Source organism: Rhizobium sp. 18065 (assembly GCF_902706095.1).
In the GTDB taxonomy this organism is placed as follows: domain Bacteria; phylum Pseudomonadota; class Alphaproteobacteria; order Rhizobiales; family Rhizobiaceae; genus Allorhizobium.
This window is the reverse complement of the sequence record NZ_CACSJP010000002.1, coordinates 113,415-341,971: the sequence shown is the minus strand read 5'-3', so window position 1 is coordinate 341,971 and position 228,557 is coordinate 113,415. Positions and strand designations below refer to the sequence as shown.

At 60.6% G+C, this 228,557-nt stretch carries 214 protein-coding genes, 1 tRNA gene, 1 pseudogene and 3 riboswitches (2 of these 219 cut by a window edge); of the genes and pseudogenes, 125 read left to right on the top strand and 91 right to left on the bottom strand.

What is annotated here, in order from left to right:
- From GVK95_RS07440 to fumC, 3 genes are all read right to left on the bottom strand, one after another.
- On the bottom strand, positions 1-658 hold the 5' end (the start) of the coding sequence (locus GVK95_RS07440) for a fumarate hydratase (protein ID WP_159948094.1). The gene continues 950 nt to the left of window position 1, outside the view; 658 of the gene's 1,608 nt are visible here — the first part of the coding sequence; its start codon is at positions 656-658; its stop codon lies beyond the left edge, outside the window.
- 104 nt (positions 659-762) lie between these two features.
- On the bottom strand, positions 763-1,023 hold the full coding sequence (locus GVK95_RS07435) for a hypothetical protein (RefSeq protein ID WP_159948092.1): 261 nt from the start codon (positions 1,021-1,023) through the stop codon (positions 763-765).
- Positions 1,024-1,107: 84 nt separating this feature from the next.
- Entirely contained in the window at positions 1,108-2,532 is a 1,425-nt protein-coding gene (gene fumC, locus GVK95_RS07430) for a class II fumarate hydratase (RefSeq protein WP_348532448.1), read from the bottom strand.
- Positions 2,533-3,063: 531 nt separating this feature from the next.
- Here fumC and GVK95_RS07425 point away from each other — a divergent pair.
- A complete protein-coding gene (locus GVK95_RS07425) occupies positions 3,064-4,923 on the top strand; it encodes a murein L,D-transpeptidase (RefSeq protein ID WP_159948088.1) in 1,860 nt (619 codons plus the stop codon).
- Between the two features lie 83 nt (positions 4,924-5,006).
- On the opposite strand, the gene GVK95_RS07420 is transcribed toward GVK95_RS07425, so the two are convergent.
- Positions 5,007-5,684, bottom strand: coding sequence for an HAD family hydrolase (locus GVK95_RS07420; RefSeq protein WP_159948086.1), 678 nt, complete (start codon positions 5,682-5,684; stop codon positions 5,007-5,009).
- Positions 5,685-5,834: 150 nt separating this feature from the next.
- Between GVK95_RS07420 and rpiA the strand changes: the two genes are divergently transcribed.
- The 3 genes from rpiA (at position 5,835) to gor (ending at position 8,609) form a co-directional block, all read left to right on the top strand.
- Positions 5,835-6,536 carry a ribose-5-phosphate isomerase RpiA gene (rpiA, locus tag GVK95_RS07415; protein ID WP_159948085.1) on the top strand — a complete coding sequence of 234 codons (702 nt, stop codon included), beginning with the start codon at positions 5,835-5,837 and terminating at the stop codon, positions 6,534-6,536.
- 18 nt (positions 6,537-6,554) lie between these two features.
- Positions 6,555-7,106: a DUF2059 domain-containing protein gene (locus GVK95_RS07410; RefSeq protein ID WP_159948083.1), complete on the top strand. Its 552-nt coding sequence runs from the start codon at positions 6,555-6,557 to the stop codon at positions 7,104-7,106.
- A gap of 114 nt (positions 7,107-7,220) precedes the next feature.
- The gene (gor, locus tag GVK95_RS07405; protein ID WP_159948081.1) at positions 7,221-8,609 is read left to right on the top strand and encodes a glutathione-disulfide reductase; all 1,389 of its coding nucleotides are present in this window, start codon (positions 7,221-7,223) and stop codon (positions 8,607-8,609) included.
- A 490-nt stretch (positions 8,610-9,099) separates the two neighbouring features.
- On the opposite strand, the gene GVK95_RS07400 is transcribed toward gor, so the two are convergent.
- Positions 9,100-9,966 (bottom strand): hypothetical protein, encoded by an 867-nt coding sequence (locus GVK95_RS07400; RefSeq protein ID WP_159948079.1) that lies wholly within the window; start codon positions 9,964-9,966, stop codon positions 9,100-9,102.
- A 271-nt stretch (positions 9,967-10,237) separates the two neighbouring features.
- Between GVK95_RS07400 and GVK95_RS07395 the strand changes: the two genes are divergently transcribed.
- A complete protein-coding gene (locus GVK95_RS07395) occupies positions 10,238-11,614 on the top strand; it encodes a 3-deoxy-7-phosphoheptulonate synthase class II (RefSeq protein WP_007597342.1) in 1,377 nt (458 codons plus the stop codon).
- Positions 11,615-11,960: 346 nt separating this feature from the next.
- A complete protein-coding gene (locus tag GVK95_RS07390) occupies positions 11,961-12,362 on the top strand; it encodes a GFA family protein (protein WP_159948077.1) in 402 nt (133 codons plus the stop codon).
- A gap of 39 nt (positions 12,363-12,401) precedes the next feature.
- Here the strand turns inward: GVK95_RS07390 and GVK95_RS07385 are convergent, their stop codons facing one another.
- Both GVK95_RS07385 and GVK95_RS07380 read right to left on the bottom strand, forming a co-directional pair.
- On the bottom strand, positions 12,402-13,286 hold the full coding sequence (locus GVK95_RS07385; protein WP_159948075.1) for a hypothetical protein: 885 nt from the start codon (positions 13,284-13,286) through the stop codon (positions 12,402-12,404).
- Between the two features lie 205 nt (positions 13,287-13,491).
- The gene (locus GVK95_RS07380) at positions 13,492-15,228 is read right to left on the bottom strand and encodes an LTA synthase family protein (RefSeq protein ID WP_348532449.1); all 1,737 of its coding nucleotides are present in this window, start codon (positions 15,226-15,228) and stop codon (positions 13,492-13,494) included.
- A gap of 390 nt (positions 15,229-15,618) precedes the next feature.
- Here GVK95_RS07380 and GVK95_RS07375 point away from each other — a divergent pair, with 390 nt between their 5' ends.
- The 3 genes from GVK95_RS07375 (at position 15,619) to bluB (ending at position 19,197) form a co-directional block, all read left to right on the top strand.
- Positions 15,619-17,298: an NAD+ synthase gene (locus tag GVK95_RS07375; RefSeq protein WP_159948071.1), complete on the top strand. Its 1,680-nt coding sequence runs from the start codon at positions 15,619-15,621 to the stop codon at positions 17,296-17,298.
- Positions 17,299-17,336: 38 nt separating this feature from the next.
- Positions 17,337-18,170, top strand: coding sequence for a PD40 domain-containing protein (locus GVK95_RS07370; RefSeq protein WP_159948069.1), 834 nt, complete (start codon positions 17,337-17,339; stop codon positions 18,168-18,170).
- A 41-nt stretch (positions 18,171-18,211) separates the two neighbouring features.
- A riboswitch (cobalamin riboswitch) is annotated at positions 18,212-18,405 on the top strand.
- A gap of 42 nt (positions 18,406-18,447) precedes the next feature.
- Positions 18,448-19,197 (top strand): 5,6-dimethylbenzimidazole synthase, encoded by a 750-nt coding sequence (bluB, locus tag GVK95_RS07365; protein WP_159948067.1) that lies wholly within the window; start codon positions 18,448-18,450, stop codon positions 19,195-19,197.
- Here bluB and GVK95_RS07360 read toward each other — a convergent pair.
- The 4 genes from GVK95_RS07360 to GVK95_RS07345 all read right to left on the bottom strand — a co-directional run bounded on the left by GVK95_RS07360 (position 19,154) and on the right by GVK95_RS07345 (position 24,347).
- Positions 19,154-20,239 carry a DUF2865 domain-containing protein gene (locus tag GVK95_RS07360; protein WP_159948065.1) on the bottom strand — a complete coding sequence of 362 codons (1,086 nt, stop codon included), beginning with the start codon at positions 20,237-20,239 and terminating at the stop codon, positions 19,154-19,156. The genes bluB and GVK95_RS07360 overlap by 44 nt on opposite strands.
- Positions 20,240-20,389: 150 nt before the next feature.
- Complete coding sequence (locus tag GVK95_RS07355) at positions 20,390-21,031, bottom strand: acyl-homoserine-lactone synthase (RefSeq protein ID WP_159948063.1); 642 nt, start codon at positions 21,029-21,031, stop codon at positions 20,390-20,392.
- A gap of 81 nt (positions 21,032-21,112) precedes the next feature.
- Positions 21,113-21,901 (bottom strand): helix-turn-helix transcriptional regulator, encoded by a 789-nt coding sequence (locus GVK95_RS25370; RefSeq protein ID WP_159948061.1) that lies wholly within the window; start codon positions 21,899-21,901, stop codon positions 21,113-21,115.
- A 133-nt stretch (positions 21,902-22,034) separates the two neighbouring features.
- Positions 22,035-24,347, bottom strand: coding sequence for an NADP-dependent malic enzyme (locus GVK95_RS07345; protein ID WP_159948059.1), 2,313 nt, complete (start codon positions 24,345-24,347; stop codon positions 22,035-22,037).
- A 157-nt stretch (positions 24,348-24,504) separates the two neighbouring features.
- Between GVK95_RS07345 and GVK95_RS07340 the strand changes: the two genes are divergently transcribed.
- The 5 genes from GVK95_RS07340 to GVK95_RS07320 all read left to right on the top strand — a co-directional run bounded on the left by GVK95_RS07340 (position 24,505) and on the right by GVK95_RS07320 (position 29,553).
- A complete protein-coding gene (locus GVK95_RS07340; protein WP_159948057.1) occupies positions 24,505-25,359 on the top strand; it encodes a UDP-2,3-diacylglucosamine diphosphatase in 855 nt (284 codons plus the stop codon).
- 178 nt (positions 25,360-25,537) lie between these two features.
- Positions 25,538-26,689, top strand: a complete 1,152-nt coding sequence (locus tag GVK95_RS07335) for an ABC transporter permease (RefSeq protein ID WP_159948605.1) — start codon at positions 25,538-25,540, stop codon at positions 26,687-26,689.
- A gap of 8 nt (positions 26,690-26,697) precedes the next feature.
- A complete protein-coding gene (locus GVK95_RS07330) occupies positions 26,698-27,516 on the top strand; it encodes an ABC transporter ATP-binding protein (protein ID WP_159948055.1) in 819 nt (272 codons plus the stop codon).
- A 7-nt stretch (positions 27,517-27,523) separates the two neighbouring features.
- On the top strand, positions 27,524-28,897 hold the full coding sequence (locus tag GVK95_RS07325) for an MlaD family protein (protein WP_159948053.1): 1,374 nt from the start codon (positions 27,524-27,526) through the stop codon (positions 28,895-28,897).
- A 77-nt stretch (positions 28,898-28,974) separates the two neighbouring features.
- Positions 28,975-29,553, top strand: coding sequence for an ABC-type transport auxiliary lipoprotein family protein (locus GVK95_RS07320; protein WP_200844244.1), 579 nt, complete (start codon positions 28,975-28,977; stop codon positions 29,551-29,553).
- 99 nt (positions 29,554-29,652) lie between these two features.
- On the opposite strand, the gene GVK95_RS07315 is transcribed toward GVK95_RS07320, so the two are convergent.
- Complete coding sequence (locus tag GVK95_RS07315; protein WP_159948049.1) at positions 29,653-36,072, bottom strand: hypothetical protein; 6,420 nt, start codon at positions 36,070-36,072, stop codon at positions 29,653-29,655.
- A 469-nt stretch (positions 36,073-36,541) separates the two neighbouring features.
- On the opposite strand from GVK95_RS07315, the gene GVK95_RS07310 reads away from it, so the two are divergent.
- Positions 36,542-36,919 (top strand): Hpt domain-containing protein, encoded by a 378-nt coding sequence (locus tag GVK95_RS07310; RefSeq protein WP_200844234.1) that lies wholly within the window; start codon positions 36,542-36,544, stop codon positions 36,917-36,919.
- Positions 36,920-37,055: 136 nt separating this feature from the next.
- Positions 37,056-37,376: a 2Fe-2S iron-sulfur cluster-binding protein gene (locus GVK95_RS07305; RefSeq protein ID WP_159948045.1), complete on the top strand. Its 321-nt coding sequence runs from the start codon at positions 37,056-37,058 to the stop codon at positions 37,374-37,376.
- A gap of 305 nt (positions 37,377-37,681) precedes the next feature.
- Here the strand turns inward: GVK95_RS07305 and GVK95_RS07300 are convergent, their stop codons facing one another.
- Complete coding sequence (locus tag GVK95_RS07300; RefSeq protein WP_159948043.1) at positions 37,682-38,305, bottom strand: DUF922 domain-containing protein; 624 nt, start codon at positions 38,303-38,305, stop codon at positions 37,682-37,684.
- Between the two features lie 191 nt (positions 38,306-38,496).
- On the opposite strand from GVK95_RS07300, the gene folP reads away from it, so the two are divergent.
- From folP to folK, 3 genes are all read left to right on the top strand, one after another.
- The gene (folP, locus tag GVK95_RS07295; protein WP_244618704.1) at positions 38,497-39,291 is read left to right on the top strand and encodes a dihydropteroate synthase; all 795 of its coding nucleotides are present in this window, start codon (positions 38,497-38,499) and stop codon (positions 39,289-39,291) included.
- A gap of 5 nt (positions 39,292-39,296) precedes the next feature.
- On the top strand, positions 39,297-39,656 hold the full coding sequence (folB, locus tag GVK95_RS07290; RefSeq protein WP_200844243.1) for a dihydroneopterin aldolase: 360 nt from the start codon (positions 39,297-39,299) through the stop codon (positions 39,654-39,656).
- A gap of 61 nt (positions 39,657-39,717) precedes the next feature.
- Positions 39,718-40,164 (top strand): 2-amino-4-hydroxy-6-hydroxymethyldihydropteridine diphosphokinase, encoded by a 447-nt coding sequence (gene folK / locus GVK95_RS07285; protein WP_159948603.1) that lies wholly within the window; start codon positions 39,718-39,720, stop codon positions 40,162-40,164.
- Between the two features lie 36 nt (positions 40,165-40,200).
- On the opposite strand, the gene GVK95_RS07280 is transcribed toward folK, so the two are convergent.
- From GVK95_RS07280 to GVK95_RS07265, 4 genes are all read right to left on the bottom strand, one after another.
- Positions 40,201-40,755: a hypothetical protein gene (locus GVK95_RS07280; RefSeq protein WP_159948037.1), complete on the bottom strand. Its 555-nt coding sequence runs from the start codon at positions 40,753-40,755 to the stop codon at positions 40,201-40,203.
- Positions 40,756-40,897: 142 nt separating this feature from the next.
- Complete coding sequence (locus GVK95_RS07275) at positions 40,898-42,001, bottom strand: TIGR01620 family protein (RefSeq protein ID WP_159948035.1); 1,104 nt, start codon at positions 41,999-42,001, stop codon at positions 40,898-40,900.
- The gene (locus GVK95_RS07270; RefSeq protein ID WP_159948033.1) at positions 41,998-43,473 is read right to left on the bottom strand and encodes a YcjX family protein; all 1,476 of its coding nucleotides are present in this window, start codon (positions 43,471-43,473) and stop codon (positions 41,998-42,000) included. The genes GVK95_RS07275 and GVK95_RS07270 overlap by 4 nt, the downstream gene beginning before the upstream one ends.
- A gap of 145 nt (positions 43,474-43,618) precedes the next feature.
- Positions 43,619-44,125 (bottom strand): histidine phosphatase family protein, encoded by a 507-nt coding sequence (locus GVK95_RS07265; RefSeq protein ID WP_159948031.1) that lies wholly within the window; start codon positions 44,123-44,125, stop codon positions 43,619-43,621.
- Between the two features lie 274 nt (positions 44,126-44,399).
- On the opposite strand from GVK95_RS07265, the gene dksA reads away from it, so the two are divergent.
- Positions 44,400-44,819: an RNA polymerase-binding protein DksA gene (gene dksA, locus GVK95_RS07260; RefSeq protein ID WP_009109440.1), complete on the top strand. Its 420-nt coding sequence runs from the start codon at positions 44,400-44,402 to the stop codon at positions 44,817-44,819.
- Between the two features lie 188 nt (positions 44,820-45,007).
- On the opposite strand, the gene GVK95_RS07255 is transcribed toward dksA, so the two are convergent.
- Complete coding sequence (locus GVK95_RS07255) at positions 45,008-46,618, bottom strand: flagellar biosynthetic protein FliO (RefSeq protein WP_159948029.1); 1,611 nt, start codon at positions 46,616-46,618, stop codon at positions 45,008-45,010.
- Between the two features lie 273 nt (positions 46,619-46,891).
- On the opposite strand from GVK95_RS07255, the gene GVK95_RS07250 reads away from it, so the two are divergent.
- The gene (locus GVK95_RS07250) at positions 46,892-49,507 is read left to right on the top strand and encodes a PAS domain-containing sensor histidine kinase (protein ID WP_159948027.1); all 2,616 of its coding nucleotides are present in this window, start codon (positions 46,892-46,894) and stop codon (positions 49,505-49,507) included.
- Between the two features lie 77 nt (positions 49,508-49,584).
- Here the strand turns inward: GVK95_RS07250 and GVK95_RS07245 are convergent, their stop codons facing one another.
- Positions 49,585-50,511 carry a pseudouridine-5'-phosphate glycosidase gene (locus GVK95_RS07245; RefSeq protein ID WP_159948025.1) on the bottom strand — a complete coding sequence of 309 codons (927 nt, stop codon included), beginning with the start codon at positions 50,509-50,511 and terminating at the stop codon, positions 49,585-49,587.
- A 25-nt stretch (positions 50,512-50,536) separates the two neighbouring features.
- A complete protein-coding gene (locus tag GVK95_RS07240) occupies positions 50,537-51,481 on the bottom strand; it encodes a carbohydrate kinase family protein (protein ID WP_159948023.1) in 945 nt (314 codons plus the stop codon).
- A gap of 241 nt (positions 51,482-51,722) precedes the next feature.
- Here GVK95_RS07240 and recA point away from each other — a divergent pair, with 241 nt between their 5' ends.
- The 3 genes and pseudogenes from recA to GVK95_RS07225 all read left to right on the top strand — a co-directional run.
- Complete coding sequence (recA, locus tag GVK95_RS07235) at positions 51,723-52,808, top strand: recombinase RecA (protein ID WP_159948021.1); 1,086 nt, start codon at positions 51,723-51,725, stop codon at positions 52,806-52,808.
- A gap of 156 nt (positions 52,809-52,964) precedes the next feature.
- Positions 52,965-55,625: an alanine--tRNA ligase gene (alaS, locus tag GVK95_RS07230; protein WP_159948019.1), complete on the top strand. Its 2,661-nt coding sequence runs from the start codon at positions 52,965-52,967 to the stop codon at positions 55,623-55,625.
- 46 nt (positions 55,626-55,671) lie between these two features.
- Positions 55,672-55,977, top strand: a pseudogene (locus GVK95_RS07225) (GyrI-like domain-containing protein); the annotation flags it as partial.
- A gap of 15 nt (positions 55,978-55,992) precedes the next feature.
- Here GVK95_RS07225 and GVK95_RS07220 read toward each other — a convergent pair.
- Together GVK95_RS07220 and GVK95_RS07215 are read right to left on the bottom strand one after the other, a co-directional pair.
- The gene (locus tag GVK95_RS07220; protein ID WP_159948017.1) at positions 55,993-56,619 is read right to left on the bottom strand and encodes a glutathione S-transferase family protein; all 627 of its coding nucleotides are present in this window, start codon (positions 56,617-56,619) and stop codon (positions 55,993-55,995) included.
- Between the two features lie 155 nt (positions 56,620-56,774).
- Positions 56,775-57,989 (bottom strand): NADP-dependent isocitrate dehydrogenase, encoded by a 1,215-nt coding sequence (locus tag GVK95_RS07215; protein ID WP_159948015.1) that lies wholly within the window; start codon positions 57,987-57,989, stop codon positions 56,775-56,777.
- A 224-nt stretch (positions 57,990-58,213) separates the two neighbouring features.
- Here GVK95_RS07215 and GVK95_RS07210 point away from each other — a divergent pair, with 224 nt between their 5' ends.
- The 6 genes from GVK95_RS07210 (at position 58,214) to GVK95_RS07185 (ending at position 64,390) form a co-directional block, all read left to right on the top strand.
- On the top strand, positions 58,214-58,738 hold the full coding sequence (locus tag GVK95_RS07210; RefSeq protein ID WP_159948013.1) for a hypothetical protein: 525 nt from the start codon (positions 58,214-58,216) through the stop codon (positions 58,736-58,738).
- Positions 58,739-58,875: 137 nt separating this feature from the next.
- Complete coding sequence (locus tag GVK95_RS07205) at positions 58,876-59,715, top strand: RNA methyltransferase (RefSeq protein WP_159948011.1); 840 nt, start codon at positions 58,876-58,878, stop codon at positions 59,713-59,715.
- Positions 59,693-60,526, top strand: coding sequence for a glutamate racemase (murI, locus tag GVK95_RS07200; protein ID WP_159948009.1), 834 nt, complete (start codon positions 59,693-59,695; stop codon positions 60,524-60,526). The genes GVK95_RS07205 and murI overlap by 23 nt, the downstream gene beginning before the upstream one ends.
- 84 nt (positions 60,527-60,610) lie before the next feature.
- Positions 60,611-61,897: a hemolysin family protein gene (locus tag GVK95_RS07195; protein WP_159948007.1), complete on the top strand. Its 1,287-nt coding sequence runs from the start codon at positions 60,611-60,613 to the stop codon at positions 61,895-61,897.
- A 448-nt stretch (positions 61,898-62,345) separates the two neighbouring features.
- Positions 62,346-62,582, top strand: coding sequence for a DUF1127 domain-containing protein (locus GVK95_RS07190; RefSeq protein WP_159948005.1), 237 nt, complete (start codon positions 62,346-62,348; stop codon positions 62,580-62,582).
- Between the two features lie 278 nt (positions 62,583-62,860).
- Positions 62,861-64,390 carry an ATP-binding protein gene (locus GVK95_RS07185; protein WP_200844233.1) on the top strand — a complete coding sequence of 510 codons (1,530 nt, stop codon included), beginning with the start codon at positions 62,861-62,863 and terminating at the stop codon, positions 64,388-64,390.
- A 41-nt stretch (positions 64,391-64,431) separates the two neighbouring features.
- Here GVK95_RS07185 and pepT read toward each other — a convergent pair whose 3' ends face one another.
- The 3 genes from pepT to GVK95_RS07170 all read right to left on the bottom strand — a co-directional run bounded on the left by pepT (position 64,432) and on the right by GVK95_RS07170 (position 67,687).
- The gene (gene pepT / locus GVK95_RS07180) at positions 64,432-65,670 is read right to left on the bottom strand and encodes a peptidase T (protein WP_159948001.1); all 1,239 of its coding nucleotides are present in this window, start codon (positions 65,668-65,670) and stop codon (positions 64,432-64,434) included.
- Positions 65,671-65,694: 24 nt separating this feature from the next.
- Positions 65,695-66,459 (bottom strand): D-alanyl-D-alanine carboxypeptidase family protein, encoded by a 765-nt coding sequence (locus tag GVK95_RS07175; RefSeq protein WP_244618702.1) that lies wholly within the window; start codon positions 66,457-66,459, stop codon positions 65,695-65,697.
- A gap of 205 nt (positions 66,460-66,664) precedes the next feature.
- Entirely contained in the window at positions 66,665-67,687 is a 1,023-nt protein-coding gene (locus GVK95_RS07170) for a TerC family protein (RefSeq protein WP_159948601.1), read from the bottom strand.
- 338 nt (positions 67,688-68,025) lie between these two features.
- Between GVK95_RS07170 and rpsD the strand changes: the two genes are divergently transcribed.
- The 4 genes from rpsD to GVK95_RS07150 all read left to right on the top strand — a co-directional run bounded on the left by rpsD (position 68,026) and on the right by GVK95_RS07150 (position 71,462).
- Entirely contained in the window at positions 68,026-68,643 is a 618-nt protein-coding gene (gene rpsD / locus GVK95_RS07165; protein WP_159947997.1) for a 30S ribosomal protein S4, read from the top strand.
- A gap of 112 nt (positions 68,644-68,755) precedes the next feature.
- A complete protein-coding gene (locus GVK95_RS07160; RefSeq protein WP_159948594.1) occupies positions 68,756-69,682 on the top strand; it encodes a glutaminase in 927 nt (308 codons plus the stop codon).
- 69 nt (positions 69,683-69,751) lie between these two features.
- The gene (gene ttcA, locus GVK95_RS07155; protein WP_159947995.1) at positions 69,752-70,639 is read left to right on the top strand and encodes a tRNA 2-thiocytidine(32) synthetase TtcA; all 888 of its coding nucleotides are present in this window, start codon (positions 69,752-69,754) and stop codon (positions 70,637-70,639) included.
- A gap of 1 nt (position 70,640) precedes the next feature.
- Positions 70,641-71,462: an inositol monophosphatase family protein gene (locus GVK95_RS07150; protein WP_159947993.1), complete on the top strand. Its 822-nt coding sequence runs from the start codon at positions 70,641-70,643 to the stop codon at positions 71,460-71,462.
- A 48-nt stretch (positions 71,463-71,510) separates the two neighbouring features.
- On the opposite strand, the gene GVK95_RS07145 is transcribed toward GVK95_RS07150, so the two are convergent.
- From GVK95_RS07145 to GVK95_RS07135, 3 genes are all read right to left on the bottom strand, one after another.
- Positions 71,511-72,716, bottom strand: a complete 1,206-nt coding sequence (locus GVK95_RS07145; protein WP_159948593.1) for a multidrug effflux MFS transporter — start codon at positions 72,714-72,716, stop codon at positions 71,511-71,513.
- A 128-nt stretch (positions 72,717-72,844) separates the two neighbouring features.
- On the bottom strand, positions 72,845-73,180 hold the full coding sequence (gene grxD, locus GVK95_RS07140; protein WP_007606093.1) for a Grx4 family monothiol glutaredoxin: 336 nt from the start codon (positions 73,178-73,180) through the stop codon (positions 72,845-72,847).
- A 125-nt stretch (positions 73,181-73,305) separates the two neighbouring features.
- Complete coding sequence (locus GVK95_RS07135) at positions 73,306-73,545, bottom strand: hypothetical protein (RefSeq protein ID WP_159947991.1); 240 nt, start codon at positions 73,543-73,545, stop codon at positions 73,306-73,308.
- Positions 73,546-73,687: 142 nt separating this feature from the next.
- Here GVK95_RS07135 and GVK95_RS07130 point away from each other — a divergent pair, with 142 nt between their 5' ends.
- A complete protein-coding gene (locus GVK95_RS07130; protein ID WP_159947989.1) occupies positions 73,688-74,836 on the top strand; it encodes a hypothetical protein in 1,149 nt (382 codons plus the stop codon).
- 77 nt (positions 74,837-74,913) lie between these two features.
- Here the strand turns inward: GVK95_RS07130 and GVK95_RS07125 are convergent, their stop codons facing one another.
- From GVK95_RS07125 to GVK95_RS07115, 3 genes are all read right to left on the bottom strand, one after another.
- Complete coding sequence (locus tag GVK95_RS07125; RefSeq protein WP_007606087.1) at positions 74,914-75,147, bottom strand: BolA family transcriptional regulator; 234 nt, start codon at positions 75,145-75,147, stop codon at positions 74,914-74,916.
- Positions 75,148-75,180: 33 nt separating this feature from the next.
- The gene (gene purL, locus GVK95_RS07120) at positions 75,181-77,403 is read right to left on the bottom strand and encodes a phosphoribosylformylglycinamidine synthase subunit PurL (RefSeq protein ID WP_159947987.1); all 2,223 of its coding nucleotides are present in this window, start codon (positions 77,401-77,403) and stop codon (positions 75,181-75,183) included.
- Positions 77,404-77,564: 161 nt separating this feature from the next.
- On the bottom strand, positions 77,565-78,983 hold the full coding sequence (locus tag GVK95_RS07115) for a PLP-dependent aminotransferase family protein (protein ID WP_159947985.1): 1,419 nt from the start codon (positions 78,981-78,983) through the stop codon (positions 77,565-77,567).
- A gap of 94 nt (positions 78,984-79,077) precedes the next feature.
- Between GVK95_RS07115 and GVK95_RS07110 the strand changes: the two genes are divergently transcribed.
- The gene (locus GVK95_RS07110; RefSeq protein ID WP_159947983.1) at positions 79,078-79,314 is read left to right on the top strand and encodes a DUF1127 domain-containing protein; all 237 of its coding nucleotides are present in this window, start codon (positions 79,078-79,080) and stop codon (positions 79,312-79,314) included.
- Positions 79,315-79,543: 229 nt separating this feature from the next.
- Here the strand turns inward: GVK95_RS07110 and GVK95_RS07105 are convergent, their stop codons facing one another.
- The 5 genes from GVK95_RS07105 to purC are packed head-to-tail and all read right to left on the bottom strand — an operon-like array spanning position 79,544 to position 81,962.
- Positions 79,544-79,930 carry a hypothetical protein gene (locus GVK95_RS07105; protein WP_159947981.1) on the bottom strand — a complete coding sequence of 129 codons (387 nt, stop codon included), beginning with the start codon at positions 79,928-79,930 and terminating at the stop codon, positions 79,544-79,546.
- Positions 79,931-79,989: 59 nt separating this feature from the next.
- A complete protein-coding gene (gene purQ, locus GVK95_RS07100) occupies positions 79,990-80,661 on the bottom strand; it encodes a phosphoribosylformylglycinamidine synthase subunit PurQ (RefSeq protein WP_159947979.1) in 672 nt (223 codons plus the stop codon).
- Positions 80,658-80,915, bottom strand: coding sequence for a hypothetical protein (locus GVK95_RS07095; RefSeq protein WP_159947977.1), 258 nt, complete (start codon positions 80,913-80,915; stop codon positions 80,658-80,660). Before GVK95_RS07095 ends, purQ begins: the two co-directional genes overlap by 4 nt.
- A gap of 21 nt (positions 80,916-80,936) precedes the next feature.
- Positions 80,937-81,179, bottom strand: coding sequence for a phosphoribosylformylglycinamidine synthase subunit PurS (gene purS, locus GVK95_RS07090; protein ID WP_159947975.1), 243 nt, complete (start codon positions 81,177-81,179; stop codon positions 80,937-80,939).
- An 18-nt stretch (positions 81,180-81,197) separates the two neighbouring features.
- Positions 81,198-81,962, bottom strand: a complete 765-nt coding sequence (gene purC, locus GVK95_RS07085) for a phosphoribosylaminoimidazolesuccinocarboxamide synthase (RefSeq protein WP_007606066.1) — start codon at positions 81,960-81,962, stop codon at positions 81,198-81,200.
- 233 nt (positions 81,963-82,195) lie between these two features.
- Between purC and GVK95_RS07080 the strand changes: the two genes are divergently transcribed.
- Positions 82,196-82,510: a DUF1476 domain-containing protein gene (locus tag GVK95_RS07080; protein WP_159947973.1), complete on the top strand. Its 315-nt coding sequence runs from the start codon at positions 82,196-82,198 to the stop codon at positions 82,508-82,510.
- Positions 82,511-82,561: 51 nt separating this feature from the next.
- Here GVK95_RS07080 and GVK95_RS07075 read toward each other — a convergent pair whose 3' ends face one another.
- Together GVK95_RS07075 and GVK95_RS07070 are read right to left on the bottom strand one after the other, a co-directional pair.
- A complete protein-coding gene (locus GVK95_RS07075; protein ID WP_244618683.1) occupies positions 82,562-84,808 on the bottom strand; it encodes an EAL domain-containing protein in 2,247 nt (748 codons plus the stop codon).
- A gap of 412 nt (positions 84,809-85,220) precedes the next feature.
- Complete coding sequence (locus GVK95_RS07070) at positions 85,221-85,772, bottom strand: alpha/beta hydrolase (RefSeq protein ID WP_244618682.1); 552 nt, start codon at positions 85,770-85,772, stop codon at positions 85,221-85,223.
- Between the two features lie 414 nt (positions 85,773-86,186).
- Here GVK95_RS07070 and GVK95_RS07065 point away from each other — a divergent pair, with 414 nt between their 5' ends.
- Positions 86,187-86,990: a DUF2189 domain-containing protein gene (locus tag GVK95_RS07065; RefSeq protein ID WP_159947967.1), complete on the top strand. Its 804-nt coding sequence runs from the start codon at positions 86,187-86,189 to the stop codon at positions 86,988-86,990.
- A gap of 82 nt (positions 86,991-87,072) precedes the next feature.
- Here GVK95_RS07065 and purB read toward each other — a convergent pair whose 3' ends face one another.
- From purB to rpe, 3 genes are all read right to left on the bottom strand, one after another.
- Complete coding sequence (gene purB, locus GVK95_RS07060) at positions 87,073-88,374, bottom strand: adenylosuccinate lyase (RefSeq protein ID WP_159947965.1); 1,302 nt, start codon at positions 88,372-88,374, stop codon at positions 87,073-87,075.
- A gap of 104 nt (positions 88,375-88,478) precedes the next feature.
- Positions 88,479-89,006 (bottom strand): hypothetical protein, encoded by a 528-nt coding sequence (locus GVK95_RS07055; RefSeq protein WP_244618681.1) that lies wholly within the window; start codon positions 89,004-89,006, stop codon positions 88,479-88,481.
- Positions 89,007-89,100: 94 nt separating this feature from the next.
- Positions 89,101-89,778 (bottom strand): ribulose-phosphate 3-epimerase, encoded by a 678-nt coding sequence (gene rpe / locus GVK95_RS07050; protein ID WP_159947961.1) that lies wholly within the window; start codon positions 89,776-89,778, stop codon positions 89,101-89,103.
- Positions 89,779-89,961: 183 nt separating this feature from the next.
- Here rpe and GVK95_RS07045 point away from each other — a divergent pair, with 183 nt between their 5' ends.
- The gene (locus tag GVK95_RS07045; RefSeq protein ID WP_159947959.1) at positions 89,962-90,726 is read left to right on the top strand and encodes an SDR family NAD(P)-dependent oxidoreductase; all 765 of its coding nucleotides are present in this window, start codon (positions 89,962-89,964) and stop codon (positions 90,724-90,726) included.
- 21 nt (positions 90,727-90,747) lie between these two features.
- Here the strand turns inward: GVK95_RS07045 and GVK95_RS07040 are convergent, their stop codons facing one another.
- The gene (locus GVK95_RS07040; protein ID WP_159947957.1) at positions 90,748-91,824 is read right to left on the bottom strand and encodes a branched-chain amino acid ABC transporter substrate-binding protein; all 1,077 of its coding nucleotides are present in this window, start codon (positions 91,822-91,824) and stop codon (positions 90,748-90,750) included.
- Positions 91,825-92,003: 179 nt separating this feature from the next.
- Between GVK95_RS07040 and GVK95_RS07035 the strand changes: the two genes are divergently transcribed.
- Genes GVK95_RS07035 through GVK95_RS07005 form a run of 7 tightly spaced genes read left to right on the top strand, consistent with a single transcriptional unit; the run spans position 92,004 to position 97,738 of the window.
- On the top strand, positions 92,004-92,495 hold the full coding sequence (locus GVK95_RS07035) for a flavin reductase (protein ID WP_159947955.1): 492 nt from the start codon (positions 92,004-92,006) through the stop codon (positions 92,493-92,495).
- A 24-nt stretch (positions 92,496-92,519) separates the two neighbouring features.
- Positions 92,520-93,449, top strand: a complete 930-nt coding sequence (locus GVK95_RS07030; protein WP_159947953.1) for a MoxR family ATPase — start codon at positions 92,520-92,522, stop codon at positions 93,447-93,449.
- 3 nt (positions 93,450-93,452) lie between these two features.
- Positions 93,453-94,727 (top strand): VWA domain-containing protein, encoded by a 1,275-nt coding sequence (locus GVK95_RS07025; protein WP_159947951.1) that lies wholly within the window; start codon positions 93,453-93,455, stop codon positions 94,725-94,727.
- Positions 94,724-95,053, top strand: a complete 330-nt coding sequence (locus GVK95_RS07020; RefSeq protein ID WP_159947949.1) for an XdhC family protein — start codon at positions 94,724-94,726, stop codon at positions 95,051-95,053. The genes GVK95_RS07025 and GVK95_RS07020 overlap by 4 nt, the downstream gene beginning before the upstream one ends.
- On the top strand, positions 95,053-95,760 hold the full coding sequence (locus GVK95_RS07015) for an XdhC family protein (RefSeq protein ID WP_159947947.1): 708 nt from the start codon (positions 95,053-95,055) through the stop codon (positions 95,758-95,760). Before GVK95_RS07020 ends, GVK95_RS07015 begins: the two co-directional genes overlap by 1 nt.
- Positions 95,757-97,403, top strand: coding sequence for a molybdopterin-binding/glycosyltransferase family 2 protein (locus GVK95_RS07010; protein ID WP_159947945.1), 1,647 nt, complete (start codon positions 95,757-95,759; stop codon positions 97,401-97,403). The genes GVK95_RS07015 and GVK95_RS07010 overlap by 4 nt, the downstream gene beginning before the upstream one ends.
- 8 nt (positions 97,404-97,411) lie before the next feature.
- Positions 97,412-97,738: a TfoX/Sxy family protein gene (locus GVK95_RS07005; protein ID WP_159947943.1), complete on the top strand. Its 327-nt coding sequence runs from the start codon at positions 97,412-97,414 to the stop codon at positions 97,736-97,738.
- A gap of 3 nt (positions 97,739-97,741) precedes the next feature.
- On the opposite strand, the gene GVK95_RS07000 is transcribed toward GVK95_RS07005, so the two are convergent.
- From GVK95_RS07000 to bcp, 6 genes are all read right to left on the bottom strand, one after another.
- Positions 97,742-98,149 carry an NUDIX domain-containing protein gene (locus GVK95_RS07000; RefSeq protein WP_159947941.1) on the bottom strand — a complete coding sequence of 136 codons (408 nt, stop codon included), beginning with the start codon at positions 98,147-98,149 and terminating at the stop codon, positions 97,742-97,744.
- Positions 98,150-98,156: 7 nt separating this feature from the next.
- A complete protein-coding gene (locus GVK95_RS06995; protein WP_159947939.1) occupies positions 98,157-99,722 on the bottom strand; it encodes a DEAD/DEAH box helicase in 1,566 nt (521 codons plus the stop codon).
- Positions 99,723-99,866: 144 nt separating this feature from the next.
- Positions 99,867-100,493 (bottom strand): LysE family translocator, encoded by a 627-nt coding sequence (locus GVK95_RS06990; protein WP_159947937.1) that lies wholly within the window; start codon positions 100,491-100,493, stop codon positions 99,867-99,869.
- Between the two features lie 54 nt (positions 100,494-100,547).
- Entirely contained in the window at positions 100,548-101,861 is a 1,314-nt protein-coding gene (locus tag GVK95_RS06985) for a M23 family metallopeptidase (protein ID WP_159947935.1), read from the bottom strand.
- Positions 101,862-101,989: 128 nt separating this feature from the next.
- The gene (locus GVK95_RS06980; protein ID WP_159947933.1) at positions 101,990-102,832 is read right to left on the bottom strand and encodes a ferritin-like domain-containing protein; all 843 of its coding nucleotides are present in this window, start codon (positions 102,830-102,832) and stop codon (positions 101,990-101,992) included.
- Positions 102,832-103,299: a thioredoxin-dependent thiol peroxidase gene (bcp, locus tag GVK95_RS06975; protein ID WP_159948592.1), complete on the bottom strand. Its 468-nt coding sequence runs from the start codon at positions 103,297-103,299 to the stop codon at positions 102,832-102,834. Before bcp ends, GVK95_RS06980 begins: the two co-directional genes overlap by 1 nt.
- 122 nt (positions 103,300-103,421) lie before the next feature.
- Between bcp and GVK95_RS06970 the strand changes: the two genes are divergently transcribed.
- A complete protein-coding gene (locus tag GVK95_RS06970) occupies positions 103,422-106,838 on the top strand; it encodes a DUF3971 domain-containing protein (protein ID WP_159947931.1) in 3,417 nt (1,138 codons plus the stop codon).
- A 60-nt stretch (positions 106,839-106,898) separates the two neighbouring features.
- On the opposite strand, the gene tyrS is transcribed toward GVK95_RS06970, so the two are convergent.
- Positions 106,899-108,152, bottom strand: coding sequence for a tyrosine--tRNA ligase (gene tyrS / locus GVK95_RS06965; protein ID WP_159947929.1), 1,254 nt, complete (start codon positions 108,150-108,152; stop codon positions 106,899-106,901).
- Positions 108,153-108,276: 124 nt separating this feature from the next.
- Between tyrS and GVK95_RS06960 the strand changes: the two genes are divergently transcribed.
- A complete protein-coding gene (locus GVK95_RS06960) occupies positions 108,277-109,428 on the top strand; it encodes an anhydro-N-acetylmuramic acid kinase (RefSeq protein WP_159947927.1) in 1,152 nt (383 codons plus the stop codon).
- Here the strand turns inward: GVK95_RS06960 and GVK95_RS06955 are convergent.
- The 3 genes from GVK95_RS06955 to GVK95_RS06945 form a co-directional block, all read right to left on the bottom strand.
- Positions 109,415-109,819 (bottom strand): GFA family protein, encoded by a 405-nt coding sequence (locus tag GVK95_RS06955; RefSeq protein WP_159947925.1) that lies wholly within the window; start codon positions 109,817-109,819, stop codon positions 109,415-109,417. The two genes, GVK95_RS06960 and GVK95_RS06955, sit on opposite strands and share 14 nt — an antisense overlap.
- Positions 109,820-109,834: 15 nt before the next feature.
- Positions 109,835-110,689, bottom strand: a complete 855-nt coding sequence (locus tag GVK95_RS06950) for a patatin-like phospholipase family protein (RefSeq protein WP_159947923.1) — start codon at positions 110,687-110,689, stop codon at positions 109,835-109,837.
- A 158-nt stretch (positions 110,690-110,847) separates the two neighbouring features.
- Positions 110,848-111,525, bottom strand: a complete 678-nt coding sequence (locus GVK95_RS06945; RefSeq protein WP_007598290.1) for an alpha/beta hydrolase — start codon at positions 111,523-111,525, stop codon at positions 110,848-110,850.
- Between the two features lie 204 nt (positions 111,526-111,729).
- On the opposite strand from GVK95_RS06945, the gene GVK95_RS06940 reads away from it, so the two are divergent.
- From GVK95_RS06940 to GVK95_RS06910, 7 genes are all read left to right on the top strand, one after another.
- Positions 111,730-112,896: a cysteine desulfurase family protein gene (locus GVK95_RS06940; RefSeq protein ID WP_159947921.1), complete on the top strand. Its 1,167-nt coding sequence runs from the start codon at positions 111,730-111,732 to the stop codon at positions 112,894-112,896.
- A gap of 143 nt (positions 112,897-113,039) precedes the next feature.
- Positions 113,040-114,509 carry a Fe-S cluster assembly protein SufB gene (gene sufB / locus GVK95_RS06935; protein WP_159947919.1) on the top strand — a complete coding sequence of 490 codons (1,470 nt, stop codon included), beginning with the start codon at positions 113,040-113,042 and terminating at the stop codon, positions 114,507-114,509.
- Between the two features lie 80 nt (positions 114,510-114,589).
- Positions 114,590-114,775: a GIY-YIG nuclease family protein gene (locus tag GVK95_RS25220; protein WP_244618680.1), complete on the top strand. Its 186-nt coding sequence runs from the start codon at positions 114,590-114,592 to the stop codon at positions 114,773-114,775.
- 269 nt (positions 114,776-115,044) lie between these two features.
- A complete protein-coding gene (sufC, locus tag GVK95_RS06925; RefSeq protein WP_007598287.1) occupies positions 115,045-115,800 on the top strand; it encodes a Fe-S cluster assembly ATPase SufC in 756 nt (251 codons plus the stop codon).
- 29 nt (positions 115,801-115,829) lie between these two features.
- The gene (gene sufD, locus GVK95_RS06920) at positions 115,830-117,107 is read left to right on the top strand and encodes a Fe-S cluster assembly protein SufD (RefSeq protein ID WP_159947917.1); all 1,278 of its coding nucleotides are present in this window, start codon (positions 115,830-115,832) and stop codon (positions 117,105-117,107) included.
- On the top strand, positions 117,100-118,344 hold the full coding sequence (locus GVK95_RS06915) for a cysteine desulfurase (protein ID WP_159947915.1): 1,245 nt from the start codon (positions 117,100-117,102) through the stop codon (positions 118,342-118,344). Before sufD ends, GVK95_RS06915 begins: the two co-directional genes overlap by 8 nt.
- 10 nt (positions 118,345-118,354) lie before the next feature.
- Positions 118,355-118,729: an SUF system Fe-S cluster assembly protein gene (locus tag GVK95_RS06910; RefSeq protein WP_113141538.1), complete on the top strand. Its 375-nt coding sequence runs from the start codon at positions 118,355-118,357 to the stop codon at positions 118,727-118,729.
- 58 nt (positions 118,730-118,787) lie between these two features.
- Here GVK95_RS06910 and GVK95_RS06905 read toward each other — a convergent pair whose 3' ends face one another.
- The 5 genes from GVK95_RS06905 to rutA form a co-directional block, all read right to left on the bottom strand.
- Positions 118,788-119,306, bottom strand: a complete 519-nt coding sequence (locus GVK95_RS06905) for a flavin reductase (RefSeq protein WP_159947913.1) — start codon at positions 119,304-119,306, stop codon at positions 118,788-118,790.
- Positions 119,307-119,332: 26 nt separating this feature from the next.
- Positions 119,333-120,103, bottom strand: coding sequence for a pyrimidine utilization protein D (gene rutD, locus GVK95_RS06900; RefSeq protein ID WP_159947911.1), 771 nt, complete (start codon positions 120,101-120,103; stop codon positions 119,333-119,335).
- A 173-nt stretch (positions 120,104-120,276) separates the two neighbouring features.
- Positions 120,277-120,666, bottom strand: coding sequence for a pyrimidine utilization protein C (gene rutC, locus GVK95_RS06895; protein WP_159947909.1), 390 nt, complete (start codon positions 120,664-120,666; stop codon positions 120,277-120,279).
- 26 nt (positions 120,667-120,692) lie between these two features.
- Positions 120,693-121,436 carry a pyrimidine utilization protein B gene (rutB, locus tag GVK95_RS06890; protein ID WP_159947908.1) on the bottom strand — a complete coding sequence of 248 codons (744 nt, stop codon included), beginning with the start codon at positions 121,434-121,436 and terminating at the stop codon, positions 120,693-120,695.
- Complete coding sequence (gene rutA, locus GVK95_RS06885; protein WP_159947906.1) at positions 121,433-122,524, bottom strand: pyrimidine utilization protein A; 1,092 nt, start codon at positions 122,522-122,524, stop codon at positions 121,433-121,435. The genes rutB and rutA overlap by 4 nt, the downstream gene beginning before the upstream one ends.
- A 458-nt stretch (positions 122,525-122,982) precedes the next feature.
- Here rutA and sufA point away from each other — a divergent pair, with 458 nt between their 5' ends.
- The 3 genes from sufA to GVK95_RS06870 all read left to right on the top strand — a co-directional run bounded on the left by sufA (position 122,983) and on the right by GVK95_RS06870 (position 124,599).
- Entirely contained in the window at positions 122,983-123,369 is a 387-nt protein-coding gene (gene sufA, locus GVK95_RS06880) for a Fe-S cluster assembly scaffold SufA (protein WP_159947904.1), read from the top strand.
- Positions 123,370-123,524: 155 nt separating this feature from the next.
- Positions 123,525-123,974 carry an Lrp/AsnC family transcriptional regulator gene (locus GVK95_RS06875; RefSeq protein WP_159947902.1) on the top strand — a complete coding sequence of 150 codons (450 nt, stop codon included), beginning with the start codon at positions 123,525-123,527 and terminating at the stop codon, positions 123,972-123,974.
- A 1-nt stretch (position 123,975) separates the two neighbouring features.
- Positions 123,976-124,599: a LysE family transporter gene (locus GVK95_RS06870; protein ID WP_159947900.1), complete on the top strand. Its 624-nt coding sequence runs from the start codon at positions 123,976-123,978 to the stop codon at positions 124,597-124,599.
- Positions 124,600-124,626: 27 nt separating this feature from the next.
- On the opposite strand, the gene GVK95_RS06865 is transcribed toward GVK95_RS06870, so the two are convergent.
- From GVK95_RS06865 to gcvT, 6 genes are all read right to left on the bottom strand, one after another.
- Positions 124,627-124,956, bottom strand: a complete 330-nt coding sequence (locus GVK95_RS06865) for a flagellar basal body rod C-terminal domain-containing protein (RefSeq protein WP_348532447.1) — start codon at positions 124,954-124,956, stop codon at positions 124,627-124,629.
- A gap of 142 nt (positions 124,957-125,098) precedes the next feature.
- Positions 125,099-126,853 (bottom strand): hypothetical protein, encoded by a 1,755-nt coding sequence (locus GVK95_RS06860; RefSeq protein WP_159947898.1) that lies wholly within the window; start codon positions 126,851-126,853, stop codon positions 125,099-125,101.
- Positions 126,854-127,028: 175 nt separating this feature from the next.
- Complete coding sequence (locus GVK95_RS06855; protein ID WP_159947896.1) at positions 127,029-127,643, bottom strand: hypothetical protein; 615 nt, start codon at positions 127,641-127,643, stop codon at positions 127,029-127,031.
- A gap of 404 nt (positions 127,644-128,047) precedes the next feature.
- The gene (gene gcvP / locus GVK95_RS06850; RefSeq protein WP_159947894.1) at positions 128,048-130,912 is read right to left on the bottom strand and encodes an aminomethyl-transferring glycine dehydrogenase; all 2,865 of its coding nucleotides are present in this window, start codon (positions 130,910-130,912) and stop codon (positions 128,048-128,050) included.
- The gene (gene gcvH / locus GVK95_RS06845) at positions 130,912-131,274 is read right to left on the bottom strand and encodes a glycine cleavage system protein GcvH (RefSeq protein WP_159947892.1); all 363 of its coding nucleotides are present in this window, start codon (positions 131,272-131,274) and stop codon (positions 130,912-130,914) included. The genes gcvP and gcvH overlap by 1 nt, the downstream gene beginning before the upstream one ends.
- Positions 131,275-131,459: 185 nt before the next feature.
- A complete protein-coding gene (gene gcvT / locus GVK95_RS06840) occupies positions 131,460-132,599 on the bottom strand; it encodes a glycine cleavage system aminomethyltransferase GcvT (protein WP_159947890.1) in 1,140 nt (379 codons plus the stop codon).
- Between the two features lie 147 nt (positions 132,600-132,746).
- A riboswitch (glycine riboswitch) is annotated at positions 132,747-132,834 on the bottom strand.
- Positions 132,835-133,021: 187 nt separating this feature from the next.
- On the opposite strand from gcvT, the gene GVK95_RS06835 reads away from it, so the two are divergent.
- Positions 133,022-133,384 (top strand): hypothetical protein, encoded by a 363-nt coding sequence (locus GVK95_RS06835; RefSeq protein WP_159947888.1) that lies wholly within the window; start codon positions 133,022-133,024, stop codon positions 133,382-133,384.
- 78 nt (positions 133,385-133,462) lie between these two features.
- The gene (locus GVK95_RS06830) at positions 133,463-134,482 is read left to right on the top strand and encodes a DUF1775 domain-containing protein (protein ID WP_159947886.1); all 1,020 of its coding nucleotides are present in this window, start codon (positions 133,463-133,465) and stop codon (positions 134,480-134,482) included.
- A gap of 96 nt (positions 134,483-134,578) precedes the next feature.
- On the opposite strand, the gene GVK95_RS06825 is transcribed toward GVK95_RS06830, so the two are convergent.
- Complete coding sequence (locus tag GVK95_RS06825) at positions 134,579-134,854, bottom strand: hypothetical protein (RefSeq protein WP_159947884.1); 276 nt, start codon at positions 134,852-134,854, stop codon at positions 134,579-134,581.
- A gap of 224 nt (positions 134,855-135,078) precedes the next feature.
- Between GVK95_RS06825 and GVK95_RS06820 the strand changes: the two genes are divergently transcribed.
- The 13 genes from GVK95_RS06820 (at position 135,079) to GVK95_RS06760 (ending at position 147,583) form a co-directional block, all read left to right on the top strand.
- Positions 135,079-135,615 (top strand): flavodoxin domain-containing protein, encoded by a 537-nt coding sequence (locus tag GVK95_RS06820; RefSeq protein ID WP_159947882.1) that lies wholly within the window; start codon positions 135,079-135,081, stop codon positions 135,613-135,615.
- A 56-nt stretch (positions 135,616-135,671) separates the two neighbouring features.
- Entirely contained in the window at positions 135,672-136,049 is a 378-nt protein-coding gene (gene crcB / locus GVK95_RS06815) for a fluoride efflux transporter CrcB (protein ID WP_159947880.1), read from the top strand.
- Positions 136,050-136,145: 96 nt separating this feature from the next.
- Positions 136,146-137,141 carry an RluA family pseudouridine synthase gene (locus GVK95_RS06810; RefSeq protein WP_159947878.1) on the top strand — a complete coding sequence of 332 codons (996 nt, stop codon included), beginning with the start codon at positions 136,146-136,148 and terminating at the stop codon, positions 137,139-137,141.
- The gene (locus tag GVK95_RS06805) at positions 137,138-137,791 is read left to right on the top strand and encodes an HAD-IA family hydrolase (RefSeq protein WP_159947876.1); all 654 of its coding nucleotides are present in this window, start codon (positions 137,138-137,140) and stop codon (positions 137,789-137,791) included. The genes GVK95_RS06810 and GVK95_RS06805 overlap by 4 nt, the downstream gene beginning before the upstream one ends.
- Before the next feature lie 11 nt (positions 137,792-137,802).
- Complete coding sequence (locus GVK95_RS06800) at positions 137,803-138,606, top strand: ATP12 family protein (RefSeq protein WP_159947874.1); 804 nt, start codon at positions 137,803-137,805, stop codon at positions 138,604-138,606.
- 66 nt (positions 138,607-138,672) lie between these two features.
- On the top strand, positions 138,673-139,458 hold the full coding sequence (locus tag GVK95_RS06795) for a hypothetical protein (protein ID WP_159947872.1): 786 nt from the start codon (positions 138,673-138,675) through the stop codon (positions 139,456-139,458).
- A 100-nt stretch (positions 139,459-139,558) separates the two neighbouring features.
- Positions 139,559-139,929, top strand: a riboswitch (cobalamin riboswitch).
- 195 nt (positions 139,930-140,124) lie between these two features.
- The gene (gene cobU, locus GVK95_RS06790; RefSeq protein WP_159947870.1) at positions 140,125-140,652 is read left to right on the top strand and encodes a bifunctional adenosylcobinamide kinase/adenosylcobinamide-phosphate guanylyltransferase; all 528 of its coding nucleotides are present in this window, start codon (positions 140,125-140,127) and stop codon (positions 140,650-140,652) included.
- Between the two features lie 3 nt (positions 140,653-140,655).
- Positions 140,656-141,732 carry a cobalamin biosynthesis protein CobW gene (gene cobW, locus GVK95_RS06785; protein ID WP_159947868.1) on the top strand — a complete coding sequence of 359 codons (1,077 nt, stop codon included), beginning with the start codon at positions 140,656-140,658 and terminating at the stop codon, positions 141,730-141,732.
- A 3-nt stretch (positions 141,733-141,735) separates the two neighbouring features.
- Positions 141,736-145,701, top strand: coding sequence for a cobaltochelatase subunit CobN (gene cobN, locus GVK95_RS06780; RefSeq protein WP_159947866.1), 3,966 nt, complete (start codon positions 141,736-141,738; stop codon positions 145,699-145,701).
- Positions 145,694-146,089, top strand: a complete 396-nt coding sequence (locus tag GVK95_RS06775) for a GFA family protein (protein ID WP_159947864.1) — start codon at positions 145,694-145,696, stop codon at positions 146,087-146,089. Before cobN ends, GVK95_RS06775 begins: the two co-directional genes overlap by 8 nt.
- Complete coding sequence (locus tag GVK95_RS06770; RefSeq protein WP_159947862.1) at positions 146,086-146,532, top strand: GNAT family N-acetyltransferase; 447 nt, start codon at positions 146,086-146,088, stop codon at positions 146,530-146,532. Before GVK95_RS06775 ends, GVK95_RS06770 begins: the two co-directional genes overlap by 4 nt.
- A complete protein-coding gene (cobO, locus tag GVK95_RS06765) occupies positions 146,529-147,158 on the top strand; it encodes a cob(I)yrinic acid a,c-diamide adenosyltransferase (RefSeq protein ID WP_159947860.1) in 630 nt (209 codons plus the stop codon). Before GVK95_RS06770 ends, cobO begins: the two co-directional genes overlap by 4 nt.
- On the top strand, positions 147,158-147,583 hold the full coding sequence (locus tag GVK95_RS06760; RefSeq protein WP_159947858.1) for an EamA family transporter: 426 nt from the start codon (positions 147,158-147,160) through the stop codon (positions 147,581-147,583). Before cobO ends, GVK95_RS06760 begins: the two co-directional genes overlap by 1 nt.
- On the opposite strand, the gene GVK95_RS06755 is transcribed toward GVK95_RS06760, so the two are convergent.
- Entirely contained in the window at positions 147,580-148,365 is a 786-nt protein-coding gene (locus GVK95_RS06755) for a TSUP family transporter (protein WP_159947856.1), read from the bottom strand. The two genes, GVK95_RS06760 and GVK95_RS06755, sit on opposite strands and share 4 nt — an antisense overlap.
- A 380-nt stretch (positions 148,366-148,745) precedes the next feature.
- Between GVK95_RS06755 and GVK95_RS06750 the strand changes: the two genes are divergently transcribed.
- The 8 genes from GVK95_RS06750 (at position 148,746) to GVK95_RS06715 (ending at position 158,046) form a co-directional block, all read left to right on the top strand.
- Positions 148,746-150,110, top strand: coding sequence for a sirohydrochlorin chelatase (locus GVK95_RS06750; RefSeq protein WP_159947854.1), 1,365 nt, complete (start codon positions 148,746-148,748; stop codon positions 150,108-150,110).
- 1,010 nt (positions 150,111-151,120) lie between these two features.
- The gene (locus GVK95_RS06745) at positions 151,121-151,795 is read left to right on the top strand and encodes a precorrin-8X methylmutase (RefSeq protein WP_159948590.1); all 675 of its coding nucleotides are present in this window, start codon (positions 151,121-151,123) and stop codon (positions 151,793-151,795) included.
- A complete protein-coding gene (gene cbiE / locus GVK95_RS06740; protein WP_159947852.1) occupies positions 151,788-153,026 on the top strand; it encodes a precorrin-6y C5,15-methyltransferase (decarboxylating) subunit CbiE in 1,239 nt (412 codons plus the stop codon). The genes GVK95_RS06745 and cbiE overlap by 8 nt, the downstream gene beginning before the upstream one ends.
- On the top strand, positions 153,023-153,766 hold the full coding sequence (cobI, locus tag GVK95_RS06735; RefSeq protein ID WP_159947850.1) for a precorrin-2 C(20)-methyltransferase: 744 nt from the start codon (positions 153,023-153,025) through the stop codon (positions 153,764-153,766). Before cbiE ends, cobI begins: the two co-directional genes overlap by 4 nt.
- Positions 153,763-155,586 carry a precorrin-3B C(17)-methyltransferase gene (gene cobJ, locus GVK95_RS06730; protein ID WP_159947848.1) on the top strand — a complete coding sequence of 608 codons (1,824 nt, stop codon included), beginning with the start codon at positions 153,763-153,765 and terminating at the stop codon, positions 155,584-155,586. The genes cobI and cobJ overlap by 4 nt, the downstream gene beginning before the upstream one ends.
- 48 nt (positions 155,587-155,634) lie before the next feature.
- Entirely contained in the window at positions 155,635-156,423 is a 789-nt protein-coding gene (cobM, locus tag GVK95_RS06725; protein WP_159947846.1) for a precorrin-4 C(11)-methyltransferase, read from the top strand.
- A gap of 66 nt (positions 156,424-156,489) precedes the next feature.
- Positions 156,490-156,945: a GFA family protein gene (locus GVK95_RS06720; RefSeq protein ID WP_159947844.1), complete on the top strand. Its 456-nt coding sequence runs from the start codon at positions 156,490-156,492 to the stop codon at positions 156,943-156,945.
- Positions 156,946-157,083: 138 nt separating this feature from the next.
- The gene (locus GVK95_RS06715) at positions 157,084-158,046 is read left to right on the top strand and encodes a nucleoside hydrolase (RefSeq protein WP_159947842.1); all 963 of its coding nucleotides are present in this window, start codon (positions 157,084-157,086) and stop codon (positions 158,044-158,046) included.
- A gap of 62 nt (positions 158,047-158,108) precedes the next feature.
- Here the strand turns inward: GVK95_RS06715 and GVK95_RS06710 are convergent, their stop codons facing one another.
- Genes GVK95_RS06710 through GVK95_RS06700 form a run of 3 tightly spaced genes read right to left on the bottom strand, consistent with a single transcriptional unit; the run spans position 158,109 to position 160,302 of the window.
- The gene (locus GVK95_RS06710; RefSeq protein WP_159947840.1) at positions 158,109-158,492 is read right to left on the bottom strand and encodes a nuclear transport factor 2 family protein; all 384 of its coding nucleotides are present in this window, start codon (positions 158,490-158,492) and stop codon (positions 158,109-158,111) included.
- Between the two features lie 45 nt (positions 158,493-158,537).
- Positions 158,538-159,245 carry a cobalt-precorrin-6A reductase gene (locus tag GVK95_RS06705; RefSeq protein WP_159947838.1) on the bottom strand — a complete coding sequence of 236 codons (708 nt, stop codon included), beginning with the start codon at positions 159,243-159,245 and terminating at the stop codon, positions 158,538-158,540.
- On the bottom strand, positions 159,235-160,302 hold the full coding sequence (locus tag GVK95_RS06700) for a cobalt-precorrin-5B (C(1))-methyltransferase (protein ID WP_159948589.1): 1,068 nt from the start codon (positions 160,300-160,302) through the stop codon (positions 159,235-159,237). Before GVK95_RS06700 ends, GVK95_RS06705 begins: the two co-directional genes overlap by 11 nt.
- Before the next feature lie 164 nt (positions 160,303-160,466).
- On the opposite strand from GVK95_RS06700, the gene cobA reads away from it, so the two are divergent.
- The 5 genes from cobA to GVK95_RS06675 all read left to right on the top strand — a co-directional run bounded on the left by cobA (position 160,467) and on the right by GVK95_RS06675 (position 165,139).
- Complete coding sequence (cobA, locus tag GVK95_RS06695; protein ID WP_159948588.1) at positions 160,467-161,321, top strand: uroporphyrinogen-III C-methyltransferase; 855 nt, start codon at positions 160,467-160,469, stop codon at positions 161,319-161,321.
- Positions 161,318-162,622, top strand: a complete 1,305-nt coding sequence (locus GVK95_RS06690; RefSeq protein WP_159947836.1) for a cobyrinate a,c-diamide synthase — start codon at positions 161,318-161,320, stop codon at positions 162,620-162,622. Before cobA ends, GVK95_RS06690 begins: the two co-directional genes overlap by 4 nt.
- Complete coding sequence (gene cobD / locus GVK95_RS06685) at positions 162,619-163,623, top strand: threonine-phosphate decarboxylase CobD (protein ID WP_159947834.1); 1,005 nt, start codon at positions 162,619-162,621, stop codon at positions 163,621-163,623. Before GVK95_RS06690 ends, cobD begins: the two co-directional genes overlap by 4 nt.
- Positions 163,620-164,594, top strand: a complete 975-nt coding sequence (cbiB, locus tag GVK95_RS06680) for an adenosylcobinamide-phosphate synthase CbiB (protein WP_159947832.1) — start codon at positions 163,620-163,622, stop codon at positions 164,592-164,594. The genes cobD and cbiB overlap by 4 nt, the downstream gene beginning before the upstream one ends.
- A 119-nt stretch (positions 164,595-164,713) precedes the next feature.
- A complete protein-coding gene (locus tag GVK95_RS06675; RefSeq protein WP_159947830.1) occupies positions 164,714-165,139 on the top strand; it encodes a L,D-transpeptidase in 426 nt (141 codons plus the stop codon).
- A 30-nt stretch (positions 165,140-165,169) separates the two neighbouring features.
- Here the strand turns inward: GVK95_RS06675 and GVK95_RS06670 are convergent, their stop codons facing one another.
- Positions 165,170-165,895, bottom strand: a complete 726-nt coding sequence (locus GVK95_RS06670) for a Crp/Fnr family transcriptional regulator (protein ID WP_159947828.1) — start codon at positions 165,893-165,895, stop codon at positions 165,170-165,172.
- 189 nt (positions 165,896-166,084) lie between these two features.
- On the opposite strand from GVK95_RS06670, the gene hemN reads away from it, so the two are divergent.
- The 8 genes from hemN to GVK95_RS06630 all read left to right on the top strand — a co-directional run bounded on the left by hemN (position 166,085) and on the right by GVK95_RS06630 (position 173,873).
- Entirely contained in the window at positions 166,085-167,434 is a 1,350-nt protein-coding gene (hemN, locus tag GVK95_RS06665; RefSeq protein ID WP_159947826.1) for an oxygen-independent coproporphyrinogen III oxidase, read from the top strand.
- Positions 167,435-167,539: 105 nt separating this feature from the next.
- Complete coding sequence (locus tag GVK95_RS06660; protein WP_007601806.1) at positions 167,540-167,818, top strand: acyl carrier protein; 279 nt, start codon at positions 167,540-167,542, stop codon at positions 167,816-167,818.
- A gap of 25 nt (positions 167,819-167,843) precedes the next feature.
- Positions 167,844-168,317 carry a 3-hydroxyacyl-ACP dehydratase FabZ family protein gene (locus GVK95_RS06655; RefSeq protein ID WP_159947824.1) on the top strand — a complete coding sequence of 158 codons (474 nt, stop codon included), beginning with the start codon at positions 167,844-167,846 and terminating at the stop codon, positions 168,315-168,317.
- A 103-nt stretch (positions 168,318-168,420) separates the two neighbouring features.
- The gene (locus GVK95_RS06650; protein ID WP_159947822.1) at positions 168,421-169,623 is read left to right on the top strand and encodes a beta-ketoacyl-ACP synthase; all 1,203 of its coding nucleotides are present in this window, start codon (positions 168,421-168,423) and stop codon (positions 169,621-169,623) included.
- A gap of 13 nt (positions 169,624-169,636) precedes the next feature.
- The gene (locus tag GVK95_RS06645) at positions 169,637-170,926 is read left to right on the top strand and encodes a beta-ketoacyl-ACP synthase (RefSeq protein ID WP_159947820.1); all 1,290 of its coding nucleotides are present in this window, start codon (positions 169,637-169,639) and stop codon (positions 170,924-170,926) included.
- Positions 170,927-170,983: 57 nt separating this feature from the next.
- The gene (locus tag GVK95_RS06640; protein WP_159947818.1) at positions 170,984-172,012 is read left to right on the top strand and encodes a zinc-binding dehydrogenase; all 1,029 of its coding nucleotides are present in this window, start codon (positions 170,984-170,986) and stop codon (positions 172,010-172,012) included.
- Between the two features lie 4 nt (positions 172,013-172,016).
- Positions 172,017-172,946, top strand: coding sequence for a lipid A biosynthesis lauroyl acyltransferase (locus tag GVK95_RS06635; protein WP_159947816.1), 930 nt, complete (start codon positions 172,017-172,019; stop codon positions 172,944-172,946).
- Positions 172,947-173,126: 180 nt separating this feature from the next.
- Positions 173,127-173,873, top strand: coding sequence for a PAS domain-containing protein (locus GVK95_RS06630; RefSeq protein WP_159947814.1), 747 nt, complete (start codon positions 173,127-173,129; stop codon positions 173,871-173,873).
- A gap of 57 nt (positions 173,874-173,930) precedes the next feature.
- Here GVK95_RS06630 and GVK95_RS06625 read toward each other — a convergent pair whose 3' ends face one another.
- Entirely contained in the window at positions 173,931-174,455 is a 525-nt protein-coding gene (locus GVK95_RS06625) for a hemerythrin domain-containing protein (protein WP_244618679.1), read from the bottom strand.
- Positions 174,456-174,711: 256 nt separating this feature from the next.
- Between GVK95_RS06625 and ccoN the strand changes: the two genes are divergently transcribed.
- From ccoN to GVK95_RS06575, 10 genes are all read left to right on the top strand, one after another.
- Positions 174,712-176,346: a cytochrome-c oxidase, cbb3-type subunit I gene (gene ccoN / locus GVK95_RS06620; RefSeq protein WP_159947810.1), complete on the top strand. Its 1,635-nt coding sequence runs from the start codon at positions 174,712-174,714 to the stop codon at positions 176,344-176,346.
- Between the two features lie 14 nt (positions 176,347-176,360).
- Entirely contained in the window at positions 176,361-177,092 is a 732-nt protein-coding gene (gene ccoO, locus GVK95_RS06615) for a cytochrome-c oxidase, cbb3-type subunit II (RefSeq protein ID WP_159947808.1), read from the top strand.
- A gap of 10 nt (positions 177,093-177,102) precedes the next feature.
- Positions 177,103-177,255 carry a cbb3-type cytochrome c oxidase subunit 3 gene (locus tag GVK95_RS06610; RefSeq protein WP_159947806.1) on the top strand — a complete coding sequence of 51 codons (153 nt, stop codon included), beginning with the start codon at positions 177,103-177,105 and terminating at the stop codon, positions 177,253-177,255.
- A gap of 3 nt (positions 177,256-177,258) precedes the next feature.
- Positions 177,259-178,122, top strand: coding sequence for a cytochrome-c oxidase, cbb3-type subunit III (gene ccoP / locus GVK95_RS06605; RefSeq protein WP_159947804.1), 864 nt, complete (start codon positions 177,259-177,261; stop codon positions 178,120-178,122).
- A gap of 194 nt (positions 178,123-178,316) precedes the next feature.
- Entirely contained in the window at positions 178,317-179,897 is a 1,581-nt protein-coding gene (ccoG, locus tag GVK95_RS06600; RefSeq protein ID WP_159947802.1) for a cytochrome c oxidase accessory protein CcoG, read from the top strand.
- Positions 179,894-180,382: a FixH family protein gene (locus tag GVK95_RS06595; RefSeq protein ID WP_159947800.1), complete on the top strand. Its 489-nt coding sequence runs from the start codon at positions 179,894-179,896 to the stop codon at positions 180,380-180,382. Before ccoG ends, GVK95_RS06595 begins: the two co-directional genes overlap by 4 nt.
- A gap of 2 nt (positions 180,383-180,384) precedes the next feature.
- A complete protein-coding gene (locus GVK95_RS06590) occupies positions 180,385-182,694 on the top strand; it encodes a cation-translocating P-type ATPase (RefSeq protein WP_159947798.1) in 2,310 nt (769 codons plus the stop codon).
- Complete coding sequence (gene ccoS, locus GVK95_RS06585; RefSeq protein ID WP_113141482.1) at positions 182,691-182,846, top strand: cbb3-type cytochrome oxidase assembly protein CcoS; 156 nt, start codon at positions 182,691-182,693, stop codon at positions 182,844-182,846. Before GVK95_RS06590 ends, ccoS begins: the two co-directional genes overlap by 4 nt.
- A 120-nt stretch (positions 182,847-182,966) precedes the next feature.
- Positions 182,967-184,385 carry an NADP-dependent phosphogluconate dehydrogenase gene (gene gndA / locus GVK95_RS06580; protein ID WP_159947796.1) on the top strand — a complete coding sequence of 473 codons (1,419 nt, stop codon included), beginning with the start codon at positions 182,967-182,969 and terminating at the stop codon, positions 184,383-184,385.
- 214 nt (positions 184,386-184,599) lie between these two features.
- Positions 184,600-185,778: a GGDEF domain-containing protein gene (locus GVK95_RS06575; RefSeq protein ID WP_159947794.1), complete on the top strand. Its 1,179-nt coding sequence runs from the start codon at positions 184,600-184,602 to the stop codon at positions 185,776-185,778.
- Between the two features lie 27 nt (positions 185,779-185,805).
- Here the strand turns inward: GVK95_RS06575 and GVK95_RS06570 are convergent, their stop codons facing one another.
- Entirely contained in the window at positions 185,806-186,840 is a 1,035-nt protein-coding gene (locus GVK95_RS06570) for a LacI family transcriptional regulator (RefSeq protein WP_159947785.1), read from the bottom strand.
- 448 nt (positions 186,841-187,288) lie between these two features.
- Here GVK95_RS06570 and GVK95_RS06565 point away from each other — a divergent pair, with 448 nt between their 5' ends.
- The 10 genes from GVK95_RS06565 to GVK95_RS06520 all read left to right on the top strand — a co-directional run bounded on the left by GVK95_RS06565 (position 187,289) and on the right by GVK95_RS06520 (position 199,499).
- Positions 187,289-188,521, top strand: a complete 1,233-nt coding sequence (locus GVK95_RS06565) for an ABC transporter substrate-binding protein (protein ID WP_159947783.1) — start codon at positions 187,289-187,291, stop codon at positions 188,519-188,521.
- Between the two features lie 174 nt (positions 188,522-188,695).
- The gene (locus tag GVK95_RS06560) at positions 188,696-189,598 is read left to right on the top strand and encodes a sugar ABC transporter permease (protein WP_159947781.1); all 903 of its coding nucleotides are present in this window, start codon (positions 188,696-188,698) and stop codon (positions 189,596-189,598) included.
- 37 nt (positions 189,599-189,635) lie between these two features.
- Positions 189,636-190,556 carry a carbohydrate ABC transporter permease gene (locus tag GVK95_RS06555; RefSeq protein WP_159948585.1) on the top strand — a complete coding sequence of 307 codons (921 nt, stop codon included), beginning with the start codon at positions 189,636-189,638 and terminating at the stop codon, positions 190,554-190,556.
- A 4-nt stretch (positions 190,557-190,560) separates the two neighbouring features.
- Positions 190,561-191,649: an ABC transporter ATP-binding protein gene (locus GVK95_RS06550; RefSeq protein WP_159947779.1), complete on the top strand. Its 1,089-nt coding sequence runs from the start codon at positions 190,561-190,563 to the stop codon at positions 191,647-191,649.
- 59 nt (positions 191,650-191,708) lie between these two features.
- On the top strand, positions 191,709-194,165 hold the full coding sequence (locus GVK95_RS06545) for a glycoside hydrolase family 2 protein (RefSeq protein WP_159947777.1): 2,457 nt from the start codon (positions 191,709-191,711) through the stop codon (positions 194,163-194,165).
- A gap of 59 nt (positions 194,166-194,224) precedes the next feature.
- The gene (locus GVK95_RS06540) at positions 194,225-194,986 is read left to right on the top strand and encodes a sugar phosphate isomerase/epimerase (protein WP_159947775.1); all 762 of its coding nucleotides are present in this window, start codon (positions 194,225-194,227) and stop codon (positions 194,984-194,986) included.
- A 48-nt stretch (positions 194,987-195,034) separates the two neighbouring features.
- Positions 195,035-196,168, top strand: coding sequence for a Gfo/Idh/MocA family oxidoreductase (locus tag GVK95_RS06535; protein WP_159947773.1), 1,134 nt, complete (start codon positions 195,035-195,037; stop codon positions 196,166-196,168).
- 34 nt (positions 196,169-196,202) lie between these two features.
- On the top strand, positions 196,203-197,255 hold the full coding sequence (gene mgrA / locus GVK95_RS06530; RefSeq protein ID WP_159947771.1) for an L-glyceraldehyde 3-phosphate reductase: 1,053 nt from the start codon (positions 196,203-196,205) through the stop codon (positions 197,253-197,255).
- Between the two features lie 224 nt (positions 197,256-197,479).
- Positions 197,480-199,090 (top strand): glycoside hydrolase family 43 protein, encoded by a 1,611-nt coding sequence (locus tag GVK95_RS06525; protein WP_159947769.1) that lies wholly within the window; start codon positions 197,480-197,482, stop codon positions 199,088-199,090.
- Positions 199,091-199,157: 67 nt separating this feature from the next.
- Positions 199,158-199,499 carry a YciI family protein gene (locus GVK95_RS06520; protein WP_159947767.1) on the top strand — a complete coding sequence of 114 codons (342 nt, stop codon included), beginning with the start codon at positions 199,158-199,160 and terminating at the stop codon, positions 199,497-199,499.
- Between the two features lie 33 nt (positions 199,500-199,532).
- Here the strand turns inward: GVK95_RS06520 and fghA are convergent, their stop codons facing one another.
- The 9 genes from fghA to GVK95_RS06475 form a co-directional block, all read right to left on the bottom strand.
- Positions 199,533-200,366 (bottom strand): S-formylglutathione hydrolase, encoded by an 834-nt coding sequence (gene fghA, locus GVK95_RS06515; protein WP_159947765.1) that lies wholly within the window; start codon positions 200,364-200,366, stop codon positions 199,533-199,535.
- Between the two features lie 40 nt (positions 200,367-200,406).
- Positions 200,407-201,072, bottom strand: coding sequence for a DUF1345 domain-containing protein (locus GVK95_RS06510; protein WP_159947763.1), 666 nt, complete (start codon positions 201,070-201,072; stop codon positions 200,407-200,409).
- Positions 201,073-201,142: 70 nt separating this feature from the next.
- Positions 201,143-201,583 (bottom strand): YaiI/YqxD family protein, encoded by a 441-nt coding sequence (locus GVK95_RS06505; protein WP_159947761.1) that lies wholly within the window; start codon positions 201,581-201,583, stop codon positions 201,143-201,145.
- Between the two features lie 29 nt (positions 201,584-201,612).
- Positions 201,613-202,086 carry a GNAT family N-acetyltransferase gene (locus GVK95_RS06500; protein ID WP_159947759.1) on the bottom strand — a complete coding sequence of 158 codons (474 nt, stop codon included), beginning with the start codon at positions 202,084-202,086 and terminating at the stop codon, positions 201,613-201,615.
- Entirely contained in the window at positions 202,086-203,213 is a 1,128-nt protein-coding gene (locus GVK95_RS06495) for an S-(hydroxymethyl)glutathione dehydrogenase/class III alcohol dehydrogenase (protein WP_159947757.1), read from the bottom strand. The genes GVK95_RS06500 and GVK95_RS06495 overlap by 1 nt, the downstream gene beginning before the upstream one ends.
- A 112-nt stretch (positions 203,214-203,325) precedes the next feature.
- Entirely contained in the window at positions 203,326-203,955 is a 630-nt protein-coding gene (locus GVK95_RS06490) for a GNAT family N-acetyltransferase (RefSeq protein ID WP_159947755.1), read from the bottom strand.
- Between the two features lie 80 nt (positions 203,956-204,035).
- Positions 204,036-205,310 carry a hypothetical protein gene (locus GVK95_RS06485; protein WP_244618678.1) on the bottom strand — a complete coding sequence of 425 codons (1,275 nt, stop codon included), beginning with the start codon at positions 205,308-205,310 and terminating at the stop codon, positions 204,036-204,038.
- A gap of 120 nt (positions 205,311-205,430) precedes the next feature.
- On the bottom strand, positions 205,431-205,796 hold the full coding sequence (locus GVK95_RS06480; protein ID WP_159947752.1) for a hypothetical protein: 366 nt from the start codon (positions 205,794-205,796) through the stop codon (positions 205,431-205,433).
- A gap of 89 nt (positions 205,797-205,885) precedes the next feature.
- Entirely contained in the window at positions 205,886-206,824 is a 939-nt protein-coding gene (locus GVK95_RS06475; RefSeq protein ID WP_159947751.1) for a DMT family transporter, read from the bottom strand.
- A 248-nt stretch (positions 206,825-207,072) separates the two neighbouring features.
- Between GVK95_RS06475 and GVK95_RS06470 the strand changes: the two genes are divergently transcribed.
- Positions 207,073-207,510 carry a helix-turn-helix transcriptional regulator gene (locus tag GVK95_RS06470; RefSeq protein WP_159947750.1) on the top strand — a complete coding sequence of 146 codons (438 nt, stop codon included), beginning with the start codon at positions 207,073-207,075 and terminating at the stop codon, positions 207,508-207,510.
- A 4-nt stretch (positions 207,511-207,514) separates the two neighbouring features.
- Here the strand turns inward: GVK95_RS06470 and lipB are convergent, their stop codons facing one another.
- Complete coding sequence (gene lipB, locus GVK95_RS06465) at positions 207,515-208,237, bottom strand: lipoyl(octanoyl) transferase LipB (RefSeq protein ID WP_159947749.1); 723 nt, start codon at positions 208,235-208,237, stop codon at positions 207,515-207,517.
- A 214-nt stretch (positions 208,238-208,451) separates the two neighbouring features.
- On the opposite strand from lipB, the gene GVK95_RS06460 reads away from it, so the two are divergent.
- A tRNA-Leu gene (locus GVK95_RS06460) sits at positions 208,452-208,536 on the top strand.
- A gap of 90 nt (positions 208,537-208,626) precedes the next feature.
- Here the strand turns inward: GVK95_RS06460 and GVK95_RS06455 are convergent.
- Positions 208,627-209,127: a BON domain-containing protein gene (locus GVK95_RS06455; protein ID WP_159947748.1), complete on the bottom strand. Its 501-nt coding sequence runs from the start codon at positions 209,125-209,127 to the stop codon at positions 208,627-208,629.
- A gap of 82 nt (positions 209,128-209,209) precedes the next feature.
- Positions 209,210-209,704: a peptide deformylase gene (locus tag GVK95_RS06450; RefSeq protein WP_159947747.1), complete on the bottom strand. Its 495-nt coding sequence runs from the start codon at positions 209,702-209,704 to the stop codon at positions 209,210-209,212.
- 238 nt (positions 209,705-209,942) lie between these two features.
- On the opposite strand from GVK95_RS06450, the gene mgtE reads away from it, so the two are divergent.
- Together mgtE and GVK95_RS06440 are read left to right on the top strand one after the other, a co-directional pair.
- Positions 209,943-211,370 (top strand): magnesium transporter, encoded by a 1,428-nt coding sequence (mgtE, locus tag GVK95_RS06445; RefSeq protein ID WP_159947746.1) that lies wholly within the window; start codon positions 209,943-209,945, stop codon positions 211,368-211,370.
- Positions 211,371-211,429: 59 nt separating this feature from the next.
- Complete coding sequence (locus GVK95_RS06440; protein WP_007608667.1) at positions 211,430-211,816, top strand: MerR family DNA-binding transcriptional regulator; 387 nt, start codon at positions 211,430-211,432, stop codon at positions 211,814-211,816.
- A gap of 83 nt (positions 211,817-211,899) precedes the next feature.
- Here GVK95_RS06440 and GVK95_RS06435 read toward each other — a convergent pair whose 3' ends face one another.
- On the bottom strand, positions 211,900-212,856 hold the full coding sequence (locus tag GVK95_RS06435; RefSeq protein ID WP_244618701.1) for a DUF1624 domain-containing protein: 957 nt from the start codon (positions 212,854-212,856) through the stop codon (positions 211,900-211,902).
- Positions 212,857-212,999: 143 nt separating this feature from the next.
- Entirely contained in the window at positions 213,000-213,692 is a 693-nt protein-coding gene (locus GVK95_RS06430; protein ID WP_159947744.1) for a DUF599 family protein, read from the bottom strand.
- A 587-nt stretch (positions 213,693-214,279) separates the two neighbouring features.
- Between GVK95_RS06430 and GVK95_RS06425 the strand changes: the two genes are divergently transcribed.
- From GVK95_RS06425 to GVK95_RS06415, 3 genes are all read left to right on the top strand, one after another.
- A complete protein-coding gene (locus GVK95_RS06425) occupies positions 214,280-215,680 on the top strand; it encodes an L-serine ammonia-lyase (protein WP_159947742.1) in 1,401 nt (466 codons plus the stop codon).
- Between the two features lie 109 nt (positions 215,681-215,789).
- Positions 215,790-216,227, top strand: coding sequence for a DUF1489 family protein (locus GVK95_RS06420; RefSeq protein ID WP_159947740.1), 438 nt, complete (start codon positions 215,790-215,792; stop codon positions 216,225-216,227).
- Positions 216,228-216,344: 117 nt separating this feature from the next.
- The gene (locus tag GVK95_RS06415) at positions 216,345-216,971 is read left to right on the top strand and encodes a tyrosine-protein phosphatase (protein ID WP_159947738.1); all 627 of its coding nucleotides are present in this window, start codon (positions 216,345-216,347) and stop codon (positions 216,969-216,971) included.
- 170 nt (positions 216,972-217,141) lie between these two features.
- On the opposite strand, the gene GVK95_RS06410 is transcribed toward GVK95_RS06415, so the two are convergent.
- Genes GVK95_RS06410 through GVK95_RS06390 form a run of 5 tightly spaced genes read right to left on the bottom strand, consistent with a single transcriptional unit; the run spans position 217,142 to position 223,102 of the window.
- Positions 217,142-218,659, bottom strand: coding sequence for an ABC transporter substrate-binding protein (locus GVK95_RS06410; protein ID WP_159947736.1), 1,518 nt, complete (start codon positions 218,657-218,659; stop codon positions 217,142-217,144).
- A 23-nt stretch (positions 218,660-218,682) separates the two neighbouring features.
- Positions 218,683-220,374: an ABC transporter ATP-binding protein gene (locus tag GVK95_RS06405; RefSeq protein ID WP_159947734.1), complete on the bottom strand. Its 1,692-nt coding sequence runs from the start codon at positions 220,372-220,374 to the stop codon at positions 218,683-218,685.
- Positions 220,371-221,219: an ABC transporter permease gene (locus GVK95_RS06400; RefSeq protein WP_159947732.1), complete on the bottom strand. Its 849-nt coding sequence runs from the start codon at positions 221,217-221,219 to the stop codon at positions 220,371-220,373. Before GVK95_RS06400 ends, GVK95_RS06405 begins: the two co-directional genes overlap by 4 nt.
- The gene (locus GVK95_RS06395; protein ID WP_159947730.1) at positions 221,216-222,154 is read right to left on the bottom strand and encodes an ABC transporter permease; all 939 of its coding nucleotides are present in this window, start codon (positions 222,152-222,154) and stop codon (positions 221,216-221,218) included. Before GVK95_RS06395 ends, GVK95_RS06400 begins: the two co-directional genes overlap by 4 nt.
- A gap of 54 nt (positions 222,155-222,208) precedes the next feature.
- Entirely contained in the window at positions 222,209-223,102 is an 894-nt protein-coding gene (locus GVK95_RS06390) for a proline iminopeptidase-family hydrolase (protein WP_159947728.1), read from the bottom strand.
- Between the two features lie 147 nt (positions 223,103-223,249).
- Here GVK95_RS06390 and GVK95_RS06385 point away from each other — a divergent pair, with 147 nt between their 5' ends.
- Both GVK95_RS06385 and GVK95_RS06380 read left to right on the top strand, forming a co-directional pair.
- Positions 223,250-224,032, top strand: a complete 783-nt coding sequence (locus GVK95_RS06385) for a LuxR family transcriptional regulator (RefSeq protein ID WP_159947726.1) — start codon at positions 223,250-223,252, stop codon at positions 224,030-224,032.
- 67 nt (positions 224,033-224,099) lie between these two features.
- Positions 224,100-225,008, top strand: coding sequence for a proline iminopeptidase-family hydrolase (locus tag GVK95_RS06380; protein ID WP_244618677.1), 909 nt, complete (start codon positions 224,100-224,102; stop codon positions 225,006-225,008).
- Positions 225,009-225,188: 180 nt separating this feature from the next.
- Here the strand turns inward: GVK95_RS06380 and GVK95_RS06375 are convergent, their stop codons facing one another.
- Positions 225,189-227,387: a LuxR C-terminal-related transcriptional regulator gene (locus GVK95_RS06375; protein WP_244618676.1), complete on the bottom strand. Its 2,199-nt coding sequence runs from the start codon at positions 227,385-227,387 to the stop codon at positions 225,189-225,191.
- Between GVK95_RS06375 and GVK95_RS25215 the strand changes: the two genes are divergently transcribed.
- Positions 227,361-227,645 carry a hypothetical protein gene (locus GVK95_RS25215; protein WP_244618675.1) on the top strand — a complete coding sequence of 95 codons (285 nt, stop codon included), beginning with the start codon at positions 227,361-227,363 and terminating at the stop codon, positions 227,643-227,645. The two genes, GVK95_RS06375 and GVK95_RS25215, sit on opposite strands and share 27 nt — an antisense overlap.
- Positions 227,646-227,675: 30 nt before the next feature.
- Positions 227,676-228,557, top strand: the 5' portion of a protein-coding gene (locus GVK95_RS06370) for an ABC transporter permease (RefSeq protein WP_159947720.1). Its footprint extends 147 nt past the window's final position; the window shows 882 of its 1,029 coding nt (coding positions 1-882); it begins with the start codon at positions 227,676-227,678; the stop codon falls past the right edge of the window.

The following is a 228,557-nucleotide window of genomic DNA, read 5'->3' as shown; positions in this document are numbered from 1 at the left end:
GCGGACAGGCTGCCGTACCCAGTGTCAGGATCTTCTCCTTGAGGAAGTCGATCATGCGGTCATGGGTCAGCAGCGAGGGAGTGCCCTGATAGAGGAAGGTCTTGTTGGCCGAGCCGCCGCCCTTGGCCATGAACAGGAACTTGTAGGCATCCTCGCCCTCTTCGTAGAGGTCGATCTGGGCGGGAAGGTTTGTCTTGGTGTTCTTTTCCTCAAACATCCGGATTGGCGCAAGCTGCGAATAGCGCAAGTTACGGCGCTCATAGGCGTCGCGCACGCCAGCGGCCAGCGCCTCGTAGTCGCCGCCATCGGTCCAGACGCGACGGCCCTTCTTGCCCATGACGATAGCGGTGCCGGTATCCTGGCACATCGGAAGTACACCGCCGGCTGCGATATTGGCATTCTTCAGCAGGTCATAGGCGACGAAACGGTCGTTGTCGGTCGCTTCCGGGTCTTCGAGGATCGAAGCGAGCTGCTTCAGGTGGCCCGGGCGCAGCAGGTGGTTGATGTCGGACAGGGCCGTCTCTGCCAGCAGCCTCAGACCTTCCGGCTCCACGGTCAGGATTTCCTGGCCCTTGAAGGTGTCGATGGACACGTAGTCGGAGGTCAGCTTTCGGTAGGGGATCTTGTCTTCGCCAAGAGGAAAAAGGTCGTCAGCCATCAGTCAAGAGCCTTTCGGGCGCAGGGGGTCGGATGGCGGTGTTTACGGCGATGGCGGTTAAATTTCAATGATTCTAAAGAGGGAGAGGCGGAGTCGGCGACCGCTTATGCCAGATCGCCCAGTGTCCTCAGGAAGGTTGCAGCATTGACGCTCTCGCGGCCCGTCAGGCCCAGGCTGCTTTCATAGGCCTTCTTCAGTTCCAGCTCGAATTGGTGCTGGTTGAATGCCGTCAGCCAGAGGATCATCGCCTCCTGCACGATCTGACTGGCATTGGCAAAACGACCGGCACCGATCAGATCCTCGATCCGGGCAGCGATGTCCGGATCGAGGTAGATCGTCAGCGGTTGTTTGGCGATCTCCAACATGAGATGTAATTTAGCATGACCGCACATATTGCGAAACGATTCAACTGCGACTGTGCACAGTTTTGATTGGCCGTCGGCCCGTCTTCAGTTTGGCGCGATCATCAGTTCCGGCCGCACATACTGGTCGAATTCCTCGTTGGTCAGATAGCCGCCGCCGACGGTCTCCTCACGCAGGGTCGTGCCGTTCTTGTGCGCGGTCTTGGCGATCTTGGCGCATGTGTCGTAGCCGAGCTTGCCGTTCAGCGCGGTCACCAGCATGAGTGAATTCTCGACGCCCTTGCGAATGTTGTCTTCGCGCGCCTCGATACCGACGACGCAGTTGTCGGTGAAGGAGACGGCAGCATCCCCGAGGAGCTGGACCGACTGCAGAAAGTTGTAGGCCATCATCGGATTGAAGACATTCAGTTCGAAATGGCCCTGGCTGCCAGCGAAGGTAATCGCGGCGTTGTTGCCGAAGATATGGGCGCAGACCTGGGTAAGGGCTTCCGACTGGGTCGGATTGACCTTGCCCGGCATGATCGACGAGCCGGGCTCGTTTTCCGGCAGTGACAGTTCGCCCAGACCGGCGCGCGGCCCGGAACCGAGGAAGCGGATGTCGTTGGCGATCTTGAACAAGGCTGCGGCAGCGGCATTGATGGCGCCATGCGCAAACACCATCGCGTCGTGCGCTGCAAGCGCCTCGAATTTGTTGGGCGCTGTGACAAACGGTATCGAGGTGATCTTAGCGATCTCCTCCGCCACTTTCTCGGCAAAGCCAATCGGTGCGTTCAAACCGGTGCCGACTGCGGTGCCGCCCTGGGCCAATTCGTAGAGGCCCGGCAGGGTCAGCTCGATGCGCTTGATTGATGACGCGACCTGCGCGGCGTAACCGGAGAATTCCTGGCCAAGCGTCAGTGGTGTTGCGTCCTGGGTATGGGTGCGGCCGATCTTGATGATATGCGCAAAGGCCTTGGCCTTGGCGTCGAGCGCCTCGTGCAGATGCTTGAGGCCGGGAAGCAGGTGATGAATGACATACTCTGCCGCCGCGATATGCATGGCAGTCGGATAGGTATCGTTCGACGATTGGCTCATATTGACATGGTCATTCGGGTGGACCGGCTGCTTTGAGCCCATGACGCCGCCGAGCATTTCTATGGCCCGGTTGGAGATGACTTCGTTGGCATTCATGTTGGACTGGGTGCCGGACCCCGTCTGCCAGACGACAAGCGGGAAATGCTCGTTGAGCTTGCCGTCGATGACCTCTTGCGCCGCCTCGACAATCACGCCGCCGATGGAGGAGTCGAGCTTGCCGAGTGCCATGTTGGCGCGGGCTGCCGCTTGTTTGACGATGCCGAGGGCACGAACCACCGGAAGGGGCTGCTTCTCCCAGCCGATCTTGAAATTGCCGAGAGAGCGCTCCGCCTGAGCACCCCAATAGCGGTCAGAGGCAACGCTGATGGGGCCGAAGGTATCGGTTTCGGTACGGGTGGTCATGGTCGTCCTGCTTTCGCTCTGGCGCTTTCGCGTCATCGGTGGATCGTCGAATTGCCGGTACACATTATCTAGGTCCGATATCTCCCAGCGCAACCGCATAACAATAAGATGAGAATTTCTGTCAAGATGCCAGATGCGGCAAATTTCATTGTGCCCATCGCCATGCGCGACATGTGATTGTTTCTGACATGTTGCCGATCGCCGGCCCTAGTCGTGAATGTCGGCGCCTGCTATTGCCTTTGCAGGCACGGCGACGATACGCCCAGCTGCTGGCGTTGTGTCATATTCGGCACGGATCACAACAATTTGTGCGTGGCAGCACCCGGCAGCGCCCGTGCCACGGTTCTGCTCATATTTGTCGTCAATCAAAAATTAACGAATATTTCCATTTAGTTTGCTGTGTCTATCGGGTGCTTCGTGCAGCCGAGTCACACAAAGTTGAGACCCTCTTTCGGATCCAAGTACCCGGGTACAACTTTTCAAGCAAAAGCCGATCGGCTAGTGATCCGCCAACCGGCTGTCGATGCCACGAGTCCTGGTGACTCGCATATTGAAATGAGAGCGAGAATGACGAGAAACAGCAAATTCGTGGTAACCGCGCTTCTGGCCGCGGCCACTGCCCTTGGCGGTCTTCCTCACGAGGCCGGCGCGACGACGCTTCTCGATCTTCTTCGCGGCGGCCCGGGAAAACAGACGAAGCGGCAGGCTGCATCGGCAGCACTCGAACAGCAGGCGCAAGGCGGCCTCGAAATGGGCGACCCGGAGCCGCTGCCGAAGGTTTCCGGACCGCGCTACTATACCTACAAGCCTGATGCCCAGCGCGCGATCCAGGTCAAGCTGCCGGTTGCCTCCGAAGGGGTTCAGGCGCCGGAAGGCCAGGTCCTAGGGGCTCGTCGCTTCCTGACGGAAGCGTCCGTGCGTGCGACCGATGACGTCGCCAAGATCGTTGAGGGCTATTATGGCAATCCGAACAAGCCGCTGATCTGGGTGACCGATGCAGCGCTTACGGAACGTGCGCATCAGATGATCGATGCGCTTTCCCATGCTGCCGACGCCGGCCTTTCGCCGGAAGACTATGCGGTCGTCACTCCAGCAGATTCTGGCGATCCGGCTGACCCGGAAAAGCGCCAGCGGGAGTTGATGGCTTTCGAGCTTGCGCTGTCAGCCAAGGTTCTGACCTATGTCAACGATACCACCCGAGGTCGCGTCGATCCGAACAAGATTTCCGGCTATCACGATTTCAAGCGCAAGGGTGTCAATCTCGCGCCCGTGCTGGACATGCTGCGACTGAGCCCGGATGTCGGCGCCTATTTGCGCAACCGTGATCCGCGCAATGCCGAATATGCCGCTCTGCGGACTGAACTCCTTCGCTTGCGGGCAGAAGACAGCAAATCTGCACCCGTCATAAAGGTTGCTCCGGGGACGCTGCTGAAGCCCGGCCAGATCAATCCCGAGCTTGCCAATGTTATCGGCCTGTTGAAACAGGTTGGTTCCGATACCCTCAAGAGCCAACATGCCGCCGTCCTGGCTTCCTATGCCGGTGCACCGGAATATTCACCTGATCTGGTCGCTTTGGTTGAAGCGTTCCAGGCGGAGAAAGGCCTGAAAGCCGATGGCGTCGTCGGTCCGGCAACGGTCCGGGCCATGACGGGGCACAGCAATGCCGAGAAGATCCAGAAGCTGATCGTTGCCATGGAGCAGATCCGTTGGCTGCCAGCCGATCTGGGCCAGCGGTATGTCTTCATCAATCAGCCCGCTTACACCGCCTATTACATCAATGACGGCCGCGAGCAGTTGAACATGCGGGTCGTTGTCGGCTCGCGTTCGAACCAGACCTATTTCTTCCAGGACCAGATCGAGACGGTGGAATTCAATCCCTACTGGGGCGTTCCGAAGTCGATCATCATCAACGAGATGCTGCCGAAGCTGCGGTCCGACCCGAGCTATCTCGACCGGCTGGGCTATGAGGTGAGCTATGGCGGCCGCAAGGTCGCTTCGAGCCAGATCGACTGGTACACGACACATTCGGTCGATGTGCGTCAGCCGCCAGGTGGCGACAATGCGCTCGGTGAACTGAAGATCCTGTTCCCGAACGACCATGCCATCTACATGCACGACACGCCGTCGAAGAGCTTCTTCAAGCGCGACATGCGGGCACTGAGCCACGGTTGCGTGCGTCTCGCAGAGCCACGTGTCATGGCTGCTGCCGTCATGGGCACCACGGTCGAGGAAATCGGCAAGCAGATCGCCTCTGGCCAGAACCGTGCCGTGCAGGTTCCGCAGAAGATCCCGGTCTATGTGTCTTATTTCACCGCCTGGCCGAACAAGGACGGCGTCGTCCAGTTCTTTGACGATGTCTACGGCCGCGACGAAGCTGTTGGCAAAGCGTTCGCCACCACAACGGATGCCCGTACGCCCGGGGCCTGAACGAAGATCTCGCGGTAGCGGTCTACAAAATTGAACTGGCGGGCCTTGGCCCGCCATTTTTCATTGGGCGTGTCGCAATCGGTTCAGGCGTTTTCCACCAGTTCATGAACGAGGGCGACCGTCAGTTCATCGAAGTGGTTGATGATACGGCTCGCGCCGAGGGCTTCGATCGGGGTGTCGGAATAGCCGAAGGGGACCGCGATCGACGGGATGCCGGCATTGCGGGCAGCCAGGATGTCGTTGACGCTGTCGCCGATCATCAATGCGCGCCTGGGGTTTCCGCCGGCTTTTTCGATGGTCCCGGTGAGATGTCCGGCATCCGGCTTGCGGACCGCAAATGTGTCTCCACCGGTGATCGCCGCGAAGTGATGTGTCAGACCCAGCTTGTCAATCAGGGGACGCGCAAGTTCTTCCATCTTGTTGGTGCAGACAGCCAGGGTGAAACCCTCTGTGGCAAGACGCTCCAGTGCTGCGACAAGTCCGGGGTAGGGGCGGCTTTCACCCGGCATGCCGGACTTGTAGTGATTGATGAAGTGTTCAAGCAAGGCCGGCAGTTGTGCATCGTCGAGCGGCACACCCCGGAGCGCGAAAGCGCGTGCGATCATCACGCGTGCGCCTTGACCGACGAGGTGAGTGAGGTCGCTGTAGCCGACCGGCGCAAGGTCGTGGATCGCGATCGTGTGGTTCAGGCTGGCGACGAGATCCGGTGCTGTGTCGACAAGTGTGCCGTCGAGATCGAAGACGATGGTCGTTTGTGTCACGCGGAGGCTCCATTCGCTTGAGCGGCAAGGTCTGTTCGGCGTTAGGGGAAATCCTCCGAAAAGGCAACGGCGGCGGTATGGTGAGGGCTTTCGTTTGTCGGAGGAGGCGTGTAAACAGCTTCCGACGAAATGGATGGGAGCTTTTGGCGCATGGACGCCCGCGAAATGAAGATCAAGGCCGCAGCCGCGGCTCTGGAGCATGTCGAAGACGGCATGCGCCTTGGTATCGGTACCGGTTCGACCGCGGAAGAGTTCGTTCGCCTGCTTGCGGAAAAAGTGGCGGCCGGCATCAAGGTTCAGGGTGTGCCTACATCCGAGCGGACTGCGCGTCTTTGTGTCGAGTTGGGCGTGCCACTGAAATCGCTCGACGAACTGCCGGAGCTTGATCTGACCATCGATGGTGCCGACGAAATCGATCAGCGCCTGACCCTGATCAAGGGCGGTGGCGGCGCGCTGCTGCGCGAAAAGATCGTCGCCGCGGCGTCTCGGCGGATGATCGTAATTGCCGACGAGACCAAGGTGGTGGACACGCTTGGTCATTACCCATTGCCGATTGAAATCAATCCTTTCGGTCAGGTGTCCACGCGTGTCGCGATCGAAAAGCTCGCATCGCGCCTTGGTCTGACCGGCGCGCTGACGCTACGGGCCAGAGGCGACGACGGCGTCTTCATGACCGACGGTGGACATCTCATTCTCGACGCATCTTTTGGCCGTATTCCTGATGCAGACGCTTTGGCTAGCCAGCTCAATGCCATTCCCGGAGTTGTGGAACACGGTCTATTCATCAACTTGGCCTCTCTTGCCATCATCGCCGGTCCGGCGGGTGCGCGGGTGATGGAGCCGAAAAACTAAACAGGAGCACTGAATTTCATGATCAGCTTTTCGGGTATGAGCCGTTTCGGATCGGTCGCCGTTATTGCCGGCGGCGTGATGCTGGGGGCGATCTCCGCCAAGGCGCAGGACGTGGCGCCTGAGCACATTCAGGCCGCGCGTGCGGCGATCGCATCGCTTGGCGTGACCGATCGATTTGACGCCATCCTGCCGAATGTCATGAACCGCCTGGCGGGTCAGCTGATTCTGGCTTACCCCAATCTGCAGGACATCATTTCCGCCAAGGTCGAGGAAGAAGCGTTGAAGCTTGCGCCGCGTCGCGCTGATCTCGAGCAGGAATCGGCCCTGGTTTATGCCAAGGCTTTCTCCGTCGAAGAACTGCAGGCGATCACCGCATTCTATAGCAGCGATGCTGGCAAGAAGCTTCTCAAGGATGGCCCGATCGCCACCCGCGAACTGCTGAAGGCTGCCGACATCTGGACGTCGGGCATTGCCCGCGACCTGGAAAAGCAGGCCAATGAAGCGCTGCTAAAGGAAGTTGGAGCGACGCAGCCTGCCGTCGCGCCGCCTACGGATGCACCCAAGCCGTAATCTGCTGATTTCAAGCGAATAGATGAAGCCCGGACCCTGGTCCGGGCTTTTCTTTTGGGCTCCACCCACCCTATATCAGGGCCGTCCCGTGCGTTGGGGCGGCAAGGAGAAAAAATGTCCAGTTTCGACTATGACCTGTTTGTAATCGGTGGTGGTTCCGGCGGCGTGCGCAGTGCGCGTCTGGCGGCATCGCTTGGCAAAAAGGTTGCGATTGCGGAAGAATATCGCTTCGGTGGCACCTGTGTCATTCGCGGCTGCGTGCCGAAGAAACTGTTCGTCTACGCCTCGCAGTTCCACGAGCATTTCGAGGACGCGGCCGGTTATGGCTGGACAGTGGGCGAAAGCACATTTGACTGGACGAAACTGATTGCCGCAAAGGACCTGGAGATTGCCCGTCTCGAAGGCCTGTACCGTAAAGGCCTGGACAATGCCGGCGCCGAGATCGTCGAGTCGCGTGCCGAACTTGTCGGTCCGAACAGTGTGCTGATCAGGAAAACAGGCAAAGTCGTCACCGCCGAGAAGATCGTCATCGCAGTCGGCGGCGGTGCCAATCCGCATGCGGCCCTGCCTGGTCATGAACTCTGCATCACCTCGAACGAAGCTTTCCATCTGGAAAAGCTGCCGCGTTCGATCTTGATCGCAGGCGGCGGCTATATCGCTGTGGAATTTGCCAATATCTTCCACGGACTCGGTGTCGAAACGACACTGATCTATCGCGGTGCCGAAATTCTGAGCCGGTTCGACCACGATATGCGCCGTGGCCTGCATGAGGCGATGGAAGCCAAGGGCATCCGGATCCTGTGCCATGACCATATCCAGTCGGTGGCTAAGGCTACAAGCGGTGGTCTCGAGGTCGAGACGATGAACAACGGCCAGCTTGCCGTCGAGCAGGTCATGCTGGCACTCGGTCGCGATCCCTATACGAAGGGCCTCGGGCTTGAAGCGGCTGGCGTTGCCACCAACGAGCGTGGGGCTATCGTCGTCGATGCCTATTCGCGCACCAATGTGGCGGGTATCTTCGCACTCGGCGACGTGACCGATCGCGTGCAGTTGACGCCGGTCGCCATCCATGAGGCGATGTGCTTCATCGAGACGGAATACAGGAACAATCCGACGTCGCCCGACCATGAGCTGATCGCGACCGCAGTATTTTCGCAGCCGGAGATTGGCACTGTCGGCATGTCGGAAGATGAGGCGGCGAAGCGCTTCGATGAAATCGAAGTCTATCGCGCACAGTTCCGCCCGATGAAGGCAACGCTGTCCGGTCGTGCCGAAAAGATGATCATGAAGCTGATCGTCAACGCTGCCGATCGCAAGGTGGTCGGCGCGCACATTCTCGGTCATGACGCCGGCGAAATGGCGCAGCTCCTCGGCATTACGTTGAAGGCCGGTTGCACGAAGGATGATTTCGACCGGACCATGGCGGTGCATCCAACGGCGGCGGAAGAACTGGTGACGATGTATAGCCCGAGCTATCGCATCAAGAATGGTGAACGGATCTGACCAGTGAAGACCTGCGCCGCTCCAAGGACGGCGTGTGATACCGTTTAAGACAAACAGGCGCTGCAATGCCGCGCCTGTTTGTGATGGAATTCTGTTCAAGCTTCGTTCGTCTGCCCCGCAGGCTTCAAGCCCATGCCAGCACCGGTGCCGCAAGAACGGCGAGCCCCAGGACAGAGAGCGCGATCAACCGCATGCGGTTTCTTCTACGCGTAAGGGCACCATTCCAGTCATACGCCATAACACGATCCTCATGATCTACGCAGGAAACCGAGGTTTCCAATACAGTTCGCAATACCCCCGCCTGTCGGGGTAGTCAGCGGGACTTGCGTGAGGCTGACCAGGGGGAGGGCAATCGCGATGTCATATTGGTCAAGTGTTGTTTACAGACATCGAATGTGCGGCGGATACGGTCGTCTGACAAGCCCGCGCCATTGTGTCAGGATGATACAGACTGTGAATAACGTGGGTAACTCTTGTGCGATGCCGCATTTCAACGGCCGAGGCTGAGCCACTCAATTGCCGGTGCCCAGAGTGTGTCTCTGAATGTCTGCCGGAAGAAGCCCAGATGGCCGATTTTTCCGCCTGCCTCTTCCGGCGCATGCCACCGCGTTTCGATTGGTGATTTCGTGTAGTGCTTGAGCAATGCCTGTTGGGCGCGCGGTGTGCCCCAGGGGTCGTCGGTCATGCCGATCGCCAGGATTGGCGTCGTGACCTCACCGAAGCGTTGAATGGCATTCATCGACGGATCGGCGAAGAAATATTCCGGATGACGCCCCCAGCGGCTCCATTCCCGAAAGACCGTGCCCGGCAGCGTTTCCCCCAAGCCGATCCATCCCGGCACATTTCCCGTCAACATCGCGAGGGGAACGCCGATCAGGTTCATCAGGGTGAAGACCTTCCAAGGCTCTCCGGTATTGGCCCAATACCCGGTCATCGGGGCAACCATCAGGTAGCGATCGAAACGATCAGCACGACCACCCAGCGCCAGGACCTGGCTGCCGAATGATTGTCCGATGCCAACCATGGTATGGCCCGGTGCCTCGCGCTCCAGTGCATCGACGGCGGCTGGCATATCGAAAAGTGCCCAGTCGCGCATCAGCAATGGTCGCAACCAGCCCGGCTGTACGGGTGATCGGGCGACGCCGCGATAGTCGTAGGTGAGTGCCGCACGGAAACCGCGATCGGTAACCAGATGCTCGGCGAAGCGGGTGTAGATCGTGCGCGGAACCGCTGCTGCGGAGGAGATCAGCGCGAGGGGGCCATTGCCGTTGCCGCTGAAGAGTGTGCCGGTCAGCGGAAACTGATCCGCAGTGTTGAAACCGATATCCCGCCTGGTCATCGCGTAACGAGTGTCCATCGCGGTGTTCTTCCTCTACACGGCATCAATATTACGTTTACGTGAACGTCCATTATCGTTCATCGGGATCAGATTGACAACGCTCTGATCGCGCGACCTTCGTGTGCGAAACTGATCAGTTTCGGATTGCTAATCGGGGATTGTCGACATTGTGTTTTCCGTTCGAAAGCCCTTAAACTTCGGCTTTGCAAGCCACATATAACGGTCTATAAGCCCCCATCCGACGCGGCCGGGAGGAGGCCGTTTTTCTATTTCAGGACAGGTGACGACCATGGCGCAGAATTGGACCCCGAACAGCTGGAGGCAGAAGCCTATCAAGCAGGTTCCGGCCTATCCGGATCAGGAAGCTTTGAAGGCTGCCGAGCTGCAGCTTGCATCCTACCCGCCGCTCGTTTTTGCCGGTGAGGCACGCCGCCTGAAGAAGGCGCTCGGCAATGTTGCCGAAGGCAACGGCTTCCTGTTGCAGGGTGGCGATTGCGCCGAGAGCTTTGCCGAACATGGCGCGGACAATATTCGCGACTTCTTCCGCGCTTTCCTGCAGATGGCTGTGGTTCTCACGTTCGGCGCGCAGCTGCCGGTGGTCAAGATCGGCCGTATCGCCGGCCAATTTGCCAAGCCGCGCTCGTCCGACATGGAGAAGATCGGCGACGTCGAGCTTCCGAGCTACCGCGGTGATATCATCAACGGTATCGAGTTCACCGAGGATGCACGCATCCCGAACCCGGACCGTCAGCTGATGGCCTACCGCCAGTCTGCTGCAACGCTGAACCTGCTGCGTGCCTTTGCGATGGGTGGCTATGCCAACCTTGAGAATGTACACCAGTGGATGCTTGGCTTCGTCAAGGATAGCCCGCAGGCCGAGCGCTACCGCAAGCTCGCCGACCGTATTTCCGAAACCATGGACTTCATGAAGGCCGTGGGCATTACGTCGGAAAACAATCCGAGCCTGCGCGAAACCGATTTCTTCACCAGCCACGAGGCCCTGCTGCTCGGCTATGAAGAAGCATTGACCCGCGTCGATTCGACGTCCGGTGACTGGTATGCCACATCCGGTCATATGATCTGGATCGGCGACCGCACGCGCCAGGCGGACCACGCGCATCTGGAATACTGCCGTGGCATCAAGAACCCGATCGGTCTGAAATGTGGGCCGTCGTTGCAGGCTGACGATCTGTTGAACCTGATCGACATCCTTAACCCGCAGAACGAAGCCGGTCGTCTGACGCTGATCTGCCGTTTCGGTCACGACAAGGTTGCCGAGCACCTGCCGCGCCTGATCCGCGCGGTGGAACGCGAAGGCCGCAAGGTCGTATGGTCCTGCGATCCGATGCATGGCAACACGATCACGCTCAACAACTACAAGACCCGTCCGTTCGAACGAGTCCTGTCGGAGGTCGAAAGCTTCTTCCAGATCCATCGTGCGGAAGGCTCGCATCCGGGCGGCATCCATATCGAGATGACCGGCAAGGACGTGACGGAATGCACCGGTGGTGCGCGTGCGGTTTCGGCAGAGGACCTGCAGGACCGCTACCACACCCATTGCGACCCGCGCCTCAATGCCGATCAGGCCCTCGAGCTGGCATTCCTGCTGGCCGAGCGCATGAAGGGTGGTCGCGACGAAAAGCGCATGATGGTTGCCAACGGCTAAGGCGCCCGCTTGACACTTAAATCATAGGCAAAGGCCGATGCGGAAGCGTCGGCCTTTTTCAGTTCCGGGCGTCGAGTAAAATCCTCCAACCCAGATGCCTATCGTCAGCAGTGCAACGCAGGGTATTTTGGCGAGTGGAACCATCAGCGTTGAAATTGTGGCGTTATGTTGCTCGCATTGAATTGCCGAAGACGGGTTTGCGCGGGCTGGTTTTGAATGCAGAATACGCCTTCTGGTTGCCGTTTGCCGCGTTGCAGAAGTTGTGAACCTTGACTTCAGCTTTCTTGGTTTGACCTGATGCCTGTGCGTGGTGATGGTGAGGGCTTGCACGGTTTTGGAGAATGATATGACGAAATTACACCACGGGGGATGTCTGTGCGGTGCCGTGCGCATCACGGTCCGGGGACGGTTGAGCCCGGTCAGCTTTTGCCATTGTTCACAATGCCGCCGACAGACAGGACATTTCTATGCGACGACCGATGCTGCGGTGGACGACATCTCTATCACCGGTGAGGAGGCGATATCGCTTTACCGCTCAAGCCCGGAAGCGGAGCGAGGTTTCTGCAGCAAGTGCGGCTCGGCTTTGTTCTGGCGGGCAGATCATTCCGGGCGGATGTCGATCATGGCTGGGCTTTTGGACGGGCCGACCGGCGTTGAAGGTGGTTATCATATCTACTGCGCCGACAAGGGTGACTACTACACCATCAACGATGCATTGCCGCAGTATGCGGCCAGCAGCACCGTCTGAGGCGGTGTTGCGGCGCGAAGCCGTTTCTTTCCGGCGTCGTCAGGCTGCTGCGTCCTGCGCGATTGTCAGTTGCCTGAGGCTCTCCCGATAAGCGACGTCGAGCGCTGCGAACTTGGCGGACTGCCACGTGAAGTAGTCCTCGATGAAACGCCGGCTTAGCCAGAGGTTGCCACGTCTGCGGGGCAGGTCCCAGCCGAGCAGGTCTTCGCTTTCGGCCTTCTTGAACATGCGCTTGAGATTGGTGGTTGAGATCATGTAGATCTCGCTCAGTTCGGCAAGCGTGACCGGGCCGACAGGAGTGCGGGGTGCCGCGCGGTCAAAATCACCCAAACGCGTGATCAGGTCATGCAGGACCATGCCGCCCAGATCGGACCAGAGGAAATGACCGATGGTATCGGGCGGATCGCGCCAGAGCGGATCTTCAACGAGGATTTCCGCCGCGATCGGTTGGCCCAGCTTGAAGATCCGCGGATCCGCGATCGTCGTTGCCTCACGATCGCCGCCGTCGAGACGGTCAAGGCAGGCCATGTGACCGATGAACCACCGCATCATCGCGGCATTGGCGACTTCCGTCGTTTCGAACACCCGCACGCGCCTGTCCGGCACATCCGGCACGTCGCGCAGGAATTTGTAGGCGAACAGTTCGGCGAGATAGGCGGTCGCCGTATTACGGCTGGCGGCGCCAAGGCGCATCACGATTTCAATGAACCGTGTCGCGGTCAGGCCGGACATGGGGTCATCATCACGCCGGCTCAGCGACAGCGCGAACATCGCATGGGTCATCAGCCACTTGCGGTGTGACGCCTTGAGGCGAGCCAGCCTCGGAGTTTCGTTGTGGATGGCAATTAGATGCTGGGCGATCTGTTTCTCGATGGCGGGAAACAAGGCATGGGCTGCTATGGAGGCACGCGTAAGTTGCGGCATGGCTTGTGCTCTGTTGAACATGCATTGTGTTCAATGCTTGCCGGGCGCGGCCGCAATCCGATCAAGACAAGCGGACGACGATACAATCAGGCGCGCTGCAGTTTTGAACAAAAAAGTCTACGGAGTAAAATTGACTTTCCCGCAATAGTGCAACTGAGCAGAACTTGTCAAGCTGGGCAAATATTGAGAATGCGCGGTCGCGCGATCAAGTCACCGGCTGCAGTCGTTCTGCCTGCTCAGGGAAGAAACGTTCAGTTCCAAAGCCTTCGCCAAACATCATGTCGTGTTGCAGTAGCCGGTAGTCTCGGATCATCGGATCAATACGGCCTGATACGGACCAATCCGGCTGGGCGCGATTGTTGCGCTCGATCAACTGATGACGATCAATCACAGTATAACGTTCCTGAACGCGGCCAAGCATGCCCGTGTAGAAAGGATGACGGTAGCCGCTCATGCGGACAATGAAATGCGGCAGTTGCGAGGGGCTGACCGAGCCCAGGTTCTTCTGCACGCCGCGCTTGGATGACCACACAACCAGTGGTGTTTCGTGTTCACGCTTCATTGTGGCGACGGAAGCCTTGCGGGTGGCAACTTGGTCGGCCATGTAACCGCTCTCCGGATAGACCATGCCGAGCGGCGGCAGGTGGTCGCCAAACAGCACGATGATGGTTTCGCGGCGCCGCTTCTTTGCCCAGTCCATCAGCATCTTCAAGCTCTGGTCGGCTTCCTTGACGCCTTGTGTATAAGTCGCAAGGGCGCTGGCGCTGCCATCGGAAAGCGTCGGTCCGTCGACTTCGATCGAGTTCTTCTTGTAGCGGTTTGCTTCATACGGACCGTGGCCCTGCAGTGTAACGGCGAAGAAGAAGAACGGCTTGGCCGTGTTGTCGGCCTGGTTGATGATATGGCGCGTCAAAGCATCATCAGAGGCGAAGATGCCGCGCTTTTCCATCGCTGGCATGTTTTCCTCGGACTGGAAGTTCTGGAAGCCGAGCGCCTGATAGACATTCTGACGGTTCCAGAACCAGCTTTGGAACGGATGGAAGGCCTTGGTCACGTAGCCCTTAGATTCAAAGAAGGTGGCAAGCGACGGCAGCGGGCGGCGGATATACTGCTGATAGGGAATGCTGCCATAGGGCAGGAATGCATTGCTGAAACCGGTCAGGGCCTCGAACTCGACATTCGCCGTCATGCCGCCGAATTCTGGCGAGAAGACGTTGCCCGACTGTGTGGCATGGATCGTCGGCATCGGATCGCTGGAATAGCGGACGCTCGACATGCGTGTCGGATCCCACAGCGATTCGCTCATGATCATGATCACGTCGGCCTGGCGCCCCGAGAAGAAGGTCGCGGGCAGACGGTCGGTCGGAATGTCGGAGATGGCAAGATTGTCGTAGCCGGCCGGTGCGCCGACATTGGCCATGGGGATGTTGAAGGCGAAGGCGAGCAGGAAGCCGTTGTGACGATAGTTTTCCTTCTGGTCCCACATCATCGGCACGATGTTCAGCCGGTCGCGGACATAGGAAAAGGCCATCGGATCCATCAGCGTGATGAAACCGGCGAGGATCGGTGCTGCCACCAGCGTGCGGCCAATGCGGACGACCGGCAGGATACGAGGGAAGAGGCGACGGCTGACAACAATCAGACAGACGAGCGCGCCGATGATTGCCAGGGACGCAAGCGCCATTCCGGCTGCAGCCAGGGGGCGGGCCGCGATCATCACCGGCAGAAGTTCCATGATCTGGCGACCGAAAAGCAGGTCGCTCGGGAACAACGGGTCAGACAGAAACAGCTGCTTTTGCCCGGAAAAGAAGGCGGGCATCAGCGATAGTGGCACGATCAGCAGTGCAGACTGATAGGCATGCCCGACAATGGCGTCGGCAAAAAGCATCAGGAGGAAAAGAATGCCAGCGGCGATCATGCCCGGGCGAGCGGGCGACAGCATGTATTCGGCAACATCGTTGAGGTTGCCGCGCGCCAGCCATTCGCTGGCGATGATCGTGATGATCGCCAGCAATGCAGTGTTGATCAGCGGGAATACGATGCGCGTGATGCGCCCGGTTGCACGCGCTTCATCTGTGCGGGGAGTGGTGCCGACAGCTGCCAAAAGGCTGGAATTTACCGATTTTGGAAGAGTGTCAGCCACAGAATTCTCCGAGAGAAATGCGATTTCATCAAATGTGCGCATAGCTGTCACATATCCGTCATGAACGCTACATGAACTATGCGTGATGCCTGATTGTTCCCCGTTTTTGATCGATATTTGGGCGTCCACGCATAGCATCATCGGCCGACGCCGTTGCGATCCGCCAGCCGAGCGTTTAAACCGTTGATCATGAGCGAAACATTGAAAAAAACAGATGTCCTGCGCATCGCCATTGCGCAACTCAATCCAACGGTTGGCGACGTGGTCGGCAATCTGGCAAAGGCACGTGCGGCGCGGTCGGAAGCGGCAACGCAGGGTGCCGATCTGTTGCTTCTGACAGAATTGTTCATCTCCGGCTATCCGCCGGAAGATCTGGTTCTGAAACCCGCCTTTCTCAGGGCTTGCCTGTCGGCGGTCGAACAGCTGGCGGCGGAGACCGCTGACGGAGGCCCGGGCGTGATCGTCGGCTTCCCGCGTCAAGGCGAGAAAGGCCGGCACAATTCCGTTGCCATCCTCGATGGCGGCAAGATCCTCGGATTCCGTGACAAGATCGATCTGCCGAATTATGGCGAGTTCGACGAGAAGCGGGTTTTTGTCGAAGGCGAGATGCCAGGGCCGGTGAATTTTCGGGGCGTGCGCATCGGCGTGCCGATCTGCGAGGAGATCTGGAACGATGCCGGGGTCTGCGAGACGCTGGCCGAAACCGGCGCCGAGATCCTGCTGGTGCCGAACGGCTCACCATTCTATCGCAACAAGGTGGACGTGCGCCATCAGGTCGTGCTGCGCCAGGTGATCGAGACCGGCCTGCCGCTGATCTTCGCAAACCAGATCGGCGGCCAGGACGAACTTGTCTTTGACGGTGCGAGCTTTGCCTTCAACGGCGACAGGTCGCTCGCATTCCAGATGAGCCAGTTCGAGGAAACGCTTTCTGTCACGACCTGGAAGCGGACTGCCGATGGCTGGCGTTGTGATGAAGGGCCGATGTCGCGCATTCCCGAGAAGGAGGAGGCCGACTACCGCGCCTGCGTTCTCGGCTTCCGCGACTATGTCAACAAGAACGGTTTCAAGAGCGTCGTGCTCGGCCTCTCGGGCGGCATCGATTCTGCCATCTGCGCCGCGATTGCCGTCGATGCGCTTGGCGAGGAGCGGGTACGCACGGTTATGCTGCCCTATCGCTACACGTCGAAGGAATCCTTTGCCGACGCCGAGGCCTGCGCACAGGCTCTGGGCTGCCACTACGATATCGTTCCGATCGCCGATCCGGTCGAGGGGTTTCTGTCGAGCCTCTCCGAAATGTTCGAGGGCACGGAGAGCGGGATTACCGAAGAGAACCTGCAGAGCCGTGCGCGCGGCACGATCCTGATGGCAATCTCCAACAAATTCGGTTCGATGGTCGTCACGACCGGCAACAAGTCGGAAATGTCGGTCGGTTATGCGACGCTCTATGGCGACATGAATGGCGGCTTCAATCCGATCAAGGACCTCTACAAGATGCAGGTCTATGCGCTTTCGGCTTGGCGCAACGCCAATGTGCCGCCGGGTGCACTTGGGCCTTCCGGAAAGGTTATCCCGGCCAATATCCTGTCAAAGGCGCCATCGGCCGAGCTTCGGCCCAACCAGACCGACCAGGATTCGCTGCCGCCTTACCCGATGCTGGACGACATCCTGGAGTGCCTGGTCGAAAAAGAGATGGCTGTCGAAGATATCGTTGCACGTGGGCACGACATTGCGACGGTCCACCGCATCGAGCATTTGCTCTATCTGGCGGAATACAAGCGGCGGCAGTCGGCACCGGGCGTCAAGATCACCCAGAAGAACTTCGGTCGCGACCGCCGCTACCCGATCACCAACCGTTTCCGCGATCGCTGAGCCTTCTCTCGTCGCCATGGTCCAAGGGAGAACAGGCTTTGCGCAGTTCCGTCGAAATCTACAACATCCGCACGCGGCGGGCGCGTGTGGTCTGGCAGACGAGCGAACTGGTCGAGGCGCCAAACTGGTCGCCTGACGGTTCCTATCTGCTGATCAACGGCAATGGCCTGCTGTATCGGCTTTCGCCGGAGGGTGGTCAGGCGCCGTCCATCCTCGACACTGGCTTTGCCGTCGAATGCAACAATGATCACGGCATATCGCCGGATGGCTCAATGATTGTGATCTCTGACAAGACCGAGCACGGAAAGTCCTGCATCTACATATTGCCTGCCGAAGGCGGTGTTCCACGCCAGGTGACTTCGAACCTGCCGTCCTACTGGCATGGCTGGTCGCCCGACGGCCGGCAGCTTGCCTATTGTGGCATTCGTGACGCTGTCTTTGACATCTATTCGATTTCGGTCGATGGCGGCGAGGAGCGCAGACTGACCGAGGGCGAGGGGCGCAATGACGGGCCGGACTGGTCGGCCGATGGCGACTGGATCTATTTCAACTCCAGCCGAAGCGGCCTCATGCAGATCTGGCGCATGCATCCGGATGGCAGCGATGTCGAGCGCATCACCTACAGCGATAGCGGTGACTGGTTCCCGCATCCGTCGCCGAAGGGCGACAAGGTTCTCTATCTGTCCTATGCGCCCGACGTCTTTGACCATCCGCGCGACCGGGAGGTCAGTCTCCGGCTGATGGATATGGATGGTGGAGCGCCGGAAACACTGTTCGAACTCTTCGGCGGGCAGGGCACGATCAATGTGCCGAACTGGTCACCGGACGGCACGGAATTCGCCTTCGTTCGCTATTTCCCCGTCAACGACTGATGGTCGTCGCAGGCTGACGCTTGCGTCCTTCGGCGATCGGCCTAGAACAGAGCATATCAGGTGCCCGCTGTCTTGCGGGAGAATCGGGAAGCCGGCGCAAATCCGGCACGTGCCCAACGCTGTAAGGCGGATGCACACGCAAGGGGGAGACCCAGCCACTGGTGGACAAGACCGGGAAGGCGGCGTGCGCAGATGAAGCCAAGTCAGAAGACCGGCCTGATGAGATAGACTTGCCCGCGCGGACGGCGGGCGGTTGCGCATTGTTGGGGATTTGACGATGCACGACGAACCGAACGATTTTCTCGTCCGGGCCGGTTCCTTTTCCGTCGAGGAAAGACAAGCCGTCTACCGGGCCATTCATACGCGCCGCGACGTGCGCGACCAGTTCCTTCCCGATCCTCTGTCGGACGATCTTGTCAGGCGCCTGCTGGAAGCTGCGCATGCCGCACCGTCCGTCGGCTTCATGCAGCCGTGGAATTTTCTTCTGGTGCGCGACACTGTCCGCCGGCAACGGATATGGGAGGCTTTCGACCGGGCCAATCGCGAGGCGGCGGCGATGTTCGATGAGGAGAGGCAGACCGCTTATCGGTCGCTGAAGCTCGAAGGTATCCGCAAGGCGCCGCTCGGCATTTGTGTGACCTGCGACCGGGACCGGGCCGGGCCTGTTGTTCTCGGACGCACCCACAATGCGCGGATGGACAGCTATTCGACGGTCTGCGCTATCCAGAACTTGTGGCTTGCCGCGCGCGCCGAAGGTGTCGGGCTTGGCTGGGTCAGCATCTTTCAGGAAAGCGAGCTGAAGCGCATTCTCGATATTCCGGACGAAATCGAGATCGTCGGCTATCTCTGCCTAGGCTATGTCGACACGCTTTATGCGGCACCGGAACTCGAGGTGAAGGGCTGGCGATCGCGGCTGCCGCTTGAGGATCTGGTGTTTGATGAGAGCTGGGGACATCGGTCCGTAGCCCTCGCTGCCGCCGACGTTATTCCTGCAGAGGCTGCGGGCCAGGAGCGGCCGGATTCCTGAGATTGATTGCACCCGAAACCGGCGGCAGGAATTGTGGACCGACTTTGCGGATATTGGCCGCACTGCCATCATAGGCGCGTTCGACCGGCTGCGTTGTCGGTGTCGCTGCGGCTACCGCCGGCGCCTTCGGTGCTATGGTGACGATCGACGACTGGTAGTCTGGAACGGAAGGAGCCGGGGTCGATCGCCGTTTTGCCTGTTCATGAAAGCGGGCCAGGTCGCATCCACATTGCGGATTGTCGCCGGCCGTGCGGTTGCGATAGGCGAAGGCATTGGGAAGGTCGCGGTAGGGTCGCCCACTGGCAGCCGAAATCATCTCTGATGTCTCGCTGACCGCGGGTGCGTGGAAATACAGTTCCGTCTCGGTGTTGGGGCACATCTGCTGGCACAGGCCGGCATCATGGGCAAAATTCATCGCGGACGTGCTGGACGAGATCGGAAAGAACCCGCCGTCACAGGTACGAACGCATAGTGTGCGGATATTGCCTGTCGGCAATGCGGAGGGCTGGCCGGGCAAAGCCTCCAGCGAATTGCGGCTGACTTGGTAGGGCTCTGGCAGCGTGTCGAGATAAGGGATACGTTCGGCTTCCTCGGTATCACCGCCGAATGTGCCATCGGCGTCTGGGCTGCAGCCGTTTGCCTCAAGTGCCGTGGTCAGTCGGGCGCGAGCGTCTTGACTCTCAGCCCCGCCGGACCTGATCTCCTGCAACTTAGCAACCAGAATGTCCTTGTTGGCCTCCATCCGGTCGAGTGCCTCGGACAGATCGCCGCAATCGCTGCCCCCGTCCGGTCGCACAACCACGACCGAAGACGACAGGCAGCGCAGGCGCTTCTGGTCTTGCCTTGCCTTTCGCAATTCCAGATTCTGCTGGGCAATCGCGCTGGAATAGCTTCTGATTTCGGGATTCTCACCGGTGACTTCCGAGACATCGGCAAGCCGATCACGTAGACGTTCGCAGACAACCGATGCAGAAGCGACATTCGGCACAATCCAGGCAAAGCACAGCGCTGCAGCGAGAAGTCCAGGTATCCTTGTCTGCAAGATCACTTTCCCGCTGGGTTTTCGTGGATGCCGGTCGTCGGTTCCTGCTCCTATACTACCTGACCGAGAATACGCCAGCTAAAGCTAAAGTAAAATGACAGTGCCGTCATCGACCGCCACCGGATTTGACACGATGGCGGTCGCTCTGGCTCAGGCGGCGCGAGCCGTTTGAAGCGTCATTGGCTGTTCGAGGACGTTGCCGGCGATCGATGCGACATGCTTCATTCGGTCAAGCAACGCTTCCGTCACGTCCCAGGCGACGGCAACGGCCTGGACAGAGCCGATCCGCTGTGGATCGGCAATGCGCAGACCGGGGCAGCCCATGCGTTTGAACATGCGCTCCAGGAAGACATCGGTGACGGTGACGATCTGGCTCAGGCCCGAGGCCAGCCCAAGCTCGCCGACGCCGCACATCAGTTCGGCCGCGGCAATTGTGACCTGATTGCTGGCGCGGTCCTGCGAAATTTGCGGATCGATGCAAAAGCGGCTCGATTCCCAGATGGCTGCGCTGCGGATTTCGCTCTGATCGCCGAGCAGCACCGGAAACGTGTCATCGAGCATGTTCTGTCCGAGGGTCGGCAGCAGGCGCAGCGCTCCCCGCAGGCGTCCGCTGTCGCCATAGGACAGGACATAAAGCGGATTGGCCTGGTCATAGTGATCGATTTCCCAGTCGCCGTGCAGGCTGACATCCCATCCCAGAAGGTCGTGAAAGACGGTCTTGCGCAAGCGATGCATGGCATCGATTTCAATTGGGTGGTGTTTGCGATTCACGCCATTGATGATCCGGATCATGCGGCACTCCTTCAGTTTGAACGAGTGGCATTGATGTCGGTTGCAGGTGATCGATGAAACTGTCGGTAGTGACAGCTTCCTTTATGCAATCAAAGAATTCGGATCGGATGGCTGGGTCGGCTCGGTCGTATTGTGCGGGTATGATATGAGTTTACGCCAGAGTGCTTCGGCGACCGCTTGCGCGTTGGTGACGACATTGAGTTTTCGCCGCGCGTTGGACATGAAGAAACGCACTGTGCGTTCCGTGATGCCGAGAATGACGGCGATCTCCCAATAGCTCTTTCCGGCGGCGACCCAGGACAGTGTCTCGATTTCTCGAGGTGTGAGCCGATCCTGTGCATACCGGGCGCGTATCTGGGCTGATGTGCGTGCCAGCATTTTTGTATGAAAGCTGACGGCCAGCGCTGCAATGTCGCGGTCGTGCGTTCGACGCAGGTTGCGCCACTCATGCCCTGGCAATTCGGCCTGGATGAGGAGGAAGGCCGTTCTGCCTGCTTGCGACAACATTGGATAACAGGCCCCGAGGGGGACCAGATCGAGCAGGCTGGCGAATGTCGACAGGTTCTGGCCAGCGATCGTTCGAGGTCCGAGATCCTGCCAGTCGAACGGCTCGATGGCCATTGCTGCGTGCATGAAGGGTGCATGCAGAAGCGTCTGGAGGCGTTTGTCGGACAGCCACGCCAATCGCGGCAATGTTGTGTGATGCAGGCTGTAGGCGGCGAAGCGATCGCCGCGAAGGGTTCCATCGAAATACAGCAGATGGTTCAGGCCATAGACCTGCCGCATGCGGTCGAAAAAATGCTGGGGCTCGAGATGGTCGGTTTGCTCGAGCCAGTCATGCAGTTCGAAATAGGCCTGCGAAGACACCATGAAAAAACCCTAGAAACCAAGGGCTTTAGGATGGTTTCGCATGCTCGGACTTGTCCAGCGGCAATGTGATTTGCCGCTGGCAATCAGCCGAAATCATGCAGGCCGTCGTCCCCCGGTGGGGCGGGAGACGCCGTTACGCCGGCTGTGAGGCTTCCACGACCGCCAAGGCTGCCATATTGACGACGCCACGCGAGGTCACCGAGGTTGACAGGACGTGGGCCGGCATGGCGGCACCCAGAAGGATAGGACCGACATGCAGTGCATCCATCATGGTGCGCATGATGCCAAGCGAGATATTGGCCGCATCGAGGTTCGGGAAGACGAGGATATTGGCCTCGCCCGTCAAGGTGCTATTTGGCATGGCGCGTTTGCGCAGAGCCTCCGACAGGGCCGATCCACCCTGCATTTCGCCATCGACCTCAAGTTCCGGAGCTTCGTGTCGCAGAATTTCCAGCGCGCTGCGCATCTTTGTTGCACTGGCCGACGGGCGCGATCCGAAATTGGAGTGTGACAGCAAGGCAGCTTTCGGCGCAATGCCGAAGCGCCGGATTTCCTCGGCGGCCAGCATGGTCATTTCGGCGATTTCCTCTGCCGACGGATCGTCAGTGACGAAAGTGTCGGTGAAAAAGATCGCGCCACGCTGGGAAATCAGCAGGCTGAGGCCGGAAAAGTCACGAACGCCCGGGCGCTTGCCGATAATCTGGCGGACATCGCGGACATGGCGATCGAACCGGCCTTCGACACCGCAGATCAGTGCATCGGCGTCCCCGCGCTTGACGGCAAGCGCGCCAATTACGGTGGTATTGGTGCGCACGATGGTGCGCGCAGCTTCCGGATTGATGCCGGCGCGGCCGACGATGGCGAAGTAGTCGTCGACATAGTCGCGGTAGCGCGGATCATCTTCCGGATTGACCAACTGGAAGTCGACACCCGGACGGATGCGCAGGCCGTAGCGCTTCAGGCGGGTTTCGATGATTTGCGGGCGGCCGATCAGGATCGGTTCGCCGATACCATCTTCCAAGAGAACCTGGGCGGCGCGCAGGACGCGTTCGTCTTCACCTTCTGCAAAGATCACGCGCTTCTTGGTCGCGGTCTTGGCGGCGGCGAAGATCGGCTTCATGACGAAGCCGGAGCGGAAGACAAAACGGTTCAACTGGTCGAGATAAGTATCATAGTCGGTGATCGGACGGCGGGCGACACCGCTTTCCGCCGCGGCTCGGGCGACAGCCGGCGCAATGCGCAGGATCAGGCGCGGATCGAACGGCGAGGGGATCAGGTAATCGGAACCGAATGTCGGGGTCTCGCCGGTATAGGCTTTTGCGGCAACTTCCGAGACTTCCTCGCGGGCGAGGGCTGCGATGGCACGCACGGCGGCCATCTTCATCTCTTCGTTGATCGTGGTCGCGCCGCAGTCGAGTGCGCCCCTGAAGATATAGGGGAAGCAGAGGACGTTGTTGACCTGATTCGGAAAATCCGAGCGGCCGGTGCAGATCATCGCGTCGGGACGCGCCGCGCGCGCCTCTTCCGGCATGATCTCGGGCTTGGGATTGGCAAGTGCCATGATCAGCGGATTGGCGGCCATCTGCACCAGAAGCTCGGGCTTCAGAACACCTGCGGCTGACAGGCCGAGAAACACGTCTGCGCCATGGATGCTGTCGGCGAGTACACGCTTGTCGCTCTCCTGCGCATAGACTTCCTTCCAGGGATCCATGAGCTCGTTGCGGCCCTTGTAGACGAGGCCTTCAATGTCGTGAACCCAGATGTTCTCACGCTTGGCACCCAGGATGACGAGCAGGTTGAGACAGGCAAGCGCTGCGGCGCCTGCGCCCGAGGCGACGATCTTGACGTCCTTGATCATCTTGCCGGCGAGTTCAAGGCCGTTCAGGATCGCGGCCGCGACGATGATCGCGGTCCCGTGCTGATCGTCATGGAATACCGGGATGTTCATCTTGGCGCGCAACTGGTCCTCGACCTCGAAGCACTCAGGTGCCTTGATATCCTCAAGGTTGATGCCACCGAAGGTCGGCTCGAGTGCCGAGATCGTCGAGACCATCTCATTGACGGTCGGGGCCTCGATTTCGATGTCGAAGACATCAATGCCGGCGAATTTCTTGAACAGGACCGCCTTGCCCTCCATGACCGGCTTGGAGGCGAGCGGGCCGATATTGCCGAGACCGAGAACGGCCGTACCGTTCGAGATCACCGCAACGAGGTTCGAGCGCGCCGTGTAGTCGTCGGCAGCAGCCGGATTTTCCTGAATGGCAAGACAAGGTGCTGCGACGCCCGGCGAATAGGCGAGCGCCAGGTCGCGCTGGTTGCCGAGCGGCTTGGTCGCCTGGATCTCCAGTTTCCCCGGTCGCGGATAGCGATGATAGAAAAGCGCCTGTTCATCGAGGTCCGCAGAGGTGTTGGAGGCTTGCGGCTTGTTCTTGTCCTGGGAATTCATCGGCTCACCGGCAGTTTCTTGAATGGGAAGTGTGGGTTCCTCAATACACGAATTGCCCGCAAGTGGTAGCCGCTAAGTGCGCTGTTCGGTACTGTGTCATCTTCCTGAAACACGAGTCTGGTTAAGCGCTTGATAAAGAGTGCTAGAGGACCGCGACGTGGAAGAAACCAGCGAAATCCGCCAATTCAGGACACTTTTCATCTCGGATGTACATCTCGGTTCGAAAGCGGCCAAAACCGATTTCCTGCTCGATTTCCTGCGGCTGCATGAGGCGGAGACGATCATTCTGGTCGGGGACATCGTCGATGGCTGGCGGTTGAAACGCAGCTGGTACTGGCCGCAGGAATGCAATGATGTCGTGCAGAAACTGCTGCGCAAGGCGCGCAAGGGGACGCGGATCGTCTACATACCCGGCAATCACGACGAGTTCCTGCGCGGGTTTCCGGGCACCCATTTCGGCGGTATCGAGGTCGCCGAACGGATGATCCACGAAACGGCAGACGGCAAGAAATATCTCGTCCTGCATGGCGACGAGTTTGACGTCGTCGTCCGCAATGCCCGACTGCTCGCCTATCTTGGCGACTGGGCCTATGACACAGCGATCGCGATCAACGTGTTTCTGGCGGCCGTGCGGCGTCGTCTTGGCATGCCCTACTGGTCATTTTCCGCCTGGGCAAAGCTGCAGGTCAAACACGCCGTGAATTTTATCGGCGAATTCCAGAAAATTGTTGCTGAAGAGGCGCGCCGCAACGAGGTCGATGGCGTGATCTGCGGTCATATCCATCACGCGGTCATGGAAGACATCGATGGCATCCACTACGTCAACACCGGCGACTGGGTGGAAAGCTGCACGGCAATCGTCGAGCATCATGACGGTCGATTCGAGCTGATTTCCTGGGCGCACAAGATTGGTGAAGCCGCGGCTATCAAGCGGATCGCATCACCAATGGTGCCGATTTCGTTGCCGGTGCTGGTCGATATGGCCGAAGCTGAAGGCGTGCGCGCAGCCTGACTAAAGCTGGCAGCGGTGCGGGAAGGCGACAGCGCCCCAGATTCCATTTATGAAGTTGCGTTTAATTCCCCGTTAAGGATTACATCGTCAACCACGATCGTTATAGTACACGTCAGTTCGTGTGATTTGCGTGGGCGGGATTCGCTTCGACCCCGCAAGTGTGGAAGTTGTCGCCCCCTTGAAGTCGGTCCAGCCTGAAATTGCCCGTATCACGATCGACGACCTGGCAGACGGTCGCGGGCGCATCATTCGGCTTGCCGGCAACTGGAAGAACACCAGCCTCAGCGCCATGGTCAAAAGTGCCGGCAGCCTCGTGGACGACAAGTCCGGGGTTGCCGAAACCGTGGATCTCGACAGTGTTCTCAGCATGGACACAGCCGGTGCGTGGCTTGTTCGACGTTTTGTCGCACAGCGTCAGGCTGACGGCCGCAGCATTTCGATTGAGGGCGGTACGCCCGAAATGCGTGAGTTGATCAATGCGCTTCCCGAGCGCGTTCATCCCCCGGAAAAGACGCGCAGCGACAGCACCCTGTTCGAAACCATCTTCGCGCCTGTGGGGAAACTGACGATCAGTCTCTGGGAAGATTTCGTCGCGATGATGTTCGTACTCGGTTCTGCCGTGCGCGGTGCACAGACGAAGTTCGGACGTGGAAGCGGGGTGTCTCCGGCATCGGTGGTCAACCAGCTTGACCACATGGGCGTTCGCGCCATGCCGATCATCGTCCTGATGTCGTTCCTGATCGGCGCCATCATTGCGCAACAGGGCGCGTTCCAGCTCCGCTATTTCGGTGCGGAAGTGTTTGTCGTCGATCTGGTCGGTATTCTGCAACTGCGTGAAATCGGCGTCCTGTTGACCGCCATCATGATCGCCGGCCGCTCCGGAAGCGCCATTACAGCCGAAATCGGCTCGATGAAGATGCGTGAGGAAATCGATGCGCTGAAGGTCATCGGTCTCAATCCGATCGGTGTTCTGGTGTTCCCGCGGCTTGTTGCCCTGACCATCGCGCTGCCGCTTCTGACGATCGTTGCGAATTTCTCCGCTCTTTATGGTGCGGCCGTGGTCGCCTGGGCTTATTCGGGCATAACCTTCGACGTCTTCATCACGCGCCTGCATGATGCCGTGGATTACTCGACGCTTGCGTCCGGCATGATCAAGGCGCCGTTCATGGCGCTGATCATCGGCATCGTTGCCGCAGTCGAAGGCATGAAGGTCGGAGGCAGTGCGGAATCGCTCGGCCGCCACGTTACTGCCGCCGTGGTCAAATCCATCTTTGTCGTCATTCTCGTAGACGGGCTGTTTGCCATCTTCTACGCGGCCATCGATTTCTGAGGGCGCGGATGGAAGAGAAGACAAAGACGATGATGAAAGACCGGGAAACGATCCTTTCCGTCAAGGGGCTGACCGTTGCCTTCGGCGACAATGTCGTTCTCGACGAGCTCGATCTGGATATCTACCGGGGCGAGATCCTCGGGTTCGTCGGTGCGTCGGGTGCCGGCAAGTCCGTTCTGATGCGAACCGTCCTCAGGTTGCTGCCGCGCCGTTCGGGCAAGATCGAGATCCTTGGCGCCGACTACGACGAGGTCGACGAGCGCGAGCGGACGATGCTCGATACGCGGCTGGGCGTGCTTTTCCAGCATGGCGCCCTATTTTCTGCCTTGACCGTCAAGGAGAATATCCAGTTGCCGATGCGTGAATACCTTGATCTGCCGCAATGGCTGATGGACGAGCTTGCCTATCTGAAGATCGAACTCGTCGGTTTGCATCCGGACGCTGCGGACAAATACCCTTCCGAACTGTCGGGCGGCATGATCAAGCGCGCTGCTCTTGCCCGCGCGCTCGCCCTCGATCCCGATCTTGTCTTTCTCGACGAGCCCACCTCCGGTCTCGACCCGATTGGTGCTGCCGAATTCGACGATCTGATTGCCCGGTTGCGCGATACGCTGGGATTGACCGTCTATATGGTCACCCACGATCTCGACAGCCTGTTCTCGGTCTGCGACCGTATCGCGGTGCTGGGGCAGAAGAAGGTGCTGGTCGAAGGTACGCTTGACGACATGCTTGCCTATGACGATCCGTGGGTGAAATCCTATTTCAAGGGCAAGCGGGCCCGCTCCATTCCTCGGCCGGAATCGTCCGGCGTGCATCCGGTAGAGTGACTGATACATGGAAACCAAAGCCAACTACGCCCTCGTCGGCTTTTTCACCCTGATGGTCATCGGAGCTGCGTTCGGTTTCGTCTACTGGATGGCGGAATACGGCCGTGGCGGGCCGGTAGCACCGCTTGCCATTCGCATTCCAGGCTCGGCCAACGGCCTGAGCATCGGTTCGCCGGTGCGCTTCAACGGCATCGCCGTCGGGTCTGTCCGCAATCTCTATATCGACAATGATGACCCGCAGTTCTCGGTGGCATTTACCGAAGTTCGCGCCGATGCGCCTGTGACCTCTTCCACAAAGGCGGTTCTGGAAATCCAGGGCCTGACCGGGGCTGCCTATATCGAGCTTTCCGGCGGAACCTCCGACGACAAGGAAAATATCCTTGCAAAGGCGATGGCGACGGGAGAGCCGGCTGTGCTGATGGCGGATCAGTCGAGCGTGACAAACCTGCTTTCCACCGCCGACAAGATCCTGCAGCGGGCCAATGATGCCATTGGTGAATTGCAGGGCTTCATCGGCGATGCGCGCGCGCCTTTGACCAATACGGTGAAGAATGCCGAGGTGTTCTCCAAATCGCTGGCCGACAATGCCAAGGGCATCGACCAGTTCCTGAAAAGTGTGAGCGCGTTGTCCGATTCCGTGTCGGGCCTTTCGGGTCGACTGGACTCGACCCTTGGTGCCGCCGAAGACCTGTTCAAGGCGCTTAATTCGGAGAAGATCGACAAGATCCTGACCAATACCGAACGGGCGACGGCGAGCATTGCCAGTGCATCTGACCGGGTCGGTCCGGCCATCGACAGTTTCAAGCAGACAGCAGAAACCTTCCAGCGCTTCGGCAGCAATGCCGACCTGACCTTACAGAAAGTGTCCAAGCTGGTCGATGCAGTCGACAGCCAGAAGGTTGGCAAGGTCGTGGACGATGTTTCTGTCGCATCAGCGGATGCACGTGCCGCGATTGCCGGGTTCAAGGACCTTTCTGTCAGCATCACCGGTCGCAAGGATGACATCAACAAGGCGATCGACGACTTTACCCAACTCGCCAATCGTTTGAACAACGCCTCTGCACAGGTGGACGGCATTCTGAAGAAGGTCGACGGATTCCTCGGTTCCGACGATACCAATTCGCTGAGTGCAGAAGCGCGAAAGACGCTGGAACAGATCCGCCTGACGGCCGAAAACCTGAATGCCCGGATCGGACCAATTGCGGAGAACTTGCAACGCTTCTCCAGCACCGGTCTGCGTGACATCCAGACACTGGTCAACGATACGCGCCAGACGGTGCGCGGCCTGAACGATGCGATTACCAATTTCGACAACGACCCGCAGCGATTGATCTTCGGCGGTGACTCGGTCAAGCAGTTTGACGGGCGGACACGCCGATGACGGATCAACACCGGAAGGGATATGACAGCATGACTATGTCCGGCTTGGGAGGTGCGGCGCGCGACAGGCGTGTACGGATGCTCGGCGCAGTGTTCTTGCCGATGCTGCTTACCGGTCTGTCGGGCTGCGCTTCCAAGGCGCCAAACGATACCTTCGATCTGTCGGCAAGTGCTGTCGTTTCAACGAAGGCTTCAGCCAAGAACAGGCAATTGCTCATCGCCGATCCGACGGCGCTCAAGGCGGTCGACAGCGAGCAGATCCTGGTGCGCGTGTCCAACTCCGAGATCCGTTATCTCTCCAAGTCGCAGTGGAGCGACAAGCTGACACGCATGGTCCAGTCGAAGCTGGTCGAAGCGTTCGAGGATACCGGACGCCTGGGCGGCGTCGGAAAGCCGGGCCAGGGCCTTGCCATCGACTATCAGTTGATCACCGATGTTCGTGCGTTTGAAGTGGCGACCGTCGGCGGAGATCGCGGTGTGGTCGAGATTTCGGCCAAGCTGCTCAATGACCGCAACGGAACGGTTGTTGCGCAGAAGGTCTTCAGAGCAGAGGCGCGCGCGGTCGGCACGAGCAACGAAGCCTATGTCACGGCGATGGATGAGGCCTTTGGTTCGGTCACGGCAGAGATCGTCACCTGGGCGCTTACTGCCATCTGATTTTTCACAGTTTGAGTCAGAAAAGCCCCGGATCCATTTGAGATCCGGGGCTTTTTTGGTTTTCAGATGGGCGAACCGTCTGCCGCCTTTACCGCTATCTTAGCTGAAGCGACCGGCAGCGTGCGCCAGCATTGTGTAGACCTTGCCTGTGTCCGAGGTCAGGTAGGACTGGGTCACGCTCTTGTCGCGATCGGTGCGGGCAACATCGGCCAGCAGCTTTTCAAAATCGGCGATGTAGCGATCGACAGCGACGCGGAATTCCGGTTCGCGGTCATACTTGCGCTTGATCTCGTCAAAGGTCTGCTGACCTTTCAGCGTGTAAAGACGACGGGTGAAGACATCGCGTTCCCCGCGCTGGTAGCGGCGCCAGAGTTCTACCGAGGCGTCGTGGTCGATTGCCCTGGCGATATCGACCGAAAGCGAGTTCAGCGATTCGACCATGTGACGCGGATTGCGGCTGTCGGTCTGGCGTTGGGTGGCCGGTGCTTCCGATGCCGGACGGGCAGGGGCCGCACGTGCCGGCGCTGATGTCGCTCCGGCTGCTGTCTCGTCGCGCGATGCGCCGCGCAGCAGGTCGCTGATCCAGCCGCCGCCTTCGACACGGCTCGCCGGTTGTGCCGGCTGGCCGTAGCTTTCGCCAAGCTCCAGGCTGCCGCGGAGACCGAAGTTTTCGGCGGGGCGGGCAACCGGCTGTGCTTGAGGCGCCGGCACTGGCGCCGGCACTGGCGCCGGAGCAGGTGCTGCGACAGGGGCGCGGCGGACCGGTTCGGGCTGCGCTTCTGCTAGGCGACGGGCGACGGGCTCGGAGATTTCCAACGTCTGGCTGGTGCGACCGACGAGCTGCGAAATATCCTGCAGGGCCTTGATCTGCTCGGCCACGGCTCGGCGCATTGCGGCAGCACTTTCCTTGGCCTCTTCGGGCAGATCGAACGCGCCGCGCTTCAACTCGTTGCGCGTCAGGTCGAGTTCCTTGCGGATATCTGTGGCCGATCGACGGATCTCGTCGGTCGCGCCGGCAAAGCGGGCGACGGCATCGGTCACTGCCTGCTGCATGGCTTCGCGAAGGGCGATGGCGGCACCTTCCGACTTGCGGCCGGCTTCTCCGAGCAGGTGGTCAATGTCGTTCAGGGAGACAGCGAGGCCGCCGCGCAGGCGGTTCGCAAGCTCGCCCGAACGCTTCTCGGCTTCGGTCAGCGTCTTGTCGATGGAGACCTGTGCCTCCTGTTCGGCGGAGAGCAGGGCATTACGCATGTTGGTCGCGGTGACCTGTGCCTTCTTTTCCGTTTCCCCAAGCACCTGTCCGATGTCGGCGAAGGAGGCCTGAACGCTCTCGCGCATGTTGGCTGCCGTCGACTGGGCGCGCTTTTCCGTCTCACCAAGGATCTGGCCGATGTCGGTGAAGGACGCCTGGACACTCTGGCGCAAGTTGCCCGCCATCTGGCCCGAACGCTGTTCGGCGCGGTCGAAGGCAGTCTCGACCATCTTGCCGAGGCTCTGCATGGTGTTTTCAATTTCTTCCGAGCGCTTGACCAGACCGATCGAAAGCTCGCGCAAGGCCTGCTGACGTTCTTCCAGCGTTCCAACCAGATTGGACTGCGCAGCCGAGAGAAGCTCGGATGCCTTGCCTAGTACCTTTGTGTGCTCGCCGAAGCGGCCGACGATCGACGAGACCTGCCCGAGTGTTTCGGTCGAAACCACGGTCAGGCGCTCAAGCTGGCCGTCCAGCAGACGGTTCGACGTGGAGAGGATGTCGGTAGCCTTGCCGGCTGTGTCATTGAAGCGGGCTGCGGTGGCGCCCAGGCGGCTATCCAGCGAGCCGATGCTCTGCACCGCCTGCTCGACGATGGTCGAGATGCCGGAATTGCTTTCGCCCAGACGCTCGATGAGTTGCGACGCACTGGTGACGATTGAGCTTTCCGCAGCACCCAGTGTCGCGGCAGCCCGGTCGGCACGCTCGGTGATCGCACCAAGGATGGCCGCATTTTCGCTGCGTAGGCGCTCGGCGCTCTGTTCAGCCGCAGCGGTGATCTGCTCGGCTGCGGTGCGCCCGGTCTGGGCGTAGGTCGCGATCATCGGGCCGGCCTTTTCGTCGATCAGGCGCGACAGTTCCGCCGATCGGCTCGACAGCATCGAGTTCAACTCGCGGGTCCGGTCGTCGAGAACGGAACGAATGGTGTTGCCGCGCGCCTCAAGTGCCTTCTCGACGGCGTCCATGGTGACTGCCAGTTCCTGCGTGTTGCCGGCAATGGCTTCGCGGATGGCGGCGGTGCGGCCCTCCAGTGTCGAGCCGACGTCCGCCAGGGTGCCGGAGAGGTTGGCGACCTGCGCGCTGACCAAAGCTTCGGCCTGTGAAACCTTGCTGGTGATGGCGTCGCTCGCCTGCGAGACCTTGTTGCTGATCGCATCGCCGGCTTGGGAGAAGGTCTGGGCAACGGCTGCTGCCTGACCCGCAAGGCGGCTCTGCGTGTCTTCGATGCGTCTGGTCAGGTCCTGCGACTGTTCCTCGACGGTGCGGCTCAATTCGGCACTGCGCTCGCCGATCTGTTCGGCAAATTGTGTGCTGGAGGCAGTCATGCGGTCCACCGAGCGCTGTGCTTCTGTGTCGAGATCGCGCGCGGCATCGGCAACGGCGCCACGCAGCGCGGCTGCGAGACCTGCTGCCTTGCCCTCGATGGTGCGATTGACGTTTTCAAGGCCAATGTTGAGCGCGCGGTCCATCGTCGACAGTCGTTCGTCGATCTGGGCGGTCCGGCCTTCGAAGGTTTCGGCGACCTTGGCGGTTCCGTCGTCGAGGATCTGGGCCACACGCGTACTGGCTTCGCTGCCAACGCGCTCGATCGCGGTCACCTTTTCATCAAGGCGGGCCGCAAACTTCTCGCCGGCATCGTTGACGCGAGCGTCAACGCCGTCAAGGCCATTGCGCAGGCGGTCTTCCAGTGTACCCAGGCTAAGTTCGATACGGGTGCTGGTTTCGTCGAGGCGCGAGGTCATGCCGCTGACCGATTGCTCCACCACGCCGGAAAATTCCTGTGCCGAGCGGGTGATATCGCCGGCGGCGTCGCGGATCTGCGAGGTCAGGGAGCCTGCGGTTCCACGCAGACGCTCATCGAGAGCCTTGCTGCTGTCGTCGATCGCGCGACGCAGTGTGCCCTCGTGATCCTCGAGGCTCATTTCCAGCATGCCGGCCGATGCGGCCAGCGATGCGCCGAGCGAGGTCGAGTGCTCGACCAGGCTGTTTTCGAGATCCCCCTGGGCGTCGCGCAATGTCGTTGAAATCGCATTGGTGCGGTCGTCAAGCGTCGAGCGAATGCGCTCATGGGTATCGACGAGCCGGGCGTCGATCTGGCTGACACCCGATGCAATCGTATCGGCGATGCGGTTGGTGTTGTTGCCCAGTGTCTGCGACAGTTCGCTGTTTGCACCCTCCAGCGTGTTGCGCAGGTGGTCGCTTGTTCCAGCAAGCTTGCCGTCGATATCGGTTATGCCGCTCGAAAGCGCCTCGGTGATGTAGCTGGAATGGCGTCCAAGCGTGCGATCCAGCTCTCCACCCGCATCTTCCAGCGCCGAAGCAAGGTAGGCCGTGTGACCAGCGAGCGACAGGTCGAGACGTTGCTGGCTTTCACCATAGGCGCTTCGAACAGATTCCGCCTTTTCGGCAAACGCGGCATCGATGCGTCGATCGGCGTCGGCCACGGCATCAATGATGCCCGAGGCGCGCTCGGTCAGGGTTTCTTCCAGGCGGCGATGTCCGTCGGACAGCGCCTCGACAATGCGGCCGGAATTCTGGCTGAGCGTCCGTTCCAGCGTGCCGCTGGCATCTTCCAGCGTCGAGGCGAGATAAGCTGTGTGACCGGCCAGGGAAAGATCGAGCTTTTCATGGTTTTCACCATAGGCATTGCGGATCGCTTCGGCCTTTTCGGCGAATGCGGCATCGATGCGGCGATCGGCGTCTGCGACCGTGTCGATGATGCCAGAAGCGCGCTCGGACAGGGTCTCGTCCAGACGACGTTGTCCGTCCGACAGGGCCTCGACGATGCGGCCGGAGTTCTGGCCAAGTGTGCGCTCAATCGTGCCGGTTGCGTCTTCCAGCGTCGACGCCAGATATGCCGTGTGCCCAGCCAGAGAAAGATCAAGCTTCTCCTGGTTCTCGCCATAGGCGCTGCGAATTGCATCCGCCTTTTCGGCGAATGCCGCATCGATGCGGCGATCGGCATCGGCGACCGTATCGACGATGTGTGCCGCGCGCTGTGACAGGGCTTCCTCCAGGCTGCGCTGACCGATGGACAGCGTTTCGGCAATATCCTGACTGCGGCTGCTCATTGCGATGTCAAGTTCAAGGCTCTTGGTGCCCAGGGTGTCGGCAATGTCGCGGCTGGCCGCATCGATGGACTGGACAATATTCAGGCTTTGCGAGCCCAGGGTTTCAGCGATGTCGCGACCCTTGATTTCCAGCGTCTCGGCGAGGTGCTGGCTGCCGCTGCTGAGCGCTATGTCAAGTTCGAGGCTCTTGGTGCCGAGCGTATCTGCGATGTCGCGGCTGGCCGCCTCGACGGACTCGACGATGTTCCTGCTTTGCGTTTCGAGCGTATGGGCAATCTCGCGGCTCTTGGTGTCCAGGGTATCGGCAAAGCGATCCTGATTGCTGTTGAGCGCGTTGACGATGAGTTCGGAACGGGTGCTCAGAGTTTCGTCAAAACGTGTCTGGTTGTCGGCAAGGGCCGCGTACAGCGCACCGCCGCGCTCTTCCATGACCTGGTCGATGCGCCTCTGGGCGTTTTCCAGGCTCTCGGTGAGAGCTGCTGCCTTGGCCGACATGGCGTCGGCGATTTCCTGGGCGCGGTCGGCAAGGGCGCTGTCGATCATTTCCTGGCCGGTGCCGAGGGTGGCCGCGAAGGCAAACGACTGATCTGCCAGCGTGGAGCCAAGACGGTCGATGCTCGATGTCAGGATGCCATCGATCGAGTCCGAGCCACCTGTCACGGTCTCGTTGATCCGAGCGAGGCTTTCCATCAGCTTGTTGTCCAACGTGCCCGCACGCTGGTCGAAGGCGCTGGAGAACTCGGCAACGCGCGTGTCGAACGTCGTGTTGATCTGGCCGATTGTCGTGTGGAATCGATCCTCGAACAGTCCGGAACGCAGGTCCAAATCGACAATCGCGTCGTCGGCCGCTGACTTCATGCTCTGTCGGAAGGACTGACCGCGCTCGTCAAGAGAGCCATTGAGCTTGGCGAGAACGTCGTCCAGCGAGGACGTGATGGTGCGTTCTCCACCCTTCAGCGCTTCGGCAATATCGCGGGTGCGCTCGACAAGGGTTTCGTTCAGCTGGCGAGCACGTTCGTTCAGAGCGGCATTCAGCTTTTCGGTATTGGCATCGAGAGTCGAAGCACGGGTTTCGAACTGGCCAAGCAATTCCTTGCCGCGCTGGTTGAGCGTGGAAGACAGATTTGCCAACTGCGTATCGAATTCAGAAGCCAGCGAGATGCCGGAGGCAGCCAGCGTCTGGACCATGTTCTCGGTCTTGTGCGTCAGAAGCGAGCCGAGTGCCGTCACGGCCGCATCCGACCTCTCGGTCAGCGTCGCTGCGCGCGTGTCGATCATGGAGGCGAAGGCTTCGCCGGATGTCTGCAGGCGCACGGAGATTTCCTCCGTCGCCAGCGACAGCTCTTCCTTCAACTGGTCATGTGCGCCGATGATCGACGAGCGGATACGCTCAGCGTGGTTGACGATGGCGTCGCGTTCGGCGCCAAGTTCGTGCACGAGGCCGCGAACGCGCAGTTCGTTGTCAGTGTAGCTGCGCTCAAGCGCGGTCACTTCCGAATGCACCAGCGTTTCAAGTTCGGTCGCGCGAGCAATCGTGCGTTCGATGCCCTCATTCATGGCCGAAACTTCGCGGCGCACGGCCTGGCCGACCGTCATGATGCGTTCGGAGGCGATGGTTTCCGGCTCGGACAGCCTCAGGGCCACTTCAGCCATGGACCGTGCTGCATTGCGCAGGTCATGGGCGCGGGCCATCATGATGGAGAAGGCGAAAAACAGCATGATCGGCACGAGGGTGCCGACAAATATTGCAACAACACCCGGCATTGCGACGATATCGGCAACGGAAGGTGCCTGCCACATCTGGCCGCCGTAAAGCAGCTGTGTCAGTCCGATCGCTCCCAGCACCCAAAGCGCTGAAATGATCGTGGCATTGCGCAGTGCTGCCGGAAGGGATGCGCCGTCAAGCGACTTCAGGATGGCAGCCGGCGTGCGGCGCGATGTGTCGTTGGCCGGCGCGAAGGCGGGGGCCTTGGGAGCCGGCTCGGGTGCTAGCTCGCTTGAGCGTGCGGTACGGCGCTCCTGAGGCTTCTTCGCCGATGCAGGATTTTGAACGGGTTCAGACACGTGGCTCTCCGATGCGCGTGCCGCCGGTCGGACGGGTTTGGTCGCCGGCGCCTCATTGTCGAAATCAATGCTCAGGGCCGCCTCGAGAGCTTGAAAAGCGCTCTCATCAATAGAGTCGGACTTCTTGTTCGCCATAGGGTTACGCCTCGTTACCGCTACTCTCGGCAGTTCGATCCAAGGGCACTACGCCGCCTGCATTCGAGCCCTGGTCAGACTGCCTTACTTTAGGATCCTCGTCTGCCGCCACGCCAGCCGAAAATCCCTTTGAATTTCATCGTCGGAGCAGCCTGTCATCATGACATTCGCGATGTGTTTTAGCACTATCCGACATTGGGGCAAAGAATTCCGCCTTTAGCCCAGTCAACCGTATCGTAGTGACACATTCGGGCTTCCGATACAATTAATGGCCCGGACGGCGGTTAATGCGGTTTTCGGTTGTTAACAGTATTTAAACCAATGAAGCTCGTGAAAAGCCAATGTCCGTCAGGGTTTAACGCGCGTTAACCATAGCGCGAAGTTTTCCCTGCCAACGAGTCTCATTTTAACGCAATTGCCATCGGCGCCGGAGAGACTGCTGCTCATAAATAACAAGAAAAGAAGGAATATGGCTATGGCAGCCGTAAACGTCGCGTTCGAAGCTCCGGAAAACTTTGGCGGGCTCTGCCCCTCGCAGCAGCGTCCCGTCGACCTTGTTCATCTGGCCACCCAGACAAAGGGCGACCGGGCTGTCGAGATCGAAATCCTGCAGATGTTCGCTCGCCAGGCACGCGGCTGTCTACTGGCACTGGCCAGCGATCGCGACACGCTGCAGGTCAAGGCAGCCGCACAGCGGCTGAGAAATGCCGCCATGGCGGTTGGCGCACTTCGAGTTGCCGGTGCAGCTGACCTGATCGAAACAAAGGGGGCGACCATCGATTCGGTCGCGTCGGTAAGTGCCGCCGTTCTTGAGGCCGAGCACTTCATCCTCAAGCTCGCTCGCTAAGCAGGGCAGGGCACGCGAAGGACGGGCGGCGACTGACGCCGTCCTTCGAGTTGACTTCTTTTCTTCGAGTTGACTGGTGTTTCGATTTGTTAGATGACTTCGCGGATTTTTTTGGCGAAGCATGGACACAGAACACATGGCAAATATCAGCATCATCGCCTTTGACGGCACGCGCTTCGACATCGCGGCCGCAGATGGCTCTACAGTCATGGAAAATGCCGTGCGCAATTCCGTTCCGGGCATCGACGCGGAATGTGGCGGCGCCTGCGCTTGTGCCACCTGTCATGTCTATGTCGATGATGCATGGACCGACAAGGTCGGTGCACCGTCGGCCATGGAGGAAGACATGCTCGACTTCGCAGTTGATGTGAAGCCAAGCTCGCGACTGAGCTGTCAGATCAAGATCGTTGCCGCACTTGACGGCCTTGTGGTGCATGTTCCCGAACGCCAGGGGTGATAGAACCGATCCTGCGCGCTCAAAAAAAAGCCCCGCTCTCGCGGAGCGAGGAGCGGGGCAAGGGGGCGCATCGCCAAGCAGGCGAGGGAGGAAACACCTGTGGCACCAGGACGCGCCGGGAGAACTGGCAAATCGGAAAACGCTTAATCAACGTTTGCTGATGACAGGTATATTTCAGATTCTTATCAAGTGCCACGCCGAGAAATAGCCGGTTATTCACAGGTGCGGGCGCAAGTTTCGAGCAAGATGTGTCCTTGCTGCATTAGTGACCTGTAATTTTTAGTGGGTTATTTCCGCGATAACGCTTAGTCCTGACTTACCCTGCCGCTTTTGTAGCGAAGGATGCGCGCCATCCTGTTCTGGAAATTCTTTGCCTCTATGCGGTCGAACTTCATCTGCGCCTCGTCATGCGCCAGCGTGATGCGATCGGTGACTTCGGCGACCTTGTCCTGCATCTTGTCGCAGTTGTCCTGCGTCGGAAGTCTCTTCAACGCTTTTTCCAGGTCGCGTGCATATTGCCGGGCAATTTCCGCGTGGCGTTCCTCGTGACGCTTGATGTCAGCCGAAAGGGCATCCCAGATGAAGCCGAGTTCTTTCGTCGCGCGCTTTCGGTTCTTCCAGCGTGGCAGGATGATCTTGGTGTCCAGGGTGACACGGGCATCCTCGATGGCACAGCGCTCGCCTTTGCGTATATAGGTCAGGTCGCCGCCGAAGCGGATCTGGGTGGCGCCCGGATGTCGGTTTCCCGTCATCTGGGTCATCGGTCCCTTGCGCGTCAGTTCTTCGTCGATCTCAGCCGCAGTCTTGCCGCCAATATGGAAATAGCTTGTCGATTTGCGAACGATCGTTTCGGAGCGCGCTGTGCCTGCGGAGACAGAAACGATGGCTGCGGCGACTGCGGTTGCCCAAAAACGGCAAGCATTTGACATTATCATTTTCCGCAATCTACTGAGCCGCAATGTTGAATTCGCTGCGCCCTTGGGGCATAGCCAAACCGCGAGCATTATTGCAGCTTCGCGGATTTCCGTCGAGAGGACAGTTGAACGTGACCACCGGCAATCGAAGCATCTGGCGCGTTGCCCATGGTCGGGATATCGACCTTTCGGCGCGCGGCGCACTGATGGCCATCATCAATGTCACGCCGGATTCGTTTTCCGACGGTGGATTGCATGCGACGACCGACAAGGCGATCGCCCATGCGCTAGCCTGTGTCGAGGCCGGTTCCGACATTCTCGATATCGGCGGTGAATCGACGCGTCCGGGCGCCGCTCATGTGACGGCTGAGGAAGAACTGGCGCGGGTCGTTCCGGTGATCGAGGCACTTGCCGCACGCACGGATGTTTTGCTGTCGATCGACACCTACCGTGCCGCGACTGCCCGCGCCGCGATCGCTGCGGGCGCCCACATCATCAATGACGTGCACGGACTGCAGCGGGAACCGGACATCGCCTCGGTTGCGGCAGACAGCGGGGCCGGGCTTTGTATCATGCATACGGGCCGCGGGCGCGAGACGCTTTCCGACGTCATCGAGGACCAGATTTTCTTCCTGGCGCAGTCGCTGGACATCGCGCGGGCTGCGGGAGTTCCTCCAGAGGCGATCACACTCGACCCCGGTTTCGGTTTTGCCAAGGAGACGGCTGAGGAGAACGTCGAATTGATGGTGCGTTTCGAGGAATTGCATCGGTTCGGTCTGCCGCTTCTCGCCGGAACCTCGCGCAAGCGATTTCTGGGAACCCTGACCGGGCGCGATGCCGCAGAGCGGGATGCAGCGACGGCTGCAACCACGGTTGCCCTGCGTCTCAAGGGGGCGGCCGTATTCAGGGTCCATAATGTCGCGATCAACCGCGACGCACTGGCCGTCGCCGATGCAATGCTTGCGGTACAAAAGCGGCTTGCCGAAGGAACGAAGTCATGAGCGCTATCTTCACCATTACCCTGAAAAATTGCGCCTTCTTCGCACATCATGGCGTATTTGCCGAAGAGGGTGTTCTTGGGCAGCGTTTCTACGTCGATGCGGAGTTCGATGTGGATGCCGGCGAGGCCGCTGCCCAGGACAGACTTGAGGGCACGGTCCATTATGGCATCGCATTCGAGGTCATCGAAGCCATCGTTACGGGCCCTCGCGTCATGTTGATCGAGGCGCTGGCGCTGGCGATTGCCAAGGCTTTGCTGGCGCGGTTTCCCGAAATCCTGCGAACGCGCATCACGGTGCGCAAGCCCAGCGCGCCAATCGCTGGCATTCTCGACTATGTACAGGTGAGCGTTGAACAATTCAGATAAGTTTGGGTGGCGTCATGCAACCCTTGGGCTTGGCGGCAATATCGGCGATCCGGTTTCAGCCATGGCTGCGGCTCTGCGGCGTCTCGATGGTCGCGCCGATTGTCGCGTGACCGCCGTGTCGCGGCTGTACCGGACACCGCCTTGGGGGAAAGTCGATCAGGCGGATTTCTACAATTGTTGTGCGGTTATCGAAACCACGCTTGCGCCGGAACCATTGCTGGACGCCTGCCTCGACATTGAGCGGGACATGAAGCGTGTCCGCAACGAGCGCTGGGGACCGCGCACAATCGATATCGACATACTGACCTATGACAATACCAGCGTCGATGGCGAACACCTGAAGATCCCGCATCCCCGCATGACGGAGCGCGGCTTCGTGTTGATGCCGCTTGCCGATATCGCCCCGAACCTGACTGTCAGGGGGGCGTCGATTGCCGACTGGCTGAGCCAGAGCGATTGCAGCGGTATCGAGATCGCAAATGAAAACCGCGCCTGGTGGCGCGGCTGATCAGAACGACTGGCAGGATGGGTTTCTGTTTGGCCGTTACTCGCTGGCGGCCGTTACGGCCATTGCATCGGCCTGACGGTTCAGCTTCAGTCCGATGACCGGGATCAGGCGATCCTCGACCTTGACCGAAATGGTAATGTTCATCGCATCGTCTTTTTCGATACGGGCGACCATCGCACCATTCAACTTCTTGCGGTTGATGCCCATGACCGCACGGTTTCCGGTGACCGTTCCGGACACGATGTCCATGCCTTTGCCGTCCGCACCGTCAAGAAATTGGCCTTTGTAGGTGCTGCCTGCCTGCGAAATGAAAGCGGACATCGGCTGGCTGAATACGCCGACGCGGCAGGTGCCATCGAGCTTCATTCCCGGCTCCTTGCCGTCTGCAGACAGGCCGGTCAGATTACAGGTGAACTTGGTGCCCTTGTATTTGCCGGCAACAATTTCGCCCGGGCCTTTCCAGACGCCGGCGACCTGCTCAAAGAAGCGCTTGTCGCGCGAAGCTGCGTCCGCAACGGTTGCGGGTAGAAGTGCTGCAGCGGCCAGAATGACGGCGCTGCGGCCGAGCGACGAGAAGATGCGAGAAGACATCGATTTACCTTGGTACGAGAAACCAGAAAACCCGCAGTCAACTTAGCGCGGTATTGGTTAATGCATCCTTGCAATTAACCTTAAATGGCCTCGCCCGCAATCGGCAAAACTCAGGTTCAGCGCTTGGTGTTGCCCATAAGACTCAGTTGGATTCGCCGCCTGGCTTGCCGTTCAACGACGGCGTGAGGTCGCCGATGAAATCGCCGATGCCCGGCCGCTTCAGAGCTTTGAACGGCAGGGGACGGCACAGATCCATCGCCGCTATGCCGATTCGCGCCGTCATCAGGCCGTTGATGACACCTTCACCCAGGCGCGCCGACAGGCGTGAGGCGAGGCCGTGGCCCAGTACCTGCTGCACCAGGCTGTCGCCGACAGCAATCGATCCGGTCACTGCCAGGTGCGCGATCACGTCGCGCAACAGACGCAGCATGCCAAGACTGCCGGGTCGTCCACCATAGAGCTCGGCCATGCCGCGGACCAGTCGCACGACTTCGAACAGCACATAACCCAGATCTACCAGTGCGCGTGGGCTCACGGCGGTGACGACCGAAACGCGCTTGGACGCTCCGAGAATGAGGTTTCTCGCCCGGGTGTCGAGCGGGCTCAACAGTTCGCGCTCTGCAAGTTCGATCAGTTGCGGGCCGTCGATCACGTCATCCTCGACCTCGGCCATCACCTTCTGGCCGCGGGCGGTTTCGGGGCGATGGGAGACGAGGCGCGTCAGGCGCTTGACCACGGCAAGGGCTGCAGGGCGCTTGCGATCGGCGCTGGCAGCCTCGGCTTCCGATTTCAACGACTGGACCGCTTGCAGCCGGTAGAGGCCGGCGATCTCTCGTCCGATGGCAATCGCCAGAGCCAGCAGGCCGACGACGAGAACGCCGATCGCGGCATAGCCAAGCCAGTCGGAGCGGGAGAAGAGGTCGCGGATCAGGCCGTCGACCCAGAGACCGAGCGCGAGGGAGACGAGGATGCCGAAGGCGCTGGCCGCAATCCGCGCAAACGAGAAACCGCGTGGTCTCGGGGTCGCCAGCGGGATCTCGTCGCTTGCCGATCCGGCGCCGATGAAGGGATCGTCGGCGTCCGGGACAATCACCACTTCATGTGAAAAGCTTTGCGGCTGGCGGGATGCTGCCGGACGGGCGGCTTCGGTTGCCGGTTCTGCCTCGACGGAAAATGCCGCTGGGCGTCGGCGGGTGCCGTTGCCCTGACCGGTGCCGGGCACGGAAGATGACGGGGGCTTGGTCATGCGAGACGGTCTCCGAGCAGGAACTGCATGGCGCGATCGAGGCGGATATGGGGGACGGACAATGTGATGCCGCCGCCTGTTTCTTCGAGGCGCGGCGGACGGAAGCGGACAATATCCAGATCCGGCAGTTCGGCAGCCTCGCCGGAGTCGATCGAATGGAAAAAGGCTTCCGGGTCTTCGGGAAGATCGCCGGGAAATACAGCCGTCTTGCGCTCGCCATCGAAGGTCTCGCTGCCGATCCGTTCACCGGCCATCGGGGTGCCGACAATGACCGGCAGATCATGGCCGTCACGCTTGACAGTGGCCTCTCGCGTCGCGCGGACGGAAGCGAGCGCCATGACCTCGATGCCGGCACCGCTCATGCCGATTGTCTGGATCGCCCGGTCCACGAGACGGCGGGTCAGTGTTTCCAGCCGGTCATGGCTTTCGTGATGCAGGTGGTCGGCCTTGGTGGCGGCAACCAGCACGCGATCGATGCGGCGGCGGATCAGCGAGGTGAGGATGGTGTTCGAACCGGCGCGAAAGCAGGCCAGCACATCGCCCAGCGCCCGTTCCAGATCCTGAACCGCTTCAGGGCCACGATTGATGGCCTGCAGCGCGTCAACAAGTACGATCTGGCGATCGAGACGGGCGAAATGTTCGCGGAAGAAGGGTTTCACCACCAGGTTTTTGTAGGCTTCGTAGCGGCGCTCCATCATCGCCTGGAGCGATCCCTTCGGCGCCTTGCCATCGGCCAGAACGGGCAGGGGGGCAAAGGTCAGCGCCGGGGAGCCTTCCAGATCGCCGGGCATCAGGAAGCGGCCGGGCGGCAGCGTCGACAACGAGCGTTCGTCGGATTTGCACAGGCGCAGATAGGTGGTGAAGGTCTCCGCCAGCCGGCGTGCCAGCATTTCGTCAGCCGGGGCATGCGGATCAATGGATGCCGACAGCTCCCGCCACTCGTGTGACAGTTCGGCGCGCACGCCTGTTGTCGCAAGGCTTGCCGTCGCTTCGGAGAACTGGCGATAGTCCTGCTGCAGCAATGGCAGGTCGAGAAGCCATTCGCCCGGGTAGTCAACAATGTCGATCGACAGGCGCCCGGAGGAAAGCAGGCGGTTCCATGCGCTCGCGCTCTTGTATTCTATGGTCAAACGGAGTTCGGAAATCGCCCTTGTCGAATCCGGCCAGACGCGTTCCTTGATCAAGGCGCGGATGTGATCTTCATACTGGAAGCGCGGCACGGCATCGTCCGGCTGTTCCTCCAGTTTCGCACCCGCAATGCGGCCGGAGCGAACGGGTTCGAATACCGGTAGCCGTCCGCCATGCAGAAGGTTGTGGACGAGCGAGGAGATGAAGACGGTTTTGCCGGCACGCGACAGGCCGGTCACGCCCAGGCGGATCGTCGGGTGGACAAGATTGGCGGCACGGTCGGCAACATTGTCGAGCGCTATCGCTGCTTCATCGGTAATGCTGGTGAACAGGGAAGGAGGCAATGGCGGGTTCCTGAAATTGTCATGGCGCATTCTGCTGCTGGACGTCGACCAGCGACAGGCATCGGCCTTGCTGCATATAGGTTGCCATTGCGCAGCAAAAAAGGAGCGGGGACGCTTGGCGCCTTATAGATGGCGCCCCGCCGGGTCAGCCGACGAGGAAATCCTGCAGTTTCCAGCCCTGGCCCGGGCCGTCGATCTTCAGGGCATCGATCACCGCGAGGCCGGATGTCGGGTAGCCTTCGGGTACCGTGCGGCCGACGATGTCATGGCCGACCAATCGCGCGAAGACTTCCTCGACGGCAGGGTTATGCCCCACCATCATCAACGACTCGACGCCGCGTGTTGAGGTCAGGATCTCCAGATATGTATCGGCCGGCGAATTATATAGATCATCGACGAAACGAAATTCTGACTGTCCGGAGAAGGCCCTGCGTATTGCATCGGCAGTCTGCCGGCACCGCTTTGCGGTTGAGGAAATCACCAATTCGGGCCGATAGCCCTTTTCCGCAGCGGTCTCGGCGAGCAGCTCTGCCTCGGCAAAACCTGCGTCGGAAAGGCTGCGGTCAAAATCGCGCCCGCCAGGCTCGGCCCAGCCGGATTTTGCATGTCGCAACAAATAGATGCGTTCAGGAGGCTTGGTGGAGAGCGTCATCCGTTGGGTTATCCGCGTCAGATCATCCTACTAATGAACTAGCGGTTATCAGCCCTCCACGTCAACTGGTCGTACACGGCATATCGTGGCCCGCGTCCAGTGCCTTGCCGAGACTTGGTTCGTTGTCGTTGCGGGAAATAGTGCTTAAAAAATATACTCTTAGATGAAAATTGTAACAGATTTAAAAATGCCGTGGAAACAGTCAGGAGGCTTGAACAGGTTTGAATGAAAGGTTATACACCCGCACATTGAGATGTTCTTCAGGAGAATCGCGTTGAGTGAGAAGATCAATCTTAGCAATTATGTGCTCTCTGAGGATGAAGAGTTCATGAATGCGAACCAGAGGGCTTATTTTCGGGCAAAGCTTGTTGCCTGGAAGAATGATATCCTACGCGAAGCGCGCGAAACTCTCGGTCACCTTGCGGAAGAGAGCGCCAACCATCCCGACCTCGCGGACCGGGCTTCATCTGAAACGGACCGTGCCATCGAGCTCCGTGCTCGCGACAGACAGCGCAAGCTGATCTCGAAGATCGACGCCGCATTGCAGCGGATCGACGAAGGCACCTATGGATTTTGCGAGGAGACCGGCGAGCCGATCGGCTTGAAACGCCTTGACGCTCGTCCGATTGCGACCCTGTCGATTGAAGCGCAGGAGCGCCACGAGCGCCGCGAAAAGGTCTATCGCGACGAGTGAACCAGTTTGTTCACTCCTGCGCCACTTGCAGCGACTGATTTTCCATGCCGGCCTTAGGGCCGGCATTTTTCGTTTTGGTGATGGGGCAGGCAGGTGAGTGCGATGGCGCATGTGACTGCCGCATAACTATCCGGTCACAACAGCCATTCATACCAAAACTGCGCTCATTCTCAGGAGTTTCGGCTGGCTCAGGAGTTTCGGCTAGCCGACATCTCGCCAAAGATGCGAGCGATCTCGTTCTGCAGGTTCGGTTCGTCTGGTTTAGCGTCTGTGGCCGGCTTCGCCGCCGGGGGCGTCACATGCCTGTTTTCCGGCAGGATCGCCGATATCGGCAGACCGGGGCGGTCGCTGCGGATCTCGGGCAAAAATGGCTGGGTCATAGGACTATCGCCCTTGAGGTTGCTGGCCTGGGGAAGTGGCAGCGGATCAGCGGCCAGATGCAGCGCCATTTCTTCTTCAAGAACCCGCTCGAAATCGCTCATGTCGCGCGGCGGTTCCTGCTTCTCAGCGGCATTGAACGGTTCGTGTTGTGGTGCGAAGCGCTCCGCTGCGAAGGGTTGCGCTGCGTCCGGACGCTCCGCGTTCATTGGCAGGACGCGCGCACGGGCCGCCTCCAGTATGTTGGCTGCATCAGGTGCCGTCACCTCCGGCGCGTGGAACGATGTGGCTTCCGCGGCAATATCAACCGAAGGGATCTGGATCACGGGCATGTCTGGGACCGTGTGCGAGGCGATCGATGCCACCTCCGGCGCACTGCCGATATTGGTCGGCTGTTCGAACTGCGGCTCACGCTGCGGTTCATACGAACCCTCATGCGAGCCTTCAGATGAAACTTCGGGCACGATAGCGATCGAGGCGTATGCCTCTGTTGGCGCAGTGGGGGATGCAATCTCGATCGGAGCCTGGATCGACGCTGATCGAGCTGTTTCAACAACGGGCGCAATCGCAACGGGTGGAGCCGGCGGAACAGGCGATGCCACCACGTCAAGGCGCGGTTCCTGGCGCGGCTCTGCCGGGATAGGGGCACTCGGCGGGCGAACCGGATCGAGCGGTTTTGCTTCGTCGCGCGCCACGGGCGTTGGCATTGGCGTTTGTATCTGTGGTGTGGCTGGTGCCGTCATCACCGGGATCGTTGCCGATGCGACGATAGGCGCCACCGAAGCTGCGGTAAGCGGAATGACGGTGGCCTGGGCTGCCGATGCTGGCTGGGCTATCGGGGCGCCTGCAGTCATTGGAGCCTTCTGCGCAGTCGTCGCGCTGTTTTGCTGTGCGGTCAGCACCGGCGCCACTGGCGCCACATGCATGGGCGCCGGCTGTGGTTTGGAGCGGACGGGCTCCTGTTCCGCGATCGTGCGTTCCGCAGCAGTGGCTGCCTGGACCGGGCGTGCAGGTTTGACCACAGGTTCCGGCTCGACGGGTGCGGTAACAATCCTGGCCGTCCCGGCAGGAGGCAGGGTTGGTGATGTCTCTGAGGCCTGGGCCTGGACAGCCAAAGCTGAGAGATAGGCTCGGTCGTCGCCAATCCCGCTTTCAATGACGATATCGGTTGGACCGCCGATCATCACCAGGTGTTCGACATTGTCACGGCGGATCAGGACAATCCGGCGGCGTGCGTCGACGGCGGCAGCATCCAGGACCTGCAGGCGGGGCTGGCGGTTTCTGCCGCCGCGGACGAAAGGCGAGGATGCGCGATTGCGCATCAGCCAGAGCACGATGAACAAACACAGCAGAGCGAGCGCCACGCCAAGGGCCGCCACCAGCAAACGGTTGCCATAGGCCGAAATCAGTTCATCCAGCATGATACGCTCTCCTTGTCAGGCTTTCTCGCAGAAGATGGCGCTTTCTGCAATCATGGGCCGCAATCATGGCTTGTCGCCTGTCCCGTGCAGCAATTACATGGGGCTCCACCCCTCAATTTCCACTCAGAATGAGGCAATCCTGTGGGGTAGCGACAAAGCAAGCGGGTTTCGGCCTTTCTTCGCTTTTTGCACCCCTTGCAAATTGCTAAACAGGACGGTGCGCCGATTCCCGTAACGGGTCGGGAGCAAGGCGCGGACAGGCAAGAGGCATTCATGACACGACAGCAGAAGCCCGGTGATAGCGACAGCCCTCTGGTGGACCGCCGGGGCGGGTTCGGTACGGCGCTGCGTATTCTTTTGCTCGCTCTGGTCCTGATCGGAGCATCTGCAGCCTTTGTCTTTTTCCGCGACCAGCTGGACAACCAGATCGTTCTGGGTGTTCTCGGCGTTCTGGCAATGATGGGGATCTTCTTCATCGTCTCGGCCGTCATTGGCTTCGTCGAGGTCATGCCGCAGTCCCATACCGATACGCTTGCGCGCCGTTTTCTGGCCAGCCAGCCGGAAGGCACGCTGATCACCGATTCGGAAGGGCGCATCGTTTATGCCAATGCGGCCTATGGCGAGATGACCGGTGCGAAGAAGGCGACGGATGTCCAGACGCTCGAGGCCTTGCTGTCGCGTTATCGCGAATCGAGCGAAGCGCTCTACCGGCTGACCAACGGTTTGCGCGAAGGTCGCGAGAGCTACGAGGAGTTCCGGCTGCTGAAGCCGCTCGGCAACCAGACCGGCAATGGCTCCGGTGCTCATTGGTACCGGCTGAAGGCACGGTTGCTGGAGAGCGAGAGCCGCGGGCGTGGCCTGCATGTCTGGCAGATTTCCGACATCACTGTCGAGCGCGACGACCAGGAGCGCTTCTTCAAGGAATTGCAGCACGCAATCGATTATCTCGACCATGCGCCTGCCGGCTTCTTCTCCGCCGGCCGCAAGGGCGAGATCTACTATCTCAATGCGACACTTGCCGAATGGCTGGGCGTCGACCTGACGCAGTTCAGCCCTGGCTCGATGTCGATTGCCGATCTGGTTGCCGGCGAAGGCATGGCGCTGATCAATTCCGTGCAGGCCGAACCCGGCAATTCGCGGACAGAGACGCTCGATCTTGATCTGCGCCGGGTCAATGGCCAGATCCTGCCTGTGCGACTGGTGCACCGCGTGCGGGCTGCGCGTGATGGGGCACCGGGCGAAAGCCGGTCGATCGTGCTGGCCCGGCAAAGCGGCGACACCGGCGATCACTCGGCCTCGGTCGCATCCATGCGCTTCACCCGGTTCTTCAACAACACGCCGATGGCGATTGCATCTGTCGATGGCGAAGGCCGGATTCTGCGCACCAATGCGCCGTTCATGAAGCTGTTTGCCGACATCATCAGCCGCGACCAGATCGAACAGCATGACAAGTTGGAGCTCGTGTTCCATGAGAGCGAGCGCGAGCGTTTCAACGATGCGCTGACGCTGGCCAAGGATCGCCAGGTCGATATCGCGCCGATCGACAGCCGCCATCCTGTTAGCGATAGCCGGCACTTCCGCTTCTACGTCAATGCCGTGATCGATCAGAGCGACGAGGCGCCCGAAGAGGCCGCAATCGTCTATGCGGTCGATGTTACCGACCAGAAGGCGCTGGAAGCGCAGATGGCGCAGACGCAGAAGATGAATGCCGTCGGCACGCTTGCGGGCGGTATCGCGCATGACTTCAACAATGTGCTCACAGCGATCCTTCTGTCGTCCGATCATCTGCTGCTGCAGGCGCGGCCATCGGATGCAAGCTTCGCCGACCTGATGGAAATCAAGCGCAACGCCAATCGTGCCGCCGTCCTGGTTCGGCAGTTGCTTGCATTTTCGCGCAAGCAGACGATGCGCCCCTCGGTGTTGAACCTGACAGACGTGATCGGCGATCTGCGCATGCTGGTCGACCGGTTGATTTCCGGCAGCAATGTCAAGCTGCGGGTGGAATATGGGCGCGATCTCTGGCCGGTGAAGACCGACCTGTCGCAGTTCGAGCAGGTGATGATCAACCTCTGCGTCAATGCGCGCGATGCCATGCCGGGCGGCGGGGCAATCACGGTGTCGACGCGCAATGTTTCGGCGCAGGAAGCAGGTGATTTCCAGTATCGCGGCCTGCCGGCGGAAGAAATGGTGCTGATCGAGGTCGCCGACACCGGCACCGGCATCGCGCCTGAGATCATGGACAAGATCTTCGAGCCTTTCTTTACGACGAAGGAAGTGGGCAAAGGCACCGGTCTCGGTCTTGCCATGGTCTATGGCATCGTCAAGCAGTCCGGCGGTTACATCTATCCCGAATCGGAAGTTGGTAAAGGCACCACGTTCCGCATCTTCCTGCCGCGGCACATCCCCGAGATCCAGCCGGTTGTTGAGCATGCGGCCGGTGCACCGGATCCGCCCACGATTGCGGCTTCTGTTGCGAGCAACGAAGCATCCGCCGAGAACCGCGATCTGACCGGAAAGTCGGCCGTGGTGCTTCTCGTGGAGGACGAAGAGGCGGTGCGTCGCGGTGGCAAACGCATGCTGGAAACACGCGGCTACACCGTGCATGAGGCGGGGTCGGGCGTCGAGGCGCTGGAAATCCTGGCGGAACTCGGTGGCGCGGTGGACATCGTCGTCTCCGACGTCGTCATGCCGGAAATGGATGGGCCGACGCTGCTGAGCGAACTGCGAAAGATCTATCCCGACATGAAGTTCATCTTCGTATCGGGCTATGCCGAGGACGCGTTTGCGCGCAATCTGCCGGCAGATGCCAAATTCGGCTTCCTGCCCAAGCCCTTCTCGCTGAAGCAGTTGGCGGTAGCCGTTCGTGAGATGCTTGACGGTCAAGCCTGAGATCCAGCCATATCGGAAATAAAAAAAACCGCGCTGGCGACAGCGCGGTTTTTTGCTTCGAGGGTCAGGCGCCTGTATCAGCCGTTCATTGCGACGGCGATTTCCGCGGCCAGGCGCGCATTGTTTTCAACCAGCGCGATATTGGTCTTGAGGCTGCGGCCTTCGGTGAGGTGGAAGAGATTGTCGAGCAGATAAGGGGTAACCTGCTTTCCGGCAATCTCGTCACGTTCGGCGTTGGCCAGCGCACGGCTGATGTAGATTTCCATTTCCTCGCGCGGGATCTCGTCTGCTTCCGGCACGGGATTGGCGATCAGCATGCCGCCATCGATGCCGAGCTGTTCGCGCAGCTTCTGGAAATTGGCGATCGCGGCCGGGCTCGTCAGATTGAGCACGCTCTTGAGGCCCGAACTGCGTGACCAGAAAGCCGGGAAGTCTTCGCTGTCATAGGTGACAACAGGCACGCCGCGGGTTTCAAGCACTTCAAGGGTCTTGGGAATATCGAGAATGGCCTTCGGACCTGCAGACACCACGATGACTGCCGTGCGTGCAAGCTCTTCGAGGTCGGCGGAAATGTCAAAGCTTTCTTCCGCTCCACGGTGCACGCCGCCGATGCCACCCGTTGCAAACACATGGATACCGGAACGATAGGCGGCGATCATGGTTGCTGCGACAGTGGTGGCGCCATTGCGGCGCTCGGCGAGCGCAAAGGCCAGATCGGCGCGCGACAGCTTCATCACATTGCTCATCTGCGCCAACGCTTCCAGTTGGGAAGGCTCAAGGCCGATATGCAGCACGCCGTTCATCACGGCGATGGTCGCGGGCACTGCCCCCTGCTGGCGGATGATCGTCTCGACGCTCTTCGCCATGTCGAGATTGCCCGGATAGGGCATGCCATGGGTGATGATGGTCGATTCCAGCGCCACGATTGGCGCACCGCGCTGCTTGGCGGCGCTGACTTCGCTGGAATAGGCAATGGGCAGGAGAGGGGAGATGGAACGGTTCATTTGAGCTTCCAGATGGTTTTGCCCGTCATGGCAGGAAACGGGCCCGTGGGACAAGAGCCAACTGTGTTTCCAGCCTTTGGGGCGTGAGGTTTTCTTCGGTTGCATGCATAGAGGCAAGCGTAATCGCGGCCGCCGCCGTCGCCTGGCGAAGCGCTTCGCACAGATCGCCGCCAGCCAGCCGGGCTCTCAGAAAGCCGGCGGCAAAGGCATCGCCGGCACCAGTCACGTCTGCGATCTGGGTCACCGGTGCTGGTTCGATCGCGGCTGCGGATGTCTCGTCGAAGGCAATCGCGATGCGTCCGCCGCTGGTGACGCTGCCGCCGCGAACACCGGCAAGACGCAGAAGCGCTGGCCAGTCTTCCGGTCTGTCTGCCGTTTTCCCGGTCAGGCTTTCGGCTTCGGCGACATTGAGGAAAAGATGGCCGATGCCGGGCAGGGCGTCCCTCAGACGAAGGACCTTTGCCGGGGATATGGCGATGGCCGATAGGCCTATGCCACGCCGGGCGGTCTCTTCGGCAAGGGCGGTGATGGTTAGCCTTGGCAGGTTCGCGTCGCAGAGAACATGGCGGGCGTGATCGAGGCTGTCGCGGGTGGAGCGGGCGCGCAGCCGGCGGGCGCTGAACAGGTCGTACAGCGCCATGTCGGCGAGGGCGATTACCAGATTGCCGTCGCGCTCGAGGATGGCGGTATAGCTCGGCGTGGCGCGATCGAGAAAGACGACAGGGCAATCGTCGAGACCGGCACGCTCTGCGGCATCCGCTACAGTCTGGCCGGCCGGGTCGCCGCCGCGGGGCGCAACAAGCCGGACACGGTGTCCGAGCCGGGACAGGTTGCAGGCGGCATTGAACACGCCGCCGCCCGCTTCCTCGAACCATTGTCCGGGATTGCTGGCGCCGGGCTTGGTCTCGCCGAACAGACGTCCGCGACGGTCGATATGGGCGCCACCTATGGCCAGAATATCAAAGCTCATGCACGGCACTCTCTCACGCGGCTGATACGAATCGCAAGGACATCAAAACATCGATTTTGCAATGTAAGACACTGTTTGCAAAAGCTTTTCCAAACTGTGGAACAGATAACGAACCTAGGGTGAAAATCCGTTTTTTCTCAATGACTTGAATGGCGCTTGTCAAATGAGAACAAACGAAGTACATACAGTCCATCGGCGGCTTCATTGCCTATGCGGCCTCAATAACCTAAAGGTGGATCAAATGGCACAGAATTCTTTGCGGTTGGTAGAGGACAAATCGGTGGATAAAAGCAAGGCATTGGAAGCGGCGCTCTCGCAGATCGAACGTTCGTTCGGCAAGGGCTCGATCATGAAGCTCGGCACGAACGAGAGCGTGGTCGAAGTCGAGACAGTCTCGACGGGATCGCTCAGCCTCGATATCGCGCTTGGTATCGGCGGTCTGCCAAAGGGCAGAATCATTGAAATTTACGGCCCGGAAAGCTCGGGCAAGACGACGCTTGCGCTGCAGACGATTGCCGAAGCGCAGAAGAAGGGCGGTATCTGCGCCTTTGTCGACGCCGAGCACGCACTCGATCCGGTCTATGCCCGCAAGCTCGGTGTCGATCTGCAGAACCTTTTGATCTCGCAGCCAGATACAGGCGAGCAGGCGCTCGAAATCACCGACACGCTGGTGCGTTCCGGCGCTGTCGACGTTCTGGTTATCGACTCGGTTGCAGCGCTGACGCCGCGTGCCGAAATCGAAGGCGAGATGGGTGACAGCCTGCCGGGCCTGCAGGCGCGTCTGATGAGCCAGGCGCTGCGCAAGCTGACAGCCTCGATCTCCAAGTCGAAGACCATGGTGATCTTCATCAACCAGATCCGCATGAAGATCGGCGTTATGTTCGGTTCGCCGGAAACCACCACCGGCGGCAACGCGCTGAAGTTCTACGCTTCTGTGCGCCTGGACATCCGCCGTATCGGCGCGGTCAAGGATCGCGAAGAGGTTGTCGGCAACCAGACGCGCGTAAAGGTCGTCAAGAACAAGATGGCGCCTCCGTTCAAGCAGGTCGAATTCGACATCATGTATGGCGAAGGTGTTTCGAAGACCGGCGAGCTTGTCGATCTCGGCGTCAAGGCCGGCATTGTCGAAAAAGCAGGTGCCTGGTTCTCCTACAATAGCCAGCGTCTCGGCCAGGGGCGTGAAAACGCCAAGCTGTTCCTGCGCGACAATCCGGCGCTGGCCCAGGAGATCGAGCTGGCGCTGCGGCAGAATGCCGGGTTGATCGCGGAGAAGTTCCTGCAGAACGGTGGTCCCGACGCCAATGATGGCGATAGCGCCGAGGATTAAGTCTCACGCTGTCCTAGATTCGAATTCCAGCCGGCCATGTTTCGAAAGAGGCGTGGCCGGTTTTCTATTGCGCGGCTGGACAGCGACCATGCCGGACGATAAAAGCCATTGATTTTGCGAATTGGCCGGCGTTCCGGCCTGAATGAAGGGCGTGACATGAGCGGTGTAAACGACATCCGGTCGACTTTTCTCGACTACTTCAAGACGAACGGTCACGAGGTCGTATCCTCCAGCCCGCTGGTGCCGCGCAACGACCCGACATTGATGTTTACCAATGCGGGCATGGTGCAGTTCAAGAACGTCTTCACTGGCCTGGAACAGCGCCCGTATTCGCGCGCTGTGACTGCGCAGAAATGCGTGCGTGCCGGTGGCAAGCATAACGATCTGGACAATGTCGGCTATACCGCCCGCCACCATACGTTCTTCGAAATGCTCGGCAATTTCTCCTTTGGCGACTATTTCAAGGAAAATGCCATCGAGCTGGCCTGGAACCTGATCACCAAGGAATTCGGCATCGACAAGAACCGGATTCTGGTCACGGTCTATCACACCGATGACGAGGCGCATGCCCTGTGGAAGAAGATAGCCGGCCTGACCGACGACCGGATCATCCGGATCCCGACCAGCGACAATTTCTGGGCGATGGGCGATACCGGTCCGTGCGGTCCCTGTTCTGAGATCTTTTACGACCATGGCGACCATATCTGGGGCGGACCGCCCGGCTCGCCGGAAGAGGATGGCGATCGTTTCATCGAGATCTGGAACCTCGTCTTCATGCAGTACGAGCAGATCACCAAGGAAGAGCGCGTCGACCTGCCGCGTCCCTCGATCGATACCGGCATGGGCCTTGAGCGCGTTGCCGCCCTGCTGCAGGGAAAGCACGACAATTACGACATTGACCTGTTCCGGGCGCTGATCGCTGCTTCCGAGGAGGCCACCGGCGTCAAGGCCGAGGGTGATCAGCGCGCCAGCCACCGGGTCATCGCCGACCATCTGCGCTCGTCCGCCTTCCTGATCGCCGACGGCGTGCTGCCGTCTGCCGAAGGTCGCGGCTATGTCCTGCGCCGCATCATGCGCCGCGCGATGCGCCATGCCGAATTGCTTGGTGCCCGCGAACCTTTGATGTGGAAGCTGCTGCCGGCGCTGATCCAGCAGATGGGCCGCGCCTATCCGGAACTGGTGCGAGCCGAAGCGCTGATCACCGAGACGCTGAAGCTCGAGGAAACCAGGTTCCGCACGACGCTGAAGCGCGGTCTGTCGCTTCTGTCGGATGCGACCACGACGCTCGGCAAGGGCGACATGCTCGATGGCGAAACCGCCTTCAAGCTTTACGATACCTACGGCTTCCCGCTCGACCTGACCCAGGACGCTCTGCGCGCCCGCGAAATCAGCGTCGATCTCAGCGGCTTCACCGATGCGATGGAACGCCAGAAGGCGGAAGCCCGCTCGCATTGGGCCGGCTCCGGCGACAAGGCGACGGAAACAATCTGGTTCGAGCTGCGCGACAAGCACGGTGCGACGGAATTCCTCGGCTATGACACCGAGACTGCCGAAGGCGTTGTCCAGGCGATCGTCAAGGACGGTGCAGCCGTTGACGGCGCGGCCAGTGGCGACAAGGTTCAGATCGTCGTCACCCAGACGCCGTTCTACGGTGAATCGGGTGGCCAGATGGGCGATACCGGTCTCATCTCGTCCGACACTGCCAAGATCGAGATCACCGACACGCAGAAGCGTGGCGAGGGCCTGTTCGTGCATATCGGCACCGTTGTCGAGGGCACGATCAAGGCTGGCGATGCTGTTGCCATGACCGTCGATCATGCCCGCCGCTCGCAGATCCGCGCCAACCATTCGGCGACGCATCTGCTGCATGAGGCGCTGCGCGAAGTGCTTGGCCATCATGTGGCGCAGAAGGGTTCGCTGGTAACACCGGATCGCCTGCGCTTCGACGTTTCGCATGCCAAGCCGATGTCGGCGGAAGAGCTCAAGGTGGTCGAGGATATGGCCAACGAGATCATTCTGCAGAACGCGCCGGTGACGACACGTCTGATGAGCGTCGACGATGCCCGCGCCGAGGGCGCAATGGCGTTGTTCGGCGAGAAATATGGCGATGAAGTGCGCGTCGTGGCCATGGGCCGGGGCCTGCATGGCGCCAAGACCGGCAAGCCTTATTCAATCGAACTCTGCGGCGGGACGCATGTGACGTCCACCGGTGATATCGGTCTTGTGCGCATTCTCGGCGACAGTGCCGTCAGTTCCGGCGTGCGCCGTATCGAAGCTGTCACAGGTGAGACGGCACGTGCCTATCTTGCCGAGCAGGATGAACGCGTGAAGGCTCTGGCCGGTGCGCTGAAGGTGCAGCCGGGCGAAGTTCTGTCGCGTGTCGAAGCGCTGATGGACGAGCGCCGCAAGCTGGAAAAAGAACTGGCCGATGCCAAGCGCAAGCTTGCCATGGGCGGCGGGCAGGGCGGTTCTGAAGAAGCCGTTCGCGAAGTTGCCGGCATCAAGTTCCTCGGCAAGGCGATTTCGGGTGTGGATCCGAAGGACCTGAAGGGTCTCGCCGATGACGGCAAGGCCAGCCTCGGTTCGGGCGTGGTTACGCTGATCGGCGTGTCGGAAGACGGCAAGGCGAGTGCAGTTGTTGCCGTGACGGCGGATCTGGTCGGACGTTTCAGCGCGGTCGATCTGGTTCGTGTTGCCTCTGTCGCGCTCGGTGGCAAGGGCGGAGGCGGTCGTCCGGACATGGCGCAGGCCGGTGGTCCGGATGGGTCCAAGGCCGACGAGGCGCTGGAAGCCGTGGCCGCGGCACTGGCCGGCTGAGACAACAGCGTTTGAAATCTTGAAAGGCGGGGCTGGTCCCCGCCTTCTCGACGATCCGGATATTGTCCCGGCAGAGAGCTTGCGCTCGATTGCCTGTATCAGCGACGACGGAACGATGCCGGTCGAGGCACCGCTGCAGCGCCGGCTGCTCGATGGCGGCGACTATGCCGTGCTGCGCCACAAGGGGCCGTATGCCGATATGCACAAGGCCTATCAATGGCTGTTTGGCGAGTGGCTGCCGCAGTCCGGCCGGCAGTTGCGCGACAGCGTGATGTTCGAGGACTATCTCAACAATCCCCGCGATGTTCCGCCGACCGAACTGCTGACTGAGATCCACATGCCGCTGGTCTGATGCGCATGTGACGTATCAGGCGGTCTTCTGCAACGCCTGCATAGCTTCGTCGTCGATCACCTTTGCCCGTTTGTAGGCGGGGCGATCGGTGACGCGGGCGAGATAGTCGACAAAGGCCGGGCGTTTTTCGATCGTGCCAAAGCCGAGGCCCCAACTGATGTGGGAACCGACATAGACATCGGCTGCGGTGAAGCGGTTTCCGGCGATAAAGGTCTCGGTGCTCACGGCCTTTTCCAGCGTGTCCATGACATCGGCATAGCTGCCGTAGCCTGCCATGCGGCCCTTGTCCGGTGGCGTGACGAAACCGAGTGCGCGGTTGGTGACAGAGGCTTCCAGCGGCCCGGCGGCAAAGAACAGCCAGCGGTAATAGCTGCCGCGCTCGTCTGCCCTCGGTGCAAGCTTCGCATCCGGAAATGTTTCGGCGAGATAGGCGCAGATGGCCGCGCATTCGGTGACGATTGTCTTGCCATGGCGGATGGCCGGGACCTTGCCCATCGGATTGATCGCGCGATAGTCCGGTGACATAATCGAGCTTTCGAAGGTCAGGATCTCCGTCGTGTACGCAACGCCGGTTTCTTCAAGCATCCAGCGGGCAATGCGGCCGCGCGACATCGGGTTCGTGTAGAATGTCAGGTCGGTCATAGACCTTCTGCTCCCTGTTTCCAGCCTGCTTTCCAGCTTGCAGACGTCCAGTATGGGGAGAGCAATGTGTTTACGGCAAGGCGCTTTGGCCAAATAAAAAGCCCGGCGCAAGGCCGGGCTTTTCAATGTTCATTCAATCGTCATTCAGGCGCCAATCAGGCTGCCATGGCCTTTTTCAGGTTTTCATCGACCTTGTCGAGGAAGGCTGTGGTCGAGAGCCATGGCTGATCGGGACCGATCAACAGGGCCAGGTCCTTGGTCATGTAGCCGGCTTCGACGGTGTCGACGCAAACCTTTTCCAGCGTGCTGGAGAAGCGGGCCAGATCGGCGTTGTCGTCGAGCTTGGCGCGGTGGGCGAGACCACGTGTCCAGGCGAAGATCGAAGCGATCGAGTTGGTCGAGGTTTCCTGACCCTTCTGATGCTGGCGGTAGTGACGAGTCACGGTGCCGTGAGCAGCTTCGGCTTCGACCGTGCGGCCGTCCGGCGACAGCAGAACCGAGGTCATCAGGCCGAGCGAGCCGAAGCCCTGGGCAACCGTGTCGGACTGGACGTCACCGTCGTAGTTCTTGCAGGCCCAGACGTAACCGCCGGACCACTTCAGAGCGGACGCGACCATGTCGTCGATCAGGCGGTGTTCGTAGGTAATGCCGACTTCGTCGAACTTCGCCTTGAATTCAGCCTGGTAGACTTCTTCGAAGATATCCTTGAAGCGGCCGTCATAGGCCTTGAGGATGGTGTTCTTGGTCGACAGATAGACCGGCCACTTGCGCATCAGGCCGTACATCATCGAAGCGCGGGCGAATTCGCGGATCGATTCGTCGAGGTTGTACATTGCCATCGCAACGCCGGCGCCGGGAGCGTCGAAAACGTCCTTCTCGATGACCTGGCCGTCTTCACCAACGAACTTGATCGTCAGCTTGCCCTTGCCGGGGAACTTGAAGTCGGTTGCCTTGTACTGGTCGCCGAAAGCGTGACGGCCAACAACGATCGGCTTGGTCCAGCCGGGAACGAGGCGGGGCACGTTCTTGCAGATGATCGGCTCGCGGAAGATCACGCCGCCGAGGATGTTGCGGATCGTGCCGTTCGGCGACTTCCACATCTGCTTGAGGTTGAATTCCTTGACTCGGTCTTCGTCGGGCGTGATCGTCGCGCACTTGATGCCGACGCCGTGCTTCTTGATCGCATGGGCGGCGTCCACGGTGACCTGGTCGGAGGTCGCGTCGCGGTTCTCGACCGAGAGGTCGTAATACTCGATGTCGAGGTCGAGGTAGGGCAGGATCAGCTTTTCTTTGATGAACTGCCAGATGATACGGGTCATCTCATCGCCGTCGAGATCGACGACCGGGTTGGCTACCTTGATCTTGCTCATGAATATCCTCGCTCGGAATGAATAGGGACGAGCGTCCCACTTGGTTCGGCTCGCTGGGCTATAGCATTCCCGGTTGAGAACGCAAAGCACCGGCACAGGCTGATAGCGCGATTTCATTCACAAATTGACACCAACAAAGGTCTCATGTGCTCGTCTATCGACATTGAGCTTTGGCAGCGCCGCTATAGAGTGCCGCAACATTCAATCTGCCTATGGAATCCGACATGAAAATCCTGATTGCCGCCTCGATGCTTGTTGTCTCCAGCGTCGGTGCGCTGGCTGCTGACGTGACCGCCCCGGTCCGTGAAATCATCGAGGCGACCGCGAGCAACTGGACGGAGGAAGCCTTCGGAAACGAGAAGGAAGTCTTTTCCGAAGATCGCCTGGATCGCATTTTTAGTGCGGATTTCGCCAGAATCTACCGCGAAGCCTCGAAATACCCGGCCTATGATCTACCGGAAGGCGAAACCACAGGCTTTCCCTTCGACTACGATCCGATTGCCAGAGGCCAGGATGGTTGTCCGTTCCAGAATATACGCATCGAGGACGATGGAGACGGGCAGGTGACGGCCCTGTTCAACAACCGCGAATGCATGGGTGATGATCCGGCATACAGGCAAGATACGGTGCTGATTTTCCACGTCCTGGAGGAGAACGGACACGCGGTGGTCGATGACATCTATCCGGTCGAAAACGGTCAGTCCGGTCAATCGATCAAGGATGAACTGAAAACGATTGCCGGGCAGTAGGCTCGACCGCTTCAGTCTCATCGACAGGATGAATTTAGCCAACGCGGCAATGTCCGGCATCTTGCATTTCCGCAGCTTTTGATTTTTCCGCCAGTTTGTGTCAGTGAGGCCGCAAATATGGATTGAGACGGGCGAATATGGCAGGGACCAACAGCGAACGCGTACTTCTGGCCGAGGGACCGGCGATCATCCTGGTCGAGCCGCAACTGGGTGAGAACATCGGCATGGTGGCGCGCGCCATGGCCAATTTCGGTCTGGCCGAATTGCGACTGGTCAAACCGCGAGATGGCTGGCCAAGCGACAAGGCGCGGTCTGCAGCGTCCAAGGCAGACCATGTGATCGACGGCGTCGTCGTCTTCGAGACGTTGGAAGAGGCTGTGGCCGATCTCAACTTCGTCTATGCCACAACCGCCCGATTCCGCGATGGATTCAAGCCGGTGCGATCGCCGGTGACGGCGGCCTCGACATTGCGTCGACGCTTCAGCGCAGGCGAAAAGACCGGCATCATGTTCGGCAGGGAGAAATCCGGCCTGTCGAATGAGGATGTGGCGCTTGCCGACGAAATCGTCACCTTTCCGGTCAATCCCGCCTTCGCATCGCTGAACATTGCGCAGGCTGTGCTGTTGATGTCCTATGAATGGATGAAGTCCAGCATGGACGACGTTCAGGCTGTGCCATTCGACGCGGTGGAGCAGGCGCCCGCGACCAAGGACGAGGTCATCGGACTTTTCGATCATCTGGAAGAGGCGCTCGATGCGCGCAACTATTTCCATCCGACCTCGAAAAAGCCGAGAATGATCGACAACCTTCGTGCTGTTCTCTCGCGGCGCGCGTTTACCTCGCCCGAGATCAAGGTTTTGCGTGGCGTGATTTCTTCGCTCGACCGGTTCCAGCGGTCCCGGCCACGCGGAGCAGGCGCGCCAGATCCGGCGCTATCCAGGGGCAGCAAGCGGCATGACAGCGGCGACAACGAGTGAGCTGAAACCGGTTCTGGTGTTTGATTCCGGCATCGGTGGCCTGACAGTTCTTCGCGAGGCTCGGCTGTTGATGCCGGAGCGCGGCTTCATTTATGTCGCCGACGATGCCGGTTTTCCCTATGGCGGCTGGGAGGAAGAGCCGCTCAAGGCGCGTATAGTTTCCCTGTTCAGCGATCTGCTCGCCGCATATGATCCGGAAGCGGTGATTGTTGCCTGCAATACGGCGTTTACGCTGGCTGGCGCCGATCTGCGCGCCGCCTTTCCCGCGATGCGCTTTATCGGGACAGTGCCGGCTGTCAAGCCCGCAGCCGAGCGCACGCGCTCCGGCCTTGTTTCGGTGCTGGCGACCCCCGGCACTGTCAAGCGCGCCTACACCCGTGATCTCATCCAGTCTTTTGCCAGCCAGTGCCATGTCCGGCTGGTCGGCTCGGAAAACCTGGCGCGCATGGCGGAAGCCTATATTCGCGGCGAGACGCTGGATGATGCGCAGGTGCTTGCGGAAATCGCACCGTGTTTTGTCGACAAGGAGGGACGGCGGACCGATATCGTCGTGCTTGCCTGCACGCATTATCCGTTCCTCGCCAATGTCTTTCGCCGCCTTGCTCCATGGCCGGTCGACTGGCTGGATCCGGCCGAAGCGATTGCGCGACAGGCGCGACGCATGGTCCCACTGATCGAGGGGGCAGAGCATCCCGATGGGTTCGACTTTGCCGTATTTACCTCAGGGTGCCCCAATTTTTCGACCCGCAGGCTGATGCAGGGCATGGGACTGTCGATAGCATCCGCCGATCATGCCGGGTTTTGCCGATAGAGCCTTTGGATCAGTATGTCGGTGTGCTAGAGGTCGAGCCGTTGCCGGACGCTTAGCCGGTGTAGAGGAGCTTTGCTCGCAGTCTTGTTAACCGAGATATCGATTGTCGTATTCCTGACGCTGCTGAATGGCGTGTTGGCCATGTCTGAACTCGCCGTAGTCTCATCGCGACCCGCACGTCTCAAGGTAATGAGCGAACTGGGAAACCACGGTGCGCTTGTTGCCATCCGGCTGGCGGAAGATCCGGGCCGTTTTCTCTCGACAGTCCAGATCGGCATCACCCTTGTCGGCGTCCTGTCCGGCGCATTTTCTGGAGCTACCCTCGGGGCTCGGCTTTCGGACTGGCTTGAGGTTCAGGGCGTGTCCAACGGTGTTTCGGATGCTGTCGGCGTTGGTTTCGTCGTCATGATGATCACCTATCTGTCGCTGATTGTCGGCGAGCTTGTTCCCAAGCAGATTGCGCTGCGTAATCCGGAAGCGGTTGCCGCGCGCGTCGCCATGTCGATGCTCGTTCTGTCAAAGGTGTCGGCTCCGCTTGTGTGGCTGCTGAATGGATCCGGCAAACTGATCCTGTCGCTGCTTGGCCAGCAGGGTGTATCGGCTGGCACGGTAACGGATGAAGAAATCAAGACGGTTCTCGCCGAAGCGCATAGCGCCGGCGTCATCGAATCGGAAGAATCAGCGATGATCTCGGGCGTCATGCGCCTTGCAGACCGTACTGCCCGCGGTCTGATGACACCGCGCCGCGACGTCGAGATGCTCGATGTGAAGGATACGCTCGACGAGTTGAAGGAATCGCTGCGCGACAGCCAGCATTCGCGCCTGCCGGTTCGTTCGGGCGATTCCGACGAGATCATCGGCGTATTGTTCGTCAAGAAGGTCTATGAGGCCATCGCGCTTGGGACAACCGTGGACATCCGCACACTGGTCAGCGAAGTGCCGATCGTGTCGGATCTTGCCGGGGCGATCGATATCATTCAGGCGATGCGCAAGACCTCGTTGCACATGGTGCTGGTCTATGACGAATACGGTCATTTCGAAGGTATCATCACCTCCGGCGACATTCTCGAGGCGATCACCGGGGCATTCCAGGATGACAACGAGGGCGAGCCTTCGCTGGTCCTGCGCGAGGACGGTTCCTATCTGGTGGCCGGCTGGACGCCGATTGATGAATTCATCGATCGCATCCGCGTGCCGATCGATGCCGATCGGGATTATACCACTGTTGCAGGCTTTGTGATCGCAGAGATGAAGCGGATCCCGGAACTTGGCGAGAGCTTCGTCAAGAACAACTGGCGCTTCGAAGTGATTGATCTCGACGGACGCCGGATCGACAAGCTGCTGGTGTCACCGGTCGGGCCGGGGGACTGACGCCGAAGGGCAAAGCCAGACAAGATTCGAATTTGGATCCGAAGCAACGCTCCGCAACCGGGACCGGTCTGCGGAGTGTTGCTTTTGGGCAACTAAAATCCGGCAAAATTTACAATCCGAAATTGTGATCTTGTCCATTGCTTTTTCTTGTGTAATCTTCTGCACATCCGCAATTCAAGCAACAGGAGGCGTCAATGATTATTCATTCTGTATATATGCGCCTCTCTGGCGGATCGGTGTTCACCGCAGGGGCTATTTGCGCCTTTATGCCACGAACCACCGCCTGAACGGTCTTTTCCGTACAGGATTTCCGGCGTCTGGCGCCATTTTCAACAAAACTAACGTGATCGGCTGACAGCGCGCAATTGCGTTTGCTTGTCCGTCTCTCCGTGTTTTTTCATCTAGAGGACCTGGTCGCTTCGCTTCGCTGCGCCGGGACGGAAAAGCTATGCACAAAGAGCAATCTATAGTTGTTGACACCCTGACGGCTACGGTCGATGAACTCTGCCGGAAATTCGGCGTCTGGGCGGCTGCCCGCACCTTGATCCATGTTGCATGGACACAGCGGCGGAAATCCAATTCGGTTGACGGCCTGTCCGATCGCATGCGCCAGGACATCGGTCTTGACGCTCAGGAAAACTGGCGGCTACCTTCGCGGTTCTCCCTGTGGGACATCCGTTTGTGATGGTCGCTGAAAAAGCTCCGGTGGACCTGCCCACCGGAGCTTTTGGCTCAGTCCGAGAGTTGATTGCCGCTCGCATTCGATACTGCAGCTGCATCAGTATGGGTCATAAGCGGGGAGAAGAGTCGAGCCCGCGAAATTTTGTCTGCCAAAGCGGCATAATTGCCTGTTGATGGCGGCGTGTTTCGCGACGCTGATTGGTGAAATATTTGCTAAAGCATCTGTGGGACGTCTGGCGATCCGGGCGTGCGGCGAGCGCGTGAGCTAACGAGGTGGCATTGGTGCAGGTCGGAATCGATATGGGAACCCTGACGGGCGGCGCTTCGGCGAAGCTCGACATCGAGGAACTTCTCGCTACGCGTCTGCTCGTTCAGGGCAATTCCGGCTCGGGCAAGTCGCATCTCCTGCGTCGCCTGCTGGAACAGTCCGCCCAATGGGTGCAGCAGGTCATCATTGATCCCGAGGGTGACTTCGTCACGCTGTCGGATCGGTACGGCCATGTCGTCGTCGATGGTGAGCGCAGCGAAGCCGAACTTGCCGGTATCGCCGACCGCATCCGCCGGCACCGGGTGTCCTGCGTATTGACGCTGGAGGGGCTCGATGTCGAGCAGCAGATGCGTGCCGCCGCTGCCTTCCTCAACGGCATGTTCGATGCAGACCGCGAATTCTGGTTTCCGGTTCTGGTCGTGGTCGACGAGGCGCAGATGTTTGCCCCGGCGGTTGGCGGCGATGTCTCGGAAGATGCGCGCAAGATGTCGCTCGGCGCCATGACGAACCTGATGTGCCGTGGCCGTAAACGCGGGCTAGCCGGGGTCATCGCCACCCAGCGCCTTGCCAAGCTGGCGAAGAACGTGGCGGCGGAAGCGTCTAACTTCCTGATGGGCCGCACATTTCTCGATATCGACATGGCGCGTGCTGCCGATCTACTCGGTATGGACCGTCGTCAGGCCGAGATGTTCCGCGATCTGCAGCGCGGCAATTTCGTGGCGCTTGGCCCGGCGTTGTCGCGCCGTCCCTTGCCGATCGTGATTGGCGACGTGGAGACATCGGCGCGTTCGTCCAGCCCGAAGCTGATGCCGCTGCCGGACGCATTGCCGGATGTCGAGGATCTGATCTTCACGCCGGATCCGGAAGAATTCACCCGGCCTATCGTGCGCCGTGCACCACCGGCGCCGCGTCCAACGACCGATATCCTGGCTGAACTGTCACGCTCGACGCCGGCTGCCATGTCACCGGTCGGCGGCAGCGAGCCGGGGGCGCCATCGCGCGGCGCAGAAATGTCATCCGAGGAGCGCGAGGAGCGGCTGGCTGCCGTTCTGGCGGAAATTCTCGGTGACCCGCAGGCTGCCTATCGCACAGACAGTGTGCTTTACCAGGAGTTTCTCGTGCGGGCCCGGATGCGGCGGGTGTCGGGGCCACCAATGCCGATGGGCGAGTTTCGTCGCCGTGTGGCGATCTCGCGTTCCGGCGTCGATGAGGAAACGGCGGCCAGCGCCGGTTGGGCGATGGCACTCGATCTGTCGGTGCGTGTCTCGGACGACCTGCAGGGTGTCTTCCTGCTTCTGGCAAAGGCGGCTCTGCTGTCGGAAGAATGCCCTTCCGATCACCGGATCGCCAAGGCCTATGGCACTCATTCGTCCCGCCGGGCGCGGCGTCTGCTCGGCTATTTCGAGGAGCAGGGGCTTGTCGTGGTGCATACGGATTTTTCCGGCAAGCGTATCGTCGCGTTTCCGGATCTCGAAGCGGAGACCCAGCCGGGCGATCCTAACCTGCTTGATGTAGACGCGCCGACGCAGTCGGCCGCCGAGTGACGCCGTGAACGGGGCCGGGCGCCCCGTTGCCGTTTCGGCTATCAGGCCGCCGTCCGCTCTTCCCAGACCTTGGCCAGTTCGACAATGGTATTCGCTGCCGTTTCCATGTCCTGGACGCTGACCCATTCAAGCGGTGAGTGATAGGCATGGCCGCCGGTATAGATATTGGGGCAGGGCAGGCCCATGAACGACAGGCGTGAGCCGTCGGTGCCGCCGCGGATGCTGTGCAGCTTGGGTTCCAGTCCGATGCGCCGCACAGCTTCGGCGAGATTGTCGACGACCTCGGGATGCTGGTCGAGCACCTGCTTCATGTTGCGGTACTGCTGCTTGACCTTGAATGTGTAGCTGGAGCCCGGATAGGTCTTCATCACGTCCTTGGTGATGTCTTCCAGCAGTTGTTCTTTTTCCACCAATCCTTCGTCGGTGAAATCGCGGATGATCAATCCGATATGGGCGCTTTCCATCGCGCCGCTGACATTCGTCGGGTGGATGAAGCCCTGCTTGCCCTCGGTCGCCTCGGGCGTTAGGTCGCGGGGCAGGCGCGCCACGATGTCGCTGGCGATCTTGATGGCATTTTCCATCTTGCCCTTGGCATAGCCCGGATGCATGGCGACGCCAGTGATATCGATCTCGACGCCGTCGGCAGAGAAGGTCTCGTTCTCGATCTCGCCGACCGTGCTGCCGTCGAGCGTATAGGCAAAGCGGGCGCCGAGCTTGGCGAGATCCACCTTGTCGGCGCCGCGGCCGATCTCTTCGTCAGTGGTGAACAGGATCTTGATCGTGCCGTGCTTAATGTCTGGATTGGCCAGCAAGGTTTCTGCAGCCGTCATGATCTCGGCAATGCCGGCCTTGTCGTCGGCGCCCAAGAGGGTGGTGCCGTCAGTCGTGACGATATCGTTGCCGATCTGCTTCTTCAGTTGTGGATGGCTTTCGACCCGGATGACCTGGGCTGCGTCGCCGGTCAGTCTGATGTCGCCGCCGCGATAGTTGCGGACGATCTGCGGCCTGACATTGGTGCCGGTAAAGTCTGGGGCGGTGTCCATATGCGAGCAGAAGCAGATGACCGGTACAGGCTTGTCGGTATTGGCCGGGATCGTCGCATAAATATTGCCGTGTTCGTCGAGGTGGGCGTCAGGCAAGCCAAGCGCCAGCAATTCCTGTACGAGCACGCGCCCCAGATCCTTCTGCTTTTCCGTCGATGGCTGGGCAGACGACTTGGCATCGGACTGGGTGTCGATCACCACATAGCGAAGAAAGCGGTCGAGGACGGTATCGGTCATGGGGCTATCCGATCTCTGAAGAGGTTATTGTCCGGACTGCGCGCCCAGATATTTGTCGAACAGGGCTGCCATCTGGTCGTCACGTTCGGCTGCACTGTCGCCGCCGAGGACGACACCGACGACGCGGCGGCCGCCATTGCTGGCAGAACTGACGAGATTGTAACCCGAGGCCTTGGTATAGCCGGTCTTGATGCCGTCTGCACCCGGGTAAGTGGAAAGCAGCTTGTTGTGCCCGCGGAATTTCATGCTGCGAAAGGTGAAGCGGGTCGTGGAAAACAGTTTGTACTCTTCCGGATAATCACGCATCAGCGCCAGACCAAGCCGCGCCATGTCGGCGGCCGTGGTCACCTGGTTGGGGTCCGGCAAGCCAGCCGGATTGGTGAAGACGGTGCTGGTCATGCCCAGCGCGCGGGCCTTGGCGGTCATCATCTGGCCGAATGCCTGCTCGGAGCCGGCAAGCGTTTCCGCCACTGCGACAGCCGCGTCATTGGTCGACAATACGATCATGCCCATGACGGCTTCACGCACGGTGATCTTGTTGCCGGCACCCACTGCAAATTTATAGGGTTCCTTGCTCTCGGCGTTTTCCGACATCACCAGGCGGTCATCCCAGCCGAAGCGTTTCTGATGCAGGGCCTCGAAGGTCAGGTAGAGCGTCATCATCTTGGTCAGCGACGCCGGATAGTTGATCGCGTCGGCGTTTTCGGCTTCCAGAATCTGTCCGGTATTGGCGTCGAGGATCACATGGGCGCGACCGGCTTCGGCCGATGACGGCCCGAATGCTGCCATGACGGTGAGGAAGGCCGAGAAGAGAAGGGAAGAATTGCGAGAAGCCATGACTGTCCTGAACACGATCGTTAAATCCGTAACTGGAACTGGCTTTAGACCAGATTGGCCAAGCTGTCAGCTTTGCAAACAGTCTTAAACGGGATTTTCAAGCACACGCCTGCGCGAGATGCGATGGGGGCGGCCTGAGGGCCGCCCCCGGTCGAATTTACTGCTCGGCGACGGCGGTGCCGTCATCCTTGCCATCTTGCTTGGTGTCGTCCTTGTCTGTGCCGCGCGTTGCCCACAGGGACCCCAGGATGCCGACGGCAAGGATGCCGATGGTGACCGACAGCGAGACGGCCGGCGGGATCTTGGCGAGGCCCAGCATATCGGCGACGAAGATCTTCGAGCCGATGAAGATCAGCACGACCGACAGCGCATATTTCAGATAGGCGAAGCGGTGGATCAGGGCTGAAAGCGCAAAATAGAGTGCACGCAGGCCGAGGATCGCGAAGATGTTCGAGGTGTAGACGATGAACGGATCGGTGGTGATCGCAAAGATCGCCGGGATCGAGTCGACGGCGAAGATGACGTCGGCCAGTTCGACCATGATCAGCGCCAGGAAGAGGGGCGTGATGTAGGTCTTCAGCCTGCCGGTCTTTTCGTCTGCCTCACGCACGAGAAATTTCTCGTCGCGCAGGCCGTTGGTGACGGGAAGTCGCTTCTGCAGGAATTTGAGGACCGGATTGCTCGAGACATCGTGTTCCTGTTCGGCCGTCAGCAGCATCTTGATGCCGGTGATGACCAGGAAGGCGGCGAAGAGGTAGAGAACCCAATCATAGTTTTCGACGATGGCCGCACCTGCGGCGATCATCACGCCACGCAGGACGATGACACCGAGAATGCCCCAGAGCAGGACGCGGTGCTGGTAGGCGCGGGGAATGGAGAAATAGCCGAAGATCATCGCGATGACGAAGATATTGTCCATCGCCAGGCTCTTTTCGACGACAAAGCCGGTCAGATATTCGAGACCGGCCTGCTGGCCGCTCTGGAACCAGACCCAGCCGCCGAAGGCGACGCCGAGGGTCATGTAGAAACCTGAGAGAAGAAAACTCTCCTTGATGCCGATTTCACGGCTTTCCTTGTGCATGACACCAAGGTCGAGAGCGAGTAGAAAGGCGACGAGGGAAACGAAAGTAAGCCACATCCAGGAAGGTGTGCCCAGAAAGTCTACCCAAAGAAAATCCACCATGAGGATCCCTTTGCCGGAAAGGTTTTTGATCGCAGCCCCGACATCACGAGAATCCGGCGCTCAACGTCAGAGGGGCCCGGTGGCTGCGTGAAGGTCAAATGGGAGAGCGTCTTGGAAACTTCAAGTCACAATGTTGACATTTCCGGCCATCGCCCATATAGCCCCCTCAACTTCGGGTTCCTTGAGCCCGTCGTTTAACGACATGTCCCGTGGTTTTCCCCGTACGCTTTACGTGAGAAGCCTGTCAGAGTTTCTAAAACGGAACTCAGAGGAGGGCGTGTTTCCTTGATCCGGTTTGGTAACAAATCGGTCTAACCTGTTGAGAAGGAAATGCGATGAGCAAGCGCGCTGCATCCAAGTACAAAATCGATCGCCGCATGGGCGAGAACATCTGGGGTCGTCCGAAGTCCCCGGTAAACCGCCGCGAATACGGCCCCGGCCAGCACGGTCAGCGTCGCAAGGGCAAGCTTTCGGACTTCGGTGTCCAGCTCCGCGCCAAGCAGAAGCTCAAGGGCTACTACGGCGACCTGCGCGAAAAGCAGTTCCGCGCAACCTACGACGAAGCCAACCGTCGCAAGGGTGATACGTCGGAGAACCTGATCGGTCTGCTCGAATCGCGTCTGGACGCGATCGTATACCGCGCCAAGTTCGTACCGACCGTGTTTGCTGCCCGCCAGTTCGTCAACCACGGCCACGTCACTGTCAACGGCGTGAAGGTCAACATCGGCTCGTACCGCTGCAAGGCTGGCGACGTGATCGAAGTTCGTCAGAAGTCGAAGCAGCTGGTCACCGTTCTCGAATCGGTCCAGCTCGCCGAGCGTGACGTTCCGGATTACATCGAAGTCGACCACAACAAGATGGTTGCCACCTTCGCCCGTATCCCGACCCTGTCCGACGTTCCTTACGCTGTCATCATGGAACCGCAGCTGGTCGTCGAATTCTACTCGCGTTAATCGACGCGTTTCGGATTTTTGGAAAAGCCGTCCTTCGGGGCGGCTTTTTCTGTTTGCAGTGGGACGGTGGACAATGAATATTGTGCCAGCGCTTCCGAGCGAGAGGGTGGACATGGACCTGCAGGCGATCGTTGACGACATCGTGCGCGAGCTTGAGCCCCGGCTGGGCGAGGGCAAGGTGGCCGACTACATTCCAGAACTGGCGCGGATCGACCCCAAGCAGTTCGGCATTGCGATCACTACGGTCGAGGGGCAGACCTACAAGGCCGGCGATGCCGAAACCTCGTTTTCCATCCAGAGCATCTCCAAGGTCTTCATGCTGACGCTGGCGCTCGGCAAGGCAGGCGAGGGTGTGTGGAACCGAGTAGGCCGCGAGCCATCCGGATCTGCGTTCAACTCGATCGTCCAGCTCGAACACGAGCATGGCATTCCGCGTAATCCGTTCATCAATGCCGGTGCGATCGTTGTCGCCGACATGGTTCTTGCCGGTCATGCGCCGCGCGAGGCGATCGGCGAATATTTGCGTTTCATGCGCTACGTCGCTGATGATGAGACGCTGTCGATCGACGAGAAAGTGGCCCAGTCGGAGCAGAAAACCGGTTACCGGAATTTCGCGCTGGCCAATTTCATGCGCGGCTTCGGCAATCTGCACCATCCGGTCGAACACGTGCTTGGCGTCTATTTCCACCAGTGCGCACTGGCGTTGAGCTGTGTGCAGCTCTCCCATGCAGGCCTCTATCTCGCCCATCGCGGCACCAATCCGCTGACCGGGTTTTCGGTCGTTTCGCCCAAGCGGGCCCGTCGTATCAACGCCCTGATGATGATGTGCGGCCACTATGACGGATCCGGCGACTTTGCTTTCCATGTCGGCCTGCCGGGCAAGTCCGGTGTCGGCGGCGGTATCCTGGCGGTTGCGCCGGGCAAGGCCTCCATCGCTGTCTGGTCGCCGGGGCTCAACAAGGTCGGCAATTCGGCGCTCGGCTCCGTTGCGCTGGAAATGCTGGCGACGAAGACGGGCTGGTCTGTCTTCGGCACTTGATCTTGCCGGCTTAAAGGGGCATTGCACACACGTCATGCCACGCGGCCCCAGCGCCCGAGGGAGCCCGAGATGAACATTTCCTTGCCCGCCGATACATTTGGCGCCGATGCCGCCCCCGCAGAGGACGAACTCGACCTCGCCGGCATCCATCCGATCTTCGCCAAGGCGCCGCAGTCGGTGTCGTTCAACAAGCTGCGCAAGCGGCTGATTCGCCAGGTTCGCCAGGCGATCACCGATTTCGACATGCTGAAAGGCCAGAAGCGCTGGCTGGTCGGCCTGTCCGGCGGCAAGGACAGCTATGGTCTGCTGGCGATCCTGCTCGACCTGAAATGGCGCGGCCTGCTGCCGGTCGAGCTGATTGCCTGCAATCTCGATCAGGGGCAGCCGAACTTTCCCAAGCATATCCTGCCGGAATATCTGACGGCAATCGGGATTGAACACCGGATCGAATATCGCGACACCTATTCGATCGTGAAGGAAAAGGTGCCGTCTGGCGGCACCTATTGTTCTCTCTGTTCGCGGCTGCGTCGCGGTAATCTCTACCGGATCGCCCGCGAGGAGGGCTGCGACGCGCTGGTGCTCGGCCATCACCGGGAAGACATTCTCGAAACCTTCTTCATGAATTTCTTCCATGGCGGGCGACTGTCTGCCATGCCGGCCAAGCTGCTCAACGACGAGAAGGACCTCTTCGTGATGCGACCGCTTGCCTATGCTGCCGAGGATGACATGGCGCGCTTTGCCCAGGCGATGGAATTCCCGATCATTCCTTGCGATCTCTGCGGCTCGCAGGACGGTCTGCAGCGCAATGCGATGAAGGACATGCTGGCCGGCATCGAACAAAGGATGCCGGGCCGCAAGGACGCGATGCTGCGCGCACTCGGGCATGTCGACGCCTCGCATCTGCTCGACCCCAAGCTTTTCGACTTTTCCGCACTTCAGACATCCGAGGACAGCTGACATGGCCGACATTGATATCGCAGCACTTGCCAATCTCTTGCAGGAGGCTGCGGTGCGCGAGATCCTGCCGCGTTTTCGCAATCTCGGCGAGGGCGATGTGCGGATGAAGAGCGAGGCGATCGATCTGGTCACCGAGGCGGATGAAGCTGCCGAGCGGCTGATCCGCGATGGTGTCGCCGAAATCATGCCGGATGCACTGTTCATCGGCGAAGAAGCGGTTGCCGCCGACCCGGCACTGCTGGGCAGGCTTGCGGGCGCCGACCTTGCGGTCGTTGTCGACCCGATCGACGGCACGTTCAACTTTGCCTCGGGTCTCGCACTGTTCGGCGTGATGCTGTCCGTCGTCAGCAAGGGCGAGACCGTCGCGGGTCTGATCTATGACCCGATCGGCAATGACTGGGCGATCGTCGAGAAGGGCTCGGGCAGCTGGATGTGCAAGCCGGACGGCTCGCAGGAACAGATGTTCATGCGGCCGTCGCAACCGCTCGAGCAGATGATCGGCATTGCCAATACCGGCTATTTCGACATCGAGACGCGCCGGAAGCTTCTGGTCAATCTGGCCGATGTCCGACTGTTCACCAGCTACCGGTGTGCCGCGCATGAGTACCGCCTGCTGGCCCAGGGGCACATGGACTTTGCCATGTACAACAAGCTGATGCCCTGGGATCATCTGGCCGGTGCGCTGTTGATGCAGGAGGCCGGTGGCCATGTTGCGCGCTTCGACGGATCGGCCTATCTGCCGCATCATACGGATGGCGGACTGTTGGTCGCAGCCGACGAGGACACGTGGCAGGAACTGCGCGAAAAGATCTTTACCGTCTAACGAAAAAAAGGCCCGGTCTCCCGGGCCTTTTCTGCATGTGATGTCCGCTCAGACCGGCTGGTTATGAGCGTGGAACAGTCGTCCCTTTTCGCCGATCAGGACAAAGATCAGGCCGATGATCGAAACGACGAAGTAGCCCGCCACCATCGGCAATGCAGTGCCGTCATAGGCCTGGCCGATGGCCGCACCGATGAGCGATCCGCCCACCGTGCCCATGAAGCCGAGCACCGACGATGCCGTGCCGGCAACATGGCCAAGCGGTTCCATCGCCAGCGAGTTAAAATTCGAGCCGATCCAGCCGAACTGGAACATCGCCAACGCAAAGAATGTGATGAACAGCGCAAACGGCATGGGTTGCGGTCCAAGCACTTGCACGATGAGCCAGATCAGGTTGATGGCGATGAAGCCGAGCAGCGATGCATGCGAGAGCTTGCGCATGCCGAAGCGGCCAACCAGCTTGGCGTTGACGAAGGAGGACAGTGCCATGAAGAGCGCAACGCCGGCAAAGGCGACCGGGAACCAGACGCCGAGGCCGTAGATGCCGACATAGATCTGCTGCGCCGAGTTGATGAAGCCGAACAGAGCGCCGAAGATGAAGGTGCTGGCGATCGTGTAGCAGAGTGCGACACGATTGGTCAGAACGATGCGGAAACCATCGAAGATCACGCGTGCGGTGAACGGGCGGACATCTTCGGCCGCCAGGGTTTCCGGCAGGCGCACATACATCCAGGTTCCGACGATGACCGCGATCGCGGCCATGAAGACGAAGATCCAGTGCCAGTGCCCGAAGAGCATGATCACTTGGCCTGTACCTGGAGCGACAACCGGGATCACCATGAAGACCATCATGATCAGCGACATCACTTCCGCCATGCGGCGACCGCCGTAGACGTCGCGGACGATCGAAATGGTGATGACGCGGGTGGCGGCAGAGCCGATGCCCTGGATGAAGCGCAGCAGCAGCAGCATGCCGAATGACGGTACCAGAACGACAGCCAGCGAGGAGATGACATAGATCGCAAGCCCGATGATCATCGGGGTCCGGCGACCGAAACGGTCGGCGATCGGGCCGTAGAACAGTTGGGCGACGCCGAAGCCGATCAGATAGGCGGAGACCACGTATTGCCGATGGTTTTCATTGTCGACATTGAGGGAGGCGCCGATTTCCTGCAGGCCGGGTAGCATGATGTCGATGGCCAGCGCATTCAGCGCCATTAGGAATGCCATCATCGCGATGAATTCTATTCGGCCCATTGCCCCAAGAGCCTTGGGCGCCGATTGTAATGAATCTGACATGAAAAATTACCTTAAAACGGCAGCAAGGCGTTGCCGGGGCAACGCCTTGTCAACCGAAGAGTATGGCTTGTCTTGCGGTGAGTGGATCAGGCGGCGCCGCGAACGGCAATGCCCTGGTCTTCAAAATGCTTCTGCAGTTCGCCGGCCTGGAACATTTCACGGATGATGTCGCAGCCGCCGACGAATTCGCCCTTGATGTAGAGCTGCGGGATCGTCGGCCAGTTGGAGTAATCCTTGATACCCTGGCGGATCTCCTGGTCGGCAAGCACGTTGACGCCCTTGTAGTCGACGCCCAGATAGTCGAGGATCTGCACGACTTGGCCGGAGAAACCACACTGCGGAAACTGCGGGGTGCCCTTCATGAAGAGAACGACTGGGTTGCTCTTCACTTCGTTGTCGATCAAATCGTTGATGCCGCTCATGGGTGTTCCTTTCACGCGCGGATTCAAGGTCCGCTGTTTGTATCCGTTGCTCTAGATAGCAAGCAGAATGCGATTTTGCCAGAGTTATGCACTACAACATTTTACTGAAAACAGCTTGAAGCCGATCAACGCGCGCGTTGACTGCTGCGGTTGGAAGAACTGCGACGGCGACTGACCTGCTTGCGTGCGGGTTTTGAGGTCTTTGCCTTGCTGCGCGTGGTCTTCTTGACGAAACGGCCGCTGGTGGCGGAACGGGCCTGGCGCTTGCGTCGACGGGTCGTTCCCTTGCCCGTCGCCTTCTTCAGTATTTCCTTGAGGACGCTTTCGACGACGTTGCTTACCATCTCATTGACCAGACTGGCCATCGGTTCTGTCTCCGCTTTGTACGCTTGCGTTCGGCGATTGCCCGGATTCGGGGCTTTTTCGACCTCCACTCTTTTAATCCGGGGACTTCTCGTCTAGCAAGCGCTGCTTGCGGTCGCAGATCGCCATCAATGAACAGAGACGATGAAACAGATCAACACCAGGCTGGTCCTGCATTTTCCTGGCTTCGAGCCTCTCGATGCGCAGGCCCATCAGCAACGCTATGCCAGATCTGCCGCGCAGGCCTCGAAGGTCTGGGCGGCTGATTTTGCCGTGAAGCCACTTGTGCAGAGCGATGGTGGTGCACGCTTCGATGTCGAGGCGAGAGCCGAGGCTTGGCAGGTCCGCTCGACAATCCATGTCTTTGACCACAATGATCTGATTGCAGAAATGCGCTCCGAACCGCTCTGGCGGCAATTGCTATCCGGCTACTGCGCCGCGGTCCATGTCGTGGTGCAGGGCGGCGCTCTCGGCTATCTGCGCCATGCCTGGCGGTTCGGCCTGTTCTTCCTGTTTCCCTTTCTGCTCGTCGGACTGGCGATGGTGCTGAGCCTCGCGATTGCGACCCTGCCGCTGTTGTTCGGCCTGTCATCCTGGCTTTTCGGTCTGTCCGTACCGGCGGCTGTCGGCTTTTTCGCCTTCCTGTTCGTGCCCTATTCCAACCGGTTCCACACCCTGCATCTCTTTGCCGACTGGCGCCTGGCAGTCGCCGTTGCGCGGGAAGACGACACTGTGCGGGCCTGGGTCGAGAAAAGCTCCGATGACGTGTTAAAGGCGTTGAAGCAGGATGCAGACGAAGTCCTGATCACGGCACACAGCATGGGCGCCAGCCTGGCAATCGCCGTGATTGGTCGGGTGCTTGAGAAGGAGCCTGAAGCTTTTGCGGGCAGGAAAGCAGTCTTCGCTACGCTCGGGGGCGCTGCCCTGCAATGCGCCCTGTTGTCGAGTGCGACGAGCTTGCGTCGGCGCGTTGGCGTGCTGGCGCGTAATACTGATGTCTTGTGGTTCGACATCCAGTGTCTGACCGACCCGATCCATCTCTATCGGTGCCATACCGTGGCGCTCTGCGGCCACGAGGATGCGCGGCAGCCGAAGCTGGTCTTTGTCCGGTTCAAACATGCGCTGTCGCCGGAGCGTTACAGGAAGAACCGCCGAGACCTTTTGCGCATGCACCGGCAATATATTCTCGGGCCGGATCGCAAGAGCGGCTTCGACTTTACCCTGATGACCGCGGGACCGCTGCCTGCCGCAAGTTTTGTCGATCTGAAATCGGATCAGCCACCGGTATTCTGATCGCACAGCAGACATGAAGAGGCCCGCCTGACGTCTGCCGGGCGGGCCTCTTCAATTCTATCGATGCGCTTGTATGACTATTCCGGAATGCTGGTCTGCAGCGCCAGGGCATGCAGAACGCCGCCCATGTTGCCCTTCAGCGCGTCATAGACCATCTGGTGCTGCTGCACCCGGTTCTTGCCACGAAAGGCTTCGGCGACCACTTCGGCCGCGTAGTGGTCCCCGTCGCCTGCCAGGTCGCGGATGACGACCTTGGCGCCGGGGATTCCGGCCTTGATCATGTCTTCGATATCGCCCGGGTTCATCGGCATTGGCTATCCTCCTGCAATCTTTTGGCTGCCGCTTTATGCGATCTCGCCATCCATGAAGGAAGGGAACCACGATTCATGGGCCGAGCGCAATTCTTCAATTGCAACGGGACGTGCATCGCCGAGCGTGACGTTTGAGCCGCCGGTGCGGCCGATCCACGGGCAGAAGACGCCAGCGGCTTCAGCGCGGACCTGAACCTTGTCGACATTCTCCTGGGTGACGGTCAGCACATAGCGGCCCTGGTCCTCGCCGTAGAAGACGGCAACCGGGTTGGCATCGTTCAATGCGTTGACATGGGCGCCGATGCCCGACGCCATGGCCATTTCGGCAACCGCAAGCGCAAGTCCGCCCGACGAGCAGTCATGCACGGCCGTTGCCAAACCGTCTTCGATGAGGCCGCGGACAAAATCGCCAACCTTGCGCTCATGGGCGAGATCGACATGCGGGGCCGGACCGTCGGTGCGGCCGTGGATATCGCGCAGATAGACCGACTGGCCGAGATGGGTGCCCCATGTCGACGGCGCGCCTGCCAGCAGGATCGCTTCGCCCTGGGCGGCAAAGCGGATGCGGGCCATTTTCGACCAGTCCTTCATCAGGCCGACGCCGGCAATCGTCGGGGTCGGCAGGATGCCCTGGCCGTTGGTCTCGTTGTAGAGCGAGACATTGCCCGAGACGATCGGGAAGTCGAGCGCCAGGCAGGCTTCACCGATGCCCTTGATGGCAAATACCAGCTGGCCCATGATTTCCGGGCGCTCCGGGTTGCCGAAGTTCAGGTTGTCGGTCGAAGCCAGCGGCAGGGCGCCGGTGGCCGTGATGTTGCGCCAGCATTCGGCAACCGCCTGCTTGCCGCCTTCGAACGGGTCGGCCTCGACATATCGCGGAGTGACGTCGGAGGAGAATGCAAGCGCCTTGGTCGGGTGGTTGTCCACACGGATGACCCCGGCGTCACCGCCCGGAAGCTGCAGGGAATTGCCCTGGATCAGCGTGTCATACTGCTCATAGACCCAACGACGGGAGGAATTGTTGGCCGAACCGACCAGCTTCAACAGGCTGTCGCTGATGTCGGCCACGGGGATGTCGTCCTCTGCGAGCGGGGCCGGGGTCTTCGGCTCGATCCACGGACGATCATATTCCGGAGCCTCGTCACCGAGTTCCTTGATCGGCAGGTTGGCGACTTCCTCGCCCTGGTGGAGCACGCGGAAACGCAGGTCGTCGGTGGTATAGCCGACGATGGCGAAATCCAGGCCCCATTTGACGAAGATCGCCTTGGCAACCTCTTCCTTGGACGGCTCGAGCACCATGAGCATGCGCTCCTGGCTTTCCGACAGCATCATTTCGTAGGCGGTCATGCGCTCTTCGCGCACCGGCACCTTGTCGAGCTGCAGTTCGATACCGAGACCGCCCTTGGCGCCCATTTCAACGGCCGAGCAGGTGAGGCCGGCGGCACCCATGTCCTGGATGGCGATGACCGCGCCGGTCTGCATCAGTTCGAGACAGGCTTCCAGCAGGCACTTTTCGGTGAAGGGGTCGCCGACCTGGACGGTCGGGCGCTTTTCCTCGATCGACTCGTCGAATTCTGCCGATGCCATGGTCGCACCGCCGACACCGTCACGACCGGTCTTGGCGCCGAGATAGACCACCGGCAGGCCGACGCCCTTGGCTTCCGAGAGGAAGATGCCGTCAGACTTTGCAAGGCCCGCCGCAAAGGCGTTAACGAGAATGTTGCCGTTGTAGCGTGCGTCAAACTCGACTTCGCCGCCGACAGTCGGAACGCCAAAGGAATTGCCATAGCCGCCGACGCCGGCAACGACGCCTGCGACGAGATGCTTGGTCTTCGGATGATCCGGCGCGCCGAAGCGCAGCGCGTTCATCGCAGCTACAGGACGGGCGCCCATGGTGAAGACGTCGCGCAGAATGCCGCCGACGCCGGTCGCAGCGCCCTGGTAGGGCTCGATATAGGACGGGTGATTGTGGCTCTCCATCTTGAAGACCACGACGTCGCCATCATCGATGTCAACGACGCCGGCGTTTTCGCCCGGTCCCTGGATGACGCGCGGACCCTTGGTCGGCAGCGTCTTCAGCCACTTCTTCGAGGACTTGTACGAGCAGTGCTCGTTCCACATGGCCGAGAAAATACCCAGCTCTGTGAAGGTCGGCTCGCGTCCGATCAGGTTCAGGATGCGATCGTATTCGTCCGGCTTCAGGCCGTGGCTTGCGATCAGTTCTGCGGTGATGGGACGGGAGTTGGAAACGGTCATCTGGCTCTCAGGGCAATGGAGATCGGTGGGAGATCGGTTTCGAGGCAGGCTATAACGCAAGCCTGCGCGGCGCGCGACTGGAAAATGCGCCAGTCGTGCGGTTTCTCGATGGTTTTGACCGTCAAGTTTGCCCGGCTGATGAATGCATCCGGGCTCCGGCGTCAGACAATCGCGCTGGTCCCGACCGGGGTCTGGTCGAGCAGGCGGCGCAGTGTTCTCAGGCCGGTCTCAGAAATCGATCGGTCACGTCCCTCGCTGAACCCGGCGCGGACGTGGTGAAACACACGCGACGACCGGGCCGGCTTGAACTCGTCCTCGTCATCGATCAGCACATCGACATCCAGCGCGGCCTGCTTGAATGTTCCCGACAGCCATGGTTCCGGCAGTTTCAGCCAGAAAAAGGGCAGCCGAGGGTGCGAACGGAACTCGAAGCCGGCAAAGAGCTTGCGGACAATGGCTTCGCGGGCGGTCAGCTCGGTCAATACGGCCGTGCGGATTTCGTCCGCTGCGCCCGACAGAACAAGTCTTGCGGACAGTTCGGCGAGCAGGAAGGGCAGGCCGCCACTGACCATCTTCTGGGTGACGCGCACACGCTGGCTCATATGCGGCGGGCAGGCAACCCAGCCACCGCGAACCCCTGCCGCGACGGATTTCGACAGGCCGTTCAGGAGGAAGGTCCGGTCTGGCGCAAGTTCCGCCAGCAGCGGAATGCCGTCATTGATCATGCCGCCATAGAGATAATCCTCGATCAGCCAGACATTGTATTTTCGGGCGATATCGATGATCTCGCGACGCCTGGACAGGGGCAGGCAGGCGAGGGTGGGATTCTGTCCCGAGGACATGATGAAGGCGGCTTTCGGGTGTTCGCGGGCGCAGACCCGTTCGAAGTCTTCCGGCAGAATGCCATCGGCGTCAGAGTCGACAAGTGCGATTTGCCGACCCATCAGGTTGGCGCTGCGCGACACCTGAGAATAGGTCAGGTGCTCGCAGACGATGCGGTCGCCAGTGCCGCTGATGGCTGCGATCACCGCGTTGATACCGGCATGGACACCGAGTTGCGGCAAGACCTGTTCAAGGTCGGGAGCCCAGTTGCCACTCGACAGCCACCTGCGGCCGGCTTCCTGCCAGTCCTGTGACAATGTCCGGGTATAGCTAGAAATCTCTCCAGGATGGGCTGCGGCGATCTCGGTCATGATGCGGCCGACGATTTCGGCCTGTCCCACATCCACGGCAGCCGTGGTGTCAAAACGAAGCTTTCCGGCCGGGGGCGAGATAGCTCGGGTGCCGCCGAATTGCTGCGTGACGGGATCGACGAGGGGGCTTGCCGGGCCGGTGCCGCCGGCATGCACATAAGTGCCGCGACCGACTTCACCGGCAACAAGGCCACGCTCACGCAGGACGTTGTAGGCACGGGAGATTGTCCCGATTGTAACCCCGACATCATAGGCCAGATCGCGCTGCGGCGGCAACTTGGCGCCGTGCGGCAAGTGGCCAGCCTTGATCGCGGCCTCTGCGTCATCGGCAATCCGCAAGTAAAGCGGCCCTTGGCCAGCGGCGAGTGATGGAAGCCATTTTGTCATGATGACACTTCTGTATATTGTCATCGTTGCCGTGTCAATTGTATCTGTCACTAGTCATATATTGGCTGATTGTAGCTAAAACACAGGTGTGATTATGGTGACAATAGATGCAATTTCGGTGTCGTCCGCTGTCGAGGCTGTTCCAGTGACAGCGCGGGGCCGCTATTCCTGGCTTCGTGTGTTTGCGGAACTGCGTCTGCGTTGGACAAAGCGACGCAGTCGCCTGTCCTTGCTGGAGCTCAACCATCACCAGTTGCGCGATATCGGCATCAGCTACGAGGACGCGCGCCATGAGGCGGCGAAAGCCCAATTCTTCCAGCGCATGCTGTAGTTTCGGGACATGTCCCGGATCCGGGCCGGTTCGTGATCCCAACCTGACGGGCCGGCCTCCCATGTCGATTGGAGTGTCCGGCAAGCGATCCGCCGGAATGACGTACACCAAAACCCTGACATGCCCGTCAGAGTTCTTCCCCTAGGCCTCATGGTTTTTGCCTTAGCGTGGCGAAACGTGTCCGGGCCGTTGGCGGTCTTGTCGCGTGTTGGCAAACAAGTCACTGCGTTCAGCAGTCTTTGCCGCCCCTGGCCCAGTGCGTGACATCCTTGCGGATGCGCTCGGAGCCGGCTTCGTTCATCATCGGGCCGAAGGCATCCAGGCGGGCAGGGCGACCTTCTGCCTGAACGACAAGAAGCGGGCGAATGTCGGCCGAGCCCCGGCGCACGACAAGGAAGCGTGGCTTTCCGGAGAATGAGTTGAGTTCCGGCGCCATCGAATAGGCCTTGAAGGCCGGGTCGCCTGATTTGAACCAGCAACGATTGGCCGCAACTGCCACCAGTTCCATGACATCCAATGCGGATTGTCCGCGCGACGGCGGTGGCGGAGCTTCCGGCTTGCAGGCTGCAAGCACGATCGCGGTGGACATCAGGGCGAGGCAGAGAAAGGGGCGCATGGCGGTCATCCGGCTATTTGCCGCCTCTCTAACATTGCTCTGGTTAAGCGGAGCTTACCTTATGCCGCGATGACGTCGAGGGCTGAGGCAAAGATGCCGCGACCATCATTGCCGCCATGGGCCGCTTCGATCAGGTTTTCCGGATGCGGCATCATGCCGATGACATTGCCCCTGGTGTTGATGACACCAGCGATATCGTTGACCGAACCGTTCGGATTGGTGCCGTCGGCATAGCGGAAGACTACCTGGCCATTGCCTTCAATGGTCTTCAGTGTTTCGGCATCGGCAAAATAGTTGCCGTCATGATGGGCAACCGGGCAACGGATGATCTGGCCCTTGGCATACGCGCGGGTGAAATCCGTGTCGGCGTTGGCGACTTCGAGCTTGATTTCCTTGCAGACGAATTTCAGCGATGCATTGCGCATCAATGCGCCCGGAAGCAGACCCGCTTCGACCAGGATCTGGAAGCCGTTACAGACGCCGATGACCTTGACGCCCTGCTCGATCTTATCCTTGATGGCCTGCATGACCGGCATGCGGGCGGCAATCGCGCCGCAACGCAGGTAATCGCCATAGGAGAATCCGCCCGGAATGACGATCAGGTCGACGTCCGGGATCTGGGTTTCGGTCTGCCAGATGGTGGTCGGGGCATGACCGGAAATCTTGGTGAGGGCGGCAATCATGTCGCGATCGCGATTGAGGCCGGGGAGCTGGACGACGGCGGACTTCATGGGTGTGTCTCAAACCTTGCTTGTGCTTCCTGCAGCTCTCGCAGCTCCAGGCGATTTTCGATACGATCGAGGCGCACTTCATGTCTCGCAAGCGTTGTATGGATATTCTGAATATCCTGCTGCATCGAAATCATTATGCCGCGCATCGCATTCATTTCAGCTTTGAGCTCTCGCTGGCCAAGTCTGATGTCAGAAATGTCTCCATGCACGCGTTTAAGCAGTTCATACATGAGTTCATTCGTGATCTCGGCCATGCGTCACCGCTCCTTCAACCCTTAGGCGAGAGCGATAGTATAGTTCTCAATGACCGTGTTGGCGAGGAGCTTCTCGCACATCGCCTTGAGGTCGGCCTCGGCCTTGGCCTTGTCGGTGCCTACGACTTCGAGGTCGAAGACCTTGCCCTGGCGGACCTGGCCGATGCCTTCAAAACCCAAAGCGCCGAGCGCACCTTCGATTGCCTTGCCCTGGGGGTCGAGTACGCCGTTCTTCAACGTAACGGTGACGCGTGCCTTGATCACTTGCGTTTTCTCCAGATCTTACTTGACCAGAACCGGACCGGTGCCACGCAGCGGTTCGTTCTCATTGATGATGCCGAGCCGCTTGGCGACTTCCTGATAGGCTTCGAGCAGGCCGCCGAGATCCTCACGGAAGCGGTCCTTGTCGAGCTTTTCGCGGGTTTCGATGTCCCACAGACGGCAGCTGTCCGGCGAAATTTCGTCCGCCAGGATGATGCGCATCATGTCGCCTTCGTAGAGGCGGCCGCATTCGATCTTGAAATCGACGAGCTGAATACCGATGCCGAGGAAAAGGCCGGACAGGAAGTCGTTGACGCGGATGGCGAGCGCCATGATGTCGTCGAGTTCGGGCGGGCTCGCCCAGCCAAATGCCGTGATGTGCTCTTCCGATACCATCGGGTCGGCGAGCGCGTCGGACTTGTAGTAGAACTCGATGATGGAGCGCGGAAGGACGATGCCTTCTTCGATGCCCAGACGCTTCGACAGGGAGCCGGCGGCGACATTGCGAACGACGATCTCGAGCGGGATCATCTCCACTTCCTTGATCAACTGCTCGCGCATGTTGAGCCGGCGGATGAAGTGCGTCGGGATACCGATCTTGTTCAGATGCGTGAAGAGATATTCGGAGATGCGGTTGTTCAGAACGCCTTTTCCGTCGATGACTTCATGTTTCTTCTTGTTGAACGCCGTTGCATCATCCTTGAAGAATTGAATCAACGTGCCGGGCTCGGGTCCTTCATAGAGGATCTTAGCCTTGCCCTCGTAAACGCGGCGGCGACGGTTCATGGCTGGTTTTCTCTGTTGTTGGCATCCGATTGCGGACGCAGTGGTTGGATATCGAAGCGGTCCCATAACGGAAAACCTCGGTTTTCACAATGCAACAGTTTCTCCTTCCCGCCAAAACCTCTCCGCGAGCCCGAAGCATACGGAATCGCGCAAGTTTGCATTGCACTTTGTACTCCCTTTTGATTAATGGGGAAACGATACCGCACAATGGCGGCATAAAATGGGAGAGGCAGATGAGCGGCATGAGTGATCGTGAAAAGGCGTTTGAAAACAAGTTCGCCCATGACCAGGAACTGCGCTTCAAGGCTGAAGCGCGTCGCAACAAGCTGATTGGCCTCTGGGCTGCCGGCCTGCTCGGCAAGGCCGACGCCGATGCCTATGCCAAGGAAGTCGTGGCCTCGGATTTCGAGGAAGCGGGCGACGAAGATGTGTTGCGCAAGCTGCGCGCCGATCTTTCTGCCGGCGGCGTCTCGATCACCGACGAAGAACTGCGCACCAAGATGAGCGAGTTTCTCGCACAGGCCGTCGACCAGATCCAGAACGCCTGATTTTACCGTCTTTATGGTGATGACAAATCCGCCCGCATCGCGCCGGGCGGATTATCTTAAGTTGATCAGGAACTCTGTGGTTGCGGCAAAGTCCATCGGCATTGCCAGGCCGAATCCCTGAAGCGTATGGCAACCAAGTTTTTTCAGGATCGCCACATGATCCTCGGTTTCGACCCCTTCGGCAATCACCTTGATATTCAGCGATTTCGCGATACCGATAATCGATTTTGCCAGAACCCTTTGTTCCTGGCTGCTTGGCAGCTTGTGAATGAGCTGTCGGTCGATTTTCAAGGTCTTCGGTTTCAAGTTGAGAAGACCCACGATGGATGCGTGGCCGGTTCCGAAGTCGTCGATCTCTATATCGATGCCCAGATGGCGCAGATGGGCGAGATTGCTCATGGCAACGGCATCATGGCTGTCGAGAAAGACTGTTTCCAAAAGTTCGAATGACACGATGCCCGGTTCGATGTCGAGGTCTGTCAGCAGTTGCGGAAGGCGAGGGTCGTTCAGGCGCTTGGCGGAAACATTCACGGAAATCTTGGGAATGCCCATGCCCATAGCGCGCCATTGCCTGAAATCGACGAGTGCCTTTTCAAGGATCAGGCCGTCGATCTGAGCAAGCACACTCATCTCGTCGGCAATCGGCAGGAAACGGTCCGGCGCCAATAGGCCATGTTCCGGGTGCTGCCATCGGGCAAGGCATTCGGCACCGACCACGGCACGGCTGCGCGCATCGAACTGCAACTGGTAGAAGGGAACGATCTCGTTGTTTTCCAGCGCACGCAGGAGATCGTCAGACAGACGGCGGTGATTGGCCAGGATTTTGCGACTGCCCTGCGAGTAGAATTCATGCCGATTTCTGCCGAGGTTCTTGGCGTTGTAGAGCGCTATATCGGCATAGAGCAGCATCTGTTGCGGATCGACGATGTCCCCGTCGGAATGGGAGATGCCGATGCTCGCGCCAAAGCGGCACTGATGGCCATCATAGGTGACCGGCTGGCTCAGTTCGGCGATAATCCGATCTGCCAGCTGTGACAGCGTTTTCGCCTTGCCGTCGAAGGCAACGAGCAAGACGAATTCGTCTCCTCCGATACGCGCGACAAAATCACTTGCACGAATGTTGGTGCGCAGGATATCGGCCGCATGCTTGAGCATAGCGTCACCCGCACTGTGCCCCAGTGTGTCGTTGATCTGCTTGAAGCGATCAAGATCGACGTGCAGCACGGCTAGCCGGCCGAACGTATTGGTAGTCGACTTCTGCCATTCATCGAGCTTTGCTTCGAGATAACGGCGGTTTGGCAGGCCGGTCAGATAGTCGTGCAGGGCGCTGTGTTCCGCTGTTGCCCTGGTTTGCTCAAGTTCGGCGTTGCGCGCTTCGGCGAGGATCTTTGCTCGTTCGAGTTCTTGGCGCAGCCGATGATCCTCCGAGACGTCCCAATTGACGCCGATCATCTTGAGGTGGCCATCATGATCGATGTAAGGCAGGCTGTTGGAGCGGATATAGCGAACAGAACCGTCGTCAGCGATTATGCGATACTCGTCGGCAAAGGGTTCCAGTTTGCCTATGCGTTCTTCGACATGGGCCAGCGTGCGTTCGCGGTCGTCCGGATGGAGCTTGGATTCCCAGAACTCGCCGATGCGGATGTCGTCACCCTGCTTGACCTCGAAGATGCCCCGCATGCTGTCGTCCCAGTCGCTGGTGCCAGCGGCGAAATCGGTTTCGAACACGCCGATCCGTGATACATCCAGGGCCAGTTTCAGGCGGCGGGAGATACGCTCCAGCCATTCTTCCTGCTCCTTGCGAGCCGTGACGTCGGTGTCGGTCCCGGTGATGCGTGCCGGCTGGCCGTTTTCATCCCACTCGACGCAGGCGCCACGGCATTCGATCCAGATATAGTGGCCATCCTTGTGGCGCTCGCGATACTGGAAAACTGTGTAGTCGGGATCGCCGACGTTTTGCCGCGCGATGCAGTGGAGGGTGCGTTCACGGTCCTGAGGGTGGACCATTTCAAGCCATTCCTCGGTCGATGCCGGGATCGGATCCTCCGGTGCCATGCCGCGCAGTTCGCGCCAGACGTCGGAATAATAGAGTTGGCCGTCAAAGCGCTGGTCCCAGACACCGGACAGCGAGCTTCTCAAGGCGTTGTTCCAGCGGCTTTCGCGGATTTCGAGATCCGTCAGCGCGGTTTTCAGTCTCGATATGTCCGTCAGCTGCACGATAGCCTGAAGTCCGCTCGCCTCAGCAGCTTGCGACGACAGGGCGGCCAGGCAGATGGTATGTGCCTGGGGCGTGCCCAACCTGACTTCCAGGTTGCTGATGATTGAGCCTGCAAAGGCCGAAGACAGTGCGGAGAGAAAAATCGGGCGATCTTCTGGAAGAAGCCAATCCATCAGGTTTGAAGTGTCTGTGCGGAAGCCGGCCGTGAGCGCTGAAAAAGCAGTGTTCTCGGCAATCAGTGAGCCGCCTGCGTCTATCAAAACGGCCGGAATCGGCAAGCTTTCGATGCCGAGTTGCCGATCTATGGCGGATGGGTCCTGATAAAGAAAGTTTGGCTGCAATAGCTTTGCTCACATGGAACGCAGAACATCGTGCCATGCTAGGGTTTTCGTCTTAAGATCGCTTTAATGCGGAATGCTAATAAAACTAAGGGTATAGTTCAGAAAAGATCAGGGCATCGCCCGCCTTGTATCGATATGAGGCGATGGCCGCTTATTTCAGCTTTGCGATGAACTGCGCGAAGACCATCGTGCCTTCGGGCCATGGGCCATGGCCGGAATCCGCATTGATGTGGCCTGACTCTCCGGCATCCACCAGCATAGAGCCCCAGCACTTGGCAACATCCTCGGCATGTTCATAGGTGCCGAAGGGATCATTTCGGCTGGCAACCATGATCGATGGAAACGGCAAGGGGTCGCGTGGATAGGGGCCAAAGGTCATCAGGTGTTTCGGGCGGATCTCGGCATTGGCGACGTCCGGGGGAGCGACCAGAAATGCGCCGGCAATGCGCTGCTTCAATGCAGGCACGGCATGCAGGACTGTCGGAACACCGAGCGAGTGGGCGACCAGCACGACGGGACGGGTCGATGCATTGACCTCTTCCACGAGCCGGGCGACCCAGTCGTCGCGCACCGGTTTCGACCACTCTGCCTGTTCGACGCGGCGCGCGGTTGAGAGTTTCGTCTCCCAGCGACTTTGCCAGTGCTCAGGGCCTGAATTGGTATAGCCGGGGACGATGAGGATATCTGCTTCGGAGACTTTCATGCGCCTTATCTGCGTTCGCATGCCCCGGACGTCAAGATGCCAGGGTCGATCGGAGGGTTGAAAATATGTGCGGCGATTTGGTTTCGCGCGTGTCGATGCCGAAGGGGATACCGCAATAGCAGGATCGACCATCACGTCGTGCCGAACTTTGACCTCTGGGACAACGAGGCGTTCGTATGTGCATCACATATCCGACATGTACGGATCATCGCTCGCGACAACTGCATTGAAATCTGTTAGATTTCAGGCCGATCGGACGCAGGGTCCGGTTTTATCAATCAACCGCCCCCGAGCGGTGATCTCGCCTGAGCCCATGGCCGGAGATTGCTGGGTGCGCGTGACGGTATGAGATCGTACCGCCTCTGAATTTCATTGCCAGACTGCAGACCAGGTTTGCTTGAGGAGGAAATGAGGATGTCGAACTTTCATGTCATGACCGGATCAGCCGGTATCCTGGAACGGCCCGATATTCGGCGAATATCGGTTGACGATGTCTTTGATGCCTTGCGTGCCGGTATCGACGATTTTCGCGAACAGCCGTCGCACTACGCCTTCGTTTGTCTGATTTATCCGATTGCCGGGGCGGTCATGATTGCGTGGAGCGCCGGAGTTGAACTCCTGCCCATGGTCTATCCGCTGATGTCCGGCTTTGCGCTTCTGGGACCGCTTCTGGCGGTTGGGCTGATGGAAATCAGCCGGCGCCGGGAGAAGGGCGAGGATTCCAGCTGGTCGCATGTCATTGCCTTGCGCAAATCGCCAGCACTGCCATCTCTGCTGATGATGAGCCTCTATCTGCTGATGCTGTTCGTGGTCTGGCTGATTGCCGCACAGGCGCTCTACGTGCATTTCATCGGTGACTACCCGGCGCCGGGCTTCATGGGCTTTGCCAGGGGTGTGCTGTCGCATCCGAATGCCATGGGGCTGATCATCTGGGGTAATCTGATTGGGTTCGCCCTAGCCCTGATCGCGCTGGTGATAAGCATTGTTGCCTTCCCGCTGCTTCTCGACCGCGATGCCGGAGCCGCGACTGCGGTTCATACGTCCGTTCGGGTCAGCATGCTCAATCCGGTGCCGGTTGCCGTGTGGGGCCTGATCGTCGCGGCATCGCTTGCAGTCGGCATGGCAACCATGATGGTCGGCCTTGTGGTGATCATGCCGATCCTCGGTCACGCGACATGGCACCTCTACAGAAAACTGGTGGTCTCGTCTCCGCGTTGAGCACCGCGCCATATCCAGACGGAAAAAAAGGCCCGGTCGCTCAGTGCGCCGGGCCTCGGTTCGTGACTGCGTGTCTTGAGGCTCAGCCGAAGACGCGCTTGAAGATCGTGTCAACATGCTTGGTGTGGTAACCGAGGTCGAACTTTTCGCGGATTTCCGCTTCCGGAAGAGCTGCGCGTACCTCTTCATCGGCCAGCAGTTCCTCCAGGAAATCAGCGCCCTTTTCCCAGACCTTCATGGCATTGCGCTGGACGAGGCGGTAGCTGTCCTCGCGCGACACGCCAGCCTGCGTCAGGGCAAGCAGCACGCGCTGGCTCATCACCAGGCCCTTGAACTTGTTCATGTTCTTGAGCATGTTTTCCGGGTAGATCACCAGCTTCTCGATGACGCCGGCCAGGCGGTTCAGGGCAAAATCGAGGGTGATCGTTGTATCCGGGCCGATGGCGCGCTCCACGCTCGAATGGCTGATGTCGCGCTCGTGCCAGAGCGCCACGTTTTCCAGTGCCGGGACGACGGACATGCGCACCAGACGGGCAAGGCCGGTCAGGTTTTCGGTCAGGACCGGGTTGCGCTTGTGCGGCATGGCCGACGAGCCCTTCTGGCCCGGCGAGAAGAACTCTTCGGCTTCCAGCACTTCGGTGCGCTGCATGTGGCGGATTTCGATCGCGACGTTTTCGATCGATGAGGCGATGACGCCGAGCGTGGCGAAGAACATCGCATGGCGGTCACGCGGGATGACCTGGGTCGAGATCGGCTCGGCGGTGAGGCCAAGCTGCTCGCAGACATATTCTTCGACGCTCGGGTCGATATTGGCAAATGTACCGACGGCGCCGGAGATCGCGCCGGTGGCAATTTCCGCACGGGCGGCGATCAGGCGGTCGCGGTTGCGGTGCATTTCAGCGTAGAAGCGGGCAAAAGTCAGGCCCATCGTCGTCGGCTCGGCATGGATGCCGTGGCTGCGACCGATGCGGACGGTGTCCTTGTGCTCGAATGCGCGGGTCTTCAGCGCGTTCAGCACCCGATCCATGTCGGCGAGCAGAAGGTCGGCAGCGCGCACCAACTGGATGTTCAGCGTGGTGTCGAGCACGTCCGACGAGGTCATGCCCTGATGCACGAAGCGGCTATCGGGGCCGATGAATTCGGCGAGATGGGTGAGGAAGGCGATGACGTCATGCTTGGTGACGGCTTCGATCTCGTCGATGCGGGCAACGTCGAATTCCGCCGCAGAGCCCTTTTCCCAGATGGTCCTGGCGGATTCCTGCGGAATGACGCCAAGATTGGCGAGCGCGGTACAGGCATGGGCCTCGATCTCGAACCAGATGCGGAACTTGGTTTCGGGCGACCAGATGGCGACCATTTCTGGCCGGGAATAGCGCGGGATCATCGGGATTTCTTTCGTTCAACTTGGGACTGGCAAGCTTTAGATCGGCAAGCCTGAGATTGGCAAACTGGCAACGTGGCCCGCTTTAGCAAAGACCACCCGTAATCTCAACGGCTACGGCGTGACATAGAGAGGCTGACGGCAAACAGCAGTATAAATGCGAAGGGCAGGAAATGGCGCAAGCCCAAGACCGCAAACTGATAGAGCGCGGAGGCGGTGGTAAAAATCTGCTGCAAAAACCAGACGCGTGCGGGAAATGGCGCGTGCCATTGCGCGTAGAAGATCCGGTATTGCAGGGCGAAAAGCCCGGCGGTCACAGCGATCGTCGCCATGCCGAGAAACAGGAACCAGGCAGCCAGGCGTGTTTCCCGCTGCCGGGCATGGGACGCAAAGCGGATGAAGGGCAAAGCGATCAGCCAGGCAATCGTACCGCCAACACCATAGATAAGCGCAAGAAGCGATGCGTTGCTTCCCCCCGAGCGCCCGACAAGATGAACCGACAGGGCAAAACATCCGGCCATTGCCAGACCCCAGACGATCGCGCCGATAAGCCAGAGCCTTGCCGGTGGACGACAGGCCGAAAATCGCGAGCCGGGTATCGTTCTTTGCGGGAGTGTTGCGACGCTCGCTGTCATGGGCGCTGCAGTTGCAGGCTCGCGATGTCTCCGGCACTTGCCGGAAGCGGAAGGCAGATGGCGGCCAATGCCGCTATGCATTCCGTCAATCGCCTCAAGCCCTTCCCCCTTCGGCTGCCGTGCGGAGAATGTCGACGGTTTTGCGATAGTCGTCAACGCCCTTGCCCTGGTAGATGGCGGAGCCTGCCACAAGCACGTTGGCGCCTGCACCGGTGACGAGAGGCGCGGTCGCGGCCGTTATGCCACCATCGACTTCGAGGTCGATCGGGCGGTCGCCGATCAGGGCATTGGCCTTGGCGATCTTGTCGGTCATGGCGGGAATATATTTCTGGCCGCCGAAACCGGGATTGACGCTCATGATCAGGATAAGGTCGAGATCGTCCATGACATGCTCGATGGCCGAGAGCGGCGTTGCCGGGTTGAGCGACACGCCGGCCTTCTTGCCAAGTGCGCGAATGGTCTGCAACGAGCGGTGCAGATGCGGACCGGCTTCGGCATGCACAGTGATGATGTCGCAACCGGCATCGGCGAAGGCTGCCAGATAGGGATCGGCGGGCGCAATCATCAGGTGGCAGTCGAAAACGGCCTTTGTATGCGGGCGAAGTGCCTTGATGACGGCCGGGCCGAACGAGATATTCGGGACAAAATGGCCATCCATGACGTCGAGATGCACCCATTCAGCGCCAGCATCGACCACATCGGAGACTTCCTGTCCAAGCCGGGCGAAATCGGCAGCAAGAATGGAAGGCGAAATCAGCAGCGGGCGGGTCATGGGCCAGGGTCCTCGATGGCGGTCGTTGTTGCGGCTCGCCTTAGCATTGCGGGCCTGTTGCGGCAACCATCGGAGACACCGACCAAAGTGGTGACCAGGTCCAAGATTGCGCTGTGAACTTGACTGTTGGTTCCGGCCCCGTCATCCATCATCCACGGGGTGGAGCCCGGCAGGGAGGAAAAAATGCAGAAATTCGTCATCATCACCGGCGGCAGTTCAGGTATCGGCCGGCACCTGGTCCACGCGTTTGCGGCGGGAGGCTACGACGTTGCCTACACCCATCTCGGCCAGATGGATGCGGCTGACGAAGTGGTGCAGGATGTCGCTCACCACGGTATCCGGGTGATTGGCCATGACACCGACGTTGCCGATAGTGCCGCAGTGGCAAGTTTCCTCGATCAGGCCATTTCCTGGGCCGGGCAGGCGCCGGACGTGTTGATCAACAATGCCGGGATACAGACCTGGGCGCCGTTGCTCGAGTTGTCCGAGGAGCGCTGGGACATGGTCATCCGGACCAATCTCAAGGGAACGTTTCTCAACACCAAGCTCACCGCGCAGCGCATGATCGATGCTGGCAAGGGCGGCTCGATCATCAATCTCGGCTCCGGCTGCAACAAGCTCGCCTTTCCGAAGCTGGTCGACTACACCGCCTCCAAGGGCGGAATCGAGCAGTTTACCAAGGTGTCCGCCGTCGAACTCGGACCGCATGGGATCCGGGTCAATTGCATCGCGCCGGGTGCGATCGAGACAGAGCGCACACGCGCCGAAGCACCGGACTACGGCAAGACATGGGGAGACGTGACGCCGCTCAGGCGAGTGGGTACGCCGGAGGATATTGCCGGACCAGCCCTGTTTCTGGCCGGCGAGCAGTCGAGCTTCGTCACAGGCCAGACGATCTGGGTCGATGGCGGCGTATTCAGCCAGGCCTTCTGGCCCTATCGCGACTAGGTGCCCCGTCGCAACAAGTGACTACTGCGTCCCGGCGGCGATTGGCACAAAGGCACCGTTCTTCCACTCGACCAGACGATAGGGATTTTCCGCCAGTTCATGCCCATCGGTAAAGGTGATCGGTCCGATCACCGTCTCGAACATGGTGCCGGCAAGGGCCTCCGTCAGCGGTGTGCCCATGGCGGACGAGATGCCCGCCGCGTCGGCGACGATGGTGACGGCAGCATGGGCAGGCAGGAGATAGCCGTCCGGCGCATGCTTCTGCTCTATCAGAGCGGCCGTCACGTCTGCGGCAGATGGACCTTCCGGTGTCTCCGACAGCGCCACGGCCATCACGCCGTTGCGCAGCGGCACGGGCTCGTTGGCCGCCTGCATCGCGTCGCCTGCCAGGATCGTCAGGGGGATTTTTTCCGTCGCCGCATCACGGGCGATGATCGCCACGTCGTTGCGGTCGCCGCCGATGAAGACATGCGTGGCGCCGGCCTTCTGCAGGCGGCGGACCAATGATAGCTGCTGCTCCTGCCCCGGGCGCAACGTGTCCGTGAACACCGGCTTCAGGCCGCGCTCTTCAAGGCTGTTGCGGATTGCCTCGGTCAGTTCGCGGCCGCGGATGGTGCCATCCTCAATCAACGCCACGGCTTCGCTTTGCCAGTCGCGCAGAATGAAGTCGGTGAGTATCTGCACTTCGGCTTCGGCGGTGGGCGCAAGCCTGAAGAAAGGCCAGCCTTGCTTGGCCGCATCCTCCATTAGTCCCTTCCAGCGCACGGAGAGCGAGATGGCCGGTATGCTCTTTTCAGCGAGAAGCGGCAGCCCGCCCTCGAGGCTTTCGCTGCAGAGAAAACCAATTGCGGCGGTCACCTCGGCCTCGGTGATCTTCTTCGCAATATCGGTGCCGCTGCCGGTCTCGCAGGTTTCGTCGATCTCGACGAGGTCGATCGAAAGCCGGCTGGCCGCCAGTTGGGCGCCGTGGCGGACCTGATCGCCAAGTGGCGCGAACATGCCGGTTTTCGGGGCCACGACCGCCAATGTCAGCGGTTTTGCCTCGGAGCCGGCAATGCCGGCAAGCAGAAGGGCGGGGGTGATCAGCAGGCGCTTCATCGGTTCATTTCCATCTCTGTCGAGACGATCCTAGCGCAAAGGTTTGCGGTTTGGAAATGTGCAGGCCTGAGTGTTGGCGCGCATGCTTTTTCGTCGCGACTGTGCCGTTGTGGAAAAGGTAAGGCTTGCAGCCCATATTCGCCTCGGCTAGGGAGCTTGGACGTGCAGGGAGGCAGCATTTGACCAACGAGACTCTGGATCCGGCCATCTATCGCGATGCGATGAGCCGCTATGCCGGCCATGTGCAGATCGTCACCACCGAGCATGGTGGGATCCGGCGCGGTGTGACGATTACCGCAGCCTGCTCGGTATCCGACAAGCCTCCCACCGTTCTCGTCTGCCTGAACAACGGCAATGCCAATAACAGTGTCATGTTCGAAAGCGGACATTTCGCCCTGAACTCGCTTTCCGATTTGCATCGACCGCTGGCCAATGCCTTTGCCGGTTTCGGCGGGCTCTCGGTTGAGGAACGCTTCGCGCTGGCCGAATGGCACGTGATGGAGACCGGGTCGCCGGTGCTTGTCGATGCGGTCGCCGCCTTCGACTGTGTCGTGGTGGACAGCAAGGTGACGGCCACCCATACCGTCCTGTTCGGCGAGGTGAAAGCGGTACATTTCGGCTCGAAACTTGGCCCGCTCATCTATCTGGACCGAGGCTATCACACGCTGTAAGCTCTTCCTCAAACGGGAGGATACATGGCGGAAACCTCGGCAAAGGGACTGCCGGAATCAATTGATTCTGTTGTGGAATTTTTAGCGGCCGAGGACTATCTCGCCGGCCGCTCGCTGGCGACCGTGCTGTTTCTGGCGCTGAAAATGAAGCGCCCGCTGTTTCTTGAGGGCGAGGCCGGTGTCGGCAAGACCGAAGTTGCCAAAGTGCTTGCCAAGGCGCTCGACAGACCGCTGATCCGATTACAGTGCTACGAGGGACTGGACGTCGCCTCTGCCGTCTATGAATGGAATTATCCGGCGCAGATGCTGGAAATCCGCATGGCGGAAGCCGCCGGTGTCTCCGATCGCGATCGCCTCGAACACGACATCTTTTCCGAGCGTTATCTGATCCGCCGGCCCGTGCTGCAGGCGCTGCAAAGCGCGCCCGGCCGGGCACCGGTCTTCCTGATTGACGAACTCGACCGCACCGACGAGGCCTTCGAGGCATTTTTGCTGGAAGTGCTGTCCGATTTCCAGGTGACCATCCCGGAATTCGGAACGGTGAAGGCGGCTGAGCCGCCGATCGTCATCGTGACAAGCAACCGGACCCGCGAGGTACATGATGCCTTGAAACGGCGCTGCCTCTACCATTGGGTCGACTATCCGAAGGCGGCCGACGAGCTTGCCATCATCCGCCGCAAGGTTCCCGGCTGCAATGAACAGCTGTCGCGGCAGATCGTTGCCTATGTGCAGAGATTGCGGACCATCGACCTGTTCAAGAACCCGGGCATCGCCGAAACTATCGACTGGGCAACGGCGCTGACCGAACTCGACCGATTGGCGCTCGATCCCGAGACCATTGCCGACACGCTCGGCACGCTGCTGAAATATCAGGAGGATATCGCCCGCATACAAGGCAGCGAGGGTCAGAAGGTGCTGTCGGAGGTCAAGGCCGAACTTCTGGCGGCGGGCTGACGCATGCAGACGTTTGACGCACTATCTGACAAGAGGGATGGAATCGTCACGCCGCCGCCGGTTAAGGGCGATGGCCGGCTGGCCGACAATATCGTGTATTTCGCCCGTGTGCTGCGCAAGGCCGGTTTGAAGCCGGGGCCGGGGGCTGTGATCGACGCGATCGAAGCCGTGGATGCGATCGGCATTGGTTCGCGGGTGGAGTTTCATGCGGCGCTGGCTTCGATCTTCGTCAAGCGGCATGAGGACCAGCCGGTGTTCGACGAGGCTTTTGCGATCTTCTGGCGCGGTCGCGACCTTGTCGGCAAGATGATTGCGCAGATGTCACCGGTGGCAATGGATCTCAGTGAGCGGCAAAAGCCCAAGCCGGGGTCGGCGAGGGTCAGCGATGCCCTGTTTGCCGAGAAGAACCGGCCGGCGCGGGAAGGCAACGAACCAGACGTCGAGATTGACGCCCGGCTGACCGTTTCAGCGCAGGAAGTGTTGCGGCAGATGGATTTCGGCCAGATGACTGCGAGTGAACTGGCCCAGGCCCGCCGGGAGATAGAACGCCTCGCCATGCCCTTCGACAAGGTGTCTACCCGCCGTTTCCGGGCATCGAGCCGGGGCCGCTATGTCGACCAGCGGGCAAGTATGCGTCAGGCACTGCGAACCGGGGGCGATCTGATGCTGCCGCGTTTTCGTGAACGGCGTCAGCGTCCGCCGCCCCTGGTGGTGCTTGCCGACATTTCGGGATCGATGAGCCAGTACAGCCGGATCTTCCTGCATTTCCTGCATGTGCTGAGCGAGCGCCGGCAACGGGTGCATACCTTCCTGTTCGGAACGCGGCTGACCAATGTCACCCGGCAGTTGCGCCATCGTGACCCGGACGAGGCGATCGCCCAATGCACGGATGCCGTGGCCGACTGGTCGGGCGGCACCCGTATCGGCGAGACCCTGCGACTGTTCAGTCGGCAATGGGCGAGACGGGTTTTGGGGCAGGGCGCAGTCGTGTTGCTGATTACCGATGGCCTGGAGCGGGATGATGTCGAGACCCTGGGCGTGGAGATCGACCGATTGCACCGCTCGTGCCGCAGACTCGTCTGGCTGAACCCGCTGTTGCGATTCTCGGGCTTCGAGGCTAGAGCGCGCGGGGTCCGGACTATGCTGCCGCATGTTGACGAATTGCGTGCGGTTCACAATATCGAGGCATTGGCCGATCTTGTCAGGGCGCTCACCGGTCCGCCCGAGAGAGATGCCGATCCGCGCCGATTCCTTGCATCCATGAAAGGTGTGTCATGACCAAAGACAGCTTGCGGCACGATCCCTTGTCGATCGCCGAGGACTGGATCGGGGAAGGCCGCGAGGTCGCCATTGCCACGGTGGTCGAGACCTGGGGCTCTGCGCCGCGACCCGTGGGTAGCCATCTGGTGATCGATCGCGACGGCAATTTCGAGGGGTCTGTGTCCGGCGGCTGTGTCGAGGGCGCGGTGATCACCGAAGCGCTCGACGTTCTGGACAGCCAACAGCCGAAGATGCTCGAATTCGGGGTGGCGGATGAGACGGCCTGGCGGGTCGGCCTGTCCTGTGGCGGACGCATCCGCGTCTATGTCGAAAGGCTTGGTTGATGAATCCGACACATCTGAAGGCGCTGAACGCGGCCCGCAGCAGGCGCTGTGCCGCCATGCTGGTGACCGATCTGGCGAGCGGCCAGGACAGGCTGGTTGTGGAAGGCGAGGATATGGATGGCCCGCTTGGCGAGGCGGTTGCGCAGCATTTCCTTTCGGGCAAGGCTGGGCTGGTGGAGATCAATAACCGGCACCATTTCCTCAATGTCTATCTACCGTTGCCGCGCGTGGTGGTGATCGGTGCCGTGCATATCAGTCAGGCGCTGGTGCCGATGGCCCAGCTTGCCGATTTCGACGTGACGATCATCGATCCACGCACTGCGTTCGCCACGCCGGAGCGCTTTGCCGATGTCGAGTTGATTGCCGACTGGCCGCAGGACGTTCTCCTGCAGCGGCCGCTCGACCGCTACAGTGCGCTGGTGGCCGTGACCCACGACCCGAAGATCGACGATCCCGCAATTGTCGCGGCACTCAACGCGCACTGTTTCTATGTCGGGGCGCTCGGCAGTCGGAAAACCCATGGCAAGCGGGTCGAGCGTTTGATGACGGCCGGGTTTGGGCCTGAACAGATCGGTGCGATCTCGGCGCCGATCGGGCTGGACATCGGCGCGGCGACACCGGCGGAAATCGCCGTTGCGGTCCTGGCCGACATTATCCGCGCCTTCCGCCGCCGCACGCTTGCCACGTCGACAGGGGACGCTGCATGATCTTCGGCAGCGTGGCAGTAGATGAGGCCGAAGGGGCGATCCTGGCGCATTCGGTTTCACTTGGATCCGGCAAGCTCGGCAAAGGCCACCAACTGACGGCGGGCGACCTGAATGCCTTGCGCGCCGAGGGGATTTCCTCGGTGATTGCCTGTCGCATCGAGCCGAGCGATCTGGGTGAAGATGCTGCGGCTCAAAAGCTTGCTGAGATGCTGGACAGCATTGAAATTCGGCGCTCGCCAGCGACCACGGGCAGGGTCAATTTCTATGCCGAAGCCAATGGCCTGTTCGTTGCGGACAAATCGGTGGTCGATCGTTTCAATCGCATCGATCCTGCCATCACGCTGGCCTGTCTGGCCGATCATGCCGATGTGCGGACCGGGGATCTGATCGCGACAATCAAGATCATCCCGCTTGCGGTTGCCGGACACAGCGTCGAGCGCGCTTGCCAGGTGTTGCGGACAGCTCCGGCATTCCGGTTGAAGCCCTACAAACCCCATGCTGTGTCCCTGATTGCCACGAACCTGCCATCACTGAAACCCTCGGTGATGGACAAGACGGCCCGGGTGCTCCAGCAACGACTCGTCTCGTCCAGCAGCAACCTCGTGTCGGAAATTCGCGTGGCGCATCGGGCCCAGGCCGTTGCCGAGGGCATGCAGGCTGCTCTTGCGGCTCCACGGAGCACCGAGCAGATGCTGCCTGCAATGATCGTCGTGTTCGGCGCGTCGGCGATGAGTGATCCGCATGACGTCATTCCCGAAGCGATCCGGCTGGCGGGTGGGACCGTTGTGCAGGTCGGGCTGCCGGTCGATCCCGGTAATCTCTTGGTGCTCGGCTATCTCGGTGCCGTGCCGGTGATCGGGGCGCCGGGCTGCGCGCGATCGCCGAAGGAAAATGGTTTCGACTGGGTGCTCAACCGCCTGCTTGCCGGGGAGGCTCCGACACGTGAGGAATTGACGGGGCTTGGGGTCGGAGGATTGCTGATGGAAATCCCGAGCCGACCGCTGCCGCGTCTGATGGCTACAGCCGATCATAAAGCAGAGGAGATTGCCGTGGTCATTCTCGCGGCGGGTCGGGCAAGCCGCATGGGAGAAGGCGGGCAGCACAAGCTGCTGGCGGAATTCGGCGGCGAGGCTCTTGTTCACCGGGTCGCGCGCCAAGCGATCGAGGCGAAGATCGGGCCGGTGCATGTCGTCGTCGGACATCGCAGCGATGAAGTGTCCGCCGCACTTCACGGGCTGGACGTCACGATCATCGACAATCCGCACTACGCGACCGGCATGGCGAGTTCGCTGAAAACGGGTCTTGAACGGACCGAAGTCAGCGAGGCTCCGGGCATGTTGGTGCTGCTTGCCGACATGCCGAATGTCGCGACAGATGATATCAGGGCGCTGGCAAAAGCCTTTGCCAAGGCGTCGGCCACGGCAATCGTTCGCGCTGTCGCCGACGGACAGCGCGGCAATCCGGTGATCCTGCCGCGTTCGACCTATGAGGCGCTCAAGGCCATCGAAGGTGATATCGGTGCACGTCCGGTGATCGAAAGCGCCGGCCTGCCGGTTGTCGATGTCGAGATCGGCGGTGCGGCGCGGCTTGATGTGGATACGCCGGATGCTATCGTCGCGGCGGGCGGCATTCTCAAGGGCTGAGCAGACACATGGACAATGATGCGATTGAGGAGATGTTTCAGGTGCTCGGGCCTGTTTCCATCCGCCGGATGTTCGGCGGCAAGGGCATCTATCATCGAGGCATCATCTTCGCGCTCGATCTGTTCGACGAGATCATGCTGAAGGGTGATGGCGAGACTGCGCCGCTGCTCGAGGCAGCCGGTGCCCGGCGGTGGTCCTACGAAGGCAAGACGGGCAAGCCTGTCGCCATGCCTTACTGGACAGTTCCTGAAGATGCCTATGACGATCCCGACGAGATGGCGAAATGGGTGCGGCAGGCTTTCGAGGCGGCCGTCAGGGCCGAGGCGAAGAAGTAGGTTTCAACGCAGATAGGGCAGAAGCGCCACGGTGAAAGCGGACAGCGGCTGCGGCAAGTCGTCGAGATCGAAGAAGCCGATGGCCGACAGCTTGTCCGGCTCGGTCAATTGCGGTTCGCCCTTGATGTCGGTGGTCTTGTAAAGCAGCGAGACCCAGTGCTGGCGGTCAGCTTCAATCCGCTGCTCGGTCAGGCCGAGATACTGGATTTCGCCGATCGTCATTCCGGTTTCTTCCTCTGCCTCGCGACGGGCGGCGCATTCGGCAGGCTCCATATGGTCGACCTTGCCGCCGACGATATTCCAGTGGCCGGCTTCCGGCGCTTTCATGCGCTTGCACAAAAGCAACTTGCCATCCCGAAGGATGGCAAGACCGACGCCGAGGCCGGGAAAATCAATGCCGGGTGCGCCCATGGCCGGATCAGGCCTTGGCTGCAGCCACGATCAGCATAAACGCGGGAATGTCATCGCCGAAACCAACCGGTGTCGGGCCGTCATCGTGGTCGCGGTGATGGCTGCGGCGGCGCTCGCGATGATCGTCATTTGCCGGGTTCGGGGTCGCGTTGTTGCGGGCGTTGCGCGGGTTCTGGTTCGGACGCTTGTCCGCCTTGCGCTCGTTTGCCACGGGTGCTTCGATCCTTGCCGGTTCCATTACGACTTCCTCTACAGGCTTGGTATATTCTGCGGGCGTTTCGGTTTTGTGACTGTTACGCTCGCCACGGGCTTCGCGATTGCCATCACCACGGCCCTCACGCTTGCCATCACGTGCACGATCCCGGCTGCCTTCGCGGCCCTTGTCACGGCTGCCACGTTTGCCGCGACCTTCGTCATGGCTTTCGGCGGCTGCGGGCAGGGCGGTCAGGTCGCCATTGTGCCATTCGATCTTCTGACCGATCAGCTTCTCGATTGCGTCGAGGAATTTCGCATCGCTGCGGGTCACCAGCGAAAACGCAGCGCCCGAGCGGCCTGCGCGGCCGGTACGACCGATGCGGTGGACATAGTCCTCGGCATGGATCGGGATGTCGAAGTTGAAAACGTGGCTGACGTCCGGAATGTCGAGACCACGGGCCGCCACGTCGGATGCGACGAGCAGGGTGATCTGGTTGTCCTTGAAGCCGGCCAGCATGTTGGTGCGCGAGCGCTGGTCCATGTCGCCATGCAGGGCGCCAACGGAAAAGCCGTGGCGTTCAAGCGAACGGAACAGGTCGGCGACGTCCTTCTTGCGGTTGCAGAAGATGATGCCGTTCTTCAGGTCTTCCTGGGAGCGGATCAGGTCGCGCAGCACAGAGCGCTTCTCGTAGTCCTTGTTGTGCGCGGCGACGAGGCGCTGCGTCACGGTCGTTGCCGTCGAGGACGGAAGCGACACTTCGACGCGTTCCGGGTTCTGCAGGAAGCGGTCGGCCAGCTTCTGGATCTCCGGTGGCATGGTTGCCGAGAAGAACAGGGTCTGGCGGGTGAACGGTATCATCTTGGCGATGCGTTCGATGTCCGGGATGAAGCCCATGTCGAGCATGCGGTCGGCTTCGTCGATCACCAGGATCTCGACGCCGGTCATCAGCAGCTTGCCGCGCTCGCAGTGATCGAGCAGGCGGCCGGGAGTGCAGATCAGCACGTCGGCGCCGCGTTCCAGCTTGCGGTTCTGCTCTTCGAAAGACACGCCGCCAATGAGGAGCGCGACGTTGAGCTTGTGGTTCTTGCCGTATTTATCGAAATTTTCCGCGACCTGGGCGGCGAGTTCGCGGGTCGGCTCGAGAATCAGCGTGCGCGGCATGCGGGCGCGCGCGCGGCCGTTTTCCAGCAGCGTCAGCATGGGAAGCACGAAGGACGCAGTCTTGCCTGTGCCTGTCTGAGCGATGCCGCAGATATCCCGGCGCTGCAGGGCGGGCGGGATGGCGCCGGCCTGAATTGGGGTCGGGTTCACATAGCCGGCATCGGTGACGGCAGAGAGGACTTTTTGGCTCAGGCCAAGGTCAGCAAAAGTTATCAAAGGGAAGTAGTTCCGTTCCTGTTCTTGCGAACATCCATGAATCGCCCTCAACGCGGGCCTTAATGGAAGGGGCGAATAGTCCCAAACTACCTGAAAGTCAAGGAAACTGAGGTATCTGGCGCAACAAAGGCTTAACAGCTGTGCTTAACTGCTGCGCGTTGTCACAAGGACTTGAATACCAGCCAGTGCCAATGCCGATCCGGCAATCCGGTTGGCTCGACGGATGATGACCGGCGTGCGCAGTAGCGCGCGTGCACGATCGGCAATCCAGACATGGCCGCCAACGACCACGCACTCGACAAGGACGATGACCGATGCGAGCTTGCCGTAATCGGCCATGCCGAAACTGGCGTCGACGAACCCCGGCAGCAGCGCAAGGTAGAAAAGCGGCATTTTCGGATTGCCAAGATTGAGTGCAACCGCTGTCAAGCAGACGTTGACCAGGTTGCGCGGGCGGGTTTCTCCCGGCGCGATTTCCGGGATGACCGCCGGCTCGGTCCACAGGCGATAGGCCATGTAAATAAGATATGCGGCGCCGGCATAGCGCAAGAGTGTCATCAACAGTCCCATCTCGCTGGCAACTAGCGACAGGCCGAAAGCAGCAAGTCCGAGATAGATCAGGATGCCGATAACAGTGCCAAGGCCATAGGCGAGGCCGGACGCGGGACCATTGGCGACCGTTTTTGCAACAATGGTCATGTTGTCGGGACCGGGGGAGACGGCGAAGAGAAAGAAGGCCAATGCAAAGGCAAGCAGCGACATCGTATCCATGGCAGGCTCCGATCAAATCGTTGCCCGCAATCATTGTCTGAAATGGCTAGCGGGTCAATTGATCAAGGTCGTGAGCTTCATCCCGGCATTGAGGAAGCGGATCGGATCGACCGCTTCCTTGCCACGGCGGACTTCGTAGTGAATATGCGGTCCGGTCGAGCGGCCGGTTGAGCCGGACAGGCCAATCAGATCTCCGGCCTGAACCTGGTCGCCTTCCTTGACCAGGATGCGCGACATATGTCCGTATCGGGTCGATAATCCGTATCCATGGTCGATTTCAACCATGTTGCCGTAGCCGCCGGATACACCGGCAGTGATGATTTTTCCGGCTCCAGTGGAGTGAACTTCTGTTCCTGTCGGTGCGCGAAAATCGATGCCGGCATGCATGGCCAGGCCACCAAAGAAAGGATCAGGACGGTTGCCGAAGCGGCTGGTGATCTCGCGCCCCGGGGCCGGATTGGCAAAGGGCAGGCGCCTCGCCGTGTCGCGCACGGTCTCCAGCCTCGTCAGGGCAGCGTCGAGTGTATTCAGAGTGGCGTTAAAGTCGCGTTCGGGGCTCGGCGCGATGTAGGGGCCGCCGATTGCGTCCGTGGCGCCGTTGTCCGATTCTTCGTCCAGCTCGACGCCACTGCGCTCCAGGATCGAGGCGATTTCCGCGGCGGATTCCGTCGCTCCCGATGCCAGTGTCGCAATGCGATCCAATTGCTCGCTTTCGATGTCCTTGAGCGAAAGCGTCATGTGCGAAAACAGCTTGTCGGCACGGTCGGCGACGTTTTCGTCCGTCATCGGTACATAGCCAAGTGCGAGGTTGGTCTTGCCGGGTTTCGGCGATGCTTTCGTGCCCAGGAGTGCAGCAAACGCTTGGGTGCCGGTGGCCGCAATGGATGCTTCGTCCTTGGTGCCGACCTGAGGTCGATCCGCAGGCAGAGGGCCGTCGCTCGGCAGGCTGTCGACGCTTGCTGCTCCTTCGAGCAGTGCGTCGATTCGGCCATGGCGGGACGTCAGCGCCATCTGCTGCTCGAGCAGTTTTTCGACTTTTTCCTCGACCACCTGTTGGTCGAGCAACTGGCGCGACGTGACACGGTCCACCTGGGCGCGCAGGGATGCGATGCGGTCCTCGTAGTCATGCTGCATGCGAGCCTGGCGCGCCATGGTGGCGCCGATCAGGTTGTCGCGCAAAACGAGATATGTGGTCGCGCCGAGATAGCCGATAGACATGACACCGAGAAAGCAGAAGGTCAGCGCAGCCATCCACGGACGAATTGTCATGTGACGGATCTTGTCGCCGCTGGCGAGAATCACGACGTGCTGCTCACGGCGCTTTCCAAAGACCTGGTTGCTTGCCTTGACTGTCACGTCTGTCCCCATCGTTTCTCAGTGCCGTTTCAAGGCGCCGGAAGATGGCGAAACCGATTCACATGGCCCCGCTCGTCCATGCGTATTTACGCATAGTTAGGGTTAATAAAGATTTAGCACCGAAGGTGCCGCCTGCGTGATCAGGATGTATTTTTCGACGAAAGGGATCGGTAGAATGATGGCGTCAAACCGGCTTCGGCACGTGCAACGTCATTGAACGGCGCCTTGAGATTGCCGCGAAAGTTGGCCCGGACGAGGTCCTGGAATGTCTTTGCCGGATCGCGCTTCTCGCGAGCGCAGAGAAAGCGGAACCACTTGGCGCCGACGGCGACATGGCCTTTCTCATCCTCGTAGATGACGCTTAGGACGTCGGCGCTCTCGATGTCTCCGGTTTCGCGCATCTTGTCCTGCAGGGCGGGCGTCACATCGAGACCGCGCGCTTCCAGGATCAGCGGCACGACGGCAAGCCGGGCGGTCAGATCGTTGCGGGTGGAATGGGCCGCCTGCCACAATCCGTCATGCGCTGGCATGTCACCATAGTCCGCGCCGAGGCCGCGTAACCTATCGCGCACCATGCGGAAGTGCTTGGCCTCCTCGAAGGCGACTTTCATCCAGCCGTCGAAGAAGGAATGCGGCACTGGCTGAGAGGCGAATCGGGCGACGATGTCGAGCGCAAGATCGACGGCATTGAGTTCGATATGCGCCAGCGCATGCAGTGTCGCGATGCGTCCCGGTAGGGTGTGAAGCGAGCGCTTTTCTGTTCCTTTCGGCGGAACAAGAACCGGCTTTTCCGGCCGGCCAGGACGATCCGGCAATGCCGGGTCGAGAGGTGAGCGCAGCGACAGACGCCGCTCCTGCCAGCGGATCGCGGCCGTCTGGGCAAGGCTGGTCTTTTCGTCGAGATCGGCGCTCATGATGGCAAGCGTTGCCGCCTCGCGCAAGGAGCGGAACGGCGTTGCAGGCTCTTTCACGGGAGGGTTCATCAGAGCGATCGAGCCGCCTGGAGCACGGCTTCCGCGTGGCCTGCCACTTTCACCTTGGGCCAGATCTGGGCGATCTTGCCGGCGGCATCGATCAGCACGGTCGTGCGCTCGACGCCCATGTAGGTCTTGCCGTACATGCTCTTTTCCTTCCAAACCCCATAGGTTTCGAGCATGTGATGCTCTTCGTCCGCGGCAAGGATCACTGACAGGTTGTGCTTGGCAGCGAACTTGTCGTGGCTTTTCACGGAATCGGGGGAGACGCCGATGACTGTCGCGCCGATTTTGGCGAATTCCTCGGAAAATGCTGTGAAATCAATAGCTTCTGTGGTGCATCCCGGCGTGCTGTCCTTGGGGTAGAAATAAACAACGAGGGGCTTTCCGGCAAAATTGGAAAGAGAGGCCGTGCCGCCGCCGTTGACAGGCAGGGAGAAATCCGGAGCTGTTGTTCCAACTGCCAAATCCGTCATGGGAAAACCTTTCTTTTGCCCGCTTTTTGGGTGATTGTAGTTGTCATCGATATATAGTCCGCTGCGGAGTCGTCCAGAGCGACTTGATAGCTGCATCGATAGACGGAGACAATCACCAGGACATGTCGGATATCCGGGGCGACAAGCTACGGTTTCGCACGCGGGACATCGTGCCGCTGCATGCCCTGCCTTCGGCGCAGGTGGAGGATCCTATGATCGTCCACTGCCCGCCGCGTCGCAGCGTTGCGCGCCGTTGTCTGCGGGGTCTCATTGCGTTCATCGGTTTGTGGGTCATTGTCATAGGTGGTGTGTTTGCCGTGGTTGAAAGCGGCGCGCTCGATGCGGCCCTTGCGCAGCGCGCCACGACCGCGCTCTCCAATGCCATGGGGCCGCAATACGACGCGAAGATCGGCCGCACGGCGATCCGCTTTTCGGGTGGGCTTGATGTTACCGTCGATGCGCATGACGTATCCGTCGTCGAGGCGGCGAGTGGTCAGCAGGTGGCCATGACGCAGTCGGTGAGCTTCATTCTGGAGCCCATGGCGCTGCTGGGTGGCCGGTTTTCGGTTCGCGAAATCGACAGCCAGGGCATTTCGCTGGATGCACGACTTTTGCCGAAGCGCGAACCGATCGATCTTTCGAAGTTTCGCATCGACAACATGCCCGCAGTGCTGGAGGGCGCGTTTGGCGAACTGGACCGGATGCAGGGCTTTATCGCGCGGGGCGGGCTCGATCGCATGCGGCTGGGCGGGCTTGAGGTAGCAGCCACAAGTGCCAGCGGTCGGCCGTTGACGCTGTCCATCGACGATCTGGCGCTGGAGCGGGGCGGTGACGATTCGCTGTCGATCTTTGGTGCTATCTCGGTGAATGGCCAGCAGACCGAATTGACGGCCCTGACGACGAATGTCGGCGGCGTCGTGCGCTCCATGACCATGCGGATTGCCGACTTTCGTTTGACACCGTTTATGCTGCGGCGATCCAAGGCCGGAATTGCCCGCCAGGGTATCGATGGCTCTGCCGAACTGGTTCTGTCTGCCAAACGCGATATCGATGGGCAGAAACCGGAAATGTCGCTCGCGGTCAACACCAGGGGTGCCACATTCTACACAGACGGCCAGCCGCAGGAGATCACCAGGGCCGGTCTGAACTTCGCCTATGACTTCGGCAAGGATACGATCGAGATCGCCGATTCCAGAGCCGAGTTCGGGCCGATGATCCTGCCGCTTTCTGGCGGATTGATCGATTTGGACCGGCTGCCCGAGGGCAAGAATTTTGGCAAGGGCATCGGCATCGATCTGCTTGTCGCCCAGGGGCGTGCCGATGTGCCGTCCTCAGGTGAACAGGCCTTCCCCTTCGACATGAAGGCCTATGGCCGCTATCTCTTCGATGGCACCCTGCTGCAGTTCGATGCGCTCGATGTGTCCACGGCTGGCGGCAAGATGTACAGCACATTGCAGGTTCGGTTCGGTGGCACCGGCCCTGAAGTGAAGTTCGATGGTGTGGTCGAGAACATGAAGGCTGCAGTGGTCAAGCAGCTCTGGCCCTATTGGATTGCCGACAAGCCTCGCAGCTGGGTGCAAAAGAATATCTTTGGCGGCACGGTGTCGCATGGCGAAATTTCCGTTTTCATCCCGCAAAACCGCCTGTCGCTGGAACCTCGTCCCGTGCATCTGGTGGGCGACGAGCTGCGCATCGGTTTCGACATGGTCGATGCCCGTGTGAACCTGACCGGCGACATTCCGCCGCTGCGCGACGCTGATGCGCGCTTCGACATGATGGGCGAGCGGATCGAGGTGAAGATCAAGTCGGCCGCCTCCTATTTTCCGTCGGGCCGTATCGTGACGCTGGACAGCGGTGCGGTGACGATCGCGCATGCCTATGAGAAGCCGCTGATGGCGACCATCAATGTGGCTGTCAACGGGGCTGCGGATGCGGTTGCCGAGCTTGTGTCGTTCAAGCCGATCCAGGCGTTGCAGCGCATCGGTTTCGTCGCCGATGATTTCAGTGGCGGGGTCAAGGGCACGGCCGAAGTCACGCTCGGCCTGATCGCCGATCAAAAACCGCCATCGCCGGTCTGGAGCGCCGATCTGCAACTGGACAAGGTGGCGATCGAAAAGCCGTTTGACGGGCGTCGGATCAGCGATTTTACCGGTACGCTTGCCGTCGATCCCAGGCTGGCGCGGATCGAAGGTTCGGCAAAGATCGACGACGTGCCGATGGACATCCGCATGAGCGAGCCTGTCGAGCGGGGCTCGGAGAGCGGGCGCGAGCGGGTGGTTACGGCCAAGCTCGACAATGCCATGCGCAACAAGCTCGTGCCCGGGCTCGACGACATCATCGACGGCCCGATCGCGGTCGAACTGACCCGGCTTGGCGACAAGCGCCAGGCAGCCACGGTCGATCTGCGCAATGCCAATCTCAACATTCCCTGGATCGGCTGGTCCAAGGGGCAGGGCATCGGCGCCAAGGCGACATTCGAGCTGATCGAACAGGATGGCCAGAGCACGATCGAGAAATTTGTCCTGGATGGCGATGGTTTCGGGGCGAGCGGCGAGCTGTCCGTTGGTCCGAAAGGCCTGGTTGCTGCCAATTTCAGCAAGGTAAGGCTGGCGCCCGACGACAATCTGTCGATTGCCATCCGTCAGGCCAAGGGCGTCTACAATGTCTCTGTCTCAGGCGCTTCGTTCGATGCACGGTCGCTGATTTCCAAGCTCAAGGCTCCGGCCACGGCTGGCAAGGGCAAAGGCAAAGGCAAAGGCGATGATGTCAGTTTGCGGATCGAGGGCAAGATTGATCGCGTCATAGGCTTTGGCGGCGAGGCACTGTCGGGGGCTTCGGTGATCTACAGCGCGCGACAGGGCAAGACGACGGCGCTGGATTTCTCTGCCGTGACCAGCAGCGGACAGGCGGTCGTCGCCAAGCTTCGCCGACCGGACGGTTTTAGCGAAGTGTCGGTGACCAGTAGCGATGCCGGCGCGCTCGTGCGTTTCATCGATCTCTACAAGCGGCTGGTCGGTGGCCTGGTGAACCTGAAGCTGAATGAAACACCGGGCGGTGCCTGGGCCGGCAATCTCGATCTGCGCAGCTTTCAGGTCGATAACGAAGAACGCCTGCAGTCGATCGTCTCGACGCCGACCGGTAGCGATGGCCGCAGCCTGAACAGCGCGGTGAAGCGCAATATCGATGTCAGCTCAGCCCGGTTCCAGCGTGCGTTTGCGCGGCTGTACTACAATGCCGGGACGCTCAGCGTCGAGAATGGCATTGTCAGGGGCGACCAGATCGGCGCGACCTTCCAGGGCGTTGTGCGCGACAGCAACGGCCAGATCGATCTCACCGGCACGTTCATGCCCGCCTATGGCCTCAATCGGCTGTTTGGCGAGCTTCCCATCATCGGCGCCATCCTGGGCAATGGCCGCGACCGCGGCCTTCTGGGCATTACCTTCAAACTGACGGGCGCCGTCGAGCGACCCAATCTCGTGATCAATCCCCTGTCGATCATCGCACCCGGCGTATTTCGCCAGATCTTCGAGTTCAGATAACAAAAAACCCGCCGATGGCGGGTTTGATGCGGTCGCTGATGTGGATGCTGTTCTGTCGGATCAGACCGGGCGGACCAGGATGTGCTTCTTCTTGCCGAGCGACAGCTTGATCACGCCATCGGCAGTCACTTCGCCCGAGCCGACAACCATCTTTTCATCCGAAACGCCGGCGTCGTTCAGCTTGACCGCGCCGCCCTGGATGTGGCGGCGCGCTTCGCCATTCGAGGCGGCAAGGCCCGCCTTGACGATCAGCGCCAGCAGGCCGATGCCGGTTTCGAGCTCACCCTTGACGACTTCAATCGTCGGCAGGTTGTCCGATAGTGCACCTTCCTCGAAGGTCTTGCGAGCGGTTTCGGCTGCCTGTTCGGCGTTGCCGCGGCCATGAAGCATCGCCGTCACCTCGGTGGCGAGGATCTTCTTCACTTCGTTGATTTCCGAACCGCCGAGTGCCGACAGGCGGGCGATCTCGTCCATCGGCAGGGTTGTGTAGAGCTTCAGGAAGCGCGACACGTCGGCATCCTCGGTGTTGCGCCAGTACTGCCAGAAATCATAGGCCGACAGCATGTCCGGGTTCAGCCAGACGGCGCCGTTCAGCGACTTGCCCATCTTGGCGCCCGACGACGTGGTCAGAAGCGGCGAGGTTAGTGCGTAGAGCTGCTGTGTGCCCATGCGGTGGCCGAGGTCGATGCCGTTGATGATGTTGCCCCACTGGTCGGAACCGCCCATTTGCAGACGGCAGCCGTAACGCTGGTTGAGCTCGACGAAATCGTAGGCCTGCAGGATCATGTAGTTGAATTCGAGGAAGGACAGCGACTGCTCGCGGTCGAGGCGCGTCTTCACACTGTCGAAGGACAGCATGCGGTTGACCGAGAAGTGTCGGCCAACATCGCGCAGGAATTCGAGGTAGTTGAGATCGCGCAGCCAGTCGCCGTTGTTGATCATCAGCGCGTCCTTCTGACCTTCGCCGTAGCTCAGGTAGTTGGAGAACACGCGCTTGATCGAGGCAATGTTGCTTTCGATCGTGTCGACGGTCATCAGCTGGCGGGCGTCGTCCTTGAAGGACGGATCGCCGACCATGCCGGTGCCGCCGCCCATCAGGGAAATTGGGCGATGACCTGTCTGCTGCATCCAGTGCAGCATCATGATCTGGATCAGGCCGCCGGCATGCAGACTGGGGGCCGTCGGATCGAAGCCGATATAGGCGGTCACGGTTTCCTTGGCGAACAGTTCGTCGAGACCTGCCTCATCGGAGATCTGGTGAATGAAGCCGCGCTCGTCGAGCGTGCGGAGGAAATCGGACTTGAACTTCGTCATGACGGCCTAGCTTTCAGGTTCTGCAGTAAATTCCGTCGGCGCTTTAGCATTGTTTTTTTGAAATGTGCACCCGTTTCGACCATCAATATGCGCGATAGACGCGCAGCGATTCGGGGATTGACCCATGACGGTACTGAAAACGGCGATCGGGCTGATGAGTGGCACGTCGATGGACGGCATCGACGTGGCGCTTGTGAGGACTGATGGTGAGGCTGTCGTCGAGCGTGGGCCGTCACTCTCCGTGCCCTATGACTCTGCCTTTCGCGCGAGGCTGAAACAGGGGCTGGAGGATGCCAAGACCATCGCGGTCCGCGATGAGCGGCCGGGTGGCCTGTTGCCGCTGGAACGGGATCTGACCTTGCTGCATGCAAAAGCTGTCCGGCTTTTCGTCCGACGCTATGGACTTCGGACAGACGAGATGGACGTGATCGGCTTTCATGGGCAGACGGTACTGCATCGGCCGGATCAGGCGCTGACGGTGCAGATCGGCGATGGTGCGCTGCTTGCCCGGGAGACCGGGATCGATGTGGTTTTCGACATGCGGGCCAATGACATGGTTCATGGCGGCCAGGGCGCGCCGCTGGTGCCGATCTATCACCAGGCGCTCGCCCATCACCTGCCGCCCGAACAATGGCCGGTCTGCTTCGTCAATATCGGTGGTATCTCCAATCTGACCTACCTCGATCGCGATGGGGCGATCATCGGTTTCGACAGCGGGCCAGGCAATGCGCTGATCGATCAATGGGTCGAGGCACATGCCGGCATTCCCTATGACGAGGGCGGGCGTATCGCATCGGAGGGCAGGGTGCTCATGCCGCTCGCCGAGCGTTATCTTGCCAATCCTTTCTTCACGGCCCCCGCCCGCCGATCGCTGGACCGCAATGATTTCGTGCCACCAACGGGCAGCGAGGCTGAACTGTCGGATGGCGCGCGCACGCTTGCCTATGTGTCGGCTGCGGCCATCTTCAAGTCAGCAGAGCATCTCCCGCAAAGGCCAAAGACCTGCGTGGTCTGCGGCGGTGGTCGGCTGAACCGCATCATCATGGATGATCTGGCGCAGCTGGGGGAGCAGCAGGGGGCGAAGGTGCTGCGCGCGGAGGAGCCTGGTTTCGACGGCGATGCGATGGAGGCCGAGGCCTGGGCTTATCTCGCTGTGCGTTCTGTGAAGGGGCTGCCTCTGACCTATCCGGGAACGACCGGCGTCAGCGAGCCGATCACCGGCGGCGTGCTTGCCAGGGCGGATGCGCGGCGCATCAGGGAGCCTACAAAAGGCTGACATCCGCCGGTGTTCGGTCCCAGCGGTCGGCACGTCCGTCCTCGTAGGTGACCGTGGCATTGCGGACCTCGTCGGCATCCACACCCTCCAGGCAGCAGATCTGCACATTCCAGTAGCGGCGCCCGTCCGATGGGATTTCCACATAGGCGAAAGGATGCACGCCACAGGTCCGGCAGAAGTAATGATGTGCCACATGGCCGCCGAAGGAATAATCAGTCAGTTCCTCGCGGCCCTTTGTGATGTGCACATCGTCCGCTCCGGCCTTTGCACCCCACATGCGGTGCTTGGCGCAGATGGAGCAGTTGCATTTGACCGTGCCCAGGCTGAGATCGAGTTCCGCCTCGAACGCGACCGCGCCGCAGTGACAACTGCCATGATAGGTTCGCCGCATGGCTTGCTCCCTTTGTTATGCTGTCGCCAGCGTTTTCGCAAAGGCCGCACCGTCGCGCAAGCCGAGTTCAAAGGCATGACGCAGGCCCTTGGCATCGCCGACGGCGAATTTGCCGACCGGGAGATCCTCGCTTGGGCTGACGACCTGCCTGTTGGGCGCGTGTGGCGGCGGGCGCCCATATCGGGTGGAGAGTAACAATGTCCGGCCACCTTGATGCTCGGTTTCCGCAAGCTTGCGCAGCGGTGGGTTGTCGACCAATCCCCCGTCCAGATGAGCCACCCCACGGATTCGTCCGATCGGCATGAAGGGCGGCACGGAAGAGGTCGCCATGATTGCATCGACCAGATCCGCTGGTGTTTCGATGTCGTGGGTCGAGATCCACGCCGGCTTGAGGCCGAGATAACCGCCTGCCCTGGAATGCGCGCCACTGGTTACAGCCTTTTCGAATTGGTAGGCCGCAATCGAGCCGATCGCGGCCAGACCGCCGGGCATCCATGCCGGCGGGCGCGACACCTGGATCATGATCGGCGGGGCGGCCTTCAGGGCCGCGAGTTCGGCTGTGCCGAATTGTTCGGTGAGCAGTTGTCGAAAGAGGGCGCCGACGACCAGCGGCGACTGCCGCATGCGCAGCTTCGACCAGTCGAGACCCGGCAGACCTCTCTCGGCAAATGAAAAGGCGGATTCCCGCACTCGCTCACCAACGCCCGCCACGTTCATCACGCAATGATATGCGCCGGCCGATACGGCGACGTAATATTTCGGCTTTACCGGATGGGTGGCGTTGAGCGACTGGAAAAAGCCGCTCTGCCAGTAACAGCGGTTGCCACCGCCGGCAAAGCCGATTGCATCGAAGGTCGGATTGTCAGGCATGTCTATCTGTCGCCGGCGTGCAGTTGGGAGCTCAGTGTCGATGGACCAACTGGAACTTGCGATGCGGTTTTTGTCAATCCGACCGGCGGATGCGGGATACCCAACAAAAAAACGCCGCTCTTTCGAACGGCGTCTTCAGTTGTTTCAGAGTTGTCTGTTTACCGGATGCGTTTGGCAGCGGGTTCCGGGACCAGTTCGCCTTCGAGGCGGCGGTCGAGGTAGTCCTCGCATTCGCCCATCAGCGTTTCGACCTGGCCGTTGAAGAAGTGGTTGGCGCCTGGAATCGTCTTGTGGGTGATCAGGATGCCCTTCTGCGCCTTGAGCTTGTCGACCAGGCCCTGGACGTCCTTTTCCGGCGCGACCTTGTCGCTGTCGCCATGGATGATCAGGCCGGATGACGGGCAGGGGGCGAGGAAGGAGAAGTCATAGGTGTTAGGCTGCGGCGCGATCGACATGAATCCTTCGATTTCCGGGCGGCGCATCAGGAGCTGCATGCCGATCCAGGAGCCGAAGGAATAGCCGGCGACCCAACAGCTCTTCGAATCCGGATGCAGGCTCTGCACCCAGTCGAGCGCCGATGCGGCATCCGACAATTCGCCGGCGCCATGGTCGAACTCGCCCTGGCTGCGGCCGATGCTGCGGAAGTTGAAGCGCAGCGTGGTGAAGCCGCGCTTCTGGAACATGTAGAAGAGCTGGTAGACGATCTGGTTGTTCATCGTCCCGCCGAATTGCGGATGCGGATGCAGGATGATCGCGATCGGCGCGCTCTTTTCCTTCGAGGGCTGGTAACGTCCTTCGAGGCGACCCGCAGGGCCGTTGAAAATGACTTCGGGCATTGAGACTCCGGTCAGTAAGAATTTTGCAGTTCTGTTCCATCAATTTAGAAACCTGACTTGACGAGATCAGTCAGCTTTTCTAAAACGAAGTTTAGAATTGTTCGAAACTGGATGCTGCGCATCCGGGATGAACGTGTCATAGTGCAAGCCCGGCCGAAATTTCAAGAAAAATGCGCCGGTGCTAATCAGAGGTTTCCAGAACAGATGGCGATTGAGCGCATCTATCTCGATTGGAACGCGACCGCGCCGCTTCTCGGCTGCGCGCGCGACGCCATGATCGAGGCGCTGTCTCTGCCTGGAAATCCGTCTTCGGTGCATGCGGAAGGTCGTTCGGCCAGAACGCTTGTCGAGCAAGCGCGCCGCGATGTTGGTGCGCTCGTCGGCGCATCGTCGGCAACGGTGACCTTTACCTCAAGTGCGACCGAAGCTGCCAATCATCTTCTGTCGCCTGTCTATCGCATGGGGCGCTCGGCCATTTCCATCGGCCGGCTCTACGTCTCTGCCATCGAGCATCCGGCCGTTCGCGCCGGCGGGCGCTTTGCCGCAGATCGGGTCAGCGAGTTTTCGGTTCAGCCGTCAGGTGTAGTCGATCTTGATTCCCTTGCTGCGCATCTTGCAGAGCATGACACGACGTCCGGTCTGCCGCTTGTGGCGCTGATGCTGGTCAACAACGAGACCGGCATTGCCCAGCCGGTCGCCGAGGCTGCAGCGATCGTCCATAAGCATGGTGGCCTGCTGGTCGTCGATGCGGTCCAGGCGGCCGGTCGCCTGCCTGTTTCCATCGATGCGCTCGGTGCAGATTTCCTGATCATCTCCGCCCACAAGATCGGTGGCCCCAAAGGCATCGGTGCGGTGATTGCGCGCGGCGAGACGCTGATGCCGGAGCCATTGGTCCGCGGCGGTGGCCAGGAAAAGGGGCATCGCGCCGGCACCGAAAATGTTGCGGCGATCGCCGGTTTTGGTGCCGCTGCCCGGTTCATGGCCGACGGGCTTGAGGGCCGAAACGCTGCCATTGCTGCGCGTCGGGATCGGTTGGAAGCGGCGATGGTGCAATATGCGCCGGATGTGCTGATCTATGGCCGCAGCGAACAGCGTGTGGCCAATACCAGCTTTTTCCATCTGCCGGGCCTGAAGGCCGAAACCGGACAGATCGCCTTCGATCTCGAAGGGGTTGCGCTGTCGGCCGGTGCCGCCTGTTCGTCAGGCAAGGTCGGCGCCAGTCATGTGTTGACGGCGATGGGCGAAGATGCAGCGACGGGCGCGCTCAGGCTTTCGCTCGGGCCTTCGACCACCGATGCGGAAGTCGACCGGGCCATTGAAGTCTTCGCCAAGGTGGCCGGACGGCGTAAGCTGTCGGGGCAGGCCGCGTGAAATTGAGGAAGAAATTGGGTTTTGCCAATTTTTACCTTGCCAAGAGGGGGTGAAATAGTGCCTCCGAACATTACATATGGCGGACATCCCGCCCAACGTTAACAAGCTGCCGGACTTTGACCCGGCAAGATTGGAGAACGACCATGGCTGCTGTGCAGGAAACAATCGATCAGGTCCGCCAGATCGATGTCGATCAGTACAAGTATGGTTTTGAAACCACCATCGAAGTCGACAAGGCCCCCAAGGGTCTATCTGAAGATATCGTCCGCTTTATCTCGGCCAAGAAGAACGAGCCGGAATGGATGCTGGAATGGCGCCTCGACGCCTACAAGCGCTGGCTGACGATGGAAGAGCCGACCTGGGCGCGCGTCAACTATCCGAAGATCGACTTCAACGATATCTATTACTACGCCGCGCCGAAGACGGCTGCCGGCCCGAAGACGCTCGACGAGGTCGATCCGGAACTTCTGAAGGTTTACGAAAAGCTCGGCATCCCGCTGCGCGAGCAGGAGATGCTGGCCGGCGTCCAGACCTCGAAGATTGCGGTCGACGCGGTTTTCGATTCAGTCTCCGTCGTTACCACCTTCAAGGAAGAGCTTAAAAAAGCCGGCGTGATCTTCATGGCGATCTCCGAGGCGATCCGCGAGCATCCGGAACTGGTGAAGAAATATCTCGGCTCCGTCGTTCCGGTGACCGATAACTATTATGCGACGCTGAACTGCGCTGTGTTCACCGACGGGTCTTTCGTCTACATTCCGAAGGGTGTTCGCTGCCCGATGGAGCTGTCGACCTATTTCCGTATCAATGAAAAGAACACCGGCCAGTTCGAACGCACGCTGATTATCGCCGAGGAAGGCGCTTACGTCTCCTATCTCGAAGGTTGCACCGCACCCCAGCGCGACGAAAACCAGCTGCACGCCGCCGTGGTCGAACTCGTTGCCATGGACGATGCCGAGATCAAGTATTCCACCGTCCAGAACTGGTATCCGGGCGACAAGGACGGCAAGGGCGGGATCTACAACTTCGTCACCAAACGCGGCGATTGCCGTGGCCATCGCTCGAAGATCGCCTGGACGCAGGTCGAGACCGGTTCTGCGATCACCTGGAAATATCCGTCCTGCATCTTGCGCGGCGACGACAGCCAGGGCGAGTTCTACTCGATCGCGGTGTCTAACGGCCACCAGCAGGTGGATAGCGGCACCAAGATGATCCATCTCGGCAAGAATACCCGGAGCCGGATCATCTCCAAGGGCATTTCGGCTGGCGTGTCGCAGAACACCTATCGCGGCCAGGTCTCGATGCACCGCAAGGCGGCCAATGCGCGCAACTTCACCAATTGCGACTCGCTCCTGATCGGCGACAAATGCGGTGCTCATACCGTCCCCTATATCGAAGTGAAGAACTCCACCGGCAAGATCGAGCACGAGGCCACAACCTCGAAGATCTCCGAGGACCAGAAGTTCTATGCGATGCAGCGCGGCATCCCGGAAGAAGAGGCGATCGCCCTGATCGTCAACGGCTTCGTCCGCGATGTTATCCAGGAGTTGCCGATGGAATTTGCGGTTGAAGCGCAGAAGCTGATCAACATCTCGCTCGAGGGGAGCGTGGGCTGATGAAGCGGCGCTTTCAGCCAGTGGCGGTCGTCATCCTCGGGCTCGTCCCGAGGATCTGCTGCCGGAAAGGCTGATACGCGATGTCCGGCGTCGTCTACATGATGTCGGACAAGCCACGCGGCGTGATCTACACCGGTGCGACCAGCGACCTGCAAGGGCGAGTATGGGAACACCGGAGTGAAGTGATGAAGGGTTTTACGTCCAGATACAATGCGAAGCTTTTGGTGTGGTTCGAGCAGCATCCGAACATCGTCCTGGCGATCTGACGAGAGAAGTCTCTCAAAAGATATCTACGGGACTGGAAGATCAGGCTGATCGAAGGATTGAACCCGACATGGCTCGATCTCTACGAGCGGATTCATGAGATCGAGAATGTCTACTCACCGCACCCGAATACACTGCAATGGTCGGACTACAACTGATAACGCAGCAGATCCTCGGGACAAGCCCAAGGATGACGGAATGAAAGGCGCCTTGCCGCGCACAGAAGATCGACAGGCGGCTCCTGAACCGCCCTATGAACAGGAACACAGACATGCTTGAAATTCGCAATCTCCACGCCCGCATCGCCGAGGACGGCACCGAAATCATCCGCGGCCTGAACCTGACCGTGAAGGCTGGCGAAGTCGCGGCCATCATGGGTCCGAACGGGTCCGGCAAGTCGACGCTGTCCTACATCCTGTCGGGCCGCGAAGACTATGAAGTCACCGAGGGTGATATCCTTTACAACGGCGAGAGCATTCTCGAACTCGATCCGGCCGAGCGCGCCGCCAAGGGCATCTTCCTAGCCTTCCAGTATCCGGTCGAGATCCCGGGCGTGGCGACCATGCAGTTCCTCAAGGTCGCGATGAACTCGCAGCGCAAGGCGCGTGGCGAAGACGAGTTGACAACGCCGGAATTCATCCGCCGGGTCAAGGAAGCCGCAGCCGAGCTGAAGATCAACCCGGACATGCTGAAGCGTCCGCTGAATGTCGGCTTCTCCGGTGGCGAGAAGAAGCGCGCCGAGATCCTGCAGATGGCGCTGCTCGAGCCTAAGCTGTGCATCCTCGACGAAACGGACAGCGGCCTCGACATCGATGCGCTGAAGATCGTCGCTGACGGCGTCAATGCGCTGAAGCGTCCGGATCGCGCCACCGTGGTCATCACCCACTACCAGCGCCTGCTCGACTATATCGTGCCGGACAGCGTCCACGTCCTCTACAAGGGCCAGATCATCAAGAGTGGTGACAAGGACCTTGCACTGGAACTCGAAGCCAACGGCTATGCCGACATCACCGGTCAGGCAGCCTAAGCGGTTTCAAGTTTGAAGGAGTTGCAACGATGACATTACAAGCGGCCAACCGGCTCACAGCAGCCGAGACCCAGCTCATCGACGCCTATACCAACCAGATCGGCAGCCTGCCCGGCGATGGCGCCGTGCTTTTGCAGCGCGACGGTCTGTTCGACGCTCTGAAGCGCCAGGGTCTGCCGACCCGGCGGGTCGAAAGCTTCCATTATACCGATCTCAAGGCATTGCTGCGTGCGCTGCCAGCCGACGAGATTTCGGCCATTGCCCACGGCGTTCGGCCGATCGTCACGGATGCAAAGGTTCTCGCCATTCGTCAGGGCGTGGCGCAGGAGGCCGGCTCCCTGCCGGAAGGCCTGACTGTGGCTCCTTATCGCGACAGCCTGAAGGATGGCTCAGCCGCGCCGGCATTGACCGCCTACAACAGCGAAGACACGATCGGCCGGATCAACGGGGCCTTCGTGCGGGATGGTTTCAGCCTGAAAATTGCCGATGGTGCCGAGATCGAACAGCTGATCGAGCTGCAGTCTGTGCATGCGGCGGGTCACCTGCATCTGCGCTTCCCGGCCACGTTCGGCAAGGGTACCAAGGCAACCATCGTCGAGCGCCACGTCGGCCAGTCGGATTCGGCGGCACTTGCGACCATTGTGTCCGATCTGACGCTGGATGACGGCGCCGAGATCACCTGGATCATTCTCCAGGGCGAAGGCGATGCCGACAGCCATCTCGGTCAGATCCGCGCCGATCTTGGCCCCAATGCCAAGCTCCGCCTGTTCATCATCAATGCCGGTGGCAAGCTGGTGCGCCAGGAAGTGCATGTGAAGACGACGGGCGAAGGCTCCGACTTCACACTGCGCGCTGTCAACCTGCTCGGCGGCGACACCCATACCGATGTGACGATGACACTCGGCCACAACGTGCCGCACACAACCTCGACCGAGATCATCCGCAACATTGTCTTCGATCGCGCCAAGGGCGTGTTCCAGGGCATGATCCGGGTTGCCCCCGACGCGCAGAAAACCGATGCGCGCATGGCCTGCAACACGCTGCTGATGTCCGACGATGCCGAGTTCTCGGTGAAGCCGGAACTGGAGATCTTCGCCGATGACGTGCAATGCGCCCATGGCGCGACCGTGACCGATATCCAGAAGAACCATCTCTACTATCTGATGTCGCGTGGCATTCCGGAAAAGACGGCGCGCGGGCTGCTGATCAACGGTTTCGTTGCCGAGATCGTCGAAGAGCTGGAAGATGAGGCCCTCGTCGAGGCGCTGGAAGAGATCATCACGGATTGGCTGGAGCATCATGGCTGACACCGGCGTGGCAAAGGCAGTTTATGACGTAGAAGCAGTGCGGCGGGATTTTCCGATCCTGTCGCGCGAAGTCTATGGCAAGCCGCTTGTCTATCTCGACAATGCGGCGTCGGCGCAGAAGCCGCAAATGGTGATCGACGCGATCAGCCACGCCTATAGCCATGACTATGCGAATGTGCATCGCGGCCTGCATTTCCTGTCCAATGCCGCGACCGATGCCTATGAGGCGGCGCGCGAGAAGGTGCGGCGGTTCCTGAATGTGGGCTCCATCGACGAACTGGTCTTCACCAAGTCCTCGACCGAGGCGATCAACTTGGTCGCCTATGGCTGGGGCATGAGCCATATCGGCGAGGGCGACGAGATCGTCCTGTCGATCATGGAACATCACTCCAACATCGTGCCCTGGCATTTTCTGCGCGAGCGCAAGGGTGCCAAGCTGGTCTGGGCGCCGGTTACTGATGACGGCGCCTTCGATCTCGAAGCGTTCGAAAACAGCCTGACGGATCGCACCAAGCTCGTCGCCATCACCCATATGTCGAATGCACTTGGCACGGTTGTGCCGATCAAGGACGTCTGCCGGATCGCCCATGCGCGCGGCATTCCGGTCATGGTCGATGGCTCCCAGGGTGCCGTTCATCTGCCGGTCGATGTCCGTGATCTCGATTGCGACTGGTATGCCGTGACGGGCCATAAACTCTACGGTCCTTCGGGCATCGGCGTGCTTTACGGCAAGATGGAGCGGCTGAAGGAAATGCAGCCGTTCATGGGTGGCGGCGAAATGATCGTCGAGGTGACGCAGGATCTCGTCACCTACAACGACCCGCCGCATCGCTTCGAGGCGGGTACGCCGCCGATCGTCCAGGCGATCGGGCTTGGCTATGCGCTCGATTACATGGAAAGCATCGGCCGCGAGGCGATTGCTGCACATGAGGAGAGCCTGCGTACCTATGCGCATGAGCGGCTGTCTGCGATCAATTCGCTGCGGATCATCGGCAATGCGCCGGGCAAGGGTGCAATCTTCTCCTTCGAACTCGCCGGTATCCATGCCCATGACGTCTCGACGATGATCGACAGGCGGGGCGTTGCCGTGCGCGCGGGCACGCATTGCGCCCAGCCGCTGCTCGCCCGTTTCGGCGTGACGTCGACTTGCCGTGCCTCATTTGCCCTTTATAACACCCGCGAGGAAGTCGATGCGCTGGCGGATGCGCTCGACTATGCCCGAACCTTCTTCGCCTGAGGATGAACCGATGAGTGATACCGAAACCAAGCCGGACGTTCGCGAAGGCATCGTCCAGACCAGCCTGCCGGCCGAGGAAGTGGCGCGTCTGTCGGATGACATCATCGCGGCACTGAAGACCGTCTATGACCCGGAAATCCCGGCCGACATCTTCGAACTTGGCCTGATCTACAAGATCGACATCGAGGACGATCGTTCGGTGAAGATCATGATGACGCTGACCGCACCCGGTTGCCCGGTTGCCGGCGAAATGCCGGGTTGGGTGGAAAACGCCGTCAGCTCGATCGAGGGCGTTTCCGGCGTCGACGTGTCGATGACTTTCGATCCACCATGGACGCCGGACCGGATGTCGGAAGAAGCCCAGGTCGCCGTCGGCTGGTACTGAGCGCCGCAATCATCAAAGTTTGGATAAAGGCCCGCTGTCGAAGTGGGCCTTTTGTCTGTCAGACCAGGCGATAGTCGCGGTCGAAATAGATCAGCGAGCGGCCGTCTTCGCGCGTTCGCACATCAATCACCTCGCAAAACAGCACGTCATGGGTTGCCCCGTCGGCAACCGATGTGATGCGGCAGTCGAACGAGGTGAGGGCGTCCTGCAGGCGATGGCAGCCGGTTTCAGTGGTTTCCCAACTGGCGGCGGCAAAGCGCTCCTCGACGGGTGTCTTGCCGCCGAACAGCTGACTCAGGCCGACATGCTCGCTTTCCAGGACATTGACGCAGAGCACGCCATTGGCGCTGACGGCCGGATAGGCCGACGAGCCACGGTTGAGGCAGACCAGCAGGGTTGGCGGATTGTCGGAGACGCTGGTGACGGCTGTCGCGGCAAAGCCGGCGCGTCCGCCCTTGCCGTCTGTGGTGACGATGTTCACGGCGGCGCCCATGCGCGCCATGGCATTGCGATAGGCAAGGCGGCGCTCTTCGCTCACAGCAGGAGCCTCGGGGGATATGGATTTTGCGGCCAGCATGGCGTTTTCCTCGTTCGGCATCAGGTCTACGACAGGAAGTCGAGTACGGCTTGGTTGAAGGCGTCGGGATAGGTGACATTGACGGCATGGCCGCCAAAATCGGTCAGTTTGAGTGTTGCATCGGGGAGACCTTCGGCGAGGCGCTGCGAGCGCGAATAGGGCACCAGCAGATCGTCCCGGGTGGCGATCAGCAGCGTCGGCGTGGTGATGGTGCCGAGATCCGCATCGACGTCGAAAGCGCGCAATGCCGCGATCCGGCGCAGGATATTGGTCTTGCCCTGGAAATGGGCAATGGCATGCGCTTCTTCGGCCGCCATGCGCTCCGGGTTCTCCGCCATGAAGATTGCCGGATAGAGGAACAGAGGTTGCGCCTTGACGAAGGCCGGCACGCCGGATTTTTCCAGCAATTCGATGCGCACGTCAAAGCAGCGACCGGAATGCGGATCGGCCTTGCTCCAGGCGTTGATCAGCACCTGCTTGGCAATGCGACCGGGTTGGCGCAACCCGATGTCGAGCGCCATCAGGCCACCGAGCGCGTGGCCGATGAAATGGAACTGTTCGAGCCCCAGGCCATCGGCAATCGACAGCACGTCATCGGCCATCGCGCGGATGCCGCCATGTTCCGGAACTGTGCCGCCGGTCCTGCCGCAGCCGGTGTGGTCATAGGTGACAAGACGATATCGTTCGCCGAGTACTGCGATCTGCGGTGCCCAGTAGCCGCCCGATCCGCCAAGGCCGGAGGACAGGATGACGGTCGGGGCGTCGAGGGCCGTGTTGCCTTGGATATCGTAGTGCATGCGTGGTTTGCTCTGGCTTTGCCTCTCACCCTGACCCTCTCCCGGCAGACGGGGAGAGGGGGCGGCCGCCCTCTGTGCGAGGGAAACCTCCGGTGCAGGCGGTTGCGGTTTTGTCTCATCTTCCCGCTTGCGGGGAGAAGGTTCCGGCAGGCGGGTGAGGGGCTTCCCCCCCCTTACCTGGTCCCGATATGCGCAACGGTGGCGATCTCGACCAGGGCGTCCGGTTTGACCAGACCGCATTGCACGCAGTAGCGGGCCGGTTTGTCGCCGGGGAAATATTCGGCATAGACCTTGTTGACCGCCTGATAGTTGGCCCAGTCGGTGACGAAGATGTGGTTCATGGTGACGTCTTCCATAGTGCCTCCAGCGGTCTCGATGACCGACTTGATCACTTCCAGCACATGACGCGTCTGCGCGCCGGCATCGCCGACATGCACGACGTCGTTGTTCTTGTCGAAGGGAAGCGTGCCCGAGACATAGACGATGCCGTCTGCCAGCGTGCCGGGCGAATAGGGTGCGATCGGCTTCTGGGTGCCTTCGGGAACGATGATGGTCTTTGGCATAAATCTCTCCGTATGTCCTGTTGATGTCAGATGGCGTCGGCAGGGGCTGCCTGCGAAATCACGCTGCAGAAGTCGTTGACGGTCGCGACCCAGCCGAAGAATTTTTCGACATTGTAGACCGTCGCCTGCTGGATGAAGTCCGGGCCCAGATGATGGGTGGCGTCTTCGAGCATCACGCCGAAATATTCGAGATGGAAGGCATCGCGGAGCGAGCTTTCGACGCAGACATTGGTGGCAATGCCGACAAAGACGAGGTTGCGGATGCCGCGGGCGCGCAGCACGCTGTCCATGTTGGTGTTGAAGAATCCACTGTAGCGGGTCTTTGGCACCAGAATATCGCCCGGCTGCGGCTGCAGTTCATCGACGATCGCATAGTCCCAGGTGCCTTTGGCGAGCAGTTGCCCCTGCAGTTCCGGCCGTTGACGCATGGTCTTCAAGGCATTGGACTTGTGCCAGTTCGGCGAGCCTGGACCGCCAGCCTCGACATAGTCCTTGTCCCAGCCATTCTGGAAATAGACGACCAGAACGCCGGCGGCACGGGCGGTATCAAGCGTCTTCTTGATGTTGCCGATGGTCGATTTGGCACCGGAAATGTCGAAGCCGGCGAGGTCGACATAGCCGCCTTCGGTCGAATAGGCATTCTGCATGTCGACCACGACGACAGCGGTTTCGCTCGGCTTCAGCGTGATCGGTTCCGGGCGGGCCGGCAGCGTTACGCTCTTGCTCAGTTCCGGGCGCGGCTGGTAACCCGCGACGACAGCCTCGGTCATTCGGCGGCCTCCAGCATAGGTTTGACATGCTGGCGGCTCTTCATCAGCGGCTGTACGTATTTGCCGAATTTCTCGATGCCCCCGACAAAGTCGTCGAAGGTCAGCATGACGCCGCCGGTGCCGGGAACCTCGCTCATTTCGTCGAGCATGGCGGCGACCTCCGCATAGGAGCCGATCAGCGTGCCCATGTTGATGTTCACCGCCGAGACCGGATTGGCCATGTGGCGGACATTGGTGTCACCGCCGGATTTGGTGTCCGCTGCACTCTGCAGACCAAGCCACTTGATCGCTTCCTCGTCGGCGCCGGCCTTGTAGTGCTCCCATTTGGCAAAGGCAGCCTCGGTGGTTTCCTCAGCCAGCACCATGGTGAGCACGAAGGACCGCACATCGCGGCCGGTCTTTTCGGTTGCGGAAAGCAGGCGTTCATTGGTGGAGGCGAAAGCTTTCGGCGTGTTTACGCCGACGCCGAAGCAGAAGCTGTAGTCGGCGAACTTGGCGGAGAATGCCAGGCCGGCATTGGAGGATCCGGCGCAGATCACTTTGACGTCACCCTGCGGCACCGGCTTCATCCGGCAATCGTCCATCTGGAAATACTTGCCCTTGAGGTCGGACTGGCCGCTCGTCAGCAGTTCTTTCAGGACGGTGGTGTATTCGGTGAGATAGGCATAGCGATCAGCGAAATATTCGTCGCCCGGCCACAGGCCCATCTGGCTGTATTCGGGGCGCTGCCAGCCGGTCACGAGGTTGATGCCGAAGCGGCCATTGGAGATCGAGTCGATGGTCGTCGCCATGCGGGCGACGATCGCCGGCGGCATGACGAGGGTTGCTGCCGTGCCGAACAGCTTGATCTTGGAGGTGACGGCGGCAAGGCCCGCCATCAGCGTGAAGGATTCGAGATTGTAGTCCCAGAACTCGGTCTTGCCGCCAAAGCCGCGCAGCTTGATCATCGAAAGTGCGAAGTCGAAGCCGTATTGTTCTGCCTTCTGGGTGACTTCCTTGCACAGTTCGAACGTCGGCTTGTACTGGGGAGCATTCTCCGACAACAGCCAGCCATTGTTGCCGATCGGGATGAAGACGCCGATTTCCATGTCATGTTCTCCGCTTCGAAGGGCATCTGGATGCCCGGATGGGTTCGAAGCTAAGAAAGCAAACGGTGTGCCAATTAAAAATGCGCAGCAGAAACAAATAGATATTGTATGGCGTCGAACTTAATTTACCGAATGGTCAAAAAATTACCGATTGTTCGCTCGAAGTCTCCGGTTTTGCCAATGCGGTGAGCGTGTCGTGCGTGTAATTTGATCGTTGTTAGGCGTGGGTGGGTCGCATTCGGCTTCGAACATTTTGATAATGTTCAATTTTTATACCGAATCCTGAAATGCTCACAAAAATGGCGATGCTAAGGTCGATACTGCGCGGATGCGGATAGTTGCTCATTCGAATACGGGCAGGATGCCGTCATCGCTATTGAACGCTTAACCCGCCTCCCTTACATTGGTGGCGAGAAAACACCGGGCCTTGAACCCGGATGTTGAAGGAGAATGGGCCGATGGGCTTTCAAGTGATGAGCATGAGCGATGCGGCGGCAAACCGCGTCAAGGCAATCGTCGAGAATTCCGCAGCGGAGGCCAAGGGCATCCGGGTCGGAATCAAGAAGGGCGGTTGCGCGGGGATGGAATATACGATCGACCTCGTCAGTGAGCCGAACGGCAAGGATGACCTGATTGAGCGCGATGGCGCCAGCGTCTGGATCGATCCTGCTGCCGTGCTTTACCTGCTCGGCACAGAAATGGACTTCGAGACGACCACGCTCCGCTCCGGTTTCACCTTCCACAATCCGAACCAGACCTCAGCCTGCGGCTGTGGTGAATCGGTCGAACTCAAGGCGGCTGATCTGGCGGAACTTGCGCGCAAGCGGGAGACTGAGACGGCCTGATCGATACGCCACATCTGGATTTTTTGGCGCCCGGCTCTGCCGGGCGTTTTGTTTTTCTGCGCATTGAAATCTGGCGCTGTGTGAGTCGGGGTTTTATTTCTGATTTTTGGTAAAATGTCTTGTTTTAGCGTAAATTTTCAGCATATTTTGTTGATATGGAAAATACAGACCGCAAAATCATAAGTCTGCTCGCTGAAGACGCCCGCCGCTCGCTTGCCAGTATTGGTGAGGTCGTGGGGCTTTCGGCGTCTGCCGTCAACGAGCGCATCCGTCGGTTGGTGGCCATCGGGGCGATCCGGCGTTTCACCGTGGATGCCGATCCATTGGCTCTTGGCCTGCCGGTGACAACCTTCGTGCTGGTGGCCCTGAACTACGATGCAGGCGAAGACGCGTTCAAGGCCGCGATCGACGCCCATCCTGCCGTGCTCGAATGTCATCACGTTACGGGAGGCTGGTCCTATATGCTGAAGATCCGTACCGCTGACCTCGTCGGCATCGAGGTGTTTCTCGCAGACTTGAAGGCGGGTCGTTTCGTGGCGCGGAGCGAAACCATGATCGCACTGTCGACGGCCTGTGAGCGCAACTTCGCCCGGATGGAGGGGTGATATGGATGTCGTCGTCTTCGGCAAGGGCCTTGTCCTCGGGGTCGCGATCGCAGCCCCACTCGGACCAATCGGTGCGCTCTGCATCAACCGAACGCTGGAGCGCGGCTTCTGGGCGGGTGTTGCCGGCGGTCTTGGCACAGCACTTGCCGACGGCGCCTATGCAAGCCTGGCTGCTGCTGGCTTTACGGCCCTGGGAGGACTGCTGTCTCGTGTCGAATTGCCACTGCAACTCTTCGGCGGGCTGTTCCTGCTCTATCTGGGATGGATTGCGGTCAAGCCGCGTGATGCAACAGTCGCTGCGCGCGTCGATGCCCGGGGCCTATTGACCACAACGGTTGCTACCTTTCTTCTGACTATCGCCAATCCGGCGACCATCCTGTCCTTCGCCGCCATATTCGCCGGTCTCGGTCTGGCGGCAGATGCAGGCGGATGGTCGGCTGCGTTGCTCGTCGCTGGCGTATTCATCGGCTCGCTGGGCTGGTGGTTCTTCCTGAGCGGCATGGTCAGCCTTCTACGTTCACGGCTGCCAAAGGGCTTTGTGGTCTGGGTGTCGCGGATTTCCGGCACGGTGTTGCTGCTGTTTGGCCTGGTGTCGCTTGGCATGGCCATCAAAGGGATGCTTTGAGGCGGACGGCTATCCCGCTGCGTGCGGTCAATCCCGCTTGATGCTCATCAGTACGTCCCACAGGTCTGCACCGGTTTCGAAAGCCGAAGCGTTGGCCTTGAAGGAAATTTCGGCTTCGACGAGGGAGAGCATGTCCTCGCCAAGATCGACATTCGAGGTTTCGCCCACTGTCTGTGACTGCGTGGATTTGACGGTCGCTGTCACTCCGCCCGCCGAACTGGTGGCAAAGCGGGTATCGCGCCGGTCGTAACCGGTGGAGAGCGCGTTTGCGATATTGTCTGCTGTGGCCGCAAGTCTGCTCTGTTGGGCAAACATCCCGGATGCGGCATTGTTCATCGCGGCGGTGATCGTCATCATTTGCTCTCATGCTTGTCGTCGACGCGCAGAACTTAAGGCGCAGACGTTAGAAAAGCCTGAAAGAGCGGATGTGCCGGAATGGCACACGCGCTGACGTGTGCCAGTTGTTTCCAGATTGCGGACGGATCTGCGTTGTCCCGCGCTACTCTGCGGCCGCCTGGGCGGCGATGCCACGTCGCATGTTGCGCCGCTGCTCTTCTCCGAGGTAGTGCATTTTCAGCATGTGGGCGGGGAACAGATCGGCGATCGCCTCGGCGGCAGTTAGAAGTTTGTCGAGGGGAACAGGCGCCTTGGGCGGGTCGAAGCGGTCGAGGCTGGGCAGGAACCTTAAGAAATTCGCGCGCATCTCGGAGATGATGACCTTCATGAAGTCGCTGAATTCATTCGGCTGCTGCTCGACGCTGACGAGGTGGTTGTTCACCCTGGCAAGCACTGCAGAACCGTCTAGCGAGGCGTTGAGTGCCTCGAGATACATCCGGCACTTGTAGTAGTCGCGGTGGATCATGGTCTGCAGCACCCGCGCTTCGGGGGCGACATCGTCTCCAACCAGAAGGCACGGCATGACCTTGTCCTGGAGGCCGGTTCGCTCGACAAAGGTCTTCATCGAGCGCCCCGTGCCGACAAAGTCGACAAGCAAGGTGCGCTCGCCGAGCTTCGAGCGGAAATAAGCCTCGAATTCCGGCGTGTCGGAATAGCAAAGGGTGCGCGACATGCGAACATAGTCAGCCGGCGGCAGACCGTGACGGGCAAAATGGGTGGATGACAGGAGGTGGATCAGCAGGTTGCAGTCTCGAGCCGCCGCCATGACCCGGGTGGCGCCAAACGTTTCGGCCTGATGACGGAGCCAGAAGGTTCCAAGCAGCATCAGCGGAATGTTGATGCTGATCTGCGCCTGCAGCGCGTTGCGCACCTGCGCATTGCGATGGAAGGTCTGGAGGCGTGTCTCCCGCAAGGCGTGGGCATAGGGGCCGAGGCCGGCTTCGTGCAGGATTTCCTCGGTCCGGTCCCATTTGGACAGGCTGACATAGGTCGCCGGAATGCCGAATTCGGCGGCTCCCTTGATGTCGGCATTCTGGTTGTCGCCGTAATGGGCGCGCAGTTTGTATTCCTGCTTGATCGATGGCCAGATGATGCGGTGATGTTTGCCGTAGTTGCTGAGATAGACCTTGTTGTTCAGTCCGCATTTCTCGCGGACGACACGTTCGACAAACGACTGCGGCAGGTACATGTCGGAAATGATGATGTCGTCCGGATTGACGAATGCGGTTACCTGTCTCATCGGGAACAGGTTGTCCCATTCCTCGTCGAGCTCCATCAGCTTGACCATCTTGGCCTGGCTGTCGGTCAGCGTCTTTTCCTGGATCAGCAGATCATAGATGTCGTCGAGGCCATAGTTGCGGCGCCCGAACATGCTCATCTCGACAAGATGGCGGCGGGCGGCGAAATTGGCGGCGCCGCTTTTTCCTTCGACACGCCGGAAGATTTCCAGAGGCCCGAAACAACGGCGCGCCACCAGTGTGTCGAACAGGTCGAAGCTCTGGATGTGGGTGTGCAGGTCGGAACCGTTCTCCGTCAGGATATGCCGCGTGGCCGTGGTCGCGTAGTTGTCCCACGGGCTGATGAAATTACCGGCGAGACAGGGCGCGCCACTGCTGTCAATGAGGAACGACAACCGGCATGTGGTCATACCCTGAAGGTCGATGATCAGCAGGTCGTTGCCGTCGAGATCCCAGTAGGCTTCGTTGGGATGATTGTAGCCGACGATGAAGCCGTTCCTGTGGAATACCAGCTTGTCGCTGATCGTCTGCCCCTTCGGCTCGGCGCGAAAATTAAAGGTACGCGTCGTCAGCCACTCGACGGTCAGCGGCGGCATTGGCATTTCGGCGGCAAGAGCCATGATAACCTCATACGAATCTCGATGAGGACAGTAATGCTGCCTGAAACTTGCGTATAACTGATCCATATCGGCTTGAGACAGACCGTGATTGCGTTATCAGGTGAAATACGCAAAAAGAGCGCCGTCGGTAAATGGCGCTCTTTCAAATTCGACAACAGATGAAGACAGTCGGAAGCTAGTCCAGCGTGAATTCTTCTGCCTGAGGATTGTCCATTCTGTTGTAGACCATGTTCGGTGCGGAGTTGATCCGGTTGAACTTGAGCGGCTCGCCCTTTTCCAGGACGACGATGCTGTCGTAGAAATGGACGCCCTGGACCTTGCGGAACAGCGAAAGAAGTTGCGGATCGACATGCGGTCCTGCCGGTGTCTTGCCGACGCCGATGGCGAATTTCGTGTGCTTCTCGTTGATTACATCAATGATCTGCTTGGAGAATTCGATGAAGCTGTCGGGATTACGCAGGCCGCCGCCCTGAACGCGGACATTCTTGTAGTAGCTGGTATGCACGTCCTCGCACCAGTAGACACCGCCATCGCGCAGCAACCCGTAGGTCTTCTGTAGCGTGACGATCTGATGGACGTTGTCGTGGCTTCCATCATCGATGATGATGTCGAAATAGCCTTCGCCGTAGATCCGGGCAATTTCGTCCCAGAACGCTGTGCTGCCCTGATCGCCCTGAATGACCTTCAGGAAGCTGGTGCCGGCGCTGCGCGGTGCGATATCGATGCCGACGATCTCCGTCTCTGCGCCGAAATACTTGTACCACATCTCGGCGCTGCCGCCGAACTGCACGCCGACTTCCAAGATCCGCGGTGCGCGATTTACAAACTTGCCGAACCACTTTTCGTACAGCGGAAGGTAATGCTCGAACTTGTCGCAAAGTGTTCCAAGTTGAAAAAATGTTTCTCTTAACGACACTTCACTACCTCGCTTGGTGATCTTGGCCTGCATCCGGTCAGGACTGTTGCGGGATTCGGAAACCGAGGTCAAGTGAAGGTGAACTATCTGCCGCCGGGCCATGATTGGCGGTCAGCCAGACTGGAAATGCTGGAGGTTGCAATGGCCTACACCGTTTAACCCGGTATCTGGTGGCGGAAACACGGCTCGCCTTGGCAATTGCATTTTGCTCTGTCGGCCATCGCGACGTGGTTCCCTCAAGGGGAGCGGTGACGCGATGGCCAGTGTTCGGTCCGGATTTATTCGGCCGCTTCTGCATAGTCCTCCATCGGAGGGCAGGTGCAGACGAGGTTGCGGTCGCCATAGACATTGTCGACGCGGTTGACCGAGGACCAGTACTTGTCGACCCGGAAAGCGCCAGGCGGGTAGCAGGCCTGCTCGCGGCTGTAGGGACGTGTCCATTCTCCGACGAGGTCTTCCACCGTGTGCGGGGCGTTCTTCAGCGGGTTGTTGGTCTTGTCCATCCGGCCGTCCTCGATGGCGCGGGCTTCCTCGCGGATCGCCAGCATTGCCTCGCAGAAACGGTCGATTTCCGCCTTGGTCTCGGATTCCGTCGGCTCGATCATCAGGGTTCCGGCCACCGGCCAGCTCATGGTCGGTGCGTGGAAGCCGCAGTCGATCAGGCGCTTTGCCACATCGTCGACGCTGACGCCGGCCGAGACATTCAGCGGGCGGGTGTCGATGATGCATTCATGCGCCACGCGGCCAGAAGCCGAGGTGTAGAGCACGTCATAGGCACCGGTCAGGCGGGCGGCGATGTAGTTGGCGTTGAGGATCGCCACCTTGGTCGCCTGGGTCAGACCTTCGCCACCCATCATCAGGCAATAGGACCAGCTGATCGGCAGGATCGACGGTGAACCGTAGGGACCGGCCGAAACCGCGCCCGGACGACCGTCGGTCGAGACATGGCCCGGGAGGTAAGGTGTCAGATGCGCCTTGACGCCGATCGGGCCCATGCCGGGACCACCACCGCCGTGCGGGATGCAGAAGGTCTTGTGCAGGTTAAGATGGGAGACGTCGGAGCCGATGTCGCCGGGGCGGGAGACGCCGACCATGGCGTTCATGTTGGCACCGTCGAGATAGACCTGGCCGCCGTGCTGGTGGGTGATCTCGCAGATTTCGCGCACCGTTTCCTCGAAAACGCCATGCGTCGAGGGATAGGTGATCATGCAGCAGGAGAGGTTGGCTGCATGTTGCTCGGCCTTGGCGCGGAAATCGTCGAGATCGACGTCGCCGTTTTCCTTGGATTTCACCGGGATGACCAGCATGCCGGCCATCTGGGCCGAGGCCGGGTTGGTTCCGTGGGCGGATGTCGGGATCAGGCAGACGGTGCGATGCGCATCGCCACGGGCCAGATGGTAGTTGCGGATCGTCAGCAGGCCGGCATATTCGCCCTGCGCACCCGAGTTCGGCTGCATCGAGATCGCATCATAACCGGTAACGGCGCAGAGCTTTTCCGACAGGTCGTCGATCATTTCCTTGTAGCCCAGCGTCTGGTCTGCAGGGGCAAAAGGATGGATGTCGGAGAATTCCGGCCAGGTGATCGGCAGCATTTCGGCTGTCGCATTGAGCTTCATCGTGCAGGAGCCGAGCGGGATCATCGCGCGGTCGAGCGCCAGATCGCGGTCCGACAGGCGGCGGATGTAGCGGGTCATCTCGCTTTCGGCACGGTTCATGTGGAAGATCGGATGCGTCAGGTAGGCGCTGGTGCGCAGAAGATCCTTGGGCAGGCGATAATCCGGGGTGAAATCCGCCACTTCGAACTTGCCGCCAAAGGCGCGCCAGACGGCTTCGAGAATGGCCGGACGGGTGCGTTCGTCGAGCGCGATGCCGATCCTGGTCTCGCCGACCTTGCGCAGATTGACGCCTTCGGCCACGGCTGCACGCATGATCAGGCCCTGCATATGGCCGACTTCAACGGTGAGCGTATCGAAGAAGGTGTCCTGCTCGATCGTGTAGCCGAGCTTTTCCAGTCCCTTGGCGAGCAGCACGGTTTTCTGGTGTACCTGCTGGGCAATCGCCTTCAGGCCCTGCGGACCATGGAAGACAGCATACATCGAGGCCATGACGGCGAGCAGAACCTGTGCCGTGCAGATGTTCGATGTCGCCTTTTCGCGGCGGATATGCTGTTCGCGGGTCTGCAGCGACAGGCGATAGGCGCGGTTGCCGCGCGCATCGACGGAGACGCCGACGAGACGGCCGGGCATTGAGCGCTTGATGGCATCCTTGACCGCCATATAGGCGGCATGCGGGCCACCATAACCGACAGGAACGCCGAAGCGCTGGGTCGAGCCGATGGCAATGTCCGCACCCATTTCGCCCGGCGACTTCAATAGCAGCAGTGCCAGCGGATCGGCGGCAACGGCGGCCAGTGCACCGGTCTGGTGCAGGCGAGCGATCAGGCCGGAGAAATCGCTGACCTGACCGTTGGTGCCGGGATACTGGAAGATAGCGCCGAAGACATCGACCGGGTCGAGATCGGTGAAGGGGTTGCCGACGATGACCGTCCAGCCGAGCGGTTCCGCGCGGGTCTGGATGACGGCAATTGTCTGCGGATGGCAGTTTTCGTCGACGAAGAAGGCGGTCGCCTTGGTCTTGGCGCTGCGCTGGCAAAGCGCCATGGCTTCGGCGGCAGCTGTCGCCTCATCGAGCAGCGATGCATTGGCAACGTCGAGACCGGTCAGGTCGCAGACCATCGTCTGGAAGTTCAGCAATGCCTCAAGACGGCCCTGGCTGATTTCCGGCTGGTACGGCGTATAGGCCGTGTACCAGGCCGGGTTTTCCAGGATGTTGCGCTGGATCACCGGCGGCGTGATCGTGCCATAATAGCCCTGGCCGATCAGCGAGGTCAGCGCCTGGTTCTTGTTGGCGGTCTCGCGCAGCTTGTCGAGCGCTTCGCGCTCGGTCATCGCCTTGCCCCAGGTGAGCGGCACCTGTTGGCGGATCGAGGCCGGAACGGTCGCATCGATCAGGGCGTCGAGGTTCGGATAACCGACGACCTTGAGCATCTCGGTCATTTCAGCCGGCGAGGGGCCGATATGACGGCGATTGGCGAAATCGTAAGGGTCGTAGTCGGTAAACTGAAATTCGGTCGAGGTCGACATCAGGCGATCAGCTCCTTGTAGGCTGCTTCGTCGAGCAGGGCATCAGCATCAGAAGGGTTGGCGAGCTTCAGCTTGAAGAACCAGGCAGCGCCTTCGGCATCGGAGTTGACCAGCGACGGGTCATCGACGATGGCCTGGTTGAAGGCTGTGATTTCGCCGGCAAGCGGGCAGTAGACGTCAGACGCCGCCTTGACGCTTTCGACGGTCGCCGCAACGGCGTCCTTGTCGAAGGTGGCGCCTTCTTCCGGCAGTTCGACAAAGACCAGATCGCCGAGCTGGCCGGCGGCATGGGTCGTGATGCCGACGGTCGCGATGCCGTCTTCGATCTTCAGCCATTCGTGTTCAGCGGTAAATTTCAGCATGGTTCGTTCCTCTCGTGTGTCTTGTTTTAAGGTCTGTGTAGCGGTGTGTGCCCCTCATCCGGCTCCGCCACCTTCTCCCCCGCAAGCGGTGAGAAGGCCAATGCGGCCACCGTTCTGCCCCTTCGCCCCGCTTGCCGGGAGAAGGTCCCGGCAGGGGGATGGAGGGGCGGGAGCTTCCATAGGTCTCAGCGTTTGTAGGTCGGTTTCACAAAAGGCAGCTCAGCCACCGTCAGCGGCAGATACTTGCCGCGCACTTCTGCAAATATCTGGGTGCCGGATACGGTGTAGGCCATCGGCAGCATGGCCATGGCCACGGGGCCTTCGACGGTCGGGCCGAAGGTTCCGGATGCGACTTCGCCGATCTCGGTCGTTCCACCAGCATCTGCAAAGAGCTTCACATGGTTGCGCACCGGTGCCTTGCCTTCGGGCTTCAGGCCAACGCGGCGGCGGGATGCGCCATTGTCCAGTTCGGCGAGGATGCGCTCTGCCCCCGGAAAACCGCCCTCGCGGGCGCCGCCCTTGCGGCGAACCTTCTGGATGCCCCATTCGATGGCGCCTTCCATCGGGGTCGTGGTGGTGTCGATGTCATTGCCATAGAGGCAGAGGCCTGCTTCGAGACGCAAACTGTCGCGGGCGCCAAGGCCGATCGGGGCACAATGCGGATGCGACAGGAGTGCCTTGGCAAGAGCGACGGCCTTGTGGTTGGGAACGGAGATCTCGAAACCGTCTTCGCCGGAGTAGCCCGAGCGCGACACGATGCAGTCTACGTCGAGCAACGGGATCTCGCGGACATCCATGAATTTCATGCCCGAGACGCCGGCCCAGAGTTCACCGAGCACCGCTTCGGCGCGCGGTCCCTGCAAAGCCAGGAGCGCACGGTCATCGAGCAGTTCGACCGTACAGGTGTCGGACAGATGCGCCTTCATATGGGCGACGTCAGCGTCCTTGCAGGCGGCGTTGACGACGACGAGCAGATGGTCGCCGCGATTGGTGATCATCAGGTCGTCGAGAATACCGCCTTGGTCGTTGGTGAAAAAGCCGTAACGCTGACGGCCGGGCTTGAGGCCGAGAATATCGACCGGCACCAGGGCTTCGAGCGCAAGGGCTGCGTCCTCGACCTTGCCGGATTTCGGCGTCAGGATGACCTGTCCCATATGCGAGACGTCGAACAGTCCGGAATCGGAGCGGGTGAACAGATGTTCCTTCAGTACGCCGGCCGGATATTGGACCGGCATGTCATAGCCGGCAAACGGCACCATCTTGCCACCAAGCGACAGGTGGAGATCGTAGAGGGAGGTGCGTTTCAGGGCAGTGTGATCGTCCACGGGGCGTCTCCGGTGTCGCGCGCTCGCGCTTGCTCAAGTCTAGGCACAGTTGTGCCGGTGTCATGAGCCCCCTCTGTCCTTGTGCCTGAGATTGTTATCCCTTCGGCGCGATCTGCTTTGGAAACAGACCTCTCTCCAGAGTCCAGTCGACGCCTTGTGGTCCTTTTGCCTGAGAGTTTCCGGGGCGGTTGCTCCTTCGGCACCGGAGTAAACCGGCTTCTCCCAACAAGGTCGTGGTGGAGGCATTATCCGGCTGGAGGGTGACTTGGCAAGAGGACGTGTCGCGTTCGAGAAAATATTTGTCGTGGAACGTCATGATTGTGCTGGCGCAAGCAGTACAGCGTTTCCATAGGCGCGTGGCATCTCGTCGCTTGGCTTCGGGGAAACGGCGCGGTAAAGCAGTCGTCGACACGAGGACGACGATGAAGACGAAGTCACAGCCTATGGCAAGGATCCTGCGCATTTTCTGCGCCATGGTCTTCCTGTCGCTGGGCTTTGCTCACAAGCCGCCCCAGGCGTTGGCGTCGCCCTTTCTGTCTGCGTCCTATCAACTGCCGGATGGCAGTTTTGCCGATCTCTGTGTCAGCGATACGGCGGTCAAGCATGCTATCGGCTGCGACGTCTGCCGGCTGGCCTCCACGGCTCTGTTGCCCACGCCCGGTCACTATCATTGGCTGGTGACTGCCTTTCCGAGCCTGGTGGCGAGGCTGGAGAATACGGCGTCCTGTTTTGTCTTCGAGTCCATCGAAAGGCCACGGTCGCGCGGGCCACCTGTCTCAGCCTGATCCTATTTTCGGCCGACTTTTGATCAGATGACATGCCGCGTGCGCCGCTCAAGACGGGCCGTGGCCAGGAGACACACCATGAACACCAAGCTTATCGCCACGACGGCGCTCGTTACGCTCGTTTCGACCGGCGCTGCCTTTGCCCATGCCAGTTTCGCCAATGCGCCGACGGCGGTCGGCTCCTATGTCGCAGCAACCCTGCAGGTGCCGCATGGCTGTGACGGCAAGGCGACCAATGAAGTGCAGATCAAGTTGCCGGAAGGCTTCATTTCGGCCAAGCCACAGCCCAAGGCCGGCTGGGAAATCGAAGTCATCTCTGGCGACTATCAGAATTCCTATGACAATCACGGCAAGGCGGTGACATCCGGTCCGGTCGAGATCCGCTTCAAGAACGGCAATCTGCCGGATGAATTCTACGACACGTTCACGATCTACGGAAAGGTGGCTGCCGCTGATCCGGAAACCGGTCTGGCTTTCCCGACCGTTCAAGTGTGCGGGGCGGATGCCACGGTTGCCTGGACAGATATCGCCGCAGCCGGTCAGGATCCGCATGACTTGAAAAGCCCGGCGCCTGTTCTGAAGATTGCCGCCGCTGCGGGTGCGGATGAACATGCCGGCCATGGCGCGCCGGCAACCGGTGCCCATGCCGGGCACGATGCGCATGCGGGGCATGGCGATCATGCCGCTGCCGTCAATCCTGGTGGGTTCGAGGCTGTTACCGTCGGCGATCTGGAACTGACGGGCGGTTACACTAAGGCGATGTTGCCGGGCCAGCCGGTTGGTGGCGGCTTTATTACCATCACCAACAAGGGTGCCGAAGACGACGTGCTGATTGCCGCGACGTCTCCCAATGCCGGTGAGGTTCAGTTGCACGAAATGGCAATGGTTAATGACGTGATGAAGATGCGGCAGTTGCCGGACGGGATCACTGTCCCCGCCGGTCAGTCGGTGGAGTTGAAGCCCGGCGGTCTGCATCTGATGTTCTTCAAGATCAGCGAGCCTTTCCGCGACGGTGCGACGGTTCCGGTGACGCTGACATTCCAGAAGGCGGGCAGTGTCGATGTCGTTCTGCCGATCGGCCCGGCCAGATCGAACTGAGCTGGAAGACCAGCCTCGCTGAGGCAACTTCCTCAAAAAGCAAACCGCGGCCAGTCATTGGCCGCGGTTTTGCAACTGGGTAGAACAGAGTTGCGGTCAGGCGACCGAACTTCGATAAGCCGAGATTGTTTCCTTCAGCGTTGCCTGTTCCAGTTTCTGTTGGCTAGCCGTGAGAAAATAGAGCGCAAGCGCCGGTGGCCGGACAATGCTGACCATTGCCCTCAGCTTGAAATCTTCGCCTTTCGCCGCTTTTTCGGCGAGAAGGCGGGTGGTTTCCTCCGCATGGCTAGATCCGCTCACCCGCTGCTGCGGCTTGATCGGCTCCATTGCATAGGCGGCGGTGGTAGCAGAGACTGTCACGACCTGTGTCATGGGTTTCATCCAGATATTACTTTACCACTTGATCATAAAGCACGGATATTTCTGCATCTTTAAATCGAATGACGCATTTTTAATTAAATGCCATGGTTGTGTTGTGCAGCGAAATGGACCGCAAACAGTGGCGTTTGTGCTAGATCAAGAACCCTCTCGGCTTGAGCTGTTACAAGATGAAACATTCGAAGACGCCGGTGTTGGCTGCGTTGCGGGAGGGTGGAATGATTGTTCTGGTCGGCTATGTCAGCATCGAGGGGCAGACGCGCAAGATCGCAGAGGCGATCGCTGCGGAGATCGAAAGACTTGGTGACCGCGCTCTGTTGTTCAACGTCGGTGAGATGGTCGAATATGGGGTTGATCATCCCCAGGCCGTGATCCTTTGCGCGCCGGTGCATGCCGGGCGCTACCCGGAGCCCTTCGTCGCGTTCGTCGGTCGTGAGGCCGATTGGCTGAAATCGATCCCGACGGCCTTTGTCTCCGTCTCGTTGCTGATCCGAAGCGAGTTGGAGGAAGAGCGGCAGGAGGCACAGAATTTCGCCGATAGCCTGTTTGCAGAAACACATTGGCAGCCCGGCATGGTGCATCACGCGGCCGGTGCGCTGCGTTACAGCGAATATGATTTCTTCAAGCGCTGGATGATGCGACGCATGGCGGCGCGCGAGAGGGCATCGACAGATGTCAGCCAGGACCATGAATTTACCGACTGGACTGCGCTTGCCGCGTTCACTACAGAATTTGTGAAAGCGGCCGTGCGATAATCTCACAGGTTTTCGGCACGTCCGGCTGCTTGCCTGAGTGTCTGGAGTGTGTGTGAATGTATCATGTGGCTTTGGTTGCCATTGGCGGCGCTATCGGATCGGCCCTGCGCTATCTGACCGGCATGGCAGCGCTGCGCCTGATGGGGCCGAACTTCCCCTGGGGCACATTGACGGTCAATATTGTCGGTTCTTTTGCGATCGGCCTTCTGTCGCACGTCATCATGACGCGGTTCGGTGCTTCCGAAGCCTTGCGTCTTTTGATGATCACTGGCGTCCTCGGTGGTTTCACCACGTTTTCAGCGTTCACGCTCGACGCCATCGTGCTGGCCGAGCGCGGTGCCATCGTGATGCCGCTTGTCTATGTCGTGTCCAGTGTCGCACTGTCGATCGGAGCAGCCCTGCTTGGGCTCGGTCTTGCCCGCAGCTTTGCCTGAACGGTTTTCCTGTTTCCATATTGCGGCGAAATGCTCTAAAGCGCTCATAAAAAGGCGCAGGCAGTGCCTGTTGCGAAAAAGAAAGACCAAACGAACATGGCAGGCATCGAACATATCACCGTGGCAGCTGACGAGGCCGGCATGCGCCTGGACCGTTGGTTCAAGGTGCATTTCCCGGGGCTCGGCTTCGGCCCGCTGCAGAAACTTCTGCGTTCCGGTCAGGTGCGCGTCGATGGCGGCCGGGTGAAGACCGATGCGCGTGTGCAGCCGGGCCAGGTGGTCCGCATTCCGCCGCTCGACGTCGACCTGAAGGTCAAATCCGGCCCGATCGGCTCGCACGATCTCAAGCATTCCGAAGACGGCGAACTCCTGTCGCGCATGCTGCTGCATGAAGACGAAAAGGTCATTGTCCTCAACAAGCCGGCAGGTCTTGCTGTGCAGGGCGGTTCCGGCCTGGTGCGCCATATCGACAAGATGCTCGAAGCCTGGACCAGCAAGAAGGGTGAGAAGCCACGCCTTGTTCATCGTCTCGACCGCGACACGTCCGGTGTTCTGGTCGTGGCCAAGACACGCGGTGCAGCACAGAAGCTGACTGCCGCGTTCCGCGAACGTGACACCAAGAAGACCTATTGGGCTTTGGTCAAGGGTGTGCCGCGCAAGCAGAGCGACAAGATCTCGACCTGGCTGGTCAAGGACCAGACGGACGAGGGTGACCGCATGCGCGTCTGCAAGCATGGCGAGGACGGTGCCGATCACGCGATCTCCTACTACCGCGTGCTGGAGACGGCCGCCCATACATTCGCGTGGCTGGAGATGGAGCCCTACACCGGCCGTACCCACCAGCTGCGTGTGCACGCCCTGTATATGGGTCATCCGATCATCGGCGATCCGAAATATTTCGACGATGACCACAACTGGGACTTCCCCGGCGGTGTGCAGAAGCGCCTGCATCTGCATGCCCGGCATATCGACATCCCGCATCCGGATGGTGGTCGCCTGAAGGTGACGGCGCCTCTGCCCCCGCATATGGTGCAGACGTGGAACCTGTTCGGCTTCGACATAGCGTCGGGTGAGCGGGAAGATCAGGAATGAAGCTGGTCCTGTTCGATTGCGACGGTACGCTGGTCGACAGTGTCGGGTTGATCCATGAGGTGATGCGCCGGACCTTCCTGCATTTCGGCAAGCGCGAACCGGATGTTGCCGAGACCAAGGCGATCATCGGCCTGACACTCGACATTGCTATTGCCCGCATGGACGGCAAGCCGCATGCGGATGACGAGGCGGTGGCGATGGCGACCTACTACAAGTCGATCTTCGGTGAAGTCCGTCGGGACAGCGGCTTTGAAGAGCCCTTGTTCGACGGTATCCGCGGCGTGATCGACACGCTTGCGGCGCGAGACGATGTTGTGTTGGGTTCTGTGACCGGAAAGTCGCGACGTGGACTGGCCATGGTTCTGGAAGGCCACGGCTTTGCCCCGCATTTCCAGTTCTGCCGCACGGCCGACGACTGCCCGTCGAAGCCGCATCCGGCCATGGTGACGGAATGCTGTGACGAATCGGGGATTGCACCGTCTGAGACGATTGTCATCGGCGATGCCGTCTTCGACATGCAGATGGCCAAGGCTGCGGGTGCGACCGCCATCGGCGTCTCCTGGGGCTATGCATCTGTCGATGAGTTGTGGAAGGCCGGCGCCGACGCTGTTGTCGACCACCCGGCCGATCTTCTCGCCTATATCCACTGAAGGGCCTTTCGATGCGTGACGAGCTCAGCAATATTTCCGGCACGTTCATCCCCGAACACAGCGATGCCGATCCGGTGCGCCGCGCCCAGATCCAGATGAAGAGGCCGCTGCCGAAGCGCTTTTACACGACCGTGTCGATTGCAGCCGACGGGAACGGATTTTCGATCCATCTCGACGGCAAGCCGGTGAAGACACCAGCCAAGAACACGCTGCACCTGCCGACGCGCGAGGCAGCCGAACTGGTCGCTGCCGAATGGGCAGTCCAGGAACAGGTTATCGATCCGGGCACGATGCCCGTCACCAAGCTTGCCAATACGGCGATCGATGCGGTGAGCCTGAACCTTTCCGAGGTTTTCGACGAGATCGTGCGTTTTGCCGGCAACGACCTGCTGTGTTACCGCGCCGATAGCCCGCAGGAACTCGTCGATCGCCAGGCTGGCAGCTGGGATCCCGTTCTGGCCTGGGTGGCAGACGCACATCAGGCGCGGTTCATCCTGGCCGAGGGCGTGATCCATCAGGAACAGCCTTCCCAGGCGATCCAAGCCTATGCTGCGGGCCTCGAGCGCTACCGCGAAGCCTTCCGGCTTTCGTGCCTGCATGTTGTAACCACGCTTGCCGGCTCCTCGATCCTGGCGCTCGCCTTTGCCGATGGTGCCTTCGATCTCGATACGGTGTGGAGCCTTGCCCATCTCGATGAAGACTGGACGATCGAGCATTGGGGGAGCGATGAAGAGGCGGAAGCGCGTCGCGAAGCGCGCTACGGCGAAATAGCTGCTGCCGCGTCGCTGTTTGCTGCCCTCGACAGCCAGGATTAACCAAGGGCTAACCATAATCGACCAATGCTCGGAGCGGGTTAGAATCACCGCGTCGGGGTTGTCCAGATGGTTGCTCGCAGTTTTCGCATCGCTTTTGCGCTCGGGCTACTCCTCGTGCTGTCCGCCTGTGCACACTCCAGCGATCGCGGCATTTACAGGCCGCTGGTCTACTATGTGCGCGATGTTACCGTGATGGCTGATGCCAGCGTTCCGCATGATCTGATCCGGGGCATCGATCGGCGTGTGTCCGCAGCCATTGCCTCGACGCGACCGCCAGCTGGCGCCGAGCGTGTCGTGCTTCTGGTCAAGATCGACACGTTCGGTAACGGCCTGAATGCCCGGCGCTACTTCGAGCAGGTGCGCTTCACCGTGACGGCAGCTTCCGTCGAGACCGGTGAACCCGTCGCGGCAGGAAGTTTCACCGTCAACAGCCCGACCAATGATCCACGCTTTGGTCGCGAGCCATTGGCGGAGGAAATAGCCGCCCGCATCCGCTTCGCCTTTTCGCTTACCGTGCCACGGATCAGGACGATGCGGCCGCCGAAGACGATGTCGACACGGTTCGCAACCGATGCCGCACCGGTCATGGCGGCTGCGATCACACCGCCGCCGGTGCGAGCTGCAGCTACGGCTGCCTTGACCAAACCCTTGCCTGTCGTGGTCGCTCCGGCTCCAATTCCGGCCGAAATCGTCGCGCCGGTGATCGTGGCTCCCGTGGTGCAGCCGGCAAAGGCGAGGGCCAAGGATGCGCCGGCGCAAGGGGGGGCGGTAGAGCAGGGTGCCAGCGGCTCCGTGCGACTTGACGGCGCCTGCGATCCGACGGATGCCGAGTGCCTGGCACCGAAGCCCTGACGGTCAATCCCCGGCAGCAAACCCATCTTGCATATGATGATTTCCCGCTATTGCCGTTGATGCGTCGCCGGTCTCGATTGACTTGCCGCAAGCCACCGCCTAATCCTTTGAACTGGATGGTTTTCGGGCGACAGAAGTGTGGCCTGGAAAGCAAAAGGGAATGCGGAGGCAGGGACCCAGACAGGGACTGCCAAACGCAGCCGACCCCGCGACTGTAGAGCAGCGAGGGTCTTCCATCCGGTTTTAGTGCCGAAGGCATGACGGATCGCAGGGTGTGATCGATGCCGGACGTCTTGAACCGGAAAAGCCACTGGGGTGGCAGCGCGATCAGCCGGGGTGGGACGCCTCTTTGTCTACGAATCGTCCGCCTTTTCGCGACTGCCATCAAACCCTGGGAAGGTGAGGGAGATCCGTTGGCGTTTTCGCCGGCAGCTGTGAGCCAGGAGACCTGCCGTCCGTGACGGGCCGTGAAGGCCTAATTTATGGGGAGAGATCCCCGGCGCCAGCACGGAGGTTGTCGTGGCGATGTTTGATTTTGGCGCGACCTCATGGTCGCGCGGGACGGTGCATCCGTTTCGGGATGTCTACCGGCCTGGTCTGCTTGGCGACGGCATTTTGCCGGTCATGCCTTTTTCCTGCTCGCGTCTTGCGGAGCAGGGCTGAATTATGCAGTCCGTTCATTCCTCAGTTTTCGTTCTCGGCGGCGCCCGTTCCGGCAAGTCGCGCTTTGCCGAACAGATCTGCCGTGACAGCGGCCTTGCGCTTAATTACCTCGCGACCGGCCGTGCCTGGGACGACGAGATGAGCAAGCGGATCGAATGTCACAAGCAGGATCGCGCCAGCCATGGCTGGACAACGCATGAGGAGCCGCTTGACCTCGTCGGAGCACTGGTCCGGATCGACGATCCCGGCCGCGTGGTGCTGGTCGATTGCCTGACGCTCTGGGTCACCAATCTGATGATGGAGGAAGGGAGAGATGTGGCAGCTGAGAGCGCCGCACTCGCGGACCTTTTGCCGTCACTGAAAGCCCGGATCGTGCTTGTTTCCAATGAAGTCGGTCTCGGCATCGTGCCGGAGAACGGGATGGCGCGCGATTTTCGCGATCATGCCGGACGGCTGCACCAGATGATCGCGGCCAAGGCTGCGGACGTGTATTTCGTTGCGGCCGGATTGCCGCTGAAAATGAAGGGTTGAACCATGTTGCAGCAGAAAATTCCCGCCACAGTGATCACCGGCTTTCTCGGTGCGGGCAAGACCACGATCATCCGCAACATGCTGATGAATGCGGGTGGCAAGAAGATCGCGCTGATCATCAATGAATTCGGCGATCTTGGTGTCGACGGCGATGTGTTGAAGGGCTGCGGCGCCGACAATTGTACAGAGGACGACATCATCGAACTAACCAATGGCTGCATCTGCTGCACGGTCGCCGACGATTTCATCCCGACGATGCAGAAGCTGCTGGAGCGCGACGTGAAACCCGATCACATCGTCATCGAGACATCCGGCCTGGCGCTGCCGCAGCCGCTGGTCGCCGCCTTCAACTGGCCGGATATCCGCACCCGCGTCACGGTCGACGGTGTCATCACCGTCGTCGACAGCGCAGCCGTTGCCGCCGGTCGGTTTGCCGATGACCACGACAAGGTGGATGCGGCACGCGCCGAAGATGCGAGCCTCGATCACGAAAGCCCGATCGAGGAGCTGTTCGAAGACCAGCTGACCTGTGCCGACCTGATCGTGCTCAACAAGACCGATCTGCTCGATGCCGCCGGTATCGCTGCCGTGCGCGCCGAAGTGACCGGGCGCACCCATCGCAAGCCGGCCATGGTCGAGGCGCGCAATGGCGAAGTCTCGTCGCTGGTGCTGCTGGGCATCGGCGCCGGCACCGAGGACGATATCGACAATCGCAAGTCGCATCACGAGTTGGAGCATGAGGCGCTGCATGAAAGCGGCGAGGCGCATGACCACCACCATGACCACGACGAGTTCGAAAGCTTCGTCCTGAAGCTCGGTTCGATTGCCGATCCTGCCGCCTTCATCGCCCGGCTGAAGCCGGTGATCGAGAGCCATGACATCCTGCGCCTCAAGGGCTTCATCGACGTGCCCGGCAAGCCGATGCGCCTGGTCATCCAGGCTGTGGGTACACGCATCGACACATATTTCGACCGGCCGTGGACGTCGGGCGAGAAGCGCGAGACGCGGCTTGTCGTTATCGGCCTGCACGAATGGGATTTCGGCGCGGTTGTCGAAGCCGTGCAGGGTGCGGCTGGCTGATCCATGCATCTTCTTCTCGCCCAGAAAGGCTCGATTGCCGACGGAGACGAGGCGATCGACCTTGGGCAGTCGCCTGGTGAGATCCTGTTCCTGTCGGCTGCCGACACCGAATTGTCGGCGGTTGCTGCTGCCGTGGCACAGGCGGGATCCGGCACAGGCTGGCGTTTGGCCAGCCTGATGGCGCTGAAGCATCCGATGTCGGTCGATACCTATATCGAACGCACGGCACGTCATGCGAAACTGATCGTTGTCCGGGCACTGGGTGGTGCAAGCTATTTCCACTATGCGCTGGAAGCGCTCACGGCGGCTGCGCGCGCAAAGGGTGCGCTGATCGTTACGTTGCCCGGCGATGACAAGCCGGATGCCGGGCTCGATCCGTTTAGCCTGTGCACGGATGCCGACCGTTCGGCACTCTGGACCTACCTGACCGAAGGCGGCGAGCGTAATACGGCGCATTTCGTCGGCTATGCCGAGGCGATGCTGTCGGAGGCCGACAAGCCGGAGCCGGCACGGCCCTTGCTCAAAGCCGGGATCTGGTGGCCGGGCAGGGGCGCGATCGGTGTGGAGGAATGGCGGCAACTGGCTGCCGCCAAGGACAATATCGCCGCCATCTGTTTCTACCGCGCGCTCGTCCAGAGCGGCGAAACCGCGCCGGTGGAGGCCATGATCGGCGCGCTCCAGGCAGAGGGACTCACGCCGCTGCCGGTGTTCGTTTCCAGTCTCAAGGATCCGGTATCGGTCGAAACGCTCCGGGCGATCTTTGCCGAGGCGTCACCTGCCGTTGTGGTCAACACCACCGGCTTTGCCGTCTCGGCGCCGGGATCGGACAATCCCTCGACCATTCTCGACGAACAGGGCGCCGTGGTGCTGCAGGCGATCTTTTCGTCATCGCCAAGGACGGCCTGGGAAACGTCGAGCCAGGGGCTTTCGGCGCGCGATCTTGCGATGAGCGTTTCGCTGCCGGAGGTCGATGGCCGGGTGCTGACACGGGCCGTGTCGTTCAAATCGGCGGCTCGTTTTGACGATCGGGTGGAGACCAATCTGGTCAGCCACGAACCGGATCCGGGGCGGATGGCGTTCGTCTCAAGGCTCGCCGCCAACTGGGCGCTTCTGCGCGCGACACCGGCGAAGGATCGCAACATCGCACTGATCATGGCGAACTATCCGAACCGCGACGGCAGGCTTGGCAATGGCGTCGGGCTCGACACTCCGGCGGGCACGATCGAGGTGTTGCGGGCCTTGTCCGATGCTGGCTACGGTGTGGAAGAGTTGCCGGCCGATGGCGATGCGCTGATCACGGCGCTGATGGCAGGGCCAACCAATGCCGCGCATGATGGACGCGTCATTCGCGAAGTCATTTCACTGAACGATTACAATGCCTTTTTTGAATCGCTTCCGAAACAGATTCAAGCTGAGGTCAGCGCTCGCTGGGGCGATGCGGCGAATGATCCGTTCTACCTCAATGGTGGCTTCGCCTTGCCGTTGATGCGCTTCGGCCGGATCATTGTCGGTATCCAGCCGGCGCGCGGCTACAATATCGACCCGAAGGAAAGCTATCATTCGCCCGACCTCGTGCCGCCACATGGCTATTTCGCCTTCTATGCTTTCCTGCGCAAACAGTTCGCCGCCCATGCGCTGATCCACATGGGCAAACACGGCAATCTCGAATGGCTGCCGGGCAAGGCGCTGGCACTCAGCGAAACCTGCTATCCGGAAGCTGTGTTCGGTCCCTTGCCGCATCTCTATCCGTTCATTGTCAACGATCCGGGCGAGGGCACACAGGCCAAGCGGCGGACATCGGCCGTGATCATCGACCATCTGACGCCGCCGCTGACGCGGGCCGAAAGCTATGGCCCGCTGAAGGATCTGGAAGCACTGGTCGACGAATATTACGAGGCGTCGGGCGGCGATCCGCGCCGGCTGAAGCTGCTGAAGAAGCAGATCCTCGACCTGGTCTCCGATATCGGCCTCGATCAGGATGCCGGGATCGGCACGGGCGATCAGGAAGAGACGGCGCTGGAAAAACTCGACGCCTATCTCTGCGACCTGAAGGAAATGCAGATCCGCGACGGCCTGCACATCTTTGGCCTGGCGCCCGAAGGACGGCTGCTGACCGACCTGACGGTGGCACTGGCGCGTGTTCCGCGTGGGCTGGGCGAAGGTGGTGATGCGAGTTTGCAGCGGGCGATTGCGGCGGATGCTCTGGCAGATGTCTCGCTTCCCGGTTCGCCCCCCTCTGCCCTGCCGGGCATCTCCCCCACAAGGAGGAATATCGACACACCCGAATCGCCTCGTTTGTCGCCGATGTCTGTGGTGAAAGCACGGCCGGTCGAAACAGTTCCATTTGCATCGAGCGGTGGCGATACGCCGATCTCCCCCCGTGTGGGGGAGGTGTCCGACAGGACAGAGGGGGGTACTGCACCCCTCAATTCCGACTTCGACCCCCTCGACTGCATCATGTCCGACCCCTGGGCCGGATCACGCCCGGCGATTCTGGCAGCGCTGACCGACCAACCCTGGCGCACCAAAGGCGATACCGTCGAACGCCTCGAATTGCTCGCGGCAGCCTTCGTGTCCGGCGATCTCCCATGCCCGCCGGACTGGAGCCGAACCCAATCGGTCCTCGCCGAAATCGAAACCCGCCTGAAACCCTCGATCGTCCAATCCGGCCCGGCCGAAATCACCGGCCTGCTCAAGGGCCTCGATGGTCGTTTCGTCGCCCCCGGCCCTTCCGGCGCGCCCACCCGCGGACGGCCCGATGTGCTGCCGACCGGACGCAATTTCTACTCCGTCGACAGTCGCTCCGTGCCGACACCGGCTGCCTACCAGCTCGGCAAGGCCTCGGCGGAACTGCTGATCCAGCGCTATGTGCAGGATCACGGCGAATGGCCGGTGTCGTTCGGGCTGACGGCCTGGGGTACGTCAAACATGCGCACCGGCGGCGACGACATCGCCCAGGCGCTGGCGTTGATCGGGGTCAAGCCGGTCTGGGACATGGCCTCGCGGCGGGTGACGGGTTACGAGATCCTGCCACAGGCGCTGCTCGGCCGGCCGCGTGTCGACGTCACCTTGCGCATATCCGGTTTCTTCCGCGATGCCTTCCCGGAGCAGATCGCGCTCTATGACAAGGCGGTCCGTGCCGTCGGCGCGCTTGACGAAGACGTGGGTGACAATCCGATCGCCGCACGCATGCGGACTGAAACGGCGCAATTCATCACAGACGGGCTCGATACGGCCGCCGCGTCACGCCGTGCCGGTTACCGGGTGTTTGGCTCCAAGCCGGGGGCCTACGGTGCGGGCCTGCAAGCGCTGATCGACGAAAAGGGCTGGGAAAAGCGCGGTGATCTGGCCGAGGCCTATCTGGTCTGGGGCGGCTACGCCTATGGCGCGGGTGCCGAGGGCAAAGCCGAACGGGGGTTGTTCGAGGAACGGCTGCGCACGGTTCAGGCGGTGGTGCAGAACCAGGACAATCGCGAGCATGACCTTCTCGATAGCGACGACTACTACCAGTTCGAGGGCGGCATGACGGCGGCGATCGAGGTGGTTTCGGGTGCGCGGCCGGTGGTCTACCACAATGACCATTCGCGGCCGGAAAAACCGGTGGTCCGCACGCTGGAGGAGGAGATCGGCCGGGTCGTGCGGGCGCGCGTGGTCAATCCGAAATGGATCGAGGGCGTGATGCGCCACGGCTACAAGGGCGCCTTCGAGATCGCAGCGACGGTGGACTATATGTTTGCCTTTGCTGCGACGACGGGTGCCGTGCGCGATCATCATTTCGAGGCGGTCTATCAAGCCTTTGTGCTCGACGAGCGGGTGCGCGACTTCATGGCCGAGAAGAATGCACCGGCGTTGCGGGAAATGTCGGAGCGGCTGATCGAGGCCATCGATCGCGGCCTGTGGACGCCGAAGAGCAATTCGGCCAAATTCTCGCTGCTCGAAATTGCTGGAGGGGAGAGAAGCCATGACTGAACTGTCTGGACATTGCCTGTGTGGCGCGGTGCGCTTCAAGGTCCGGGGTGCGGTGCGAACCGCCGGGCATTGCCACTGCGAAAGCTGCCGGCGTGCAGCCTCGTCGCCGGTCACGAGCTTTTTCACCGTCGAGCGCGCCGACGCGTCGCTTTCCGGCGACAGCCTGCGTTTCTATGCGTCGTCGCCCGGTGTGCGGCGCGGGTTCTGCAGTGACTGTGGATCGCCGATGTCTTTCGAGACCGAACGGCGACCGTCCGAAATCGATTTTTACGTCGCGAGCCTCGATGACGGCCAGTCCGTTGCCATCGGCGAACATTGGCATTGGAACGAACGTGTCGATTGGCTCAACATTGTCGACGATCTTCCCAAGGGTGAGGGTGGTGCATGACCGATACGATCCAGATCAGCGTCATCGCGGGTGAGGACAAGGAATTTTACGACGCAACCGTGGCCATTCTGGACGAGGCTGCCCGTGGGCTCGAAAAGCCGTTTGACGGCGAGACCGTGCAATTGCGCGCCGAAGATGGTGAGGGACGTTTGCTGGGTGGTCTGGTCGGCTCGGAAATACAGGGCTGGATTTATATCAAGCTGCTTGCTGTTGCCGCCGACGCCCGCAATCTTGGGGTTGGCGCCAAACTCCTGTCTCGGGCCGAGGACATGGCACGGGCCAAGGGCTTCGTCGGCATCTATCTCGATACGTTTGATTTCCAGGCACCGCGCTTCTACCTGCGCGAAGGTTTTACCGAAATCGGCAGGCTGCCTTCTATCGACGGCAAGCCGCAGCGCATATGGTTCGTCAAAACATTTGATAATTCTGGGAGTGCACCATGACCGAAGAGACGATGTCGAACGACGCGGATCTCGCCCGCCACGCCGAGAAGATGGCTAAGAAGAAGGCCGCCCGCGACAAGATCATGGCGACCAAGACCGGCGAAAAGGGCCTGGTGATCGTCCATACCGGCAAGGGCAAGGGCAAGTCGTCTGCAGCCTTCGGGATGATCTTCCGCCATATCGCCCACGGTAAGAAATGCGCGGTGGTGCAGTTCATCAAGGGCGCGATGTCGACCGGCGAACGGGACATGATCCTCAAGCATTTCTCCGATCTCTGCCAGTTCCACACGATGGGTGAAGGTTTCACCTGGGAGACGCAGGACAAGGCGCGTGACATTGCCATGGCCAAGGCCGCCTGGGAGAAGGCGAAGGAGTTGATCCGCGATCCGTCCCATTCGATGATCCTGCTCGACGAGATCAATATCGCCATCCGCTACGACTATATCGACATCGCAGAGGTGGTCGAGTTCCTGACAAACGAGAAGCCGGAGATGACGCATGTCGTGCTCACCGGCCGCAACGCCAAGGACGAACTGATCGAGATCGCCGACCTTGTCACCGAGATGGAACTGATCAAGCATCCATTCCGCTCCGGCATCAAGGCGCAGATCGGCGTGGAGTTCTGATGACGCAAAGCTGGCAGTTCTGGGCGTTTCTTTCGGCCATTTTTGCAGCATTGACCGCCATCTTCGGCAAGATCGGGGTGGCGGGCGTCAATTCCGATCTGGCGACCCTGATCCGCACTGGTGTGATTATCGTGGTTTTGACCGGTATCGTTGCGGCCACCGGCCAATGGCAGGCACCATCGACAATCGCGGCCAGGACCTGGATCTTCCTTGGCCTGTCAGGATTGGCAACTGGCGCCTCCTGGCTCTGCTACTACCGGGCACTCAAGCTCGGCGATGCATCGCGTGTCGCGCCGATCGACAAGCTGTCGATCGTCTTCGTCGCTGTCTTTGCCGTTCTCTTTCTCGGTGAAAAGCTGAGCCTCGGCGCCTGGGCCGGCATCGCGATGATCGGTGCCGGCACGATCATGGTGGCCGTTTTCTAAAAGCCCATCCACACGCGAATCGGATTGGTCGGATCGAGCAGCAGCTTGATTGCCAGTGCCAGGCAAGTGACGATCAGCAATGGCTTGATCAGCTTGGCACCGCTTTTCATGGCAAAGCGCGAGCCGAGCTGGGCACCGAGGAACTGGCCGACGCCCATCATCAGGCCGATTTTCCACAAGACGACGCCGCCGACCATGAAGACGATGAAGGCGCCGACATTAGAGCCGAGATTGAGCAGCTTGGTATGGGCGGTCGCCTTCAGTACGCCAAAGCCGGCCAGCGAGACGAAGGCGAGCATGAAGAAGGAACCGGTGCCGGGCCCGAAGACGCCGTCATAGAGGCCGATCAGCGGCACGAAGGTCAGGCCGAACAGAAAAGGCGTGATGCGCTGGTGGCGATCGTCGTCCGACAGGTTTGGCTTCAGGGCGAAATAGAGGGCGATCGCCACCAGAAGGAATGGCATCAGCCCCCGCAACACGCTTCCCGGCACCACGGTTGCGATCAGGGCGCCGATCGCGCCACCTGCCACCGCCATGACCGACATCGGCAATTGTTTCTGCAGGTCGACATGCCCCTTGCGAGCGTATGCGATCGTCGCGGACCCTGCGCCGAACATAGATTGCAGCTTGTTGGTGCCCAGCGTTTCCAGCGGCGGGATGCCGACGATCAGCATCGCAGGGATGGTGATCAGCCCGCCGCCGCCGGCGATCGAATCAACGAAGCCGGCGATAAAGGCTGCGACAAAAAGCAGAAGGAGGAGGTTGAAGGCGAGATCGGCCACGAGTCACTCGATGTCAGTGGAGGGGGGAGCCCCTGTGTGGATGGTTGGCAGGCAGATGGACAGGGGCGCAGGACTTGTGCACCGAGTCTTGACCGGGAGCAACTCCACCTGCTGTGTTTGTGCTTCCACTGGTCGCGCAACTGTGAACTGGCGCATCTTCCACACGAAGCGGCGCAAACCGGTTTGACCCTGCAAGCCTGCTTCGATAAAGCTCTATTCCATGTGCGACGGCGCCTGTTCGACAGGCTGGAAATAGTCCGGTGCGGCTGACCCAATCAGGGGGCCAATTCCGGAGCTGTCCCAAAGGCCATAGAGCAGTTTCATCGCTGTTCTGGCGCTTCGTACATAGTGAAAAATACGAAGCAGGGAGGCCGGAATTCATGGCTGAAAAACTTGGAATCATGGTCTGCGGCCATGGCAGTCGCAATCAGAACGCAGCGCGCGAGTTCGCGATCATCTCGGAAGCGCTACGGGCGCGCAATCCCGACATGCCGGTTGAATACGGCTATCTCGAATTCTGCAATCCGGTGATCGCCGAGGGCCTCGACCGGCTGCGCGCCGCCGGTGTCACGCGGGTGCTTGCCGTGCCCGGCATGCTGTTTGCCGCCGGCCACGCGAAGAACGACATTCCCTCGGTCCTTAATACCTATCAGGCGCAGAACCCGGGCATGGTGATCAACTATGGTCGCGAACTGGGCATCGACCTGAAGATGATCCGCGCTGCCGGCGATCGCATCCAGGAAGCGGTCGATCAAGCCAATGCCGAGCTCGGCTTCGTCGACAAGCATGACACCTTGCTGATGGTGGTTGGACGCGGTTCGTCCGATCCCGACGCCAATTCCAACGCGACCAAGGTGATGCGCATGCTCTGGGAAGGTATGGGCTTCGGCTGGGGCGAGACCTGCTATTCCGGCGTGACCTTCCCGCTGGTCGAGCCGGGCCTGACCCATGCCGCCAAGCTTGGCTACAAGCGCATCATCGTCTTCCCCTACTTCCTGTTCACCGGCGTGCTGGTCAAGCGCATCTACAGCTACACGGACGAGGTCGCAGCCCGCCATCCGGAGATCCAGTTCGTCAAGGCGAGCTATCTCAACGATCATCCTCTGGTGCTCGACACTTTCCAGGACCGGGTCAAGGAGATCCTCGAGGGTGCTGCGGTGATGAATTGCCAGATGTGCAAGTACCGCGAGCAGGTTCTCGGTTTCGAAGCCGATATCGGCCAACCGCAGGAGAGCCATCACCACCATGTCGAAGGGATCGGCGGCGGTATGGAAGACTGTCCGTGCAAGGGCGACTGCGATGCGTCATGCCGCGAGGAGGATTTCTGCCGCGAGCATGGCCTGCCTTGGACTCCAGTGCACAGCCATGCGGAGCCGGCACCGCTTGAGCCGGCCTTCGACTACGGAGCCTCGACCTTGCTGGGTGGGAAATACGGTCATCTGCTCAATGCGGCGCCTGACGCCGAACTCGAGGCGGTGATGAATGCACCGTCGAGCGGCAAAATGGCCGTGCATGAGCACGGACCGGATTGCGGTTGCGGCCATGACCACGGCCACGGCCACGATCATGACCACGCGCACCACCACGATCATGACCATAATGATCACGACCACGGCCATTCTCCCGGCCATTCTCACGGGCATGACCACGGCCACTCGCATGATCATGGCCATGATCATCACCACGCGCCTTATCCGCATGCCGACCATCCGCTTGGCCCGAAGTCGATGCAGAAGAAGAAATAATGGCCCTGTTCGATCGCATCCTGATTGTCGACTGGTCCGGCGCTGGCGCGCCGGTCAAGGGGGCCAATTCGATCTGGGCCTGCCTTGCGACACGCAAGGGCGATCAGGTGCGTCTCGACTGGCTGGAGAATTTCTCCACCCGTCATGCCTTCATGCAGCGGCTTTCGGTGATCGTGGACGAGGCGCTTGCGGCCGGCGAACGGCTGCTGTGCGGCTTCGACTTTGCCTTCGGCTATCCGGCTGGAACGGCCGAGCGGTTGACGGGCAGGGCCGACTGGCGGGCGCTGTGGCGCAAGATTGCCGATGAAATCGAAGACGGCCCGGACAACGCCAACAACCGGTTCCAGCTGGCTTCGGACTGGAACCGCGACTATTTTGCCGATGCGCCCCGCTTCTGGGGTCGTCCACAGGGACATAGCTACACGCATCTGAGCGACAAGAAACCGGTCGCGCCTGTCGATGCGCCACGGGTGTTTCGTCTGGCAGAGGCCCATGCCAAGGGCGCAAAATCGGTCTGGCAGCTCGCCTATGCCGGTTCGGTCGGAAGCCAGTCGCTGTTGGGGATCGCCCGTCTCTCGCGTTTCATCGATGACAGCGGCTTTGCCGATCGCATCGCGGTCTGGCCGTTCGAAACCGGTTTTTCTGCTGAGTCTGGCAAGCCTGTCGTCTTTGCCGAAATCTATCCCTCGCTGTTTTCTCTGGCCGATGGCGCAGAGGGTGTCCGGGATGCGCTGCAGGTTTCGACTGTGGCCGAGGCGTTTTCGCGCTTTGATACCGCCGGTGTTCTCGGGCAGCTATTTATGGCGCCGGATATGCTGTCGGCTGGCGAGACGGATCAGGTGCTGCGGGAAGAGGGCTGGGTGCTGGGGATCGGGCATCACGCTTTGGCGGTGGAGGGAGCTGCCCCCCTCTGGCCTGCCGGCCATCTCCCTCACAAAGGGATAGATCAGAATGCCGTTGCCACAAGCCGCAGCGTGCCGCTTCCTGCGGTCTCCTTCCGTGTGGGGGAGATGTCACTCAGTGACAGAGGGGGGTATGGCCCGAACGCATCCCTCGACTACATCCGCGACCCCGCCGAGATCTATCGCCAGTCCTTTTCGACAATCCGCCGCGAAGTGGATTTATCGCGTTTTTCCAATGGTCTGGATGATCTTGCTGTCAGATTGATTCATGCCTGTGGCATGGTCGATCTGGTCGACGACATTGCCTTTTCGGACGGTGCATTCGATGCCGGTGTGGCGGCACTTGCGGGTGGTGCGCCGGTACTGGTCGATGTCGAAATGGTCCGCCACGGCATCATCCGCCGACTGCTGCCGGCCGACAACGATGTGATTTGCCTGCTCAACGATGATCGCGTGCGGCCGAAGGCCGAAGAGATCGGCAATACCCGTTCGGCCGCCCAGGTCGATCTCTGGGACGAGCATCTCTCAGGCGCAGTGGTTGCAATCGGCAATGCGCCGACGGCGCTGTTTCGGCTGCTGGAGCGGATCGACGCCGGTGCGCCGAAGCCGGCTTTGATCCTCGGCATGCCAGTTGGCTTCGTCGGAGCGGCGGAAAGCAAGGATGCCTTGATCGCCGATAGTCGCGGCATCCCCTATATTGCCGTGCGCGGCCGTCGCGGCGGGTCGGCGATGGCCTCTGCAGCGGTCAATGCGCTTGCCGGAGGGCTTGGCACCAATGTCTGATCTGCAGCAACCCTGGCTGACTATTATCGGCATTGGCGACAACGGCCTGGAAAGCTTGACGCCGGAAGCGCAGTCGTATGTCTGGCAGGCCGAAACGCTGGTGCTGGGAGAACGGCTTGATGCGGTGATCGACGGCAGCTCGCTGCCGGAACTGAAACGCATCCTGACCTGGGGTGCGGGGTTCCGCGAAACGCTGGCCGAAATCCTCAAGCTGCGCGGCTCGCCGGTCACGGTGCTGGCCACCGGCGATCCGATGCATTTCGGCATTGGTGCTACGCTTCGCCGGCATGTGGCTGCCGAAGAGATGTATGTCCTGCCGAGCCCTTCTGCCTTTTCGCTGGCGGCTGCCCGGCTCGGATGGCCGCTGCAGTCGGTGACGCAGATCTCGCTGCATGGCCGGCCGCTGGCCTTTCTCCATCGCCATGTGCTGCCGCGGGCGCGCATCCTGGCGCTGACCTCGGATGCCGCGACCATCGAACAGGCTTCGGCGCTCCTGGTGCATCGCGGCTTTGGCAATTCGATCCTGCATGTGCTCGAGCATATGGGCGGCGGGACGGAGCGCGTCGTGACGCTGACGGCGCGCCAGATCCTCGAACATCAGCCGGAATTTTCCGATTTCAACACGCTGGCCATCGATTGCGCTTCCGATGGACCGCTGTTGTCGCCGGTCTCGGGCCTTCCCGACGAAGCTTTCCGGCATGACGGACAACTGACCAAGCGCGAGATCCGCGCCGTGACGCTGTCGCAGCTCTCGCCCTTTCCCAATGCCATGCTCTGGGATGTCGGTGCCGGTTGCGGATCGATCGCGATCGAATGGATGCGCGCCGGCATGGGGACGCGAGCGGTCGCGATCGAAGCCAAGCCGGAACGGGTGGCAATGATCCGCGAAAATGCCGAAAAACTCGGCGTGCCCGATCTCGACATTGTCGAGGGAGAAGCCCCGACGGCTCTTGCTGGATTGCGCCGACCGGATGCCGTTTTCATCGGTGGTGGAATTACCGGCGAGGGCGTGTTCGAGGCCTGTTGGCAGGCGCTCGGCCCTGGTGGCTGGCTGGTCGCCAATGCCGTGACCATCGAGGGCGAGGCAAAACTTGCCGAGTTGCGCGGCATTCACGGCGGCGACCTGATCCGCATCCAGGTGTCGCGGGCAGCGCCGGTCGGACGCTATTGCGGCTGGAAATCGCTGATGCCGGTGACGATCTGGACCGCGACCAAGGAGGAGGAACAATGACCGGAACACTCTACGGCCTCGGCCTTGGCCCCGGCGATCCGGAACTGCTGACGCTCAAGGCGCATCGCATCCTGACATCATGCCCTGTCGTTGCCTATCCGGCGCCCGACACTGGCCCGAGCTTTGCCCGGCAGATCGTTGCACCTTATCTGACTACGGCCCAGCTCGAGGTGCCGATCATTGTACCGATGCGGGTCGAGCGGTTTCCGGCGCAGGACATCTACAGCAAAACCGCCGAGGTTCTGGCACGGCATCTCGATGCCGGCGCCGATGTGGCGGTGCTGTGCGAAGGCGATCCGTTCTTCTACGGCTCCTTCATGTATCTGTTCGAGCGGCTGGCCGATCGCTATCCGACCGAGGTCGTGCCGGGCGTGTCGTCGATGATGGCGGCTGCTGCAGGCCTTGGGCGACCGCTCGCTGCGCGCAACGATGTGCTGACCGTGCTGCCCGGGCCGCTGGATGATGCGGCACTGGCGGACCGGATAGCTGCCTCCGGTGCTGTTGCAATCATCAAGATCGGCCGGCATTTTTCCCGCATCCGTTCCCTCATCGCCGACCTGGGGCTGACGGCGCAGGCGGGTTATGTCGAGCGCGTCAGCCTTGCCGAACAGCGGTTGATGCCGCTTGCCGAAGTGCCCGAGGATGTCGCACCGTATTTCTCGATGATCCTGATCTACAAGGGCGCGGAAACATGGCATCCGGCGCTGGCACGCCGGCTTGGCGCGGAGACAGTTCCTTGAGCGCTACCCTCCGCCCCGCAATTCTCGTGCTGAGCGACAGTGCAGCCGAGATTGGCCGCCGTATTGCCGTTCTGGTCGATGGCGAGCTGCATGGCGCGCGCGCGCGCGTCACCAATGCCGACCGGCATTTCGATACGGCGAAGGGCCATGTGCAGGCGCTGTTTGCCGAGGGGCGGCCGATCGTCGCGGTGATGGCATCCGGTGCGCTGATCCGAATGTTGGCTCCGGTGCTTTCGAGCAAGCAGTCCGAGCCGCCGGTGCTGGTGGTGTCCGAGGATGGCGCTTCGGTCGTACCGCTGCTCGGTGGCCATCATGGTGCCAACGATATGGCCCGCGTCATCGCGACCGGCCTTTCCGCCCACGCTGCAATCACCACTGCCGGCGATCTGAAGTTCGGCGTCGCACTTGACCAGCCGCCGGCCGGCTACCGGCTTGCCAATCCCGAAAACGCCAAGGCCGTGATGGCAGAGCTAGTGGCCGGATCGTCTGCAAGGCTTGCCGGCACGGCGCAATGGCTCATTCATTCCCGCATTCCTTTCGACAACGAGGCTCCTGTGACGCTGACTGTAACTGACAAAACCAACATTGCGGACGAACTGGAGCTGATCTACCACCCCAGGACGCTTGTGCTCGGCATGGGCTCCGAACGTCATGCCAAAACAGAGGAAGCGATTGCACTGGCGGAGCAGGCGCTGGCCAAGGGTGGGTTTGCTTCTGCCAGTCTGGCCGCTGTGTGTTCGATCGATGTGAAAGCCGACGAGGCAGCGATTCATGCCGTTGCCCGGCATTTCAACGTGCCGGCACGGTTCTTTACCGCAGCGGCGCTGGAGGCCGAAACGCCAAGACTGGCGAACCCGTCCGACGTGGTCTTTGCCGAGGTTGGCTGCCATGGCGTGGCCGAAGGTGCGGCACTTGCCGCAGTTGGTGCGAGCGGCGAACTGGTGGTCGAGAAGCTGAAGTCGAAGGGAGCGACGGCTGCAATCGCCCGTGCGAGCGAAGTGCTCGACCCGTCTGTATTCGGCCGGGCGCGCGGCCGGCTTTTCGTCGTCGGCATTGGACCCGGTTCGGATGGCTGGCGCTCGCCGGAAGTCTCTTCGATGGTCGCGGCATCGACCGATCTCGTCGGCTATTCGCTCTATCTCGATCTGCTCGGTCCACTTGCCGACGGCAAGACCCGGCATGATTTCGATCTCGGCAAGGAAGAAGCCCGCGTCGTACACGCCATGGAGCTTGCCGGTGAAGGCCGGGATGTTTCGCTGGTCTGCTCCGGCGATGCCGGCATCTATGCGATGGCGACGCTGGTCTTCGAACTGTTCGACAAGGGCGGCATCACCGATGCGGCCAGTCGTATCGAGGTTCAGGTTTCACCCGGCATTTCCGCTCTTCAGGCTGCCGCTGCCCGGATCGGTGCGCCGCTCGGCCATGACTTCTGCACCATTTCTCTGTCGGATCTTCTGACGCCGTGGGAGCATATCCAGCGGCGCGTCAAGGCGGCGGGTGAGGGCGACTTCGTTATTGCCTTCTACAATCCGGTGTCGATGAAACGCCGCACGCAGCTGGCCTATGCCCGCGACGAACTGCTGAAATACCGTCCCTTCGAAACGCCGGTGATCCTGGCCACCAATCTCGGCCGTCCGGGCGAGCAGGTGCGCACCGTTCCGCTCGGCGCGCTCAATGTGGATGACGTCGATATGCTCACCGTCGTGGTCGTCGGCTCGTCGGAAAGCCGCACCGTCACCACCGGCGACGGCAAGACCTGGGTCTACACGCCGCGCGGTTACTCGGGGAAGGTGGATACGGGCATGAAGGCTGGAACTTGATGCCACAGCACGCATCGCACGCAGCAAACACAATCTGAGGAAAACAGCATGACCGTCTATTTCATCGGCGCCGGACCGGGCGCACCCGACCTGATCACCGTGCGTGGCTTGCGACTGATCGAGCGCTGCCCGGTCTGCCTCTATGCCGGATCGCTGGTGCCCGAAGAAACGGTCAAATGCGCGCCGGATGGGGCTATCGTCAAGGATACGGCGCCGATGCATCTCGACGAGATCATCGCCGATATCGAGGCTGCCCATGCCCGCGGCGAGGATGTTGCTCGAGTGCATTCCGGCGATCCGTCGATCTACGGCGCGATTGCCGAACAGATGCGTCGGCTTGACGCGCTTGGCATTCCCTATGATGTGGTACCCGGCGTGCCGGCATTTGCCGCCACCGCCGCGCGGCTGAAGACCGAGCTGACGCTGCCGGAAATCGCCCAGACGATCATCATCACCCGCACTGAGATGAAGGCGTCGTCGATGCCGGAATTCGAGACGCTGGAGATCCTCGGCAAATCGCGGGCGACGCTTGCAATCCATCTGTCGATTCGCAACCTGCCGCATATCCGCGATACGCTGACGCCATACTATGGCGAGGATTGCCCGGTGGTTGTCGCCTACCGTTCGACCTGGCCGGACGAGTTGTTCATCCGCACGACGCTGAAGGACATGGCCGAGGACGTGCGCAAGGCGAAGCTGACCCGTACGGCCCTCATCATGGTTGGCCGGGTCTTCGGACACGTCGAGTTCCGCGACAGCGATCTCTACAATTCCGATTTCACCCATGTGCTGCGCAACGCCGGCAAGAAGAAAAAGTCTGCAAAGCCTGCCGTCTGACCGATTGCTGTAAACATTGCCTGAGCACGAGGACGAGGGCGAGGGCGCGTGAGAGGAGAGGTCTTGATGTCCGATGATACCAGTATTCACGTCGGCAGTTGCCGCTGTAGCCAGGTGCAACTGAAGGTCCGCGGCAAGCCGCTAATGACCATGGCCTGTCATTGCGCCGGCTGCCAGAAGATGACGGCCAGTGCCTTTTCGCTGAGCGCGCTTTATCCGCTCGATGCGGTCGAGGTTCATGGTCTTCAACCGGTCATCGGTGGCATGCACGGTGATCTGCATCACAATTTCTGCCCGCATTGCCTCAGCTGGATCTTCACCCGCGGCAAGATGTTCGGGCCGATGATCAATGTGCGCGTAACCATGCTCGACAATGCAGCCGAGCTTGCGCCCTTCATCGAAACCTGCGCCGACGAAAAGCTACCCTGGGTAACCACACCAGCCGTGCACAGCTATAACAAGTTTCCACCGATGGAGGCGTTTCCGCAGTTGTTGCAGGAATATGCCAGCGCCGGCGTCTGAGCATTTTTGCACATTCTGTGCGCCCGGCTATCCGCGTACCGTTCGTGCCTTGAACCGCCAACGCTCGTCGGCTAAGCCGGATAGATTGCGGCGGGTGATCTGCCGCATCCTTTCTCAGATACGATGGCGGCACTTTTCATGCACAAGGTCATTTTCGATACGGATCCGGGCGTCGACGACGCGATGGCGCTGCTCTTTCTCCATCACCATCCGGAGATCGACCTGATCGGTATCACCAGCGTTTTCGGCAATGCGACGATCGAGACCACGACGCGCAATGCGCTGTTCCTCAAGCGCGAATGGCAGATCGATGCACCGGTCGCCAGAGGTGCCGGAGAAACCTTCATTCCGCATCGCGTGACGCATGCGCCGCCGACCTTCATCCATGGCGATGACGGGCTCGGCAATATCGGTGTGCCCGAAGTGACCGACATTCAGCCGGATCCGCGTCCGGCGCATCGTTTCATCGTCGACATGGTGCGCGCCCATCCGGGAGAGGTGACGCTGGTCGCTGTCGGCCGGATGACCAATCTTGCCAATGCGCTGAAGGAAGATCCCGAGATCGTTTCGCTGGTCAAGGAAGTCGTCATCATGGGCGGCGCCTTCGACACCAATGGCAATGTCACGCCGGCGGCTGAAGCCAATATCCATGGCGACCCGGAAGCGGCCGACATCGTCATGACCGCGACATGGCCGGTCGTCGTCGTTGGCCTCGATGTGACGCTGAAGACGGTGATGACCCGACAGGCGCTCGCCGATATCCGCGATGCCGCCGGCAAGCGGGCGCAATTGCTGTTCGACCTGTCGCAGTTCTATATCAAGTTCTACGAGGGGCGTGTTCAGGACGGCATGGTCGTGCATGACAGCTGCGCCTGCGTCTATGTCGTGGCGCCGGAACTCTTCACCACACGCTCCGGCCCGATCCGTGTCGTTTGCGGCGGCATTGCCGATGGCCAGACGATCCAGAAGCCCGACGGCAAGGGATTTGGCCCGTCCGACTGGGATGGCGATCTGCCGAGCCAGAAGGTCTGCGTCGATGTCGACGCTGATGCCGTGTTGAAGCTGATCCACGACACGATCGTTGCGATCAAGGAAGACTGAGCCCCACTTTCTCGTTTCACGGATGCGCCCCGTCCCTGTCCGGGGCGTTTCTGCTGCTGGCCTCAGCGTTGCGCCTGATCCAATCGTGGTGTGCCGACCTTGAACCAGGCCTTGGCGATCTTGCCATCGGCTATTTCGTAGATGCAGATCACATCCACTTTGCCGGTGCCCTCGGGAAAGGTGCGCCTTACGGTTTCGTGGTCGACCACGAGATTGCCGGTAACGGACCGGTACAGCAGCTTGCCAAACAGGTTGGGCTCCTTGAAGCGCTCGACATGGCGCGCGCGGATCTCGTCTGCGCCATGCGCCAGCTGTGTGTCGGGAAAAGCATAGTAGGCGCAATCCTCGGCCCACCACTGCATGAAGCTCTCTATGTCGCGGGCATTGTAAGCCTCGAGCTGCATCTGCACCGGATAGGCAGCCTCCGCCAACTCAATGTCTGTCATGAAAACTCCTGAAGAATACGACGGTTTTAACTGTGATCTTTGCGCCTAATCGCGCTCCAGCATGATCACCGGCAGGCCAAGGCTGCGGGCGGCGATGATCTTGGCATAACCGGCCGGACCGCCGGAATTGCGGGCGACCAGATGCGTGATGCCGTGGGCGGTCATGAGGTCAGATTCCTGCGAGGGATCGCTTGCCGGTTTGCCAAGGATGACAGCGTAGTCGAAAAAGCCGAGCGGTTTGTCCGGCGCATCCACCATGCGAACAATGAAGCGGCAATCGGTGCGTTGCTTGAAGGCGTCGAGATATTGCCGGCCGAGCGCGAGCAAGACGGTGGCGCCGGAGGGCAGGAGGTCTGCCGCCTGCTCCAGTGTCGAGACCGGACGCCAGCGATCGCCCGGCTGTTTCTGCCAGCGCGGTCGGACGATTTGCTCCAGTGTCACGCCGGTTTCTGCCGATGCCTTGATGGCGTTTTCGGAGATGCGCCTGGCGAAGGGGTGGGTCGCATCGATGATACGGGTGAAGGTGTTTTCGCGCAGATAGGTCGCCAGTCCCTCCGCACCGCCAAAGCCACCGATGCGGATCTCTCCAGCCGGCAGGATAGGATCGAGGGTCCGGCCAGCGAGCGATGTCGTCACGGCATGTCCGTCTTCCACCAGTTTTTGCGCGAGTTCGCGGGCCTCCGCGGTGCCGCCCAGGATCAGGATCTTCTGATGGACTGCAGTCGGTCCGTCGCTTCGTGTTTCATTGGGCATGGGCAATAATATTTCCCTTGCGATCAATGACGATGACATCCACTTCGATCGGTGCGCCACGCAGGACCTCGAGCGCATTGACGCGCGCCGCCTGGGCAATCGGAAGCGAGATGTCGACATGGTTTTCTGTCATGATTTCATGTACTTCAAGTGCCGTATTGGCGATTTGAATCTGATCTTTGATGTTTTGCGATAAAATATTACTGCAAGGCAATGATAAGAAATAGTTATTGTCGATTTGGCTGCGTGATGAATGCAGATCCAGCGCGCCCTGCGCGAGCTTGGCCATCTTGGCGAAACCTCCGGCAATGGTCAGGCGTTGCACCGGGTGCACGCGCAAGTATTTGAGCAGTCCACCGGCGAAATCGCCCATGTCGAGCAGTGCCCCATCAGGCAGTTGGTGAAAGGCCTGGGCTGCCTTTTCCGAGGTTGAGCCGGTCGCGCCCAGCACATGGGTCAGGCCTTCGGCGCGGGCGACGTCGATGCCGCGATGGATGGAGTGGATCCAGGCCGCGCACGAAAATGGATGCACGATGCCGGTGGTGCCGAGAATGGAAATGCCGCCGATTATGCCGAGGCGCGGGTTCCACGTCTTCTCGGCCAGCACGTCGCCGCCGGGAACGGAAATTGTGATCTCAAGATCTGGCGAAATGCCGTGCGCTGCACAGAGCGCCTCGACCTCGGCCGTCATCATCTGGCGGGGCACCGGATTGATCGCGGCCTGACCGGGCGAAATCGGCAGGCCCGCCTTGGTCACGGTGCCGACACCGTCGCCCGCCACAAAGACGATGCCGCTTCCGGGATTTGTCCGGCGGAGTTTAGCCACTACGGTGGCGCCATGGGTCACATCCGGATCATCGCCCGCATCCTTGACGATGCCCGCATAGGCAGCGTCACCATCCATGCCCTCGGTTGCCAGCGCGAAGGCCGGCGTCTCTCCGCGCGGCAGGGTGATCGAAACCGGGTCGGGGAATTCTCCGGTCAGAAGTGCGGTCAGGGCGGCCTTGGTCGCCGCCGTGGCGCAAGCGCCCGTGGTCCATCCCTTGCGAAGCGCCATGTCCGGTTTTTCAAGGCGCAGGTCGTCCGCCTCGGTCGGTGTGCTGGACGTGGTTTTGCTCGGCTCGTTCATAGCCCCCTTATAGGCGAGGCACGGGGCGACCGGAAGCGCCGAGTCCTTTGCCGCACATTGCATTTTTCGCCTCTCGGACATAGACCATGAGCATGAGTGAAACGACGCATATTTCCCTGCCTTCGAGCCTGCCGGCAATTCAGCCCGGTCATGTCTGGCTGGCCGGTGCGGGGCCGGGCGATCCCGGTCTTTTGACCCTGCTGGCCGCCAAGGCATTGAGCGAAGCAGACGTCATCGTGCATGACGCGCTGGTCAATGAGGAATGCCTGAAGCTGGCGCGCAGCGGCGCCACGCTCGAATATGCCGGAAAGCGCGGCGGCAAGCCGTCGGCCAAGCAGCGTGACATTTCGCTCCGCCTTGTCGAATTGGCAAAGTCGGGCCTGCGTGTCTTGCGGCTGAAGGGCGGCGATCCCTTCGTCTTCGGCCGGGGCGGCGAAGAAGCCCTGACACTGATCGAGCATGGCGTGCCGTTCCGCATCGTGCCGGGCATTACCGCCGGCATTGGTGGTCTGGCCTATGCCGGCATTCCGGTCACCCATCGCGAGATCAATCACGCGGTGACATTCCTGACCGGTCATGATTCGTCCGGCATTGTGCCGGACAGGATCGACTGGGAGGCGATCGGCCGCGGGTCTCCGGTGATCGTCATGTATATGGCGATGAAACATATGGGGCAGATTGCCGCCAATCTGATTTCTGCCGGTCGCTCGGCTGATGAACCGGTGGCGTTTGTCTGCGATGCGGCCACGCCGGCGCAGACCGTGCTGGAAACGACCCTTGGCCGTGCCGAGGCGGATATGCTGGCGGGTGGCATTGCACCGCCTGCGATCGTCGTCGTCGGCGAGGTCGTGCGCTTGCGTGCGTCGCTGGACTGGCTCGGCGCCCTGGACGGGCGGGTGCTGCAGCCTGATCCGTTCTCCGCGCAAGAGAGGAAAGACCGGGCATGAGCGGTCTGATGATCGCAGCCCCTGCGTCCGGTTCCGGCAAGACGGTGGTGACGCTCGGCCTGATGCGGGCCCTGAAGCGGCGTGGTCAGACGCTCGCGCCGGGCAAGGCGGGCCCTGACTACATCGATCCGGCATTTCATTCTGCAGCCAGCGGCGAGACGTGTTTCAATTTCGATCCCTGGGCCATGCGCCCCGACTTTCTGCTCGCACAGGCCGAAAGGCATGGTCGTGGCCGCCTGCTGTTGATCGAGGCGATGATGGGCCTGTTCGACGGTGCTTCCGATGGTTCCGGATCGGCGGGCGATCTGGCCGCATTGCTCGGCCTGCCGGTTGTGCTGGTGGTCGATTGCGCCAAGACTTCGCAATCGGTCGCGGCATTGGTCTCGGGTTTTGCCGCCTACCGCGCCGATGTCCGGGTGGCGGGCGTCATTCTTAACCGGGTCGGCAGCGATCGTCATGAGATGATGCTGCGCACCGCGCTCGACGCGATCCGCATGCCAGTGCTGGGCGCAATTCGCAGCGATGCAGGCCTTGCGCTTCCTGAACGCCATCTCGGCCTGGTGCAGGCGGGAGAGCATGGCGCACTCGAAAGCTTCGTCGGCCATGCGGCTGATGTGATGGAGCGCTGCTGCGATCTTGATCAACTGGTCGTTCTCGCTGGCCGGGCTCCCGGTCCTGCTGTATTACCTGTCGTCTCGTCTATTGCCCCGATCGGCCAGCACATCACGATTGCGCGGGACATGGCCTTTGCCTTTTCTTATGCGCACCTGATCGAAGGCTGGCGCGGGCAGGGTGCCGAAGTATCCTTCTTCTCGCCGCTGGCCGACGAGGCACCGTCGGCTGACGCCGATGCGGTCTATCTGCCCGGCGGCTATCCGGAACTGCATGCCGGAGCGCTCGCCCATGCATCCGGATTCAGAACCGGCATGCAGAGTGCCGCCCAACGTGGCGCACTAATTTACGGCGAATGCGGCGGCTACATGGTTCTCGGCGATGCGCTCGTTGATGGCGAGGGGGTCTCCCATTCGATGCTCGGCTTGTTGCCTCTGGTGACCAGCTATGCCGTTCGCAAGCGTCATCTCGGGTATCGGCGTCTGACGTCGCTTCAACCGGATCTGTTTTCCGTGCCGTTGACCGCGCATGAATTCCACTACTCGACAGTGGTGTCGGAGGGTGCGGCCGATCGCCTGTTCGCGGCCGAGGATGCGCTGGGAGAAGCACTCGGCGTCGCCGGCCTTCGGCGCGGCAACGTGTTCGGCTCCTACATGCATCTGGTCGATATCGCGGAGACCGGCGCATGAGCGGCCCGATCCAGCATGGCGGTGGCCTGGCAGCGGCGGCTGCCATCTACGGTGGAGAGCCGAAGGACTGGCTCGATCTGTCGACCGGCATCAATCCATGCCCGCCGCCTCTGCCGGCGATCGCCGATCGGGCCTGGCACCGGCTGCCGGATCGCGAATTGGAATCTTCTGCGCGCACGGCGGCGCGGGGATTTTACGGGTCAGGCGATCGGCTGCCATTGCCGGTGCCCGGCACCCAGTCTGCCATCCAGCTTCTGCCGCGCCTTGTCGAGCCATCGAGACGGGTGGCGATCTTTTCACCGACTTACGGCGAATATCGCCGTGCCTTCGAACTTGCCGGCTTTGCCGTCGATCCTGTCACGTCGCTGGAAGAGATCGATGCCCGCCATGGCATGGTCGTTGTGGTCAATCCCAATAATCCCGACGGTCGGGTGTTTACGCCTATAGAGCTTGCGCCCCTGGTCGAGCGTCTGCGTGAGACTGGGGCCGTGCTGGTCGTGGACGAGGCCTTTGGCGAAAGTTGCGCCGAAATCAGCATTGCGGGAACTGCCGAGCCGCATGTGATCGTCTTCCGCTCCTTCGGCAAGTTCTTCGGCATGGCGGGTATCCGTCTCGGATTTGTCATTGCGGATGAAAGCATCATGGATCGGTTGGCAGACTGGCTCGGTCCCTGGGCCGTTTCGGGACCTGCGCTCAGCATTGCAACCGAACTCTTTTCGACGGACCGACGGGTGATCATGGATCGCATCGACGAACGCCGCGCCGGCCTCGACCGGGTCTTGTCCGCGCATGGTCTGAAAAGCCGCGGCGCCGTTGGGCTGTTTGCGCTGGTGGAAGATGACCGTGTGCCGGATCTGCACGCGCATCTCTGCCGGCACCACATCCTGACCCGCAAATTCGACTATGCACCGAACTGGCTGCGTTTCGGTCTTGCACCGGATCGGGGTTGCGATCTTCGCCTGAGCAAGGCGCTGGATCTCTGGCGGGCGGGTTCGACATGATGCATCTGCTGACGCTCTGTGTGGCGATCGGGCTTGATCGGGTGATTGGCGATCCGCCGGCCCTGTGGTCGCGCCTGCCGCACCCGGTGGTGCTGTTCGGTGCTGCGATCAGTTATCTGGAAAAACATCTGAACACTGCCCGCTTCACGCCGGAGGGTCGGCGGTTGAACGGCGTGTTGTCCATCCTGCTTCTGCTGTTTGCCTCGGTGTTGGCTGGGGCTGTTCTGTCTTCGCTCTTTCACTTTTTCGGGCTTGCCGGTTTGGCTTTCGAAGCGGTCGTTGCCGCCGTGTTCATCGCCCAAAAAAGTCTTGGAGATCACGTTCAGGCTGTCGCGCGCGGATTGAAACAGGACGGGGTGGACGGTGGGCGGCAGGCGGTGTCGATGATCGTCGGGCGCGATCCGAAGACACTCGACGGTCCGGGTGTTTGCCGGGCTGCGATCGAGAGCCTGTCGGAAAACTTTGCCGATGGCGTGGTGGCGCCGGTGTTCTGGTATGCGATTGCCGGCCTTCCCGGGCTTTTGGCCTACAAGATGCTGAACACCGCCGATTCGATGATCGGCCACAAGAACGAGCGCTATATCGATTTCGGCTGGGCTTCGGCGCGGCTGGACGATCTGGCCAACTGGCCGGCTGCGCGGATCTCGGCGCTGCTGATTGCGCTTGCGGCCTGGTTGCGTCTTGGCTGGGATGCTGGCCGGATGTCGCTCTCGGCGGCGCTGCGCGATCATGGGCTGCATCGTTCGCCCAATTCCGGCTGGCCGGAGGCGGCGATGGCAGGCGCACTCGGTCTGCAACTGGCCGGCCCGCGCATTTATGGCGGCGTGCGTGTCAGCGAGCCAATGATGCATGCCGCCGGTCGCAGCGATGCCGACCATCGGGATATCACCCGCGGCGTGAAGGTTTTTTATGCGGCCTGCGACCTTCTACTGGCGTTCACAGTCTTTGCCTTGCTGCTGGCCGCACTTTGATGGCCTGTCTCCGCTGAGTTCCCGTCAGACCTTTTATGGTGTCTGTCGGCCGGAAATCGTATCTTCATTTCTCCATTCTAGGCTGCCTTCAGGTTCAAACCAGATCATCGGGGGATGCTATGCGTGGGTTTTTATTTGCCGCAATGCTTTGCGGATTGTTGGCGGTACCGCTGACAGCCGAAGCCAGTTCTGTCGTCGCGCGTGTCAGCATCTCGAAGCAGACAATGACGGTGACGGAAAACGGCGTGGTGAAATACCGCTGGAAGGTTTCGACGGCGCGCTCCGGCTACGTGACGCCAACCGGCAGCTACAGTGCCAAATGGGCGTCGAAAAATCATCGCTCGCGCAAATATGACAATGCACCGATGCCCTATGCGATTTTCTACAATGGCGGCTATGCCGTGCATGCGACCTTTGATCTGAAGCGTCTCGGGCGCCCGGCCTCGCATGGATGCGTGCGGCTACATCCCGACAATGCCGCCGTGTTCTTCTCGATGGCCCAGACCAGGGGTCTGCGCAATACCCGGATCGTGATCGCGCGGTAATTCAAGGTCGATGATGGGTGCGGCTAGGCCTTAATCGATGCCGGCTGCGTCGCGCAGACGATCGCTATTGGGCACGATGACGTGGCGGTTGTTCTCGATGACGATGACGCCGTCCTTGCGCAACTTGGTCATCTGGCGGCTGACCGTCTCGATGGTGAGGCCAAGGAAGTCGGCGATATCGGCCCGTGATAGCGGCAAGTCGAAGGTCGCGGCGTCTGCATTCTCGGGGTCGATATGGGTGGCGATCAGGTAGAGGAAGCTAGCGACCTTTTCCTGAGCCGTCTTGCGGCCAAGAGTCAGCATCCAGTCGCGGGCCTCGTCGAGTTCCTTCAGCGCCTGGGCATGAAGCATGCGTTCCATGTGCGGGACGTCGCCGACCATGCGGTCGATGACGTGGCGCGGAAAGGTACAGATTTCCGTGTCGGTCGCAGCTTCCGCAGTGATCGAGCTTTCACCCTGGAACGGCCTGCCGAGAAAATCCGGGGCAAATTGCAATCCGACGATCTGCTGGCGTCCATCCGCCATCATCTTCGACAGCTTGATGACGCCTTTCAGGATGTTGCCGTAACTGCCGACCGACTCGCCCTGGCCGATGATCTCGTTGCCGGCCTCGATACGCCTGCGGATGGAGTGGCGGTTGAGTTCCACCATCTGTGCAGCAGACAGGACAGAACAGAGGCCACCCTGGCGGGATTCGCAGTTCCGGCAGGCGGCCGGGGTTTCACAGTCGGGCCTTGGCTTTTGTAACGTGTCCATCATCATGCCGTCCTGCAAATACCCTTGGTTCTACGTCTTACGCCGCTCGCGTCGCGGTGCTCGACCGAAAAACTTCCGCTCAACTCTAGGCCGAATATTCGGCCGGCGACTTGATCGAAGTCAAAGGAAGCGCGGTTTGCCGCAGTTATCCTTGGCTAAAATCAAGTCGATGCGGGGCCTCAACTCACCATGAAAAACAGTCTTCTTTCACGCTATTCCGGTGCCGTTCCACGCTATACGAGCTATCCGACGGCGCCACATTTTCATGAGGGGATCGACTGTGGCATTTATGCTCAGTGGCTGAGCTCACTGTCGGGTCGCGAGGATCTGTCTCTCTATATCCACATTCCCTATTGCGACCGGCTGTGCTGGTTCTGTGCCTGTCATACCAAGCACACACTGAAATATGAACCGATCGCCACCTATCTGGAATCGCTGAAGAAAGAGATCACCAAGGTGGGGTCATTGGTGTCCGGTGAGGCCAAAGTGTCGGCCGTGCATTTCGGCGGCGGCTCGCCGACCATGGTCCGGCCCGAAGATCTGATTTCGCTGATGGATTGTCTCAAAGGAGCCTTCAGCTTCGGTGAGCGCGTCGAGATCAGCGTCGAGATGGACCCGAACGATCTCGACGACAGCCGTTATGATGCCCTGGCTCAGATTGGCATGACACGTGCAAGCCTTGGTGTGCAGGACTTCGACCCGCGCGTGCAGGCCACAATCAACCGGCTGCAGTCCTTCGAGCAGACGAAGTCCGTTGTCGACGCGGTCCGTGCGCGCGGCGTGCATTCGGTCAATTGCGACATTCTCTACGGGTTGCCGCACCAGACGCTGGAAACGCTTGGCCGGACCGTTGACGATATCCTGTCGCTGGCACCGGATCGCATCGCGCTGTTCGGCTATGCCCATGTGCCATGGATGAAGAAGCACCAGACGATGATTCCAGAAGCGGCACTGCCGGGGCTTGGTGAACGCTTCGCGCAGATGACCACGGCCGCCGAAATGCTGCTGGCTGCAGGCTACGAGGCGATCGGCATCGATCACTTCGCCCTGCCGGGTGACAGCCTGGCGATCGCGTCGCGGGAAGGGCGGCTGCATCGTAATTTTCAGGGCTATACCGACGACGGCGCCAAGGCGCTGATCGGGCTCGGTGCCTCGTCGATCGGGCAATTGCCGCAGGGATATGTGCAGAACATGCCGGCGACCGGCGAATATCAGCGCATGGCTGACGGTGACGGACTTGCCGCCGTGCGCGGCATCGCGTTGTCGGACGAAGATCGCTTGCGTGCCAGGGTGATCGAGGAAATCATGTGCAGCTTTTCCGTGTCGTTTTCCGGGCTGAGGACAGATTTCGGCCCTCTGGCCGAGATGGTGATCGTCGAGGCACGGCAGTTTGCGGGGAGTAATCGCGACGGGATCTGCGAGATCGTCGAGGGCGAATTCCGGCTGACCGAAGCCGGCCGGCCCTTTGCCCGCACGGTTGCTGCGGTGTTCGACAGCTATCTGTCCAACGGCAAGGGACGTCATTCGATTGCTGTTTAGGCAACACTTCGACGCCAATTTTCATCCAGTCTTAAAACGGCCATTGGCTTTTAAGACTGTTTTCCCTATGTGGAACACAGAATTTGAGACATATGAGGTATTGGCGTGACCGCTACATTCGACAAAGTTGCCGACATCATTGCTGAAACCAGCGAAATCGATCGCGAGACGATCACGCAGGAAAGCCACACGATCGACGATCTCGGCATCGACAGCCTGGACTTCCTCGACATCGTCTTTGCGATCGACAAGGAATTCGGCATCAAGATCCCGCTCGAGCAGTGGACCCAGGAAGTCAACGAGGGCAAGGTCTCGACCGAGGAATACTTCGTTCTGAAGAACCTCTGTGCCAAGATCGACGAACTCAAGGCTGCCAAGGGCTGATCCGCCTTAACCGGCGGAGAACGTCATGCTGCTTGAATATTTCCTGATGATTGACAAGGTCGAGAGCGTGGATCTCGGCCTTGGTCGTTTGAAAGCCCGCTCGGTCGTGCCGATGGAAAGCCCCGTCTTCGAGGGTCATTTCCCCGGCATGCCGCTGGTGCCCGGCGTTCTTCTGATCGAAACCATGGCCCAGGCTTCCGGCCTGCTGCTGCTGGCGGTCAAGGACTTCGAGGCGATGCCGTTCCTGATGGCCGTCGATGGCGCCAAGATGCGAACCTTTGTCGAACCTGGCGCCGTGCTTGACATCGAGGCTGACCTGGAACACGACGGCTCCGGCTTTGCCGTGACCAAGGCGCGTATCACTTCCGAGGGCAAGAAGGTCTGCGATGCTCAGCTGAAGCTCAGAACCATGCCGTTCAGCGAGATTCCGCTTGCGCCGATCGTACGCAAGAGGGCCGAGGATATCGGTCTCATCGACGCGATTGCTGCAGCCCGCTGAGGGTTGCTTCCCGCCTTCGCGGGCAATCGCCTATTGACCTTGAGGCGTGGATCGGGAAAACCCGCTTTGGACGCTGGCCGTGGGGCCGGCGAAAGGATTGCATATGGTCAAGAATCCGAATGATGTGGTGATCACCGGCATTGGCATTGTCACATGCCATGGAACCGGCAAGGAGCCGCATATCGCGCTTTTGTCGTCACCGAAGGCACCGGATCCGGTGCTTGAGACGGAAAAGTTCAAGCCTTACGTGGTGCATCCGCTACCGGAGATCGACTGGTCGACCCAGATCGGTCGCAAGGATCAGCGGCAGATGGAAAACTGGCAGCGCCTCGGCGTGTTCGCTGCTGGACTTGCGCTTGACGATGCCGGTATGAAGGACGATGCCGACGCCTGCGGGTCGATGGACCTGATCGTGGCAGCAGGCGGTGGCGAACGTGACATCGCCGTCGACAGCCTGATCGTCGACGAAGCCTTGAAGCGCAATGATCGCGAAAAGCTCTTGATCGAGAAGCTGACGACCGAACTGCGCCCGACGCTGTTTCTGGCGCAGTTGTCCAACCTTCTGGCCGGCAACATTTCAATCGTGCACAAGGTCACCGGTTCATCGCGCACGTTCATGGGTGAGGAATCGGCCGGGATTTCGGCGATCGAAACGGCCTATGCCCGGATCAAGGCGGGTCAGTCGACCCATACCCTGGTCGGCGGCGCCTTCATTTCGGAGCGTCCGGACATCCTGCTTCTGGTCGAGGGCATCCGTGCCCACCAGACGGGTCCGTGGCTGCCGCTATGGTCGCGTGACGGCAGCGAGGGCGGTGGCATGGTCCTTGGTACGGTCGGCGCCTTCCTGGTGCTCGAATCGCGCGAACATGCCGAAGCCCGCGGCGCGCATATCTATAGTGTGCTCGATGCGGTCGAAGGTGATCGCGGCAATCGTGACGACGGTCGGTTCGAGGCACGAATGGCTCGTATCGCGCCCGAGGCCGATGCTCTCGATGCCGCACGGACGATCGTGTTTTCCGGTGCGTCCGGCATGGCCGAACTGTCGAGCCGTGAAAAAACTGCTTTGGAAGCGCGCTTCGGTGCGGCACCGGTGCGCGGATATGCCGGCTCGATCGGCCATTCGCTGGAAGCACAGTTTCCTGTCGGGCTGGCTCTTGCTGCGCTGTCGATCGACAGCGGCGCAATCGTGCCGGTGTTTGATGCCGAGCATGAGACCAAGCAGACGCAGCCTGCGACGCATGCTGTCGTGACGACGGTCGGTTATGTACGCGGCGAAGGCCTTGCCGTTCTTTCGGCGAATGCTTGAGGAGACTGGATCCATGTCTGACAACCGCTTCACCGACCATCTCGGACGCCCGATCATCGCCGTTACCGGTATGGGCGTCATCACCTCGCTTGGCCAGGGGCTTGCCGACAACTGGTCGGCGTTGACGTCCGGCACTTCGGGTATTCACAAGATCAAGCGTTTCGACACTGAAGGTCTGTCGACCCGGATTGCAGGCACGGTCGATTTCCTCGAGGTTCCGGCACCCAATTCCGTCGAGCGCTCCTATGCGATGGCGCGTGAAACCACGATCGAAGCGCTGGCCCAGGCCGGCATCGACGGTGATTTCAACGGTCCGCTGTTTCTCGCCGCTCCACCGGTCGAGCCGGAATGGCATGACCGTTTTGCGCTTGCCGACCGCGCGCCGCCGGCGTCCGAGCCGGGCGATGCCTATGTGCGTTTTCTGGCCGCCATGCGCACCAAGCCTGACCCGGTCTTCCTGGAAGCCGTGCAATTCGGCTCCATCTCCGAGCGTCTGGCCGATCGTTTCGGCACGCGTGGTCTGCCGGTGACGCTGTCGACGGCCTGTGCGTCCGGTGCTACCGCAATCCAGCTCGGTGTCGAAGCCATTCGCCAGGGCCGCACCACGCGGGCGCTGACGGTTGCCACCGACGGTTCGATCAGCCCGGAATCAGTCGTGCGTTTTGCGCTTCTGTCGGCTCTGTCGACCCACAACGATCCGCCGGAAAAGGCATCGAAGCCGTTCAGCAAGGAACGCGACGGCTTCGTCATCGCCGAAGGTGCAGCCACTCTGGTGCTGGAATCGCTGGAATCGGCGATTGCCCGCGGCGCAAAGGTGCTCGGCATCATGAAGGGTTGTGGCGAAAAGGCCGACCATTTCCACCGCACCCGGTCGTCACCGGATGGTGGTCCGGCGATCGCCACGATGAAGGCAGCGCTTGCCGATGCAGGCCTGTCGGAAGAGCAGGTCGGCTACATCAACGCGCATGGCACATCGACGCCGGAAAACGACAAGATGGAATATGGCGCCATGCTGTCGGTCTTCGGCGATCGTCTGAAGGATGGCATCCCGTGCTCGTCGAACAAGTCGATGATCGGCCATACGCTGACGGCGGCCGGTGCGGTCGAAGCGGTGTTCTCGATCCAGACCATGCTCACCGGCACGCTGCCACCGACGATCAACTACACCAATCCCGATCCGGCCATCGTGCTGGACGTGGTGCCGAATGTGAAGCGCGATGCCGATGTTTCGGCGGTTGCGTCGAACTCCTTCGGCTTTGGTGGCCAGAACGCAAGCCTTGTCATGACGCGGGAACCGGTCTAATCCGCCTCGCAACCCTGATAGACCTGAACTAACGCCCGCCGGGCGGGGAAAAATCCAATGCGCGCATTGCAACTCGTCGAAGACCGCAAGCTTGAAATCGTCGACCTGCCGGAGCCCGATGCTCCGGGTCCTGGTGAGGTCACGCTTCGGGTCAAGGCCGTGGCCCTCAACCATATCGATGTCTGGGGCTGGCGCGGCATGGCATTTGCCAAGCGCAAGATGCCGCTAGTGATCGGTGCGGAAGCCTCGGGCGTTGTCGAGGCAATCGGTCCGGGTGTCGGCAACATCCTGCCGGGACAACTCGCCGCCATCTACGGCGCGCGCACCTGCGGCCTGTGCAAGCCTTGCCGCGAAGGCCGTGACAATCTCTGCGAAAACGTCAGCGGTGTGCACGGTTTCCATCTCGACGGCTTTGCCCAGGAAAAGATCAACCTGCCGGCGCGTCTGCTGGTTCCGGCACCTCCGGGCGTCGATGCGATCGGCGCAGCCCTTGCCCCTGTCACCTTCGGCACGGTCGAGCACATGCTGTTTGACAATGCCAAGCTCGAACCGGGCGAAACCATTCTGATCCATGCAGGCGGTTCGGGCATCGGAACGGCAGCGATCCAGCTGGCGAAGAAGATCGGCTGTACGGTCATCACCACCGTCGGCTCCGACGACAAGATCGAACGTGCCAAGGCCCTGGGTGCCGATCACGTCATCAACTATCGCACCGAGCGCTTCGAAGGCGTGGTCCGCAAGATCACCAAGAAGAAGGGTGTCGACGTCGTGTTCGAGCATGTCGGCAAGGACACGTTTGCGGCCTCGATGTTCTGCCTGAAGCGCGGCGGCCGTCTGGTCACCTGCGGCTCGACGTCCGGTGTCTCCACCGATGTCAACCTGATGATGCTGTTCCAGCAGCAGCTGAAGTTGCTCGGCTCGTTCGGCTGCCGGATGGAAAACATGGCGGATGCGATGCAGAAGATGGCTCGCGGTCTCGTGCATCCGGTTATCGATACCGAAGTCACCTTCGACGATATCGACAAGGCGCTCGCCCGCATGGAAGGCCGCCAGGTGTTCGGCAAGATCCTCCTGAAGATGGATTGATCCATTGCGGATGATCATCACGCGTATCGTGCTCGCCTTGCGCAAGCTGTCCCAGTGGACGGTTGCGCAGGCAGCGTTCGGCTTTCTCAGCATGCTCAAGGTGCTGCCGGCCGATTCTGCGATCAATTTCGCCGATCGGCTGATGCGCGGGATCGGACCGAAGACCCGCCGGCATACGCTGATGATGGTCAACCTGCGCAATGCGTTTCCGGAGAAGTCCGAAGCCGAGCGCGAGACGATCGCGCTGGCAAGTTGGGGCCATATGGGCCGGCTTGCGGCCGAATACGTCTTTCTCGACCAGTTGTTCGATTACGATCCGGAAAAACCGGGTGAGGGGCGGATCGAAGTCTCAGGCGTGCCGATCTTCATGGAACTGCGCAATCAGCCGCGGCCGTTCATCGTTTTCACCGCCCATACCGCAAATTTTGAGCTCTTGCCGGTCGCAGGTGCCGCCTTCGGTCTGATGGTGACGGTGCTGTTCCGTCCGCCCAACAATCCCTATATCGCCGAAAAAGTGTTCGAGTTCCGTGCCAAGCGCATGGGCAAGCTGGTGCCATCGCATGCGGGTTCGTCCTTCGCGCTGGCGCGCCAGTTGGAGCAGGGCGGCGGCGTTGGCGTGCTGGTCGACCAGAAATTCACGCGCGGCGTGCAGACGCAGTTCTTCAATAATCCCGTGCAGACCAATCCACTTCTGGCCAAACTTGCCCGGCAGTTCGGCTGCGACATCTACCCTGCGCGCTGCATCCGTTTGCCCGACAATCGCTTCCGACTCGAGATCGAGCCGAAGATCGATCTGCCGGTTAATGACAAAGGCCAACTGGACGTGGCTGCAACCGCACAGCTGCTGAACGACAAGGTCGAAAGCTGGGTGAGAGAGTATCCGGAGCAGTGGCTCTGGTACCATGATCGCTGGAATATCAAGCACACGATCTGATGTGTTTCGCGGCGCCTGCGTGTATGTTTGTCAGCCGTCATATACCGTAACATTTTTTGGGCTGGAGCTTGAAGGCTACGCCCAGAGATTGAAGATGATGCAACCTCATGTTATCGCTCAAGTTGGAGTGAATGTGATGTGGTGGCTTGCCCATGTCACACGAGTAAATGAGGTGACGGCATGTCTTCAGGTCCATCGCGCGACAGCAATCTTCTTCCGCTGTTCGAAGCTGTTTCATTGAAGAACGTGCAATTGCAGCAGGCCATTCGCAGCGGCAATGACCGGCTGGTGGCGACGCTCGATCGAGAGCTTGATCCGCTCATCTGTGAAATGGTGGCGTATCGCGCCAGCGAGCCCGATGAAATCTACCTTCAGCTGAACCTTCTGACAAAACTCTTGCGCGAAGACGCCGACGATCGTTCCTGCGTCCTTCGCCATACCGCCCTGATGAGCATCCTGATCGAGCGCTATTTCGGACCGCGCGGCTTGGCCCGGCCAACCGGTGATGCCGTGGTCTCGATGCTCGATTCCAAACCGCAGCCCGCGTTTGGCGATGACGACATGCTTAACGAGGTGATCCTCAACAGTCTGCCAGACAGGGTCGCTGTGGTGACTCGGGACTATCGCTATCTGTTCGCCAATCCGGCGATGGCCGATATGCTGCGTACCCGTCCGATCGATATGATCGGTCGCAGTGTTTTTGAACTCGGCCTGCAACCGGATGCGTTTGTCGCGATGCGCGACGCGCTGGATCATGCATTCCGCGGCGAAAGCGGTGATTTTTCCAGTCGCTTCAACGGTGGAAATCATCTGGTATCAGCATTCCACGGCCGGTTCACGCCATTGCGCAACAGCCACGGTGTGATCAATGGTGCCGTGCTGACATTCAGCGACGCCAATGTCGGCGTCAACAATCTGGCTGCCTGAACGGCGTTCGGCGGTTAAACGGTCCAGCGCAGGTCGCCTCGGCCTTTGTCGCGCGGTTCAATTCACATCGAAGCCGCGTGCCTTGTCGCTCACGCCTGCCAGCAGGTGCTCGCGTTCAAATGCGATATGGCGCCGTATGCCTTCGAAGAAACCGCGCAGCATATAGCCGACCGCCTCCATGTTGACCGTATCGCCCGATCCCAGCCTGAGAAGCGCGTCGGTCAGTTCCTCGGCAAAACACTCGTCTTCGAAATGTTCGAATTTCAGTCGCTCGAGCGTCTGGGCGAGATGCGCCGGTGCGCCTTCGCTTGATTGCAGCTGCGGGAAGAGTACCGTTTCCTCGTAGTGATGCCCGCCCTTGATCAGCGGACCCAGCGCCTTTGCCGCATAGATGCATTTCTGCCGGTTGATGCTGGACGGCAACGAATCGGCGATCTCCTCCAGCTCCTTGCACAGCGACAGCTGCTCGCCGTGCGAGCGCTGCAGCCACGACAGGCTGCTTTCGCCACCGTCTGCAAGTTGTGGCGTGCCGCTGCGGAACTCGTCCGTGCGGACTGTGTGCGTGGTCGTTTTGGCTTGCATGTCGATCATCTCCAACGCGCCGTCCACGGCGGCCCCATTTCGCATGATGCCGCCGATCCGAGCCTCCCTGATCTTGTGGGGGAAAGGCGGCTTCCTCCGGTGTGTTGGCAAGGTTGGCCAATCCGCGCGAGATTGCCTTGACTTGGATCAAGGTGGCTTCGCCGCGTCAATGCGATGTCTGCAGACGATGCGGGAGGATTCTCCGTCTGGCGAAGACCCCGCAATTGAATCAGCAAGCCGTTGGGGGATTCCAACAATGAATTATACAATTGAAACCATGGGGATGGCGCTGCTCGCCTTCGCCGCGCTGCTCGGGGTGGCTTTTGCCCATGACAGCCTGTTTGCAGCCCATATGTGGGTTGCGTTCTTCGTGCTGGCAGGCGGCACGATCATCATGTTGCGGCGGATGAAATTTGCGCCGACGAATGGGGTCGTCACGGCGCCTTCCGCTCCGAAGTCCGAGTACTTTGACGAAGTCGTGCGCTACGGCGTGATCGCCACGGTATTCTGGGGCGTGGTCGGATTCCTCGTCGGCGTCGTTGCGGCGCTGCAGCTGGCCTATCCGGATCTCAACATCGAACCCTGGTTCAATTTCGGCCGGGTCCGTCCGCTGCATACCTCGGCGGTCATCTTCGCCTTCGGCGGCAATGCGCTGATCGCCACTTCCTTCCATGTGGTGCAGCGCACGTCGCGGGCACGTCTGTTTGGCGGCAATCTTGGCTGGTTCGTGTTCTGGGGCTACCAGTTCTTCATCGTCATGGCCGCAACAGGCTATCTGCTGGGCATTACCCAGGGCCGTGAATATGCCGAGCCTGAATGGTATGTCGATCTCTGGCTCACCGTCGTCTGGGTCGCCTATCTGATCACCTTCCTGGGCACGCTCCTGACCCGCAAGGAGAGCCACATCTACGTGGCCAACTGGTTCTATCTGGCTTTCATCGTCACGATCGCGATGCTGCATATCGTCAACAACCTGGCGATGCCGGTCTCGTTTCTCGGTGTGAAGAGCTATTCGGCCTTCTCAGGCGTGCAGGATGCGCTGACGCAGTGGTGGTACGGACACAATGCGGTCGGGTTCTTCCTGACGGCCGGCTTCCTTGGCATGATGTATTATTTCGTGCCGAAGCAGGCCAACCGTCCGGTCTATTCCTACCGCCTGTCGATCATCCACTTCTGGGCGCTGATCTTCATGTATATCTGGGCCGGCCCGCACCACCTGCACTACACGGCGCTGCCCGACTGGGCACAGACGCTCGGCATGGTGTTCTCGATCATGCTGTGGATGCCCTCCTGGGGCGGCATGATCAACGGCCTGATGACGCTTTCGGGCGCATGGGACAAGATCCGCACCGATCCGATCATCCGCATGATGGTCATCGCCATCGCCTTCTACGGCATGTCGACCTTCGAAGGTCCGATGATGTCGATCAAGGCGGTCAACTCGCTCAGCCACTATACCGAATGGACCATCGGTCACGTTCACTCCGGCGCACTCGGCTGGGTCGGCATGATCACCTTCGGTGCCATCTACTACCTGACACCGAAGCTGTGGAACCGCAACCGGCTGTACTCGATGCGTCTGGTCAACTGGCACTTCTGGCTCGCCACGCTCGGCATCGTCGTCTACGCCGCCGTTCTGTGGGTGGCCGGCATCCAGCAGGGGCTGATGTGGCGCGAGTACGACGAACAGGGCTTCCTGGTCTACTCGTTCGCTGAATCGGTCGCGGCCATGCACCCCTATTTCGTGCTGCGTGCCATTGGCGGTGCCATGTACCTGCTCGGCTCGCTGATCATGGCCTACAACGTCCTGATGACCATCCTCGGCTACGAGCGGCAGGAAGCACCGATCCCCGGATCCGTCGTTCCTGCTGTCGCGCAGCCGGCTGAATAAGAAGGAAGGCTCATATGTCTATTCTTGATAAACACGTCATCTTCGAGAAGAACGGGAGCCTTCTTCTCCTCGGTTCGCTGCTGGTGGTCACCATCGGCGGCATCGTGGAGATCGCGCCTCTGTTCTACCTCGAAAACACGATCGAAAAGGTCGAAGGCATGCGGCCCTATACGCCGCTGGAGCTGGCTGGTCGTAATATCTACATCCGCGAAGGCTGCTATGTCTGTCACAGCCAGATGATCCGCCCGTTCAAGGACGAGGTCGAACGCTACGGGCATTATTCGCTGGCGGCGGAATCGATGTATGACCATCCGTTCCAGTGGGGTTCGAAGCGTACCGGGCCGGATCTCGCCCGCGTCGGCGACCGCTATTCCAACGAATGGCACGTTCAGCATCTGAACGAGCCGCGCGACGTCGTGCCGGAATCGGTGATGCCGAGCTACTCGTACCTGAAGACGACGGTGCTCAAGGTGCCGGATGTCAGCATGGAACTGGTCGCCAACCGTCGGGTCGGCGTTCCGTATTCCGACGAGATGGTCGAGCAGGCATCCGCCGATCTTGCCGCCCAGGCGGATCCGAATGCCGACACCGAGGCGCTTCTGGCCCGCTATCCGAAAGCCAAGGTTGGCGATTTCGATGGTGATCCGGCCCGCTTAACGGAGCTGGACGCGCTTGTCGCCTATCTGCAGATGCTCGGCACGCTGGTCGATTTCTCCACCTATGACGACGCAACCGGTTATCGCTGAGGAGGGCATCATGGAAACCTATACGGCTTTGCGCCACTTCGCCGACAGCTGGGGGCTGCTCGCCATGGCTCTGTACTTCGTGGGCGTAGTCGTCTTCACGCTGCGTCCGGGTGCCAAGCGGCTGGCGGAAGAAGCAGCCAGCATCCCTCTCAAGGAGGATTGAAAAATGGCAGAAAAACACATTGACGAAATCAGTGGCGTCGAAACCACTGGCCATGAGTGGGACGGCATCCGGGAGCTGAACAATCCGATGCCCCGCTGGTGGGTCTATACGTTCTACGCGACCATCATCTGGGCCATCGGCTACATGGTCGCCTATCCGGCGATCCCGATGTTGACCGGGGCAACCAAAGGTCTGCTCGGCTATTCGAGCCGGGCCGAGGTTGTGGCGGAACTGGATAGTGCCAAGGCTGCCCAGTCGGTCTATCTCGACAAGATCACCACCTTGCCGTTGAACGAGATCGTTGCCGATCCGGGCTTGGCGCAGTTTGCCGTTGCCGGCGGTGCTGCGGCCTTCAAGGTCAACTGTGCCCCTTGCCATGGATCTGGGGCTGCCGGCGGTGCCGGTTATCCGAACCTCAACGATGATGACTGGCTGTGGGGCGGTGATCTCGAATCGCTGCACACCACGATTGCCCACGGCATTCGATACGACGGCGATGCCGACACCCGGATTTCCGAGATGCCGGCCTTTGCCGAGATCATCGAGCCGGAACAGGTGAAGCAGGTTGCCGCCTATGTCGTCAGCCTGACCGGCACGCCGTCGGATGCGGCGCTGGTCGAACCCGGGCGTCAGGTCTTTGTCGACAATTGCGCAGCTTGCCATGGTGAGGATGCCAAGGGCCTGCGCGATTTCGGTGCCCCGAATCTGGCTGACGCCATCTGGCTGAAAGCAGGAACGGAAGCGGGTATCGCCGCACAGATCCGCGCGCCCAAGCATGGCGTCATGCCCGGCTGGGGGACGCGCCTGGGTGACGCGACCGTCAAGCAGCTTACCGTCTATGTGCATTCGCTCGGCGGTGGCGAATAACGGACTGAGCCAAAGTCATAGCTCTATTGCAAGCCTGGCCGCATCCCCGGATGCGGCCTTTTTGCGTTTGCGGCTCTCGATCTGGCCGAGTTCCATGTCTTGCGACGCTTCGCCGCTGCTTGACTTAAGTCAAGGCGGACTGAGCGACCAGATGGGACAAGCAAGCATCAGAAACAGGTGCGGGTGCCACGAATATGCTTGCCGATCAGAATCAGGCCGCGAATGGGGGCGACGTCGAAAGGCATGACGCAGAGGCAGTGATGTCGGCCAAGCTGCGTGGTCCGCTTTACGAGGCGCGTAAGAAGATCTTTCCCAAGCGCGCCGAAGGCCAGTTTCGCCGTTTCAAATGGATCGTCATGGCGATCACGCTCGGCATCTACTACCTGACGCCGTGGCTGCGCTGGGATCGCGGCGCCTATGCGCCGGATCAGGCGGTGCTGATCGATCTCGCACACCGGCGTTTCTATTTCTTCTTCATCGAGATCTGGCCGCAGGAGTTCTTCTACGTTGCCGGCCTGCTGGTGATGGCCGGGTTCGGTCTGTTCCTGATCACCTCTGCCGTCGGTCGCGCCTGGTGTGGCTATACCTGTCCGCAGACGGTCTGGGTCGATCTGTTCCTTGTGGTCGAACGGTTTATCGAGGGTGATCGCAACGCCCGGATCAAGCTGGAAAGTGCGCCATGGAGCCTGTCGAAGATCTGGAAACGGGTTTCCAAGCATGCGATTTGGGTGCTGATCGGCGTGCTTACCGGAGGGGCCTGGATCTTCTATTTCGCCGATGCTCCGTCGCTCGCCATGGATTTTGTCACCGGACAAGCCGATTCCATTGCCTATATTACCGTCGCCGTCCTCACAGCTACGACTTATGTGTTCGGCGGGCTGATGCGCGAGCAGGTCTGCATCTACATGTGTCCGTGGCCACGCATCCAGGCGGCCATGCTCGACGAAAAATCGCTGGTCGTCACCTATAACGACTGGCGCGGCGAACCGCGCACGCGTCACGCCAAGAAGGCGGCCGCGGCCGGCGAGGTGGTTGGCGATTGCGTCGATTGCAATGCCTGCGTCGCCGTCTGTCCCATGGGCATCGACATCCGCGACGGACAGCAGCTGGAATGCATCACCTGCGCGCTGTGTATCGATGCCTGCGACGGGGTGATGGACAAGGTTGGCAAGCCGCGTGGCCTGATCGCCTATGCGACGCTGGAGGAATACCAGTCGAACATGGCGCTGGCGACGAATGGCGGAACCACGCCGATCGAACCGGCACGGGTGCGCAACGGCGATGGTTCGTTCAGCGACAAGGTTCGCCATTTCGACTGGCGGGTGATTTTCCGCCCGAGGACGCTGCTCTACATGTTTGTCTGGAGCGCCGTCGGCGTCGGCCTGATCGTCACGTTGCTCGGTCGTGACCGGCTGGAACTCAACGTCCTGCATGATCGGAACCCGCAATTCGTGCTGGAATCCGACGGCTCGATCCGCAACGGCTACACCATCCGGATCCTCAACATGATCGCCCAGCCGCGTGATATCATTGTCTCGCTGGAAGGCCTGCCTGACGCGGTGATGAAGATCAACGGCATCAACGAGGCGCCGGGCCGCTCGTTCACCGTTTCGGTCGAACCGGACGAGGCGACCACCCTGAAGGTCTTCGTGACCATGCCGGGCGACAAGATCGCCGGGGATGCCGAGAATGTTCAGTTCACTGCCAAGGACACTGCAAGCACCGAGCAGGATACCTACACCGCCGTCTTCAATGCCCCGGGAGCGAAGAAATGAGCCAGAAAACGATCAAGACCTTCACCTTCACGGGATGGCACATGCTGGGCGCCATGGTGCTTTTCTTCGGCACGATCATCACCGTGAATTTCACCATGGCCTATTTTGCCACCTCCACCTGGAGCGGACTGGTGGTGAAGAACACCTATGTCGCCAGCCAGCAGTTCAATGGCAAGACGACCGCCATCCGCGAGATGCTCGCGACCGGTATCAAGGGTACGCTGGAGGTCAATTCCACCCAGATCCGCTACCGCCTGATGCTGCCCGGCGACAAGCCGGTTGTGGCCGACAGCGTGACGGCACATTTCAAGCGGCCGGTCGGCGAACATCAGGATTTCCAACTGGTGCTGATACCGGCTGGCGACGGCCTCTATGTCGCAGAGCACGCGGTTCTTTCCGGCAACTGGATCGTCGAGATGATGGCCGTACAGGGTGGCAAGACCGTGATGCATGAGGCCAATCGCATCGCGATTGCAGGAGAATAGCCATGAGTTGCTGCGCTGCAGGGACCGAGGGTGCGCTTGAGATCGAGCGGGCAGGGCATGCTTTGCCGTCAGCGGACGAGATGAAGATGTCGAGCCGCGAGGTTGGGCCGGGGCTTTACCAGGTCGATCTCAGCGTGCCGGCCGTGCATTGCGGAACCTGCATCGTCGCAGTGGAAAGCGCTTTGAAGGCGCTGCCGGAAGTGGAGCGGGCGCGGGTGAACCTGTCGACCAAGCGCGTCTCCATCGTCTGGCGTCAGACCGTCGATGGCGTCGAGACCGATCCGGTGCAACTCGCCTGGGCGATTGCCTCGACCGGGTATGACACGCATCTGTTCACGGCTGCGGAAGAAGCATCCGATGCGCTGCGCAACCAGTTGATACGGGCCGTCGCGGTATCCGGTTTTGCGGCGACCAATATCATGCTGCTATCGGTGTCGGTCTGGTCCGGCGCGGATGCCTCGACCCGCGATCTCTTTCACTGGATTTCCGGCCTGATCGCGGCACCGGCGCTGATCTACGCCGGCCGCTTTTTCTATCAGTCCGCCTGGAGCGCCATCAAGCATGGGCGCACCAATATGGATGTGCCGATCGCGATCGGCATCACGCTGTCCTATTTCGCCTCGATCTGGGAGACGATCCATCACGGCGAGCATGCCTATTTTGATGCGACGGCGTCGCTGCTGTTCTTCCTTTTGATCGGACGCACGCTCGACCACCTCATGCGTGATCGGGCCCGGTCTGCGATCAGCGGTCTTGCGCGGCTTAGCCCGCGCGGAGCGATGGTGGTCGGTCCCGACGGTTCGCGCGACTATCGTCCGGTGGAGGACATCCGTGTAGGCGATCATGTGGCGATTGCCGCCGGTGATCGCATTCCGGTCGATGGCCTGGTCATTGCCGGAGAGACCGATCTCGACATGTCGATCGTCAATGGGGAAAGCGCGCCGGTTGCCATTCGTTCGGGTGCGGCCGTCCAGGCTGGGACGTTGAGCTTGACCGGTTCGTTGACCATAGAGGCGACGGCGACGGCGCAGAATTCCTTCCTGTCGGAAATCATTCATCTGATGGAGGCCGCCGAAGGGGGCAGGGCGCGCTACCGCCGCATTGCCGACCGGGCGGCACGCTACTATTCGCCGGCGGTACATTTTCTGGCAATTTCCGCCTTCGTCACCTGGGGTCTTTACGACGGCGACTGGAAACATGCGATGATGGTGGCAATCGCCGTGCTGATCATCACTTGCCCGTGCGCGCTTGGCCTTGCCGTTCCGGTGGTCCAGGTTGTCGCCGCAGGCCGGCTGTTCAAGGCCGGCATCATGGTCAAGGACGGGTCCGCCATGGAACGGCTCGCCGAAATCGACATGGTTGCCTTCGACAAGACCGGAACGCTGACGCTCGGCCGACCGCGATTGGTTGACCGCAACCGGATCGAACCGGGCGTTTTTGCCGTCGCCGCAGGCCTTGCCGCCCATTCGCGCCATCCGTTGTCACAGGCGCTGTGGAGCGCCTATGGCGGCCAACCGCTCGGCTTTGCGTCGGTTCGCGAGGTGCCGGGTTCAGGGGTAGAGGCCCATAGCTCGTCCGGTCTTTACCGGCTTGGCAATCGGCGCTTTGCCTGTGGCGATGCGGCAGAGCAAGACGCAGCGAATCTCTATTCCGAGGTGGTGCTGTCGTTGAACGGCGCCGAAATCGGCACTTTCCATTTCGAGGACATGCTGCGGCCGCGAGCCGAGGCAGCGATCCACAGCCTGAAGGCTTCCGGCCTGACGCTCGGCATCCTGTCCGGCGACCGCGCGCCGGTCGTGGCACGGCTGGCCAACCAGATTGGCATCGAGCGCTGGCGGGCCGAACTGTCGCCTCGCGAAAAGGCTGAGGCCTGCGCGTTTGCGGCCGACAATGCGCACCGCCTGCTGATGGTGGGTGATGGCATCAATGATGCACCGGCGCTGGCTGCGGCGCATGTGTCGATGGCGCCGGCAACGGCGGCGGATGTCGGGCGCCAGGCGGCTGATTTCGTTTTCATGCGCGATGGTCTCGATGCCGTGCCGTTTGCGATCGAGGCATCGCGCCGAGCGGGCAGGCTCATCCGCGAGAATTTCGTGCTGGCGATCGGCTACAACGTGATTGCCGTGCCGATTGCGCTCCTCGGCTATGCCACGCCGCTGATCGCGTCGATCGCCATGTCGACCTCGTCGCTGATCGTCGTCGCCAATGCGCTGCGTCTCAATCGCCTGACGATGAAAGCGGAACTCGCGGCTGTCGGCGACACCCTGGTCAAAGCTCGCATTTCTGCGCCAGATGAGAGGCTTGCCGCATGAACATGCTGATTTTCCTCATTCCGATCGCATTGTTCCTCGGCGGGCTCGGGCTCTACGCCTTCCTCTGGGCGCTGAAGAGCGGCCAGTACGAGGATCTCGACGGAGCAGCATGGCGGGTGATCACCGACGATGACGATCATCCTGCGACATGATGACCATTAACATGAGATACCTAATCATCTTTACCGATTGATCAAATTCCGCCTTGCCGCTGGCGCCGGAGAATGCGAGAAAAGCCCTCCTTAATCGATTTGCATGCGGAGGTCTTTGTCGTGCAGCAGGCGGAAATCGGACTTATCGGTCTCGGAGTCATGGGCTCCAATCTTGCGCTTAACATTGCCGAAAAGGGCAATCGTATCGCGGTCTTCAACCGGACCACGGCACGTACCGACGAATTCCTCGGCGAGGCCGGTCCCTTGGCCGATCGGATCATCGGTTGCCATACGATCGAAGAATTCGTCGCCGCGATCCGCCCGCCACGTCCTATCATCATCATGATCAAGGCCGGCGAAGCCGTTGACCAGCAGATCGATGCGCTGATGCCGTATCTGTCGAAGAACGACATCATGATCGACGCTGGCAATGCCAATTTCCGCGATACGGTCGCCCGTTTCGCCCGTCTCGACACCACCGATTTTACCTTTATCGGCATGGGCGTTTCCGGCGGTGAAGAAGGCGCGCGCCATGGTCCGTCGATCATGGTCGGCGGCCGGGAAGAAAGCTGGAAGCGCGTCGAGCCTGTGCTGACCTCGATTGCCGCGAAATATGACAATGACCCGTGCGTTGCATGGCTCGGCACCGATGGCGCAGGACACTTTGTCAAGACGATCCACAACGGTATCGAATATGCCGACATGCAGATGATCGCCGAAATCTACGGCATCCTGCGCGACGGTCTCGGCAAGAAGGCTGGCGAGATCGGCAATACATTCGGCGCCTGGAACAAGGGTCGCCTGAATTCCTACCTGATCGAGATCACCGAAAAGGTTCTCGCTGCTGCCGACCCGGAAAGCGGCGCGCCGATCGTCGACGTGATCCTCGACAAGGCCGGCCAGAAGGGCACCGGCAAGTGGTCGGTGATCGAAGCCCAGCAGATGGGCATTCCGGCGACCGCCATCGAAGCGGCCGTTGCCGCCCGCAGCCTGTCTTCCGTCAAGGATGAGCGCGAAGCGGCGCAGAAGATCTTCGGCAACCCGGCCCGCGTGTTCAAGCTTGAGGGCGGCGCGATCGAGACCGATCTCGAGCTCGCGCTGTTTGCCGCCAAGATCGCGGCCTACGCTCAGGGCTTTGCCGTGATGTCGGCAGCGTCGAAGGAGTTCAACTGGTCGCTGCCGATGCCGACGATCGCCAGGATCTGGCGCGCTGGCTGCATCATCCGCTCGCAGTTCCTCGACGAGATCACTCAGGCCTTCACCGCCAATCCGGATGCGGCCAATCTGATCGTGACACCGGCATTTTCGGCCATGGTCAAGCAGAGCCTGCCATCGCTGCGTCGGGTCGTTGCTGCTGCCGTGACAGCCGGACTGCCGGTCCCGGCACTGGCTTCGGCACTGACCTATTTCGACGCCTATTCCCAGGCACGCGGAACCGCCAACCTGATCCAGGCGCAGCGCGATTTCTTCGGCGCGCATGGCTTCGACCGCATCGACGGCAAGGCCATTCACCATGGTCCATGGGGCAGCGGCGCCTGAGCCTTTCAGTCTTTATCCATCGCTGTTCAAAGGCCCGGGAAACCGGGCCTTTTTGCTGCCGCGACCGGCGCGGCAACTGTATTGCATAGCTGCCATGCATATTCTGGGGGCATTATGCGCTCGCCCATTATACCGCGATTAACCGCTCGCTCCTTACGGTCAGACAAGCTGCGGACGTGGGGGTCTTCGGCAGAACTGTTCGAGTGTTTGTTCCGTGGCCGCCATTCACCTTCCGACCATCATGCTGGGCAGCTTTGCAGCACTTCTGGTCTTCAGCATGTTTTTCATCCTGGACTGGCTCCGTGCACGGCATCGCCTCGAGCTTTTGATGTGGTCGCTGTCGTTCTTCACGGCGGCGATCGGTTTCGTCATGTTGTCCCAGCGGACGAGCGACTACAATTTTTTCACCATTTCGCTTGGCAACAGTCTGGCGCTGGCCGGGCTCGCTTTTGTCTGGGTCGGTCTCAGGCTGTTCGATGGGCGCCGGCTGCATATCGTCGTCGCCTTTGCCGGTCCGATCTTCTGGACAGTGCTGACCGCCGGGTTCCCCGCGATCGGAAGCAGTGTCAATATCCGTCTGTGCATCTATTCCGTGCTGGTCGCGGTCTATTCCATGCTGATCGCCCGGGAGGTCTTGAGAGACAGGGTCGGCGAAACACTGCCAAGCCGGGTTGTGGTCGCCATCTGGTTTTTCCTGCACGGCTCTATCTATCTCCTCAGGATCCCGTTTTCCTTTCTGTGGCCGGTGGCGGCCGGTGGCGATACACGCGTCTTGCAGCCATTCTGGTACGGTATCATCACCTTCGAACTCTTCGTCCACATCATCGTCGGCGGTTTCTCGTTCTTTGTCCTGATGAAGGAAAGAATGGAATGGGAGCACAGGAAAGCTGCGGAAACGGATGCACTGACAGGTCTTGCCAATCGGCGGGCATTCTTCTCAAAGCTCGATCGATTGACGTCAGAAGACCTTGGTCGGGGTGCCTTGCTCTACATGGACATCGATCATTTCAAACGGATCAACGACCAGCATGGGCATTCCGCTGGCGATATGGTTCTGTCTGCCTTCGGTGCGCTGCTGTCGTCGTGCGAGGCGGTTGAGGGCTGTGTCGTTGCCCGCCTGGGCGGCGAGGAGTTTGCCGCCTTTCTGCCGGATACCGACGAAGGCGAGGCCATGGTGTTCGGCAACCGCCTGCGTGCGGTGCTCGCCCGGGAAGCTTTCAAGGTCGACGACGGCGAGATTTCGGTTTCCGTCAGTATCGGTGTTGCCAGCGGCTGTGCCCTGTCGTCCGATGAATTGCTCAAGCGCGCCGACATCGCGCTCTATCGGTCGAAGCTCGGGGGGCGCGACCGCGTCACGCTGTGGACACCGGATGTCATCGCGCTGCCTGCCTGAGCGCAATGGGCCTAGGCTCGACGGGCCTCAGTCGCCCCAGATCGGCTGGCTGACGCTTTGCAGCAGTTGCGGCTCGACGCCGTCGATCCGCGCTATCACCGCCTTGGCCAGTTCGCGGCCGGACTGGCGCACGTCCTCATAGGCGGTGATGATTTCCGGGCGGATCCAGCTGAGGATCGGCGTTCCCTGCTTGGAGACCAGATCGAGTTCCCGTCCGACATGTTTTCCGGCCGCCTCGATGCCGGCATTGGCCGCGATTGCGGCACTGCCCGATGCGGTGATCAGGCCGTCCGGTGCGTCGCTTGCGCGCATCAGTTGCTCGATCGCATTGCGTATGTCCCCCAGCGATGCATCGATGTTGATGTGGAGCGGAACTTCTTCCGCACCGAAATCCCGCAAGCCGCGCAGAAATCCGTTTCGGGTATGCGCGTTATAGGTCAGCTTGGCGGGCGGTGGCAGAAGCGCGATGCGCTTGCGCCCCTTGTTCACCAGCCGCTCGACAGCGCCATAGGCGAACGCCTCGTTGTCGAAATCATGGTATGGATGCACTTGCTCCATATTGGTCCGGCCGTGGGTGGCGAATGGCATGTTCTGCTCGATCAGCAATTGCACCCGGGCATCATCAGGCTCAGTCCGCGATATAATCACGCCATCGGCCGATCCGGTCTCGAGGATGTAGCGCACCGGCAGCATGGGGTCCTTGGTGTGGGCATGCGGCGTGACGACGATGTGATAGGGCGTGCCGGACAGGACTTCGGAAATGCCAACCACCATCTGGTTGGAAAAACCGAGGATCTCTTCATCGATCCCGAGCACCAGTGCGATGACATTGGTCTTGCCTGTGCGCAGACGAACGCCGGCCCGGTTCGGCTGGTAACCGAGCTGCCGCGCCACCATGCGCACGCGCTCCTTGGTCTCCGCGCCGATGTCGGGCGCATCCTTCAGCGCTCTCGAGACGGTGGTGATGCCAAGGCCGGTCATGAAGGCGATCGTCTTGAGGGTCGGCCTCTCCTTGGTCGCCGTCGCGCGTTCAATGATCCCGCGCCCTTGCTGCTCTGTCATGGTGTCCCTGCCATTCGTGTAAGCCTTGCTTATAGTTGCCTTTTTGCTGGCTGCAAACACGCCGGACCACGCCTCTCCAGGGTCCGGTGGATGTGAAATCTGTAACGATACAGTTGGTTTGTCGAGAGGATTCTTGCGGCGCTTGGCTACGTTCTGCAACCTAAACATGAAGGGCGTCAGACGCACCCACCGATTTCCATTTCTTTGGTCCATTTTGCTGCAAGGCACAGATAAAATGCCTAAAATCTGCATTTATGAATAAAATCAGGGTATAAAACTCTGTTGCATTGCAATGGTTCTGGATTTTAATGCGCCTGTTATGTGCCTAGAAGCATGCTATCATGGGTTGAAATATGCGCAAAAATATAAATTTCCTGTTCTTGTGGTTGCGCCCTTATGTCGTTTCGCATAGATTTTTCCGGCAACGTTTCAGTGAGGGAGGAGACTCATGAATTTTCGTAGCTTCGCGGCAGCTTTGGCCGTAACCGTCGTCATGCCGTTCGCGGCTCATGCAACAGATCTCGAAGTCACCCATTGGTGGACCTCCGGCGGCGAAGCCGCGGCGGTCGCCGAGCTTGCCAAGGCTTTCGACGCCACCGGCAACAAGTGGGTCGATGGTGCAATCGCCGGATCCGGCGGCACCGCTCGTCCGATCATGGTCAGCCGCATCACCGGTGGCGACCCCATGGCGGCCACCCAGTTCAACCATGGTCGTCAGGCAGAAGAACTGGCCCAGTCCGGTCTGCTGCGCGACCTGACCGCCGTTGCGGAAAAGGAAGGCTGGAAGGACATTATCAAGCCGGCCAGCCTGCTGGAATCCTGCACGATCGACGGCAAGGTCTATTGCGCTCCGGTCAACATCCATTCCTGGCAGTGGCTGTGGCTTTCGAATGCCGCGTTCAAGACTGCCGGTGTCGAGGTGCCGAAGAACTGGGACGAATTCGTCGCAGCCGCTCCGGCGCTTGAAAAAGCCGGTATCATCCCGCTCGCCGTTGGTGGCCAGCCGTGGCAGTCCGCCGGTGCGTTCGACGTTCTGCTTGTCGCCATCGCCGGCAAGGATACCTTCGAGAAGGTGTTCAAGGACAAGGATGCGGAAGTCGCAGCCGGTCCCGACATCGCCAAGGTGTTCAAGGCGGCCGACGATGCCCGTCGCATGTCCAAGGGCTCCAACGTCCAGGACTGGAACCAGGCCACCAATCTGGTGATCACTGGCAAGGCCGGCGGTCAGATCATGGGTGACTGGGCGCAGGGCGAATTTGCACTGGCCGGCCAGACAGCCGGTACCGACTACACCTGCTTGCCGGGTCTCGGCGTCAACGAGATCATCTCGACCGGTGGTGACGCCTTCTACTTCCCGCTGCTCAAGGACGAGGAAAAGTCCAAGGCGCAGGAAGTCCTGGCCTCGACCCTGCTTGCTCCGGCAACCCAGGTCGCGTTCAACCTGAAGAAGGGCTCGCTGCCGGTCCGTGGCGACGTCGATCTGGCTGCTGCCAACGACTGCATGAAGAAGGGCCTTGAGATCCTTGCCAAGGGCAATGTCATCCAGGGTACCGACCAGTTGCTGTCGCCGGATAGCCAGAAGCAGAAGGAAGACCTGTTCTCCGAATTCTTTGCCAATGCCTCGATGACGCCGGAAGACGCACAGAAGCGTTTTGCCGACATCATCGCCGCTGCAGACTGAGCAAAGGCGGTTGACGATATCCGGTCGGGTTCGAAGGAGCCCGGCCGGTGATCTGCCAACTCCGGCCGGGTGCGGGAAACCGCGCAGACACGTGAAATTCGACGAAGCCGCAAACATGCAGTGCTTTCGACGGACGATCTGTCAGCTCCGACCGTGTAACAGGAGGACTGATCGATGACGGGCCAAGCGCATGCCGGTCGACCCAACAAGCTGTTTCGCAATCTCAATTCCAAGATTGCCTCGATCCCCATGATCCTCACCGCCTTGGTGATTTTCCTCGGCGGCACCCTCTGGACGGTGGTTTATTCCTTCACCAATTCCAAGCTCCTGCCGCGTCTGAGTTTTGTCGGTCTCGACCAGTATGAACGTCTTTGGGACGCGCCGCGCTGGATCATGTCGATCCAGAATCTCGCGATCTATGGGCTGCTGTCGCTGGTCTTCAGCGTGGTCATCGGCTTTCTGCTGGCGGCGCTGATGGATCAGAAGATCCGCTTCGAAAACACCTTCCGCACCATTTTCCTCTATCCCTTCGCGCTGTCTTTCATTGTCACCGGTCTCGTGTGGCAGTGGATCCTCAATCCCGATTTCGGCGTGCAGTCGATCGTGCGCAGCCTCGGATGGACGACCTTTACCTTCAATCCGCTCTATGATGCCGATATCGTCATCTACGGCGTGCTGATTGCCGGGCTCTGGCAGGGCACTGGCCTGGTCATGTGCCTGCTGCTCGCCGGTCTGCGCGGGATCGATGAAGACATCTGGAAAGCGTCGCGGGTCGATGGCATTCCGGTCTGGAAGACCTATTTCTTCATCATCATCCCGATGATGCGCCCGGTCTTCATCACCACGCTGGTCATCATCACCAGCGGTATCGTGCGGCTCTATGACCTCGTCGTGGCGCAAACCAGCGGCGGTCCGGGCATCGCCTCGGAAGTTCCGGCCAAATATGTCTACGACTACATGTTCCAGGCGCAGAACCTTGGCCAGGGCTTTGCCGCATCGACAATGATGCTGCTCACGGTGGCGATCATCATCATTCCCTGGGCCTATCTGGAATTCGGAGGAAAGAAGCGTGGCTAATTCGGTTTCCCCCAATCTCCCCACGGCATCCGCTGCAATGCCGATCCCCGCTGGTGCCGGTCCCATCGGTCGTCTTGGCCCTGGTCCGACTGGTGCCAAGCCGCGCCGCACCTTTTCCGGCCGCAACATCATGCTCTACGGTGCGCTGATCTTCTTTGCGCTGTACTACCTGCTGCCCCTCTACGTGATGATCGTCACGTCGCTCAAGGGCATGCCGGAAATCCGCATGGGCAACATCTTTTCGCCGCCGATGGAAATCACCTTCGAGCCCTGGGTGAAGGCATGGGCGACGGCCTGTACCGGCCTCAACTGCGATGGCCTGTCGCGCGGCTTCTGGAACTCGGTGCGCATCACCGTGCCCTCGACGCTGATCTCGATCCTGATCGCCTCGGTCAACGGTTATGCGCTGGCCAACTGGCGCTTCAAGGGGGCGGATCTGTTCTTCACCATCCTGATCGTCGGTGCCTTCATTCCCTATCAGGTGATGATCTATCCGATCGTCATCGTGCTGCGCGAACTTGGCATCTACGGCACGCTGACCGGCCTGATCATCGTGCACACGATCTTCGGCATGCCGATCCTGACGCTGCTGTTCCGCAATTACTTCACGTCGCTGCCGGAAGAACTGTTCAAGGCCGCGCGCATCGATGGGGCAGGGTTCTGGCAGATCTATCTCAGGATCATGCTGCCGATGTCGCTGCCTATCTTCGTCGTCGCGATGATCCTTCAGATCACCGGGATCTGGAACGACTTCCTGTTCGGCGTCGTCTTCACCCGTCCAGAATACTACCCGATGACGGTCCAGCTCAATAACATCGTCAATTCCGTCCAGGGCGTGAAGGAATACAACGTCAACATGGCCGCCACCCTGCTTACGGGCGCGGTGCCGCTGTTCGTCTATTTCGTCTCGGGACGTCTCTTTGTCCGCGGCATCGCCGCCGGCGCAGTCAAGGGTTAAGCACATGTCGCATAGCGTATCGATCAGAGACCTCTCCTTGAGTTTTGGTGCCGTCAAGGTACTGCAAAATCTCAACCTCGACATCGGCGACGGCGAGTTCCTTGTCCTGCTCGGCTCGTCCGGCTGCGGCAAGTCGACCTTGCTCAACTGCATCGCCGGCCTGCTGGAGCCGACCGAGGGGCAGATCTTTATCAAGAGCAAGAACGTCACCTGGGAAGAGCCCAAGGACCGCGGCATCGGCATGGTGTTCCAGTCCTACGCGCTTTATCCGCAGATGACGGTCGAAAAAAACCTGTCCTTCGGCCTGCAGGTCGCCAAGATGCCGAAGGCGGATATCGACAAGCGCGTGCAGCGTGCCTCCGACATCCTGCAGATCGGTCCGCTTCTGAAGCGCAAGCCGTCGGAACTCTCCGGCGGCCAGCGGCAGCGCGTGGCGATCGGCCGGGCACTGGTGCGTGATGTCGATGTCTTTCTGTTCGACGAACCACTGTCCAATCTCGACGCCAAGCTGCGCTCGGAGCTGCGCGTCGAGATCAAGCGCCTGCACCAGAACCTGAAAAACACGATGATCTATGTGACCCATGACCAGATCGAGGCACTGACGCTGGCCGACCGCATCGCGATCATGAAAAGCGGCGAAATTCAGCAGCTCGCCGATCCGAACACGATCTACAACCAGCCGAGAAACCTGTTCGTCGCCGGCTTCATCGGTTCGCCGTCGATGAATTTCCTGCATGGCGAGATCGTCGAGCAGGGCGGCCAGCTATTCTTCAAGACCCATGATGTGCTGTTCTCACTTACAGGCTACCGGGCAAAGGAGGCGCTGACTGCCGGGCGCAAGGTGGTGCTCGGCGTGCGTCCCGAGCATGTCAAGGTCGACGAGGAAAACGGCATTGCCGAATTCCACGAGGCCGTGGTCGACATTGAAGAACCGATGGGCGCCGACAATCTTTTGTGGCTGAAACATGCGGGCCACGTGATGTCGGTCAGGATCGGCGGAACGCGGCGCTATGCGCCGGGCGCCCGCGTGCGCCTGAGTTTCGACATGTCTGTGGCTTCGCTGTTCGATGCCACGTCAGAGGAGCGCATCTGAGCGTGATTCCAGGCGTCCCGGGTTCGACCGGGACGCGTGTCTCAGTCAGGATAAAGACCATGCAGAGTTCAAACGGCGACATCATCGATCTTCACGGCGAATGGCAGCTGGTATCCGCCGATGGCGAACACGGTGCAAGCATCGACCTGCCGGGTGACGTGCATTCGGCGCTGGTGAAGGCCGGCATCATTCCCGACCCGTATGCCGGTCGCAATGAAGAGGTCGTGCAGTGGGTCGCCGAGCGTGACTGGACGGTCGAGCGCAGCTTCGTCGTGCCGGATGCCTCGGGCAGCTGGTATCTCGACATCGACTATCTCGACACGGTGGCTGTTGTCTTCGTCAACGACGTGCCGGTGCTGTCGGCCGACAATTGCTTCCGCCGCTACCGGCCGGATATCTCGGCGGCACTGCAGCCGGGCGAAAACCGCATCCGCATCGTCTTTCATTCGAGCCTTGTTGCCGGTGCCGAGCGCCAGGCGCGCCAGCCGTTCTACGTGCCCTACCACAAGGGCAATTCGCCGCTTCCGCACGGCAATATGCTGCGCAAGCCGCAATGCCATTTCGGCTGGGACTGGAATATCGCCATCGCGCCGCTCGGGCTTTATGGCACGGTGTCAGTCAAGAGGCTCGATCCGGCCCGGATCGAACATGTCGAGACCGAGCAGCTTCACCATGCCGACGGCCGCGTCGATCTCAAGGTGACGGCGACGATCCACTCGGTCGAGCCGGCCGTCGTGCCGGTGCATTTCATACTGGACGGCGAAAAAGTCCGGCTCGATGTCGGCATCAATGCCGGCGAGACCAAGGTGGTCTATGTCTTCGAGATCGAAAACCCGAGGCTCTGGTGGCCGGCCGGCAATGGCGAGCAAGCGCTTTATACGCTCACCGTCGACCTGCCGACCGAGACGGTCACCCGCCAGATCGGCCTGCGCACGGTCGAGTTGATCACCGATCCGGACGAAGCCGGCAGCCGGTTTGCGCTGAAAGTCAACGGCCGCGAAATCTTCTGCCGCGGTGCCAACTGGATTCCGGCCGATGCGCTCTATTCGCTGAGTTCGGTTGCCAAGACCGAGGATCTGCTCAATTCCGCCGTTGATGCGAATATGAACATGATCCGCGTCTGGGGCGGCGGCTTTTACGAGCAGGACTGGTTCTACGATCTTTGCGACAGCAAGGGCCTGATGGTCTGGCAGGACTTCATGTTCTCCTGCAACCTCTATCCCTGCACCGACGACTTCCTTGGCAATGTCGCGCAAGAAGTGGACTATCAGGTCCGTCGGCTCGCTTCGCATGCATCGATCGTTCTGTGGTGCGGCGATAACGAGCTGGTCGGGGCGCTGACCTGGTTCGAGGAATCGATCAACAACCGCGACCGCTATCTGGTCGCCTATGACCGGCTCAACCGGGTCATAGAACAGGGCGTGCGCAAGGCGTTCCCGCAAGGTATCTGGTGGCCATCGAGCCCGGCCTCCGGTTATCTCGACTATGGCGACGCCTGGCATGCCGACGGTTCGGGCGACATGCATTACTGGTCGGTCTGGCACGAGAACAAGAGTTTCGACAACTATCGCAGCGTCCGTCCGCGCTTCTGCTCGGAATTCGGCTTCCAGTCCTATACATCGATGCCGGTGATCGAGAGCTTTGCCGATGCGGCCGACATGAACATCGCATCACCGGTGATCGAGTTGCACCAGAAGAATGCCGGCGGCAACGAGCGGATCGCGGGCACCATGTTCCGCTATTTCCGCTTCCCGAAGGATTTCGCCAATTTCGTCTATCTCAGCCAGATCCAGCAAGGTCTGGCGATCAAGACCGCCGTCGATTTCTGGCGATCGCTGAAGCCCCATTGCATGGGCACGCTCTACTGGCAGCTCAACGACACCTGGCCGGTGGCATCGTGGTCGAGCCTCGACTATGGCGGCAACTGGAAGGCCATGCATTACATGGCAAGGCGGTTCTTCCAGCCGGTGGCGGTTGCGGCGATCCCGTCCGATGACGGTGCGTCCCTGACGCTGTCCATGGTGAACGATACGCTCGATCCGGTGACGATCGACGTGAACCTGTTTGCGCTTACACTCGACGGAAAACGCAGTCCGCTGAAGAGCGTCCAGGGCGATTGCGGTCCGGATCGCGCAGAAGTCCTGCTGACGCTCGACACCACGGAGATCCCGGTCGACGGACTGCTCGCCTGGAGCTTCACGGCATCGAACGGCATGCGCGGCGAGGGGCATTTCCTCAACGGCACCTACAAGTCGCTCGACCTGCTGCCATCGGAAATATCCACCCGTGTCACGGCGCTTGACGATGGCTCGTTCGAGATTGCGGTCGCGGCCAAGGGGCTCGCGCTGTTCGTGATGATCGAAAGTGCCACACCTGGTCGCTACAGCGACAACGCCTTCGACCTCTCGGCGGGCGAGAGCCGGCAGATCGTCTTCACGCCGTCATCGACCATGGAGCCCGGCGTCCTGCCGGAATTTCGCATCTACGATCTGCATTCCTGCCAAGCGGCGGATTGACCATATTCAGGGACATAGGCCCGGCCGACGGCACGGGCAGCATCGAGGAGGAACTACCCATGACGAAACTCGGCTTCCAGCTTTACAGCGCCCGCAATTTCCAGCCGTTCAGCGATATCCTGCCCAAGCTTGCTGCGGCCGGATATAGCGCCGTCGAAGGCTATGGCGCAATGTATGCGGCGCTCGACGATGCCGGTCTCGAAGCGTTGAAGTCGGATCTCGACGCGAACGGCCTGACCATGCCGACGGCACATTTCGGCCTCGACATGATCGAGGGCGATCCGGCCAAGGTGATCAAGATCGCCAAGGCACTGGGCATCGAGGCGATCTATTGCCCGTATCTGCTGCCCGACCAGCGGCCGAGCGATGCCTCCGGCTGGTTCGCCTTCGGCCAGCGCCTGCAGGCGGCCGGCAAGCCGATCCGCGATGCCGGTCTCACCTTCGGTTGGCACAATCACGATTTCGAATTCGCGACGCTGGAGGATGGCTCGACACCGCAGGAGCAGATCCTAGCCGGCGGTCCGGAACTCGACTGGGAAGCCGACATCGCCTGGGTCATCCGCGGCAATGCCGATCCGCTTGCCTGGATCGAAAGCTACGGCAAGCGCATCAGCGCCGTGCATGTCAAGGATATCGCACCGGCCGGTGAAAACACAGACGAAGACGGCTGGGCCGATGTCGGTCACGGCACGGTTGACTGGAAGGGACTGATGGATGCCCTGCGCGGCACCAAGGTCAGATATTTCGTTGTCGAACACGACAACCCGAAGGATATCGATCGTCTGATTTCTCGTTCGATCACGTCTTTCAACGCTTACTGATCCTCACTTACCGATCCACAGGATCCTTTTCAAAGCAGGACATTTCCCATGGCACGCGAACTCGGCGTCGGCATCATCGGATGCGGCAATATCTCGACTACCTATTTCTCGCTGGCACCGCTCTTTCGAGGGCTGAAAGTGCTGGCCTGCAGCGACCTCAACATGAATGCGGCTGAACTCAGGGCCGATGAATACGGCGTCAAGGCGCAGACGCTCGACGAACTTCTCGCCAATGACGAGTTGGACATCATCGTCAATCTGACCATCCCGGATGCACATTACAGCGTCTCCAAGCGCATTCTCGAGGCGGGCAAGCACGTCTATTCGGAAAAGCCCCTGGTGCTGACGCTCGAACAGGGCGAGGACCTGCGCCGGATCGCTCGCGACAAGGGCCTCTCGGTCGGTTGTGCGCCCGACACGTTTCTCGGCGGCTCGCACCAGCTGGCGCGCGCCCATATTGAAAAGGGTGGCATCGGCCGGGTTACGTCCGGCACCTGCCATGTGATGAGCCCGGGCATGGAGATGTGGCATCCCAATCCCGATTTCTTCTTCCTGCCCGGCGGTGGCCCGATCCTCGATCTTGGACCCTATTACATCGCCAACCTCGTCAACCTGATCGGCCCGGTGAAGCGGGTTGCGGCCCTGACCTCGATGGCGAGCGAGACACGCACCATCACCAGCCATCCGCGCGCCGGTGAAACCATTCCGGTGAAGACGCCGACGAATATCCATGCGCTGCTGGAATTCGAGAACGGCGCGACGATCACGCTGTCGGCGAGCTGGGATGTCTGGTCGCATCGCCACGCCAATATGGAGCTTTACGGCACCGAGGGTTCGATCTACGTGCCTGATCCGAACTTCTTCGGCGGTGTGGTTGAAGTCTCCGGTCGCGACAAGAACATCCAGCCGCTCGAAGGCTGGGAACATCCCTTCGGTGTCAACAACCAGGAGAGCCCACAAGGGGCGCGGGCCAATTACCGCACGGCCGGTCTGGCAGACATGGCGATCGCCATCCTTGAAGGGCGCGATGCGCGCTGCTCGCTCGATCGGGCACTGCACGGCGTCGACGTGATGACGGCGATCCTGAAATCGGGAGAGACCGGCAATTTCGTCACTTTGACAACGACATGTACCCAACCGGCAGCACTCGGGATAGAAGAGGCGCAGGCGCTGCTTCGTTAAGCGCCGACGTTTATATTCCCGGAGGAAATATCACATGAACTGGACCCCAGCCGAAGACCGTTACGAGCGGATGACTTATAACCGCTGCGGCAAAAGCGGCCTGAAACTGCCAGCGATCTCGCTCGGTCTCTGGCACAATTTCGGCAATGACACGCCGCACCAGACCAAGCAGGCCATTTGCCGCAAGGCCTTCGACCTGGGGATCACGCATTTCGATCTCGCCAACAATTACGGTCCGCCTCCGGGTTCGGCCGAAACCGCGTTTGGCGAGATCCTTCGCACCGATTTTAAAGGTTTGCGCGACGAGATGATCATCTCGTCCAAGGCCGGCTATAACATGTGGCCGGGACCTTACGGTGAATGGGGCAGCCGCAAATACATGATCGCCTCCTGCGATCAGAGCCTGAAGCGGCTGGGGCTCGACTATGTCGACATCTTCTATTCGCACCGCTTCGATCCCGATACGCCGCTGGAAGAGACTTGTGCCGCGCTCGATCACATCGTCCGCTCGGGCAGGGCGCAGTATGTCGGTATCTCGTCCTACAATTCCAAGCGCACGCGCGAAGCGCATGACATCCTGAAAAGCCTCGGCACACCGCTTCTCATTCACCAGCCGAGCTATTCGATGATCAACCGATGGATCGAGGAGGATGGTCTGGTGGATACGCTGGAAGATCTTGGGGTCGGCTCGATCGTGTTTTCGCCGCTGGCGCAGGGCATGCTGACGGCGAAATATCTCGGCGGCGTTCCTGAAGGCAGCCGGGCAACGCAGGACAAGTCGCTCAATCGCGACTTCCTGACCGAGCGCAATATCGAAAACATCCGGGGTCTCAACCGCATTGCCGAACGACGCGGCCAGACGCTGGCCCAGATGGCGCTCGCCTGGGTTCTGCGGGGTGGGCATATCACCACCGCGCTGATCGGTGCGTCCAAGCCGAGCCAGGTGGAAGATTGCGTCAAGGCGATCGAGAAGCCCGATTTCACCGCCGAGGAACTGGCGGAAATCGATGTATTCGCCAAGGATGCCGACATCAACCTGTGGGCGGCTTCTGCCGAACGCAAGGGGCCGGCGCGCAAGAAGAAGTAGAGCTGAGTGCTGGAGGGACCCCCCTCTACCCTGCCGGGCATCTCCCCCACACGGGGGGAGATCGATACCGGGTCATCGGCAGAACGCTTCAGGATACGAAATGGTGAATGAAGCCCCTGATTTAACGAGGTTACGACGCCGGCGGAAGATCTCCCCCCCTTGTGGGGGAGATGTCGGCGTCGCCGACAGAGGGGGGTATTCCCCGCACAGGAGGACAAAACCGTATGATCCAAAACCCCATCCTGCCCGGCTTCAATCCGGACCCGTCTTTCCTGCGCGTCGGCGAGGACTACTATATCGCCACCTCCACATTCGAATGGTATCCGGGCGTGCAGATCCACCATTCGCGAGATCTTGCCAACTGGACTTTGGTGTCGCGCCCGCTCAGTCGTGCAAGCCAGCTCGACATGCGCGGCAATCCCGACAGTTGCGGTGTCTGGGCGCCGTGCCTGTCGCATGCCGATGGCCTGTTCTGGTTGGTCTATACCGACGTCAAGCGCTTCGAAGGCAGCTTCAAGGATGCGCATAACTACATCGTCACGTCGCCTTCGATCGAGGGGCCGTGGTCCGATCCAGTCTATGTCAATTCGTCGGGTTTCGATCCGTCCCTGTTCCATGACGATGACGGCCGCAAGTGGTTCGTCAACATGCAGTGGAACCACCGGCGGAAGGCCAACAACACGATCGGCAAACATCCGGCCTTCGACGGCATTCTGTTGCAGGAATGGGATTCCAAATCCGGGAAACTTATAGGCCCAATACGCAATATTTTTGCTGGAAGTACGCTCGGGCTGGTCGAGGCGCCGCATCTGTTCAAGCGCAATGGCTGGTACTACCTGACCACCGCCGAGGGTGGGACCGGCTACGAACACGCCGTCACCATGGCACGTTCGCGCAACATCGACGGCCCATACGAATTGCATCCAGACCAGTATCTGATCACCTCGAAGGACAATCCGGAAGCGGTGCTGCAGCGTTCGGGCCACGGCCAGTATGTCGAGACGACTGAAGGCGAGGCCTATCACACCCATCTTTGCGGCCGGCCGCTTCCGCCGAAACGCCGCTGCACGCTCGGGCGCGAGACCGGCCTGCAGAAATGCGTGTGGAAGGACGATGACTGGCTCTATCTCGAACAGGGCGGCGTCGTGCCGGCCGTCGAGGTACCGGCGCTGAAGGGCGCGGTCAAGCGCGCTGAGGCGGACGAGGTCCTTCGGACCTTCGACACAGGTGACCTGCCACCCGAGTTCCAGTGGCTGCGCACGCCGCAGCCCGAGCGGATCTTCAGCCTTACTGAACGGGCAGGGCATCTGCGCCTGATTGGTCGCGAAAGCATCGGTTCATGGTTCGAGCAGGCGCTGGTCGCCCGTCGACAAGAGCATCATCGCTTTCGTGTCGAAACACGGCTCGATTTTTCTCCTGAGACCTATCAGCAGGTCGCCGGCATCACCCATTACTACAATCGCTACAAGTTCCATTCGCTCGGCATTTCGACCGACGAGGACCTTGGCCGCTGCCTGATCGTGTTGTCGGTTCCCGGTGACTATCCGGCCGGCAAACTGACGTTCCCGATCGGCCAGGGTATTGCCATCGGCGATGGTCCGGTCGATCTTGCGATGGACATCACCGACAACGATCTGCAGTTCTTCTGGCGCCTGTCGGGAGCGACGGAATGGCAGGCGGTCGGGCCGGTTCTCGACGCCGGCGTCGTCTCGGACGAAGGCGGCTTTGGCGAGCATGGCTCGTTTACCGGCGCCTTTGCCGGCATGTTCGCCTTCGACATTACCGGCCGGGCAAAACCTGCCGATTTTGACCATTTTCTCTACCGAAGGCTCTAAACCAGGGCCGGCGAATTTCGGTCCGCAGACGCCTGCGATCCTTTGACAGCCGCTGAAAGGAGACGTCATGACGCGGTATCTGGTGGCGATCCATCATCCAGACGACTACGATCCGTCGGTCGCGGAGGACGAGGCGATGGCGCGCGACATTGATGCACTCAACGACGAGATGGTGGCTGCCGGTATCCGGGTTTTCGTCGGCGGCCTGCATCCGGCAAGCCGCGCGATCTCGCTGACTCTTCAGTCGGACGGCGCCGTCCTCACCAGCGATGGACCGTATCTGCAGACCACCGAGCATGTCGGCGGTTTCTGGGTGCTGGAAGCCGCCGACCTGAGTGAGGCGCTGGCCTGGGGCCGCAAGGCCGCCATTGCCTGCCGCGCGCCGGTCGAGGTGCGTGCATTTCACTGACAGCGGTCTCGATTGGGAAAACCGCCTAACCGCTTATGCCAGCCTCTCCGCATGCCACTTCAGGTGATCCTCCATGAAGGTCGAGATGAAGTAGTAGGAGTGGTCGTAGCGCTCATGCATTCGAAGCGTCAGGCCGATGTCCTTGTCCTTGACAGCCTCTTCAAACAGCCAGGGTGCCAGGCCCGTCTCCAGGAAACTGTCGGCCTTGCCCTGGTCGATCAGGAATTCCGGGAAGCGGGCGCCGTCCTCGACCAGTGCGCAGGCATCGTATTGCCGCCATTTCGCCCGGTCCGCGCCGATGTATTTCTCGAACGTGTCCTGCGTCCAGTCGGCGGTCAGCGGATTGACGATCGGGGCGAAGGCAGAGCAGCTCTTGAAGCGGTCGGGGTTCTTCAGGGCGATGGTCATCGCGCCGTGGCCGCCCATCGAATGGCCGAAGATGCCCTGGCGGTCCATGTCGACGCGAAACTGTTCGGCGATCAGCGCCGGCAGTTCCTCGGTGATATAGGAATACATCTGGTAATGCTGGGCCCAGGGCGCCTCGGTGGCATCGAGATACATGCCGGCACCCTTGCCCATCTTCCAGTTGGTCAGCTCGTCGGCGACGTCATTGCCGCGCGGGCTGGTATCCGGGCAGACGACGATCAGGCCGAGTTCGGCGGCCATGCGGCGGTATTCGCCCTTTTCCATCACATTGGCATGGCTGCAGGTCAGGCCCGAGAGATACCAGAGCACCGGCCGCTTCTCGACGATCGCCTGCGGCGGCACGAAGACGGCGAAGGTCATCTCGCTTTTCGTCGTTTCGCTGTCATGGGCAAAAACGCCCTGCATGCCGCCGAATGCGGTGTTCTGGGAAAGGATCTTCATCGGTCTTCCTTGTGGTGTTCTTTGGTTCGTGTCTGGCAGATCAGCCGGCTAGCGCCACGGCCGCATTGACGGCAGCGGCGATCAGCACTGTGTTGAAGAAATAGGACGTGGTGGCATGGATCATGTTGAGCTTGCGCATCGCCGTTGTCGTGATCGAGACATCGGCGGTCTGCGCCGTCATGCCGATGACCAGGGCGAAATAGACGAAGTCGTGGCCGCATGGCTCCGGGGTGCCGGGAAACTCGAGCCCGCCGCGATGCGGACGGTGGCTCACTTGACCCTTCGCGTCAGGCTTCCAGAATGCATGGGCATAATGCATGGCCGCCATGGTGTGGATGGTCAGCCAGCCGAAAATCACCGATCCGGCCGCCGTGAGCAGTTCCAGCGAGCCGCCCCTGACCTCGCGGTTGAGCACGCTGAACAGCGAGCCGACGGCCGCCGCGATCGCCAGCGCCGTGACGAAGAGGATACCGAAGGCCGGAGCATCGGCGGTTTCAGCATGTTGGCGCAGAAATGCGGGCGTCAGGCGCTTGAGCCTCTGCCAGGTCAGCAGCAGGTATGTCACAAAGAACAGGATCGCCGGGCCTTCGATGACAAGCGATGGCGCCAGTCGCGCAATAACCGGCAGGGCAATAAGCGCCAGTGCGCCAGCACCCATGAAACTCCTGTAACGGTGATCAAGGATCCAGTTGCGCGCTTGTGTCATCTGTCCGTCCGCTCATGCCTGCCACAATACCCGGTCTGAACACCTGGCCTTGGCATCCTATCGGGCGCCGTCACTTCTTGAGCCGACGGCACAGCCTGTCAAGCGTTTCGAGGAAGGCCGAGCGGTCGCGCGGCGAAAACGCGGCATTGTAGCCCTTGCTCTCGCCGGTCTCGCGCAAATGGGCGCCGAGATCGCGCATCGCGGTCGCCATGCCGATATTGGCGGTGTCGAAGACGCGGCCGGTCGGACCGGTGACCTGTGCACCCGCTGCCACGCAACGGCCGGCCAGCGGCACGTCGGCGGTGATGACGATGTCCTCGGGGCCTGCGCGTTCGGCAATCCAGTCGTCGGCCGCGTCAAAGCCGCTCGAGACGATAACGTTCTTCACCATCGGATCGCGCGACGGGCGCAGGCCGGAATTGGCGACGAAGGTCACCTCCATGGTGTGGCGCTCGGCCACTCTGAGGATTTCCGGCTTCACCGGGCAGGCATCGGCATCGACATAGATCATCAAACGGTTTCCCGGTGCATCACATGCGGTTAGTTGACGGCAACTGTCGTCGGGCGAAACATATCGACATGCGGAATGCCGTCCTCGAGATATTCCGCCGAGCAGGCCTCGAAGCCGAAGGAGGCGTAAAATGCCTTCAGATGGCTCTGCGCCGACAGGGCAAGGGTGCAGGCGGGATACCGTTCCTCGCAGAGCGATATCGCCTCTCGCATCACCGCATCGCCGAGCCGCTTGCCGCGGTGCGCTGGCGATACGACGACGCGGCCGATCTTGGCGGGGCCGGTGGGCTCGGCGGGCGCAAAGATCCGCGCGGCTGCCACTAGGTCATCGCCCTGCATCAGGCGCAGATGCAGGGCGGCCAGATCCTTGCCGTCGATCTCCGGGTAGGGGCATTTCTGCTCCACCACGAAGACATCGACGCGCATCTTCAACAGGTCATGCAGTTCGAGCGCGGAAAACTCTTCCAGTCTCCGCGCGTCGACGCTGTAGCTCTCGTCCGTCATCAGTAGACCACGACGCCGCGAATGCTCTCGCCCGAATGCATCAGCTCGAAGCCCTTGTTGATGTCTTCGAGCGGCATGGTGTGGGTGATCATAGGATCGATCTGGATCTTGCCGTCCATGTACCAGTCGACGATCTTCGGCACGTCGGTGCGGCCACGGGCGCCACCGAAGGCCGTACCCATCCAGTTGCGGCCGGTGACCAGCTGGAACGGACGCGTCGAGATCTCCTGACCGGCACCGGCAACGCCGATGATGACCGACTTGCCCCAGCCGCGATGCGAGGATTCGAGCGCCTGGCGCATGACCTTGGTATTGCCGGTGCAGTCGAACGTGTAGTCGGCGCCACCGATCAGGTCGCCGTGGCGTTTGGTCAGGTTGACGAGATAGGGCACGATGTCGTCGCCGACTTCCTTCGGATTGACGAAATGCGTCATGCCGAACTTTTCGCCCCATTCCTTGCGGTCATTGTTGATGTCGACGCCGATGATCATGTCGGCACCGGCCAGACGCAGGCCCTGCAGAACATTGAGGCCGATACCGCCAAGCCCGAAGACGATCGCGGTTGCGCCGATCTCGACCTTGGCTGTGTTGATCACGGCACCGATGCCGGTGGTCACGCCACAGCCGATGTAGCAGATCTTGTCGAACGGCGCGTCCGGGTTGACCTTGGCGAGCGCGATCTCCGGCAGGACGGTGAAGTTGGCGAAGGTCGAGCAGCCCATGTAGTGGTGGATCTTGTCCTTGCCGATCGAGAAGCGCGAGGTGCCGTCCGGCATGACGCCCTGGCCCTGGGTGGCGCGGATAGAGGTGCAGAGGTTGGTCTTGCGCGAGGTGCAGGAATAGCATTCGCGGCATTCCGGCGTGTAGAGCGGAATCACGTGATCGCCCTTCTTCACCGAGGTCACGCCTGGTCCGACATCGACGACGATGCCGGCGCCCTCATGGCCGAGAATGGCCGGAAACAGGCCTTCCGGGTCCGCGCCAGAAAGCGTGAAATCGTCGGTATGACAAATACCTGTGGCCTTTACTTCAATCAGAACTTCACCCGCGCGCGGGCCTTCCAACTGAACGGTCATGATCTCCAGCGGCTTGCCAGCCTGCACGGCAACGGCGGCGCGAACGTCCATGGTATATTCTCCTTAGCTGATGTGTCGGCGCGACATTGGCACGGCGGACCAAGCACGCTCAAGGGCTATTGGCCCGCTTTTTGGTCCGCCGCCGCTTTTGTTATGATAGCGCTTACAAAACCGGAGCGACCGGCCGGATCAGCGGCACGTGCTGCGCTGCGTCGATCCGCATCTTGCCGGTCAGGCGCGGGTCCTCGGTCACCTCGACGAATGTGCCGTACGGTTCGAAGCCGGAACGGCGATAGAAGGTGATGGCGCCCGGATGGTCGAAATGGCAGGTGTGCAGCCAGAGCCTGGTGATCGGCTTTGCCCAGGCCTTGTCCAGCGCCTGGCTCATCAGCCAGCGGCCGGCCCCCTGGCCGATCGCTTCCGGCACGAGGCCGAAAAAGACCAGTTCGCATTCGCCAGGCTCGCGGAAGTCAAGCTCCAGAATGCCAACCGGCGCCCCGTCTTTCATCGCCGCGAAGAGCTCGATGCCGGGATCGGCAAGGGTGCTCCTCAATTCGTCGTCCGGCATGATCAGGCGCGATACCCACATCCAGTCTTCGCCGACGCGACGAAACAGGTTGCGATACTGGTCGAGATCGACGTCAATCCAGCGTTGCAGCGTCATGTCCGGCGCGGCGCTTGGCTTTGCAGCTTCGGGCCTCTGGCGCATTTCGAGGCAGGTGACGACATTGGCGATGGTGCCGGCGGGAAGGGCGGAATAGCCCATGGGCATAGGGGGATTGTCGGTTTTCATGGCTCTTTTGGAGCCAGTTCGGGGCTTGAAGTCAAGATCAGGATGCCGTGTCAGACGATTTTCCTCACCCTATGCCGGGCTCAGCCAAACAGCCTGTCGCAGGCATAGATCACCGCATAGGCATGGATCGAGATTGCCGAATAGAGGCCGAACCCGGTCATCAACCGTTCCGGTCCGGACATCGGGATGAGTTCATGGCGCGGCTTGATCGAGCGGGTGCGGATCAGGCTCAGCAGCGTGAAAATCGCAAGCCCCGATACCAGCACCATTGACGGCAGGCCAATGCGCCAGCAGGTCCACAAGATCACGCCGGTAATTCCGAAGCTGCCCAGCGCCAGCATTTTCTGGCTGACGAAGATCTGGCGCAGGACCTGGCCGCCGTCGAAGCGATAGGTCGGCAACAGGTTCAGCAGGTTGAAGGCGCCAAGGATCACCAGAAAGATCAGGATCGGTGCTTCTGCGGCTTCGGGATGAGGAAAGCCCAGCGCCGACTGATGTCCGGCGACGATGATCGGGACCAGCAGAGCCGAAACGCCAGCGCCCATCAGCGCGCATGTGGCGACCTCGAACAGGCTGTTATAGGGCCGCCCGCCGATCGCGATGCCGCCGAGGAACGGAATGAAGACCATGCGCACGCTCGGATGACCGAAGGCACGGTAGGCAACCATATGGCCAAGCTCGTGCAGCACGATGACCAGGGTCAGAAAGGTGGAGATCATCAGGCCTGCCGGGTTCAGGCCGAAGAACGGCCAGAGCAGCAGGGTGGAGGCGATGACCAGCAGGGTCTGCCAGAGCGGGTGTTCGATATGGGTTCTGCCCGTATGCACCCGTCCCTCGACGTGATCGTCCAGCGCCTGCAGTTCGCGGCGTATGGAAAACAGGCGCAGAAGATAGAAGGCAAGTCCGCGATAGCTGTCGGTTTGCTCGAACGTTACCAGCGCACCCTTTTCTGAGGGTTCGATCTGGCGGCTTTCGCGGTATCCGGCCCAGAAGGACTGGTCCAGCGTGCTGTCGGAGACCACACGCAGGTCGCAGGCGAAACTGCCATTGGCATTCATCGAGGCACGGTCAACGATCATGGTCCGCTTTGTCGGCTTGCCGTTCCGATCCGGCTGACGGTAGGCAAATTCGACACGGTCCGGATGCCCGGCCACGGGCTCGACGGCGATGACCGACGGGTGCCAGTCCGTCAAGGCGCCGGCCGGCCGGGTGATGTTCCACAAATCCTCCGGGCGCTTGCGCACCGTGCGGCTGACACGGATGGTACGGCGACCGAGTGGTGCTGCCATCATCAGCCAGAGCAGGCCGAGATTGATCACGAGCAGGATTATCGCGGCTTGATGTGTCGCCAACACTGTCTCCTCGGGCCGGGAATGGCTGATGCCACCCTAGGCCGCATATCTTATGTTTGAGTTTCTCGAATTGCTAAAATGCAAGGCAACGATCTGCCGGGAGGACCGGCGGCGTCATGCCTGTCAGGCGGCATGGTTCTCGTCGAGAAAGACCGAATCCGGCACCTTCAGCCACCGGACATTGCTTGTATCCGGACTTGGCGGCAGCGATTTTGCAGGACATGGCATCAGCTGGTCGGTCAAAGCAGGCCATTGCGGATCGTTCGACAGGCTGTCTGCCAGCGCTTCGAGTTGTTCGACGACAAAGCTTTGCCATTCGGTACCCGTGTACGAACGGCCATCGTTCAGCGCCACAAGCGGGATGACATCTGCGGAGGTCGGAACGCCGTCGGGGAAAATACGACTGCGTAAATGAAGAATGTCGTTGGCCGACAGCTTCTGTTTGCCGGCAATGACACATGCCGGAAACGAGAGGCGAAACTCGCTCATGTTTCTCTATCCTGTTTCATCATGAAACTGGAGGTCAGAATAGATATCGATCCATTGCGATTTCGCTAAGGAAATACGTTAGCAATATCTTATTGGCCGGCGCCGACGTCCCGATTGCCCGTGGCCCGCTTCTGTTCTCTCCAGAGAATGAAGAGGCCGGAGCCGACGATGATCAGGATACCGAGCCATTTCGATGCAGTCGGAAACTCGTCGAAGAACAGATATCCGAGTGCGACTGCGGCGATGATCTCGAAATACTGGAACGGCGCCAGCACCGACAGCGGTGCCATGCGGAAAGCACGCACGACCAGCAGATGGATAAAGCCGGATATCGTGCCCAGCAGGGCGAGAAGCAGGAGGCCGAGCCAGGAGGTCGGCAGGGAGACGGCGAAGTTCACATCGCCGGCGCTCGTTCCGACCGCCAGGGCCGCCGTCATGAACAGCGTACCGCCGATGCCCGCGAGCGTCTGCATGGTCATCGGCGAATCGGCGTCGCCGATGGCTCGGTTGAGGAACATGTAGAGCGCAAAGAGGAAGGCGCAGGCGACCGGCAGCAGGGCCGTCAGGCCGAAGATCTCGTAGCTCGGCTGGATCACGATCATCGCGCCTCCGAAGCCGACGACAATGGCGAGCCAGCGACGCCAGCCGACCTTTTCGCCCAGAAACAGCGCTGACAGCGCCGTCAGGATAAACGGTTCGACAAAGTAGATGGCGAAAACGTCGGCGAGCGGCATGTACTTGACGGCCATGAAGAACAGCAGGCTCGCCGCTCCATGCAGCGCGCCGCGAAACAGATTCATCCACGGCCGCTTGGCCGCCAGTGCCGCAAAGCCGCGCAATGCCAGCAAGAAGGGCAGGGTGGAGGCGAGCTGGAACAGGAAGCGGTAGAATGTTACCTGCGCAGGTGACATGCCTTCGACTGTCGCCATGTATTTGGCAATTGCATCCATCACCGGCAGGACCAGCATGCAACCGGCCATCAGAACCATGCCGCGCATGGGATTGGACGAGGATTGCGACTGCTGCATGACGGGTTGCCCTTGGCGATTGTCAGGTCATCAAGCACAGGCATCAAAGCAGATCAAGGACGCGGGTTGGCCTCTCCCGTCGTTGCAAACAGGCATCTTGTCGGGTTTTGGCGAATTCTCGCATGGGCATGACGTTGCCGGAGTGGCAGCCGCATGTTAGCCATCCTATATTCGTCTGCAGGATGCAAAAGACTGGCTGACAACCGGATGCTTCCGGTGCTCGGCTGTTTGCCAAGGGAGGACGGTGCATGCCGAACCGCAACAGCGTTTCACGGATGATCGATTCGAGCGATGACACGCTGGGTGGGCGTCTGTCGGCGGCGCGTGATGCGGCGGGCATTTCGCTCGTCGATCTCGCCAACCGTCTCGGGGTGAGGAAGGAGAGCCTGCTCAACTGGGAGGCAGATCGCTGCGAACCTCGGCCTTCCCGGCTGATCGACCTTGCCGGTATTCTCGGCGTGTCGCCCATGTGGCTGATCACCGGCCATGGCTATGGTCCGCTGGAAGAGACCGACGAACTCCCCCTGGAAGCGCTGCACGTCCAGTTGCGGCGGCTGAACGATGCGCATCAGGAATGCGGTCGGCTGATCCGCCAGATCAGCCAGCAGATCGAACGTTACGAGGACCGACAGAACGGTAAACGGGCGCCGTCCGATCTGGATGGTCCGGTTATCGGCCGAGCTTGACGCTTCATCCCTGGTTGTCGTTCGCCGTCTCGCCGAAGACCTCAGCGAATGCGTCGCGCAGGCGCATGTCGACATCGGTCATCATCACCGGCAGGCCGAGATCGACAAGGCTTGTGACGCCGTAGGCACTGATTCCGCAGGGAACGATGCCGGAAAAATGGTCGAGGTCGGGATCGACATTGATCGACAGGCCGTGAAAGCTCACCCAGCGGCGCAAGCGGATGCCGAGCGCCGCGATCTTGTCTTCGGCCATCGTGCCATCGGCTAAAAGCGGCTTTTCCGGCCGGCGCACCCAGACGCCGACCCGGTCCTCGCGCCGCTCGCCACGGACATTCATGCTGTCGAGCGTGCGGATCACCACCTCTTCGAGGGCGGCAACGTAAGCGCGCACGTCCTGACGCCGGCGCTTGAGATCGAGCATGACATAGGCCACGCGCTGGCCGGGGCCATGATAGGTATATTCGCCGCCACGGCCGGTGGCAAAGACCGGAAAGCGATCCGGCTGGATCAGGTCGGCGGAATCAGCGCTGGTGCCGGCGGTATAGAGCGGTGGATGTTCGACAAGCCAGACCAGTTCATCGGCCGTGCCATCGGCAATCGCCGCCACCTGGCGCTCCATTTCGGCCACGGCTTCTTCATAGGGAACAAGCCCTTCGCTGATCCTCCAGCGAACGGGGGGACAGCCGTCAGCGGCCAGCATGGAGAGATGGAGATCGGTGCGTTGCATGAAATCTGCCTCGGGTGAAAACCCTTGTTTTCCCTTTACTTGGCAAGAAAAGCCCCGGACTTCAAGAGGAGTTGGCGGCCAGCCGCCTTCGGCTGTTCACAGGCTTATCCACCGGTCGGACCGATTTTTCAAAAAACTGGCACGGCGGGCTTGTGGACCCCGGATGCTTTTGCTACATGCAGCCCCGCCGGAGCAATTCGGCGCCTACCACGATGCGGTCGTGGCGGAATTGGTAGACGCGCAGCGTTGAGGTCGCTGTGTCGCAAGACGTGGAAGTTCGAGTCTTCTCGACCGCACCAAAAAAAGCCCGGCCACTTGGCCGGGTTTTTTGTTTTCTGCGGCAGAATCAATTGCCTAGCCTCGATACTGTCTGGCTTTGCGACTTGTCGTCATTCAGCATCGCTCGGAATGTGACTGTCGATGCCGAGCGTGGTGATATGATTGTGCACGGCGTTGACGCCGTCGAGTGCGAGCACCTTCAGTTCGATCCGCCGGCGTTCCTCGGCCGTATCGACTGCACCGCGCAGCGTAACCAGATGGCCGTCAACCTGGATATCGATCCCGGCGAGCGTTGTCTGATCGAGATCGGAGAGCGCTGCATCGATATCCGATTCGAGCTGGTCGTTATCGCCACCGTAATCCTTATCCGGCAGGGCTGGTGTTGATGGCGCCCTTTGCGAACCGTCCGCCTCGACGGAGCTGACACCAAATCCCTTGTTGCGATCCCGGTCGAAATTGGCGCCGGTCTCGCCGTAGCCATGGTTTTCAACCGGCTCCGCCGCACTGCCCGCGCCGTCGGCATAGGGCCAGCCGTTGTCGATATCGCGCTGCTCATAGTCGCGGTAGTCGTCTTCGCGGGAAAATTCGGTCGTGCTGCGGTCCTTGGCCATGGATCTGCTCCTTCGCGTGGCTGGTTCAGGCCAAACGCACGAGAGCCGGCTTTGTTCGCCGGTGGCGGGAGCGGAATGCCATTCAGCGCGCCTGCTTGCCCCACTTCTTCAACATGCGCTCGCGTTTCAGGCGCGAAAGTCGCTGGATCCAGAATATGCCGTCAAGCTGGTCGATCTCGTGCTGCATGCAGATGGCGGAAAAGCCTTCCAGCGTTTCGCGCATTTCCACGCCGTCGATCGTCCGGTAGCGGATGTCGACCTGGCGCGGGCGCACCAGCGTGTCGGTCATGCCCGGCATCGAGACGCTGCCCTCGGTGTGCTCCATGGTCTCGTCCGACACCGACACAAGCTCTGGATTGACATAGTCGCGGCGACCGCCGAGTTCCGGCAGATCGAGCACGACGACACGCTGCAGGATGCCGCAATGGGCGGCGGTAATGCCGACGCCCGGTGCGGCCGTCATCGCCACATGAAGGTCGTCTGCGAGCGCCTTCAGGCCTGCGTCGAAAACAGTGACGTCGGCGCAACGGCTGTTCAGGGCGGGATCGGGATAGCGGCGGATGGTAAGCACTGTCACGGTGGTCTGAAATCTCGCATTTCGGGCCGTCTGCGACCCCTGGCTGTGGCGGGCTTGACCGGCCTTGCGATCCGTCAAGACGGGACTCGACCGGGCTTCGGCAATAGGTTAGCAGGGAGCCTTCGCATTTGCACATCCGGGCGTAACCAAATCGCTATGCAGTTGTTGACAATGCCTTTTTTGCCGCCATTCTTCGGCGACCGGGCGCGGCAGACCAGAATGAGGCGAGGGTGCTTTTATGACGGAGACCGAGGACGACATCCGCACCCGTCCGACGCCGGACGAGGTGCATGAAGACATCTACGGCGAAGACGGCTCGATCCGGCTGGATTTTCTGGCGATCGTCGGTGCTGCCATTGCCGACCGCGACCTGCTCTTCCTGCGCCAGCATGTTGCCCGCCTGCACGAATCGGAACTCGGCGACCTGATCGAGGCGATTCAGCCGGATCAGCGCATCGCACTTGTCCGCCTGCTCGGCGACGATTTCGACATGACGGCATTGACCGAGGTCGACGAGGCGATCCGCCTGCAGATCGTCGGACATCTGCCGAACGCCCAGATTGCAGCCGCCATCGGCGATCTCGATTCGGACGATGCCGTCTACATTCTCGAAGATCTCGATAAGGAAGACCGTGACGAGATCCTGGCGCAGCTGCCGTTCACCGAGCGGGTCCGACTACGCCGTGCGCTCGAATATCCGGAAAGCTCGGCCGGCCGCCGCATGCAGACCGAATTCGTCGCCGTGCCGCCGTTCTGGACGGTTGGCCAGACGATCGACTACATGCGCGACGAGGAGGGGTTGCCGGAAAGCTTCACCCAGATCTTCGTCATCGATCCGACCTTCAAGCTGCTCGGCGTCATCGATCTCGACCGCATCCTGCGCACCAAGCGGCTGGTGAAGATCGAGACCATCATGCGCGAGACCAACCATCCGATTCCGGCGGAAATGGACCAGGAAGAGGCGGCGCAGCTTTTCGAGCAGTATGACCTTCTCTCGGCCGCCGTCGTCGACGAAAGCGGCCGGCTGGTCGGCGTGCTGACCATCGACGACGTGGTCGACGTCATCCAGGAAGAGGCAGAGGAAGACCTGATGCGCCTCGGCGGCGTCGGCGATGAAGAACTGTCCGACAATATCGCCGAAACATCGCGCTCACGCGTGCCGTGGCTTGCGGTCAACTTGTTCACCGCCTTTGTCTCGGCGTCCGTTATTTCGCTGTTCGAGGCGACCATAGAACAGGTGGTGGCGCTGGCCATCCTGATGCCGATCGTGGCCGGCATGGGCGGCAATGCCGGCTCGCAGACGATGACAGTCACCGTCCGGGCGCTGGCGACGCGCAATCTCGACATCCACAATGCCTGGCGCGTCGCGCGCCGCGAAGCGGGCGTCGGGCTGATCAACGGTGTTCTGTTCGGCTGTCTCGTCGGCACGGTCGCGGCAATCTGGTTCCAGGATATCCATATCGGCGGACTGATCACCACAGCCATGCTGATCAATATGTTCGCGGCTGCCATGGCCGGGATCACCATCCCCATTCTTCTGGTGCGGGCCGGCGCCGACCCGGCGGTGTCTTCCGCCGTCTTCGTCACCGCGATTACCGATACGACCGGTTTTTTCAGCTTCCTCGGTCTCGCCACATGGTGGTTCGGCATTGGGATCGGCAGCTAAAAATTGACTTTTACGTAAATGTAAATATGCTGTCGGTTCTTGATTGAACAGGAACGCATGTGAAGAAGTTTTATAGCATCACCGAGCTGACACGGGAATTCGGCGTGTCGACGCGCACTCTACGCTTCTACGAGGATGAGGGCCTGCTTCATCCCGAGCGGCGCGGGAGAACCCGTCTCTATCGCTCGGCGGATCGCCGTCTGCTTCAGGAGATCCTGCGTGGCCGCCGCATCGGCTTCACCATCGCCGAAATTCGCGAGATCGTCCACGTCTACAAGGAACCGCCGGGCGAAATAGGCCAGTTGAAGCTGATGATGAAGCGCATCGACGAGAAGCGCGAAGAGCTGCGCCAGAAGCGCCGCGACATCGACGAAACACTGGCCGAGCTCAATCATGCCGAGGAAGCCTGCCTGACTCGCCTGGTGGAAATCGGCGTGGGCAGCTAGCGCGCACTTGTCGCGGTGACCGCAATCAGGTCGGGTATCCGGAACCGGACATTCTCTAGCGCCAGGCATTCGTTTAGCGATTGTCACTGACTCGTGGTCGAACACTCACCTGCAAGCTTCAGGATGCGCTCGTCCTGATCGGACAGGATTGCGCCAGACTGTAGCGGTTCGAGCAGTGCCTGTTGCTGCAGGCGCTCAAGGGTACAGCCGCAGAAGCGCTGGCACACGGCTTGGCTGCTTCCCTCTCCCTGGCAGCCGCTTTCGCAACTGTTGATATAGGTGACGGCCGGATCGGGTTTTGCCGCCGGCACGACAAGCGACATGCCATAGACAAGGGCAAACAGTATCGGCTGATGCAGCAGATAGATGATCAGGCTATGGCGACCGCCCCAACGCAGCCATGCCGGTCCGGCGGGCCATTTGGCGAGCCTGGCAAACCCGTTGCGATCGTGCAGGATACGGGCAACGGCGACGCCGCATAGCAGCGCGCCGAGCCAGGGCAGAAGCGGAACATAGTCGTTCGAGCGCGGCAGATTTTGCGACAGGCCGACAAACCACAGCCCGGGCGCATCGAAGATCTCTGAGCGCCAGAGGTTCGGCAACGCGAAGGCTCCGATTGCAGCGGTCAGCGTCAGTGCAGGCGGCAGGCGCAGAAACAGCAGGCCGATGACGCTGGCGGTGGCGATGCAATGCAGGATGCCGAAGAAGATCCAGCCGTCGGGAACGAACCACCATGTGGCTGCCGAGATCACCACAGCCGCCGCAACGATCACGGCCAGGCGCTGGAGAAAGGGTTTCAGTTTCAGCAGCGGGTAATGGGCGAGCACAAGGCTGAAGCCGGCGAGAAAGAGAAAACTGGACGCGATCATCCGGGCATAGAGCCGCAGGAAACCTTCCGTCGAGGTGCCGGGCGCCAGATACCCGAAAAATTCGAGATCCCAGGAGAAGTGGTAGGTTGCCATGGCGATCAAGGCGATGCCCCGTGCTGCATCGAGCCATAACAGCCGGGTTTTCACCGGTGCCACTCCGGCGCTGTTCATGTCCGCCACGTTTGGTCCTTCCGATCCGATAGGCTGCGCTGACACAGTGTATGTGCCGGGTCCGTGGCAAAGCTGTCAAAGGCGGCGTTTTCATGGCTGTACATCGGCATCGATCCTGGCTTACCGCAGCGTTACCGTTACCGTTACCGTTCCCTGTCGCTCAGCAGTGCGAGCCGCGCCTCCGAGAAGAATTGCCGGCGCAGCAATACGATGAAGACAAGCACCGTCGTCAGCATGAAGACGTAGGGGCTGACGAACCAGCCGAGATAGCCGATCGAATAAAAGATCGCGCGCAGACCGGCATTGAAGTGGCTTGCGGCGATGATGTTCATGCGGATGGTGATTTCGGCCGCCTCGCGGGACCTGACCGGATCTTTCTCGGCCTCTGCCATCATCGGAATGGTGCCGAACAGGATGGTGCAATAGTTGAACAGGCGATAGGACCAGCCGAACTTGAAGAAGGAATAGGCAAACAGCGCGATCAGCCCACTGACTTTCATCTCGAAGGCTGCGCGGCCTCCCTGGACGATATAGGGAATGTCCTTGATGATGGCGTCGACCTGCTCGGTCGCGCCGAGCAGGGCAAAACAGCCGCCAATGGCAAAGATCGTCGTCGAAGCGAAAAACGCCGTTCCATTCTGCAGCCCACCCATGATCTGGGTATCGATCATCTTCAGATCGCGTGTCAGCGAATTGAGGATCCATTCGCGCCGGCGCTCCGCCATCGCCATGGTCAGGCTGGTCCGCTTCAGGATGCGTTTCTGTCCGGTGATCCAAGCATAGGCCATCCAGAGAAACACAAAAAGCGCCATGGCGCTGTAGTCGATCACGGTCATGGGGCGATTCCGCTTTGAATTTTATGCACCAGCTTTAACGGCAGTCCCCGTCTGGCGCCACGGAAATTAACCAGCGTAAAGAGTTTTGGGCCAAATTGAGGCAGGTTGCAGCGGCGCCGGTTTCGCGAGTATTGTTCGCAAGTCATTGATATTTCATAGATCCATGCGTAAAATGCATACCTGCCTCGCAAAAACCGACATCGTTTTGCCTTTTTTGCGGTTGCGAAGAGCCGCAAACTTTAATAGATCGTTCGTCATAAGGCGGTCGGGGGACAGCTTTTTAACAATGCGTTCTCATTTGGAGTATCCATGGAAGGCAGTGTCCAGAAGTCGTGCTGGAGCGTTACTATTCGGGCTTTGATGGGATTTGCCGGCGTTCTTTGCCTGGCCTATCTTTTCAGCAGCATGTGACGCCTACACGCAGTCAATTGCCAACAGCGCGGTCTTCGGGTCGCGCTGTTTGCGTTTGTGGCGACATTTTCCTTCGCCTCGATGTCGCGGCGATGAAAGCCGATGTCGATCCTTGCCCGCATTCGTGCTACGCGATCCTCTAGCCTCTGGAAATTGCAGGGTAGAAGGACGGATCCATGTTTCTTTCGGTTTTCGACGTGTTCAAGATCGGGGTAGGTCCTTCGAGTTCCCATACGATGGGACCGATGACCGCCGCCAACCGGTTTCTCGAACTTATTCTTTCCGACGAATGGCCACGTCCCGCCGGCGCACATGTGACCGCGCTGAAGGCCAGTCTGCACGGTTCACTTGCCTATACCGGCATCGGCCACGGCACCGGAAATGCAGTCATCATCGGCCTGATGGGCGAGGCTCCCGACAAGGTCGATCCCGACCGGATGGACGAGATCATCGCCGAGGTCGAGCGCACAGGGCGTGTTACACCGCCCGGTCATCCTGGTTATAACTTCAAGCCGAAGGACGATCTCGTCTACGACAAGAAGACGCCGCTGCCCGGCCACGCCAATGCCATGCGGCTGACGGCCCTTGATCGCGACGGCCGCGTCCTGCTGACCCAGGTCTATTTCTCCATCGGTGGTGGTTTTGTCGTTACCGAAACCGAGCTTCTTGCCATGCAGAAGAACAAGAAGGCGGCCTCGACGCAAAAGGTGCCTTATCCCTTCGCCTCGGCCAAGGAGATGTTGACCATGGCGGCAAGCTCCGGGCTGAGCATTGCCCAGATGAAGCGGGCCAACGAAGAGGCGGTGATGGACCGCGCCACGCTGGATGCCGGGCTTGACCGGATCTGGGACGCGATGAGCGGCTGCATCGATCGCGGGCTGAAACAGGACGGCCGGCTTCCGGGCGGGCTCAATGTGCGCCGCCGTGCCCGCTCGATCCATGACAAGCTGCAGGAGGAATGGCGCAGCAACCGGCAGAACCCGCTTCTCGCCAATGACTGGCTGTCCGTCTATGCGATGGCGGTCAACGAGGAAAATGCCGCCGGCGGTCGCGTCGTGACCTCGCCGACCAATGGTGCAGCCGGCGTGGTGCCGGCCACCGTGCGTTACTATCTGCATTTCCACCCGGAAGCCGATCAGGAAGGGGTGCGTGACTATCTGCTGACGGCTGCTGCCATCGGCGGCATCATCAAGCACAATGCCTCGATCTCGGGCGCCGAAGTCGGCTGTCAGGGCGAGGTCGGTTCAGCCTCCGCCATGGCGGCCGCAGGCTTGGCCGCTGTCATGGGCGGATCGCCGGAGCAGATCGAGAACGCCGCCGAAATCGCGCTGGAGCATCATCTCGGCATGACCTGCGACCCGATTGCCGGCCTTGTGCAGGTGCCCTGCATCGAGCGCAACGCGCTGGGCGCGGTCAAGGCGGTCACCGCTGCGTCGCTTGCGATGAAGGGTGATGGCGAACATTTCGTGCCGCTCGATGCCTGTATCGAGACCATGCGCCAGACCGGCAATGACATGAACGAGAAATACAAGGAGACCTCGCTGGGCGGGCTTGCCGTTAACGTCGTCGAATGTTGATGCACCTGTTGTTCCCGGCGTCGATCCGCAGGATCGATCGGTTGGGGAGGGCAGGGCCTGCGGCACAAGCGCCTCTTGACGGCGGCGTGGAACCGTCTATCTCCGGGGCATGACGCTCCATCTGATCAAACTCTGTGTCGGCTGCGATGCCATCGAAGACCTGCGGGAATGGGTTGCCGAGCGCGCGCTGGTCGCGGTCGCCGCCGGCCTTCAGCCGCAAAGCAGCCACGTCACCCGTATGGTGCCGAAGCGTGCCGAGGAACTGCTCGATGGCGGTTCGCTCTACTGGATCATCAAGGGGCAGGTGGCCGCACGGCAAATGCTGCTCGACATCAAGACTTTCACCGGTGGCGACGGCATCAGCCGGTGCGAACTGATCCTCGGCCCGGAAGTGATCGAGACTTCGCCCGTGCCGCGTCGTCCGTTCCAGGGCTGGCGCTATCTCGAGCCGGATGCAGCCCCGCGCGACCTCGGCGCCTCCGGCGCCAATCTCGAAGACATGCCGGACGACCTGAAGCGCGAACTGGCGGAACTCGGCCTGCTCTAGGCCGCTGACCAATTTTGGCCTGTCGTCTCAGACGTATTGATCTGCGCCGCTCGACGCCACAGTAAAGCCTTGCTGCGCCTTCATAGGCGTCTGGTCTGTGGTTGGGATCTGCTAAATATGTCGAATACGGCTGGAGTTGAAACACCGATCGTCAATGCGAGCGGCAGTTACGTTGGCGGTCTCCTGTTAAAAGTTCTCAAGCGCTTCGGCATCCTTGTCGCCGCGGTTTGCCTCGCCTACGGCGTCTATATCGGGATCGCCCTGCTGCGCGGCAATTTCCACGAAATACTGCCGGGAAGATACTATCGGTCGGCACAGTTGTCGGGCGATACGCTCGGCCAATATATCGACCAATACAAGATCAAGACGGTGATCAACCTGCGCGGCGAGCATGTCGGCACGCCCTGGTACGATTCGGAATCTGCAGCCACCGCGTCGCGCGGCACGACACTGGTCAATTTTCCGATGTCGGCCTTGAAGGAACTGAAAGCGGATGATGTGCAGCGGCTGCTCGGCATCCTGAAGACCGCGCAGCAGCCGGTCCTGGTGCATTGCGCTTCCGGCGCCGACCGCACCGGCCTTGCCTCGGTGATCTTCCTGCAGCAGGTCGCCGGCATTGACGAGGAGACCGCCGAATGGCAGCTCTCGCCGATCTACGGCCATATCGGCCTGCCGTTCCTTGGTCCTTATGCGATGGACACTACCTGGGAAGCACTGGAAAAGGTGATCGGCCTCGACAGCTGACCCGTCCGCTGGCGAAGTTTACCAGGTCGGCGTTGCTGAAATGATGTGACGTTGCCGCCCAGATCCATCAATATCTGAACACGTCGACTGCCTGGCGCGATTGATGCTGACTGCCTTCACCATTCGCTGCCAAGACAGCGAATGGTGTGTTCAAACAGGTTGCCGGCAGCTCAGTTCTTGACGGTGTCTTCGAGGAAGAAACGGCCGAGCGGGTTCTGGTAGAAGTTCTCGATGTTCTTGCGCGAGACGTTGATGTAGGGGCTGTAGTAGAGGTCGACCCAGTGCACGTCGTCCTTGGCCGTCTTCTGGATGTCGATGTACATGGCTTCGCGCTTGGCGGGGTCCAGCTCGAGGCGGGCTGCGGCGACGAGGTCCTTGACCTTGTCGCTCTTGTAGCGGGTCATGTAGTTCATGTTGGTGTCATGGCCGAGCACGAAGGTTGTCTTCTGGTCTGCATCGAGAATGTCGTTGGTCCAGTACATGACCGAGATATCATAGTCGCCGGCAACCAGCATGTCCCAGCTCTGGCTGGGATCGACCTTCTGCAGGTTGACGGTGACGCCGGCCTTTGCCAGCTGCTGCTGCAGGAGAACGGCGATCTGCTCGTCCACCTCGTTGCCGGCATTGACGATGTAGTTCAGTGACAGGTCTGCAGCGCCCGCTTCCGCCAGCATGGCTTTCGCCTTTTCCGGTTCGTAGGGGTACTGGTAATTATCGGCGTAGTGATAGAGCGAGCCCTTGGGGATATAGGAATTGGCGACCTCGCCAAGCCCGAAGGTGACGGTATCGACGATCGCCTTCTTGTCGATCGCCATGTCCAACGCCTGGCGCACCTCCTTCTTGGCGAGCGCACCGTGCTCGTGATTGATCAGCAGGTGATCCTCGCGGGTCGAGGTGTCGATATGCACATCGAGGTTCGCATCCTTCTTCAGTTCCTCGACACGCGAGAACGGCACGAAGATGGCGGTGTCCAGTTCGCCGGCCTGCACATTGAGCATGCGGGTATTGTCGTCAGGCACCGAGATCCACTCGACACCGTCGAGCTTCACCCGGTCCGCCTGCCAGAAGTTCGGGTTCTTCTCGAGAATGACGCGGTCGCCGCGCCGCCACTCCTTGACGGTGAATGCGCCCGACGAGGCAATCGGCTTTTCGGCAAAGGCTTCCTCGCCAGCTTCTTCCAGCCCTTTCTTCGACAGCACCGAGACATTCGGCAATGCGAGCGTCGACAGGAACGGCGCCGACGGCGTCTTCAGCTTGACAACCAGCGTCTTGTCGTCGGCCGCTTCCGCGGTGTCGACGACCTTGTAGCTGTCGCTCCACAGCGAGCCTTCATTGTCGCGGATGCGAAGCAAGCTGAAGGCGGCATCGCCTGCCGTGATCGGCGAGCCGTCGGAGAACTTGGCGTCGCGCATCTTGAACGTATAGGTCAGGCCGTCATCGGAAATGGTCCAGCTTTCGGCAAGGCCTGGCTCCAGCTTGGTGCCGGTCTTGTCAACGCGCACCAGCACGTCGAAGACGTTGGAGAATACCCAGTTGTCGACGTTCTGCGCCGACTTGATCGGGTCGAATGTGGTCGAGTCCTCCCGTCGGCCGATGGTCAGCACGCCGGCCGCTTGCGCCAACGTTGATCCCAGCGTCAACATCGCGAGCACGGTGGCCACGCTGATGGTCTTCCAATTGCTTGTCATGTCGTTCGTTCCCTTTGTTGTTATCAGGCAGTCAGGAGATGCGGTATGGTCTCCGCCGACAGGCCAGCCATCAGCGGCTTGTCAGGGTCGATATCGGGAATGGCGGCGATCAGCGCTGCGGTATAGGCGTGCTGCGGCCGGGCAAAGACATCCTCGCAGAGGCCCTCCTCGACGATCTGGCCGCGATACATGACCACCACCCGGTCGCAGAGGTTTCTGACGATGGCGAGGTCGTGGGCGATGAACAGAAGTGTCAGGTTCATGGCGCTCTTCAGATCGCGAAACAGATCAATGATCTGTGCCTGTATCGTGACGTCCAGTGCCGCGACGCATTCGTCAGCGATGATCAGTTTCGGATCGACGGCCAACGCCCTTGCGATGCCGGCGCGCTGGCACTGGCCGCCGCTCATCGATTGCGGGCGGCGGGTGGCAAACTCGCGGTCAAGGCCGACGAGATCGAGCAGTTCAAGGACGCGCGCCGGAATCCGATTGGCGGGCACCTTGTTCTGTACCGTCAGTACTTCGGCCAGCATCGTGCCGATGCTCATGCGCGGGTTCAGCGCGTTATAGGGATCCTGAAACACCATGGCCGATTGCGTGCGGATCTTCGCCAGCGTCTGGCGGCGCTGCTGGGCGAGGTCGAGGCCGTCGAAGCTGATATGGCCGGAGGACAGCGGCGTCAGTCCGAGGATAGCACGCGCCAGTGTGCTCTTGCCCGAGCCGCTTTCACCGACGATGCCGACGGTTTCGCCGGGCATTACTCGCAGGCTGACCCCGTTGACCGCGGCCACAGCCGGCTTGCTGCCTTTCAACAGACTGAAGCCGGGGGTCGGGAAGCGAACAACCAGATCATCGATTTCGAGAAGTGGCTTTGCCGCCGTTGGAAGCGATGCAGTCCGGAGGGCTGGAAGGATAGCGTCCTCCGGCATGGATGGATGGCTCTCGAGCAGGCTGACCGTATAGGCATGCTGTGGTGCAGACAGAACCTGCCGCTTGTCGCCCAGTTCCAGCAACCGCCCGTGACGCAGTACGGCGATCCGGTCGCAGGTCTGGGCAACGATGCCGAGATCGTGGGTGATCAGGATGATCGACAGGCCACGCGCGTCGCGCAGGTCCATCAAAAGTTTGAGGATTTGCGCCTGAATGGTGACGTCGAGCGCCGTGGTCGGCTCGTCGGCAATCAGGATTTCCGGATTGCAGGAGAGCGCCACCGCGATCATCGCCCGCTGACGCATGCCGCCGGAGAATTCATGCGGATAATTGCCATACTGTCGCTGCGGATCCGGAAAGCCGACCTGGGCGAGAATGTCGATGGCCATGGCTTTCGCATCGTGGCGTGACTTGCCCTGGTGATAGCGGAGACCCTCGGCGATCTGATCGCCGATGCGCATCACCGGATCGAGATGGCTGGTCGGGTTCTGGAACACCATGCCGATCTCGGCACCCCGCACCGCACGCATGGCATCGTCGCCCAGCGTCATCAGGTCACGGGCGCCGAGCATCACGGACCCACCGGTGATGGCGATCGCCTTCGATGGCAGCAGCTGCACCAGCGCCCGGCAGATCATGCTCTTGCCGGAGCCGCTTTCGCCGACAAGCCCGAGAATTTCGCCGCGGCCGAGATCGAAGGACACGGCATCGATAAGCTTGCGCGTTTCGCCGTCGAGCATGGCATGTACGGTGAGATCGCGGATAGAGAGGATCGGCTCGCTCATTCTCGCACCCCCAGCCATTCACCCAGCCCGTCACCGAAAAGGCTGAAGCCGAAGGCCAGCACGACGATGGAGAGGCCGGGAAACAGGGTGATCCACCAGGCCGTGGTGATGAAGCTTTGCCCCTCGGCAACCATGACACCCCATTCGGCCACCGGCGGCTGAACACCGAGGCCGAGATAGCTGATGGCGGCACCACTGAGCAACACCAGCACGGCGTCCGACATGGAAAACACGATCGATCCGGCGATGGCATTCGGCAGCAGGTGCCGGAACATGATGCGGCTGCGGCTGAAACCGAGGCTGACGGCGGCCACCGCATAGTCGCTGTTCTTCAGCACCAGCATCTGCGCCCGGATCAGCCGCGCGTAGGAGACCCAGCCGACCAGCGCCATGGCGATATAGAAACTCGAAAGGCCCGGCCCGAGAATGGCGATGATCGACAGCATCAACACCAGGAAGGGAAAGGCGAGGATGATATCGACCAGCCGCATGAAGATCGTATCGACGATGCCGCCGAAGAAGCCGGCGATCGTGCCGATGAAGGTGCCGATCAGGAACGGGAAGACCACGCCGATGACGGCGATCTGCAGGTCGATGCGCGTGCCCCAGATGACACGCGAGAAGATGTCTCGGCCGAAATTGTCGGTGCCGAAGGGATGGGCCAGCGAGGGCATGGCGAGCCGGACGGCCGCATCCTGATAGATCGGATCGTATGGCGCGATCAGCGGTGCGGCGAGCGCGACCAGCAGGAACAGTCCGAGAATGCCGGCGCCGGTGACCAGGGTCAGGTTGCGCCCGAGAAATCGGTTCCGCGATACAGTCGCGCGGGTTGCGGCGGCTGTCATAGGCGTACCCTCGGATCGAGTGTCACGGTGACGATATCGGCGAGGAAATTGACCAGTACAGTGGCGCAGGCAAACACCATGGCAACGCCCTGGACCACCATGTAATCGCGCGAGAAGATGGCGCGCACGAGAAGCTGCCCCATGCCCGGAATGGCAAACACGGTCTCGACCACGACGGTACCGCCGATCAGCCAGCCGATATTGACGGCAAGCAGATTGATGGTCGGCACCAGAGAATTTGGCAGCACATGGCGCCAGAAGACGATGCTTTCCGGCATGCCGCGGGCGCGGGCCGCCGTCGCCAGATCCGATTGCAACTCGACGATCATCGCGGCCCGCAGGCTGCGGGTCAAAACGGCCGATAGTGAAAGCGCAATTGTCAGGCTCGGGAGAACCAGATGCGCTGCCTTGTCGACAAAACTGTCGCCGTAGCCGGAGACCGGCAGGACGCCGAGCTTGACGGAAAACAGGATGATCAGCATCAGCGCCAGCCAGAAGGGCGGAAAGCCGATACCGAGCGTCGAGACGATGCGCACGGCGTGATCGGGCAGGCGGCCGCTGTTGCGTGCCGCGAGCGCTGCCATCGGAACGGCAATCAGGATCGACAGGAGGACGCTGGTCAGAACCAGCACCAGCGTCGGCTCGATGCGGGTTATGATCAGCTTCAGCACGTCGATCTTGTAGAGGATCGACTTGCCCATCTCGCCCTTGCCGAGATTTTGGACAAAATAGAAATATTGCAGCCAGATCGGCTCGTCGAGACCGTATTGGGCGCGGATGCGGGCAATGGCCGTCGGGGTCGAGCGGGTGCCGAGCAGGACGCGGGCAGGATCGCCGGGGATCAGCCGGACGAGGATGAAGGTGATGACGCTGATGCCGAACAGCACCGGCAGAAACTGCAGCGGGCGAAACAGCACGAACCTATAGCGGTGCATGGGTTTGCACCTTTCCGGCCTGCCGGCCATGAACCGAATGTCGCGCGCTGCCGATCATGCCATCGTCCTGTGGCGCGACAGGAAATCGACAAGCACCGGATAATAGCCATCCGGGTTTTCATAGAATGGCATGTGGCTGGCATTGTCGATGACGCTCAGTTGCGCGTCGGGAAGGTTCAGCTTCATGCGAAGCGCGCAGGCCGGCGTCAACTCGTCGTGCTCGCCGCAGGTGATCAGCACCGGGAGGGTGATCCTGGGCAAGTCCGGCACACGGTTCCAATCCTTCAGATTGCCGATATAGAGGAATTCGTTCGGGCCCTGCATCGTGCCGTAGGGCGCCATGTTCCAGTCGTCGAGGGACCGTTTTACCGGTGCCGGCCAATCCGAAAGCCGGCAGACATGGCGATAGTTGAGAATGGTGATCGCCGCCAGATATTCCGGATGGTCGATGCTGCCGCGCGCCTCGTGCTTCTGCATCATCGCCACCGTTTCTGAGCCGAGCGCCGACCGCAGCCGCTCGAGTTCCAGGATCAGATGCGGCATGTCGGCAACGGTATCTTCGAGGATCAGCGTCTTGAGGTTTTCCGGATAGGTCAGTGCATAGTCGATTGCGAGCCAGCCGCCCCAGGAATGGCCGAGCATATGCACCTTTCCGAGCCCCAGCGCCTGGCGCACCGTCTCGGTTTCCTCGACATAGCGGCCGATGGTCCACAGCGCCGTGTCGGTCGGACGGTCCGACGCGCCGGTGCCGAGCTGGTCGAAGGCAACGACCCGGTAGCCCTGGTCGACGAGGCAGGAATGGGCTTCGCGCAGATAGTCGCAGGGCAGGCCCGGCCCACCATTGAGACAGAAGACGGTATCCGGACCCGAGCCGAAACTGTAGGCGACCACCTTATGGCCCGTAACGTCAATCTCGATCCGTTCATCCGGTTCCATCTCGCGCCACATCGTCCGTCTCCTGCAGACCGCAATCACTGCTCATCTTTTCAGCAAGGCTAATTTTTAGCGTTTTATCGGTTCCGCACCAGCTATAAGAAGTGATAGGATGAGATCTCCGCTGCACTACAGATCCCGGTCCGACATTAGGGTTTTCGCATGTTTGACGATATTGGTTCGATCCGATCGCGGCTCACCGCGGGTGAGACCTTGGACGGGCGGATCGACGCCGCGTTCGAGGTGATCAAGGGGTTCGGATTCGACGCTCTGATCTACGACTATACGCCGGTTCCCTACGATCTCGACGGCGCATTGATGCTGCCTTCGCTGTTGAAGCTGCGCAACATTTCCGAGGACATGCGCGAATACTGGTTCGAGCGTGAATATTTCCGCATCGACCCGGTGCAACTGCTGGCGATGCGCACGACCACGCCCTTTTTCTGGAACTACGACCACAAGGCCGGGACGCAGATCAACCGCTTCCTCGACGAGCGCAGCGCGCCGGTGTCACGCTATCTGCATGAGCGCAACATGTCCTGCGGCGTGACCGTTCCGGTGCATCTGCCGCGCGGCGACTGTGCGACCGTGACGGGGGTGCGCTTCGGCGCGGGCCGCGGGTTCCAGAGCGATGCGGACCGCCATATGGCGGATTTCGGACTTCTCGCCCATGTGTTCCACGAGGCCGCCTTTGCCGCCTTCGACGAGACGGCGAAGACCGGAACGCGTGCGCATCTGACGAACCGTGAGCGCGAGTGCCTGCGGCATTCGGCGGAAGGCCTGTCGGCCAAGGAAATCTCCCGCATCATCGGCCGCTCGGTTCCGACCGTGGTCATGCATCTCAACGCCGCTGCCAAGAAGTTGGGGGCGAAGAACCGGACACAGGCCGTGGTGCGCGCCACCCATTACCGGCTGCTGGAAGAACCACCATCCTATTACTTGTGATAGCTGCCGCGACCCAAATCGGAAGGCTATGCTTTCTCCATCGGAACAACCGCATGGAGATGAAGACGTGGCACCGGTCGAAGTTCAGGAATCCTACCTGCCGTTTCGCGCGTATCAGACCTGGTACCGCATCACCGGATCGCTGGATTCGCCGTTGCTGCCGCTCGTCGTCGCCCATGGCGGGCCTGGCTGCACGCATGACTATGTCGATAGCTTCAAGGACATCGCGGTGCTCGATGGCCGCCCGGTCATCCATTACGACCAGCTCGGCAACGGCAACTCGACGCGATTGCCGGAAAAAGGCCCGGATTTCTGGACGGTCGAGCTGTTTCTCGAAGAGCTGGATGCGCTGCTGTCCCATCTCGGCATCGCGGAGCGTTACGCCTTTCTCGGCCAGTCCTGGGGCGGGATGCTCGGAGCCGAACATGCGGTTTTGCGGCCGAAGGGGTTGAAGGCTCTTGTCATCGCCAATTCGCCGGCCAACATGCACACTTGGGTCTCGGAGGCCAACCGCCTGCGCCGCGACCTGCCGGCCGAGGTTCAGTCGACGCTTCTGAAACACGAGGAAGCCGGAACACTCACCGATCCGGACTATATCGCCGCCTCGCGCGTCTTCTACGATCGCCATGTCTGCCGCGTCTCGCCATGGCCGCCGGAAGTGGCGCGTACCTTCGCCATCATGGACGAGGACAATACCGTCTACCGCAACATGAACGGCCCGACCGAGTTCCACGTCATCGGCACGATGAAGGACTGGACGATCGAGGATCGATTGCCGCAGATCGAAGCTCCCACCTTGCTGATCTCCGGCCGTCACGACGAGGCAACCCCCGAGGTGGTGCGCCCCTATGTCGAGCGCGTGCCGGGGTGCCGCTGGGTTGTGTTTGAGCAGTCCAGCCACATGCCGCATGTCGAGGAGAAGGACCTTTGCCTGGCGACGGTTTCGGACTTTCTCAAGCAACACGATGGGGGTTGAAGGAGCTCGAACGGCAGGCGCGACCGGCAATTCTCCCTCTGTCCAAGGGCCAGACCTTCAGCGGCGGCGTGCAAAAGCTGCCCTGTAGAATTTTCGTGAGACGATCACGCTTGACGTTTGCCGTTGATCGCATTTGTCCTGGAACTTGAGGCGATCCCGAATCGTCTCTTCCGAAGATGCTCAGAGCCAACCAAGCGCAGTCGCCGCGCGGATTGCCTCGGCGCGGCGTTTGCAATCGAGTTTGCGGAACAGGTTGCCGAGGTGGAATTTTACCGTCACTTCGGAAATGTTGAGGGTGCTGGCAATGCGCTTGTTCGGCATGCCGCTGGCGATCAGCTGCAGCATCTGGGTTTCACGTTGCGACAGGCCGCCATTCAGCGCTCGGGCCTGAGGCGAATTGACCGATGCCGCGAAGATCGACAGCGCGATGCGCACATCCGACGAGGTTTCGATGAAGCTGCGGATGCGCTGGTCGTTGAGCAGCGGTGACAGAAAGATCCGCTCCTCCGACAGGACGCCATTGCAGCCAAGCCGGGTCGAGGTTTCTAGCGCGGACAGAAGGCGCGATCGTGCCGTGGCGCTGTCGCCGCGCTGATGGGCAGTATAGCTCTGCCAGAGAAGCAGGGCCACTCTTTCCCGGTTCGTCACATAGGGATTGCTGATCAGTGCATCGATCTGGCGCGGCAGATACGACCGTGGTGCCCAGAGATGGACCGCATCGCGGATCCAGGCCATGGCATAGGAGATCTCGTCGCGACGGGTGAGCCGGGCCAGTTCGTCGGTGGCGCTCTCCACCCAGTTTCGCCCCATCGGCATGCGGATCGCCGTCAGGGTGGATTGCGCTTCGGCCCAGCGGTTGACGTTCTGATAGGCGATGGCGGTGCGGATTTCCATCATTGCATGGAATTGCAGCCGCTCGGACAAATGGATCCACAGTCCGTCGAGAAAGCCCGGACGAATGGTCATCGGGAAATGATCGCAGAGAACCTGCGAGGCATAATGCAAGGCGAACTGCATCAGGCTCGGCCAGATTTCGGCAGCCGCAAAACTGTCGAAGTCGGTCTGGACAAATTCGACGAGATCCCTTGGCCGGCCGGCTTCATAGGCGATACAGGCTTCGGCCAGATGCAGCATCCGGAATTCCTGCTTCGCATCATGCGGAACCTGTTCCAGCTTGCTGCGCGCATCCTTGGCGGCGCGGCGGGCGAGAAGCACGTCGCCGCTCATCAGTCGCAGGACGATTTGGTGCAGATGGATGAAGAATTCGAGCAGCGGCTGGCCACCCATGTTGCGCAGATAGATCAGCGAACGCGCGGCTGCCGCCTCGGCTTCGCGAAAGTTGCGGCGGCGGATCTCGAATTCGAGCAGGGCGTTGTAATAAGCCGCCCATTTGACGTGGTCACCCAGCGGATAGTCGGCCATGAACTCGCCGAGCCGGGTGATCATCTGATCGTTGGGTGTCAGATCCTCGCCGATCATCATGTTGAGCCTGAATGTCCGGGCGGCGAAGGAGAAACGTGATCCGCGCGCCAGTGCCTTCAGCGGATCGAGATAATCCAGCCCGAGATGTCGACCGAGCAGATGGCGCACGCGCTGCAGCTCACCCTGCTTGAGCAGGGTACGGGTGACTGAGAGCAGCACGGTCTCGTTGGTGGCGATCATCTCGTGCGAGAAGCGCATGATGATGGTCTGGAAGGCAGCCAGGCTGCTGCGATAGATAAGTTCGCGTCCCTGGGCGCGCTCGAGGATCTGGGCGGCATGCACTTCGTGGCCATGATCGATCAACAGGGCCATGGCGTCAAGCGAGCGTCCGGCCTGTTCGCGGGCGGCGGCGATCTCGATGACGGCGCCTTCCGCTTCGAAGATCGCCAGACGCTCGACTACGGCGGTCTGCACCAGGCGGAGGAGGTCCGGGTGCTGCTCGGGTGCCCGGGCGAGAAAAGGCGGCAGAATGCTCGCCCATTGCGCATCGGCTGCGGGCGCTTCGAGCCATATGGACAAGGTTGTGGTCTGGCCCGGTGACAGATGGCTGAGAATGGTTTCGCGCAGATAGTCGATGCAGACACGGTCGTCGGGGACCGACGCCAGTGGCAGGAAGGCTGGCCAGCCGGCATAACCTTTGAGCAAGGTCTGGGCATTTTCAGGCGGCAGGTCTGCAAGTTCATCTGCGGTAAATGTCAGGTCCTCGGCATCGATCGTGACCGAACCGCGATGCAGGATCTGCCGTGCCAGCCCGGCAATGCGCTGGTCCGGGCGGCAGGCGACGATAATGATGTCAGCCGTGTCGAGAACCTGGGCTGCGATGCGGGCGGATCTGGCCGAGGCCGGTATATCCCAGAGCAGATAGCGCGCATGCACGTCATCGACGCGGGGCTGCAATGTCCGGCAGACTTGCCTTCCCAAGGTTTCCGCAATCATGTCGAGAAGGGTGGTTTTGCCAGCACCTGCCGGCGCGCGCAGAAAGACGACACCGGCAGTTTCACGAGCGATGCGATCTCGGAGGCGAGGGCGGGGCAGGACCATGGTCATGCCGGTTCTATAGGCGAGAAATCGGCAGTGACCTATACCATGTCGTCAAAAAACTATACTTTTTGCCGGTTGCTCGCATGGCGACAGAAGGGGATGTTCGAGCCTTAGGCAGCTGATGTACAAGGAAACACCCCGCCGATGCAGCAACATCCGTTGGTCGCGATACTGACCCGGCTTGGCATGTTCGTGCTCGTCATGATCGCCCTTTCCATCATGATTTTCGTTCTGGCACGGGTTGTGCCGGGTGATCCGGCGCGCATGGCGCTCGGTCCGGCCGCGACCCTGGAACAGGTCGAGGCGCTACGCCAGCAGATGGGTCTCGATCGACCGCTGCCGGTGCAATATCTCGATTATGCGAACAAGGCGCTGCATGGCGATCTCGGCATGTCGCTGGTGTCGCAGCGACCGGTCACGACCGATCTGGCGCAGACGGTTCCGGCGACGGTCGAGCTGGTGCTGGTTTCGGTCATCTTCATGTTCGCCATGGCGATCCCGCTCGGTGTGATCACCGCCCATTACCGCAACCGGACCTTCGACTATGTCGGCCGCTTCCTGTCTTTGACCGGCGTCACGATCCCGAGCTTCCTGTTTGCCATCACTATGCAGCTGGTCGCTGCCCGATATCTGACCGACTGGCCGATCATCGGCCGGCTCGACCATGGGCTGGCCTGGCAGGGTGGTCCGACCGGGTTCCTGCTGATCGACGGCACGCTGGCCGGACGGTTCGACGTGGTGCTGAACGCCCTGAAACATCTGGCGCTGCCGGCCTTTGCGCTGTCGATGGCAGGCATTGGCCAGATCACCCGCATCACCCGCTCCTCGATGCTGGAGAACCAGCGCAAGGATCATGTGCTGACGCTGAAGAGTTTTGGCGTGCCGGAACGTGTCATCACCTTCCGTTATCTGCTGAAGCTGTCCTCGATCGCGCCGCTGACCATCATGGGGCTCGAATTCGCCTCGCTGATCGGCAATGCTTTCGTCATTGAAATGATCTTCGCCTGGGGTGGTTTCGCCTCCTAT

Bases quoted from the DNA above. Each gene is read 5' to 3' on its own strand.
- GVK95_RS06905 (WP_159947913.1), bottom strand. From the start codon at position 119,306: ATGCTGGCCGCAAAATCCATATCCCCCGAGGCTCCTGCTGTGAGCGAA.
- GVK95_RS06480 (WP_159947752.1), bottom strand. From the start codon at position 205,796: ATGAGCGAGTTTCGCCTCTCGTTTCCGGCATGTGTCATTGCCGGCAAA.
- folK (WP_159948603.1), top strand. From the start codon at position 39,718: ATGGCTGCGGCTCTGCGGCGTCTCGATGGTCGCGCCGATTGTCGCGTG.
- GVK95_RS06495 (WP_159947757.1), bottom strand. From the start codon at position 203,213: ATGGACGTTCGCGCCGCCGTTGCCGTGCAGGCTGGCAAGCCGCTGGAG.
- GVK95_RS07210 (WP_159948013.1), top strand. From the start codon at position 58,214: ATGAAAATCCTGATTGCCGCCTCGATGCTTGTTGTCTCCAGCGTCGGT.
- GVK95_RS06800 (WP_159947874.1), top strand. From the start codon at position 137,803: ATGCGTGACGAGCTCAGCAATATTTCCGGCACGTTCATCCCCGAACAC.
- GVK95_RS06505 (WP_159947761.1), bottom strand. From the start codon at position 201,583: ATGATCTATGTCGATGCCGATGCCTGCCCGGTGAAGCCGGAAATCCTC.
- GVK95_RS07240 (WP_159948023.1), bottom strand. From the start codon at position 51,481: ATGAGCTTTGATATTCTGGCCATAGGTGGCGCCCATATCGACCGTCGC.
- GVK95_RS07250 (WP_159948027.1), top strand. From the start codon at position 46,892: ATGACACGACAGCAGAAGCCCGGTGATAGCGACAGCCCTCTGGTGGAC.
- hemN (WP_159947826.1), top strand. From the start codon at position 166,085: ATGAAAAACAGTCTTCTTTCACGCTATTCCGGTGCCGTTCCACGCTAT.
- GVK95_RS06670 (WP_159947828.1), bottom strand. From the start codon at position 165,895: ATGGACACGTTACAAAAGCCAAGGCCCGACTGTGAAACCCCGGCCGCC.
- GVK95_RS07395 (WP_007597342.1), top strand. From the start codon at position 10,238: ATGGCGCAGAATTGGACCCCGAACAGCTGGAGGCAGAAGCCTATCAAG.
- alaS (WP_159948019.1), top strand. From the start codon at position 52,965: ATGAGCGGTGTAAACGACATCCGGTCGACTTTTCTCGACTACTTCAAG.
- ccoP (WP_159947804.1), top strand. From the start codon at position 177,259: ATGGCAGAAAAACACATTGACGAAATCAGTGGCGTCGAAACCACTGGC.
- pepT (WP_159948001.1), bottom strand. From the start codon at position 65,670: ATGACCGATACCGTCCTCGACCGCTTTCTTCGCTATGTGGTGATCGAC.
- GVK95_RS06810 (WP_159947878.1), top strand. From the start codon at position 136,146: ATGGCAGGCATCGAACATATCACCGTGGCAGCTGACGAGGCCGGCATG.
- GVK95_RS07125 (WP_007606087.1), bottom strand. From the start codon at position 75,147: ATGCCGATGAACCCGGGCGATATCGAAGACATGATCAAGGCCGGAATC.
- GVK95_RS07220 (WP_159948017.1), bottom strand. From the start codon at position 56,619: ATGACCGACCTGACATTCTACACGAACCCGATGTCGCGCGGCCGCATT.
- GVK95_RS06520 (WP_159947767.1), top strand. From the start codon at position 199,158: ATGACGCGGTATCTGGTGGCGATCCATCATCCAGACGACTACGATCCG.
- fghA (WP_159947765.1), bottom strand. From the start codon at position 200,366: ATGAAGATCCTTTCCCAGAACACCGCATTCGGCGGCATGCAGGGCGTT.
- cobD (WP_159947834.1), top strand. From the start codon at position 162,619: ATGAGCGGCCCGATCCAGCATGGCGGTGGCCTGGCAGCGGCGGCTGCC.
- GVK95_RS07175 (WP_244618702.1), bottom strand. From the start codon at position 66,459: ATGGCAGCATTCGGGCCGTCATCGGCCGAAGCCGGTCGCGCCCATGTG.
- tyrS (WP_159947929.1), bottom strand. From the start codon at position 108,152: ATGACGAAGTTCAAGTCCGATTTCCTCCGCACGCTCGACGAGCGCGGC.
- GVK95_RS06805 (WP_159947876.1), top strand. From the start codon at position 137,138: ATGAAGCTGGTCCTGTTCGATTGCGACGGTACGCTGGTCGACAGTGTC.
- purB (WP_159947965.1), bottom strand. From the start codon at position 88,374: ATGATCCCGCGCTATTCCCGGCCAGAAATGGTCGCCATCTGGTCGCCC.
- gor (WP_159948081.1), top strand. From the start codon at position 7,221: ATGTCCAGTTTCGACTATGACCTGTTTGTAATCGGTGGTGGTTCCGGC.
- GVK95_RS07435 (WP_159948092.1), bottom strand. From the start codon at position 1,023: ATGTTGGAGATCGCCAAACAACCGCTGACGATCTACCTCGATCCGGAC.
- GVK95_RS06565 (WP_159947783.1), top strand. From the start codon at position 187,289: ATGAATTTTCGTAGCTTCGCGGCAGCTTTGGCCGTAACCGTCGTCATG.
- GVK95_RS06950 (WP_159947923.1), bottom strand. From the start codon at position 110,689: ATGCCTGACAATCCGACCTTCGATGCAATCGGCTTTGCCGGCGGTGGC.
- GVK95_RS06430 (WP_159947744.1), bottom strand. From the start codon at position 213,692: ATGACCGTGATCGACTACAGCGCCATGGCGCTTTTTGTGTTTCTCTGG.
- GVK95_RS06980 (WP_159947933.1), bottom strand. From the start codon at position 102,832: ATGAACCCTCCCGTGAAAGAGCCTGCAACGCCGTTCCGCTCCTTGCGC.
- GVK95_RS07080 (WP_159947973.1), top strand. From the start codon at position 82,196: ATGAGCGGCATGAGTGATCGTGAAAAGGCGTTTGAAAACAAGTTCGCC.
- rpe (WP_159947961.1), bottom strand. From the start codon at position 89,778: ATGACCCGCCCGCTGCTGATTTCGCCTTCCATTCTTGCTGCCGATTTC.
- mgrA (WP_159947771.1), top strand. From the start codon at position 196,203: ATGAACTGGACCCCAGCCGAAGACCGTTACGAGCGGATGACTTATAAC.
- fumC (WP_348532448.1), bottom strand. From the start codon at position 2,532: ATGACGCGAAAGCGCCAGAGCGAAAGCAGGACGACCATGACCACCCGT.
- cobW (WP_159947868.1), top strand. From the start codon at position 140,656: ATGTTGCAGCAGAAAATTCCCGCCACAGTGATCACCGGCTTTCTCGGT.
- GVK95_RS07355 (WP_159948063.1), bottom strand. From the start codon at position 21,031: ATGATCCGGATCATCAATGGCGTGAATCGCAAACACCACCCAATTGAA.
- cobM (WP_159947846.1), top strand. From the start codon at position 155,635: ATGACCGTCTATTTCATCGGCGCCGGACCGGGCGCACCCGACCTGATC.
- GVK95_RS06710 (WP_159947840.1), bottom strand. From the start codon at position 158,492: ATGACAGACATTGAGTTGGCGGAGGCTGCCTATCCGGTGCAGATGCAG.
- GVK95_RS06700 (WP_159948589.1), bottom strand. From the start codon at position 160,302: ATGGCGCTTCGCAAGGGATGGACCACGGGCGCTTGCGCCACGGCGGCG.
- GVK95_RS07150 (WP_159947993.1), top strand. From the start codon at position 70,641: ATGGCCGACATTGATATCGCAGCACTTGCCAATCTCTTGCAGGAGGCT.
- GVK95_RS06500 (WP_159947759.1), bottom strand. From the start codon at position 202,086: ATGACGGACGAGAGCTACAGCGTCGACGCGCGGAGACTGGAAGAGTTT.
- purC (WP_007606066.1), bottom strand. From the start codon at position 81,962: ATGAACCGTCGCCGCCGCGTTTACGAGGGCAAGGCTAAGATCCTCTAT.
- GVK95_RS06760 (WP_159947858.1), top strand. From the start codon at position 147,158: ATGACGCAAAGCTGGCAGTTCTGGGCGTTTCTTTCGGCCATTTTTGCA.
- GVK95_RS06655 (WP_159947824.1), top strand. From the start codon at position 167,844: ATGCTGCTTGAATATTTCCTGATGATTGACAAGGTCGAGAGCGTGGAT.
- GVK95_RS06525 (WP_159947769.1), top strand. From the start codon at position 197,480: ATGATCCAAAACCCCATCCTGCCCGGCTTCAATCCGGACCCGTCTTTC.
- GVK95_RS25215 (WP_244618675.1), top strand. From the start codon at position 227,361: ATGCACGTCATCGACGCGGGGCTGCAATGTCCGGCAGACTTGCCTTCC.
- GVK95_RS07190 (WP_159948005.1), top strand. From the start codon at position 62,346: ATGCACAAAGAGCAATCTATAGTTGTTGACACCCTGACGGCTACGGTC.
- GVK95_RS07115 (WP_159947985.1), bottom strand. From the start codon at position 78,983: ATGACAAAATGGCTTCCATCACTCGCCGCTGGCCAAGGGCCGCTTTAC.
- GVK95_RS06640 (WP_159947818.1), top strand. From the start codon at position 170,984: ATGCGCGCATTGCAACTCGTCGAAGACCGCAAGCTTGAAATCGTCGAC.
- sufA (WP_159947904.1), top strand. From the start codon at position 122,983: ATGGGCTTTCAAGTGATGAGCATGAGCGATGCGGCGGCAAACCGCGTC.
- GVK95_RS06715 (WP_159947842.1), top strand. From the start codon at position 157,084: ATGCACAAGGTCATTTTCGATACGGATCCGGGCGTCGACGACGCGATG.
- GVK95_RS06690 (WP_159947836.1), top strand. From the start codon at position 161,318: ATGAGCGGTCTGATGATCGCAGCCCCTGCGTCCGGTTCCGGCAAGACG.
- GVK95_RS07325 (WP_159948053.1), top strand. From the start codon at position 27,524: ATGGAAACCAAAGCCAACTACGCCCTCGTCGGCTTTTTCACCCTGATG.
- GVK95_RS07345 (WP_159948059.1), bottom strand. From the start codon at position 24,347: ATGAATTCCCAGGACAAGAACAAGCCGCAAGCCTCCAACACCTCTGCG.
- cobA (WP_159948588.1), top strand. From the start codon at position 160,467: ATGAGTGAAACGACGCATATTTCCCTGCCTTCGAGCCTGCCGGCAATT.
- GVK95_RS07030 (WP_159947953.1), top strand. From the start codon at position 92,520: ATGGCGGAAACCTCGGCAAAGGGACTGCCGGAATCAATTGATTCTGTT.
- GVK95_RS07025 (WP_159947951.1), top strand. From the start codon at position 93,453: ATGCAGACGTTTGACGCACTATCTGACAAGAGGGATGGAATCGTCACG.
- GVK95_RS07005 (WP_159947943.1), top strand. From the start codon at position 97,412: ATGGACAATGATGCGATTGAGGAGATGTTTCAGGTGCTCGGGCCTGTT.
- GVK95_RS06590 (WP_159947798.1), top strand. From the start codon at position 180,385: ATGAGTTGCTGCGCTGCAGGGACCGAGGGTGCGCTTGAGATCGAGCGG.
- GVK95_RS06490 (WP_159947755.1), bottom strand. From the start codon at position 203,955: ATGAAAACCGACAATCCCCCTATGCCCATGGGCTATTCCGCCCTTCCC.
- GVK95_RS06535 (WP_159947773.1), top strand. From the start codon at position 195,035: ATGGCACGCGAACTCGGCGTCGGCATCATCGGATGCGGCAATATCTCG.
- mgtE (WP_159947746.1), top strand. From the start codon at position 209,943: ATGACGGAGACCGAGGACGACATCCGCACCCGTCCGACGCCGGACGAG.
- GVK95_RS07010 (WP_159947945.1), top strand. From the start codon at position 95,757: ATGATCTTCGGCAGCGTGGCAGTAGATGAGGCCGAAGGGGCGATCCTG.
- rutD (WP_159947911.1), bottom strand. From the start codon at position 120,103: ATGCACTACGATATCCAAGGCAACACGGCCCTCGACGCCCCGACCGTC.
- GVK95_RS07330 (WP_159948055.1), top strand. From the start codon at position 26,698: ATGGAAGAGAAGACAAAGACGATGATGAAAGACCGGGAAACGATCCTT.
- GVK95_RS06830 (WP_159947886.1), top strand. From the start codon at position 133,463: ATGAACACCAAGCTTATCGCCACGACGGCGCTCGTTACGCTCGTTTCG.
- GVK95_RS06945 (WP_007598290.1), bottom strand. From the start codon at position 111,525: ATGCCCGAAGTCATTTTCAACGGCCCTGCGGGTCGCCTCGAAGGACGT.
- GVK95_RS07215 (WP_159948015.1), bottom strand. From the start codon at position 57,989: ATGAGCAAGATCAAGGTAGCCAACCCGGTCGTCGATCTCGACGGCGAT.
- GVK95_RS06705 (WP_159947838.1), bottom strand. From the start codon at position 159,245: ATGCCCAATGAAACACGAAGCGACGGACCGACTGCAGTCCATCAGAAG.
- GVK95_RS06650 (WP_159947822.1), top strand. From the start codon at position 168,421: ATGGTCAAGAATCCGAATGATGTGGTGATCACCGGCATTGGCATTGTC.
- GVK95_RS06395 (WP_159947730.1), bottom strand. From the start codon at position 222,154: ATGCACCGCTATAGGTTCGTGCTGTTTCGCCCGCTGCAGTTTCTGCCG.
- lipB (WP_159947749.1), bottom strand. From the start codon at position 208,237: ATGCAACGCACCGATCTCCATCTCTCCATGCTGGCCGCTGACGGCTGT.
- ccoO (WP_159947808.1), top strand. From the start codon at position 176,361: ATGTCTATTCTTGATAAACACGTCATCTTCGAGAAGAACGGGAGCCTT.
- GVK95_RS06425 (WP_159947742.1), top strand. From the start codon at position 214,280: ATGTTTCTTTCGGTTTTCGACGTGTTCAAGATCGGGGTAGGTCCTTCG.
- GVK95_RS07320 (WP_200844244.1), top strand. From the start codon at position 28,975: ATGCTCGGCGCAGTGTTCTTGCCGATGCTGCTTACCGGTCTGTCGGGC.
- GVK95_RS06915 (WP_159947915.1), top strand. From the start codon at position 117,100: ATGGCTGACACCGGCGTGGCAAAGGCAGTTTATGACGTAGAAGCAGTG.
- gcvP (WP_159947894.1), bottom strand. From the start codon at position 130,912: ATGTCGACCTCGACCGAATTTCAGTTTACCGACTACGACCCTTACGAT.
- GVK95_RS07310 (WP_200844234.1), top strand. From the start codon at position 36,542: ATGGCTATGGCAGCCGTAAACGTCGCGTTCGAAGCTCCGGAAAACTTT.
- GVK95_RS06610 (WP_159947806.1), top strand. From the start codon at position 177,103: ATGGAAACCTATACGGCTTTGCGCCACTTCGCCGACAGCTGGGGGCTG.
- folP (WP_244618704.1), top strand. From the start codon at position 38,497: ATGGCCATCATCAATGTCACGCCGGATTCGTTTTCCGACGGTGGATTG.
- GVK95_RS07020 (WP_159947949.1), top strand. From the start codon at position 94,724: ATGACCAAAGACAGCTTGCGGCACGATCCCTTGTCGATCGCCGAGGAC.
- bcp (WP_159948592.1), bottom strand. From the start codon at position 103,299: ATGACGGATTTGGCAGTTGGAACAACAGCTCCGGATTTCTCCCTGCCT.
- GVK95_RS06910 (WP_113141538.1), top strand. From the start codon at position 118,355: ATGAGTGATACCGAAACCAAGCCGGACGTTCGCGAAGGCATCGTCCAG.
- GVK95_RS07095 (WP_159947977.1), bottom strand. From the start codon at position 80,915: ATGGCCGAGATCACGAATGAACTCATGTATGAACTGCTTAAACGCGTG.
- GVK95_RS07255 (WP_159948029.1), bottom strand. From the start codon at position 46,618: ATGCTGGATGAACTGATTTCGGCCTATGGCAACCGTTTGCTGGTGGCG.
- GVK95_RS07280 (WP_159948037.1), bottom strand. From the start codon at position 40,755: ATGTCTTCTCGCATCTTCTCGTCGCTCGGCCGCAGCGCCGTCATTCTG.
- cbiE (WP_159947852.1), top strand. From the start codon at position 151,788: ATGTCTGATCTGCAGCAACCCTGGCTGACTATTATCGGCATTGGCGAC.
- purQ (WP_159947979.1), bottom strand. From the start codon at position 80,661: ATGAAGTCCGCCGTCGTCCAGCTCCCCGGCCTCAATCGCGATCGCGAC.
- GVK95_RS06795 (WP_159947872.1), top strand. From the start codon at position 138,673: ATGGTTGCTCGCAGTTTTCGCATCGCTTTTGCGCTCGGGCTACTCCTC.
- GVK95_RS06940 (WP_159947921.1), top strand. From the start codon at position 111,730: ATGGCGATTGAGCGCATCTATCTCGATTGGAACGCGACCGCGCCGCTT.
- GVK95_RS07015 (WP_159947947.1), top strand. From the start codon at position 95,053: ATGAATCCGACACATCTGAAGGCGCTGAACGCGGCCCGCAGCAGGCGC.
- GVK95_RS07315 (WP_159948049.1), bottom strand. From the start codon at position 36,072: ATGGCGAACAAGAAGTCCGACTCTATTGATGAGAGCGCTTTTCAAGCT.
- cobO (WP_159947860.1), top strand. From the start codon at position 146,529: ATGACCGAAGAGACGATGTCGAACGACGCGGATCTCGCCCGCCACGCC.
- GVK95_RS06865 (WP_348532447.1), bottom strand. From the start codon at position 124,956: ATGATGACGATCACCGCCGCGATGAACAATGCCGCATCCGGGATGTTT.
- GVK95_RS07145 (WP_159948593.1), bottom strand. From the start codon at position 72,716: ATGGGCCGAATAGAATTCATCGCGATGATGGCATTCCTAATGGCGCTG.
- GVK95_RS06745 (WP_159948590.1), top strand. From the start codon at position 151,121: ATGTCACTCAGTGACAGAGGGGGGTATGGCCCGAACGCATCCCTCGAC.
- GVK95_RS06420 (WP_159947740.1), top strand. From the start codon at position 215,790: ATGACGCTCCATCTGATCAAACTCTGTGTCGGCTGCGATGCCATCGAA.
- GVK95_RS07375 (WP_159948071.1), top strand. From the start codon at position 15,619: ATGAGCGAAACATTGAAAAAAACAGATGTCCTGCGCATCGCCATTGCG.
- GVK95_RS07045 (WP_159947959.1), top strand. From the start codon at position 89,962: ATGCAGAAATTCGTCATCATCACCGGCGGCAGTTCAGGTATCGGCCGG.
- GVK95_RS07275 (WP_159948035.1), bottom strand. From the start codon at position 42,001: ATGACCAAGCCCCCGTCATCTTCCGTGCCCGGCACCGGTCAGGGCAAC.
- sufB (WP_159947919.1), top strand. From the start codon at position 113,040: ATGGCTGCTGTGCAGGAAACAATCGATCAGGTCCGCCAGATCGATGTC.
- GVK95_RS06625 (WP_244618679.1), bottom strand. From the start codon at position 174,455: ATGCAAGCCAAAACGACCACGCACACAGTCCGCACGGACGAGTTCCGC.
- GVK95_RS06820 (WP_159947882.1), top strand. From the start codon at position 135,079: ATGATTGTTCTGGTCGGCTATGTCAGCATCGAGGGGCAGACGCGCAAG.
- GVK95_RS07400 (WP_159948079.1), bottom strand. From the start codon at position 9,966: ATGGACACTCGTTACGCGATGACCAGGCGGGATATCGGTTTCAACACT.
- rutC (WP_159947909.1), bottom strand. From the start codon at position 120,666: ATGCCAAAGACCATCATCGTTCCCGAAGGCACCCAGAAGCCGATCGCA.
- GVK95_RS06475 (WP_159947751.1), bottom strand. From the start codon at position 206,824: ATGCAGCAGTCGCAATCCTCGTCCAATCCCATGCGCGGCATGGTTCTG.
- GVK95_RS06835 (WP_159947888.1), top strand. From the start codon at position 133,022: ATGAAGACGAAGTCACAGCCTATGGCAAGGATCCTGCGCATTTTCTGC.
- GVK95_RS06390 (WP_159947728.1), bottom strand. From the start codon at position 223,102: ATGTGGCGCGAGATGGAACCGGATGAACGGATCGAGATTGACGTTACG.
- cbiB (WP_159947832.1), top strand. From the start codon at position 163,620: ATGATGCATCTGCTGACGCTCTGTGTGGCGATCGGGCTTGATCGGGTG.
- GVK95_RS06955 (WP_159947925.1), bottom strand. From the start codon at position 109,819: ATGCGGCGAACCTATCATGGCAGTTGTCACTGCGGCGCGGTCGCGTTC.
- GVK95_RS06985 (WP_159947935.1), bottom strand. From the start codon at position 101,861: ATGGGGACAGACGTGACAGTCAAGGCAAGCAACCAGGTCTTTGGAAAG.
- GVK95_RS06385 (WP_159947726.1), top strand. From the start codon at position 223,250: ATGTTTGACGATATTGGTTCGATCCGATCGCGGCTCACCGCGGGTGAG.
- GVK95_RS07410 (WP_159948083.1), top strand. From the start codon at position 6,555: ATGATCAGCTTTTCGGGTATGAGCCGTTTCGGATCGGTCGCCGTTATT.
- sufC (WP_007598287.1), top strand. From the start codon at position 115,045: ATGCTTGAAATTCGCAATCTCCACGCCCGCATCGCCGAGGACGGCACC.
- GVK95_RS06645 (WP_159947820.1), top strand. From the start codon at position 169,637: ATGTCTGACAACCGCTTCACCGACCATCTCGGACGCCCGATCATCGCC.
- GVK95_RS06570 (WP_159947785.1), bottom strand. From the start codon at position 186,840: ATGACAGAGCAGCAAGGGCGCGGGATCATTGAACGCGCGACGGCGACC.
- GVK95_RS07130 (WP_159947989.1), top strand. From the start codon at position 73,688: ATGAAACAGATCAACACCAGGCTGGTCCTGCATTTTCCTGGCTTCGAG.
- ccoN (WP_159947810.1), top strand. From the start codon at position 174,712: ATGAATTATACAATTGAAACCATGGGGATGGCGCTGCTCGCCTTCGCC.
- GVK95_RS06770 (WP_159947862.1), top strand. From the start codon at position 146,086: ATGACCGATACGATCCAGATCAGCGTCATCGCGGGTGAGGACAAGGAA.
- GVK95_RS07245 (WP_159948025.1), bottom strand. From the start codon at position 50,511: ATGAACCGTTCCATCTCCCCTCTCCTGCCCATTGCCTATTCCAGCGAA.
- GVK95_RS06410 (WP_159947736.1), bottom strand. From the start codon at position 218,659: ATGACAAGCAATTGGAAGACCATCAGCGTGGCCACCGTGCTCGCGATG.
- GVK95_RS07205 (WP_159948011.1), top strand. From the start codon at position 58,876: ATGGCAGGGACCAACAGCGAACGCGTACTTCTGGCCGAGGGACCGGCG.
- GVK95_RS06540 (WP_159947775.1), top strand. From the start codon at position 194,225: ATGACGAAACTCGGCTTCCAGCTTTACAGCGCCCGCAATTTCCAGCCG.
- GVK95_RS06875 (WP_159947902.1), top strand. From the start codon at position 123,525: ATGGAAAATACAGACCGCAAAATCATAAGTCTGCTCGCTGAAGACGCC.
- sufD (WP_159947917.1), top strand. From the start codon at position 115,830: ATGACATTACAAGCGGCCAACCGGCTCACAGCAGCCGAGACCCAGCTC.
- ccoG (WP_159947802.1), top strand. From the start codon at position 178,317: ATGCTTGCCGATCAGAATCAGGCCGCGAATGGGGGCGACGTCGAAAGG.
- GVK95_RS06990 (WP_159947937.1), bottom strand. From the start codon at position 100,493: ATGGATACGATGTCGCTGCTTGCCTTTGCATTGGCCTTCTTTCTCTTC.
- GVK95_RS06825 (WP_159947884.1), bottom strand. From the start codon at position 134,854: ATGACACAGGTCGTGACAGTCTCTGCTACCACCGCCGCCTATGCAATG.
- GVK95_RS06775 (WP_159947864.1), top strand. From the start codon at position 145,694: ATGACTGAACTGTCTGGACATTGCCTGTGTGGCGCGGTGCGCTTCAAG.
- crcB (WP_159947880.1), top strand. From the start codon at position 135,672: ATGTATCATGTGGCTTTGGTTGCCATTGGCGGCGCTATCGGATCGGCC.
- GVK95_RS07300 (WP_159948043.1), bottom strand. From the start codon at position 38,305: ATGTCAAATGCTTGCCGTTTTTGGGCAACCGCAGTCGCCGCAGCCATC.
- GVK95_RS25220 (WP_244618680.1), top strand. From the start codon at position 114,590: ATGTCCGGCGTCGTCTACATGATGTCGGACAAGCCACGCGGCGTGATC.
- GVK95_RS06550 (WP_159947779.1), top strand. From the start codon at position 190,561: ATGTCGCATAGCGTATCGATCAGAGACCTCTCCTTGAGTTTTGGTGCC.
- GVK95_RS07110 (WP_159947983.1), top strand. From the start codon at position 79,078: ATGGTGACAATAGATGCAATTTCGGTGTCGTCCGCTGTCGAGGCTGTT.
- GVK95_RS07380 (WP_348532449.1), bottom strand. From the start codon at position 15,228: ATGCTGTCGCCCGCTCGCCCGGGCATGATCGCCGCTGGCATTCTTTTC.
- GVK95_RS07135 (WP_159947991.1), bottom strand. From the start codon at position 73,545: ATGGCCAGTCTGGTCAATGAGATGGTAAGCAACGTCGTCGAAAGCGTC.
- GVK95_RS25370 (WP_159948061.1), bottom strand. From the start codon at position 21,901: ATGGTGTCTTCGCAGGCCTATTTCGAACTGCATGACTGGCTCGAGCAA.
- GVK95_RS06400 (WP_159947732.1), bottom strand. From the start codon at position 221,219: ATGACAGCCGCCGCAACCCGCGCGACTGTATCGCGGAACCGATTTCTC.
- GVK95_RS07105 (WP_159947981.1), bottom strand. From the start codon at position 79,930: ATGCGCCCCTTTCTCTGCCTCGCCCTGATGTCCACCGCGATCGTGCTT.
- ccoS (WP_113141482.1), top strand. From the start codon at position 182,691: ATGAACATGCTGATTTTCCTCATTCCGATCGCATTGTTCCTCGGCGGG.
- gcvH (WP_159947892.1), bottom strand. From the start codon at position 131,274: ATGCTGAAATTTACCGCTGAACACGAATGGCTGAAGATCGAAGACGGC.
- GVK95_RS07425 (WP_159948088.1), top strand. From the start codon at position 3,064: ATGACGAGAAACAGCAAATTCGTGGTAACCGCGCTTCTGGCCGCGGCC.
- GVK95_RS06470 (WP_159947750.1), top strand. From the start codon at position 207,073: ATGCCGAACCGCAACAGCGTTTCACGGATGATCGATTCGAGCGATGAC.
- GVK95_RS07070 (WP_244618682.1), bottom strand. From the start codon at position 85,772: ATGAAAGTCTCCGAAGCAGATATCCTCATCGTCCCCGGCTATACCAAT.
- GVK95_RS06675 (WP_159947830.1), top strand. From the start codon at position 164,714: ATGCGTGGGTTTTTATTTGCCGCAATGCTTTGCGGATTGTTGGCGGTA.
- GVK95_RS06630 (WP_159947814.1), top strand. From the start codon at position 173,127: ATGTCTTCAGGTCCATCGCGCGACAGCAATCTTCTTCCGCTGTTCGAA.
- GVK95_RS06545 (WP_159947777.1), top strand. From the start codon at position 191,709: ATGCAGAGTTCAAACGGCGACATCATCGATCTTCACGGCGAATGGCAG.
- GVK95_RS06405 (WP_159947734.1), bottom strand. From the start codon at position 220,374: ATGAGCGAGCCGATCCTCTCTATCCGCGATCTCACCGTACATGCCATG.
- bluB (WP_159948067.1), top strand. From the start codon at position 18,448: ATGCACGACGAACCGAACGATTTTCTCGTCCGGGCCGGTTCCTTTTCC.
- GVK95_RS06960 (WP_159947927.1), top strand. From the start codon at position 108,277: ATGACGGTACTGAAAACGGCGATCGGGCTGATGAGTGGCACGTCGATG.
- GVK95_RS07160 (WP_159948594.1), top strand. From the start codon at position 68,756: ATGGACCTGCAGGCGATCGTTGACGACATCGTGCGCGAGCTTGAGCCC.
- GVK95_RS06435 (WP_244618701.1), bottom strand. From the start codon at position 212,856: ATGAACAGCGCCGGAGTGGCACCGGTGAAAACCCGGCTGTTATGGCTC.
- ttcA (WP_159947995.1), top strand. From the start codon at position 69,752: ATGAACATTTCCTTGCCCGCCGATACATTTGGCGCCGATGCCGCCCCC.
- GVK95_RS06750 (WP_159947854.1), top strand. From the start codon at position 148,746: ATGGCTGAAAAACTTGGAATCATGGTCTGCGGCCATGGCAGTCGCAAT.
- GVK95_RS06870 (WP_159947900.1), top strand. From the start codon at position 123,976: ATGGATGTCGTCGTCTTCGGCAAGGGCCTTGTCCTCGGGGTCGCGATC.
- GVK95_RS06720 (WP_159947844.1), top strand. From the start codon at position 156,490: ATGTCCGATGATACCAGTATTCACGTCGGCAGTTGCCGCTGTAGCCAG.
- murI (WP_159948009.1), top strand. From the start codon at position 59,693: ATGACAGCGGCGACAACGAGTGAGCTGAAACCGGTTCTGGTGTTTGAT.
- GVK95_RS07305 (WP_159948045.1), top strand. From the start codon at position 37,056: ATGGCAAATATCAGCATCATCGCCTTTGACGGCACGCGCTTCGACATC.
- grxD (WP_007606093.1), bottom strand. From the start codon at position 73,180: ATGAGCGGCATCAACGATTTGATCGACAACGAAGTGAAGAGCAACCCA.
- cobN (WP_159947866.1), top strand. From the start codon at position 141,736: ATGCATCTTCTTCTCGCCCAGAAAGGCTCGATTGCCGACGGAGACGAG.
- purL (WP_159947987.1), bottom strand. From the start codon at position 77,403: ATGACCGTTTCCAACTCCCGTCCCATCACCGCAGAACTGATCGCAAGC.
- GVK95_RS06510 (WP_159947763.1), bottom strand. From the start codon at position 201,072: ATGACACAAGCGCGCAACTGGATCCTTGATCACCGTTACAGGAGTTTC.
- cobI (WP_159947850.1), top strand. From the start codon at position 153,023: ATGACCGGAACACTCTACGGCCTCGGCCTTGGCCCCGGCGATCCGGAA.
- cobU (WP_159947870.1), top strand. From the start codon at position 140,125: ATGCAGTCCGTTCATTCCTCAGTTTTCGTTCTCGGCGGCGCCCGTTCC.
- GVK95_RS06860 (WP_159947898.1), bottom strand. From the start codon at position 126,853: ATGGCTCTTGCCGCCGAAATGCCAATGCCGCCGCTGACCGTCGAGTGG.
- rutB (WP_159947908.1), bottom strand. From the start codon at position 121,436: ATGACCGAGGCTGTCGTCGCGGGTTACCAGCCGCGCCCGGAACTGAGC.
- GVK95_RS06560 (WP_159947781.1), top strand. From the start codon at position 188,696: ATGACGGGCCAAGCGCATGCCGGTCGACCCAACAAGCTGTTTCGCAAT.
- GVK95_RS06595 (WP_159947800.1), top strand. From the start codon at position 179,894: ATGAGCCAGAAAACGATCAAGACCTTCACCTTCACGGGATGGCACATG.
- GVK95_RS06455 (WP_159947748.1), bottom strand. From the start codon at position 209,127: ATGGCCAAGGACCGCAGCACGACCGAATTTTCCCGCGAAGACGACTAC.
- recA (WP_159948021.1), top strand. From the start codon at position 51,723: ATGGCACAGAATTCTTTGCGGTTGGTAGAGGACAAATCGGTGGATAAA.
- GVK95_RS06415 (WP_159947738.1), top strand. From the start codon at position 216,345: ATGTCGAATACGGCTGGAGTTGAAACACCGATCGTCAATGCGAGCGGC.
- GVK95_RS06970 (WP_159947931.1), top strand. From the start codon at position 103,422: ATGTCGGATATCCGGGGCGACAAGCTACGGTTTCGCACGCGGGACATC.
- GVK95_RS07390 (WP_159948077.1), top strand. From the start codon at position 11,961: ATGACGAAATTACACCACGGGGGATGTCTGTGCGGTGCCGTGCGCATC.
- GVK95_RS07065 (WP_159947967.1), top strand. From the start codon at position 86,187: ATGTCGAACTTTCATGTCATGACCGGATCAGCCGGTATCCTGGAACGG.
- GVK95_RS07040 (WP_159947957.1), bottom strand. From the start codon at position 91,824: ATGAAGCGCCTGCTGATCACCCCCGCCCTTCTGCTTGCCGGCATTGCC.
- GVK95_RS07265 (WP_159948031.1), bottom strand. From the start codon at position 44,125: ATGACGCTCTCCACCAAGCCTCCTGAACGCATCTATTTGTTGCGACAT.
- GVK95_RS07055 (WP_244618681.1), bottom strand. From the start codon at position 89,006: ATGACAGCGAGCGTCGCAACACTCCCGCAAAGAACGATACCCGGCTCG.
- rpsD (WP_159947997.1), top strand. From the start codon at position 68,026: ATGAGCAAGCGCGCTGCATCCAAGTACAAAATCGATCGCCGCATGGGC.
- GVK95_RS06555 (WP_159948585.1), top strand. From the start codon at position 189,636: ATGCCGATCCCCGCTGGTGCCGGTCCCATCGGTCGTCTTGGCCCTGGT.
- GVK95_RS07385 (WP_159948075.1), bottom strand. From the start codon at position 13,286: ATGCCGCAACTTACGCGTGCCTCCATAGCAGCCCATGCCTTGTTTCCC.
- GVK95_RS07000 (WP_159947941.1), bottom strand. From the start codon at position 98,149: ATGGGCGCACCCGGCATTGATTTTCCCGGCCTCGGCGTCGGTCTTGCC.
- rutA (WP_159947906.1), bottom strand. From the start codon at position 122,524: ATGGAAATCGGCGTCTTCATCCCGATCGGCAACAATGGCTGGCTGTTG.
- rpiA (WP_159948085.1), top strand. From the start codon at position 5,835: ATGGACGCCCGCGAAATGAAGATCAAGGCCGCAGCCGCGGCTCTGGAG.